Here is a 230,686-nt window from a genome sequence, read left to right as displayed (position 1 = left end):
AACTCAAAGCCATGGAGATGTGCGTAGTGCACTTAACGCGCTTGAACTAGCAGTATTAAGTGCACAAGATGTTGATAATACGAGACATGTAACTTTAGAAGATGCTAAAGATTGTTTGCAAAAAGGAGCTTTTGTAAGTGATAAGGATGGAGATATGCATTATGATGTTATGAGTGCATTTCAAAAATCAATAAGAGGTAGTGATGTAAATGCCGCGCTACACTATTTGGCAAGATTAATAGAAGCTGGTGATTTACCCACTATCGTAAGACGCCTCTTAGTTATCAGTTATGAGGATGTAGGATTAGCTTCACCTAGTGCTGGTCAACGAACATTAGCAGCAATTCAATCAGCAGAGCGTTTAGGATTTCCAGAGGCACGTATTCCACTTAGTCAGGCAGTGATAGAATTGTCTCTATCACCTAAATCAAACTCAGCTATAACTGCGATAGATAGTGCACTTAGTGATATTAGGCATGGCAAAGTTGGACAAATACCTGATCATTTGAGAGACGGCCATTATGCAGGCGCTAAAGAATTAGGACGTTCAATAGGATATAAATACCCTCACAATTATGATAATGGTTATGTAGTTCAGCAATATTTACCTGATAAATTAAAAAATAAAATCTATTATGAACCGAAAACAACGTCTAAAAGCGAACAACAGTTTAAAACAATATATGAAAATTTAAGAAACCAAAAATAATAAAAGACTATGAATCGCTCAAAGCCAATACTTTAATGGCATTTTGTTTGATTCATAGTCTTTCTATTTAAAAATTCCCTTTATCTTTAATTCGACGTACTGGAATATTTTTTAAAATATCATTTACAACATAACTTGCACAAATTAAACCTACAGTACTAGGCACAAATGCATTTGATGAAGGGGGCATTTGCCCTTTACGGTTAATAGCATTGGCATCTCCAACTGTTGCTTTAACATCTTCACGTATTACAATTGGACTTTCATCCGAAAAGACAACAGGAATACCTTTTTTTATACCTTGACGTTTTAATTTATTACGTATAATTTTAGCCATCGGATCCATGTATGTTTTAGAAATATCAGCAATCTTAAAACGCGTTGGATCAGTTTTATTAGCTGCTCCCATACTTGAAATTACTTTAATACCGCGTTCTAAGCATTCTTTCATTAAGTGCACTTTATATATGATTGTATCACTCGCATCAATAAAATAATCAATTTCATAATTATTAAATAAGTCTTCGTAAGTTTCTTCAGTATAGAACATATGGAGAGAGGTAACTTTACATTCAGGGTTAATTAACTTAATTCGTTCTTCCATTAAAGTTACTTTACTTTGACCAATAGTCGTAGTTAAAGCATGAATTTGACGGTTCACATTTGTGATATCTACGTCATCTTTATCAATTAATATAATGTGTCCAATATTAGTTCTAGCTAGAGCTTCAGCCGCGAAAGAACCTACTCCGCCAATACCTAATACAGCAACCGTTTTATTCTTCAACAAATCTAATCCTTCTTGACCATATGCTAATTCATTTCTTGAAAATTGATGTTTCATTATAAGCTCCTTTATTCATTACAATACGATAAGTCCATATTAACATAAAAAAGACAAATAAAAATACGCAAGACTTAAAGCCTTGCGTACCGATAGAGTCCGTAATTGCCGTAGTTATAAAAAGCTTGATCATTCGGCCTGCTATATACAGGTGGGTGTCCTGTTTCTTGTTTTGCAAGTCCTCCAATTGAGGCGTGTGCGCTGCAAGAAAACCTATTGGACTCCCAGATCAAAAAGTGTTAGGCCCAAATAAAAAGCAAACATACGAACAATACAGATGACTATCTTATATCAATATAATAGCATAACCTTCAATATAAAGAAATCTTAATGACTTTGAATGAGGTACTTTTTAATTTAGAAAATTAATTTTAAATATTAAAGTTTACATAATATAATTATAGTTATACTTAGTGTAATTTACCTATGTCCCTTAAAAACTTAAAAAAATCACCAAAGCCTTTTTACAAACTTTAGTGATTTTTACAAACCATATTATATTATTAGAAGTTCACGCTTTAGATTAACGGCGAATGCGTAATGATAATTCTTCTAATTGTTTGTCAGACACTTCGCCTGGTGCATCCGTTAACAAGCATGTTGCTGAAGCCGTTTTAGGGAATGCAATTGTATCTCTAAGGTTCGTACGATTTGTTAATAACATGACTAAACGGTCTAAACCTAATGCAATACCACCATGTGGCGGTGCACCATATTTAAATGCATCTAATAAGAAACCAAATTGTTCTCTAGCTTGTTCTTTAGTAAATCCTAATACTTCGAACATTTTTTCTTGTAATTCACCATCAGCAATTCTGATTGAACCGCCGCCTAATTCATAACCATTTAAAACAATATCATATGCATTGGCTTGTGCATTTTCAGGTTCTGAGTCAAGTTTAGCAATATCCTCTTGTTTAGGAGATGTAAATGGATGATGTGCTGCAACATAACGTTTAGCATCTTCATCATATTCTAGTAACGGCCAATCAGTTACCCATAAGAAATTAAGTTTACTTTCGTCAATTAAATCTAGTTCTTTAGCTATTTTAATACGTAAAGCACCTAAACTTTGAGCAACTACGCTCGGTTTGTCAGCAACGAACATTACTAAGTCTCCTGCTTTAGCACCAGTTAATTCTTTTAAAGATTCAACGTTTTGGTCTTCGAAGAATCGAGCAATTGGACCACTTAAACCATCCTCTACAACTTTAACCCATGCTAAACCTTTAGCACCATAAATATTTACAAATTCAGTTAAAGCATCCATATCTTTACGAGTATAATTATCTGCTGCACCTTCTGCGACAATCGCTTTAACTTGACCGTTATTTTCAACTGTATCTTTAAAAACTTTAAAGTCCATTTCTTTACCTAATTGTGAAACATCAATTAATTCCATACCAAAGCGAGTATCTGGTTTATCAGATCCATAACGTCTCATTGCTTCTTCATAAGTCATGCGTGGGAAGTTGCTTTCGATGTCAATTCCTTTAACATCTTTAACAACTTTTTGTAGCATTTCTTCACCCATTTGAATGATATCTTCTTGATCAACAAAGCTCATTTCAATATCGACTTGAGTGAATTCAGGTTGACGATCTGCACGTAAATCTTCATCACGGAAACATTTAACAATTTGATAATATTTATCGAAACCACTAATCATTAGTAATTGTTTAAATAGCTGTGGTGATTGAGGTAAAGCGTAAAATTCACCTTCATGTACTCGAGAAGGAACTAAATAGTCACGTGCACCTTCAGGAGTTGATTTAGTAAGTACAGGTGTTTCAATATCGAAAAATCCATTATTATCTAAATATTCTCGAATAGAGCGTGTCGTTTGATGTCTCATTTTAAAAGTTTGAGCTAATTCGGGACGTCTAAGATCAATGTAGCGATATTTTAATCTAATGTTTTCATCTACATTTTGATTTTCTTCATTAATTGCAAACGGAGGTGTTTCTGATTTATTGATTATATTTATATTAGAAACTTGTACTTCAACTTGTCCAGTTTTAATTTTAGGGTTAACTGTTTCTGGATCACGTTTAGTGACAGTTCCTTCAACCTCTACCACATATTCTGAACGTACAGTTTCAGCAATACTCAATGCTTCCGCAGAGAAATCTGGGTTAAATACGATTTGTACAATACCTTCTCTATCACGTAAGTCTACAAAGATAAGGCCACCTAAGTCACGACGATTATGAACCCATCCCTTTAATGTAACCTTTTGATCTAATAGCGCTTCAGTTACTAAACCACAATACGTTGTTCGCTTACTCATTTTAATTCTCCTTTTTATTACTTTTTATAATTTTCTTTTGAAATAGTTAACAAGTTCATCTAACTTAACAGTTTCAGATTCACCCGTTTCCATATTTTTTACATCAATTTCATTATTTTCAAGCTCTTGATCGCCAATGACTATCGTGTATTTAGCATTTAAACGATCCGCTTGTTTCATTTGACCTTTGATTTTACGTTTTAAATAATCTTTATCAGCTTTAACACCATTTTTTCTTAAATTATTTAAAAGTTTTACACTATAACGCTCTGCTTCATCGCCCATAGTGACAATAAACAAGTCAAAATCTTCTTCTACATCTAATTCAATACCTTCTTCTTCAAGTGCTAACAATAAGCGTTCAATACTTAATGCGAAACCAATACCTGTTTGGTTAGGCCCATCTAATAATTCAAGTAAACCATTGTATCGGCCACCACCGCATAGTGTAGTGATTGCACCATCATAATTTGGATTGTCCATCATTAATTCGAAAGCAGTGTGCGTATAATAGTCAAGTCCACGAACTAAGTTTGGATCTTCTTCATAGCGAATTCCTAAATCATCTAAATGTGTTTTAACTTCATTATAATAAGCTTTAGACTCGTCATTTAAGTAATCTGTGATTCTAGGTGCAGTTTTTACTGCCTCTTTGTCTCTATCAATTTTACAATCTAATATACGCATTGGATTTGTGTGTAATCTTGATTTACAATCATCGCAAAACGAATCAATGACTGGCTCAAAGTGTTTTACTAAAGCATCATTGTATTCTTTTCGTGAATCAGCATCACCAATACTATTAATAACTAATTTCAAATGTTTTAATCCAAATGATTCATAAATATGCATTACCATAGCTAAAACTTCTGCATCAATACTTGGATTTTCAGCTCCAATAGCTTCAACTCCAAATTGATTAAATTGGCGATAACGACCTTTTTGTTTACGTTCGTATCTAAACATAGGACCATTGTAATAAAGCTTAATAGGCTGATTAGGATAACCTTGCATTTTATTCTCAATGTATGAACGTACTACTGCTGCAGTACCTTCAGGTCTTAAAGTGATACTTCTATCACCTTTATCTTTAAATGTGTACATTTCTTTTTGAACGACGTCAGTAGAATCCCCAACACCACGAGCAAATAAATCAGTACTTTCAAAGATAGGCGTACGAATCTCTTTATAATTATATACTTCCATTAATTCATCTAATTTATTTTCAATGTATCGCCATTTACTTGAATCTTCAGGTAAGATATCTTGCGTACCTCTTGGTATTCTAATCACGCAATCACTCCTTTTAAATTTACTTACTTTCTTTAAAACTTTCTTTAATAAAAAAGCCCCTTATATAGCACTAAACTATATAAGGGACGATAAGCCGTGTTGCCACCCTAATTGAGACTAAATTATTAAATAAATTCAGTCCCCACTCAAACGTGTAACGTACGTAAACCGGCTTTTATTAAAGCACCTTTTCTTGTGTTAAAAACATAAATTACTCAGTATAACCTTACAGCCATGGATTATATCTCTTCGCAACAATTAAATGTTACTACCTCTTTCATTTACACTTTCAAGAATATTAACGGTATTATTTATAAAGTTCACTATTTATGATAACGACTTTATGTCTTCTTTGCAAGACTTAAGAAGCAAAATATTGTTTTAAACCATCGACCACAGCTTCTTCTACAACTTGTCTATGTAACTGATCTCTAATCATAACCTCATCTGTAGGGTTACTTATATATCCTAATTCTAACAATACTGCTGGTTTATTTGTTTGTCTTAGCACTTGAAAGTTTTCTTGTCGTGTTCCTCTATTACTAAGCAAAGCTTTTTTCTGAATATTAGTATTAAGTGTTTCTGCTAATGTTTCTTGATTGTCATGATACCAATAAACTGTTGCACCATTAGCATATGGGCTATTTAATGAATCGTTATGTATACTTATAAAAACGTCACCATTTTGTTTTCTATCGTCTAAACTGACATATGTATCATCAGAACGCGTTAATTTAACTGTAGCACCTGCCTTTTCAAGCGCTCTTCGTAACTCCTTTGCCGTTTTTAACGTATAGTTCTTTTCTAAGCTTTTTTTAGAAGTATTACTAGATGCACCTTGGTCATTGCCTCCATGTCCAGGGTCTAAGACAATGACCTTATTCTTCAAAGGGTTTTCTTTTTTACTCGCATCCGCTTCGATATTTAAACTGGTATGCCACCCTGCAATCCAACCCTTTTCAGTGCCATCTCTAGTTTCAACTTCAATCCACTTACCTGATTTGCCTACTCTGGTAAATGTTTCACCTTTATCAACTTGATAAATAACAGGATATGTAGCATTAGGTCCGGTACGTAATTCTGCATTTTCAGATGCAGTTATTCTATTACTTCCTTGATCACTATGATTCATTAACATAAAGAGTAAAATTAAAAATAAAATAAATGCAATTACAACGATTAAAGTAGTTATATTTTTCAGATCATGTTTAGTTAACCATGCATCTATATTTTTCATATTACTTTGCCATCCTGACTTTCATAAATAATTGTTACAGGACCATCATTTATAATCTCAACTTCCATATCTGTGCCAAATTGCCCGGTTTTAACTTCAATATTATACTCTCTTAATTTCTCATTAAATTTATCATATAATTTTTCAGCTTCTTCAGGATTTTTAGAATTAGTAAATCCTGGGCGATTACCTTTTTTTACATCCGCATATAAAGTAAATTGAGAAATTGATAATATTTTACCCTCAACTTGTTGGATATTTAAGTTAAGTTTGCCCGCTTCATCTTCGAATAAACGCGCATTAACAATTTTTTTAGCTACTGCTTCAACATCAACTTCCGTTGAGTCTTGACCAACACCCACTAATAAACAATACCCCTTATCAATTTCATTATGAATACTGCTATTAGTAACAGAAGCTCTTTTTACTCTTTGTACAACTATCTTCATTTCTATAGCACCTCAATTAATTCCATACTCTTGAAACTGTATAGACATCACTTAATTGTTTTAGTTTATCTACAACACGAAATACATCATTGACGTTTTTTACCATCACACTTAGAGTAATGATAGCATTCTTATCTGTATCAGAACGTCCATTAATCTTAATGATACTTCCTACAGTTGAATTAACAGCTTGAATAACTTCGTTTAAGAGACCATTACGATCATATGCGCTTACTTCTAAATCAACTTGGTAACGTTGTGTTGAATCTTTGGATTTCACCCATTCAACAGCTATTAAACGGTCTACTTCATTTTTAATATTAGGACAATCCGTTCGATGCACCTTAATACCATGTCCTTTAGTGATATAACCTACAATATCATCTCCAGGTATAGGATTACAACATTTTGAAAGTTTGATTAAGACATTTTCAATACCTTCTACATAAACCCCACTATCTGTAATGATATCTTCTTTTATTGGTAACGATTTCGATATTTCTTGTGCCTCATTTAAAGATTTTTGTTTATCAAGAATACGTTGTCGCTCAGTTAGCTTATTAACTACTTGTAATGCTGTTACGCCACCAAAGCCAACAGCAGCATATAAGTCATCTTCATTAGCAAAGTTATATTTATCATTAACAACTTCAATGTTTTTTTCTGTTAATATATCATCCACTCTGAAGCCTTGTTCTTTAATTTCCGCTTCAACCATAAATTTACCTTTTTCTATGTTTGAAGATCGGTCTTGCTTTTTGAAAAAGCTTTTAATCTTACTTTTGGCACTTGATGACTTAACAATTTTCAACCAATCTCTACTTGGCCCATAAGAATGTTTGCTAGTTCTTATTTCAATAATATCTCCAGTTTGTAATACATAATCTATTGGTACAATCTTTCCATTGACTTTAGCACCAATCATTTTATTACCTACTTCACTATGTATTGCATATGCAAAGTCAATAGGTACTGCACCATATGGTAATTCTATTACATCACTCGCTGGTGTAAAAGCATAAACCTTATCACTCTGTAAGTCATACTTTAATGATTCCATAAATTCTTGTGCATCTGAAGATGTATGATCAGTTTCAGCTAATTCTTTTAACCAGTTAAGCTTATTTTGAAAATCCTGAGTTTTTTCGTTTACAGTCTTTCCTTCTTTATATGCCCAGTGTGCTGCAACACCATGTTCAGCTATTTCATGCATTTCAAAAGTTCTAATTTGAATTTCTAAAGGATCTCCATTTGGACCTACTACAGTTGTATGTAATGATTGATACATATTTTGTTTTGGCATAGCAATGTAATCTTTAAAGCGTCCAGGCATTGGTTTCCATAACGTATGTACCAAACCTAAAATAGCGTAACAATCATTAATTGAATTAACGATTACACGAATCGCTAATAAGTCGAATATTTGATCAAACTGCTTTTTTTGTTTCATCATTTTGCGATAAATACTATAAATATGTTTAGGACGACCACTAATTTCACCTTGAATATTCATATTTATCATTTCAGTTTGAATTTTATCTATTGCATTTGCAATATAGGCTTCTCGCTCACTACGTTTCTTCTTCATAAGATTAACAATACGGAAATATTGAACGTTATCAATATAACGCAAGGCAGTGTCTTCTAATTCCCATTTAATTGTATTAATACCTAATCTGTGCGCAAGTGGTGCATAGATTTCTAATGTTTCTTTTGAAATACGTACTTGCTTTTCACGTGCCATTGCTTTTAGTGTTCTCATATTATGCAATCTATCAGCTAATTTTACTAAGATGACGCGTACATCTTTAGCAATTGCTATAAATAGTTTTCTATGATTTTCAGCTTGTTGTTCTTCTTTTGAACGATACTTAACCTTTTTAAGTTTCGTAACACCATCTACAATACGTGCGATTTCTTCATTAAACATTTCTTGAACATCGTCAAAAGTATATGGTGTATCTTCTATAACATCATGCAAGAATCCAGCCACAATCGTTGGACCATCTAAACGCATTTCAGTTAAGATACCAGCGACTTGAATTGGATGCATAATATATGGTAAACCATTTTTACGAAATTGGCCTTGATGTGCCTCATAAGCAATATGATAACTTTTTAATACATATTGATAATCATCAGCAGATAAATATGATTTTGCTTTATGTAGCACCTCATCAGCGCTATATGGATACTCGTTATTCAATATATGACACCCCAACTCATTTATATTCCAAATACTCCGCCCAACATTCGAATTTTTAAAAATTAAGAAAACATACATTGCCGATTCATTAATCCGAGTATAACCTTTATATTATTTAGAAACGCGAGTATTACATTAATTTTATCAAAAGTTAAAAGAACTATGAAAGATTTAACATTTTTATAAATAATAGTTTTATGATACTACAAGTTTCTAAATAAATAAATGGTATAAGGGTTATAGTGATAACAGTTTAGTCGATTAAAAATAAAAGTTGAGTCATTGTATTAGACCCAACTTCTTAAAAAATTTGCTATTTTAATCATCGTAAGATATTAAACTCATTACGTCGTAATCTTTAATTTTTTCAATACCATTTAAATATTTCAATTCAATAATAAATGCAATACCTACGACAATACCACCAAGTTTTTCAACTAATTTAATAGCTGCCTCAATCGTACCACCTGTTGCAAGCAAGTCATCAGTAATAAGTACGCGTTGACCTGGTTTAATGGCATCATTATGCATAGTAAGAACATTTGTTCCGTACTCTAAGTCATACTCATAGCGGATTACTTCACGGGGTAATTTTCCTTCTTTTCTAACAGGAGCAAAGCCAATTCCCATTGAATATGCCACAGGACATCCAATAATAAATCCTCTTGCCTCTGGGCCTACGACAACATCAACATCTCTTTCTTTAGCATATTTTACAATTTGATCGGTTGCATAGCCATATGCTTCTCCGTTATCCATAATAGTAGTTATATCTTTAAAACTAACACCAGGTTTTGGCCAATCTTGAACTTCTGATACATACTGCTTTAAATCCATTTAAAATTTTCCTCCTATTAATTAACCCTTTTGATCTTTTATCCAACGCTTTAGATGTGAAAAATCATCATAAAGCAATAGCTTTTCAACTTCTATTCTTGATTGTCTTAATTGATATATCCGACTTGATTCAATACTTTGCTTATCGGGATTATCATTTATTTTAATTATACCATTATCTTCAATTACGAAGCCTAAATCAATAAACACTTTTAACATAAATTTTAAAATTTTAGGCTTTATATTTAAATATTGGCATAATAACATTCCTTCTTGTTCTAAATTCATTGCCTTTTTATTCAATAATGCTTTATAACAATTTTTGAAATTAACTGCTGTAGGCATACCATCAAAGTATATGGATTGTTGATGTTGCAACACAAGATATAATTGTGAATAATTTAGTCCACGAAGACTTTGGCTTAGACTATCGATGTCTACCGGCAAATCTCTAAGTACAACAATATCATGTTTATCACTAATGGATTCGCCATAGTAATAATAATTTTCATTTATTTTTTCTTTTTTAGGATGTATGATAAATGCGATTTGAGAATTTGAAGGGTCAACATCTAATTGTTTTCGTTTACTTCGATAGTCCAATATTTCTTCACTGTGAGTTGCTAAATCTTGAATTATAAATTGTGGTGATTGATTACCATTCCACTCATTGACTTGTAGATGACCTAATAAGTTTATGGGCTGTCCGATTTCAATTTGCGAAGCAAGTTGGCCATTTTGCCAAAATAAACTTTGCAAATGTTGTTCACCGGATGTAAGTTTTAAATGATTTTTATCTTTACCAATTGCTTTAACATCAATTACTTCATTATCATCAATTTCAAAAAGAGGTTTTTCAAAATCAGTACCAAATGGACTTAGCCTTTGAAAATCTCTTATATTATTCACAGAAATATCTGCTTCATCTAATTTAACAGTGACGTGTTTATTTGGATCTAATGAAGTATGTTCGGCCAACTGTGTCATCCAATCATTTAATCCTCGCTCTAAGTCATGGATATTGTCAATGTCCATAGTCATCCCTGCAGCCATATGATGTCCACCAAATTTAGTAATTAAATCCTGATGAGCACTTAAAATTTCAAACATTGAAACTTGTTCAATACTTCTTGCTGAACCTTTTGCGTGATTTTGTTCTAAATCAATATTTAATATTAAAGTTGGCAAACCATATGTTTCAACTATCTTTGAAGCCACGATACCTAATACGCCTTCATGCCAATCTTCTTTTGCTAATAGTAAAAAACGTTGTCCCGCTTTAACTTTCTCGTCAGCCATAACTAAAGCCTCTTCAGTAATTTGCGCAACTATATCTTTACGTTCAACATTAAAATGTTCAACTTGCTCAGCTAGGAATTCCGCTTCTTCAGCATTCTCAGACATTAACAATTCAGCGGCAAGTGAAGCATCTTCTAAACGTCCAACAGCATTAAGTCTAGGGCCAATAATAAAACCAATCGTTTCCTCATTGATGGTATCATTAAATCCAGCTTGATTCAGAATGGCCTTAATTTGGAATGGACAATGTTCATTTAAATACGAGAGTCCCTTTTTTACGATTGTTCTATTTTCATCTGTTAATGATACTAAATCAGCAATTGTCCCTATTGCTGCTAGACTTAAAAAATAATTTGGTGGATTATCTAATAAGACTTGAGCTAATTTATACGCTACTCCAGCACCACATAAATAATGAAATGGATAATCGAACGCTGGATGCATTGGATGAACAATTGCATATGCATCTGGAAGTGTACGACCAATTTCATGGTGATCGGTTACAATTACATCAACACCTAATTCTTGCGCCATTTTAATTTCATTGTGACCCTGAATTCCGTTATCTACAGTAATAATTAATGAAATACCCTCATCATATGCATTTTGGAATGCAAGTTCATTAGGTCCATATCCTTCAGTAAATCGGTTTGGAATATACCAGCCTACTTCAGCCCCTAGAGTTCTAAGCGTAGTCACTAAAATTGTTGTAGAAGTTACACCATCAGCGTCATAATCCCCATAGACTAATATTCTCTCGTTTTTATCAATAGCCTCGTTAATACGAGTTACTGCTTTATCCATATCGCTTAAAAGTAATGGATCATGATCAATCGTACTATCACTAAGCACTTCATTGATATCTTTTTCATTAATAAGATGTTTACTCTCAAGCACTTTTTTTATAATTGGAGAAAGCTTAAAAGATTTTACTAAATCATCATGTATGTATTCTGTTGGAGCATCATATAACCAGTTAAATTTTGATTTAATCATACACATTTCCTTCCTTTTTCCAAAAGCCATTATACCTAAAAAATGATGAAATAAAAAGTAATCACTTTTATGATAATGCACAAAAAAAGACGAGAGCGGAACAAAATTCATTGTTCTACTCTCGCTATGATATCTATACCTTAAAAATGATTAGTAACGTCATTATACTAATATTTTTTCATCATTAGATTTTTTCTCTTTATAAACGACAAGTTTTCCATCATCTGATTTTTTTAATTGTCGTTTTTTCATGATGCCCCATAATGGAACAGCGATGAAGATAGAAGAGAATACACCTGAAACTAATCCAATTAATAGTGCTAATGAGAAATTGAATAAGCTTGATGCACCAAAGATTAAAATCGCTACAACTACAACGATGACAGTTAAAACAGTGTTAACAGAACGTGTCATTGTTTGACGAATTGATCTATTAACGATGTCATCAATTTGTTCAGGGCTAGTAATTACCTTGATTTTATGCAAGTTTTCCCTTACACGGTCAAATGTAACAATCGTATCATTGATTGAGTAACCTACAATCGTTAATACTGCGGCAATAAATGTAATATCCACTTCTAAACGGAACAAGCTGAATAACGCTACTATCATAAATACGTCATGTAAAAGTGCTAATACTGATGAAAGACCCATACGCCACTCGAATCTTAATGATACATAAATGATAATACCTATAGCTGCATAGATTAGAGCTTTCATAGCATTTTTAGCTAATTCTTGTCCAATCATAGGTGATACTGTATTTACTGTTGGCTTATGTCCATATTGATCATTAACTTTTTGATTAAGTTTTACAACTTCATCTTTAGATAAGTCTTTTTTAAATTGAACAGTAGCCTGCTTACTATCTTTACCATTTATTTGTATTTGATCAGGCGTAAGACCCATATCTTTCATTGTTCGTTCCACTTTGGCTTGTGTTAATTTAGTATCAGAATTTAGATCTGCTCTTGTACCTGCAGAAAAATCAATGCCTAGATTCAATTTAAAGATACTTAAAATCACTATACCTACAACTAAAATTAAAATACTTGCGCCGATTAATGGTTTTGCTAATTTAACGAAATTCCATTTCTCAAATGATGTTTTTAAGTCATGAACATCGACACCCTCGTTTATATCATGACGTTCTTTCTTGCTAACACCAAATAACCAGTATTTTTTCTTAAAGTAGTTAGATGATACCAATAATGATAATAATCCTCTAGATAAGAATACGGCTGTTACAAAGATCATTAATATACCAAGTAACAACATAGTTGCGAAACCTTTTACTGAACTTTCACCGAAGAAGAACAGTACACCAGCAGCAATGACTGTTGTTAAGTTAGAGTCAAAAATAGTAAGGAATGAACTTTTATTTGCTTTTGAATAAGCTTGTTTAAGCGTTCGTCCTATCCTTAATTCATCCTTTATCCGTTCGTACATAATGATATTGGCATCGACTGCCATACCTACACCCAGTACTAATGCTGCTAAACCAGGTAATGTAAGCACACCAGAGATGAAATTGAATGCAACTAATGTTAAATAAATATAAACAGTTAAAGCGATTATAGCTACCAAACCAGGTAATCTATAAAAACCAACCATGAACAAGTAAATAATCGCTACACCAATTACAGATGCGAAAATTGTTTTATCTAAAGCATCTTGTCCAAATTGCGCACCTACTGAATTTGAATAAACTTCTTTTAAGTCTACCGGTAAAGAACCAGCATTCAATAATTCTGAAATTTGTTTTGCTCTTTCCACACCTTTTTGACCTTGGAAACCACCAGAAATCTCAACACTATCTGAATTTATAGGTTGATCTACTGAGGCAGCAGAAACATATTTACGTTTATTTTCAGGTTTTTTCAGTTCTTTATGATAGCTGTCACCTTTTTTATAGTCTAACCATACTACCATCATATTCTCTTGTTTTTTAGATATTTCAGTTGTTACTTTTTTAAATTTAGCACGGTCTTTTAATTTAAAAGTAACTGCAGGTTCATTCGTACCTTGTTTGAACTCTTGTTTAGCAGAACCTTGTTGAATATCTTTACCAGTTAACTTAACTTTATCATCCGCATCACGAATGGTTAAATTAGCTTGGGATGATAATATTTTACGTGCTTCATCAGGATCTTTGACACCAGCTAGTTGAACCCTAATACGATCTGGGTCTTCAACTTGGATGTGCGGTTCAGAAACACCTAAAACGTTAACACGATTTTCTAAAGTTTGTGCTGTTGATTGCAGTGCTTTGTCATCTATTTTTTTATCATCGCCGAGAGGCTTAACTTGATAAAGCACTTCGAAACCACCTTGTAAATCAAGACCAAGATTTACATTTTTAACTACATTCTTATATGTAAGACCCATACCAACAAATAGTACAGCCACAATTAGGATGAATGCAATTATCCTACTTAATTTCTTCACATGAACACCTCATTATTTACTTATGTACTAAGGATAATCTTTTACTAAAACACGTGCAAGTTAATAAAAGATTACAAAGATATAAATCGACTTATCTATATTAACATACCATATCATTTAGTGAAATTAAGACCTTTCAATGTTTTTTTTACAAAATTAAAACGGGAATGAAACAGAATTCAATTTGAATTCATTGTTTCATCCCCGCATGGGATGACTAGGACTGAGAAAAGATTGATTTAAAGACCTTCTCAGTTCAGTCAGCTACTACGAATTTACTAAGTAGCTTTATATTATTATTTTTATCTTATAACCTTAAGTGATTATAGTTTTATTAAGATGGATCTACTTGTTTAATTGCTGGTTTTTCGAAAGTCATTTCTGTACCATGACCGTTAACAGTAATAACAACTGTAGTTTCATCTACAGCTTTAACTGTTCCTTTGATGCCACCAATCGTAGTAATTCTTTGTCCTGATTCAATTCGACTAATCATTTCACGATGCTCTTTTGCACGCTTTTGTTGAGGTCGAATCAAGAAGAAATAAAACACTATTATTAAAATAATAGGTAAAATAAGTGCTGAAACGTTCATTCTGTAATCTCCTTATTAAAAATTTTTAGGGTTATCTACATTAAGTCCATATTGTTCAAAGAACTCCTCTTTGAAGTCCAATAAACGGTCTTCACGAATGGCCTGTCTAATATCTTCCATTAATTTTAGCAGAAAATGTAAATTATTAATAGTAGTAAGACGGATACCAAATGTTTCTTCAGCTTTAATTAAATGTCTAATGTAAGCACGTGAATAATTCTTACATGTGTAACAATCACAATTTTCATCTAGTGGTCTAAAATCATTAGCGTATTTAGCATTTTTAATAACTAATCTTCCATTAGAAGTCATACATGTGCCATTTCTTGCAATACGCGTTGGTAATACGCAATCAAACATATCCATTCCTCTAATGCTACATTCAATAAGTGCATCAGGTGAACCAACGCCCATAAGGTACCTTGGTTTATTTTCTGGCATATATTGTACAGTATGCTCAACCATTTCATACATTACTGGCTTCGGTTCACCAACAGATAAACCGCCAATAGCATACCCAGGAAAATCTAATTCAACCAATTCTTTGGCACTTTGCTCTCTAAGGTCTTTATATTCTCCACCTTGAATAATACCAAATAATGCTTGGTCTTCAGGTCTTTTATGCGCTTTTAAGCAACGTTCAGCCCATCTTGTTGTACGTTCTATAGAATCTTTTACATATTTATATTCAGATGGCATGGGTGGACATTCATCAAATGCCATCATAATATCTGAACCTAAATCATTTTGGATTTCCATAGACTTCTCTGGGCTTAGAAATAGTTTAGATCCATTAGTATGATGTCTAAATTCTACACCTTCCTCAGAAATTTTTCTAAGATTACTTAAACTAAATACTTGGAAACCACCAGAATCTGTAAGAATAGGGCCATCCCAATTCATAAACTTATGTAGACCCCCAGCCTGTTTGATAATATCATTTCCAGGTTGTAACCACAAATGATACGTGTTTCCGAGTATTATTTTCGCTTCAATTTGTCTTAACTCTTCTGGACTCATTGTTTTAACGGTTGCTTTTGTTCCAACTGGCATAAACATCGGTGTTTCAAAAGATCCATGTGGCGTATGAACGATACCTAAACGTGCACCCGATTGTTTACAAGTTTTTATATGTTCATATGTAACTGCTGGCATATTCTATACCTCTCATTTCTTAAATAATTAACATCGCATCGCCAAAACTGAAGAATCTATACTTAAGTTCAACAGCTTTATTATATGCGTTCAATATGTTTTCTCTACTACTAAAAGCTGAAACAAGCATAACTAGTGTAGATTTCGGTAAATGGAAATTAGTAATCAAACCATCAATAGCTTTATATTCAAAACCAGGATAAATAAAAATATCTGTCCAACCACTAACTGCTTTGAATTCATCGTAGTCACGACGAATCGTTTCCAAAGTTCGAGTAGAAGTCGTACCTACTGAAATGATTCTTCCCCCATTATTTTTAGTTTGATTTAGCAAATCAGCCGTTTCTTGAGTCATTTGATAATATTCACTATGCATCTCATGGTCATCTATATTATCAACGCTAACAGGTCTAAATGTGCCTAAGCCAACATGTAACGTAATAAATGCTATGTTTACACCTTTAGCTCTAATTTTTTCCAATAAATCGTCTGTAAAATGTAAACCTGCTGTTGGCGCAGCTGCCGAACCATTCTCTTTCGCATACACCGTTTGATAACGATCTGGATCATCTAAACGTTCTTTAATATATGGTGGAAGCGGCATTTCTCCAAGTTCATCTAAACGCTCTTCCAAGATACCATCATAATGAAGTCGCATAATACGACCACCTTGGTCTAGTTCTTGAATGCATTCAGCTGTGATTTTTCCATCTCCAAAAGTTAGTGTATTCCCTACTTTAATTCTTTTAGCTGGCTTTAATAATACTTCCCAATCATTATCCTCAATTCGAGTAAGCATTAACATTTCTACTTTTGCGCCAGTTTCTTCTTTAAGACCAAATAAACGAGCAGGCATTACACGCGTATCATTAAGAACTAGCGTATCTCCCGCTTCAAAATAATCAATGACGTCAGTGAAGTGTTTATGTTCTATATTTCCTGAGTGTCTTCCCAACACTAACAAACGACTATGATCTCTATCTTTCAAAGGGGTTTGAGCAATTAATGATTCAGGCAAATCATAATCAAATTCCTCAACATTCATTTCAATTCCCTCACTCTTTAATATTTTTTAAAATGCTCATAAGCAAACGCAGTGGCTTTTCTACCTCTTGGTGTGCGCTCGATAAAACCTTTTTGGATTAAGAAAGGTTCATAAACATCTTCAATCGTTATACGTTCTTCGCCTATTGATACAGCGATCGTATCTAAACCTACTGGACCACCATTATACTGATTAATGATACAATTCATCATTTTATGGTCAATGTAATCTAAGCCTTCTTCATCCACTTGAAGTAATTGTAAAGCTTGTTTTGTTGTTTCAATATAGATTTGTTCATCTTCATTAACTTGTTGAAAATCTCTAACACGTTTAAGCAAACGATTGGCAACACGAGGTGTTCCACGTGAACGTTTAGCTAACTCAGTGGCACTTTCATCATCTATATTAGTTCCAAGTACTTCCGCAGTTCGAATAATAATTTCTTTTAAATCAAATTCGTTATAATATTCAAGTCTAAGATGCACACCAAATCGCTAATCGATCTCTTAATGGGCCTGTTAAACTACCAGCTCTAGTAGTAGCCCCAACCAAAGTAAAGGGCGGTAAATCAATACGAATGCTTCGTGCTTCATCACCCTTACCTATTATAATATCAATAAAGAAATCTTCCATAGCAGAGTATAATACTTCCTCAACCGTGCTACTTAATCTGTGAATCTCATCTATAAAAAGAACGTCACCAGGCTGCAATCCAGATAATATTGCAGCTAAATCACCAGGTCTATCTAAAGAAGGACCTGAAACTGTTCGAATATTTACTTCCATTTCATTAGCAATGATATTGGATAAGGTGGTTTTACCTAAGCCAGGAGGTCCAAAAAGAAGCACATGATCAAGTGGTTCTTCTCTTAATTTAGCAGCTTTAATGAATACTTCTAAATTATTTTTGATTGAAGCTTGTCCTATATATTGCTTTAATCTAGTTGGTCTGAGAGAGAGTTCAAAAGACGATTCATCATTATGTAATGATTGGTCAACCATTCTATCATTCATATCTATCCCCCCAGTCTATTGCATTATGCATATTTGCGTTTAATTATGAACAAGTGTGTTAATTATGAAACAAGTGTTAAACCTAATTTCACAGCTTCATCGACCGTTTCAAATGTTGTTTTATTTAGGACTTTTTCAACTTTAGCTAATTCTCTCTTAGAATATCCTAATGCTCAAGTGCTAATAAAGCTTCTTTTGTAAGATGTGAATTATCATTTGATAGTCCATCCATATTCAATAAGGTTTCTGGTGTTTCTTGCGTAATTTGAACCTTTCCTTTTAAATCAAGGACGATTTGGCGAGCCGTTTTTTTACCTATACCTGGGAATTTAGTTAAATAAGCGTCATTTTCATTTTCTATAGCTTGTTTAACTTCATTAGGCGTACTCGTAGCCAAAATTGCCAGGGCAGATTTGGGACCTATGCCAGTAACCTTAATTAAACTTAAAAACATCTCTTTTTCTTCTTCATTTATAAATCCGTATAATAATTGCGCATCTTCTCTAACAATTAGAGATGTATAAATAATGGATTCTTGACCTAAAAATTTTTGAAAACGATATGAATTAGGTGTTTGAATTTCATATCCTACTCCATCCGCTGTTTCAAGTACAACGTGAGTTGGAAACAATTGTTTTAATTGTCCTTTAATATAAGCGTACATATTTAACCTTCCTTACTACATACTCATACTTATTAATTCAACTTTAGATACATGTTCAATGTTTCTCAAGGTAACTATAATTTCATCAATTGAAAGGCTAGTATCTTTTGCACTTAATGACAAAGTGATTGTAGCCTTTTCTTCCATCGGGACACTTTGATGGATTGTTAATACAGATAATTCTAAATTAGAAACAGTATTGAGTACTTGTGCTAAGGTTCCTACAACATCATTAACATATAAAATTAATGTGAATTCTCGATGATCAAGCATCTTTTCATCCACTGGAAAGATGGTTTCTCTATATTTGTAGAATGCACTTCGCGATAGATTGAACATCTTAACTGCTTCATAAATGGACAATTCAGAATTATTTTTTAAGGCATCTTTAATCTTTAAAGTTTTTACAACTGATTCAGGTAAAACATCTTCTCTTATTAAATAGAACTTTTTATAATCTTTATTGTCCACTTATAGCACTCCTATTCTACAAATTCGAATTCTCCACCCAAGATTCTTACAATATCACCATTACTACATCCACGTGCTCTAAGTGCATCGTCGATACCCATTGAACGCATTTGACGAGCAAATCGTCTTACTGCTGGATCACTATTGAAATCAGTCATCTTGAACATTCTTTCAATTGCATTTCCGCTTACTACATAAGCACCGTCATCATCACGAGATATCGTAAATTTATCTTGTGAAGGCGTATGTTTATAAAGTACACGGTTAACACCTGCTTCTTCATCTTCTTCAACACTAAAGTCAATATCTTTAACTTCTTCTAATTTATCAGCAATTTTATATAATAATTGGTCAATATTATCTCTAGTAATTGTTGAAACTGGAACGATAATGACGTTTTCGTCATCAATTTCTTCTTTAAATAATTCTAAGTTATCTTGTGCTTCAGGAATATCCATTTTATTAGCAACAACAATCTGTGGTCTGTCTTCTAAACGTTGTTTATAATTGACTAATTCTTTGTTTATAATTTGATAATCATTGTAAGGATCTCTACCCTCAGAACCACTCATATCTATTAAATGTACAATGACTTTTGTACGTTCTACATGTCTTAAAAATTGATGACCAAGACCTACACCATCAGAGGCACCTTCAATTAAACCAGGTAAATCAGCCATTACAAAACTTCTATTATCTTGTGTCGACACAACACCTAAATTTGGTTTAATCGTTGTGAAGTGATAAGCACCAATTTTAGGCTTTGCTTTTGATACGATTGATAGTAAAGTCGATTTCCCAACGCTAGGAAAACCTACTAACCCTACATCAGCTAATAATTTAAGTTCTAAAGTAACTTCTAATTCTTCTCCTGGTTCACCATTTTCGCTAAAATCAGGAGCTGGATTTCGTGGTGTTGCAAAGCGAGAGTTACCTCTACCACCTCTACCACCGCGAGCTACAACGGCACGTTGTCCGTCCTCTACTAAGTCAGCTAATACTTCTTCCGAATCAACACTTTTAATAATAGTACCAGGCGGTACCTTTAATACTAAATCTTCAGCATTTTTGCCATGCATATTACTACTTTGTCCATTTTCACCCTTTTTGGCTTTAAAATGGCTTTGGTATCTAAAGTCAAGTAACGTTCTTAAACCTTCATCAACCTCAAATATGACAGAAGCACCTTTACCCCCATCGCCTCCAGCAGGGCCACCAAATGGAACATATTTCTCTCTACGATATGCTGTGATACCATTACCTCCATCACCAGCTTTAAGAGATATTTTAACTTGATCGACAAACATGTATCTCACCTCTTTTACGTTTCATTCATTAATGACAATATTATATCATTATATATTAGACTATTAAAAATTTAGCATCTAAGTTTATAAATTTCTATAAACAAAATAAAACACCAGAAGCATTCACTTCTGGTGTTAATTTAGACAAAATTATTCAGCTACTGCATATACAGAAACTTGTTTTTTGTCGCGACCTTTACGTTCGAAACGAACAACGCCATCGATTTTTGCGAATAATGTATCATCGCCACCACGACCTACATTTTCACCAGGATAAATTTTAGTACCACGTTGACGGTATAAAATTGAACCGCCAGAAACGTATTGACCGTCAGCACGTTTAGCACCTAAACGTTTAGATTCAGAGTCACGACCGTTTTTAGTAGAACTTACCCCTTTTTTAGATGAGAAGAATTGTAAGTTTAATTTTAACATCGGGATACACCTCACTTGTAATTTAATCTGATATTTTCATTATACTCATCTTCAATTGTTTGTAAAGAAACTAACATTGCTTGAAGAATCAATTGAGCTTGTTCATTATTTGTGTCTACACTTCTTATATGAAAATGACCACCGTCATCATCGTAATCAATGTCTGGCTTCTCGCTGGTTAAGCCTAAGATAGCATTAACACTACCAAAGAGTACTGCTGAAGCTCCAGCACAAACAATATCGTAACCATATTCGCCATGGTCTGCATGACCATTCATGATAACATCTGTGACTTTTCCACTATCATTAATGGTGATATCAACTGTAATCATAAGAATTAAGCGTTGATTTTATCAATAGTTAATTTAGTATATGGTTGACGATGACCTTTTTTGCGTTTTGAGTCTTTACGACGTCTATAAGTGAATACAGTAATTTTTTTACCGCGTCCTTGTTTTTTAACTGTAGCAGTTACAGTAGCACCTTCAACTGTTGGAGCTCCAACTTTAACTGAATCGCCACCTACAAATAAAACTTTATCAAATGTAAATGAATCTCCTTCATTAACATCTAATTTTTCAACGAAGATTTCTTGACCTTCTTCTACTTTAATTTGTTTACCGCCTGTTTCGATAATAGCAAACATACTTTGCACCTCCTATATTTTAAGTCACGCCATATATAGGTGACATTAATTATGTTCTTAAACCTATATTTGAGCGGTTGTATGTAGCTATAAAACTACTCAACTATTGCATCTTATCATTACTGTATCTTAGTGTCAATCTTGTTTTGTGTTTTTCTAGCAAATTTAATAAAAATTGGGAATAAGATAATTAATAAAATAATATTTAATATCGTAGTTGGAATTAAACGTAACAATATAAAACTTAATAAATCAATATTTGTGAATCCAATGACGGCATAAATAATTGCTATATATATTTCAAATACGATCACTGCACAAATATTAAATAAGAACATCATCGTAAAATCGCGGTAAAATATCTTCAAAAAATTATCAAAGAGAAGAACTAATACAATATAACCAAACATGTATAAACCATAAATACTACCTAAATAAATGTCAGTGACTACGCCAAGTAAGACAGCCAATATTAAACCAACACTAACACCGCGATAAATAGTTAAAAGTAGAATATACATTAGCGTTAAATGTGGGACAAATATGATTTCATACTTAGCTATATTCATAGGAATAACTAATCCAATGATACTATCAATGTAGAACAATACAACACCTATAATTAAATAAGTTAATGCTCTCATTAATTGTCCCCACTTTCATCAGTACCATTTTTTGGATCTTTTTTAGCAACATAAACATGTGATACATCAGATAGATTAGCTTCTGTTTTGACTCTCACTTCTTTAGCTAAACCATATTCATCATTTTCAACCTTAGTTACCTTACCTATGTATAAATCACTTGGTAATTGATCAGCTAACCCACTCGTTACAACTTTATCCCCTTTAGCAATCTTGTCTTTATTATTGATATTGCTAATTATTAATTCTTCATTTTTCTTATCATAATGATCGATAAGACCAAATACGTTTTTAGAATTTTGCTGAATATTGACAGATAATTTACCTGTTCGCGTATTGGTAGATAGTAAATCAACCTGCGCAGAAAATTGATTTACTTTAGTAACTCGACCTATCAATCCTTCTGCAGTCATGACGGCCATATTTCTTTTGACTCCTGCTTTTTCACCCTTGTCAATGATAACTGTATTCATCCATTGGTCTGGATTTCGTGCAATAACCGCACCTGAGATAGGATCATATTTAGAAATATCAGTCATATCCAGTTCTTTTTTTAGGTCTTTATTTTCCGCTTCAAGTTTCTCGTTTTTAGCTTTCAATTTTTCGATCTCTTTGCTGTCTGTTGTTTTATTTGAGCTAAAAAGATGATTTATCGCTCCAGTCACAAAATTAACGGGATAACTTACTACTCTTTGCCCTAAAGAAACTGAATCCCCTACATATTGTTCAGGAGGTGATTGAGTTTGTGAGCGTATAGACAAACCAATCAGTGCAATAAAGACAATAATTGCACAAAAAACAACAATCAATTTGTTATTTTTAAAAAAATTATGCACTCAGAACACCTCTATAAATCTTAATTTAAATCGTCCTTTTCTATTTTATATTACTATATGTTTTAAATAAAGCACTAACTTCAATCAACATGTCGTCAAATATTAAATTATAAAAAAAGATTAGACTTCTAGACTCGTTTATACTGCAAAACGATGGGTCTATCTATCTAATCTCATTCACATTATACTATTTAATTTTAATTACTTTTCATTCTTATTTTCTTTTTTTTCATCTTCGCTATAAAGCGTTTGGTCTTTTCTCCATTTTGCAAATAGATTTTGAGCTTTAGCTTGTTCATTAGCTTGTTTTTCTTTAGATTGTTCAGACATTCATCACACCAACCTTTGAAATATTATCTCTATTAAAACCTTAACGCAAAAAATATTTCATTTCAAATACATTAACTTTTTAAATAAATTTAATAAGACCCTTGCGGTTTTAATTCAATATGTTGTCCGAGTGCGTTTAAATCTTGCTCCATTTCAATTTCAGTTCTATATACTTTAATATGGTCACTGCCAAACTTATATACAATAAATTCATCATCACGTTGTCCAGCGATATATTTATCATTGTATCCCATTCTTCCAATACCTGTCACAGCCATAAATTCATTTTTATCTAGAAATTTAAAAACGTTATAGGTTTGACTAGCTGGTATATTTTGTAAAATATCATTATCTTTTAATACATAATGCTTCCCATTTTTAGGTACTTCTTGTGAATTATTCATTTCAGCTGGTACACCACTAGTTTGAACGTTACTGGGAGAATGATTAATAGGATTCCATTCTTGTTCTCTAAGGAATGGCGCATATTTTAAAGCAAAATATATCACAAATATAATAGCTACTACTGCAAATATATTTTTTATTAAACTAAATATAAAACGCATTAATCACCCTCCAATCTCAATCTAGACAATTATAAATTAGTATCCATAGATGTACATCAGTCGAAAGAACTAGTTAATAAAATACTAAAGTCTGATACCTATTTCTATTAAAATGATTTACAATGATATTATATTAACATTAATGTACGTTACATGAGGAGTGTGACCAATGAGTATTATTAGTATCATTTTAATTGCATTACTCGTGATATTGCTATTTAGAGTCGGTTTTGCAATTTTGAGATTTCTTATTTCTGCTGCTTTAGTACTTTTAGGACTTTATTTAGGTTATCAAGGCATATTATGGATTCTTGAAAATTTCCATTCACTTTCAGCCTTTATTCAATAAAAATAAAAATTGCTAGTATGTATCTTTAATATCATTAAAGAATGGCTAAACTAGCATATTTTTTATTTACGAAATGTAAACGCTAAGTAATTATATATTTTGTAAAATCCCGCTAGCAATAATCCCCATATAAAACCAGTTACAATTGTCGCAATAATTAATGAGACTATATTAACTTTTTGGTGGCTTATCAATACGCCAATTAATGAAAAAATAAGTATGCCACTTATTGATAAACAAATTGTTATTAAAGTTTCCCTAAATTTAATAGCGTGTTGTTTTATATTTAGTCTCAACACATAAATAAATGGAATTAAAACGCCTATTATTAAGAATAATGTCATGGTACACCTCTATTGTTAAATTTAAAGTATATTATACAAGAAATGATAACTACGTACTATAAAGACATTTAATTTTCTTAATCAAAGTAACCTTCTTCAACTAAACTTGTAAATTTTTGATCTCCAATAATGATATGATCTAATACATTTATACCTAATATGTGTCCACATTCTTTTAATCTAATTGTTGTTGCAATATCTTCTTCAGACGGCGTAACATCGCCTGAAGGATGATTATGTACAACTATAATGGCGTTACTAGATGCTCTAATAGCTGCATTGAACACCTCTCTTGGATGTATCACTGAAGAATTTAAAGTTCCTTTATAAATTACCTCTTCTTTCATGACTACATTTTTAGAATTTAGAAATAAAGCTACAAAATGTTCTTGAGTCAAATCTTTCATCTTAGACATCATCATATCTGCAACATCTTCTGGTGATTTTATAACAATTTTCTCTGCAGTGTCTCTCGCATTCATTCTTTCTCCTAATTCAAATGCTGCCTTAAGTGTCACCGCCTTGTAAATTCCAATTCCTTTGATTTTTATTAAATCATCAATTGATAATTGTTTTAATTCTTTTAATCTTGCATATTGATTTATCATATCATTCGCAATATCAATACTTGAATATCCTTGTCTGCCAGTATTTATTAAGATTGCTAATAGTTCACTATTTGATAGACTCTTTTCTCCTTTATGAATTAATCGTTCCCTAGGTAATTCAGTTGAAGCCATATCTTTGATGTTCAAATAATCATCCCTTCTAAAAAAAATTTACTAAGTGATGGTAGCAATAACTAGTGATGATATAACTTGTAAATATAAATGGTATTAGTGGTAAATACGTTTTATTTATGCAAATTTTCGTAATTAAAATATAAATAGTAGCGAGAATGAACGTAATATTGAGGAAAATAAGAAAGAAATAATACGGATAAAACATCGAGAGCATGCTGAAAAGTATGATATCTCCATAACCGATTTGATTTGGAAGCAAGAAGAAGAATAAATGAAGAATCGATGAGAAAATAATTATATTTAAAATATAGGTATTCGCTAGAAATAAATTAATGATAAAAAAAATTATTAAGAGGTTTAAATTTACCGTGTAGGTTTCAATGTCGTAGATAGCCATTGTTAATAAAATTAGATAAGTAGAGATAAATAGAGGGATATAAACGTCACATTGATAAAATATAATAATAGGAATAGCTAGAAATGCTAATATTTCTCCAAAAATATAGTGACGTTTTAACTTCTGTTTACAACAAGAACTTCGCCCTTTTAGTAATATAAAATTTATTATAGGAAGTAAATCTAGCCATTTTAATTTTTGACAACAATAATCGCATTTAGATCTAGATAAGAAATAGTTAAAAGTTGGCTTTTCGACGGAGTTAAACTGGTATAAAAAACTAAATATAATGCTACACAAATAGGATAATAAAATCATATCACACCACCTATAAGTATTATAGCAAATTTAATTCTAAAGTAAATTATATTTATTGACATTTTATTCTTTTATTACCTAAAATGATTTTCTAATCCTTTATTACTATAAAATTTAATTTATTATACTCAAAAGGAAAAACTCTAATTAAACTAAGTGCAATTGCGCTTAATTCAACTAGAGTTTTAAAATTTAGTATTAAAATTCTGTATTCGCTTTTACTTCACTTATGAAATAAAGACTACCTGTTACTAGCAAACCATTACCGTCATAATTATTAATAAAGTTTACATAATCATCTATATAATTTATATTTTCAACGTTTACATTCTCAGACAATTCTTCTTTAGTTAAGGCTTTTGGGAAGTCAAATTCCGTAAAGTAAATTGTATTAGCAATTTCTGATAATTTATTTAACATACCTGCAATAGGTTTTCCTTTAATTGCAGAGAATAATATATCCATTTTAGAATTATCATAATAATTTTTGATTGTATCTATTAAAGCTTCAACACTTTCATTATTATGTGCTCCATCAATAATAATTAGCGGATGCTCCTTTACTTGCTCAATACGCCCAGTCCAAGTAACACTTTCAATAGCATCTATCATTTTATTAAAATCTAATTCAATAATGTTTTCTTCATTGAGTTCAATTAAAGCTGTGATTGCTAATGAGGCATTTTCTTTTTGATGTTCCCCAAGCATATTTAAAATGATTGTTTCAAGTTCATAGTCTTTATATCGATAAGTAAATTCATCATCTTGAGAAACTACAACTATCTCACGATCTAATTCGATTGGTTTTGCATCATTACTTTCTGCAAAATCACGAATATACTTTAATGCTTCTTCATTTTTGACAGCATATATGACTGGGGTATCAGGTTTAATAATGGCACCTTTATCTTTAGCAATATCTAAATATGTATTGCCTAAGATATCAGTGTGATCTAATCCAATACTAGTCAAGATTGAAATAATAGGCTTGAATACATTGGTTGAATCATTTTTGATACCTAACCCCGCCTCAACAACAACGAAATCAACTGGGTGAATTTCTCCAAAGTATACAAACATCATAGTAGTAATAATTTCAAATTCTGTAGCTCCACCAAGTTCGGTTTCTTGTTCTAACGCTTCACTAATTGGTTTTACTTTTTCAACTAATTCCACTATTTCGTCATTTGTAATAGGCTGTCCATTTAAACTAATTCTTTCATTAAAAGTTTCAATAAATGGTGAAGTAAAGGTACCTACTTCGTATCCATTTTCGACTAAAGCGGCTCTTAAATAAGCTACCGTAGAGCCTTTACCATTTGTACCACCAACATGAATGCCTCTAATATTTAATTGAGGATTATTCAAACGATTTAGCATCCATTCCATACGCTTAACGCCAGGCTTGATACCAAATTTAGTTCTTTCATGTATCCAATACAAGCTTTCTAGGTAATTCATCGGTGATTCTCCTATGCTTTTAATTGTTCGATTCTGTTTCTGACACCATCATATTTTTCTTGATAACGTTGTTGCTTTTCTTTTTCTTCATTAATAACTTTTTCTGGTGCCTTATTTACAAAGTTTTCATTAGATAGTTTTTTATCAACACGGTCTAATTCTTTTTGCAATTTCTCTAATTCTTTTTCTAAACGTGCAATTTCTTTGTCCATATCGATTAATCCTTCTAAAGGTAATACAACTTTTCCTGCAACAACTACAGTCGTCATAGCTTTTTCAGGGATCTCGATGTTAGTATTTATTGTCAATTCACTTGGATTACAGAATTTGTGAATATAATCCGCATTTTCATTTAATGTTGCTTTAATATCTTCATCTTTTGCTTGAATAAAGATTGGAATAGCTTTAGATAACGGCGTATTTACTTCAACACGTGATTGTCTTACTGATTTAATAATTTCAACAAGTTGCTGCATTGTTTGTTTACTATCTTCAAAGATAAATTCTTCTTTAACTGTAGGCCATGATGCTCTAACAATTGTTTCTCCTTCATGAGGAAGACTTTGCCAAATTTTTTCTGTTACGAATGGCATAAATGGATGTAGCATACGCATAATTTGATCTAAAGTATAACTTAATACAGAACGTGTAGTTTGTTTTTGAGTTTCATCTTCGCCATTCATTGGTATTTTACTCATTTCAATATACCAATCACAGAATTCATCCCAAATAAAGTTGTACAGTGCACGTCCAACTTCACCAAATTCATATTTTTCACTTAAATTTGTTACAGTTTCAATTGTTTCATTTAATCGTGTCAATATCCATTTATCTGCTAAAGAAAGGTTTCCTGTTAAATCAATATCCTCAAATTTAAAATCTTCACCAATATTCATAAGACTAAAACGAGCACCATTCCATATTTTATTGATGAAATTCCATACAGATTCTACCTTTTCAGTAGAATAACGTAAGTCATGTCCTGGAGAAGAACCTGTAGCTAAGAAGTATCTCAAACTATCCGCACCGTACTCTTCAATTACATCCATAGGGTCTACACCATTGCCCAATGACTTACTCATTTTACGTCCATCTTCTGCTCGCACTAAACCATGTAATAATACATCGTTAAATGGACGTCGATCAGTGAATTCTAACCCTTGGAATATCATTCTAGCAACCCAGAAGAAGATGATATCATAACCAGTAACTAGTGCATTCGTTGGATAATAACGTTTAAAATCTTCTGCTTCTTCATTCGGCCAACCTAATGTTGAGAACGGCCATAACGAACTTGAGAACCAAGTATCCAATACATCTTCATCTTGGTCCCAATTTTCTATATCTTGAGGCGCTTCTTCACCAACATAAATTTCACCCGTTTCTTTGTGATACCACGCTGGAATTTGATGTCCCCACCATAATTGACGCGAAATTGTCCAATCTCTAATTTCTTCCATCCATCTATTAAACGTATTTTCGAAACGAGGTGGATAAAAATCTATACGGTCGTCTGTTTTTTGATTGTCTAAAGCACGTTGCGCTAATGGTTTCATCTTAACAAACCATTGAGTTGATAAATAAGGTTCCACAATTGCACCAGTTCGCTCTGAGTGTCCAACTGAATGCATATGTTCTTCGATTTTTATAACTAAATCTTGCGCTTTTAAGTCTTCAACCAATTGTTTTCGACACTCAAAACGGTCTAAACCAGCATATTTATCTGCTTTATCATTCATTTTTCCATTTTCATCCATCACGATGATATTTTCTAAATCATGTCGTTGACCAATTTCAAAGTCATTTGGATCGTGTGCCGGCGTTACTTTCATTGCCCCACTACCAAATTCAATATCTACATATTCATCCGCTAATATAGGTAACTCACGTCCAATAATTGGCAGGATTACTTTTTTACCAATTACGTCTTTATAACGTTCATCATTAGGGTTTACAACAATAGCTGTATCTCCAAGCATGGTTTCTGGTCTTGTAGTAGCAATTTCAATATACCCTTCACCATCAGCATATGGATATTTAAAATGATAAAAATGACCTTGAACATCCTCATGGATTACTTCTATATCTGATAATGCCGTTCTAGCTTCGGGATCCCAGTTAATAATACGTTCCCCACGATAAATAATCCCTTTATTGTATAAATCGACAAAGACTTTTTTCACAGCTTTACTTAAACCATCATCTAAAGTAAAACGCTCTCTACTATAATCAAGGCCAAGACCTAGTTTAGCCCATTGTTGGCGTATAAATGATGCGTACTCCTCTTTCCATGACCATGCATGTTCTAAGAACTTTTCACGGCCTATATCGTGTCGAGAAATACCTTGTTCTTTTAATTTAGCATCAACCTTTGCTTGAGTAGCAATACCCGCATGGTCCATACCTGGTAAGTATAATGTATCATAACCTTGCATTCGTTTCATACGCGTAATGATGTCTTGCAATGTTGTATCCCATGCATGACCTAAATGTAATTTACCAGTTACATTGGGTGGTGGAATTACAATTGTATACGTTTCTTTTGATTTATCTTCAGTGGGCTTGAAATAGTCATTTTTAACCCATTCTTCATATCTTCCCGCTTCTACTTCACGCGGGTTATATTTAGGCTCCATGTTCATAGATTAAACCTCCTAGTAATTAAAAAAACACCCTTCCTAAAAAATAGGACGGATGTTCCGTGGTACCACCTAAATTCAAGTATATAAAAATATATACTCGCACTTAATTATGATTAACGCTCAAACACGCTTTTATCTACTTAGTTACTGTTCAATAAAAGTTCAAGTGGGCTACCTTCGGAATGAATGTTATACATATTTACACCGACCATATGCTCTCTGTGCTATCATTCAAACTTACTCTTCCCAATAATATATTTCATTACTTAATTATAGTATAATGGAAACCGCTATAAGTCAATCACTTGGAGGTATATTTATGAATGAATGTGCTTTTGGTACTAAAGATCCAATCTATTTAGATTATCACGACAATGTTTGGGGACAACCCATTTATGATAGCAAAGCGCTATTTAAACTTATGGCACTTGAATCTCAACATGCAGGTTTATCATGGTTAACCATTTTGAAAAAGAAATCTTCATACGAAGAAGCATTTTATGATTTCAATCCAGAAAAAATTGTTAAAATGACTGATGAAGATGTTGATTCATTAATGGAATTTCCTAATATTGTTCATAATCGAAAAAAATTAGAAGCCATCGTGTCACAAGCAAAAGGATACTTTGAAATTGAAAAAGATTATGGTAGCTTTAGTACATTTTTATGGTCTTATGTTAATGACCAACCGATAGATATGCATTATAAAAAACCATCAGATAGAATTACGGTTGATGAACGAGCGACTCAGTTATCAAAAGATTTGAAGAAATATGGTTTTAAGTTTTTAGGACCTGTGACTGTATTTTCATTTTTAGAAGCGGCTGGGTTATATGATGCGCATCTAGAAGGTTGTCCTTCCAAACCCCATAAGTAATATTTAAGGACTATTACCTTATAAAAAAGAGATTTGTTAGTAGAATGCTAGTCACTTTGAACTGATTTCTACTTTCAAATCTCTTATTTTTTCATGTTCATTTTCAAGAAAAAACTTACTGTTGGAGCAACAATAAACAATATAAAAAAGATTCTAAATATATGAAAACTTGAAATCATCGCCACATCTGCCCCAGTTGCTATGGCTACTAAAACAATTTGACTCATACCTCCTGGTGCACCACCTAAGAATAATTCGTTTACGGAATTGTTTGTGAATAGATGGACGATGAAGACCATAATGAATGCACCAATAATTAAGAAGACATTTTGATAAATGATAGCTACGGCGATTCGTCCTTTTAAATCACCTAATAAATTAGCAATTTGTAAGCCAATACGTATCATATAAATCACTTGTGCAGAGGCTAATATATAATTATCTAATGTAAATGTTTCTGTTGTAATTAAATTCCATGCCACTAAAACAGCAATAGGTGCTAATAATTGTTTTGTAGGGAAATTAATTTTAGACATTAGTATATAGACGATAGCTATAGCTATCGCTAAAAACAATACCTCTAACAAATCCAATCTCTCAGTTAAAGGTGGCGCTGTACTCGGTGATTGAGTATTACCACTGCCACCACTGAAAAAATATGAAATAACTGGTACTAAAATGACTACAAATATTACTCTAGAAGTTTGTGTTAAACTAACTACTAAAATATTAGCCTTTTTGTTTTCCTCTGCCATAATTAACATCTGGCTCAAGGCACCTGGAATAACACTCAAAATGGCAGTTTCAGTATTAACTCGAGCTATTTTTTTGAAAAAGTATGCAATTAACAATGACAGTATGATGAGTAATACGGTAACTACAACAATTGTTAACCAATCATTTTTGATGTCATTGATAACTTTAGTTGTAAATGTAGAGCCTATTTGTACTCCTAAGAGTATTAAACCTATTTGACTAAACCAAAAGGGCCATCTAACCTCTAATTTAAAAACTTTTATTACTATGATTGCAGCAATAATTGGACCGAACATAAATGGTAGTAGTACATGTGAAAAATATAAAATTAAACTGATAACAATGGCAGTCATTAATAAAATTAAATTATTAATCCATTTATTCTTCATCTACGCCCACTTCTTTCATACAAAATGGAAATGACACAGTAATATTAATTAGTTATAATACGTTCGCTGTCTCACCCGGTAAGCATGACTAAATCAGAAAATTGTTTTAGGTACGTTTTCAAATCAGTCAACTACTTCCTAATGTAAATTAAGGCTGAGACAACTTATATTTGCCCCAGCCATCCTTCATTCTATTTAAATATATTATACAATACGGCTTAAAGCTGTATCAAATGCCTGAATTGTCTTTTCAATATCTTTCTTAGTATGTGCAGTAGATAAGAAAGTCCCTTCAAATTGTGAAGGTGGTAAAAACACACCTTCTTTAGCCATTTCACGATACATATTACTAAACAGTTCTAAATCACTTTTATTTGCTTCTTCAAAATTAGTTACAGGTCCTTTATTTAAGAAGTAACCAATCATTGAACCAGCTCTATTTACTGTAATCGGCACATTATGTTTACCAAATACTTCTTTTAATCCTTCTTCTAATAAATCACCTAGTTCTTGGAAATACTCATATGATTCAGGTGTTAATTGGCTTAAAGTTTCATAGCCACTTGTCATTGCTAATGGATTGCCTGATAACGTACCTGCTTGATAAATATTTCCTACTGGCGCTATTTTGTCCATAATTTCTTTTTTACCACCAAATGCACCAACAGGTAAGCCTCCGCCGATTACTTTTCCTAAACAAGTAATATCAGGCGTTACACCAAAGTATCCTTGGGCACAATTGTAACCAACACGGAAACCTGTCATCACTTCATCGAAAATAAGCAATGCACCGTATTCTGTAGTAATATCACGAAGACCTTGAAGGAAGCCATCTTTAGGAGGTACTACACCCATATTACCGGCCACAGGTTCAACAATTATACCTGCAATATCATCCCCATAATGTTCAAATGCAATTTTAATTGCTTCAAGATCATTATATGGCACCGTAATTGTATTTTTAGCTGTCCCTTCAGGAACTCCAGGAGAATCTGGCAATCCTAGTGTGGCTACACCTGAACCAGCTTTAATTAGTAGCGAATCACTATGACCGTGATAACATCCTTCAAATTTAATGATTTTATTACGTCCTGTATATCCACGAGCCAATCTTAATGCAGCTAACGTAGCTTCAGTACCAGAAGATACCATTCTAACTTTTTCAATAGATGGCACACGTTCAATTACTAATTCAGCAAGTCTATTTTCTTCTAATGTTGAAGCACCAAAACTTGTTCCTTTGTCTACCGCTTCATGTAATTTTTTAATTACTCTCTCATTTTTATGACCTAAAATCAGAGGTCCCCAACTTAATACATAATCGATATATTCATTACCATCGATGTCATAAATTCTTGACCCTTTAGCATGGTCCATAAAAATCGCTGGTGTATCAACTGATTTAAAAGCTCTCACCGGACTGTTAACACCACCAGGCATTAAATCCTCAGCAATTTTCATTGCTTCTTGTGATTTTTCATAACCCATTGTTAAATCCTCCTTGATAATTATTTTATTTATCTAAATAGCGACAAATATCTTTAGCAAAATATGTGATAATCATATCTGCGCCAGCACGTTTCATTGACACCATTTGTTCCATTACAACACGTTCTTCATCAATCCAACCATTTTGAGCAGCTGCTTTTGTCATTGCATATTCACCACTAACATTATAAGCAATAACTGGAATATTAGTATTATTTTTCACATCACGAACAATATCTAAATAACTCAATGCTGGTTTAACTATCATCATGTCCGCACCTTCATTTAAGTCGCTTTCTAATTCACGTAAGGCTTCTAAGCGATTCGCTGGGTCCATTTGATAAGTTTTTCTATCACCAAATGATGGTGCAGAATCGGCAGCATCTCTGAATGGTCCAAAGAAACTTGATGCGTATTTAATGCCATAACTCATTATTGGCACATTATAATACCCTGCTTCATCTAAGCCATGACGTATCTCTGTAACAAACCCATCCATCATGTTACTTGGTGCAATGATATCAGCACCAGCTTCAACTTGAGATACTGCAGTTTTAACTAATAGCGGTAATGATTTATCATTATCCACATCATGGTTATGATCATCAATTACACCACAGTGACCATGGTCTGTATATTCACATAAACAAGTATCAGCAACAATTAATAAATCTTCATGTAGTGATTTAGCTTTACGTGTTGCTTCTTGAACAATACCATTGTGGTCGTATGCTCCTGATCCAACTTCATCCTTTTCATTTGGCACACCAAAGAACATAATAGCTCTAATCCCTAATTGATATGCTTCATTTATTTCATCATCTAATAAATTTAAACTAATTTGATAAACGCCAGGTAATGATTTAATTTCACTTTTTACATTATCTTTTTCAACTACAAATATTGGATAAATTAAATCTTCTTTTCTTACGTGATTTTCTCTTACTAAATTGCGCATTGACGCTGATGAGCGTAATCTTCTGTGTCTATCGAATTCCATTATATATTCCTACTTTCTAATATCTTATTAATTATTGACTCTAAAGTTTGTTTATCAGCAATCTTTGGAATAGCACCATACTGATTGAGAACATTAGCAGTTTGTTGACCGATTGCATAATAATCATCAAATTCTTTAGGTATATCTTCATTAAAATAATAACGTACTGCAGAGGAACTTGAAAACGTAAGTGCATCAACTTTTCCATTTTCAATTAATTTAATCGTTTCTACGATGTTTTTATGGTTAGCAACTGGCTTATATAAATCAATTTTTCTGACATGATTATTCTGAGAAAGTTCATGTTCTAACTTAGGTCTAGCCATAGCACTGCTAGGTATCAAAATTGATTGATTATTTAAATTTAAATTTTCTAAAAGCCCTTCTTGCGAATAATCATCAGGCACAAAATCTACTTTGATGCCTAATTCTTCACATAACTTAGCGGTTTTAATACCAATTGCCGCAATATATTTAATCTTGACTAAAGATAAATAATCATAAAATATACTAACAGCATTTTTTGAAGATAAAATAAGCCAGTCATAGCTATGTTGCAAAATTTGAGTATCAAATTCAAGTGATTGAATACGGATAAATGGTTTATGTACAATCTCCACTAAATCACTTCGTATTTTACTCGTTTGCGTCATAACTACAACTGGTTTCATTTATCATTACACCTCTATAAATTTGGTATTAATGTGGTTGTGATTCATTTAGCTTTCTTATTATTTCATATGCACCTTGCTCTTTTAAAACTTCACTAACTTTATTACCTAATTCAACAGGATCTTTTCCAATTTCAGTATGCTCATATCTTTCTTGTCCATCAGGAGTCATGATTAAACCTGTAAACTCAATCTCTCCTTTATCATTATTTGTAGCATATCCTCCAATTGGCACCTGGCAACTACCATCCATTGCTGCAAGGAAAGTTCGTTCAGCAGTTACACAATCAGCTACTTGTTTATTATGAACTTTCTTTAATAAATCAAGTAGTTCAACGTCATCACTTCGACATTCAATGCCTAGTGCACCTTGACCTATAGCAGGCAATAACACATCTTTATCTAAATAGGTCGTAACAATATCATCAGACCATCCCATGCGTCTTAGTCCAGCAGCTGCTAAAATGATTGCATCATAATCTTCTGTTTCCAATTTATGCAATCTTGTATCAATGTTGCCTCGAATCCATTTAATCTCAAGGTTAGGATATCTAGACAATATTTGAGCACCACGTCTAAGTGAGCTTGTTCCGACAATACTACCATCTGGTAATTCATTTAAAGGTATATGATTCTTAGAAATATATGCATCAAAAGGTACTTCTCTATCTGGAATGCAGCCTAGTGTTAGGCCCTCAGGAATAATACTTGGTACATCCTTTAAAGAATGAATTGCCATGTCTATATCTTTATTAAACAGTTCATGTTGAATTTCTTTAACAAATAATCCCTTGCCACCAACTTTGGACAATTGTTTATCAACTATTCGATCACCTTTAGTTACAATTTCCTTTATTTCTATATCTAAAGTTGGATCGACTTTTTTTAATTTATCGATAAATTGTTGGCTTTGAGTTAAAGCAAGCTTACTTCTTCGTGAGCCTACAACTAATTTACGCATATAAGTTGCCTCCTAATGCCATTTAAAATTAAGTGAAATGCGTTGTAAAAAATAAATTGACCATACATAAGCAAAATAACACAATGTTAAAGTAAATTAAATAAATTGATTTGAACCAATTATTGATACGGCTTAATAAATAAATAGCATAAAATATAGAAATTACCGTAGATAGTATTACTTTAGGATCTGTAAAAATACTACTACCTATAGCATACACACCCCATTGGGCTCCTAATATTACGCTTAAAATTAAGATGATAAAACCGCTTAATGAAGCATAAAAAACAATAGCTTCTAATGATGCTACACTACCAATTCTAAAATACTTTTGGTCAAAATTTTTCTCTCTTAAATTACGGTATTGAATAATATATAATAATGAATTCACAAATGCTAATGCAAATAATGCGTAACTTAACACAGCTAGGCCAATATGCACTAACAGCAATTCATTAATCACTGCCACTCTTTGAATATTTGTAGTATAATGTTCAGGTTGAAATGTATTCATCATAAGTAATATAAAACCAATGACATTTAAAAAGAATACAGAAAAACTCAACATTTTAACTACATTTAAAATCAAGGATATAGATATAATTATCCAAGATAAAAAGAAAAACACGTCAAATAAAGAACTTAGTGGAATTTGATTATGTGAAGTAATATAAACAGACAAAGAGATTGTTTGTAATATCCAAACAATCCCTAGAGTGTAAATTCCTAATTCTCTTATTTTATGACTTTTTCTCACAAAATCAATAAAGTAACAGAGAATACTTATTAAATATATGATTAATATAATTTCATGAAATCTAATAAACAGGGTTTCTTGCATATTATCACCATATTAATATGCTTATTCAAAACTAAAGATATGTCGAATAGATGCTTCTTTCTCTTTTTGAGCTTTACGAACCTTGACGTCTTCGTAAAAATCTTCAGCTTCAATATCAAATATGTTTTGAAATAGCTCTAATTTTTCATTACTTTTCTTGTCATTACTCAATTCTTTAGCCTGTTTAATCGGATCTTTCAACATTTGATTGATAATACTTTTAGTATGTTTAGAGATAACTGTACGTTCTCTATCTGATAGATTTGGAAGTTTTCTATCTATACTTTCCATTGTTTCTGATTGAATTGTCATTGCTTTTTCACGTAAAGCTCTAATAACTGGTACAACACCTAACATATTAACCCATTCATTATGTGCTTGAATTTCATTAGGAATTTGTCCAGCTATTAAGTCTGCAGCCATTTGACGTTCACGTAAATTTGCATCAACTAATCCTTTAAGATCATCAACATCATAACTAAATATATCTTCGCTGATATCACTACCTGGTTCAATGTCTCTAGGAACAGCAATATCAACTAATAACAATGATTTAGTTTTTCTGTGTAAACTGATATTTTCAATCATAGACTTAGTAATTATAAAGTCTGGTGAACTTGTTGAACTAATTACAATATCAGCATTGGCTAATAGAGTTGGTAATGACTCAAGATTATCATAATTCACATTATGTTTAGTAGCTAACTCTTTTGCTTTAATTTTAGTTCTATTAACAACTGTAATATTTGTAATGCCAGTTCCTAATAAATTTAAAAGTGATAATTCACTCATTTCCCCTGCACCAATAATGACAGCTTGTTTACTTTTTAATTTGCCGAATACCTTTTTAGCTAATTCAACGGCAGCATAAGAAACACTGACAGCATTATCTGCTATATCTGTTTCACTATGTGCTTTTTTAGCAAAAGTAATTGCCTGTTTAAATAGATGATTAAAAATCGTTCCAGTTGTATTAGAATCTTGAGCTAAGAAAAACGCATCTCTCATTTGTCCAAGAATCTGAGTTTCACCTAATACAATTGAATCTAATCCAGAAGTGACACGCAATAAATGTTCTATTGCTTCGTCCCCCACTTTAACTTCTGACATTGATTTAATATCATCTACTTCAAATCCAAATGAACGTGCTAAAAATCTTTGAATATAATAACGGCCAGTATGAATTTGATCAACGATGGCATATACTTCAGTACGATTACATGTAGATAATATAACATTCTCTAAAATAGATTTAGTTTCAAATAAATCTTCATGGGCTAATCGCAAGGCATCATCTCTAAAAGCAACTTGCTCTCTTAGTGCTACATCAGCTGTTCGATGATTTATGCTTATAGCAATAAAATGCATTTATAACGCCCTCCATATACTAACAATAACACAAGTATAACACATTGAAATATGAATTTAAGTCGATTGCTCAAATAATTTAGAAAGATTCTAATTTGAAGTCATAATTTTGCCATGAAATAGATTCAAATGACATCATAGTTCATAGTTAGCTGGCATAAATAATAACTATTATAAATAAGCTTCAATTAAATCCCATATCTGTTGTTTTTTAGTGTTTTGAATAGATGAATAACTCACTATTGTATCATCTGGATCTAAATCTAATTTTTCTTTAATATTTTTGATATGTTTTTGTACCTTACCTTTAGGTATTTTATCTTCTTTAGTACAAATCACTAAAGTAGGGATTTCAAAATGTTTTAGATAATCATACATCAATAAATCATCTTCGGTAGGATTGTGTCGTAAATCTACAAGCTGTATTACTAATTTCAAATTCTCACGCTTAGTTAAATATTCTTCAATCATTTTACCAAATTTTTCTCGCTGAGTTTTACTTACTTTTGCATAACCATAACCAGGAACATCAACAAAGATTAACTGGTCATCTATATTGAAGAAATTTAATGTTTGTGTTTTTCCAGGTTGTTGAGATGTACGTGCCATGTTTTTCCTACCAATCATACTATTGATAAATGATGACTTACCTACATTTGAACGTCCACTTAATGCGACTTCAGACAAACCAGTCTCAGGATACTGTGCTTCTTGTACTGCACTAATAATTAAATCGATATTATTAGGATTAACATTCATAATTGATCCTCTTTCTTTCAATTAAATTTAACTGTTTAATTATAATATACTTTTTACTTTTTCTAAAACTGTTTTCATTTTTTAATCTAACTTAAAACAACTTACATAAGTGTGTAAACACCTAAGTTCATCAACCCAACTGTCAAAAATTTTAGAATTTCTATTCGTAATTATTTTTGTTATAGCATCGTCACATCTTGCTCTGCTTGCATATTTTCTATATGTAAGTCTTTGTGCTAGGCCCCGCGCGCACCAATATTCGTCATTATATGTATAAAGATTATAACAGCTCAGTGCACTACCTATGAACAAAATAATAAAAAACATACTAAGATTAGCTGTGAAGAGATTTATGACGATAGATTTCTTCACAGCTATTTTTTATAGTTGTAGAGAGAAGTAGACTGTGCGGGCTCTTGGATTTTAAATCCGTATTATAAACGAGTCAGCTTTACTCTCGCCTTTTGAAATTCGTTTGTAGTATGTTGGGCTCTTGAAGCCGTGTAGAGGAAAGTGAAATGAGAAAGGTTTAAGTAAAGTTTCAGCTTCTCAAAACAATTAAGGAGGAATTATGTGGATTATTTAGGCATTGATATTAGTAAAAGAACGAGCGTCATCGCACATTATTTTGAAGATAAATTCCAAAAGGAATTTACAATTCAGAATAATAAAAATGGTTATAATCAGTTACTTAAATACTTAAAAAACTTAATCAACCTCAACTTATATTTGAATCTACCGGTGTGTATTCAAGAGGTATAGTTCAATTTTGTCAGGTTAACCATGTGAATTATATTGAAATGAACCCATTAGAAGCGAAATTTAAAACAAATTCTCTAAGGTCATGGAAAACGGATCACTCTGATGCTCATAAATTAGCGCACCTAGGACTCACTTTAAAATCCACTAATAGTTTAAATACTAAAGATGAAATTTACTTTGAATTACGTGAACGTACTCGATTTCATCTTGAAATCGAAAAAAATCAAAATCGGTTAAAAATACAGATTATCGAAATACTTCATCAAACTTTTCCAGGTTTAGAAAAATTATTTAAAAGTCGCTATTCAATGATTGCTCTCAATATCGCAAAAATTTATTCACATCCTAGTTTTGTTCAACAACAAGATAAAGATACTTTAATCTCAAATATTTTTAATTCTACAGAGAAAGGGTTATCTACTCGAAAAGCAGGAAACTAAGCTAAAAAATTATTTAAAATAGCACATGAAAGCTATCCAAGTGTTAAAGCTTCTTCCTTTTTAGTGAAAAAAGTTCAATTATTGATTCAACAATTAAAAGATTCTATAGAACAGTTGTTCCAATTAGATAAGGAAATGATTGAACTGGCACAAGAATTGGAATGTTATAAAATTATACAATCTATTCCTGGTATTGGAGAATTAACAGCAGCTATGTTAATCGGAGAATTAGGAGATATTACTCACTTTAAGACAAACAAACAATTAAATGCTTATGTAGGTATTGATATCAAACGATATCAATCCGGTAGCACTCATTATAGAGATACAATTAATAAGCGGGGAAATAAAAAAGCTAGACAATTATTATTTTGGATAGTGATGAATATTATACGGGGCCAGCGTAACTATGATAATCATATCGTCGATTATTACTACAAACTAAGAAAGCAGCCTAATGAGAAATCTCATAAGACTGCCATCATCGCTTGTATAAATCGACTATTAAAAACGATTCATTATCTGATAATGAATCAGAAATTGTACGATTATCAAATGTCCCCACATTAGCCAAACGTACAATCAAATATAGTTTAACACCTTATTCAAAAAATTAAAATTGAACGGTTTAGTTAAGTAATGCTTATTTTATTTTTAAATACTTGACTAATCGTAGGAAAGGGAGTGGGATAGTATTCTTTTTAAATTCGTTGTCCCACTCCCAACTTGCTTTGCTTGTAGAATTTCTTAGTGAAATTCTCTTTGTTGGGGCCCCGCCCGCAAAGATGACTAGAACTGGAAAAAGCTTGATTTAAGCGCCTGTTCAGTTCAGTCAGCTACTGCGAATTTGCAAAATAGCATCATCATATTATTTTTGTCCCAGGCTCTCTACAACTATAAAAAATAGCTATGAAGAAATCTATCGTCATAGATCTCTTCACAGCTAATCTTAGTATGTTTCTACTTTTCTAAGAACTTAATTGTCTAAGACTTATTATTACGCAGATGTTTTACTATCGTTAAGTAAGTTACCCTCTGAATCATATAATTCAGGGTCTACTTCATCATTAATCGTTTCTTCAGTAATAACAACTTTAGAAACATCTTCAGAAGAAGGTACATCATACATAATATCAATTAATGCTTCTTCTATGATTGAGCGAAGTCCACGAGCACCTGTTTTACGCTCGATAGCTTTTTCACTTACTGCAGCTAAAGCTGCTTCTGTAAATTCAAGTTCAACATTGTCTAACTCTAGCATTTTTGTATATTGTTTAACTAATGCATTTTTAGGTTGAGTTAAAATGTTTTTAAGTGCTTCAACATCTAAAGTTTCTAAATTGGCTACGATTGGTACACGACCAATAAATTCAGGAATTAAGCCATATGATTGCAAATCTTCTGGACGAATTTGTTCAAGTAAAGCTTCTTCATCATATTTATCAGCTTCATTACTAGCAAATCCTATAACCTTTTCACCTAAACGACGTTTAATCACTTCATCGATACCATCAAAAGCACCACCTAGAATAAATAGGATATTAGTAGTATCTATTTGAATTAATTCTTGGTTCGGATGTTTACGTCCACCTTGAGGCGGCACACTTGCTGTTGTACCTTCTAATATTTTTAGTAAGGCTTGTTGTACACCTTCACCAGAAACATCACGTGTTATTGAAGTGTTTTCAGATTTTCTAGCAATTTTATCAATTTCATCGACATAAATAATACCTTTTTCGGCTTTATCAATATCAAAGTCTGCAGCTTGTATTAATCTTAGTAAAATATTTTCAACATCATCGCCAACATAACCAGCTTCCGTTAAACTTGTAGCATCTGCAATCGCAAATGGAACATTTAATGTTTTAGCTAATGTTTGCGCTAATAACGTTTTACCACTACCTGTTGGTCCTATTAATGCTATATTACTTTTCTGAAGTTCTACTTCATCTTCATTAGGGCCTAACTGTTGAATACGTTTATAATGATTATAAACTGCAACTGCTAATGATTTTTTTGCTTTTTCTTGGCCAATCACGTACTCATTTAAATGATCCATGATTTCTTTAGGTGTAGGTAAGTCAGTAAATTCTTCAGAAGTAGTTTGTGCTAACTCTTCTTCTACAATTTCTGAACATAATTCAATACACTCATTACATATATATACGCCACTTCCTGCAACCAATTTCTTAACTTGATCTTGATCCTTACCACAGAAAGAACATTTTAAATTTTCTTCATCTTCATTGAATTTAAACATTCATTCACACCTCTATTCTTAAACGACTATACTAGAAAGCATTTTACAATGCAAATTCACGGTTAACAACTAAAATGCTTAAAACATAGAGTAGCAGGCTACATGTGTTGATGTACCTGCTACTTTAAATTTTCATTTTATTAATTTGACCAATTAATTATTTAGCTTCTTTAGTTGATTCAACATATTTAGCATTGTCTCTTAATAAATCAATTACTTTTTGAATACGTACATCATTTTTGATGATGTCAGTATTACCTAAAGTATTTTTAATATCTTCAACAGAAATGTTGAATTGCTTACTCATTTTTTCTAACTCTTTATCAATATCTTCATCTGTAGCTTCGATATTTTCTTTATCAGCGATCGCAGATAAAGTTAAGTTAGTTTTGATTCTTTGCTCAGCGTCATCTTTCATTTGTTCTCTTAATTGAGACTCATCTTGACCTGAGATTTGGAAGTAAGTTTGTAAATCTAAACCTTGTTGTTGAATTCTTTGACCGAATTCTTGAACCATACGATCTAGTTCAGTGTCAATCATAGCTTGAGGAATATCAATTGTTACATTGTCAGTAGCTTTATTGATAGCTTCTTCTTTTTCAACGTTTTCAGCTTCTTCAGCTTTTTGTTCAGATAAACGTTTACGTAAGTTTTCTTTATATTCATCTACTGAGTTAGCATCTGAATCTAATTCATTAGCGATTTCATCGTCTAATTCTGGAACTTCTTTATATTTAATTTCATTAACTTTAGTTTTGAAAGTCGCTTCTTTTCCGGCTAATTCTTCAGCATGGTATTCTTCTGGGAAAGTGACAACTACGTCTTTTTCTTCGCCAGTTTTAACACCAACTAATTGATCTTCAAATCCTGGAATGAATGAACCTGAACCGATTTCTAAATCATATCCATCAGCTTGTCCACCTTCGAATTGTTCACCGTCTACATAGCCATCAAAGTCAATATTTACTGTATCACCGTTTTCAACAGCACCATCTTCTTTAACAACCATGTCAGCTAAGTGACCTAAACTATGATCAATTGCTTCTTGTAAGTCTTCATCAGTTAATTCTGAATCTTGCTTTTCAATTTCAAGACCTTTGTAATCACCCAATTGAACTTCTGGTTCAACTGTTACAGTAGCTTCAAATTCAAAATCTTTACCTTTTTCAATTTGAGTTACATTGATTTCTGGTTGAGCCACTGGATTAATACCAGTCTCATCAATAGCTTCACCATATGCTTCAGGTAAAAGAATATCTACTGCATCTTGATATAATGCTTCAACGCCGAAACGTTGTTCAAAAATTGGACGAGGCACTTTACCTTTACGGAAACCAGGCACGTTAATTTGTTTAACTACTTTTTTAAATGCTTGATCTAATGCTTTGTCTACTTTTTCTGCTGGAACTGTAACTTTTAATAATCCTTCGTTACCTTCCTTTTTTTCCCAAGTTGCTGTCATGTATAAATACCTCCATGATTACATTTTTATTTTTTCAACTTCCCTATTATAGCACACGTCCTATACGGACACAAACAGACTTTTCAAGGGTTTGTAACTCTTAAAATTTACGAACTAATAACCATACTTTACCTAAATTAAATATTAAATTAAACTGATTTGCTCAAATTTGACCATCTAACACATAGATAAAGTCTAATAAATCTTGATTAGCTTCACTATTGTGTATACCAATCATCGATTTAAAATAAACATCATATGCTGAAATCCATTCGTTTTTACTATATAATTCGAAAATTTTGAGAGGATAAAGCAATATCGCATGATTATTCATAACGTGATTGGCTTCATCAGAAATGTGTATCGCACCTTCATCTAATCTTTCTAATACATCTGGTACGACTTGAGTTTTTAAATCTGTATATTCCAACCCTTTTAATTGCATGGGATTAACAGTAATAGTATGGCCATATTTTGTAATCGTAATTGATTGATTGTATTCGGCAAATCTTAAATATTCTAGCATTAAACTTTGTAAATTTTTAGCTTTGGCTTCGTGCACAATCAAAAATGCTATAGTATCTTTAAATTCATAATGACCATTGTCAATTAATTTTAAAATCAATCTAGTTTGTTCATTTAAATTTAGAGTATTAAATTGCGCTAAGGCTTGGCTAGTCATATGTTTATCTTCATTCAACTGAGATTGTGCATATTCTCTAATTGGATATAGTGCCATTCTAGTTTTATGACTTTTAACTTCGTCTATAATTTGATCAACTACCTCGACAGCCTCATAATATTGACCTAATCCGTTTAATGCTTTGATATAATACAACATCAAGTCATCATAATATTGAAGACCTTGTTTAAGTAATATAATTGCTTCTTCTCTTAATTCTAAAAATGATAGTAAATGATATAACATTTCACATTTAATTAAAGAAAGTTTATCATCTAGTTCAAATTGTGATTCATATTCCTCAAACAATTGATATAAAGTGTTGTAATTATTAAGATTCTCGTTTTTTAAAATATCATTATATAATTTTTGCTGAGATTTAGGGAAAGGGATGATATCTGACAAATTTATACCCCCTCTATTTTAAGTCTTTTAAAATCAATGCACTCCACGTTTCAAAACTATCGTAATCATCAATTAATTCTTTTTCAATCCATTGAATTTTTAAAGTATCAGTTTCTCGAACTTCAACATCATTAGAATTTACTTTTATCTTAAATACCACTCCGATATGTACTTCTCCAACTTCATTAGTATCATCATTAATAAAACCGATATACTCCATATTTTGAGAATCAGCTTCTGATAAGCCAACTTCCTCCTCAAGTTCTCTTTGCGCATTCACTCGTAATATTTCATTTATCGAACCAGCTCCAACGACATCGTTCATGTGACCACCAACACCTATAGATGATTGACCATGTAAACGAGATTCTCCTCCACCACTTAAGCGCTTATAAACTAATAATTCATTTTTTTCATTTTCAAGCAAACAATAAGAGATTAATTGTTTATAAGAAGGATCTTCTTCCATGTCACCTCGACGTTTAACTTCGTATTCGGAAAATGTATTAAATATAGATTCACCTTGTGCATCATTTTTTGATAAGAATCCATTAAATGCATTTGATTCATTTTCGAAAAGTATTTTTCTTGGAACTACTATAATTTGTTCATCAAATTTGGACATATTTAACTCCTTATTAAATTTATTCTTATTATGTATTTTATCAAACTATATTATTGAACAACAATCAATCATATATCTAGATTACAAGATTTCGTTTATAATACATTTAAAACAAAAAAAGATGACTATAAATAGCCATCATTTTAAATACAATAAGATGAAAAAATATACTCAATATATCCCATCTTATTATTTATATAATTATTTTAAAGCATCTTTAGCTTTAGATACTAATTCAGCAAATGCTTTATCATCTGAAATAGCTACTTCAGATAACATTTTACGGTTGATATTAATATCAGCTTTTTTCAAACCATTCATTAATCTTGAATAGCTGATATCATGTTTACGAGCTGCCGCATTAATACGTGTAATCCATAATTTACGGAAATCACGTTTACGTTGACGACGGTCGCGGAAAGCGTATTGTCCTGATTTCATTACTTGTTGTTTTGCTACTTTATATAATGTGTGTTTAGCACCGAAGTAACCTTTAGCTAATTTAATCGTTTTTTTACGACGTGCTCTTGTTACTGTTCCACCTTTAACTCGTGGCATATTAAATTCCTCCTTAGAAATAACAATTTATTATCGTTCATTTAATAGTTACAATTATTTTTTATAAGCTAATAATTGTTTTACTCGTTTCATATCGCTCTTAGAAACTAATTGAGCTTTACGTAATTTACGTTTTTGTTTAGTACTTTTATTTGCAAATAAGTGAGATGTGAAAGCTCTTGAACGTTTTAATTGACCTGAACCAGTTCTTTTAACACGTTTAGCTGCTCCACGGTGAGTTTTCATTTTTGGCATGATGCATTTCCTCCTACTAAATATTAATTATTTTTCGTTTACAGGCGCTAATAGAATAAACATTTGACGCCCTTCCATTTTTGGTCTTTGTTCAACAGTGGCAATATCTTTACATTCGTCAGCAAATTTTTCTAAGACACGTTGACCAATTTCTTTATGCGTAATCGCACGACCTCTGAAACGAATAGAAACTTTACATTTGTCGCCTTTATCTAAGAATTTACGACCATTTTTCAACTTAGTTTGGAAATCGTGTTCCTCAATCGTTGGACTTAAGCGAATTTCTTTAACATTGATGACTTTTTGTTTCTTTTTCATTTCTTTTTCTTTTTTCTGTTGTTCAAATTTGTATTTACCATAATCCATAATTCTTGCAACAGGTGGTTTAGCATTTGGTGCTACAACTACTAAATCTAACTCAACACGTTCAGCCATTTCTAATGCTTCACGTTTTGATTTAACACCAATTTGGTCACCATTTTGGCCAATTAAACGTAATTCCTTAGCGCGAATCTTTTCGTTAACTTGCGTTTGATCTTTTGCTATGGTTGACACCTCCCAAAATTTTACGAAATTTTCCCAAGCAAAAAGAGCGAGCATAGAATGCCCGCTCTTTACTCATACACATAGAATGTGTGACATGATTAACCTGCCAACTGCACTTAGCGTCGCTACAGGTGAGAAACGGGTGTTTCTACTTGGTTCGTTTCGTATTCAACGTCATTAATCATATCAACATTTATATATTAAGTCAACTACTAATTTAAAATTAATGATGTTTTATATCATCCATTTTAACATCTTGGCGTAAATCAACTTTATCTAAAGGAATTAATTTAGTTTTATATCTCAATTTATGATAAATAAAGAATGCTAGGAACACTGGAATTCCCATATACGTAATAATAAATCTATTCAAATCAAATTCTCCAGTTTTAATAAAATCAACATCTTGTCCAATGATTACAATCACACATAAGATGCCCGCAAATATAGGCCCGAATGGGAACCATTTCGCCTTATATTTTAATTCTTTCTTTTTATGATGTTGTTTCTCAAATGCTTTTCTAAATCTATAATGACTCACGGCTATACCTACCCATGCAATAAACCCTGTCATTCCGCTTGCTGCAACAATATATTCATATGCATTTCCACTTAACTTTTGAACCAAGAAAATAGTTACAACTAAAATTGCAGTCGCAAATAACGATAAATATGGAACGCCGTATTTATTCGTTTTACCAAATGATGGAAACGCTAATTTATCTTTACTCATAGAATACAACATTCGTGTCGATGCATACATACCTGAGTTACCTGCTGATAATACAGAAGTTAAAATCACCGCATTCATAAATGAGGCTGCAAATGCTAATCCCGCATTTTTAAATACGAGTGTGAATGGTGATGTCGCTATGCTATCATCTCCACCCATCAGTGCATTGCTATCATAAGGAATTAACATACCGATAACGAATATAGCTAAAATGTAGAATAATAATATTCTCCAAAAGACTTGCTTAATTGCTTTAGGTACGGCGCGTTCAGGATTTTCTGATTCTCCCGCGGTAATCCCTATTAATTCAGTTCCTTGGAATGAAAATCCAGCTACAAGGAATACACCTAAGATGGATAATAAACTACCACCTAGATTACCTCCTAAAATTGGTCCATCACCTTTAGTAAATGTTTCAAAACCAACGAATTTTCCACCCATGATACCTAATATAGTCAATAAACCTATAATGATAAAGATGATTACGGTTACGACTTTAATTAAAGCAAACCAATATTCACTTTCACCATAAACTCTGACTGATAGTGAGTTGAGTGCAAAAATAATGACTAAGAATATACAACTCCATACCCATGCAGGTATACCTGCCATTGGTGTCCAATATTGGATAACTTGTGCTGCAATTGTAACATCAGCGGCAACGGTAATTACCCAGTTAAACCAATAGTTCCAACCTAGTGCAAATCCCAATGAAGGATCAACAAAACGTGTTGCATATGTACTAAATGAACCAGAAACAGGTAAATACGTAGCCATTTCACCTAGTGATGTCATAAGGAAGAATACCATAGCACCAATAATTGCATAAGCAATTAACGCACCGAGTGCACCTGCATCATGTATTGCACCACCGGATGTCATAAATAATCCAGTTCCAATACAACCACCCATTGCAATCATAGAAATATGACGATCCTTCAATCCACGTTTAATCCCCTCGTCTTGACTTTCGACTTTACTCATAGAAGCTTCCTTTCCTTCAGTAGAGGCTAACAAATTTTATTTATTTGTTCTGTGTTGATAATTGACTTATCAAATTTATACTTTACAAACTATATAAAACTAAAATCAAAGCATAAAAAATGGTTACATACCTATAAGATATGCAACCATTTGCTTAATCTATATCGGTAGCACATCACAAACTGTGACAGTACAGTTTCTATTCGACAACTGTCCCAACAAATGACAAGTGTGGTTATCATTTGTTTCGGCGTCTTTACCTTTCACTCTTTCAACACATGTTCCACTACAACTTCTGAAGAGTTAATAATTAAAAACGCAACCTCTAACTCATTTTTACTTTTACTAATTAGTAATATACATTAAGCTATTATTTTTATCAAGTTTATCTATGTTTTTTCAAACGAATTTCATCTACTAAATTCCAGATGAACTCATCTTTTTCCATCGTTTTTTGATCTTGCGAACCGTATTGACGTACGTTCACTTCATTGTTTTCTACTTCTTTATCTCCCACAACTAATTGGTATGGAATTTTTTGCATTTGGGCCTCACGAATTTTATAACCCATTTTTTCATTACGATCATCAATTTCTACGCGTATACCTTGAGATTTTAATTCATCCTGTAAATTTTTAGCATAATCATAGTGTAAATCAACGTTTACTGGAATAATTTCAACTTGTTTAGGAGCTAACCATGTTGGGAATGCTCCTTTTGTTTCTTCTGTTAAAAATGCTACAAAGCGTTCCATAGTTGAAACGACACCACGATGAATAACCACTGGACGGTGATTTTCACCATCACTACCAATATAAGTAAGTTCAAAACGTTCAGGTAACAAGAAGTCAATTTGTGCTGTAGATAAAGTTTCCTCTTTACCCATAGCAGTTTTAACTTGAACATCTAATTTAGGACCGTAAAACGCAGCTTCACCAATAGCTTCAACATATGGTAACCCCATTTCATCAACCGCTTCTTTAAGCATTGACTCAGCTTTATTCCACATTTCATCGTCATCCATATATTTCTCTTTATCTTCAGGATCTCTATAACTCAATCTAAATGTATAGTCTTCAAATCCGAAATCATTGTAAACTTCTTGAATCATATTAACTACGCGTTTAAATTCATCTTTAATTTGATCAGGTCTAACAAAAATATGTGAGTCATTTAAAGTCATTCCACGTACACGTTGTAATCCTGATACAGCACCACTTGCTTCATATCTATGCATAGTTCCTAATTCAGCTATACGAATAGGTAATTCACGATAAGAATGCGGACGATTATTGTAAACCATCATGTGATGTGGACAGTTCATTGGTCTTAATACCATTTCTTCTGTTTCATCTAATTTCATTGGTGGGAACATATCATCTCTGTAGTGATCCCAGTGTCCAGACGTTTTATATAACTCAACATTTGCTAATACAGGTGTATAAACATGGTCATATCCCATGCTTACTTCCTTATCAACTATATAACGTTCAATTTCACGACGGATTGTTGCACCATTTGGTAACCATAATGGCAATCCAGCACCTACTAATTGATTATTTGTGAATAATTCTAAATCTTTACCGATTCGACGGTGATCACGTTCACGACGTTCTTCTAGCATTTCTAAATGCGCTTTTAAATCTTTTTTATCGAAAAATGCAGTACCATATATTCTTTGTAACATTTTGTTATCACTATCGCCACGCCAATATGCACCAGCAGTTGACAATAATTTAAATTCTTTAATCTTAGATGTAGAAGGTACATGTACCCCACGGCATAAGTCAGTAAATTCACCTTGTGAATATAGCGTTACACTTTCATCTTCTGGAATTGCATCAATTAATTCTAATTTATAAGGATCATCTTTGAAGAATGCTTTAGCTTCATCTCTTGAAACAACTTTGCGTTCAATTTTATGGTTTTCATCAACGATTTGTTTCATAGTTTTTTCTATTTTTTCAAAATCATCAGATGAAACTTTTTCATCCATATCAAAATCATAATAAAATCCACCATCAATGACTGGACCTACACCAAATTTAACATCACCATATAAACGTTTGAGTGCTTGAGCCATTAAATGTGCAGTAGAATGACGTAAAACTTCTAAAGCTTCATCACTACCGGGTGTTACAATTTCAATTGACCCATCTTCTTCTAAAGGTCGAGTTAAATCCACCATTTGATTATTAAATTTACCAGCCACTGCTTTTTTTCTTAATCCTGGACTAATAGATTGTGCAATATCTTCAGTCGTTGTTCCTTTATCAAATGATTTTGAATTACCATCTGGAAATTGAACATTAATTTGATCCATAATTTAATCCTCCATTTTTACAAATAATCTATTATCGTTGAAATAAAAAACTCGTCCCCTAAAAAGGGACGAGTTTGTCGTGGTACCACCCTAGTTATTTAGCACTAAGCTAAATATCTCTACATAAGATAACGGTCTTGAGCCGGGTATTGATTACCAACACCTAAATTGTGAAGGAGTAATAATTTAATATATTAGCTAAATTCTCATCTAACATTAGCTCGCTGTATAATATGGATTAAACTATCGTATCTTCATTTATTTCAACGATTAATATTTAATTTCATTATACAATAGTTACTTAAAAATTCAATTATTTCGTAAATTTTGTCCATCTAAATAATATGGGTTTGATAAAGTTTTGATTCGTTCAATGATTCTCGCTGCTTTTGTTGCTTCAGCACCTTCACGTGTAATCGCTAGATGATGTTCTAATTCATCAAAATTTAAGTTTGATGAGAAGAATGTAGGCAATTCTTGGACCATTCTATAATGTAATAGAGGTCCAATCACTTCATCTCTTACCCAAGGTGTAACTTCTTCAGCACCAATATCATCAATCATTAATATATTAGCCTCTCTAATACGTTGTAGTTTTGTTTCATAACTGCCATCTCTGAAACCACTTTTAAGTGTACGAATATATTCAGGTAAATAAACAATGGTTGATGCAACACTTTTGGATTTAAGTTGATTAGCAATCGCTCCTAAAATAAAAGATTTCCCTGTTCCAAACGGACCATGAATATATAAACCTTTTACTTTATTGCCATTTACAAGCTGTTTACAAATATCATTGACTGCCATTGCTATATCCAATCTATTGCGATCATTCGTGTAAATGTCCTTCATTTTAGCATTTAGAGTATCTCTTTGCATGTGGTGCGAAGTAATTAATTGTGCATTAAATCGTGCTTCATCATATTTAATCTTACAAGGACATAAATTATACCTTATTTTAATTCTTTGATTATCTATATATAGTTCTGGAACATGACCTTTAACGAAATTTGGGCATTTATCATATTCATGTCCATCATATTCTTTTTGTTGGTCTTTATATTCTTGTAAAACATTTAAATCTCTATCGATGATTTCATTTGTTAATTCGGCTTTATGCTCAGTTAAAAAGGTTTTAACATCAGGATCATTAATCACTTGTTGCTTTATTTTGGCAATTCTTTGTTCCAAATCATCATTGATACGCATAATACTATTAAATGATTTCATCTAATCCTCCTCCCAATCTTGAGCTAATTGAGCACGGAAAGCTTTTCTTTCCTCTTCTAATTTTTCTTCATCTTCATCAGTCATTGATTTTTTAGGAACAGATTGCTCTCTGTTTTTTAACCATTTAGGCGTTTTTTCTCTTGATACTATTTCACGAGACTTTGGATAACGTCTTCCAGATTTACGCTTTTCTTCACTATTATAATCGGTTTTGGGTTCATTAGCTTTTAAGGCGTAATCATAAGCTTCTTTGGCTGTTTTTATTCCTAATTTTTTCCAATTTGATGCAATTTCTAAGATGTATGTTTTGGGTAATTTCATATCGTTTTTTAACATTACAAATTGTAGAAGAATATTTATTACGCCAAAGGATAGTTTTTCTCTTTCAATCAATTCTTCAATCATTTTCTTTTGTTGAAACGTTGGTTCCGATTCAGACCAAGACGCCAACATATCAATAGGACTTGTTTGTTCTAGTAATTCTAACCAGTCTTCTTTGGATGTAGTTTGGTTTGATACTGTCGCTTGACTCTTAGTATTTGCATCACTTTGATCACGTGATTTAGGTACTATTTTAGGCAATTGTTGATTGTGTTCTATTAAATAATATGAACGTGCATGTTTTCGCATTTCTTCATATGATATTCGTTGATCGCTTGTAATTGAATTTAAAATAATTCTCTTCATAGCATCCTCTGTTAAACCATATAAAGTGGCTAGTTGAACAATTAAATTTTTAGTTTCTTTATTAATAATTTCATCACTAATAAAATGTTGACGTAGCATCTCTTTAAGCATATCAAAGTCAAAAGTTTCATTAGATAAGTCTATACCGCTATAACCTACTTCTTTCTTAATTGTTGAAGAATCAATCTCTATATTCTTATGTGGTACTTTAAAAATATCAGTAAATTTTCGTGTTACTTGCGTAAAATCACTTAAGTCTGGTTTCTCTTCTTCAAAATAATTTTTTAAAGCTTTATATCGCTTTTTATCAACCTCATTATAAAGATAAATAGATAACATGGGATCATTAAAAAATTGATACGCAGTTGGCGGCTGAATTAATTCGTAAACAAAAAAAGATTGTTGATTATCGTGTCTAACATAAGTTTTGACTAAGCCAATAGCTTCTAATAAATCCATATAATGTCGATATTCTAATAAATTCAATTTCAACTCATTCATAATCGTATAATGCGTTAAAGTTTCATCACTATTCACAAATTGGTTCATAAAGTGATAAGTACCTATTGCTTGAGCACCGATTAGAGGGACATACAATCTATTAAGTATCTCTAAATGGTTATGAGTTAATTGAAACTGACAGAAAACTTTGAAACCATCGTGAGGAGTCAATCCGTATTCATATGACTGTAAACTCATTTATAAATCACTCCGCTTGTTATCATTCAAGATGCCTTGCATTGAAGCTAACAGTTGATCCACATCTTTAAATTCTTTATATACAGAAGCAAAACGTACATAAGATACTTGATCGACATGCATTAGTAGATTCATAACATACTCACCAATATCTCTTGATGAAATCTCAGTTTGACCACTATCACGCAATTGCCATTCTACTTTATTCGTAATATCCTCTAATTGCTGATAACGAACTGGTCTTTTTTCACATGATCTTACTAAACCATTGAGTATCTTTTCTCTTAAAAATTGTTCACGCGTACCATCTTTTTTAACAACGATAAGTGGACTGACCTCAATATGTTCAAATGTAGTAAAGCGTGTCCCACATTGCTCACATTCACGTCTTCTTCTAATAGCATTTGCTTCATCTGCATGTCTTGAGTCAACAACACGTGAATGCGTAGAATTACATTTTGGGCATTTCATATCTGTCACCCTCTTGAATAGATTATGCTTCATTATACTATAAAAGTAATTTAGACAAAAGAAGTCTAATTTTGACCTCAAATTACAAAATATAAAAAAACATGATCAATAAATCAATTCTATAAACTCGTCAAATTTAGTTATATATAAAACTTTAGTTTTAAAACACAAATAATAAAATAAAAAATAGAGGTGGAAATCATAAAGTTATGATTCCTCAACCTCATCTTGATAAAAATAGTTACACTCAATTTTTAATATATTAATTTGCTGTAGCAGTAGCTTCAGTAGCTATTAAATCACCAATTTGTTCAGCCACTTCAACTACTCTATTAGAATAACCCCATTCATTATCGTACCAAGCTATTACTTTAACTTTATTATCACCCATTACGATTGTGTTTTGAGCGTCAATAATAGCTGAATTAGAATTAGTGTTGAAGTCCATAGAGACAAGTGGTGCATCTTCAACATCTAAAATACCTTCTAAATTTGAATTACGGAATGCTTCGTTAACTTCTTCAGCAGAAACATTTTGTTCTAAGTCTACTACTAAATCTACTAAAGAAACATTCTTAGTTGGTACTCTTAACGCTAAGCCATGCAATTTACCTTCTAATTCTGGAAGTACTTCTTTTAATGCTTTAGCAGCTCCAGTTGAAGTTGGGATGATACTCTCATTGCAAGAACGAGCACGACGTAAATCTTTATGTGGATTATCAATGTTATTTTGATCATTTGTAATAGCGTGAACTGTTGTCATCAATCCATTAACAATACCAAATTTATCATTCAACACTTTTGCAACAGGTCCTATGCAATTTGTAGTACATGATGCATTACTAAAAATGTCATATTTTTCAACATCTAATTGATCATCGTTTACCCCTTTAACGACCATTTGAACGTGACCACCTTTAGATGGACCAGTTAATAATACTTTTTTAGCTCCAGCATTGATATGACCAATTGCTTTATCACCATGATTAAATTTACCTGTAGCTTCAATAACGATATCGATATCTAATTCTTTCCAAGGTAAATTTTCAGGATTACGATCTGAAACAAGTTTGATTTCTTTGCCATCTACACGGATACCATTTTCAATTGGTTCTACTTTTTTGTCATATCTACCGTGAGTTGTATCATAATTAATTAGATGTGCAATTGTTTCTGGTGGATAGCTCGCGTTAATCGCTACAACGTTAAGATTATCATTATGTAAAGCGATTCTTAACACCATTCTTCCAATTCTACCCATTCCATTAATTGCTATGTTAGTTGACATTTAAAGCACCCCTTGATTCTTTGTTTATATGTTATACTTTATAAAAATAGTGTAACATAATAATGAGAATTTGAAAGCGTTTTCTACAAATTTTAAAAATTAATTTTTTATCAATCATAATAAAATTTATCAAATTAAAAAATCCTAACAATAAATAAACAACAATCAGTTATTTTCAATAATTATTGTAAATTCATGTTAGGATTTAATTTAGCCATTAGTTTTATATTTTAAAATTCTTTATCCAAAAAACCTTTTTCAACTAAAAGTTTTTCTAAATTTTGTTTTAATTCTAGTTTGTCTCCGAGATTATCTATTACGTGATCGGCCATTCTACTTTTTTTATCAATTGAAATTTGGCTATACACCCTAGCCTTAGCATCTTCAATTGATAAATCATTTCTTTCCATCAATCTATCAATTTGAATACTTTCTGACGTATAAACTAACCATACTTCATCGACTGTATCCTGTAGATCATTTTCGAAAAGAAGTGGTATATCCATTATGACATTATACCCTTCATTTAAATACATTTGTTTTTCACTTTCCATGATTTCACGCACTATTGGATGCACAATTTCGTTTAATTCAAGTCGCTTTTCAGGGTGATTAAATACAAGTTCCCCCATATATTTGCGATCCATTTCGCCATCCTGAGTAATAGCTTCTTCTCCAAATTGTGCTTTAACCTGTTCTAAACCTTTTGAACCTTTTTCAACAGCTTTTCGTGCTGCAATATCAGCATCAACCACTTTGAAACCAAATGCAGTTAATAACTCTGAAACTGTTGATTTCCCAGTGGCGATTCCACCAGTTAATCCGATTACTTTTGGCATATTTATCACACTCACTTTTAGTTCTGACAGTGTGGGCAGAAATGACTATTTCTCGTTGCAACGACTTTCAGTTCGATTTCATGTCCACAGACTTTACATATTTTTTGTTTATATACATTAAGATGTAATTGCATTTCACCAGTTTTACCATCAGCATGACGATAATCTGAAATGCTTGTTCCGCCGTTATTTATACCCTCTTTCAAGACTTCTTGAACATAATAAAATAACATTTGACGTGTTTGTATTGATACATCTTTAACTTTACGATCAGGTAAAACACCTGCTCTAAATAACGCTTCACATGCATAAATATTTCCACAACCTGCGATAATCTTATGATCTAGTAACATTTGTTTTATAGGTTTATTTTGAATCTTTTTCTGATCCAAGTAATGTGTGAAATGAATGAATGCTTCCTTTTCAAAAGGCTCTGGCGCAATTTCCAAAAAGGCAGGATAATCTTGAAATGAACTTAAATTTCTAATTTCACCAAATCGTCTTATATCTGAATATACAAGTTTTTTCCCATTATCTAAATGAAAAATGACATGCCAATGTTTACGGTAATTTGGTGTACTAATATCAGATAAATTATCAACAATAAAAAAGCCACCCGCCATACCTAAATGACTTAATAAAATACGTTGTCTTTGATGTTTCTCTATAGTAAAAACAATATACTTACTTCTTCTTTCTATACCCTTAAAAGTATAACCTTCACTATTGAGTCTAAAGCCATCTAAATTAATTCCTTTGATGATTGTCTCTTTCCCTTGTTGTTTACCTTCGATAACTTTTTTTGAAAATGTCACGCTATTGATAGCGCTATTTAAAATATATGGTTCAATACCTCTTTTAACATGTTCAACTTCTGGTAATTCTGGCATTTAATCTTCCTCTTTCTATTTCGCATCATACCAAGTAGCGCCATAATTAGAATCTACTTTTAATGGCACATCTAGAGCCAATGCATTTTCCATTATATTTTCAACAAATGCACTAAACGCTTCAACTTCATTTTTAGGAACTTCAAAAATTAATTCATCGTGAACTTGTAATAATAACTTAGCATGGTACGATGTATCACGAACTTTTTTATCAAATTCAACCATAGCTAATTTTATAATATCAGCAGCACTACCTTGAATAGGCGTATTCATCGCTGTTCGTTCAGCAAACCCTCTTAAATTAAAATTCCGGCTATTAATGTCTGGAATATAACGGCGACGATGCAACAATGTTTCAACATATCCATCAGCTTTAGCGTCTTTAACAATATCAGACATATATTGTTTTACACCAGGGAAACTAGCTAAATAGTCATCTATAAAAGCTTTCGCCTTTTTACGTGTTATACCTAAGCTTTGGCTCAAACCATAATCACTAATCCCATAAACAATACCAAAATTAACCGCTTTAGCTTGTCTACGCATTAAATCATTTACTTCATCCGCTTCTACATCAAACACTTTCATAGCAGTAGCAGTATGAATATCACTACCATGATTAAATGCATCTTTCATACTTTCATCTTGAGTGATATGCGCTAACACACGCAGTTCGATTTGCGAATAATCTGCTGAAAGAATCACATTGTCATTTAAAGTAGATTTAAATGCTTTCCTAATTTTTCTTCCCTCTTCTAATCGGATAGGTATATTTTGTAAATTAGGGTCGACTGATGATAATCGGCCAGTTTGGGCTAACGTTTGATTGAAACGTGTATGGATACGTTGATCATCACTAATTACTTTTTGTAAACCTTCAACATAAGTAGATTGTAATTTAGATAGTTGACGATATTCTAAAATATAGTCAATTATTGGATGTTCACCTTGAAGTTGTTCTAATACATCTACTGCTGTTGAATAACCAGTCTTTGTCTTTTTAATAACTGGAAGTTTTAAAGTTTCAAATAAGACAACACCTAATTGCTTAGGAGAGTTAATATTAAATTCTTCACCTGCTGCTTCGTGAATGTTGTTAATTAATAAGTCTAATTTTTCTTGTATTTCTTGTTGCATTTCTTGTAAATCATTAACGTCAGTATAAATACCTATCTCTTCCATTTGGCTTAATATACGGGCCAGTGGCAATTCTAATTCAAGTAATAAGTCAATTTGATTATGTGCTTCTAGCTCTTCTTGCATTATTGGTTGAGCAGCATTTATCGCTTCTGTAATCGATGCAATATGTGCATTTAAAATTTCATCTTCAGGTATATGTCTCTTTTTACCTTTTCCATAAATTGAAATATCATCTTTGACATAATTTTGATTATAATTTGAGACAACTGATTGAACATCATCAATTGTTCTAGAAGGATCTATAATGTAACTTGCAAGCATCGCATCAAACATAATATTTTTTATATCAATCTTTAATCGATGTGCTACAACATAGGTTTTTTTCGCATCATAAACGCTTTTGTGTGTATCATTGTTTTCTAACCATTTAATAAGTTCAGGATATTCAGCAATACTGTCAGCATTTATAACAATATGTTGATTATTAGCATAAAATCCAAATTTCAAAATTTTATCTTTTAAATAATTACTTCCATCTATCTCAAAATGGATAACCGCTTCTTTTAGATTTTCAAAATCAATGTGTTCAAATGTTGATTTAATATCAAATGATTTCTCTGTTTTATTATCTTGTAACTGTGAATTGTCATCTATTTCTGCCAGTAATTGCTTGAATTCTAATTTCTTAAATAGTTCAACTTTATCTTGTTGATCGTCTGAATCAACTCGTTCAGTATCTTTTAATGATACTTCGATAGGACTTTCTCTATTAATAGTAGCCAAATCTTTACTCATAAGTGCATCATCGTGACTATTTTCAAGCTTCTCTTTTAATTTTTTTCCAGATACTTCATCGATATGATTATAGACGCCTTCAACAGTATCAAATTGTTTCAATAATTTAATAGCAGTTTTTTCACCGACTCCAGCTACACCTGGAATATTATCAGAAGTATCACCCATTAAACCTTTCATATCGATGATTTGGTTTGGTGTTAAACCGTCATATTTTTCAGCTATAAATTCTGGAGTATAATAATCGACATCAGTGACACCTTTTTTCGTGTAGTAAATCGTTACACGATCAGAAGCTAATTGCGTTAAATCTCGGTCTCCGGTTACTATAATTGTTTCAAAACCTTTTTTATCTGCCTCAAGACTAAGCGTACCAATAATATCGTCTGCTTCATAATTGTCCAATTCATAATGTTTAATATGATAAGCATCTAATAACTGACGTATATATGGAAATTGCTCACTTAACTCAGGTGGCGTGCTTTGTCGACCGCCTTTATATTCACTATATTTAGAATGTCTAAACGTAGTTTTACCTGCGTCAAATGCTACTAAAAAATGATTGGGTTCTTCCTCTCTCAATATTTTTTCCAATAACATTGCAAAACCATATATCGCATTTGTATGAATTCCTGCTTTGTTTGATAGTAGTGGTAAAGCATAAAATGCTCTAAAACTTAAACTATTACCATCTATTAAGACTAATTTATTCAAAGCGCAAACCTCCAGAGTGAATTTAATTATATTTTAGCACATTCCTTTTTGCTTCACGAATGAATGGATTAAGCCATTTACATCCTAACCAGAAGTCATAAAAAAACGGAAGTAAGACAGAATTCATAATGAATTTTTTGTCTCACCCCCGTAAGGATAATGCGTATTGAAGCACTCAAATAAATCTAACTCACTAAAGTCAGTCAACTAATGTGAATTTACAATATAGCTTTATAATATAACACTTGTTTCAAATCCAATTTAACAATAATTATTGTTCATCCAAAAACGAAACTTTAAATAAAGAACCTTTGCCTAGTTCACTATTAATTGTAATCGTACCATGATGTGCTTCAACGATATGCTTAGTTATTGATAAACCTAATCCAGTACCACCTGAATCACGACTTCTCGCTTTATCCACTCGATAAAACCTTTCAAAAATATGTTGTTGATCATCTGGAGCAATACCAATACCAAAATCCTCTATTTCCAAATTAACGTTAATATTCTCTCTATAGACTCTAACAATAACTTGATTACCTTCTAAAGAATAGTTAATTGCATTTGAGAGTAAATTTGTAATAACTTGAGCAATCTTATTTTCATGAGCTTCAAAGATGACTTCAGGTTCAATTTCCGCTTTTATTTCGATGTTTTTATATCTTGCCTGATTTTGTAAATGATCAATAGTATTACAAGCTAATTCTGAAAGATTCACGTATGATGTTTCCAGTTCAGTTTGTTGTTCAATATGCGATAAATCAAGCAAATCCATAACTAATGACTCTATACGATTAGATTCTTTTAAAATGATATTTAAAAACATTTCAAGTGATTGCTCGTCGTTTTTAGCTCCTTCAATAAGTGTTTCTGCAAAGCCTTTAATTGAAGTGATTGGGGTTTTTAATTCATGTGAAACATTTGCTACAAATTCCCGTCGCAGATTTTCTAATTTTTGAAGATTTGTAATATCATGCATAACTACAACGATGCCTTGTAGTTTCTTTTTAGATTTACTTAAAATTGGAACACAAGAAACATCAAAATATTTTTGATGAACATTGTTTATAAATATTTCTACTTGATTATAGAGTGGTTTTTCAGTTTTAAAACTTTCAAGTATTAACATTTGTATTTGTTTATCTAAATATGACGTGTAATTTTTATTTTCTACTTTATCGCTTGGTCTAAACAATTCATAATATGCATGATTTGCAACTACAATATCACCATGTTTATCTATCATCAAAACTGAACTTGGAATATTCTCTAAAGTTGTTTTTAAGCGATTTGATTGTATTTTTTGTTTATTATTCAGCTTTTGTAGACGTCTGGCTAAATCATTAGTTGTAACAAACAATGCTTTGGTTTCTTTAACATTACTTTCAGGTACACGAACATGATAATACCCATCAGCAATAAGTGACGTGGCATAAGTAACTTCATTAATCGGTCTAATATATGTTCGATTAATACTACGCACCGCTAGATAAACTGCCAATAACACGATAATTCCTATCAAAGCTAAGTACTTCCACATGCTTTTTTGTAGTTCAAATATTTCAGTATTAATGCCACTTATGTATATCGTCTTTTCATTAAACGTTGTCTTAAATGTAAATCTGAATTGTCCATTTTCTTTCTTGTAAATGATATTAGATGGATTCGCGTCATTATCAATTTTGCTATTAATTTTATTTCGATTACCCGTTTCATAAATAGTATGACCATTTTTAGTGATTTTAACAGTTAAGTTTTGATTATCTGAAATATTTTTTATTTCAGCATTATTTCTTTGATTATTAAATTTTACAAAGTTTTCTGATACATGATTTAATTCAGAAACTTGTGCTGTAGATAATATTTGATATATAGTGTGGTGCAAAATAATCCCTAAACCAATAAAACTGATTATGGTAATTGTACTTAATAATAAAAGTAATCTGTGATGAAATTTCAACATTAAGCTTTAGGTCTTTCTAACTTATAACCTAATCCACGTACAGTTTTAATTAATTTAGGTTGCTTAGGATTCTCTTCTAATTTATCTCTTAAATGACTTATATGCACATCAACAATTCGTGAGTCACCTGCAAATTCATAATTCCAAACTGAATTAAGCATATGTTCTCTAGTGATAACACGACCTTGTCTTTCAATAAGATATAATAATAATTCAAATTCTTTAGGTGTAAGTTCTAAAAGTTCATCATCTTTATAAACTTCAAAAAATTCAGGTCTAATGCGTATATTTTCAATTAATATATCTTCCTCGTCTACATCATCTTTTTCAATTTCGCTTACAAATTTGGCTCTTCTTAATATTGCTTTAACTCTAGCTACTACTTCACGTGGTGAAAAAGGTTTGGTCATGTAGTCATCAGCACCTAATTCTAAACCTAAAACACGATCAAATTCATCATCTTTAGCTGTTAGCATTAAAATGGGTACTAAATTTTTATCGGATCGAATTGTTTTACACACTTCAATACCGTCTTTTTTTGGTAACATTACATCTAAAACGATAAGTTCCGGTTGAACTTCGTTTACTTTTTCTAAAGCTTCCTCTCCATCATAGGCTACCTCAACGATGTAACCTGCTGTTTCAAGATTATATTTTAGTAAAGTTACAATTGATTGCTCATCGTCAACCACTAATACTTTTTGTGACATAATGTGCCTCCCTGACTTAGATATAACAATTTCATTTTTATTATAACGGAAGTTCAAACAAAAATAACATACAACATATTAAATTTACATAAACTTAACAATCATTATTATATTTTGGGATTGTTGAGAAAATATTTAGGTGTTCTTAAATATATATTAACAAATATTTAATAAACATTATATAATTTTAAAAATAAAAAAACTCTTACATAGACGTAACATCTTTGTAAGAGTTTTAGAATTAATATGATTTATATTATTTTAAGTTTTTAATTAATTCATCAGCAAATTCTGAAGTAGATACTTCAGTAGCACCATCCATTAAACGAGCAAAATCGTAAGTTACAACTTTAGATGCGATCGTAGCTTCTATTGCATCGGTAATCTTATCAGCAGCTTCTTGCCAGCCCAAATGTTCTAACATTAACACTGAACTTAATAATTCAGATGAAGGGTTAACTTTATTTAATCCTGCGTATTTAGGAGCAGTACCATGAGTTGCTTCAAAGATGGCATGGCCAGATTCATAGTTAATGTTAGCACCTGGTGCGATACCAATACCACCAACTTGAGCGGCTAATGCATCTGAAATATAGTCACCATTTAAATTCATAGTTGCAACTACATCATGTTCAGCAGGACGAGTTAGGATTTGTTGTAAGAAAATGTCAGCGATAGAATCTTTAATAATAATTTTTCCATCTTGTTCAGCTTTTTCTTGAGCTTTATTAGCTGCGTCTTTGCCGTCTTTTTCAACGATTTCATCATATTGTTGCCAAGTGAATACTTTATCAGCGAATTCATTATGAGCTACATCGTAACCCCACTGTTTGAATGCACCTTCTGTAAATTTCATAATATTACCTTTATGAACTAATGTTACAGTTTTACGATTATTATCGATAGCATATTGAATAGCAGCTCTAACTAAACGTTCAGTTCCTTCTTTAGAAACTGGTTTTACACCGATACCTGAAGTCTCTGGGAAACGGATATTAGTCGCACCCATTTCATTTTGTAAGAAATCAATGATTTTTTTAACTTCGTCAGTTCCTTCTTTAAACTCGATACCAGCATAGATATCTTCAGTGTTTTCACGGAAAATAACCATATCTACATCTTGTGGACGTTTAACAGGTGAAGGTACACCTTTAAACCAACGAACTGGACGTAAACATGTAAATAAATCTAATTCTTGTCTTAAAGCAACGTTTAAAGAACGGATACCTCCACCAATAGGCGTAGTTAATGGACCTTTAATCGCAATTAAATAGTCTTTAATCGTATCTAATGTTTCTTTTGGCAACCATTCTCCAGTTTCATCATACGCTTTTTGACCAGCTAATACTTCTTTCCATTCAATACGTTTTTCACCATTGTATGCTTTTTCAACAGCTGCATCAATAACACGACTTGCTGCATTCCAGATATCAGGTCCGATACCATCACCAATAATAAATGGGATAATTGGTTCGTTTGGTACATTTAAACCATCATTTGCTCTAGTAATTTTTTTTGCTGACATATTATAAACCTCCAAATTTAAGTTGCTAATTATAATTTTATATTATCTTTCTTCAATTGGTAAATATTTGCGATTTGTTTCACCAACGTAGTTAGCACGTGGACGCATAATTCTATTATCACGATATTGTTCTAAAATATGCGCTGTCCAACCTGATGTACGACTTACAGCAAAGATAGGTGTAAATAAATCATGAGGAATATCCATGCTATGATATACAGTCGCACTAAAGAAATCTACGTTTGGAATTAACCCTTTTTCATCTTTCATGCGTTTTTCAATTGCAATAGAAATGTCATACAGTTCACTTCTACCAGTTTCTTCAGTAATTTTGCGACTCATTTCGCGTAAATATTTCGCTCTTGGGTCTCCGTTTTTATATACTCTGTGACCAAAGCCCATAATTTTTTCTTTATTTTTAAATTTTTCATCTAAATAAGCATCTACTTCATCAACTGATTTAACATCAGCTAACATGTTCATTACTTGCTCATTTGCGCCACCATGTAAAGGTCCTTTTAATGAACCTACAGCAGCAACAATACCAGAATACATATCAGATAAAGATGATACTGCACAACGAGCAGTAAATGCTGAAGCATTAAGTTCGTGGTCAGCATGCAATACTAAAGCTTTATTGAAAGCTTCCACTTCTGTATCTGTAGGTAACTCTCCTCTTAACATGTATAAGAAGTTAGCTGCATAGCTTAACTCTGGATTTGGTTTTACTGGTTCTTTGCCTTCACGAACTCGTGCAAATGCAGTAACAAGTGATGCAATTTTAGCTTGAATTCGAATAGCTCTTTCTTTTCTATTTTCTTCTGTTTCATTTTCAGCATCTGGATCAAAATGTGCAATATATGATACTGATGTACGTAAAGCCGTCATAGGATGTACATTATCTGTTGCATACTCTTCAAAATGCTTGTAAACTCTTGGATTTAGAGTCATGTAATGATTTAGTTTTTCTTTTAATGCATCTAATTCGTCTTGAGTTGGTAATCTATAATTCCATAAAAGGAATACAACTTCTTCAAATAATGCATTTTCAGCTAAATCGTCAATGTCATAGCCCGCATATGTTAATTGACTATCGATAATTGAGCTAATTTTAGTTTCAGCTGCGATTACCCCTTCTAAACCTTTTTTTAATTCTGCCATAAGTAATTCCCCTTTTCTTATACATAATGTAATGGCTTTCAAATAATATTATAGCCAATTTACTAAGTTTTGTGAACGATTATATATTCTAGACTACGTGTAAACTAGCTATATTATTTAGTTCTTATAACTATAGATATACCCTATAAATAGCATTAATAAAGCATTTATTAGGTTGTTAACCATGTAATTAGTAAGAAAATATTGAAAATTTTAATTTTTTTATTAAGCTTGATTACATTTTATTAACCAAATATTAAAGGAATTTTTAGAAAATATTAGAAAAATAATTGTCGAATTCAATTTATAAGTGCATAATTAATATTAATTAAATGTAAGGGAGTTGTCTTATGGCTGAAGAAAAATTACAAAGAGGGTTAAGTAATCGTCATGTGCAATTAATTGCTATTGGCGGCGCTATTGGTACTGGGTTATTCTTGGGAGCAGGTCAAACAATAGCAATGACCGGTCCATCTATTCTGTTGACCTATATAATAATAGGTTTCATGTTGTTTATGTTTATGAGAGGTCTAGGTGAGATTATGATTCAAAATACTCGCTTTAAATCTTTCGCAGACGTGACAAATGAATACATAGGACCTTTTGCTGGATTTGTAACTGGTTGGACATATTGGCTATGTTGGATTATTACTGGTATGGCTGAAGTAACTGCTGTTGCTAAATATGTTAGTTTCTGGTTCCCTGCCGTTCCAAACTGGATTTCTGCTCTATTTTGTGTATTAATCTTAATGTTATTTAACTTACTAAGTGCAAAATTATTTGGTGAATTAGAATTCTGGTTTGCCATTATCAAAATTGTAACGATTATAGCACTTATTGTAGTAGGTTTAGTAATGATATTATTCGCTTTTAAAACACAATTTGGACATGCAAGCTTTACTAATTTGTATAAACATGGCATCTTTGCTGATGGTGCTTCAGGGTTCTTTATGTCATTCCAAATGGCATTATTCTCATTCGTTGGTATTGAAATGATTGGTGTAACTGCTGGTGAAGCAAAAGATCCTGAAAAAACGATTCCAAAAGCAATTAATGCAGTACCATTAAGAATTTTAGTATTCTATGTTGGTGCATTAGCCGTTATTATGTCTATAATTCCTTGGGATAAAGTAGATCCAAGCGAAAGTCCATTTGTTAGATTATTCTCATTAATTGGTATCCCTTTTGCTGCTGGTCTAATTAACTTTGTAGTATTAACTGCTGCTGCATCATCTTGTAATAGTGGTATTTTCTCAAATAGCCGTATGTTGTTTGGTTTATCAAACCAAGAACAAGCACCACCCATCTTTAGAAAAACAAATAAGAATGGCGTGCCTCATATAGCTATAATTGTATCATCTGCATTATTACTTGTTACAGCGTTATTAAACTACATTTTCCCAGATGCAACATTAGTATTTACATATGTAACTACGATTTCAACTGTACTATTCGTGATTGTGTGGGCTTTAATCGTTATTGCTTACATTAATTATCACAGAAAAAATCCTGAATTACATAAACAGGTAGCCTATAAATTACCTGGTGGTAAATTTATGGCTTATGCAATATTAGTCTTCTTTGTTCTCGTATTTGGTTTATTATTTGTAAATGAAACTACTAGAAATGCAATTTTCTTAACACCTATTTGGTTCATTCTTTTAGGTTTGATGTATTTAAGATATAGACAAGTTGCTAAGAAAACTAAATAATAATTTAATGACGGTTATTAAAGCATTCGCTTTAGTAACTGTCTTATTTTTTGCGATCAAAATAAAAGAGCTATTAGGGATAAACTGTCTTATATCCCTAATAGCTCTTCTTAAATATATTATTTATCAATTCAATTATAGTACGTTAGCATATCCTTCAAAGATTTTTCCTTGAGCTGCATCCACAGTTACTAAGATACCATCTTTAAATTCGTTAGTAGCATTTTCAACACCGATAATTGTAGGAATACCTTTTTCTAGACCAACAATTGCACTAGGTGATGTAATTCCATTTTCTTCTGTAATTAAACCTACTGCATTTTCAAGGTATGGAACCATACTTTCATCAACTGAGTTAGTTACAATTACAGATTCACTTAAATCTTTGCCTTCTAAATCACTTGAATTATTCGCAACTACCGTTTTACCTACAACAGATCCACGACCTACGCCTTGTCCTTTAGCGATTTCATCACCAACTAAGTGTAATTTCATCATATTAGTTGTACCTTTTTCACCAGTAGGCACACCTGCTGTAATAATAATTAAATCACCATTACTTACTCTTCCAGTTTCTACAGCTGTTGCAACTGCATTATTTAAAAGGTCATCAGTTGTTTTACGACCTTTTTTAATTACTGGATAAGCACCCCATACTAATGCTAATTGACGCGCTGTATGTTCGCTAGGTGTCACTGCAATAATATCAGAATGAGGACGATATTTAGAAATTGTTACAGCAGTAGAACCACTTTCTGTAGCAGCTACAATTGCTTTAACATTTAAGTTTAATGCAGTATGTGCAACTGATACACCAATTGCATTAACTAATGAAGTTTCTACTAATTTAGTACGGTCAGATAATAATTTTTTATAATCTTGTGCAGCTTCAGCTGAAACAGCAATATTTCTCATTGTTTTTACAGCTTCTTCTGGATATAGACCGGCAGCTGTTTCACCAGATAACATGACTGCATCTGTGCCATCGTAAATTGCGTTTGCAACGTCACTTGCTTCGGCTCTTGTAGCACGAGGATTACGTTGCATTGAATCTAACATTTGTGTAGCAGTGATAACTGGTTTACCTAATTTATTACATTTTCTGATTAAATCTTTTTGCACAATTGGTACAGATTCAGGTGGAATTTCAACACCCATGTCACCACGAGCAACCATTAATCCATCAGATACTTCTAATATTTCTTCGATATTGTCGATACCTTCTTGGTTTTCAATTTTAGGGAAAATAGTAATGTTATGATTATTTTCTCTTTCTAAAATTTCACGAATATCTAAAACATCACTTGGACGACGTACAAAACTTGCTGCGATATAATCAACATCTTCTTTAATACCAAATAAGATATCATCAGCATCTTTATCAGTAATACCAGGTAAATTAACTTTTACGCCAGGTAAGTTAACACCTTTTTTATTTTTTAATTCACCAGTGTTTAAGATATCACATTTAACTTCGCCTTTAGTTTTATCGATGTCTTTAACTTGTAATTCAACTAAACCATCATCAAGTAAAATGTATGATCCTACTTGCACATCATTAATTAAGTCTTCATATGTTACTGAGAATTTTTCAGGTGTACCTTCAACTTGTGACATACTTACGATCACTTCTTTGCCTTTTTCAAGCATAATTAAGCCATCTTTCATGTCATGCGTACGGATTTCAGGTCCTTTTGTATCTAATAAGATACCGATTGTTTTACCTAATCTATCAGCTACTTTACGAATCGTATCAATACGTGCTTTATGTTCTTCATGACTACCATGAGAGAAGTTCAAACGCGCTACGTTCATACCAGCTTTCATTAATTTTTCTAACATTTCTTCAGACTCTGATGCAGGTCCAATTGTACATACAATTTTAGTCTTTCTCATTTTAAAAAGCCTCCTAAATTAAATAGATAACTCTTTCGCTAATTCATAAATGTCTGTATTAAACTTATGACTACTATTATTAAATATTTCATCAAAAGGTGTTGCTGTTAATTCATTATTTTTAATACCAACACCTAGTCCAGATTTACCTTGCATTAATAATTCAACTGCATGACCACCTAATCGTGATGCGAGTACACGGTCAGCTCCTGACGGACTACCTCCACGTTGAATGTGACCAAGTACAGATACGCGTGCATCTACATTAATATATTTCATTAATTGATCTGCACATTCTTGACCACTCATGCAACCTTCTGCAACCATAACGATTGAGTGTTTTTTTCCACGTTTGATACCTTTTTCTATTTTTTCAGCGACATCTTTAATATCAGTGTGTGCTTCAGGTACAAGAATTGTTTCAGCACCGACAGATAAGCCTGCCCACAATGCTAGGTCACCACAATCACGCCCCATAACTTCTACGATAAATGTTCTAGCGTGACTTGAGGCTGTATCACGTATTTTATCAACACTTTCAATAATGGTATTCAAAGCCGTGTCAAAACCGATTGTAAAATCTGTACCATTTATATCGTTATCAATTGTCCCCGGGATACCAACTGTGTGTATATCTGTAGTTTCTTCACTAATGCGTTGGGCACCACGATAGCTACCATCTCCTCCAACAACTACTAGACCCTCAATCCCACGCTTATGCAAATTTTCTATTCCTTTTTGTCTAACACTTGCCTCTTTGAATTGAGGACATCTAGCTGAATAAAGGAAAGTACCTCCACGTTGTATAGTGTCTCCTACTGATCCCAATTCAAGCTTATGAATATTATCATCTAATAGACCTTGATAACCTTGATAAATACCATAAACTTCAATATCGTTATAAATCGCCTTACGAACAACTGCTCTCACAGCAGCATTCATGCCTGGTGAATCTCCACCACTTGTTAATACCGCAATTTTTTTCATGACGACATACCCTTTCCTAACTAGATTTCTCTTTAATATTAAATTACCACAAATTATTTTACTGTTCCATCAATATAGATGGATTATCTATATGTAAACGTTTTAAACTCATTTTCCACTTTTTTTCAAAGAAAAAAGAGGCTAAAACAATTTAAAATTGCTTTAACCTCAATCTTTGTTTAAGGATTAATCACACTGCTAATATCTTATATTGATTTATCTAATTAAAGTTAGTCTTCAATATATGAACCGATATTTCTAAATTTATTAAAACGATTTTCAACTAATTGATCAGCACTAAGTGTTTTTAATTCATTTAAATGATTTACGAATGCTTTTTTAATTTCTATTGCTTGAAATTCAACATCATTATGTGCGCCACCAAGTGGTTCATTAATTACCTCATCAATTACATTCAAGCCATATAAGTCTTTAGCAGTAATTTTCATTGTTTCTGCAGCCATTTTAGCAAGTGTACTATCTTTCCATAATAATGCTGCAGCACCCTCAGGTGAAATAACGGAATATGTACTATTCTCAAGCATCATTATTTTATTAGATATACCAATTCCAAGTGCACCACCACTACCACCTTCACCAATGACAATTGCAATAACTGGTACTTTTAATGAAGCCATCTCAACTAAATTTCTTGCAATTGATTCACTTTGTCCGCGTTCTTCAGCAGCTTTACCTGGGTACGCACCTTTTGTGTCTATAAAAGTGAAAATAGGACGATTAAATTTTTCGGCTTGTTTCATCAATCTTAATGCTTTACGATACCCTTCAGGATGAGCCATTCCAAAGTTACGATAAATATTATCTTTAGTATCTTTACCCCTTTGTTGACCAATAATTGTTACAGGCGTACCTTCTAAATAACCTATTCCACCAATCATAGCAGGGTCATCTCTGAAATTTCGATCACCATGGAATTCAATAAATGAATCAAAGATATATGGTATATAGTCAAGCGTTGTTGGTCTTTCTTGAAGACGTGCAATTTGAACTCTATCCCAAGGTTTTAAATTCGTATATATCTTCTTAGTTTCTCTTTCTAAAGATGCTTCTAATAAATCTATTTCATCTTGAAGGTCAACATCATTTTTTTCTTGAGATTCTTTAAGTGATTCTATTTTATTTTTTATTTCAAATAATGGTTTTTCAAAATCAAGCATCAGTTTTCACCTCTTGGTGCATTTTTAATATTTGAGCAAGCGTATTTTTCATTTCTTTTCGATGTACAACTTGGTCTAATTGTCCATGCTCAAGTAAAAATTCTGCAGTTTGAAAATCATCTGGCAATTTTTCGTTTATTGTTTGTTCGATGACTCGACGACCTGCAAAACCTATTAAAGCTTTAGGCTCACTTAAATTAATATCACCTACAGAAGCAAAACTAGCAGATACGCCTCCAGTAGTAGGATGTGTTAAATATGAAACATATAAAAGTCCTGCATCTGAATGACGTTTTAATGAAACACTCGTTTTACCCATTTGCATTAATGATATAATACCTTCTTGCATTCTGGCTCCACCACTAGCTGAGAAAAGAATGAACGGTAAGCGATGCTCTGTACAATAATCAATGATACGACATATTTTTTCGCCAACTACTGACCCCATGCTTCCCATTCTAAAGCGTGCATCCATAACTGCAACACCAAATTTAATACCTTCTAACTCAGCTGTCCCAGTGACAACTGCTTCCATTAGATCTGTTTTATTTTGGTCTTTTTCAATTTTTTCTTGATAACCAGGAAAGTCTAATGGATTATCTGAAGTCATACCTTTATCAAATTCAATGAACGTTTTTTCATCACTGATAGCTTCAATCCTTTTATATGCTGGTAAAGAGATATGATGATCGCAATTAAAGCATACATTTAGATTTTCATTTAATTCTTTCGTGTACATTATTTTTTTACATTTAGGACACTTAGTCATAATACCCGCAGGCACTTCATTTTGTTTAGAATCTTGTACAGTTAAATATTTCTTTTTTTTACTACTTCTGTTAAAAAAGTCCTTAAACATTCGTAAACCTCCATATAACCTCTCAACATTTCTTCTATATATGATTTATATCCATGTTCATTTTTTACAATGTAGTTCAAAATATTAGAGAGAAATTATGATATTGTCATAATTTCTCTAATTATTTAATGAACATTTCCATCTATTGTAATTGTTGAAAGTGATTGATTATTTCAAATCAGTTAATTTCATTGTGTTATCATAAACTTTTTGAGGATCAACTTCAGTTCTCGCTACGCCAGATTCCATAGCTGCTCTTGCAACTTCACGGGCAACTGAAGGTGCTACTCTTTTGTCGAAAGGTCCAGGAATACAATAATCCGGATTTAATTCATCTTTTTTAATTAAATCTGCTATAGCTTCCACTGCGGCTTTTTTCATATCTTCGTTAATATGTGTTGATTCTGTATCTAATGCGCCTCTAAATATTCCAGGGAATGCAAGTACATTATTAATTTGGTTAGGGAAATCTGAACGACCTGTACCTACTACTTTTGCTCCTGCATCTTTAGCATCATCAGGTTTAATTTCTGGATCAGGATTAGCCATCGCGAAGATTATAGCATCATCAGCCATTGATTTAACCATATCTTTAGACAATAAATCAGCTACTGATACACCAATAAATACATCGGCATCTTTAATAACATCTTTTAAAGAACCTTCAATTTTATCTTTGTTCGTAAATTTAGCAACATAGTCTTTGGTATCATTCATACCATAAGAACGTCCTTCGAAGATAGCCCCTCGAGAGTCACACATAATCATATTTCTTACACCATAAGAATCTAATAATTTTACAATAGCGATACCAGCTGCTCCAGCTCCGTTTAACACGACTTTAATATCAGACAAATCTTTATTTACGATTCTTAAAGCATTAATCAAACCAGCCATAGTTACAATAGCAGTACCATGTTGATCATCGTGAAATACTGGGATATTTGTTTCTTTCTTTAATCTATCTTCTATCTCAAAGCATCGAGGTGCTGAAATATCCTCTAAATTAATACCACCATAATTAGGAGAAATTAATTTCACCGTGCGAATAATTTCTTCAGTATCTTTAGTGTCTAGTGCGATAGGCACACCGTTTATACCTGCAAAACTTTTAAAGAGAACTGCTTTTCCTTCCATTACTGGAATACTAGCTGCAGCACCAATATTACCTAATCCTAACACAGCAGTACCATCAGTTACTACTGCAACTGTATTTCTTTTAATTGTATAGTCATAAACTGTACGAGGATCTTCATAAATTTCTTTACATGGTTCTGCAACACCTGGAGAATAAGCAAGGCTCAACTCCTCTTTATTAGTCACTTTTACATTAGGTGTAATTTCTAATTTACCTTGATTTTCTTTATGCATTTGTAATGCATCATCTCTTAAAGACATCAAATCAACCCCTGATTATTTACTAGTATATTGCTTCAATAATGACAAAATAATTAGTTTGTTTTATAAATTAAATTTTTTCTAAATAAAATAAACTGTTGACATTGTTCTATTAATCATCAGTTAACTATATCATAATTTTTTTATACATAAAAGTTATAAAATTCTTATATCATTAGGATGGAAGCGTTCAATCATGCGTGTTAACGCTTCTTGATTTTTAGAAATACATCCTAAATATTGAGTGCTTTGAGTTTGTTCATTATACACCTGAACTTCTAACATGGTTGAATCATTTTGTGACGTCAAGTATTGTTTTACTTCTTCCAATTCAACTATATTCCTCAATACAATCTGTTTCGCACTATTAATTTTATTCGTTTCAAATGTTTGTAATGTTTCAACAGTATTCACTATAAGTTGTAATTGTTGATTACGCTTTTCAAGTTTACCTTGAATGATGTACATTCCACCTTCTTCTAAAAGCGTTTCATAGCGTTTAAATTTATCTGGAAAAATAACGCCATCCATTAAACGTCTACCATCATTTAACAATAGAAAAGCCATATTTTGACCTGTTTTAGTTCTAATTTGCTTAATTTGATCAACTTGAACAAGAATTGGTTTTGAATTAAGCATATTACTAAGTGTAAAGATTCCAAGATATTGCTTTTTATAAAACAGTTTTTCTACAGGATGATTAGAAATATAAAATCCTAAATATTCTTTTTCATATTTACTAAGCATCTGATCATTAAATTCTTCTTTATCTTCATAAAATTGTTTTGGTGTTAACATATTAAATAAAAAGTCATCTTGTTCAACATTAGATACTTGGTCTAGTACTTGATCTAACGTACTTAATAATGTTGCTCTGTTTTTCCCAAAAGAGTCGAAGGCCCCTACTAATATTAATGCTTCAAGCAATTTACGTGTTTTAATACGTTTAGGTATACGTCTTGCAAAATCAAAGAAATCCTTGTAATTTCCATTCTGATATCTTTCATCAACAATGGATTTTACACTTTGATAACCTACACCTTTAACAGCACCGAGAGAAAGATAGATATCAGATTCGGTAGCTTTATAGAACCAGTGACTTTCATTGATGTTTGGCGGTAATATACTTAATTGTTGGTTTTTTGCTTCATCAATGATGATTGCAGTTTTAACCTCATTACCTACTACATTACTCAAAATATTGGCATAAAAATAGTTTGGATAATGGACTTTTAAGTAAGCCATAATGTAGGCAATTTTAGAGTAACTAACTGCATGCGCTCTTGGAAAACCATAATCCGCAAATTTGAGAATCAAATCAAATATTTGTTTACTAATTGTTTCATCATAACCGTTGTTAGTGGCACCTTCAATAAAATGTTGACGCTCACTTTCTAAAACAGTACGACTTTTTTTACTCATTGCTCGACGTAAAATATCTGATTGACCATAACTAAAACTAGCGAACTTACTAGCAATTTGCATAATCTGTTCTTGATAGATAATTACGCCATAGGTATTTTTTAAGATCGGTTCTAAATCAGGATGTAAATAATTAATTTCACTTTTTTTATGTCTCCGTGAGATATATGTTGGAATTTCTTCCATCGGACCAGGTCTATATAGTGAAGTTACAGCAACTATATCTTCAAAGTGGTCTGGTTGTAGTCTTTTTAAAACTTTACGCACACCATCAGATTCTAACTGAAAGATTCCTGTGGTATCCCCTCTTGAAAGCAATTCAAACACCGCTTCGTTGTCAAAAGGAATTTCCTCAATATTAATCTTTATATGTAAATCTTTATTTACTTGATTCACAATTTGATGAATGATTGATAAATTACGTAGCCCTAGAAAATCTATTTTAAGTAATCCTAAACGCTCCGCTTCAGTCATTGTCCATTGCGTTAATAAACCTGTATCTCCCAATGTAAGCGGCGCATAATTATACAGTGGTTGATCATTTATAATAACACCAGCAGCATGCGTTGATGTATGTCTTGGTAGTCCTTCCAATTTTTTACAGATTTCAAACCATTTCTCATGTCGATGATTACGATGTACAAATTGTTTGAATTTTTCATCTTGATAGGCTTGTTCAAGTGTTATACCTAATTGATGTGGTATTAATTTTGATATTTCATTCAAAGTTATATCATCAAAACCAATTATTCTACCGACATCCCTAGCTACAGCTCGAGCTAATAAATGTCCAAAAGTTACTATACCTGAAACATGGTGTTCACCATATTTTTCTTGAACATAACGAATCACACGTTCACGACGTGTATCTTCAAAATCTATATCTATATCCGGCATAGTCACACGTTCCGGATTTAAAAAACGTTCAAATAAAAGATTAAACTTAATTGGATCAATAGTGGTAATACCTAAAAGATAACTAACGAGTGACCCTGCAGAGGAACCACGTCCTGGCCCCACCATTACATCATGCGTTTTAGCATAATGAATTAAATCACTTACTATTAAAAAGTAGTCTTCAAAGCCCATTTCGGTGATGATTTGAAATTCATGATTTAGTCGTTGCACATAACGATTATCGTTATTTAAATTTTGTTCAGTAAGTCGATTGGTTAAAACGGTCCATAAATAATCTTTAGACGTTTGGCCAGATGGCGCATCAAACTTAGGTAATAAGTTTTGATGATATTCAATTTCTGCTGAACATATGTCAGCTAATTCAAGCGTATGATTCCAAATCTCTTTTGATATTTCTAAATCCTGCAATTCGTCTTTTGAGAAAAAATGTTCACCTAAGTCTTGGCTGTTATGAACTAAATCTAATTTAGTATTGTTTTTAATTGCCTCTAACGCAGGTATAGTTTCGACATCTTCTTTATCTAAATATCGAGCATTTTGAAGCCAAACAACTTTTAAATTAAAGTACTCTAATTCACTTGTATGGTTGATATATATATACTCATGGTCATTAAAACTATCTACAATAATTGCTTGGCGACTCGTAACATTTTTAAAAATGATAGCAAAATTATCACAATATTTATGTAACCATTCAAGTGGGGTAACTTCACGTTCTTTCATTTTAATGGCTGAAGATAATTGATACAGTGATTTTAGCCCTTCATTATTACGAGCAAGTACTACAGTTTCAACTGTTTCTAACCCATCTGTTAAATGAATGGTCATTCCAAATATAGGTTTAATCTTGGCTTGCACACAAGCATCATAAAATTGAGGAAGTCCATATAATACATTCATATCTGTGATTGCTAATGCATCATAATTATTTTGCTTAGCCTTTTTAATAACTTCATTTATTTTCAAACTTGAATTCAACAAATCATAAGCAGTATGAATATTTAAATGTGCAACCATATGTGACTTCCTTTCCTATTTTATAGTTTTTGACGTAAAGCTTGTGCTAAAGTTTCAAACTCTTCCCAACTATATACTGAGACACCAGAGGCATTTGGATGGCCACCTCCACCAAATTGATTCGCTACGTCATTAATTGTAATGCCTTTAGATCTTACTCGACATCTAATTTGGTCTCCTTCATCTACACCAAACATCCATATTTTCAATCCGTTTATATCAGCCACAGTATTGACAAATTGTGATGCTTCATTTGGAAGTATTTGATATTTTTTTAATATGTCTTTTGTAATTCTAACCTGACAATACTCATGATTATCACTGAGTTCAAAATTCTGAAGAATATAACCTTGAAAAGGCATTAATTTCGGATCTTTTTCAGACATTTTATTTAATTCTTCGTTATGATTAAATGGGAATGTTAATAATTGACTTGCCACTTCCATAGTATGAGGCGTTGTGTTACTAAATAAGAATCTGCCAGTATCTCCGACTATACCTAAATATAGAACACGAGCAACTTGCTCATCAATTATGCTAAAATCATTAAAATGTGTGATGAAATCAAATATAATTTCACTAGTAGAAGATGCATCAGTATTTACATAATTAATTTCACCGTATTGATCAGTAGCAGGATGATGATCAATTTTAATTAAACCCTTTCCATTAGCAAATCTTTGATCATCAATTCTTGGTGCATTGGCAGTATCACAAACTATAACTAAAGCATTTTCATAGATGCTAGCTTCAACTTGGTCCAATGCTCCTATAAATTCTAATGATACCTCAGGTTCACCAACAGCATAAATCTTTTTATTAGGAAATTTACGCTCTAAATATAATTTTAACCCTAATTGTGAACCATAAGCATCTGGATCTGGACGTACGTGTCTATGAATAATTATCGTATCGTTTTCTTCTATTTTTTGCATTATTTCGTTAAATATTTCCACCATAATATAAACTCCTAATTTTAATTTTTAATTTGATAAATTTGCTAAATGTCTTCAAACATTTGACATATGATCATAGCATTGGCAACTCTCTCATTACCACTCATCATAGTTACTTCTAATTTTGCAAAATTCCTTCCTACATCAAGCATGTCATACTCTACTTCTATGGACGTTTCAATAGGCACGGTTTTTATGTAAATGATATTTAAACTTTCTATCATTACATCTACTTTTTTATATTTTCTTAGTTCGTGCTTGATAGTTTCCTCAATAATTGCTACAAATACTGCTTTACTCAAAGTTCCGTATTGGTTAGTTAAAAGTGGTGAAACTTCAACTGTAATTCCATTTTGTGAAATTGCGATATGTTTTGCAACTTGGTCATTAATCGTTTCACCTATTTGAGGTTGTCTCCCTATTAGTTGCATCGCCTTCAATACATCATCACGTGTTATCACACCAATTGCCTTTTTATTTTTAGTAACAGGTAAAATTTCTATACCTTCCCATATCATAATATGCGCACAGCTTGCTACAGTAGTTGTCATTTCAACGTTGATTGGACGTTTAGTCATTACTTTACTAATTTGATCGTCTTCTTGCATTTGAATGACTTCTTTACTAGTAACTATACCTACCAATTTCCAATCTTTATCAACAACTGGAAACCGTGAATGCCCAGTAACTTTAGCACGTGATTTATAATCTTCTATCCCCATTTCATCAAATACTACTGTCACATCATTTATAGGTTTAACGATATCTTCAACAATCAATATTTCTTTTCTAATCATTTGATTATACATTGCTCTATTAATAATATTAGCGACTAGAAAAGTATCATAATTTGATGATAATAAAGGTAAGTCATGAGTATCCGCATAGTCAATAATTTTCTTGGACGTTTTAAATCCTCCAGTAATTAGTACGCCGCTTCCCCTTTTTAAAGCTTCTAACTGTACATCTGGCCTATTGCCTACTATCAATAAAGTGTGATGGCTCAAATACCTTACAACATCTTTAAGTTCCATTGCACCTATTGCAAATTTTGATACACTCTTAATTAATCCCTCTTTACCACCAATAACGTCGCCATCTATTATTTTTAAAATTTCATTAAAAGTAAGGTTTTCAATTTCTCCTCGACTTTTTTTATCGATTCTTACGGTTCCGACTCTATCAATAGTCGTAACTAATCCCAATTGACCTGCATCTTTAATTGCTCTATAAGCCGTTCCCTCTGAAACATTCATTACTTTAGCTATTTTTCGAACAGAAATTTTCTGGCCAACAGACAATGATTCTATATGTGCTATTATTTGTTCATGTTTAGTCATTCATAATACCTCTTCATAATGGACAATGTCTTTTATATTATAACTTCTTAATCTAAAAAAATCGATTTAGAAAATCATTGTAGCTCAAGTTTATATGATTATTTGATTGCAAATTAAGTTTAAACTTTATTTAATAATTTAAAATATATTCATTGGAAAAATTAAATTACATTATATATAATTAAAGATGAGGAGGGATTACCTATGTATAAAAATATTTTATTAGGCGTAGATACTCAATTAAAAAATGAAAAAGCACTAAAAGAAGTTTCAAAGTTAGCTGGACCTGACACAGTTGTTACTATATTGAATGCTATTGGCGAGCAAGATGCACAAGCATCAATTAAAGCAGGTACACATATCAATGAATTGACGGAAGAACGTAGTCACAAACTTGAAAAGACACGTACTATTTTAGAAGACTACGGCATTGATTATGATCAAATTATTGTGCGTGGTAATCCTAAAGACGAATTAGTTAAACATGCTAATAGTGGTAAATATGAAATTGTTGTCTTAAGTAACCGTAAGGCTGAAACACAAAAGAAATTTGTATTAGGTAGCGTAAGTCATAAAGTGGCGAAACGTGCTACTATTCCAGTTTTAATCGTAAAATAAATTTAATTAACTTAATTATGAAAATACTCCTATTATGTGCTGAATAACCCTAACTCATTTAGCAACAATAATAGGAGTTTTCTATTTTTACAATGTTAGATTTTAATTAAAATGATACAGACTCACCAGGTTCAAGAATTTGTACTTCACCTTCAGTTACAGCATCTTTAAATTCTTGAGGATTTTGTTCGATAAGTGGGAATGTATTGTAATGAACTGGTACAGAAATTTTAGGCTTAACAAATTCATTAATAGCATAACTTGCGTCATCAATACCCATTGTAAAGTTATCGCCAATAGGTACAAAGCAAACATCAACTGGATGTCTTTCAGCTATCAATTTCATATCATTAAATAATCCGGTATCACCCATATGATAGATTGTTTTGCCTTCCGCTTCTATTATTAGTCCCATAGGCATACCTAAATAAACTGGTATTCCATCTTCATGCGTGAAACTAGAACTATGAAATGCTTGTACATATTTTACAGTACCAAAGTCAAATTTCGCCTTACCACCAATATTCATACCATGAACATTTTCAATACCATGATAAGTTGTTAGATAGCCTTGTAGTTCTGCTGAACCAATTACTGTTGCATGATTACGATTTGCTAATTCAACTACATCTCCAAAATGATCTGCATGTCCATGAGTTAGAATAATATAATCTACATCTAAAGTTTGTTCATCTAAATCACATTTATCATTTCCTGAAATAAATGGGTCTACAATTACTTTTTTTCCGTTACCTTCAAAATAAATCGTTGATTGTCCATGAAAAGATAATTTCATAATTACAGCCTCCTAAAAGCTTGATTACTTTTAATATACCCTAGCCTAAGTGCGATATAACAAACAAAACTAAATTTCTACTTATTTTATACAATAGCTTTGAAAATATATAATATTAGACGTAAAATTGAATTATTCTTATATTTGGAGGATAAATAATTATGACTAAAATTACAGAAATTGTAAATGCATTACAAAATGAAAAAGCAGATGCTGCATGGATTACTACTCCTCTTAACGTCTTTTATTTAACAGGTTATAGAAGTGAACCTCATGAAAGATTATTTGCAGTTTTAATTACAGCTAGCGGAGAAACAACACTATACTGTCCTAAAATGGAAGTTGAGGAAGTTAAAGCTTCTCCATTTGATGGTAAAATTATTGGTTACTTAGATACTGAAAATCCTTTTGAAATAGAACCACGTACATTCAACAAACTATTAATCGAAAGTGAACATTTAACAGTCAAACGTCAACGTGAACTAACTCAAAATTTTAAAGTTCAGTCCTATGAAGATATCGATCAAACCATTAAAGATTTAAGAAATATTAAAAGTGAAGAAGAAATAATTAATATTAGAAAAGCTGCTGAACTTGCTGATAAATGTATTGAAATTGGTGTGGAATATCTTAAAGAAGGCGTAACTGAAAGAGAAGTTGTTAATCATATTGAAAATGAAATCAAAAAATATGGTGTAAGTGAAATGAGTTTTGACACAATGGTCTTATTTGGTGACCACGCTGCTTCACCTCATGGTACGCCTGGTGATAGACAATTAGCGAATGATGAATATGTCCTATTTGATTTAGGGGTTATTTATAATCATTATTGCAGTGATATGACACGCACAGTTAAATTTGGCGAGCCTTCTAAAAAAGCTCAAGACATATATAATATTGTTTTAGAGGCAGAAACAAATGCTATAGAAGCTATTAAAGCTGGCGTACAATTACAGGAAATAGATAAAATCGCTAGAGATATTATATCAAATGCAGGTTATGGCGATTACTTCCCTCATCGACTTGGACATGGTCTTGGACTTCAAGAACATGAATATCAAGATGTTTCAAGTACCAATACGAACCAATTGGAAGCGGGAATGGTTATTACAATTGAACCAGGCATCTATGTTCCAAACGTAGCTGGTGTACGTATTGAAGATGATATTTTAGTTACTGAAAGTGGTTATGAGATTTTAACTCATTATGAAAAATAATTGTATAATAAAGTGGTAACGGATATAAAACTTATCCGTTACCACTTTTTGAATTTATATGAATTAACCTTCTTTTAACGCATCTTCAACAGAAGTATATTCTAAACCAAACGCCTCAGCTACACCTTTATGTGTAACATGACCTTTGAATGTATTTAAACCTAATGATAAAGCATGGTTAGCTTTAAATGCTTCACGATAACCTTTGCTAGCTAATAATTGTGCATAAGGAAGTGTAGCATTATTTAATGCAATTGTAGATGTACGTGGTACTGCACCAGGCATATTTGCTACTGCATAATGAACGACACCGTGTTTAATATATGTTGGGTCATCATGTGTAGTAATTTTATCTGTAGTTTCAAAAATACCACCTTGGTCAATCGCAATATCTACTATAACTGAACCATCTTTCATTTGTTTAATCATGTCTTCAGTAACTAAACTTGGCGCTTTTGCACCAGGAATTAATACTGCACCGATAACTAAATCACTTTCTTTAACTGCATTTTCAATATTTAATGGGTTAGACATGATTGTATTCACACGACCATCAAATAAATCATCTAATTCAGCTAAACGTTTAGGATTAACGTCTAAAATAGTTACGTCTGCACCTAAACCTAGTGCGATTTTAGCTGCATTGGTACCAGCTTGACCACCACCGATGATTGATACTTTACCTTTTGGTACTCCAGGTACGCCGCCAAGTAAAATACCCATTCCACCGTTAAATTTTTGTAAGAATTGTGAGCCTACTTGTGCAGACATACGTCCTGCTACTTCACTCATTGGTGTTAATAATGGTAATGAACGGTCAGGTAATTGAACCGTTTCGTAAGCAATACTTACTACTTTATTGTCAACCAATGCTTGAGTTAATTTTTCTTCATTAGCAAGATGTAAGTATGTGAATAAAATTAATCCCTCTTTGAAGAATTTATATTCTTCTTCTAAAGGTTCTTTAACTTTGATTACCATATCAACATCCCAGACTGCTGATTGTTCTGATACAATTTCAGCACCTGCATTTTTGTAATCAACATCTTCAAAAAATGAACCTAAACCTGCATCTTTTTCAACAAGTAATGTATGACCTTGTTCTACTAATGCATGCACACCACTTGGTGATAAACCAACTCTATTTTCGTTATTTTTTATCTCTTTTGGAATACCAATTTTCATTCCATCCACCTCCACAACCATCGTAACGCTAAACTAATGAAAGCGCAATCAGAAAAAGTACACATTATTGTAAAAATATAAAAAATAAATATTCTGACATTTGTGGTATTATATAAGTAAGAAAAGCTAAGGGGGTTATTAGAATGTTAACTTATAAAAACATTTTAATCGCAGTTGATGGTTCACACGAAGCAGAATGGGCTTTCAACAAAGCAGTAGACGTAAAATTGACTATTGTCAACATCATTGATTCAAGAACGTATTCTTCATATGAAGTGTATGATGCACAATTTACTGAGAAATCTAAAAGTTTCTCTGAAGAACTTTTAAAAGGTTATCAAGAAGTTGCTACACGTGCAGGCGTAACAAATGTTGAAACACGTTTAGAATTTGGTTCTCCGAAAGCAATTATCCCTAAAAAATTAGCAAGTGATTTAGGTGTAGATTTAATCATGTGTGGTACTTCAGGCTTGAATGCTGTTGAAAGATTTATTGTTGGTTCTGTATCAGAGGCAATCGTTCGTCACGCACCTTGTGATGTTTTAGTGGTTCGTACAGAAGAAATTCCTGAAGATTTCCAACCAGAAGTTGCTACTCCAGAATTTCGTCAACAATATTCATAATTTTAAATAATATTTAATTAAGTTAATTTACACTAGTTAAATGTAATATTGAAGGTAAAGTCCCCTGACTTTACCTTCTTTTTGTATCATACTATGAAATTGACTTTATTCATTCAAGTGCTGTCATTAAGTAATTTTTCTATCTTACGTCCTGAAAACACAGATTGTGTGTAGACATATAGAATTACTTTTAACATCATTTTTGGATTGTATGATGTTGTACCACGACGATGTCTGAATTCATCGAATTCAGTCTTAGGGATTTTTTTTATAATATCATTAGTGGGTATAAGAACTGAAGTTTCCATTGGTAGAGTATGTTGCGTCATGTTATAGTCTTTATAAATATGGCACCTCGTTAATTAAGTTTAGTGAAGTTTATTAAATTATACGAAAGTGCTTATTTTTTAAATTATTTTAATATAAAATTACATATAAATACAAAGTGTTTTGGCGAGACTCTTGAGGGAACAGGACAAGCTGAAGACTACAGGCTGAAGCTGTCCCCTAAGAAAGCGAGCCAACAATACGAAGTATTGTAAATAAAAAAGCCAGTAAATGAATTTATAATAAACTCATTTACTGGCTATTTTGCTAGGAATTATGTCCCAGACTTTTAAATTTTTGTAATTAAATATTATAATTCACCGAATTTAACGATGTCTCTTGCAATCATTACTTCTTCATTAGTAGGTATAACAAGGACTTTTACTGGTGAGTGAGGATAGTTAATGAATCCTTCTTCGCCATGAATTGCTTCGTTCTTTTTAGGATCCCAATAGATTCCCATGAATTCTAATCCTTCTAATACTTTTGCACGTACTGTTGAAGAGTTTTCACCTACACCTGCAGTGAATACAATAACGTCTACGCCATGCATTCTAGTTGCATATGAGCCGATGTATTTATGAATTCTTGATGCAAATACATCTAATGCTAGTTGAGCACGTTCTTTACCTGCTTCAGCATCACTTTCAAGGTCACGTAAGTCACTTGAAGTACCAGAAATACCTAGTAATCCTGATTCTTTATTTAATACATTAAGTACTTCTTCAGCGTTTTGGCCAGTCTTTTGCATAATGAATGGGATCAATGCAGGGTCAATATTACCTGAACGTGTACCCATCGTTACACCTGCTAAAGGAGTGAAGCCCATTGAAGTATCAATTGATTCTCCACCATCAATTGCTGCGATTGACGCACCATTACCAATATGACAAGAAATAATACGTAATTCTTCAATTGGTTTATCTAAGATTTCTGCAGCACGTTGTGAAACATATTTGTGACTTGTACCGTGGAAACCGTATTTACGGATGCCATAGTCTTTGTAATATTGGTATGGCAAGCTATATAAATATGATTGTTCAGGCATAGATTGATGGAATGAAGTATCAAATACTGCCACATGAGGAATGTTTGGTAATAATTTTCTGAATGCACGAATACCCATTAAGTTAGCAGGGTTGTGTAAAGGTGCTAATTCACTTAATTCTTCAATTTGTTCTTCAACTTTATCAGTAACTAAAGCTGATGTTGGGAATAATTCACCACCATGTACTACACGGTGTCCTGTTCCAACAATATCGTTAATATTATCGATAATACCATGTTTTTTGAAGCTATCTAACATAATATTAATTGCTTCTTCATGATCTTTTATATCTCTAACATCTTTAATTTTTTCGCCGTTCACTTCAATAGTGAAAATTGAATCTTTAATACCGATACGTTCGATTAATCCTTTAGTAACTAGTGTTTCTTCAGGCATTCTAATAAGTTGAAATTTTAAAGAAGAACTACCAGCATTAATCGCTAAAACTAAACTAGACATATATATTGTCCTCCAATTTATTAATTAAATATCCATATTAATTTAACCATTAATACAGTTATAATTCAAGAATATCACAGTTTATTTTTTAGGATGATTTTCTGACATCCAATTATTTAACTCTGTAATGAAACCTTGGAATTGATTTAGATTTTTAAAGTCAGGGATATTTGCAAGAAATACTTCAACCGGCTTAGTTTTATTTGCTTCTTTCTTTTGTAAAATCAATATAGATTTGCGTGCTTTTTCATTTTTAAATAGTGTTTTAGGTAAATTTAAAAAAGCTTGCATTTCTGTTTCTGTAGCAATGAAATTTTCTAACTGTTTTACCTCATCACCTTCAAACAAATTACTAGGTACAACTAAAAATGCAAATCCAGATTGTTTCAATGCAGTTATGGCTTGTTCAATTAATAGATGATGAGAATAACTATGTCCTTCATCAAATCCTAATTTCATTTCTTTACTTCGTTCATCCACTGGGTAATAACCTATTGGTAGATCGCCAATTACGATATCTGCTTCTTCAAGTGGTAAAGGCATGATTGCATCTTGGGGATATACATCAAACGGAATCTCTAAGAAATTCGCTAAGTGAACACTTACTCTTGATAACACTGGGTCTACTTCAATTAAATGATGCATCACAGTAGTATCTTTCAATACTTCATTAACGGATGCACTCAAATGCCCCGCACCACTCGCAATATCAACCACATGTAATTCATCATTTTGTTCAGTAAACTTCTGAACTAAGAATCCTAATATCAATCCAATAGAGTCCGGAGTAATTTGATGATTGGCTTGTATATTTTCTTCTTGCAATAAACTTAAATATGCAAATTGGAAGGCTTTTCTTCTATCTTGTAAGGTTGCTTGTTCTAATAAGTCTCTTTGATTTTGATATACATATTCCATAGCAAGTCCTAAATTTTCAATAAAACTTTGCCCATTTTCATCATTTAAAGCTTTAGCCTTTTCATCTAAAGTTCTAAATAGTTTCTCCATAATTGTTTGTTCTTCAGTCATAATTGATTCCTTTCCAATAAAAAAGTGCCCATTGTCTTTATTTCTTTAAAATGAACAACTAATCACTAATTTTCACATCTTTGAAATAAGTATGGACACTTTCACACTATGTCTTATTTTATTAAAATCATAATATTAAATGTTACGATAAGCTTCTAATGCTGCTTCGAAATTAGGAAAATCAGTTCCCTCGCTAACTAATTCTTTATAAACAATTTTATCATTTTCGTCTAATACGAATACTGAACGTGCTAGCAATCTTAATTCTTCCATGATAACACCATAATTTTCTCCAAATGATAAGTCTTTATGGTCACTTAAAGTAATTACATTATCTAAACCATTAGAAGCACACCATCTTTTTTGTGCAAATGGTAAGTCAGCTGAAATGGTTAATACAACACCATCTTCTTGAGCAGCTTCTTCGTTAAATTTGCGTGTTTGTTGATCACACACACCAGTATCAATAGAAGGTACTACGCTGATAAGTTTCTTTTGACCTTTATAATTGTCTAAGCTTACTTCATTTAAATCATTATCAAGCACTTTAAAATTAGGCGCTTGTGCTCCCTCAGATACTTCCGAACCAGCTAAATGAATTGGGCTATTTTTAAAAGTAATTTGTGTCATGTTGAAATGACCTCCTATATAAATTATTTATCATACTTTTATAATACGATACCCTTAAAAGTGAAATCAATTATTTGATATTACTCACCAAATCCAACACCTTAATGATTTAAAAGCTGCATTATGTAGTCATAAGTATTTTTCAAAATAAGCAATGCTGTAATTATAATAAATAGTATTTTTACATAGCCTACGCCCTTTTTGATAGCAAATTGAGCACCAATATATGAGCCTATTATCATACTAATTGCCATAATAAAGCCATAAATAAAGTCAACTTGACCTAGTATTATAAATAGAACCAACGCCCCCAAATTTGAAGCAAAATTAAGTACTTTAGCATTTCCAGCTGCACTTAAGAAATCAAATCCAAACATGAGTAGTACAAATAACATGAAAGACCCTGTGCCTCCGCCTAAGAATCCATCATAGAAACCAATGATTAATAGTAAAGTTACAAAAACAATAGCTTTACCTATAGTCAATTTTGAAAAAGTACGAACATTACCCCATTCTTTTTTAAAAATTGTATAAATTAATACTAAGGTTAAAATAATGATTACGAGTGGTTTTAGTACTTGAGCTGGTAGAAATGTTGCTAGACTTGCACCACCTGCAGCAAAAAGAAATACAAATGGGAATAGTTTTAATACGATAGGTAAATCCACTTTTTTTGATCGAATAAATTTTATCGCACTAGTTAAAGAACCAAATGAGCTGGCCAGTTTATTAGTACCAAGTGCTAAAGATGGCGGCATTCCGACTGCTAGTAGAGCTGGTATTGAAATGAGCCCACCCCCACCAACAACCGCATCAATAAACGCAGCTAGAAATCCAAACGCAATTATAATTAAAATCACATTTAATGTTATCTCCATGATGCATTCCCCCTTTATTTATAGATGAATTTCTTTAATTTTAAAATAATTCATCGATTAATGCATCAGTGTCTTTGTCTTTTTCTGTTTTATAATCTTTATTGATAATCAACGTTTCAACGTTATTAGCAGCACTTTGAACCATCTCATCAAAATTAAACACACTTTCATATTTTATGACTTTATCAAAATTTGGTTCTGTAACCGGATTCTTAGGCGTGAAAATAGTACAACAATCTTCATAAGGTTGAATAGATATGTCAAACGTCCCTATCTCACGTGCTTTTTTAATAATATCTTCTTTATCTAGCGATACAAGTGGTCTGAGTATTGGTGTAGAAGTCACGTCGTTAATTGCATACATACTTTTAAGTGTTTGACTCGCGACTTGTCCTAAATTTTCTCCATTTACAATGGCATTGGCACCAATTCGATCTAATACGATATCTGCTACTCGAAGCATCATTCGACGTGTTGATGTCATTGTGTATCTTGGATGTACAACCTTATTGATTTGTTTTTGTAGCTCTGTAAATGGGACAATGTGTAATTTGATTGGCCCAACACGTTCAGATAAGATACGTGTCAATTCAATCACTTTATCTTTGGCTTTTTCACTCGTAAAAGGTGGACTGTGGAAGTGAATTGCTTCTATTGTAACGCCACGTTTCATTATTTCCATACCTGCTACTGGAGAATCGATACCACCAGATAACATTAATAATGTTTTACCTCCAGAACCAACTGGCAATCCTCCAGCACCTTTAATCACTTCAGTGAATATATATACGCCATCCATTCGTACTTCTACTCTTACATTATGATTAGGGTTTTTCACATCAACTGTAATACCTTCTGTTGCTTGCAAAATGGTACCACCCAATTCTCTTTGTAATGCATAGGTATCTAATGGATAAGATTTATCTACACGTTTTACATCAATTTTAAATGTTTCACCTGTTTTGAAATCTTGAGCAAGTTCAACACATAATTTTTTTATATCTTCTATATCTTGTGTAGTTTTATGAACAGGACTAATAGATTTTATCCCGAATATTTTAGATAAACGACTTATTACTTCTTGGGAATCCGCTTCTTCAGTGAGAGAAACATACATTCTATCTCTCTTTCCTTGAACATGTGTACCTTCTAGAGATTTTAATGATGAAATCACATTGTCTTTTAATGCATTAACAAACTTTTTACGATTACTTCCTTTTAATGTTAGTTCTCCATACCTAACTAATAAATGATCAAATTTCATTTATTTTAACAACTCCTTAATTTCGGAATAAATATTTTCAAATTTCTCTTTGAATTCATTAATTTCGTCTTGGGTAGTAGTTTCTCCAAATGACAATCTAATACTGCCTTCAATCCGCTTATCTGATATGTCCATTGCAAGTAACACTTCGTTAAGTTTTCCTCTTTTAGAGGAACAAGCACTTGTAGTAGAGACCATAATATCAAATTTTGAAAAAGCATTTACTAAAACTTCTCCTTTTACACCAGGAAAAGCGATGTTTAAAATTTGAGGAGCTCCATCTATAGGCGAATTAATATATACACCCTTATAATTATCTAGAAACGTTCGCAATTCTTTATTAAAAGATGTAAGACGTTGAATGCGTGAATCTAATAGATTGGGATTTATAGCTAAATCTATTGCTTTTACTAATGCAACGTCTATTGGTAAATTAACCGTTCCACTTCGGATACCATACTCTTGTCCGCCTCCATGAACAATTGGCTCAAGTTTTTCCTTATTATCAATTAATAACAACCCTTGCCCTTTTAACCCATTAAATTTGTGACCACTAAAACTTAAACTATTCACGCCTTCAAATTTCATAGGTATTTTGCCTAAAGCTTGAACTGCATCAACATGTAAATGTGCTTTAGGATAATTTTTTAATAATTCCACAATCTTATCCACAGGTTGAATTTGACCCATGATGTTATTGACATACATACAAGTTACTAGACCAACTCTATCATTCATAAGTGTAGCAAGATGATTCATATCTATGCATCCATCACTTGTTACATTTACATATTTTAATTTAAAACCTTCTTCTTCTAAATGACGCATAACTTCTAAAACAGATGGATGTTCAAGTACAGAAGTTATAATTTCATTAGCAAATTGTTTTTTACGATATGCTACACCTTTCAATGCAATGTTATTTGATTCAGTAGCCCCGCTTGTAAAAATAACATCATATTTATGATTTAACGACATTATATTATTAATACGTTCTTTCGCTTGCAGTAATACTTTTTCACCTTGAATTCCCATTTTGTGTGGGCTATTAGGATTAAAATAAACTGATTCATTAACCTTCAAGAATGAATCCAATACTTCTTTATGAGATTTAGTAGTGGCTGCATTATCGAAATATATCACTTACAACACTCACTTTCAGTTTCCAATTAAATTTGTGATTATTAGAACATGTTTATTGTTTTACTATGTCCTCTATTAAATATAAAAATCGATACTCAAGCATTATACTATTTTTCATTAAAAATAAAAGACGAGAATAGGACAGAAATTGAAAATAATTTCTTTACCCTATTCTCGTAAAAATGACTGAAACCGAAAAGATTAGATTCAAACCCTCTCAGATTCATCTGAATCTATAAATTTATCATTCTGTTTTTAATTGATTACTTTGTTAGAGAATAAATAATTTAACTTTACCTATTCTTTCGTAATTTCATCTTCTATATACTTCGTAATGCCAGGTTCTACACTTTCAAGTGCTTGTTCTGAAATTTCAATTGAACGTTTATATCTATTGTTTTTAAATAAACGTTCTGCTTCATTTAAACTTTTATCAACATTATTATGATCTTTGCGATATCTGTTACCATATTGAATTAATCTTTCTGCATAAACCGCATTTACTAATACATCATTTGCTTCATCTTCAAATGTATTCATTTGAATAACAATTTTGGCAACTTTATCTTTTAATTGTTTAACATGAATTGGTCGTTCACTAAATTGTTCATTCGTTTCACGAACTTCATGGTCAATTTCATTTTTCATGATCACAAAGCGTTCTGGCACACTTGTTAAATTTGAAGCTAAAAGACGACGATAAACCTCTTCTTTTTTAGATTGAATTCTTAAAAGATTGTCTTCTGCTTCTGCTTCGTCTTCTCGCAACTGGATAAGATGATTTTGTAATTTTTCTTGTTTATCATTGATGACTTTTACATGATCATCGAGATATTCTATGTTATCTTTAACTTCACTATATCTAACTGCAGATTTAGACATTTCTTTTAGAATCTCATCATATACAACCACTAAATTTTGAATTTCATTTTCATGTTGTCTAATACTATGAACATCACTTTCATTAATAAAGTAGTTTTCTCGAATATAATCAATTTCAGTTCTCAATGTATAATTCATTTCTCGTGCTTTAAATAATTCATCAGTGATTTGCTCTTTCGTTTCTTCAACTTCATTTTTAGCTTTAACTTCATGCTCAATTAAATCATACATTTCATCAAGTTTATCGTTGATTTGTTCTAATTTATCGTTTGCTTCATTTAACTCTAAACGACTAATCATAGGTTCAACGAAACTTAATTCTGTTTTTAAGCTTTGTAACGTGCCATCAATTTTCACATGATCTAAATCATAGCCATTAACTTTTAAATCTCGACAACCATATTTTAAATCTTGAAATTGTCCAGGCAATTCTTTTTGAGCTTCTCGAATTAAATCAGGTATTTCATCCATATATTCTTTAATTTCATCAATAGATTCACTTAGGCCCATAATATGATTATGTGCTTGAACATAATTCCCTTCATTTTTAAGCACTTCATATTGTTCTAATTCGGGTTCAAATGATTCAATTCGCTTCTCTAATGGCGCAGCAGCTTCACCAAATTGATGTCTATTGGCTAAAACATCTCGTTTCATCTCACGATAATCAGTTTTACATTTTTCGAACACTTGTTCATTCTCTTTATGTAAACCAATAATTTCACTAACTTCATCCACTTGTGCTTGATATCCAGCTTCATATCTATCCATTAATTCATGTGCATCATCAATTTCAGATTGTGCACCTGAAAATTTGAACTTATCAAGTTGAATCTCAGCGTCATGGATTTTTTCTTCGACCGGTGCTAAATAATTGTTTGTATGATCTAGGGTGTCTTGTTTTAAAGCATCATATTTTGTTTTAGTTTCACCTTTTAAATTTAATTTAGAAAGTTTAGCTAAATTTTCCTCGAAAGGTAATTTTTGAATTTTTAATTTACGTTCTTCCGCGTCTTCAACAATTTTTCGTTTATTTGAACGCAAGTAAAACATGATACCAACAATTATCAGTATGATGACTATTATTGCTAATATAGTGTATAAAACCATCTCATTCTCCTCCTATGTTATCATCATTATAACGTAATTTATACTTTCAATAAAATAGTAAATGAATGAATTGATAGAATTATTTTTTCCATTTATACTTTTAATCAAAATAACAAAATGAGGTATCCATATGCCAGCTATAAAAGATACAAATTACGACTTATTAACTAAACAACTCTCAAGCTTAATTGAAGATGAAACTAATTTAATTGCTATACTTAGTAATACTTCAGCTTTATTAAATGACAACTTAGATCAGGTGAACTGGGTAGGCTTTTATTTAATAGAAAATAATGAACTTATTCTAGGTCCTTTCCAAGGTCACCCAGCATGTGTACATATTGAAATTGGTAAAGGGGTTTGTGGTACAGCAGTTTCTACCGATACAACTCAGCTTGTAGAGGATGTACATGCCTTTCCGGGACATATAGCTTGTGATGCCAATAGTAAATCAGAAATCGTTGTCCCTATTCATGTTAATGGAACAATTATTGGCGTACTAGATATTGATGCTCCTATTGAGGCACGTTTTTCTAAAAAAGATAAACACGGTTTAGAAACGATTGTGTCTATTATTGAAAAACAATTATCTATATAAAGAAAATGTATTGACACTTTACAAAATACTGTTACAATTGATTTTGTGTGAATTAACGAAAATAGCAGTTGTATATCGTTAAGCTCTATGTTGTTCCCAATGTGGACGTGTCGTGTAACTGACGCTATAAGGTGAGGACACATAAAACAACATATCCTAATGAGCATACAACACTCTTTTTTGTTTCTTCATATCAACAAAAAAGAAAAAGGAGGAGTCTTATTATGGCTCGATTCAGAGGTTCAAACTGGAAAAAATCTCGTCGTTTAGGTATCTCTTTAAGTGGTACTGGTAAAGAATTAGAAAAACGTCCTTACGCACCAGGACAACATGGTCCAAACCAACGTAAAAAATTATCAGAATATGGTTTACAATTACGTGAAAAACAAAAATTACGTTACTTATATGGAATTACTGAAAGACAATTCCGTAACACATTTGACATCGCTGCTAAACAACACGGTGTACATGGTGAAAACTTCATGATTTTATTAGCTAGTCGTTTAGACGCAGTTGTTTATTCATTAGGTTTAGCACGTACTCGTCGTCAAGCACGTCAATTAGTTGGTCACGGTCACGTTGAAGTAGATGGTCGTCGCGTAGACATCCCTTCTTACTCATTAAAACCTGGTCAAGTTATCACTGTACGTGAAAAATCACAAAACTTAGACATCATCAAAGAATCTGTTGAAATTAATAATTTCGTACCAGAATACTTAGATTTTGATGCTGACAGCTTAAAAGGTACATTCGTACGCTTCCCTGAACGTAGTGAATTACCAGCTGAAATCAATGAACAATTAATCGTTGAGTACTACTCAAGATAATATCTTGATAGCAAGAAACCATCCACTCTTTTTGAATGGATGGTTTTTTTATTTTTAACTTTAAAACAATTGATTGAGTTATAATTTGAATAACTCATCAGGTATATCTGAAATAATACCGTCTACCCCCACTTTAATTAAATGACGAACACTTTTAGCTTTATTAACTGTATAAGGTATAACTCTCAAATTGTGTTCATGTGCTTTTTTAATAAACTTAGCGTTCACTAATTTATAATTAGGGTTCACATAATTTGCATAAGCTGAAATGTCTTTAAAATTAGGTAGTTTATACCAATATTTCTTTTTACTTACAAGTAAACCTAATTCATATTCACTTTGCAATTCCGCTAATCTTTGAACACTGTCTGCATCAAAAGACTGTATGATGGCTTTATGTGCGGGCACATTATATTCTCTCAATTTATCTAATACTGCTTGCTCTATTCCAGGATATTGTTTAGGTACCTTAATTTCAATTAATAACTTTTTAGAATAATTATTAAATAAAGCTAATACTTCTTCAAATGTGGAAATTCTAGTATTTGAGAATTTCTCACTGTGTTTAATACCAAAATCAAACTCCATTAATTCTTTCAATGTATAATCTATTACTTTGCCTTTTCCATTTGAAGTGCGATCAATTGTATCATCATGTATCACAACAAGGTAATTATCTTTAGTAAAATGTACATCGATTTCTAACATATCAATGTGTTTCATTAAAGCTGCTTTGAAACCTTTAGCTGTATTCTCAGGAAATTGATGAGATAAGCCACGATGGGCTACAACTTGAAATGCACGATTTGGTTTATTGATTTTCATAAAAGACACCTTTCTTTAATTATGAGCCACTTTAAACTACACTTAAGTTACCATACTATTCGCGGAGGTTAAACAATAATGGTTAAACACGATTTCAAAGTACAAACTCAATGGCAAGGTGGGCGTGAAGAAGTAGGCACTGTTAGTGGAGATGTAATTTCAGAGCAAATTTCCATTCCAAGCCAACTTGGCGGTAACGGAACAGGAACAAATCCAGATGAAATGTTAGTGTCTGCAGCATCTTCGTGCTACATCATTTCCTTAGCAGCCACATTAGAGAGAGCTAAATTTACAAATATCCAATTGACTATTGATTCGGTTGGAACTGCTATATTTGAAAACGGAAAATTTAAAATGCAAAAAATCACACATTACCCGAAAATTGATGTTAACAATGATGAAAAAGAAAGTCTAAGTAAGCGACTTCCTAAATTATTAAGTATTGCTGATAAAAATTGTATGATTTCAAATTCTATTAGAAATAATGTAGATATAGACATTCAATCATCAATTATATAAATGTGTTTGATAAATTCAATATCATTGATAAATGAATTTTTAAAAAGTGGATAGAAATCTTTTTAAATTGCAGTAGGTTTCTATCTCCTCAAATGATTATGTAGTTTAATAAATTATCTTTTTACCGTTTTAATAATACGCTTTATAATTATCAGAATATTTGGTAAAATGGATAAATCTTACACTGTGGGAGGAAGTTTTATTATGAAATATTATGAACCACTATTATTAACTCCGGGACCAACCCCTGTTCCTGATGAAATCAATCATGTTATGACCTTACCAATGGTCGGACACCGTTCTCCAGATTTTGAAGCTATCGCAAAAGAAGCATTTAATAATTTAAAGCCCATCTTTGGTACTGACAATGAAGTTATGATACTAACTTCTAGTGGTACTAGTGTGTTAGAAGCTAGTATGTTAAATATTGTGAATCCTAATGACCATTTTGTAGTAATTGTATCTGGTGCTTTTGGTAATCGTTTTAAACAAATCGCTGAAACTTACTATAAAAATGTTCATATTTATGATGTTGAATGGGGAAAACCAGTAGATGTTGAAGCATTTATATCATTTTTAAAACATCTTGAACATAACGTTACTGCTGTATTTTCTCAATATTGCGAAACATCTACAGCTGTACTACATCCTGTAGCTGAATTAGGCCATGCTCTTAAATCATATGATGAAAATATTTATTTCGTTGTAGATGGTGTTAGTTGTATCGGAGCAGTAGATGTTAATTTAAATCGTGATGAAATTGATGTCTTAGTTTCTGGTAGTCAAAAAGCACTTATGCTACCTCCAGGCCTAGCCTTCGTTGCATATAATCAACGCGCGTTACTGCGATTTAAAGAAGTTACGACACCACGATTTTATTTAAATTTGAATAAATACTTTGATTCATTGCAACAAGATTCAACACCATTTACCCCTAACGTTGGTTTGTTTAGAGCTGTCAACGCTTATGCGGAATTAATAAAAGATGAAGGCTTTAATAATACTATTGCTCGACACTATACTATTAGAGATGGTTTAAGAAATGCTTTAAAAGCACTAAATCTTGAATTATTGGTTGACGATGCATATGCTTCCCCTACAGTGACGTCATTTATCCCTAAAAATAAGGATGAACTTAACCACATCAAATCTACTTTAAAATCAAGATTTAACATTACAATTGCAGGCGGACAAGGAAAGCTCAAAGGCACGATTTTACGAATAGGACATATGGGTAAAGTTTCACCATATGATATGTTATCTGTGATTTCTGCACTAGAAATGATTCTTACAGAATATCGTCAAATTAATTATATCGGTCAAGGTATTACTAAATTTACTGAGGTGATTCATAATGAAGCATAATATTTTGGTTGCTGATCCAATTTCAGAAGAAGGTTTAGAAAGTTTAATTTCTCACCCTCAATTTAATGTTGATATAAAAACTGGACTAAGTGAACAAGAAATCATAGAAATTATTTCTGAATATGAGGGTCTTATTGTTCGCAGTCAAACTCAAGTCTCTTCAGAAATTAGCCAACACGCTTCTCAATTAAAAGTGATTGCTCGTGCAGGTGTTGGCGTAGATAACATTGATATTGACGCAGCAACATTACAAGGTGTATTAGTAATTAATGCACCAGATGGTAATACAATATCTGCAACTGAACATTCTGTTGCCATGATTTTAGCTATGGCTCGTAACATTCCACAAGCACATGCCTCATTGAAAAATAAGGAATGGAATCGTAAAGCTTTTAAAGGTGTAGAATTATATCAAAAGACATTAGGTGTCATTGGTGCTGGTAGAATTGGACTTGGCGTAGCTCAACGTCTTCAAAGTTTTGGCATGAACGTTTTAGCTTTTGATCCTTATCTTACACAAGAAAAGGCGCAACAACTTGATATTCAGTTAGCAAGTATAGATGAAATTGCTGAAAAAGCTGATTTTGTAACTGTTCATACACCATTAACACCTAAGACACGTGGTATTATTAATGCTGATTTCTTTTCAAAAGCAAAACCATCGCTACAAATCATAAATGTTGCTAGAGGCGGTATTATAAATGAACAAGATTTAGTTGATGCTTTAAATAACAACCTAATTTCAAGAGCCGCTATAGATGTCTTTGAACATGAACCACCTACTGATTCACCTCTGTTAGACAATGATAAGATAATTGTCACACCTCATCTAGGCGCTTCAACTATAGAAGCTCAAGAAAAAGTTGCTATCTCAGTAGCTAAAGAGATGATAGATATTTTAGAAAATGGTAATGTGACAAATGCTGTTAATGCACCAAAACTAAACTTAAACGACGTTGATGAATCAACACAAGATTGGATTCATATTGGCGAATTAACTGGAGAATTAGCAATACAATTATTAGACGGTGCACCTAGGGAAATTAAAATTATATTTAATGGTGAAGAGGCTAAAAAAGAGAATGATTTAATTACACGTTCAATAGTGACACGTATTTTACAACAAGATTTGGGAGAACGAGTTAATTTAATTAATGCTTTGGCTTTACTTAATCAACAAGGTGTCACTCATAATATTGAGCAACGTGCTCCGCAAGGTGCTTTTAATAATTATATTCAAGTTGAACTAACAAGTGACAATGAAGTAATCAAAATTGGTGCAACTGTCATTTCAGGTTTCGGCGCACGTATCGTCCGTATTAATGATTATTCTGTTGACTTCAAACCTAATAAATATCAATTAGTTTCTTATCATGGAGACAAACCTGGTATGGTCGGTCTAACAGGTCAACTTTTAGGTAAGCATCACATTAATATTGCCTCAATGTCTTTAGGTAGAAGTACTGAAGGCGGTCAAGCGATGATGGTATTATCAGTGGACCAACCTATTACTTCAGATATTATTGAAGATTTATACAAACATGGCGGTTACGATAAAATATACGGCACAACATTATCAGTTTAATTTTGTTGAACTCGTTTATCATTCTAAAAACCATCTGAAACGTAAATTGTCTCAGATGGTTTTCTTAATATTATAAAACTCTCTTGAAGTCTATTTATAATAAAATATCTCTTATTTGACTAACGTTATCGACTATATAATCTGCATCATATTGTTGTAATTCTTCACGTGCATCTTTTTCTTTTAATCCAGTGAGCGTCCCAATAAAAGTAGCTCCGATAATCTTAGCACAAAGTAAATCAGCAAGTGAGTCACCAACGATATACACGTCTTCTTTTTGAACTATATTGTATTGCTCAGTAATATACTGTTCATAATCCTCTACTTCATTCCCTCTTAATGTGGCAATATAACAAAATGGATTAGGTTTCCCTAAAGGTACATATTCAGGAAAGGCACTTTCAGCGTTAAGTACATCACTAGCTGTTACGATATGATTATTTTCAAAGAATTTCTTAATACCTAAGGCTTTAAAAGGTACGAGCGTTTCAGTTTCAGGCCGGCCAGTGGCAATCGCTAAGTGATATCCTGCATTTTGTAAATCATCCAATAACGTTTTAATTTCCTCAATTGGTCTAAGAATTTTCTCATCATAAATGAAACCACTTTTTTTAGATGAAATAGGCGTTTTATCTTCAGTTTGTTCAAATAGTTGACTACCTAAATACCATTCTTGATAAACATTTCTTGCAAACTGCCATAATGGACCTTTAAGTTTAAAAAGATTAACATTGTTCGATTTAAGTTCAGACATTGCATACTTCTCTAAATCAGCATAAATATTCTCTTTACCACTTTGACAATTGCTTATAAAGACTAGCGGTAAATCATACTCTATCGTAGTATTTCCATCTAAATTTGTTTGGATTTCTTGTAATACATTTTCTGAAAAGTGGTCATCTTCAAGTATTTTATGTACAACTTGTTGATCAAATGTTTTTAAAATATCTATAAAATGAATACTTAGAACAATAAATAGCATATCCCAATTTGAATTTAACCCTAATGATTTTAATTGCTTTAAAATGCGATCATGCTGAAACACTTTTTGTCTGATGCAAACAATTTCATCATCACTTAAATGATTAAAATTTATAGAATTATCTATATTTAAAAATTGTTTACCTCTTAAAATTTCTTCAACAGTAAGTGCAGAAACATCAAAACAACGCTCTTCACTTAAAAACACACCGTCCACATCAAATAATATCGATTTCATTTGCTTTCTCTCCATTATTTTTGAATATTCTGTTATATATAGTCTAAACAATCACAATTCAAAGTCAATATGAATACGAAAGAAAAACTGGTAAATTCATAGATTGAACTAAGAATTTACCAGTTAATATCTGAACAAAACATATTCATCAATATGTTTATATCTTATCAAACTGATAGGACATATTATGTCTGTTTACAAACTTTTTAAGATTATTTCATTTGCTTTTCAATTTCATCAGCAACTTGTTGAACATGTGTACCTATAATAACTTGCGTTGAATGTTTACCATTTGTTGTAACACCGATTGCGCCAGCATTTCTAATTCTCTGTTCATCGATAATTGAATTATCTTTTAACTCCATACGTAATCTTGTAGCACAATTAGTTAGTGTATCAATATTATCACTGCCACCTAAACCTTCCAGGATTTGATTTGCAGTACGATAGTATTTACCTTTTCCAGTATCAACAGATGATTCCTCAGAATGATCTTCAGTATTTTCGGTAGGATCAACTAACAGATTAGTGCCACGACCGATGGTATTTAAGTTAAATACTTGTATAACTACTCGGAATATCACGTAGTAAAGAACAAAAAATACAATGCCTTGAACTAAAATCATTAACGGATGATTTGCCACTGGATTGATAAGTGACAAGCAGTAATCAATCAAACCTGCACTAAACGAAAATCCAGCTGTCCAATGGAATAATGCAGCTATAAATAAAGATAAACCTGTTAATAATGCATGAACTAAAAACAATACCGGAGCAAAGAACATAAACGCAAATTCAATAGGTTCAGTCACTCCCACTACAAAAGCAGAAATCGAACTGGCTAATAACCAAGCATAAACTTGTTTCTTTTGACTTGATTCCGCGGTATGATACATCGCTAATGCAGCAGCCGGCATACCAAACATCATGATTGGGAAGAAACCAGCTTGGTAACGACCAGTAATCCCTTTTACTGCGCCTTCTCCTGTTTGGAATTTACCTATATCATTAATTCCTGCTGTATCAAACCAGAAAACGGCATTTAAAGCATGGTGCAATCCTGTTGGAATTAACAGTCGGTTAAAGAAGCCATATAAGAACGCGCCGAATGGTCCAAAACCAATTAGCCATTTACCAAATGCTACAATTGCTGAATAAATAAACGGCCAAGCAAATAATAAAATTGCAATTAAAAAAGTACAGAAAAATACAGTCATTATAGGAACTAATCGTTTACCACTAAAGAATGATAATGCTGTTGGTAATTCGACATCACTAAATTTGTTATAGCAATAAGCTGCAATTAATCCAATCACTATCCCTATAAACACATTCGAATTATCCATCTTCTCAAATCCTTGATTTACAGAACTAGACTTAATATTGAATAAAACTGCAACTGCAGTAGGTGATAAAACTTTTACAACTAATGCATATCCTAATGCACCTGCTAGTGCGACTGCCCCATCGTTTTTCTTGGCCATACCTATCGCTACACCAATTGCGAAGATAAGACCAAGTTGGCCTAGTATAGCTGTACCTACGGTTGTAAAGAACAATGCTACTGTTGGTAATAAGTGTAACGCTTTAAGCAAATTACCAATACCTACGATTATTGCACCAGCAGGTAAAACGGCTACAGGTAGCATTAAAGATCTACCTAAATTTTGAAAAAACTTAAACATCTATCTTCCTCCCAAAACCTATATTATTTAAATTATTAATATATAACGCATTTATGTATATAGTTCCTTTATTAATTTACCACATATGTAAGCGTTTTGTTGTGTCATTTTTTAATCAATTTATGGAAATTTGTTATTATTAAATAATCAAAAATATTACTCTTTAGATTTTAATTTGGTTTCATCATAAAGAAAAACTCTCAAATCTATATTAGATTCAAGAGTCTTTTTTAAATCAAAATTATACACAAAGATTTATATTGTTTGAGATGCATCCGCATGCCAAAATAGAAAAACACTCACCACTTATTTATGTAAGTCGTATGCAGGTATAAATTCCCACATCAGATTAACTTTTAATGTGTATATTTAATTTTATTAAAATTAAGTTGCACAATTTGTTATATTAAAGTACTAAAAAAGCACTATGACTAAATAATTAATCAAAGTGCTCTTATTTATTGTTTCAAAAATCAATATGACTTTAACTGTACTAAACCCAAGAAAAGTTATTCTATAAATCTATTTTAAAACCATTAATCATTTAAACTGTCTTGAATTAGATGTAACTCTTTTTGTAATTGTGCTGTACGTCGCTCAATTTCTTTAGTTAAATAATCAATTTTTTCATTACGTTTTAAATCAGCTGGAATATCTGATGGATATATCGGTTTCCCAAATTTTATTAATGCTTGACCTGTAATCAAACCATGTATCTTTTTAGGGCCTACGTATGCTGCTGGTAAAATAGGTGCTTTGCCTAACATTGCAATCGTAGAAGCGCCTCGTTTTAAAGGTGCACCTTCAACTGATGTACGATGTCCAGTTGGAAAGATACCGACAGTTTTATTTTCTTTTAATAGATTAACTGGTCTTTTTAAAGTACTTGGACCTGGATTTTCACGATCAACAGGAAAAGCATTTAATGAAGTTAAAAATTTACCGCCCCATTTATTGCTAAACAATTCTTTTTTTGCCATATAATGGATTTCATTAGGTAATATAGCCATTCCAAGCATAATAACCTCATTATAACTTTCATGTGTACATGTTACGACATACTTACTATCTTTAGGAATATTTTCTTTACCTAAAACATATAATGATTTAGCCAACTTCACTAAAATAATATTTAAAAGTCTACTTACAAATTTATACATTTCATCACCTATTTCTTGAATTATACACTCTATTGATTTTATCATTATCCATAAATTTGAACAACAATTCACAAAGATACATCTAAAGTCTTATAGTACTTTACTAGCAAATTTCCAGAAAAAATCTCATAATTAATATAGTGCTTAATTATATAATGGAGGTTAAAAATGTCAGAATTTAATCAAGATAATCAATCGAACAAAGTTCATTACCAAACATATCAACCTAGAAAACCTAAGTTCCCTTGGTTTAAAACAATCTTGGTTGCGTTAATTGCAGGCATCATTGGCGCGTTATTAGTTTTAGGTGCCAGTAAAATGATGGGTTTATTCGGTATGAATGAGAATGGTGCACAAGTACAAGAAGCAACTAATAGTAAAGGTGGAAACGTCTTAGATGGAAAGAGCGAAAAATATAAATCCGTCAATGCAATGATTAAAGATGTCTCACCTTCTATTGTCGGTGTCATTAATATGCAAAAGGCAAATAGTTTAAATGATTTTTTACAAGGTAAATCATCATCTAAGGCCGAAGAAGCTGGTATTGGTTCAGGTGTAATCTACCAAATTAGTAATAACTCAGCTTATATTGTGACAAATAATCATGTTATTAGTGGTGCATCAGAAATAAAAGTACAGTTACATAGTGGTAAGCAAGTTAAAGCTAAATTAATTGGAAAAGATGCAGTATCAGACATTGCAGTATTAAAAATTGATAATACTAAAGGTATTAAATCCATCAAATTTGCGAACTCTTCAAAGGTACAAACAGGTGATAGTGTGTTTGCTATGGGTAACCCATTAGGATTAGAATTTGCTAATTCTGTAACTTCTGGAATTATTTCAGCCAATGAACGCACAATTGAATCTAATACGACTTCAGGGGGTACTAAAGTAAATGTGTTACAAACTGATGCAGCAATTAACCCTGGTAATTCAGGTGGTGCATTAGTCGATATTAATGGTAATTTAGTCGGTATTAACTCTATGAAGATTGCAGCAGATCAAGTAGAAGGTATTGGTTTTGCTATTCCAAGTAACGAAGTGAAAGTAACTATAGAGCAATTAGTAAAAAATGGCAAAATCGAACGTCCTTCAATAGGTATCGGATTATTAAATTTAAGCGATATACCTGATTCTTATAAAAAAGAATTAAATACTGACAAAGATGAAGGCGTGTATGTTGCCAAAGTTAGTGGTTCTAGTGAAGTGAAAGTGGGAGACATTATTACCAAAATTGATAATAAAGAAGTAAAAGAAGACACAGACTTAAGAACTTATTTATATCAAAATAAAAAACCTGGTGAAACTGCTAATTTAACTGTGTTACGTGATGGAAAAACAAAAGAAATTACAGTAAAATTAAAAAATCAAAAAACTACAACGGATTCTCAATCTTCAACTGACTCGGAATCTGATAGTAATGGAAGTAGCCAATTCATTCAGTAAAATGAATAAATTACTGTTCTTATCAACACTAAGCTTTCATTAGATAACGAAAATGAGCCTGAGACATAAATAACAAAATAATGTTATTTTGCAAATTCGCAGTAGCTGACTGAACTGAGAAGGCGCTTAAATCAAGCTTTTCTCAGTTCTAGTCATCCTTGCGGGGGTGGGACGACGAATTTAAAAAGAATTCTGTCCCACTCCCATTTTTAATTTATGAGTGTAAATTATTCTTATGAGTTAAGAATAAAGCAGGAATAATGATGACCAGTAGTGTAATCACCGATACTAAGAAACCAGCATGATAAGCTACTATATTACCAGTAACAGAACTACCTAAACGATTGATGACCATTGCAAGTACTGTAGCAATAAATGCCGTACCAAAACTTGCACCTACATTTTCAATCATATTAATACCTACTCCCGCTTCAGCAATCTCATCTTCATTAATACCCATGTACGCATCAGTAGTTAATCCTAAATTAATACCACCAACGCTACAACCTCTTATGAATAAGATAATAGCTAACCAAAACATACTCGTTTGATCATCAACAAATAAGAGCGGTATTGAACCAAACATGGCAATGATAACACTGATAATGACTACCCATTTAGCACCATATCTATCAATCGCTTTACCGATATAAGGTCGTGTTATAAGCATTCCTATACCTTGTGGAATGAGTGCTAAAGCTGATTCGATAGCAGTATAGTGTTTAAGTGTTTGGAAATATAACGGAATGATAACCATTGGACCCATAATACCTATATTAGATAAAAATAGTCCGATAAATGATGCACTATAATTTCTTTTTTTGAAAATAGATAAAGGTAAAATCGTATCATTCTTTCTCATACGATTATAAAAATAATAGATTATCATTAAAGCAAATCCAATGAACACATAGATTATTGTAATCTTATTTAAAAATGTATGATAATCTGCTGCTTTAGTTAACCCATAAATAAAGAATAAACTGATTAAAGCTAATAAACCAATACCAATAAAATCAACTTTTTTAGATTTATTAAATGGTTTAAAGTCTGGCAAATATTTCATTTGCAACATGACTGCAACGATAACAACGAGGACATTAATAAAGAACATCCATCTCCATGTAGCAAAATGAACAATGAAACCTCCAATGACTGGTCCGAGTATAGGTCCAAATATCATTGGTGTACTCACTACAGCCATAACTTTACCGATATGTTCCTGTCCAGTCGTCTTTATGAGTAATGTAAACATTAACGTTGTTACAATACCTGCACTAAGACCTTGAATAATTCTAAATAATATAAAGCTCTCAACATTCCAACTTATACCAGCTAATACTGACGTAAGTCCGAACAATATAGATGCACCAATAAAAATGCGTTTACCGTTAAACTGATTGATTAGCCAGCCAGCTACCGGAATTATAAGTGCTAAGGCAAGAATATAACCAGTTATCCCCCATTGCACTGTATCTAAAGTTGTATTAAATGTATCGTTTAATTGCTTAATAGCAATATTTATCATGGTTGAGTCTAGCATCGGCGCTATTGCACCTAATGCAATTGCCCATGCCGCAGTCATTATTTCTTTCGAAACTTGCGAGTTATCTTGAGTAGACATATGACATCTCCTTTAAATTGTTTCTACGTCAACAAAATATACGCTCTTTTTGTTTCCTTGTCAACAAAATAAATAAAAATAAAAATTCCTTACTTTAATAGCAAGGAATAAATAATATTACTAAGGCGTACGTAGTTCTTTTGTAATTTGTTGATCTAAATGTTTATTATATCTATTAATGAACGCCATCATGTTATCAAACTCTTCTTCTGTCATACTATCAAAGACAATTTGATCTCTTTTTTGGAACTCCATGTGCAAGTCTGAATGAATTTGATATACGTTTTCACCTTCATCGGTTAGCTTAAAGTAAATTTCCTTTTTATTGTCTTTACTTCGAAAGCTTTCAATCAATCCTTTTTGCTGCATTCTTTTAGTCAGTTTGCTAATAGCCCCTCTAGTCATATAGAGCGTATCAGCTAAATAACGCACATTAGGTTGATGATATTCCTTTATCGCTTCAATACAATGTACTTCTGATGACTTATAACCTTGAAGTGCTTGTTCCATTTTATCTTTATTCAACCATCCAATTTTATTAAATAAATCTCTAAAGCTACTCATCAATACTTCTTCTTTATTTTTAATCATATAATCACTCTTTTTGAAAATTAATAACAAGTTAATTATAACTTATCTCTTCTATTAATTTCATCTAAACACAAACTAAGATAAACTCACAAACTAAAACCCGCAAATGTTCTCTTTGAAACAATTACGGGTCTAATTATATTTATCTTATGAAGTGTAAAGTTTATTGAATATTATTTATTTAAAATTAACCATGAAGTATTTTTTCTTACCACGTCGAATAATAGTGAACTCATTTTCAATTTTATCCGTATCATCTAATTGATATTCTACAGATTGTTGTCTTTCACCATTAATATAAATAGCACCATTATTTACGTCTTCACGCGCTTGTCGTTTAGATGAAGCAATGCCTGTTTCAATTAAAACATCAATAATATTTGTTGTACCTTGAGAAAGTTCAACTTGAGGTACATCTTTAAATCCTTCTTTTAGTTCTTTGGCAGACAATGATTTTAAATCTCCACTAAATAACGCTTGAGATATTCTAATAGCGTCATTAAGTGCTTCTTTACCATGGATAAACTCAGTTACATTTTCAGCTAGTGCTTTTTGTGCCTCCCTTAAATGAGGTTGCTCATTTTTAGATTGTTCTAGACGACTAATTTCTTCTTTATCTAAAAATGTGAAGTATTTTAAGAATTTGATAACGTCATCATCTGATTGATTAATCCAGAATTGATAGAATTCATAAGGACTAGTTTTATCTGCATCTAACCAAACAGCACCAGATTCTGATTTACCAAATTTTTTACCATCTGATTTAGTTACTAATGGAATAGTTAAACCATAAGCTTCAGTTTGTCCATACATACGACGCATTAACTCAATACCACTTGTTATATTACCCCATTGATCTGAACCACCAACTTGTAATTTACAATTTAATTCACGATTTAAATGTCCGAAATCAATAGCTTGTAGGATGGTATAAGTAAATTCAGTATAAGAAATTCCATTTTCTAATCGAGATTGAATGGAATCTTTTCCTAACATGTAGTTTACACCAACGTGTTTACCATAATCTCTTAAAAAACTAATGAGTGAAATTTGACTCAACCAATCTTTATTATTAACCAATACTGCACCTTTATCAGTACCGAATTCAAATAATTTATGCATTTGAGCACTAATACCTTTAACATTTACTTCTACTTGTTCCTCAGTTTGTAATACACGTTCTTCCGATTTACCAGATGGATCGCCAATCATTCCTGTTCCTCCACCAATTAATACAATTGGACGATGACCATGGTCTTGGAAACGACGTAAAGTCATAAATGGTAACAAATGACCGATATGAAGACTATCAGCTGTAGGATCCGCACCACAATATAATGAAATTTGTTCTTTATTTAAAAGTTCTTCAATCGCGTTTTCATCAGTTTGTTGATAAATTAAACCTCTCCATTGTAATTCTTCAATTAATGCATTTGACATATTCTATTCCTCCTATTATGTATCCTATTTATAGCATATCAATACTTAATTTGATGATAATCATTTTTGAAAAAAATAAAAAACGCCCTACATTTTTAAATGTAAGGGCGCTTGTGCACGTTACCACCATACTTAAACAACCTAATGTTGTTCACTCTACTAATGATACGTTCATTAACTAAACGTAGGATAGTTTACGTTGAGGTGTATTCATATATAAGCGATTGTTAGTTCACAGCTACCACTAACTCTCTGAATATCGACAGATACACTACTTCTCCTCTTATCCTAAATATATAGAATTGGTTATAATTATAAGTAACAAGCTATTAAAAGTCAACTTACTGAATATGTTATACTAGATTTAAATTTTAGGAGGATTGAAATGAAAGCGATATTTGCCAAATCAGATAGATATGCGAATTTAAACAAGTTTGAAAAAGTTTATAAAAATATTAAATATATTTTCGTAAGCTTATTTTGTTTTGTATTAGTAGTATCTATCGTTGCTTTCATAGGAACAATAATTTATTTTCATCATTTAACTCACGAATCCTCAAAAATAAGCAATCAGGAACTAAAACAAAGGGTTTTACATTTTGCTGGTGATGATTTACTCGACCATAATAGCAAACATATTTTACAAGAATATAACCAATCTGAAAATTCTTTAATTGTTGGACCTAAACATGTTAGTCCAAACGTTATTAAAGCTTTAACATCTTCTGAAGATACTCTATTTTATAAACATAATGGTATACTTCCTAAAGCATTAGTTCGTGCCATGGTCCAAGATGTATTTAAATTAAATCATAGTACAGGTGGTAGCACCATTACGCAACAATTGATCAAAAACCAAGTACTATCTAACAAGAAAACCTATAGTAGAAAAGCAAACGAACTTATATTATCTATGCGTTTGGAAAAAATTCTTACTAAAAATGAAATTATTTATACATATTTAAATATTGTTCCATTTGGACGAGATTATGAAGGTAATAATATTACTGGAATTGCTTCAGCCTCTTATAGTTTATTTGGTGTACCACCCAGTAATTTAAATATAGCGCAATCAGCATATTTAATCGGCTTACTGCAAAGTCCATATATGTATACCCCTTATAATAATAATGGAAGCTTGAAATCTAAAACGGAGATTCAATTAAGTGTTCAACGTCAACATTATGTTCTTAAAAGAATGCTTGTTGAAGGCGTAATTAACAAAAAAGAATATCGACAAGCGAAAAAATACAATATATATAATCACTTATTAACGAATCCTGATTTACATGGCGATTCACAAACTGTATCATAATTTAAATCTTTTCAAAATCAATCAATTTTTTAATAAAGCAATCAAACCACTAATCTTAGATGAACGATTTTTTTGTCTCACACATTTCACTAATCCCCTATAAAATTGTTTTTGAACCATACGCATAAACGTATGGTTTTCTTTATACAAAAAAGGACTGGGATAGAATTCATCTGAATTCGTAGTCCCAGCCCCGCAAGGATGAATGAACTGAGAAAAGCTTGATATAAAGCACTTTCTCAGCTCAGTTAGCTACTGCTAAATTGCAATTTAGCCTTATAATATAAATATCTAATTCTATCTAATATTAATAATTGTTATTAGAATAAGCCTACAGCATGACCATCATCAGTAACGTCCATATTTAACGCTGCTGGTTTTTTAGGTAAGCCTGGCATAGTCATAATTGCACCTGTTAATGCAACGATGAATCCAGCACCTGTTTTAGCTTCTAATTCTCTAATTGTAATATCAAAGTCAGTTGGTGCACCTAATGCTGTAGCGTCATCACTAAATGAATATTGTGTTTTAGCCATACAGATTGGATATTTGCCCCAACCATTATCAGTGAATTCTTTTAATTGTTTTTTAGCTTTTTTACTAAATGTAACTGATGAACCACCATAGATATCTTTAACGATTGTTTCAATTTTTTCTTCTAATGATTGATCTAAATCATATAAGAATTTGAAGTCATTTGGTTGTTCGATAACTTCAAGTACTTGGTTAGCAAGGTCTACGCCACCTTTACCACCTTTTTCCCAAACTTCAGTTAAAGCGATACGTACGTTGTTTTCTTTAGCCCAAGCTTTAACTGCTTCAGTTTCAGCTTCAGTATCGTGAATGAATGCGTTTAATGCGATAACTGGTTCAACACCAAATTTGCGGATGTTGTTAACGTGACGTTCTAGGTTAACCATACCAGCTTTAAGTGCTTCAACGTTTTCTTCTTTCAAGTCATCTTTAGCTACGCCACCATGCATTTTAAGCGCACGAACTGTCGCAACTAATACCACTGCTGATGGTTCGAATCCTGCTTCACGCGCTTTAATGTCGATGAATTTTTCAGCACCTAAGTCAGAACCGAAACCAGCTTCTGTAACTACGATATCGGCTAGGTCACGTGCAGTTTCTGTAGCTAAAATTGAGTTACAACCATGAGCGATATTAGCGAATGGTCCGCCATGAACTAAAGCAGGAGTACCTTCAATAGTTTGTACTAAGTTTGGTTTAATCGCATCTTTTAAAATCATTGCTAACGCGCCTTCAACTTTAAGATCAGCTACTGTAACTGGCTTACGATCACGTGTATAACCAATTGTAATACGACTAATTTTGTCTTTTAAGTCTTTAATATTACGTGCTAAACATAAAATAGCCATAATTTCAGAAGCTACAGTAATATTAAATCCATCTTCACGAGGTACACCATTTGTAGGTCCACCTAAACCAACATTAACATGACGTAATGCACGGTCATTCATATCTAATACACGTTTCCATTCAATACGACGTACATCAATTCCTAAATCATTACCTTGATGAATATGATTATCAATGAATGCTGATAATGCGTTGTTGGCAGTTGTAATAGCATGGAAGTCCCCGTTAAAGTGTAAGTTAATATCTTCCATAGGTAATACTTGAGCGTAACCACCGCCTGTAGCACCACCTTTAATACCAAAAGTTGGTCCTAATGCTGGTTCACGTAAAGCAACCATTACATTTTTATTTAATTCATGAAATGCATCTGATAAACCTACTGTAACTGTTGATTTACCTTCCCCTGCTGGAGTTGGACTCATTGCAGTTACTAAAACTACTTTCCCTTTGTTTTCTTTAGGTTTAATTTGATTAATATCAATCTTCGCTTTATAGTGACCATATTGTTCTAATGCATCTGCTGGGATTCCAGCTTTTTCAGCGATTTCTCCAATAGGTTTTAGTTCTGATTGATTAGCAATATCTAAATCTGATAAATGTGCCAACTTATTTCAACCCCTTATTAATAATTAGTTTTGATTTTATATGTAAGAAGACCTTTTCTAAGAGATATAAGGTTTCTTAAAAATCTTACATATTAATAATAACTAACAATGTAAGCGATGTCGAATTTTTGATAGCGTTTCCAATGTTTTGTGTAAAATTTAACTATTTATTATGATAATATTAGTTTTCATCCTACTTTATAAATAAATTTATAAAATATAACAAACTATTTTTCTTGTAAGTAAATAATAAAAACAAAATAGCAGTTTACCTCCTAACTATTAAAGAAGCAAACTGCCATATTAAAAACTTACATAATGTATTTATTAAGTTAAAATCAATGATTTAAATTATATCCACTTATATAAAAGGATTCTTTAAATATATTATTTTTTAACTTTAATCTTCCATAGTACTTAAATCGCCAGCATCTAAATTTAATTCCCAAGCTTTAAGTACACGTCTCATGATTTTACCTGAACGCGTTTTAGGAAGTTTATCCTTAAACTCTATTTCACGAGGTGCTGCATGACCTGATAATCCTTCTTTAACAAATTTTCTAATCTCTTCTTTCAGTTCGTCTGAAGGCTCGTAGCCTTGTCGTAATGAAATAAATGCTTTAATAATTTCTCCACGTACAGGATCAGGTTTACCAATAACCCCTGCTTCTGCAACTGCTTCATGTTCAACTAATTTAGACTCAACTTCAAATGGACCTACACGCTCACCAGCTGTCATGATGACATCATCAACTCTACCTTGGAACCAGAAATAACCATCCTCATCTTGATATGCTGAGTCGCCTGATACATACCAATCACCAATGAAGTAAGAATCATATTTTTCTGGATTCTTCCAGATCGCATACATCATTGAAGGCCATCCTTTTTTAATCGCTAAGTTACCCATTCGATTTGGCGGTAGCACTTTACCTGAATCATCAATTATAGCCGCTTCAATACCAGGGAGTGGTTTACCCATTGAACCTAATTTAATGTCCATAGCTGGGTAGTTAACAATCATATGTCCACCTGTTTCTGTCATCCACCATGTATCAAGTACACGTTTATCATAAACTTCTTTTGCCCATTTAATAACTTCAGGGTTTAGGGGTTCACCCACAGATAAAATTGAACGTAATGATGATAAATCATATTTTTCAACAATATCGTCACCTGCACTCATTAACATTCTCAATGCTGTCGGTGCAGTGTACCATACTGTCACTTTAAAATGCTCTATCATGCCGTACCATTGCTCTGGAGAAAATCTACCGCCGGCAATACAATTCGTTACACCATTTAACCAAGGTGCAAATACACCATATGATGTTCCAGTTACCCAACCTGGGTCAGCTGTACACCAATAAATGTCATCTTCTTGTAAGTCTAGTACATATTTACCTGATATATAATGAAGTAACATTGCTTTTTGTACATGTAGTACACCTTTTGGTTGTCCAGTTGAACCTGATGTATAGTGTAAGATTAAACCATCGTCTTCTTTTAACCACTCAATTTCAAATTCTTCACTTGCGTGTTCTAATTCAGTGTTAAAATCGACATAACCATCTTCAACTTCATCATCTACTACTACAATTGTTTCTAAATGAGGCAACTTATCTTTAGGAATTCTACCTAGCAAACTTTTCGTTGTAACAATAACTTTTGCTTCACTATTTTCTAATCTATCTGTTACAGCTTTTTCCATGAAAGCTTCAAATAAAGGACCTACAATTGCACCAATTTTTAAGATTCCAAGAAATGCGAAGTATAGTTCTGGTGTGCGTGGCATAAAGATAAATACGCGATCACCTTTTTGAACATGTGCTTTATCAACTAAAACATTTGCTGCTTTATTAGACAACGCTTTTAATTGATTAAACGTATATTGCTCTTCTCGTCGTTCATCTTTATAATTAAGAGCAATTTTATCCCCTTTTCCATTATCTACATGGCGATCAATGCACTCATAAGCCATATTGATTTTATCAGTCTCATTCCATGAGAAAGCCTTTTTAACTTCGTCCCATTTAAAGTTTTCATACGTTTGTTCATAGTCTTTTAAATTATAGTTTCCGTTTTGGCTTTCATATACTTCTACTTTCATTTTTAACTCCCCCTTGTTAAATGAAATCGCTTTCTTTAAAAAGTATTATACATCAATTTTTGTGTTATTCAAAATTTTTAGATAATTATTACATTTAAATTTGTTTATTTTCCTAAATAAATATAAAATAACTATAATGATTGGGCAAAATGGGAGTGAGATGAATGAAACATATCAAAACATATGTAAATAAACATATATCTGTGGATAATAATACGTTTACTATTGAGGGCCCTGTATCATACACAAATTTGAAAACGCTTACTTTTGATGATGACTTAAATGCATTTCGACCGGCATCCGATCAATTCGAAGCGCTTCTTGAAATAAGTCAATTAACAGAAGGACGCATTTATATTGTTAGACAAAATCAACATATCATAGGTTATGTTACCTATCATTATCCAGATGATTTTGAACGATGGTCGGAAGGTAACTTAGATTACCTTATCGAACTAGGCGCTATTGAAATACATCATGCATATCGTCAATATCATTTGGGTGGTGAACTTATTTCATTAAGTCTTTCTCAGGACGAATTTGAAAATTACATTGTTCTAACTACGGAATATTACTGGCATTGGGATTTGAAAACTGCAAAATTAGATGTTTATGAATATAAGAAAATGATGCAAAAATTGATGTCTAAAGGTGGTTTAGAAGTATTTGCCACGGATGATCCTGAAATTACAAGTCACCCTGCTAATTGTTTAATGGCTAGAATTGGTAAACGTATTACTTTAGACCAGCAACAAGCTTTTGATGACTTACGTTATAAAAATAGATTTTTCTTTTAAAGACTGCTCGGTATATTTTAAGGGGTATGATAATTATGCAAAATAAATTTAAAACAGGTTATGTATATTCAGATGAATTATTAAAATATCGTTTTAATGATAATCATCCTTTTAATCAAATGAGATTAAAATTAACTACAGAATTACTTCAAGCAATGGGGATTTTAACAAAAGCGCATATGATTCAACCGAGAATAGCGACTGATGATGAGTTAGCTCTAGTTCACCAATATGACTATATTCAAGCAATTAAACATGCGTCACATGGTATTTTAAGCACTTCAGAAGCACAAAAATATGGTCTAAATACTGATGACACCTATCAGTTCCGACATATGCATAAGCATAGTGCACGTATTGTCGGAGGTGCATTAAACTTAGCAGATGCAATCATGGATGGCAGATATCAAAACGGTTGCCATTTGGGTGGTGGCTTACATCACGCACTCCCTGGTCGTGCAAATGGATTTTGTATTTATAACGATGTCGCAATTACTGCAAAATATCTAGCTACAAAATTTAATCAACGCGTTATGATTATTGATACAGATGCACATCATGGTGATGGAACACAATGGAGTTTTTATACAGACAATTCAATCATGTGTTATTCGATTCATGAAACCGGCAAGTTTTTATTTCCTGGATCCGGACATTATACTGAACGCGGTGAAGATTTAGGCTATGGTTATACTGTGAATCTGCCATTAGAGCCATTTACAGAACACGATAATTTTTTAAAAGTGTTTGAAGAATCAGTAACAAGTGTTATTAAAGCTTATAAGCCGGATATTATTTTAAGTGTGCACGGCGTAGATATTCACTACTTAGACCCACTAACGCACTTAAGTTGTTCATTAGAAACTTTGTATGAAATACCTTTTATAATACAGAAATTAGCAAATCAATTTACTGATGGGAAAGTAATGATGTTTGGTGGCGGTGGTTATAATATTTGGCAAGTTGTTCCACGTGCATGGAGTCATATATTTTTAGCATTAATAAATGAAGCACTACCTAATGGTGCCCTTCCTGAAAAGTGGCTACATAAGTGGTCTACCTATTCACCAGTCAAATTACCTAAGCATTGGACGGAAGATTATCGTGATTATGAAACGATTCCCCGAACTAAAGAAATATCTGATAAAAATAATGAACGTGCACAGCTGATCGTTAGTTGGTATACAAAGTAATAAATATAAAAAGAGATTGAAACATAGCATTGTATGATTTCAATCTCTTCTTTTATTCTCTTATTTTGATTATTTAGTAGTTCCACGATATTCAATTCTATGTGGCAAAATAACGTTTGGTTCTTCAATTTCTTCGTCATTCATATATTTAGTTAGCAAACGCATTCCTACTGCACCTATATCATAAAGTGGTTGAATAACACTAGATAATTTAGGTCTTACCATTTCAACAAGTCGCGTATTATTAAAACTTACAATTTGTAATTCTTCAGGTACTTTGATACCGGCATCTAGTGCACTGTGCATAATGCCAATTGCTTGTTCATCACTTACTGATAAGATAGCATCTGGTAAATTATGTTTTAATTCTTCAAATACTCTTATACCATCTTTATAACTTTCAGAACCTGATAGTGGAACCGTTTCATTAAGTTTAAGTTGATGTTTATCTAGCACTTCTTTTAATCCGCTTAATACATCATCTTGAGCTTTTTTAGAATAATCCCCACTTACTAGTGCAAATTCTTTAGCCCCATTATCAATTAATTGTTCAGTAATTTCTTTAGCTGCTTCTTTGAAATCAATATTAACTGAAGCGATATTATCATCTTTACCATTTGTGCCAGAAACCACAACAGGAACGGAAGATTGATTGATTAAGTCTTTTATTTCGTCTGAAATCGTACCACCTAAAAAGATAATGCCATCCACTTGTTTACTTAAAAGATTATTGAAAATTTCTTTTTCCTTTTCAGAATCATTATCTGAATTAGAAATTATTGAATGATATTTATACATTGTTGCTATATCTTCAATACCTCGTGCTAATTGTGAATAGTAAATATTTGATATATCTGGAATAATAACGCCTACTGTTGTTGTTTTTTTACTAGCAAGCCCTCTCGCAACAGCGTTTGGTCTATAATTCAATTTTTTTATTACTTCATTAACTTTTTTACGTGTTTCTGGTTTTACATTTTGATTACCATTAACCACTCTCGATACTGTTGCCATTGATACGCGAGCTTCTCTAGCAACATCATAAATTGTTACAGTCATAATTTCCTCCTTGTAAGCGTTTTATTTGTTATTATAACGTGCTTTCATCATATTTTCAAAGTTTATCATAAAATTGATATGTGTCAATTTAGTTAGTAATTTATTCACATTTATGTCAAATTTTTATGCTAAATGATTTATATTATTGACATATTACATCTCAAACATTTTATTTTTATTGATATTATAATATTATTTTTATATTAATTTGTTACAAACATAAACTAAGCCATTCATCTTTACTGAAAGTCATATTATAAAATAGTATGACTATCTAGTAAAATGAATAGCTTAAATTGGCTCTATTAGAAAGCGCTATTAAACATGTTTACTTTAATTTTTTTGAATTGTATAGATCTGAAAGTGGTTTTAACTCATTATAGAATTTATTAAATTCATCTAAATCCATTTGTTGACCGCTATCACTTAAGGCAATTGATGGATCAGGGTGTACTTCTGCCATTACTCCATCAGCTCCAACAGCTAAAGCTGCTTTTGCCGTTGGTAGCATAATATCTTTTCTGCCTGTACTATGTGTAACATCAACCATTACAGGCAAATGTGTGCCTTGTTTCAATATTGGTACGGCTGAAATATCTAATGTATTACGCGTTGCTTTCTCATAAGTACGAATACCACGTTCACATAATATAATGTTTTTATTGCCTTGAGATGCAATATATTCAGCAGCGAATGTAAACTCTTCAATAGTTGCTGATAATCCACGTTTTAACAAAATTGGTTTATTAGTACGCCCAGCTTCTTTTAATAGTTCAAAGTTTTGCATATTACGTGCACCAATTTGGAAAACATCCAAATATTCATCCGCTACTTCAAAATCAGCAGGATTTACAATTTCACTGACTACATTTAAGCCAAATTTGTCTTTTACATTTTTTAAGATTTTCAATCCTTCTATACCAAGTCCTTGGAAATCATATGGTGAAGTTCTCGGTTTAAAAGCACCGCCACGAATAAATTTTTCACCTTTAGCTTTTAAGTCTTTAGCAACGATATCTACTTGTTCTTGAGATTCAACAGAGCATGGTCCAAATACGAATGATTTGTTACCATCACCAATGATGCCGCCGTTATCAAATTTGACAATTGTGTCTTCTGGTTTGAGTTTTCTAGAAACATACAAATGTTTTTCATTTTCTGATTTTTGTAAATCTGTAGATGCCTTAAATATTTCTTTAAATAATTGTTTTATTACATTATCATTAAAAGGTCCTTGATTACGATCCATTAAATCATTAATCATTTCTTTTTCGCGTTGAGGATCATAAACTTTTGTCCCCTGTTTAATTTTTTCTTCGCCAATTTTTTGAGCTAATTCGCCTCTTTTAGATAGTAAATCTAAAATATCATTATTAATCGAAACGATCTCTTCTCTGTATTGTTCTAATTTAGTTGACATTACTACTCACCTCAATAATTTACTTTACTTAATTATATTACTTTAAAGCGGTAAAATAATTGTATTTAAAAATATTCTAACAATTACAGACTAATAGTTCAACCTTTGTAATCGATTAATTTTCTAAAGGTTTTGAATAATCTAACTATTGATTACTTTTTTAGTATTTACACAAAAAAACTGAGACAAGTCTTACTGTCTCAGTTCTTTAAAACAAAGGTGTAATTTTAATCATTAAAAGTGCGTTTATCTATTTTACTTTTAGCTTTTTCAGTTCTTTGTTGTTGTTTTGGTGTTTTATTTTTGCCATTTTGTTGGTTATTTTTAGCTTTATTTGCTTTATTTTGAGTTGATTTTGAATCATGCGTGATAACTCCTGATTCAAATTTAGCAGTTGCATGATTTTGCTCATTTTTACTTTGTTTTTCATCTTTATTAAATTCCTTAGTTGATTTAGTAATTAAACTAGGAACTTTTTTATTAGATGATTTTGCTATTGCTGGTTCAGCTAAAAGTGCTTTTGTTTTATTCGCAACTTTAACGTCATTTGCTAACTTATCTTGTTTTGCTTTAGAAGCAGAAGCTAATCTATGTGCAAATGAAGATGCTTGTTTGTTTGAAGTATCATTCACTTGACTTGAATCAGATAGATTATTTTTTGATGACTCTACTTTAATTGCGTTTTGTTGAGCAACTAATTCTGAAGTACTTACTTCTTTTGCTTCAGTAGATTTTTTATCTTTTGTTGTTTCTGCTTTGGCTTCTTGTATTTCTTGCGCTTGTGGTGATTGATCTGCTAAGTCATTTGATGTTTCTGCTTTGATTGCATTTTGTTGAGCTGCTAATTCAGTAGCACTAGCTTTTTTTGATTCATTGTCTTTTAGTGTTTCTGCTTTAGCTTCTTGTATTTCTTGTGCCTGTGGTGATTGGTCTGCTAAGTCACTTGATGTTTCTGCTTTGATTGCATTTTGTTGGGCTGCTAATTCAGTAGCACTAGCTTTTTCTGTTTCAGTAGATTTTTCATCTTTAGCAAGCGCTTCTACTTTTGCTTCTTGTATTTCTTGCGCTTGCGGAGACTTATCTGCTAAATTATTTGTTGTTTCTGCTTTAATTGCATTTTGCTGTGCCACAATTTCTTCTGCACTATTTTCTGCATTAGTTCTATGAGCTGATTCAGTTGATGTTGCTTCTGCTTTCGCCTCTTGAATTTCTTGTGCTTGTGGTGATTGATCTGCTAAGTCGCTTGATGTTTCTGCTTTAATCGCATTTTGTTGGGCTTTAAGCTCATTACTCGTTACTTCAGTATTATTTTTATTTCTAAAATCTTCAATTCGTTGCTTCCCCCCCCCCCCCCCCCCCCCCCCCCCCCCCCCCCCCCCCCCCCCCCCCCCCCCCCCCCCCCCCCCCCCCCCCCCCCCCCCCCCCCTTTTTTTTTTTTTTTTTTTTTTTTTTTTTTTTTTTTTTTTTTTTTTTTTTTTTTTTTTTTTTTTTTTTTTTTTTTTTTTTTTTTTTTTTTTTTTTTTTTTTTTTTTTTTTTTTTTTTTTTTTTTTTTTTTTTTTTTTTTTTTTTTTTTTTTTTTTTTTTTTTTTTTTTTTTTTTTTTTTTTTTTTTTTTTTTTTTTTTTTTTTGTTTGGCGCCTTGGCCTCTTAAATCATTTCCTGTGTTATTTGTTTCGAATGAATCACGGTCATAATGTTTTGTTGCATTTGATTGTGATGAATTATCTTGTTGATTAGCACCTTGGCCTCTTAAATCATTTCCTGAGTTATTTGTTTCAAATGAATCACGATTATATTTCTTACTCATATTAATTCCTCCTATAAGAAATGCACTTAAATAAGTTAAGACCTCATTTAAGTGCATTTGATTGAATCATATTAAAAGTTTTTCTCAACGTTTGTAGTATAATTTTGATTTGCATGATTTGCATCATTAGCTACAGAACCATTTCTGTAGTTTGCACTTCCTCTACGGTAGTGTCTATTTTGCCATTTGTCAGCAATTTCCATTGCAACATTTGACCATTGAACTACTTGAGAAATTTTATCTTCATTTTGAGAAATATTATGTGTAATTGAATTAGTTACACGATCAACTGATCCGTTTAAGTTTTGAACTGAGTCGCCAATGCCTTTAACACCGTCAACTACAGAATTTAAACGTTCAACTTTGTCTTGAATGTCTTCAGTTAAGCGATTTGCTTTGTGAAGTAAATCAGTTGTTTCACGAGTAATACCTTGAACCTGACCTTCAACACCATCAAGTGTTTTAGCCACGTGATCTAAATTCTTTTTAACTGAAATTAAAACGACAACGATTCCAATACATAATACTAAGAATGCAATCGCGGCGATAATTCCAGCAATTGGTAAAATCCAATCCATTAAAAACGCCTCCTAATTACCATTTACTTTTAAATAAAAGTCATTAATTATAAATACCCAACCTGATTTTATATAAACATATTAAAATTCATTTGTCATGCCAACTTTTTCTTCATAGGCACGTTGTAACTTTTGAATGTCTCCTGCGCCCATAAATAAAATGACAGCATTTTCAAATTTTTCTAATACATCAATATTATTTTCATCGATTAATGCAGATCCGTCAATACGATTTATTAAATCTTGTATAGTTAAATCTCCAGTATTTTCACGAATTGAACCGAAAATTTCACATAAAAAGACGTGGTCTGCTTTACTTAAAGATGTTGCAAATTCATCTAGAAAGGCTTGTGTTCTAGAAAATGTATGTGGTTGGAACACTGCTACTATCTCTTTATTAGGGTATTTTTTACGTGCTGTTTCAATTGTAGCACTAATTTCTCTTGGATGGTGAGCATAATCGTCTACTAATACTTGTTTTGCGATAATAGTTTCATTAAAGCGACGTTTTACACCGCCAAATGTTTCTAACGCTTCTTTAATGTTATTTACGTCCATTTTCTCTAAGTAGCTAATAGTAATAACTGCTAGAGCATTTTGAATATTATGGTCTCCATATTGAGGTGTTAAAAATTGATCATAATATTCCCCATTAATGTATACGTCAAATTCAGTACCTTTTTCAGTAATTTGAATATTGTCGGCATAAACGTCATCATTTTTACTTAAACCGTAGTAATAAATTGGGACATCAGCTTTAAGTTCTCTTAAATGTTGATCATCACCCCAAGCGATAATTGCTTTTTTAACATTATGTGCCATACTTTGGAAAGCACTAGCAACGTCATCGATATCTTTAAAGTAATCAGGATGGTCGAAATCTATATTTGTCATAATGGCATAATCTGGATGATAACTTAAGAAGTGACGACGATACTCACACGCTTCAAATGCAAAATAATCACTTGCAGGTAATCCCATACCAGTGCCATCTCCAATTAAGAATGATGTTTTTTTATCACCATTCATTACATGAGATAACAAACCAGTAGTTGACGTTTTACCATGTGCACCAGTAACAGCTACTGATGTATATTGATCGATAACGTGACCCAAGAAATCATGGTAACGAATTACATCTAATTTTAAATCATGTGCTTTAACAATTTCTTCATGTGTGTCTGGGAACGCATTACCTTGAATGACTACCATGCCTTCTTTAATATTATCAGCACTAAATGGTAGAATTTTTATTCCTTTATTTTTTAATGCAACTTCTGTAAATACGTATTTCTCTATATCTGAGCCTTGCACTTCATGGCCTAAATCATGCATGATTTGTGCTAATGAACTCATACCTGCGCCTTTAATACCAACAAAATGATAATGCGTCATATCCATAAAACTCCTTTAAATTAATCTTTCTTTAAATCTGATTCAGTAATAAATACATCTCTTGGTTTAGAACCATTTGCACCAGAAATGTAATTTAATTGTTCTAATTGATCTACAATACGTGCAGCACGATTATATCCTATTTGAAAATGTCTTTGAATTAAAGAAGTTGAAATGTGGCCCTCTCTGACCATGAATTCACATACATCATCAAACAACTCATCTTGAGCTTGAGTTTGATTCTTTTTCAATAATTCCTTTTCTTCAAAAAGATAATCAGGTTCTCTTTGTTCTTTAATGAAATCAACGACATCATCGATTTCTTCATCCGAAACAAATGTACCTTGTACACGTATAGGTTTATTCATTCCACTACCTAAATATAACATGTCTCCATAACCTAATAGTCGTTCTGCGCCTCCACTATCTAAAATAGTTCTAGAATCAACGCTTGAAGACACCATAAAGGCAATTCTAGTAGGAATATTAGCTTTGATTAAACCAGTAATAACGTTAACAGAAGGTCGTTGCGTTGCTACTAGCATATGAATACCACATGCACGTGCTTTTTGAGCAATTCTAGCAATTGATTGTTCAACTTCCTGTGGTGCCATCATCATTAAATCTGCTAATTCATCAATAACAATAACAATTTTTGGCATTCTTTGCTCGTATGGTGCTTTTTTATTAAATGCGGTTATGTTTCTTACATGGAACTTCGCAAATAGTTTATAGCGACGCTCCATTTCTTCAACCGCCCATTTTAAGCTTTGTGTAGCCGCTTTAACATCTGTAATAACTGGTGATACTAGATGTGGTAAATCATTGTATGGTGCCAGTTCAACCATCTTAGGGTCGATTAATAATAATCTTAATTCCTCAGGATGATTTTTATATAATAATGACATTAAAATACTATTGATACAAACTGATTTACCAGAGCCAGTCGCACCAGCAATCAATGCATGGGGCGTTTTAGCAATATCCATTAATAACGGTTCATTATTAATGCGGTTACCCATTGCTACAGTTAATTTCGATTCAGTATTCTTGAATTTTTGACTATCTATAATCGATTTCAAATTAACTTTTGTAGGATTTAAATTAGGTACTTCAATACCTACAAGACTTGTTCCTGGAATAGGTGCTTCAATTCTTATGTCCTTAGCGGCTAATGCCATTTTAATGTCATCTTGTAAAGCAGTGATTCTCGAAACTTTGACACCTTTCTCGACAGCTAATTCAAAACGAGTCACACTTGGACCTTTAGTGACCTTTTGAACTTCAGCGGGAACATTGAAATAATAAAATGCATCATTTAACTCTTGCTTTTTCTCTTCTATCCACGATTCATCAATTTCTTGTTCCTCAGGGTCTTCTAATAAATCTATACTTGGAAGCTTAATATTAGGCCCTTTTCTAATTGCTGGTTTTTGAATGTTTGACTGATTATCTGGGTGTCTTTGATTATCTTGTTGTAAATGCTCATGAGTTTCATGCTGGTTTGTTGGTTCTAATTCATGTTGATCTAATCCCTCTTTGGAAGAACTACTTGTATTAAGATTAGAAATATCATTAGCATCTAAATTATCTGAATTCGCTTTGTCTTCAGTTTTAAAATTTTCATTATTCAATGAAATATTATCATCAACAATGAAATCACTTTGACTTGATTGATCATCTTTCATTTGTTTATTAACATTTGTATTTTGATCTTCATTATTATTTATTGAAGTTTGTACATTTTTAGTTTCTGGTTTTAATTCAGGCACATTGACTTTGCTACGTACTTGATTATTCTTTTTAGCATCCATCATACGTTTTTTATCAGATGGTGTCATAACAACATTAAAAGGCTTGCTACCTGGCTTAATCGAGCGTTGTTGTACTTTTGCTGTTGTGTCTTTTTGTAGAGATTCAGAATGATCAACGTGTTTTTCTTTTTCATTTATATCTATATGTGCATCATTTTCAGTGGAACTATGTTTATCATCATTATTATCTTCGTTTGAAAGTTCGCGATTATCTACATCAAGTTTAGGTTCATTACTTAGATTATCATTGTTTGGTGTATTTGAATCATTATCAACCGAATGCTTAGGCGCATATTCTACATCTGATTCAACAGCGTTACCAAGATAGTCAATATGCTGATTATTAGAATTTGACGAATGCTCTTGTTCTATATCATTGTTACTTGTATTTGCATGTACATCAGATGTTGAATCGCTATCAATTTCACGATAATAAGCCTCGTCAATATCATTATCGGAAGCTTCATGTGAATTATTATCAAAAGTAATATCATTTGACACTTTTGAATTTACTGAAGTTACTTCATTAATGTCTTCAAAATTAGCGTCAGTTTCTGTATTGTTCATATCATTATGTGTTGAATCATTTTGATGTCCAATATTGTGATGGTCATTTAAGTTTTCACTTGAGTTAGTTGTAGATTCATTACCAACATCTATATCATTATCTAGACTTTCTTGATAAGCGTCTTCTTGTGAAATATCTTTAACTTGTACATCATCTTGATCAACTTGTTGTACTTTTGAGACTTGGTTTAAATCAATTTCTTCATAATTGTATGAATCACTGGAATTTTCTTGAATCGATTCATTTTGAATATGAGCATCTTCATCATTAGAACCATTAGTTTGAATGTTTTCATCAATAACATTAGACTCATTTTTGGGTTCAAATGTATTATCGACGCCGTAACGATTCGCATCATTACTATGATTTTGTACTTCATTATTAAATAAAACTTCGTCTTCATTTAATGAACTTTCACCAATATATTGTTCCGCTTGTTTAGCATACATTTCATCTATAGCTTTTTGTATACCGTCTTGATCTTCATCAGCTTGTTGACGTTTATTTTGTAATGCTTTTTTAAATTTACGTTTTTGTTGGGCTTTACGTTCACGCTCACGTCTAATTTCTTCGACGATTTGTGAAGCATAAATATTCTCAATATTTACTGTATTATCACGTTGTGAATAGTTAGGAATACGTTCTTCTTTTTCTTTGTCACCATTACTACTCTGATTTAAGCTTTCACTATCTTCTGAAACATAACTTGATTTACCATGGTTAAGCTCGGTATCATTATTTTTCTCAGCTGATTGAACGTTCGCAGAATTACTGTATGTTGATTGTTCAGCAGTTTTGTCAGATGATTTAGACAGAATATCAGAACTTTCATCAATCGAATCATCAGCAGGTGGTATGACACCATTTTTAATAGGTCTACGCTTTTTGGTGCCAAAAATTGCTGACGGAACTTCCGATGTTTTAAAACTTGGACGATGATATGTAGAATCAGAACTCAATTTATAACTCGATTTAAACCGTTCAGATTGTAATTTATAACGTGACTGATGATTATCAGGATTATAATTAGTATCAGCGTTCATTTTATAACTATTGCCATTTGTTCTTTTAGATACATTATTACGGGATGTCGATGTTTGAGGTTGTGAAGATCTACTTTTTATAGAAGGTATCCCTGTATCGTCTATATTGGTATGATGTCTTCTACGTCGTTTACGCGTATCTTGAGCACTATCATAAATAAATTGATTGTCTTCAAAGTGATTTACATTTTGGTCGTTATCATTATTATAATTAGATGAATGCAAATATTCATCGTCTTCATGATAAATAGCCTCTTCGTAGTCTTCATTATCCCGTCCAACCTCTATTGGAAATCGAAATTTTCCTTTTGGTCGATCATAAATATCGTTATTTTCAGGAAGTAATGTATCATCGTTATTCATTTGTGTTTTAGAGTCATGACGACGTTTGCTTTTACGTCTTAACAATTCATCATCTGAATTATCATTGTTGCTAAATAAATCATCAAACCAACTCATACACTCACACCCTTCCTCTTTTATTCAAAAAACGCTTTACCTACTTCGTAATCATCTGAAAGAACCATAATTCCTTTTTCTTGAGGTGCATTTGGTAAGTTCAATTCTTTCATAGAACAAACCATGCCACTTGAAGCTACACCACGCAACTCGGCATCTTTTATTACCATACCGCTTGGCATCACTGCACCAACCTTAGCTACAACAACTTTTTGTCCCGCTTCAACATTAGGCGCACCACATACAATTTGTAACTTTTCTGAACCAACATCAACTTTTAGAATACTAAGTTTATCAGCATCTGGATGTTTTTCTTTTGTTTCAACATATCCAACTACAAATTTAGGTGATAAATCTGCATCTAATTTGTAATTAATGCCTTCTTTATCTATTAATTGTTGAATAGCATCTATGTGCTCACTAGTAAGTTTAATATGTCCATTGCCTTCAATTTTAAAATAATTAGAGAAATTAAAAAGGTTAAACCCTACTATGTTATTATCTTGTGAGATAGTTACAACATCACCATGTGTATGATAGTCGAAATGACCTTCAGTAGGTTCAATTTGTAAAAATGCAACATCCCCTACGCCTTCTTTATTATAAAATAAATTCATTTAAATGCTCCTTTATTACTTTATTTCTTTTTATTAAACTTTTTTCGATTAGCTTCCAAACGTTGAATAACATTTGGATCGCGCTTCTGCTTATTATTCTTTCCTAAAATAAAGATTGGTTCAAAATGACCTTTTTCATAACCAAAGGAAAGTGATGTGATAGGTACTAAACCTTTTGTGAAAAATTCCATAGTTAGATGTGCCATTACGTCATAACCAGTTTTATTGCGAATATCCGCAATAACTAAAACATCTTGATGTGGCACAGCAACCAACATTTCACCTTCACATTGTTGATAGATATCATCTAAAAATTTCGTATTTAAGATACGACTGGCATCGTAACCATCGTTAGAATTAACAAAGTAAAAGATATTCCCTTTTACTTCATCAGTTTTATATTTATTTTCAAGTTTACGAATATTGAATAAAGACATTTCTTTAACTTGTTGTTCAGTTAAGCCAAGAGATTCAAGCATACTTTCATCAATCAATCGGTATGATTTGCCTAAATCAAGTGCATAGTAAATATTTGTTTCTGCAGTATGTTTTTCTATAATAAATTGATGGCCTTCTTTTGTTTTTTTATCGAAACTTGTCGCACGAATGACAGGCATTATTTGGATATCTTTCATTTTATCTATGCTATTATCAGCCATTTGTGCGATGGCTTCCTCAACATAATAAACAATTTCATCGACGATTTTTTCTTTTTGAACTTCATATTTGGCAACAATTGCATTTATTTTTATTGTTACGCCTTTGTGATTGTCTTGTCTATATATTCGTAACGTTTCCTCTTCACGGTCGAATTTAAAGTCGACATCTAAATGATTTAAACGTTGCTTTATTTTATCTCTCATTTGAAAGACATTCATCATTAACACTCCTATATTCGCACCTTTTTTTATTTTACAATAAATAAGTGTTCAGATACAGAAAAATTCAGTCTTTACCTGAATTCAAATTTATATTTAAACGATTAATTTTTCATAAAAAACAAAATTTAAACGTATTGGTTTAAAAATGCGTCAATTTGTTCAATAGATTTACGTTCTTTACCAATATAACTGCCTACAAGTTCACCTTGTTTATATACTAAAAAGCTAGGGATTCCCATAATATCATTTTCAATAGCTAAATCGATAAATTCATCTCTATCAACAGAAACAAAATTAAAGTCAGTATACTTTTTTTCTAATTTTGGTAATTCGGGTTCAATAACACGACAATCTGGACACCATCCAGCTGTAAATTCAAATACCGTATTTTTTTGTTGTAACGATTTAAATTGTTCTTCAGATTCTAATTTAATCATTTTGTTTCTCCTAATCTTGAAATTGTAATAATTTTATTTGTGTATCAGTTAAATTGGTGATAGCTTTTTCTAATAATGAACGTGCTGAAAAGTAATCTCTAATATCAAAGACGGCATTCGTACTGTGAATGTATCTCGCACAGACACCAATGACTGCAGTTGGAATGCCTTGATTTGCTTTATGTATTTCACCACCATCTGTACCACCAGGTGAAATATAATATTGATGATTAATATTATTATCATTTGCTAATTGTAATAGATAATCTCTAAATGAAGGTTGAAGAATCATCGTTCCATCTTTAATACGAATTAATGTACCTCCACCTAGCTCTCCTGATAATTGTTGTTTTCCTTTAATATCATTTGCAGGTGAACAATCAACAATGAATGCGACGTCAGGTTGAATCATTTCTGCTGAAGCTTTAGCACCTCTTAATCCTACTTCTTCTTGCACATTTGCCCCCACATATAAATCAATATCTAGTTCGACATCTTTTAATAATTCTAATATTTCAATTGCTATCACACAACCATATCGATTATCCCATGCTTTAGCACTAAAACGATGTTCACTTAATTGAGTCAATTGTGTATAAGGAACAATTGTGTCGCCGATTTCAACACCTCTATTTCGGACTTCATTGTCACTTTCAGCACCTATATCTAACATTAAGTCTTTAATTTCTGGTGCTGCTTCATTACCAGTTCTAAAATGTTTAGGAATATTAGAAACAACGCCTACCACTCTCTCATTGTTTCTATTTTTCACTTCTAAACGTTGTCCTTGCCAGATATCGTTAGCCACTCCACCTAAGTTGGTGAATTTCAACATACCGTTTGGCGTAATGTCGGTAATCATAAATCCAATTTCATCCATGTGCGCGGCAATCATGACACGCTTTGCATTACTTTTTTTTGATTTTTTCACGCCAAAGAAACCGCCCATATGATTAGTAACAAATTCATCCACATAGGGAGACATTTCTTTTTTCATATATGCACGCACATCTTCTTCAAACCCCGGTGCGCCATGCAGTTCTGTTAATATTTTAATTCTTTCTAAAGTTTTGTCGTTTTGCATCTTATTTACACGCTCCTTAGATGTATTATATCATTTTGAATATGGTACACTAATGATATGAACTTTTTATAGAGGAGTAAAGATTATGATACGCTCACTTTTTAAATATAGCTTAATCCCTTTAGCGTTTGTATTTGGAATTACTACGACAATAGTGATTTATTTTATTTTTGAAAATAACAAAGTTAAACACCCTAACAAGGTTTTAGAGGATGCAAAATCTTATTTCATGAACATTAGAGGTTCGTATATTCTTCATGAGCCATACCTTGATAATGACCTTTACCCAGATAAACTCATTTATCAAGGTGGTATCACTCAAAGCAAGAATAATAAAATAATCGAATATATCTTCTATGCAGATGCTAAAACTGGAGAAGTTTTAAACATAGTAGAATTGTAAAATAACATTTTAAGGTAACATGCAATTATAATAAGTAAACATAAAGTGCTTACTTATTATAATTGCATGTTACCCTTTTTATTATCTCTTAACTTCTTTTTTTATGGTTTTACCATCTCGTTCAAACTTTAATGCAAAATACTTGTCATCATGATAATACAGGAACCAATAATCATTATTTATGAAATATGGGATAAGACGTTCTTTTTCACGTATAGATTGCATTGGATAATCATCATATGCCATTACCCATAAAGGATTCATGTGTGCTCTTGTCGGTAGAATATCTGACATATGCACCGCTTTCTCTCCATCGCTTTCAATTAAAATGATTGACTGACCAAAACTATGTCCTCCAGTGTGTATCATTTTAATACCAGGATAAATCTCAATTTCTTTATCAAATAATAACATGTTAGTTTCATAGGTTCCTCTGTTTTTAGACCAGTATGTAGATTTACTACGTATATTAGGGCTAATAAATTCATGCCATTCATCTTGTTGAACATAATGTAAAGCATTTTTAAATATAGCGTTGCCATCGTTATCTGTTAATCCTGACGCGTGGTCAAAATGCATATGAGACATTAATACCATATCAATATCGTCAACTTTTAAATTAAATCTTTCTAAATCTCCCACAATGTTACTTTCATATTCAACGCCATAATTCTTCAGTTGTTTTTCAGATAATTTATGATTTCCAATACCTGCATCTATAATAATGTTTTTGTCTTCAGTTTGTATTAATATTAGATATGTTAGGTTAGGAACTTGGTTGTTACTATTCACATCGTACTTTCTTGTCCATAGTGGTTTAGGAACTACCCCAAATATAGCACCACCATCCATTTGCACTTTACCGCCATTCAGATAATTGACTTCAAAATTACCTAATCTCATAAATCCCATCCCTCTTTATAAAGACTAATTGCATTATGATAAAACTTATACTTTGACTTGTTTAAACCTTTATCCTAATTGCCAAAAAATAAACGGAGCTAGAACAAAATTCTTTTCGAATTCGTCGCCCTAGCTCCGTAAACATAAATAGAACTGAGAAGAGTTTGGTTATTGTAACTTCTCATCTCAGTTCAGTCGACTACTGCAAATTTGTAATGTGTTTTTTAATTTGATTTTATCTCAGATTCGTTTATTAATAATTAATGATTTAAATGATCATGAAATTTAGCTTCCATACGATAAATACGTGAACCTTTATCAGAGAATTTTTTCTCATACTCAGTTAATATATTATCCTCATCATCTTCATCATGAAGATTCAAATTTAATTTAGTAAAGTACATTCCAAACTGTGACATACTTTCTAAACTAAACGCAAATAATCCTCTATTATCAGTTTTAAAATGTATCTCTCCATCTTTTTTCAAGATTTGTTGATATAAAGCTAAAAAAGTGTGATATGTTAAACGACGTTTTGCATGACGGTTTTTAGGCCACGGATCAGAGAAGTTTAAATAAATTCTTGATACTTCATCATCTTTAAAATACTCGTTTAATTCAATTGCATCGTTACATATCATTTTCAAATTTGAAATATCATGTTCGATTACTTTTTCTAACACTTTGCACATAACGCTCTTTTCGCGTTCCATGGACACAAAGTTAACTTCAGGATGTCGTTTAGCTAAAGTAGTGATAAACTGGCCCATACCTGAACCAATCTCAATATAAATGGGTTGTTCGTTGTCGAACCATTCTGTCATTTTACTAGCATGTGTACCATCCATATCAACTAAATCTGGATGTTCTTTTAAATAATCTTCCGCCCATGGTTTATAGCGCACTCTCATATTTGAAATCTCCTTAAATAAATAAGTTGCTATTCATCACTTCATTTAAAAATTTTAGCCAAGTGTTCATATCTTTAAATCTTTTTTGTTCTTCATACCATTGAACCATACCGATGGATTGGATTACCGTATACCATTTCATACGTTTATTTAAATCGATATTTTCTTCAACACCATAAGTTTTAAACCACTTAGACCATTTTTGTTCGGGAACGTAGTTGTAGAGCAACATACCAATATCTATAGCTGGGTCAGCAATCATAGCACCTTCCCAATCTACTAAGTATAATTCATCCCTATCAGACAATAACCAATTATTATGATTAACATCTCCATGTACAACGGTGAAAAAGCGTGAATCCAAATTTGGAATATGTTCTTCCAAATAAGTTAATGCTTTACGTACAACATGGTGTGTTAATACTTCCCTTGATAAAGAGGCATTAATTTTTTTCAACATTATTGTTGGGGTAATAGGTTCCATTTCCATACGTTTCAACATATTAAGTAATGGTTTAGAACCATGTATTTTTTTAAGTAATTCTGCCACTCTAGTTTGATACATTTCAGATGGTTCTAGCTCTCTACCATTCTTCCAATGTTGAGCTGTAACTACTTCACCAGTTTCAATTCTTTTTGTCCACACTAACTTAGGTACGATGCCTTCCGCTGACAAGGCAGCAATAAATGGATTAGAATTACGCTTTAAAAATAATTTTTGACCATCTTGTTCAGCCATATATGCTTCACCAGAAGCTCCGCCTGCTGAATCAAGTGTCCACCCTAACTGATAGAACTGCTCCAACTCGTTCACCTCACTTTCAATTAGAAAATGGCTCGAGAAATATAGTTTTCAAGAGCCATATATTCTAATTTATTACAAATCGTCGTTGGAAAATACGATCTTATATTTTAAAAATTATTTAAATTTTGATTAATAGGCTAAAAATAAATTTATTAAAATGTTTGTCCCTTTACATTAAAAATTTAATCCCGTTTCTTTTATCACTCAATGATGATTTTATAATTTTTAGCCTTCTTTTTCAACTGAAAATGAGAAACAAAAAGATACATTTTACTAGTTGAAAATAATCGGAAATTCCTTAAATCTTTATGTATCATTATAACACATTATTCTCTTAAAAGTTGTTGAATTTTTAATTAAAGTCTAATAATTATTAATCGATGAAAATAATAAAAAAATAGAGTGTCGTCTCCCATTTAAGGACTCACGACACCCTATTTTAATCAATATCCAATAATGACTTAACTACTTCTTGTTTCAATATATTTATTAAATCCTTCTTGAAGTTGACGTGTAATTGGTCCCACTTTTCCGTCACCAACTACTTCACCATCAATTTTAACGACTGGAGTCACTTCAGCAGATGTACTAGATACAATGACTTCATCTGCATTTTTCAAGAAATCTACAGTAAATGTCTCTTCTTTAAATGGGATATCTTCATCTTCTGAAATCCATTTGATTACTTTACGAGTAATTCCATTTAGAATGTAATTATTAACGGGATGTGTATAGATTGCACCATCTTTAATCGCATACACATTACTTGAAGCACCTTCAGTAACAGTATCACCTCTATGTTGAATAGCTTCACCTGCATTGTATTTAACCGCATATTCTTTGGCAAGTACATTACCTAAAAGATTTAAACTTTTAATGTCACAACGTAACCATCTAATATCTTCAACGGTTGCAGCGTTTATGCCATTTTCTAAATCATCAAAAGGACGATCATAACTTTTAGCAAATGCCATAACAACTGGTTTTACTTCAGGTGTAGGGAAAGAATGATTTCTCGGTGCTACACCACGTGTTGCCTGAATATAGATTCCACCATTTTGGATATTATTCACCTTTAATAATTCACGTACTACGTCAATTAAATCCTCAACCGTATAACCTAAATCAAGTTGAATTTCACCCGCGCTACGAATGAATCTTTCAAAATGCTCCGTAACCGTAAACAGTTTTCCATCATATGCTCTGATATATTCATAAATACCATCGCCAAATACATATCCACGATCTTCAAATGATACTTTAGCGTCTTGTTGATCAACAAATTCTCCGTTAATAAATACTTTAGTCATAGTTTATCCCTCCACACATAGTGAATAAATTGCTTCTAAATAGATGCTTGTTGCGTTGAATAATTGTTTTTTAGTGATATATTCATTCTTTTGATGCATTAAATCCTCTGAATCTTCAAACATGGCACCAAATGCTACACCTTTATCAAGGTTTCTTGCATAAGTACCACCACCAATTGTATAAGGTTCTGACATGTCACCTGTCTGATTTCTGTATGCTTTAACTAGCTTTTGTACAAATGGATCATTTTTATCTACATAATGTGGCTTTTGAATTTTGCCAATTTCAATTGCGAAGCCAAATGATTTAATTTCATTAGTAAATCGTTTAATCGCTTCTTCAAATTCAAATCCTTGTGGGTATCGTAAATTAACACCGAAGCGACCGCCATTTTTATTATCATATTTAATTACACCAACGTTAGTTGTTACATCTCCCATAATTTCAGTGTGGAATTTCATGCCCATTTTTTCACCAAAATGAGATTCATGTAAATAACGATTACTGAAATCTACGAACTCTCTTGCTGTTTGATTTAAATTTAATGTAGCTAAAAAGTCAAGTAAATATAAACCAGCATTAATGCCTAATGAAGGATCCATACCATGAACTGCTTTACCTTCAACAGTTAAGACTAATTCGCCACTATCAACAACACTTTCGCCTTGTAATTTATGTTGATCTAAATATGCTTCAAAATGTTGAACCACATCAGTCATATTTTCTTTAACAAATACACGTGCTTCAACGTGGTCAGGAACCATGTTATAGCGTTGCCCAGATTCAAATGATAATAATTCATAATCAGGTTCATCTGAATCCTCTGATGTTGCATGCTGTACTAAATCGAACGTTGTGATACCTTTTTCACCATGAATTGCTGGAAATTCAGCATCAGGTGCAAATCCTAAAGTAGGCATTTCCTCAGTTTTGAAGTATCTTTCAGTACATTTCCAATCAGATTCTTCATCTGTACCAATAATGACATGAATGCGCTTTTTCCAATCAACTTTCATATCATTTAAAATCTTAATTGCATAGTACGCAGCAATTGTAGGACCTTTATCATCTAATGTACCTCTTGCAATAATGGCGTCATCAGTCACTACCGGCGTAAATGGATCTGAATCCCAACCATCACCAGCTGGCACAACATCAACGTGACATAGCACGCCTAAAACTTCATCACCTTTACCCGCTTCAATTCGTCCTGCTATATGATCTACATCATGTGTAGAAAAACCATCTCTCTGTGCGATTTCATACATATAATCAAGTGCTTTACGTGGCCCTGGTCCAACTGGAGCATCGTCAGAAGCTTGTGAATCATCTCTGACACTCTCAATTGAAAGCAGACCTTTTAAGTCATCGATTATCTGACTTTCATATTCTTGAACTTTTTCTTTCCACATTCGAGATCAACTTCCTTTTCGATAGATATATCTATTATTTTACATAAATATGTCTATAAATTACAGTAAGATGTCAGAATATTTATAGATTTTATAAAAAAAGAGTGAGAAAAATGATTTCTCACTCAAAAACATCTTAGATATTATGAAATTTAGTCTTTATCTTCTAATGCATTATTATTATTTTTTAAATCTTCTTCAGTCACAACTCTTAAGTTATTATTAACAGTTGCGCCACCCTCATCATCGAATTTACCTTCCTGAAGAGAATCTTCTTTATTAGAATCTAAATTTGTAAATTTAGTTTTTTCTTCTTCTAAAAATGATTTAGGATCATTTTTTAAGCGATTAGCATAATCTTGAGGGTTATTTCTAACTTCTTGGAAAGTCTCACTTGCTTTATTACCAAGTTGACTAGCTAAGCCTCTTGCATTTTCTTTATAACCTTCTGGATCTTCTTTGTATTTGTTGTATTGCTCTTTTAATTTATCTCTGCTTTCTTTACGAGATAATACTACTGCTGCCGCTGCAGCGCCAACTCCAGCAACAATTCTTAATAGACCTGTACTTTTAGCCATAGTTAACACCTTCTCCTTTGTTAATGCTGTATATGTTTCAACTCTTCATCTGAGAGCAATCTATACTCACCAGGTTGAAGATTTTCATCTAACGCTAAATTAGCGATTTTAAGACGTTTTAATTCTAATACCTCATTTTCAATAGCATGAAACATTCTTTTTACTTGGTGATATTTTCCTTCGTAAATTGTAACATGTGAAATATTATCTTCTATTTTAACTAATTCTGCTGATTTTACAGGACCGTCTGATAATTCAATTCCCTTTTCAAAAGCAATAACATCATTATCAGTAATCTCATATTTAGAAGTAACCTCATATGTCTTTGAAACATGTTTTTTTGGATTCATTAATTCATGATTAAATTGGCCATCATTAGTAATTAATAATAATCCTTCTGTATCTTTATCTAATCTGCCTACTGGAAAGATATCTAAATATTGATATTCAGTAATTAAATCAATTACCGTTTGATTTAAATCATCATGTGTTGCTGAAATAACACCTTTAGGCTTATTCAACATAATATAAATATGTTTAGTATATTGAACCATTTTCCCATCAACGCTTATAGTGTCTATTTCAGGATTAATTTGTTGTTTAGGTGATTTTTCTATGTGGTCATTAACTGTGACTTTTCCTTTTTTTAAAAGTAGTTTAACTTCGTTACGTGTGCCTAAACCCATATTAGCTAAAAATTTATCTAATCTCATCTAAGGAACCATATTTTATTACGAATTTTGCCTGGTAATTCACCTAAGAATTCATCTGCCAAGCGGTTTTTAATTGTGATAATACCATAAACTAAACCACCAACAATGACACCGATAATTAAGATAATTAAAGCAGCAAATTTACGATCCACTGGTATAAATAAACTTAAAATAAAGTATACAACCTCAACACTTATCATCATTATTAAGCTATATATAAAGATTTTGGCCACTTGAACAAACGTGTCTGTAAATTGATATTTAGCATAGACCTTAAGAATCATTAAATTTGCTACATTTGCTACTGTAAGTGCAATTGCTGTACTTAAGACAGCACCAGCTGTATGGAACAACATAATTAATGGAATATTTAAAATGAGTTTTACTACTACTGATCCGATAATTACAAATACTGTTAATTTTTGTTTATTGATACCTTGTAACATTGATGCCGTTACACTTAATAATGAAATTAAAATTGCAACAGGTGCATAGTAAAATAAAATTTTATTCCCATCTGGATTATATTGATAGAACACTGTATATAATGGTGAAGCTAAAGCCATAATTCCAAGACTCGCTGGAACTGTTATGTACATAAGGACACCAATTGAAGTTTGTATTTGACGATGCATTTCAGTTAATCGACCTTCAGCAAATGTCTTGGTAATGAAAGGTATTAAACTTACAGCAAATCCTGCTGCTAAAGAAGTTGGTATCATTACTATTTTATTTGTTGTAAAGTTTAAAATAGTAAAGAAATAGTCTTTATTACCTAGAAATCCTGCTGCATCAAGTGCATTATTGTGCGTAAATTGATCTACTAGATTAAATAATGGGAAATTTAAACTTACAATAACAAAAGGAATACTATAAGAAATGATTTCTTTATACATTTTAGTATAAGACACTTCTAAACCAGTGTTATCTGATTGAACCATTCTTTCAATATGTGGCTTACGTTTTCTCCAGTAATACCAAAGCGTTAATAATCCACCAATCGCACCTATAGCAGCTGCAAAAGTTGCCACCCCATTGGCTTGTAAATATGAGCCATGAAATACGTTAAGTACTAAATAGCTACCGATCAATATAAATACTATTCTCGCGAGTTGTTCTGTTACTTCAGAAACAGCTGTTGGTCCCATTGATTCATATCCTTGGAACACACCTCTCCAAGTTGCTAGTAAAGGAATAAATACGACTACCATACTGATGATTCTAATAATCCAAGTGATATCATCGATGGTCCATCCACCCTTACCTTCTTTTCGACCTAGAGTAAGTGCAGCTATATCCGGTGCCAAGAAGAATAATATTAAGAAACCAATTATTCCAGATATCGACATTACTATAAAACTAGACTTATAAAGCTTTTGTCCAACTCTATATGCTCCTAAAGCATTATATTTAGCAACAAATTTAGAGGCTGCTAATGGAACTCCAGCAGTAGCAACTGCAATTGCTATATTGTAAGGAACATATGCGTAGTTAAATGGCGCTAGTTTTTCCTCCGCATCGGCACCCATTATTGCGTAAAAAGGAATTACAAAAAGCACTCCTAAAATTTTGGTAATAAGTATACTTAAAGTAATTAGAAAGGTACCTCTTACCATTTCCTTATTTTCACTCATATTTAATCTTCCTGCCTTTTTAATAATCAAATTATTTAGTTTAAATTCTGCTTTTTCTAAGGGCTTGCATTACTATAAAATATATCACAAAATACTTGTTGTTTCCCATTACTTTAATAGTTTTAATAAAATAAATTTTACAATTTACTGAATGAACTAATAATCTATATAGTAATGAACTAAACTTAAATTATAACTAAGTTTGTGTAGAATTCAAATCTGTTTTCAACTATAGTAATATCATTAATAAGTATATGTGGAGGTCAACTAATGTATCAAACCATAATTATAGGCGGCGGCCCTAGTGGACTTATGGCTGCTGTAGCAGCGAGTGAACAAAGTGATAATGTATTATTAATTGAAAAGAAAAAAGGATTAGGTCGTAAGCTTAAAATTTCAGGTGGTGGTAGATGTAATGTAACTAATCGACTACCATATGCTGAAATTATAAAAAATATACCTGGAAACGGTAAATTTTTATATAGTCCTTTTTCAATATTTGATAATGAATCTATCATTGATTTTTTTGAATCAAGAGGTGTTAAACTTAAAGAAGAGGACCACGGAAGAATGTTTCCAGTTTCAAATAAATCACAAGATGTTGTAGATACCCTAGTTAATACCATAAAAGAAAATAATGTAAAAATTAAGGAAGAAACAATAGTAAATGAAATAGTTGTAGACGATGAAGGATTATTTAAAGTAGTTACTCAAAGTGAAGCGTTTTTAAGTAAAACAGTTGTCATAGCAACTGGAGGTACTAGTGTTCCACAAACCGGATCAACTGGTGATGGCTATAAATTTGCTGAGCGTTTAGGTCATACCATTACTGAATTGTTTCCAACTGAAGTTCCTATTACTTCGGCAGAACCTTTTATTAAATCTAAAGTTCTCAAGGGTCTTAGTCTTAAAGATGTTGAATTATCCGTACTTAAGAAAAATGGTAAAAAAAGAGTAAGTCATCAAATGGATATGATATTTACACACTTTGGTGTAAGTGGCCCTGCTGCTTTGCGTTGTAGTCAATTTGTTTATAAAGAGCAAAAAAATCAAAAAAAACAGGAAGTTCAAATGCAGTTGGATGTATTTCCAGAAATTAAGCATCATGAACTAGAAGAAAAAATTAAAAATATATTGAGTAAAGATGCCGATAAATACATTAAAAATAGTTTGAAAGGCTTAATAGAAGAACGTTACTTACTATTTATACTAGAACAAGCAAAAATAGATGGAAATACTACTTATCATCATCTATCAAATCAACAACTTAAACAATTAGTAGATTGTTTTAAAGGTTTTACTTTTTCAGTAAATGGAACGTTACCTATAGATAAAGCCTTTGTAACAGGTGGTGGCGTTAGCTTAAAAGAAATATGGCCTAAGACAATGATGTCTAAAATTAAACCTGGATTATTTTTATGTGGTGAAGTCTTAGATATTCACGGTTATACAGGTGGCTATAATATTACTAGTGCCTTGGTAACTGGCCATGTTGCTGGATACGAAGCAGGCATATTCAAATAAAAAATAAACTTCCTTCAAACATATTTAAACTTTTAATGTTTGTAGGAAGTTTTATTCATTTATAAATAAAATTGTTTTGATCTAATGTTACGTTACTTAGCATCCTTTCTTCGTTTTGATAATAGTAGTAAAATCAATCCACTAATCAAAGTTATTTGAGCAAAATTAAATGAGTCATTTGCCTCTATTTTACCTGTATTAGGTAGTTGCGTTCTTTCATTAAATTCTATTACTTTAAATTTAGAATTTAATAATTTTTTATGATTTCTAAAGTCTTCTTTCACATATTTTTTGACTTGTTTATTATTTGCTTTTTCACTCAAACGGACATTGCTAAGTTTTAGTTTTGTCTCTTCAACAATTTGATTTAAATGAGACTCCTTGCTAACTTTATCAATTTGTAAAAATGAATTTTTAACTATTTCATCTATAAGCGATTTAATTTTATGCTTTTCTTCATTAGAAAAACTCTGTGAATTCTCTATTCTTTCTTTTATTTCTGTAGCCTTGTCTAAAATTAATTTTTTAGCATTTTGTTTAGCTTTGGTAATAGCATTGATTTGTGTAATTAATTTAGTATATTTAGCATCAATTGCTGTTACTTTACTATTACTATTTGCTTTACTAATTTCTGATATAGCATGATTAATTAGTTCATCAATTTTAAGTTTTGCACGCATTTTTTCTTCATCCGTAGCAAATTTATTTAAATCTATAACAGCTTTTTGATTTTCTGCAATATCTTTAAGATGTTTAAGAGCTTTATTTTTTACAATTTCTTCAGTTTGAATATTATTTATATCTAATTTACCTTTATTTAAAGATGCATCAACTTCAGAGTTAGTTAAAGATTTTTCTATAATTTCTTTTGCAATTTTAACAACTTGATCCACTTTAATCTTCGCTGCTATTTTCTCTTCGTCTGTCGCGTTTGGTGTTTGATCTATCTCTGCTTTCTTAGCACGAGCTGCTTCATCTATTGCGTTCTTTGCCTCGTCTTTCTTAACAACCGTTGGTTGGACGTGGTTGATTGCATCTACACCATTTGTTTTCGCTATATCTACACCAGCGTTATTTGTTGCTTGATCTATAGCAGTTTTCGCGCTATTTACTGCTTCATCAACTTTTGCTTTTGCCATTGCTTTTTCTTCATCTGTGGCATTTGGTGTTTGATCAATTTTATCTTTTTTAGCTTGTGCTACTTCGTCAATCGTTTGTTTCGCTAAGTTTTTTTTAATAACTTTTACTTCCACATCATTTATTTTATTAACAGCATAATCTTTAGCAGTCGTAACATCATTGTTATGAACACCACGTTCTATATATATTCTTGCTTGATTTAAAATTTCGCCAATCTTTTCTTTTGCTTCATTTTTTTCTTCTGTAGTTGCATTATGATTATTTTCAATTTCTAACTTTTTAGAAGCAATAGCCATATCTAATTCATGTCTCATATTATCTCTAACAATCGCATTAGATGTAAATTGACTGATATGATTACTATTTGAAATTTGTGCTGTTTCAACTAACTGGTTAGTTGTAGCATTTCTCACTTCATTTGTCGCATTAATGAGGGCTTCATTGACACTTGTTTTAGCTGTTTCTCTTTCTTCAAATGTTGCATTTGTATCATTCTCAATTTCAACTAGTTTTTCATTGGCTTTTTCTTGCAACGCTTGTATCGCTTGTTGCTTGATAGCTGGAATAACATCTATAGGATTAATATCAACAACCGCTTGATTTTTTCTTTCTGAAATTTCATTAGTATTTGATGCGCTTTCTATTTCTCTAATTTTCTCATCCAAAGTTGCTCTTACAAGTGTTAAAGCAGTATCTTTTTCTTCTCTAGTCGCATCATTGTTATTATTAATTGCCGCTTTACGTGTCTCTGCAACTTGATCTACGTCTAATTTTGCTCTCTCTTTATCTAATTTTAAAGTTAAATCATTAATAGTAGCTTGATTTTTTCTTTCACTTACGGGCGTATCATCATTTTCATTTAAAATTTGACGTGATGCATTTAAAACATTTTGCATAGCTGACCAAGCTTCTTTTGAATAATCGTTTTGGTTTAAATGCTCTATTTGCGCAGATATTTCATTGAATTTTTCTTGTAAAGCCGTTTTATACATTTCGACAGTAACAGATTGTGTTGCGACAATAACATTACCTTTTCTTTGATCAGATTCAGTTTTAATAAATTCATTATTACCACCATATCTGAAATAGTTATCGTCTGCATTTAAACCAAAATCACGACTGCCATTTCTTCTATTCATATTTATACCATCGGTAGCATAAACTAATGTTGCATCAAAATCTTTTTTAATAGGTTCTGAAGTTGGTAAAGAAACAGTATAAGCAATGTCTTTAATAGTTCCTGGCTCAATTCTGTCTACACTTAATGTTAATAATCTATTGGAAGGATTATAATTTGCACTAGCATTTTTAGCAGAAATAAACTGTACTCCCTCTGGAATAGTTACTTTATATTGCGTTTTATTAGAACGAGAATGTCCTTTGTTCTCAAGTGCTACATTTAGTGTAGCATTTACAATTGATACACTATCTGAAAGGGATGAAACTTTATACTGTGTCTGTGTAGTAGTTGCTTTTAAATATGCACCACTATTAACTTTCACATCGGCTAATCCACTTCCACCAAAATTATTTGTTCCTTTTAAAATTCTACTGCTATTAGCACTTTCATAACTTACTTTTTCAAATGTTTCAAACATAAATCTCAATTTTGATATATTATTAGGAACATTAAATACACCAGTAAAAACACCAAAAGATTTGTTTGCTGTGTTCGGTCTACCTGCATAAAGTAAATCAGTTGGATTATTCCCATTATAAATCGAAACTTTGACACCGTTGATACCGTGTGTGTTACCCATTGAAGTTCCTATAAAATATAACTGAATTTCTGATCCTGGCGTAACATCAATATCTTGATATATTGGCCCAACAGTTTTATCTGCTGCAACTCCGTTAACATTACTTGGATATTTTGATAACACTGCAGCAATTTTATTGTTTGTTTTGTCAAAAACATATGGGTTATAAGGTGGCAATGCTTTTGGTCCCCACATAAGTGGAATTTCAATTTGATCATTATCTTTTACATGCCATCCTGTTATCTTGCTTGCTTGATTCATTTCAGACACAGTTTGATTAGTAGGAATAACTGCTCCATTAGACGTATCCGTAAAAGCACCGTTAACAATTTGACCAGAATTTGTTTCATTTAAACTCATCTGATCTTGATTATTATTTGGAACATTTGTGTCAGTAGAACGTTTAGTTCTTTTATGTACTGATTGATTTTCATTTGGATTAATATGGTTACCTTCATTTGTTGAAAGATTTTTAGTAGCTGGATTTGCTTCATTAGAAACCTTACTTTGATAATTATCAATAGATAATTTATTTGTTTCTTGGTTATCATCTATATTTATAGGTTCATTTATATTTTCTACTTTAGATTTAATTTCACTGTTATCCTTTTGAGTAGTTACTAAATTGTTAACAGATACATTACTATTATTTTCATAATCTATGTATTTATCATTATTGTTTATAGTTTTATCAATGTTTTGAGAATTAACATTTTGCGAGGTAGTTTGCGAAGAATTACTTTCTTCCTCTTGAGTTGCTGCATGACCCGGGTGTGATAAGAAAGTCAGTGTAGCTATGACAGTGGAAAATATTCCTACACTAAATTTACGAATACTAAATTTCTGTTTTTTAAAAAGATTCATTATTGTCCTCCTTGATGTTCTTGTCTTGTTGTAATAGTAATAATGAATAGTAATGAGTGTTGCTATTAAATTGTTTTATATGATTTTATGCAATTGTTATCATACTTTTTTATAATATCATCAATTATCTAAAATAACCACAATAATTTTTTATTTGAATAAGATTTTTATGGAGTGTAAAGCTTTTTAAAATTATATATTAAATCATTACATGTTATTTACAATTACCCATTTCAAAAAAACAGACCCCATAAATATATGAGGTCTGCTTACACTTGATATTTAGTGTTTATTTATTATCTTCATTTCTCTTACGATTTTTAAAGAATAAGAATAATCCACTAATTAGTGCTATACCAGCTAACGGTGATTGATGTTGACTATCTATACCAGTATTTGGTAATGTCTTAGTCTTTTTGTTAGTGCTAGATTGAGTATCAGTTTGCTCTCCAGAATTTTTAGTAAAGCTTCTTACCTTACCACTATCATTACGACTTAATAGGTCATTTTTAACTTTTGAAACTTCTGGGTTAACCTTCTCTATATCTTCAATTGCTTTATTTGTAATTGAATCAACATCGTTGTTATTAATATCTTTATTCAATTTTACTAAAGCATTTTTAACAATTTCATCAATCATATTTTTCGCTTTATTTCTTTGTTCGTCTGTCAAGCCATTTAAATTATCAATTTTATTTTTTTGTTTTCTCGCTTCTTCTAAAATATTCTTTTTAGCCTGAAGCTTTTTAACAATTTTAATTTTAACTTCATTTATTTTAGATGCGAAATTAACTTGAACTTTATCAACATCATCGTTAGTGTTTACTTGATCTATCACTTGATTTGCCTTATCGATTATTTTATCAACTTCTGATTTTGCTGCGTCTTTTTCTTCTTTAGTTGCATTGTTATTTTTATCGATTTCTGCTTTCTTAGTTTTTGCTTGATTTAAAAGCGCTTGTTTCGCAACAGTTTTCTTAGTAGTATCTGGTTGGATTTTTTTAATAATATCACTACTATTATTTGTAGCTTGATCTACTTCGTTATTAGTAATTCCTTGATCTATATTATCTTTAGCTTTTTTAGCTTCTTCATCCACCTTAGCTTTTGCTGCGTCTTTTTCTTCTTTAGTCGCATTTGTGTTATTATCAATCGCTGATTTTTTAGCTTTCGCTAACTCGTCAATTGCTTTTTTAGCTGTGTCTTTTTTCACTACTTCAACTACAACACTATTAATACTATTTGTTCCTTTATCTTTGACATGATCAACATCACTATTTGTAGATGCTTGTTCTATTGTTTTCTTAGCTTTAGTGACTTCTTCATCCACCTTAGCTTTTGCTGCATCTTTCTCTTCTTTTGTTGCATTTGGTGTTTGATCAATTAAGTCTTTTTTAGCTTTTGCTACTTCATCAATAGCATTTTTAGCTTCTGGTTTTTTAATTGTTTCTGGTTGAATAGGAGCAATAGCTGTATGACCAATATTATTACCTTGGTCAACTTGGTCATTAGTAGTTGCTTGATCAATAGCACTTTGAGCTTTAGTAACTTCTTCATCTACTTTTGATTTTGCTACATCTTTTTCTTCTTTAGTTGCATTTGTGTTATTATCAATTTCTTGTTTCTTAGCTTTAGCGGCTTCGTCAATTGCGCGTTTTGCTTCTGCCTTCTTAATTGTTTCAGGTTGAATATTTGTAATAGTAGTAACGCCTTGAGTTTTAGCTTGATCCACAGTTTCATTCGTCGTCGCATTGTCGATAGATTGTTTTGCTTTTGTTGCTTCTTCATCGACTTTTGCTTTTGCCGCATCTTTCTCTTCTTGTGTAGCTTCACTATTATTATCAATTTCTTGTTTTTTGTTTGTTACTTCATCATCAATTGCACGTTTTGCTTCTGCTTTTTTTACAGCTTCTGGAAGAATTTTTGCAATAGCTGAAGCGCCATCTGTTTTAGCTTGATCTACATCATTATTTGTTAATGCTTGGTCGATGCTATTTTTTGCTTTTGTTGCTTCTTCATCGACTTTTGCTTTCGCTGCGTCTTTCTCTTCTTTAGTAGCTTCTTGATTTTGATCAATTTCGGCTTTTTTAGCAGTCACTGCATCATCGATTGCTTTTTTTGCTTCTGCTTTTTTAACAACTTCTGGTTGGATAGATGAAATTGATGTTTCACCTGATGTTTTAGCTACATCTACATCATTATTAGTAGAAGATTGATCTATCACTGTTTTTGCTTTAGCTGCTTCTTCATCTACTTTGGCTTTTGCAGCATCTTTTTCTTCTTGTGTAGCATTTTCAATATTATCAATTTCTTGTTTCTTAGCTGACGCAACTTCATCGATTGCCTGTTTGCCTGCTGCTTTTTTAAAAGTCTCTGGCTCTATTGGTGAAATGATTGTAGATCCATTCGTTTTTGCTTGGTCAACATCATTATTTGTAACGGCTGTATCTATAGCTGATTTAGCTTTTGATACTTCTTCGTCAACTTTTGCTTTTGCTGCGTCTTTTTCTTCTTGTGTAGCATTAGAAACTTGGTCAATTTTAGCTTTTTTAGCTGTAGCAGCGTCATCTATTGCTTGTTTCGCGTCAGCTTTTTTAATTGCTTCAGGTTGTATTTTGTTAATAGCAGTTATTTCATTATCTCTAGTTTCATGTACAACATCATTAGTGCTTGCTTGATCAATTTGTTGTTTTGCTTTAGTTGCCTCTTCATCTACTTTTGCTTTTGCTGCGTCTCTTTCTTCTTGTGTAGTAGTGCTATCTTGATCAATTGCATTCTTTTTAGCTGTTACAGTTTCATCTATTACTTGTTTTGCTTTTATTTTTTCAATTGACTCTGGTTGAATATTATGAATCGTGTTAACACCTGAATCTTTCGCTTGATCCACACCATCATTAGTTGTTGCTTGATCAATCGCTGCTTTTGCTTTAGTGACTTCTTCATCCACTTTTGCTTTTGCTGCATCTTTTTCTTCTCGTGTAGCAGTTGGATGTTGATCAATTTCATTTTTCTTAGCTGTTGCAGCATCATCGATTGCTTGTTTTGCTGTAGATTTTTTAACTGCATCTACTTGAATACCAGCAATTGTAGTAGTTTTAGAATTCTGAACTTGATCTACATCATTATTTGTATTTGCTTGAGTAATTGCATCTTTAGCTTTTTGAACTTCAGCATCTACTTTGGCTTTTGCTGCATCTTTTTCTTCTTGTGTAGCTGTAGGATGTTGATCAATTTCATTTTTCTTAGCTATCGCTGCATCATCGATTGCTTTTCTAGCGGCAGCTTTTTTAACAATATCAGGTTGAATAATTGAAATTGAATTATTGCCTGAGTCTTTCGCTTGATCTACACCATCATTAGTTGTTGCTTGATCAATTGCTGCTTTTGCTTTTGTTACTTCGGCATCTACTTTGGCTTTTGCTGCATCTTTCTCTTCTTGTGTTGCATCACTATTATTATCAATTGCTGCTTTCTTAGCAGTTGCACTATCATCGATTGCTTGTTTTGCTGATGATTTTTTAATTGTATCTGGTTGTATACCTTCAATAGTTGTTACTCCAGATGATTTAGCCTGTTCTACTTCATTATTTGTATTAGCTTGATCAATCGCTGCTTTTGCTTTTGCCGCTTCAGCATCAATCTTATCTTTTGCAGCTTGTTTTTCTTCTACTGTGGCTTCGTTATTTGTATCAATTGCTGCTTTCCTAGCTACAACTTCATCGTCGATTGCTTTTCTTGCAGCAGCTTTATAAGTAACTTCTGGTTGGATACTAGCAATAGTTGAACTACCATTATTTTGTGCTTGATCCACACTATCATTTGTAGTTGCTTGTGCTATTGCTTGTTTTGCTGCTGAAACTGCTGCATCGACTTTAGCAATTGCTGCGTCTTTTTCTTCTTGTGTTGCATCAGGTGTATTATTAATAGCTTCTTTTTTAGCAGTTGCAGCATCGTCAATCGCTTTTCTGGCTCTTGCTTTCTTCACTGTATCAGGAACAATTCCAGAAATAATAGTAGTATTGCTGTTTGTTGCTTCATCTACCGCACTATTCGTAGTTGCAGCATCAATTGCTGCTTTTGCTTGTTTTGCTGCTTCATCGATTTTAGCTAAAGCGACATCTTTCTCTTCTTGAGTGGCCTCATTGTTTTGATTAACTAATGTTTTTTGATTTAAAACTGCTAAATCAATTGATTGTTTAGCATTTGGTTTTTTTACAATTTCAGGTTGAATTGTATTTATTACACTTGTACTCTGACTTTGAATTTCGTCAACACCATCATTGTTCGTAGCTTGATCTATTAATCTATCGGCTTTTCTAACTTCATCCTCAACTCTCTCTATTGCCTTATCTTTTTCTTCTTGAGTAGCTTCACTGATTTGATTTATGTAAGTCTTCCTAGCCTCAGCTACTTGAGCTATTGCTTTTTTAGCATTTGCTTTTTTAACTACTTCAGCCTCAATAGAATTAATCGTATTAGTCCCATTCGTTTGAGCTTGATCCACATCATCATTAGATAAAGCTTGATGAATCAATGCTTTTGCTCTATTTGCTTCTTCTGTTGCTCTTGCCATGGCTACTTCTTTTTCTTCGTGGGTAGCATCATAATGGCTATCAAAGTAAACTTTGCGGTCAGTCAATGCTGCATCAATTGCGAGCTTAGCAGCAGCTTTTTTTGTAGCTTTTACATTAAAATTATTGATTTGAACTATACTACTTTGTTCGACTGATGCTATATCGCTCTTGTTAGTTAATCGATCAATTTCACCATTTTTCTCGGTAGCTTTTGAATGTAACTTTCTTAATGCTACTTGCTTTTCTTCAGTAGTAGCTTCTGAGTTGCTATTAATTACGTTTTCTCTAGCTTTAACAAATTTGTCGATGTCAAATTTTGCTTTAGATTTTTCTAACGAAAGCAATAGATTATTGATTTCTGCTTGACTTTTTCGATCAACTAATGGTGTTGACTCCGTCTCATTTTTAACAACTTTAGCATTTGATAATGCTGTTTGTAAATTGTTCCATGCTTCTGAAGAGTAGTCATTTTGATTAACTTGAGCAAGTTCTGTTTCAATTTCACTTATTCTATTATTAATTGCATCTTTGTACATATATACAGTTACTGACTGAACTGGCGCCGTTGCACTACCTCTTTTTTGATCACTCTCATTTAATACAAATTCATTTAGGCCACCATATTTTAAGTAGTTTGTATCTCCCGGTACTTGAGTGGCAAGGTCTCTTGAACCATTTTTACGATTCATATTAATTCCTTCAGTTTGATAGATTAAAGTTGCATTGAAATCTTTTTTAATTGGTACTGAAGTTGGTAATGATAAAGTATAAGAAAAATCTCTTGTAGTGCCCGCATCTATTGGATCAATATCAAGGGTTAACTCTCTAGAGTCTTCATCGAACGTTCCAGTCGCATTTGTAGCAGTAACAAAAGTTACTCCTTCAGGTAATACAACTTTATATTGTGTCTTATTCGATTTCGAATGTCCCTTGTTCTCAACTGAAACATTTAATTCAGCGGTTACATTAGATGCATTTTCCGATGTAGAAAATGCTTGATATTCTGTTTGATTTGCTCTTACTTTTAAGTACGCTCCAGTATTAACAGAAACATCAGCAACTACCCCTCCACCATAGTTGTTACTGCCTTTAAGCATTCTGTGTCCATTAAACGTATCATGACTCTTTGTATCTGAAGCTTCGAATTTGATTCTTAACTTTGTAATGTCATTTGGAACATTAAATACTCCAATAAATACACCAAATGGTTGACTACTTGTTTTAGGCGTTCCTTTATATAACAAAGTTGAAGGATTGTGAGCATCATAAACATACATACGAGCACTATTAAATCCCGCATTATTTCCAATTGAAGAACCTATAAAATGAAATTGTATTTCTGAACCAGGCGTTACATCTATATCTTGGTATATCGGTCCCACTGTAGGATCCGGTCTTCCGTAATCTAATATTTCATCATATTTCGATAATACAGCACCGATTTTATTGTTAGTTTTATCAAATGTAAGATATGAATATGATGGTAAAACTTTAGGTCCCCAAACCAATGGAATTTGATTTTGTTGACTGTTTTCTACTTTCCATCCTGGTATGGTACTTGCAGCATCCATGGCAGATTCTGAAGTTGCAGTTGGAATTTCTGCTCCGCTTGATGTATCAGCAAAATTACCGTTAACGATTTGTCCAGAATTTGTTTCATTTATAGCCATAGGATCTGGTTGTGTTTGAACATTTGATGACGCATCATTGACATCACGCTTCACTCGTTTATGATTAGATGCATTATTCTTTTCACTTGATGTCGCTTTTTCTTTTACTTTTAGTTGATGTGCTTCTACATTATCATCCTCAGATTTTAAAACATCTGATTTTTTATTTGATGGGTTAGCGATACTAGACGATGTTATTTTGTTAGTTGTACTACTTGCTTCATTATCTGATATTTGTTTTGTTGCAGAATTATTATCTGCTTTCGCCCCAACTTTAGAAGATGGGTTGCTTGTGTCGCCTTTAGATTCTACTTGTGAAGATTCATTATCAAGAGCAGTTGATTTTTGATTAGTATCATCTGTACCATTTGTTTCAGTAACCTTTTGTTGAGCAGATTGACTTTGCTCATCCAATTCAGCTGCATGCCCTGTATGTGTGATAAATGCTAATGTAGCAATCACCGTTGAGAACGTACCAACTGTAAATTTACGTATACTGAATTTTTGTTTTTTAAATAGATTCATTAAATTTCCTCCTTGTAGTCTGATCTTGATGTCTTTGATTTAATGAATTAGTCAAAAATTAGTCTAAATCCTAATTGACCATTTACTAAATCATTCTATCACCATTAATTATTGTGCACTAGTGTATATTTAATTATTTTTTTAAAATTATTATAAAATATAATGGTAAAAAAAGAGACTGACATATTAGTCAGCCTCTTAATGTTAGTTAAATACTATCTATAACAGTACCTTCAGTACCCCATTCATTCATACCACCTTCAACATTAATAGCATGAATACCTTGATCTTCTAAATATTTCACTACTTTTGCACTACGCATTCCTGCAGCACAAATAATATAATACGTTTCATTTTTATTAAATTGATTTAAATTATCAGGAATTTGATCCATAGGAATTGTTTTAGCTCCAGGAATAATCCCCATTGCAGTTTCTTCATCTGTACGAACATCTACAATATTCACTGGATTAGACTCTAATACTTTTTCTTTTAATTGATCTACTGTAATAGATTCCATTTATAAAACTCCTTCTATTATTATTTCGCAACGATGTTAACAAGTTTTTGAGGGACTGCGATTACTTTTTTGATGTCTTTACCCTCAATTGATAGTTTAACATTTTCATCTTGCAACGCTAATGCTTCCATTTCATCTTTAGAAGTATCTTTAGGTATATTTAATTTCGCTCTAACTTTACCATTTACTTGTACTACAATTTCAACTTCCGAATCAACAAGCAATGATTCATCATAAGTTGGCCATGGTTGATAAGTAATTGTGTCTTCGTTACCTAGGCGGCTCCATAATTCTTCACCAATATGAGGCGCAATTGGTGCTAACATTTTTACAAAACCTTCAGCATATGGTTTATAAATTTTATCTGCTTTATAACAATCATTGATAAATACCATCAATTGACTTATAGCTGTATTAAAGTTTAATGTATTAAAGTCCTCAGTAACTTTTTTAGCCGTTTGGTTATATACTTTATCTAAACCGTTATCATTATTTTCAACAATTTTATCTGATAAAGTACCATCTTCATTAATGAAAAGTCTCCAAACACGGTCTAAGAAACGTCTAGAACCATCAAGTCCATTTTCACTCCATGCAATCGCAGCATCTAATGGTCCCATAAACATTTCATATAAACGTAATGTATCAGCACCGTGAGAATCAACGATATCATCAGGGTTAACTACATTACCTTTAGACTTACTCATTTTTTCATTACCTTCACCAAGTATCATACCTTGGTTAAATAATTTTTGGAAAGGTTCCTTAGTAGGCACTACACCTAAATCATAAAGCACTTTATGCCAGAATCTTGCATATAGTAAGTGAAGTACGGCATGCTCTACTCCACCAATGTATAAATCTACTGGAAGCCAATGTTTTAATTTTTCTGGATCAGCTAACATTTTATCATTATGAGGATCAATATATCTTAAATAATACCAACAACTACCTGCCCATTGAGGCATTGTATTTGTTTCACGACGACCTTTCATACCAGTTTTTTCATCTACTACATTAACAAATTCATCAATGTTTGCTAATGGAGATTCACCAGTACCGGATGGCTTGATTTCATTAGTTTCTGGAAGTAATAATGGTAGCTCTTCTTCTGGAACAGTTGTCATTGTACCATCTTCCCAATGTATAACTGGAATTGGTTCTCCCCAATATCGTTGTCTACTAAACAACCAATCTCTTAATTTGTAATTAACTTTTTTCTCTCCAGCACCTTTTGCTTCAAGTAATTCAATTGCTTTAGCAATAGCCGCTTCATTATCCAAACCATTTAATTCGCCTGAATTAACATGTTCGCCTGCGCCAGTATAGGCCTCTTTTTGAACATCGCCACCTTCAATGACTTCTATAATAGGTAAATCAAATTTAGTTGCAAATTCGTGATCTCGTTCATCATGCGCTGGTACTGCCATAACTGCACCTGTGCCATAACTAGATAGTACATAGTCTGCAATCCAAATTGGTAATTTTTCACCAGATAATGGGTTAATAGCATAAGCACCAGTGAACACACCTGATTTATCTTTAGCTAAATCTGTACGCTCAAGGTCAGATTTTTTTGATGCGTCTTCTTGATATTTATTAACTTCTTCTATTTTATCTTCCGAAGTAATATCATTAACTAATGAATGTTCTGGACTTAATACTAAGAAAGTTGTGCCGTAAATTGTATCTGGTCTTGTTGTAAACACATCGATACGATCATCTTTATTTTCAACTTCAAATGAAACACGCGCGCCTTCAGAGCGTCCAATCCAATTACGCTGCATATCTTTAATTGATTCAGGCCAATCAAGTTCATCTAAATCTTCTAATAAACGATCAGCATATTCAGTTATTTTTAATACCCATTGTTTCATTGGGCGACGATATACAGGATGTCCCCCACGTTCAGAAACACCATCAACGACTTCTTCGTTTGATAATACTGTTCCTAATGCTGGACACCAGTTTACAGCAACTTCATCTACATATGCTAACCCTTTGTTATAAAGTTGAATAAAAATCCACTGTGTCCATTTATAATATTCTGGATCAGTTGTATTAACTTCTCTATCCCAATCGTAACTGAATCCTAATTCTTGAATTTGTCGTTTAAATGTTTGTACATTTTGTTTAGTAAATTCTCTAGGATCATTACCAGTATCTAATGCATATTGTTCGGCAGGTAATCCAAAAGCATCCCATCCCATTGGATGAAGAACATTATAACCTTGCATACGTTTATATCTAGACACTATATCAGTGGCTGTATAGCCTTCTGGATGTCCTACATGTAAACCTGCACCAGATGGATATGGGAACATGTCTAATGCGTAAAATTTCTTTTGACCTAAATTATCGCTTGTTTTAAATGTTTTGTTATCAGCCCAATAATTTTGCCATTTTTTCTCAATTTCCTTGTGATTGTAACCCAAAGCATTTTCCTCCTAAAACAAAAAACATCTCAAACTATTATTTAATAGGGACGACAATCGCCGCGGTACCACCCTAATTCACATTAATCATGTGCACTTTATAATAATAGTAAGAGATGTCTTGAATTTAATTATTTAACGGTAAGTTCACTTAATTCTTAACACTAGTTCACACCACCACTAGCTCTCTGATGAAAAGTATTTAAGTTACTACTCCAATACATTTTAATATTATGAAATTCACGCTTTAATTGCAAGTGGTTGAGCAAATTTTATTAAATGAACTTAATTTATATATCATTATCTAGAATTTCTTGGTTGCTTACCTTTAGGTAAACCTCTATCAAAAATTGATAAGAATACGATACCTACAATTAATAGAAGCATAATCCCTATAAACATTGCACTCATATTAAAAGTATCAACTAAAACACCGCCGATAAGTGGGCCAAAGGCTTTACCAACAGTAGATGCAGAGTTAACTACACCTTGATATTGACCTTGTTTCCCTTCAGGGGCTAAATAATTTGCGATTGTTGGTACTGCAGGCCATACAAACATTTCTCCAAACGTTAATATAATCATACCAATAAGGAAGACGGTAAATTGATTGGCGAAACTTGTTATAAAGAATGAGAGCATAAAAATTAAAATACCAACTAGCATTTGATATTTTAAGTTACCTTTTAATAATGTAATAACTGGTCTAATTAATGGTTGTGCTACTAAAATCATAATTCCATTAACTGTCCATAACACACTATATTGAGACATTGAGATATTAAGCTCTTGCGTGAATGAAGCTATTGTTGTTTCCCACTGTATATATGCTATCCAACAAATACTGAACATTGCGCATAATAATAGTAGTGCAATAAATCTCTTTTTATTTTCTTTACTATGAATATCAATACTATCAGGTGCTTTCATCTTAGCATGATATTCAAGATTAAATTGCGTAAATGCAACAATTCCAAATAATACGTACATGATAAGATTTGCTAAGAATATATAATTGAAGTTTAATTCTGCAACGAAGCCCCCTAGAGCTGCACCAGTTGCAACGCCAATGTTCTGTGCTAAATAAATGGCATTAAACGTAGTTCTACCACCATTTGGCCACACAGCACCAGCCATTGCATAAATTGCGGGAACTATCATTCCGCCACCAAATCCTAATAATACTAACCAAACAGCATACCATGGCCAACCGTGGAAGAAGTTTAGTAAAGTTGTACTAATTAAGCATGTAACGGTACCTATCATTATTGTCCGATAACCACCTAATTTATCGAACAATGTTCCACCTAGTAAGTTACCAACTACCATTCCGAATGAATTAACCATAAGAACAATAGCAGCAACAGTCAGACTCTTACCAAGCTCTTCTTTCATATAAATTGTGTTTAAAGGCCATAAAAAGCTAGAGCCAGTTATGTTTAATGCCATACCAATAACTAGCCACCATACTGATCTAGGTATATTCATATTTTAAGTCCCCTCTTTATATTTTTGTCGAGTCACAATAAACACTATAACATTAAAATATGTTAAAATCTTTATTTAGAACTAAGATAATTAGAAAGGAAAATGTGTTATGGGTAACTATTTCCCGTATGCCTTTGAAAATAAACGATACCATACATGGAATTACCATTTAAAAAATAGATTTGGTCAAAAAATTTTTAAAGTTGCTTTAGATGGAGGTTTTGACTGCCCTAATCGTGACGGTACTGTTGCTCACGGTGGTTGTACATTCTGTTCAGCTGCAGGCAGTGGTGATTTCGCAGGAAACAGAGCTGATCCAATAGAAGTACAATTTCAACAAATAAAAAATAGAATGCATGAAAAATGGAGCGAAGGCAAATATATCGCTTATTTTCAAGCTTTTACCAACACTCACGCTCCAGTTGAAGTACTAAAAGAAAAGTACGAACCTGTATTAAAAGAAGAAGGCGTTGTTGGTTTATCAATAGCTACGCGTCCAGATTGTTTACCGGATGATGTTGTAGACTATTTAGCCGAATTAAATGAACGGACATATCTATGGGTTGAACTGGGCTTACAAACTGTACATCAAGAAACCTCGGATTTAATCAATCGTGCACATGATATGCAAACATATTATGAAGGTGTTGCTAAATTAAGAAAGCATAATATTAATGTATGTACACATATTATTAATGGTTTGCCTGGTGAAGACTACAATATGATGATGGAAACAGCAAGAGAAGTTTCACAAATGGAAGTTCAAGGTATTAAGATTCATCTACTTCATTTATTAAAAGGAACACCTATGGTTAAACAATATGAAAAAGGTATGCTCGAATTCATGTCTCAAGAAGATTATACCAATTTAGTCTGTGATCAATTAGAAATTTTGCCACCAGAAATGATTATTCATCGAATTACGGGCGATGGTCCTATCGATTTAATGGTAGGTCCAATGTGGAGTGTTAACAAATGGGAAGTTTTAAATGAAATTGATAATGAATTAGCACGTCGTGAATCATACCAAGGTAAACACTATACTACTGAATCTAAGGTTAAGTCATGAAATTAGAACGTATTCTCCCCTTTTCAAAAACATTAATTACGAGTCATATTAATTCAGAAAGTAATGTTATAGATGCTACTTGTGGTAATGGTAATGATACGTTATTCTTAGCTCAAAATGTGCCAAATGGTCACGTTTATGGATTCGATATTCAAAAAACTGCAATTGAAAACACGACTCAAAAAGTGAAAGATTATCAAAATGTAACACTTATTCATGATGGTCATGAAACTATTGCGAATCATTTAAAATTATTGGGTGTGAAAAATGTTGATGCAGCAATATTTAATCTAGGTTATCTTCCAAAAGGCGATAAAAGTATTGTTACAAAACCCAAAACTACAATTAAAGCGATTGAAAACATCTTTGATTATCTCAACGTTGAAGGTATCATAGTCTTAGTGATATATCATGGTCATACAGCAGGACAAATTGAGCGTGATGTAATCTTAGATTATTTAGAACAATTTGATCAAAGTAAAGCACATATTCTGAAATATGAATTTATTAATCAAATTAATCATGCACCCTTTATATGTGCGATAGAAAAACGTTAACTTCTTTATCTATAAGAAAACCACTCAATGTATAGTTAATCATTGAGTGGTTTTTAATAATCTTTTGTCTGAAATATTTAAACGCGCATTAACGAATTTAAACTATTTTCAAGAATTTGATATCTTTTTTTAATGGTATTAGTAATAAAGTCTAATAATTCATTTTTAAGTTCCGTTTTCTCTTCATTAAAATGGATAATTACTGTGCGTTCATCATCTAATGGTCTTTCTTTATATATCCATTCAGATTGAACTAATTTATTATATGTACGAGTACGTTTATAAGACTTGATATAGACGTAACTATCCATTTCTTTTAAAGTCATAGAACCTTTGTCCCATAGAGTTAAAAGAATTAAAACTTCCTCTTTCGTCAAATCATAGGTTTCATAAATGACTTTAAAAACGGAATTAATCTCCTTACATACTTCCTCTAATAGCAAAATCATTTCGACATTCTCACTAGCTTGATTACTCATGTTGTGCCTCCTCCATGATATATTCCCTTAATATATAAATTTAAATCATCATTAATATATATTTACCCAATTGCATTGAAAGTAATTAAATTATTTATAATATCTTGGCACCATTAACCTATCACCCAAAATTTAATAAGTTAATTTAATAATTTAATTCAATCTCCTCTCAGTATAACAATTTTTAATTTTATTAATATACAATTACAATTTAATTTTATATGTTTATCCCATTAAAATATACCAATTTAAAATTGGTTAATCAACTTAAATTCGAAATAATTAATAATTAAAACTTTTAAAAAATAAAAAAAGATAATCCACATACAATTAATGTGCTGCTTTAAATACACTACTCAAATAAGCGAATAGATGCGCACATTTATGTGGATTATCTAAAATAATTTTATTTTATATATCTTCAATTTCCTCTTCTTTAACGATAAAGCCCATTGTATTCACACTATTATTTAAAAATGTTAATACATATCGCATAACTTGATCTCGTTCAGGCTCATTTTGAATTTCATGATAAAGCCCTTGCCATGCTTTGAAATAAAATTCAGTCGTGGGAAGTTGCGTTTTTAATTCTGAAAATGATTGTATATCTAATAAGCGATCTTCTGTTCCATACATAAGTAATGTAGGTATCGGATGAATATCTTTTATGTGATCTAAAGTTTCTTTCATCGTTTCTAACACAATGTTATACCATTTGTAAGTTACTTTTTTTAACATTAACCCATCATTATTTGTTTCTTCAATAACCTCATCATTGCGAGTCAAATCACTATATTCTACACCAAGTTTAAATCGTGTTTCTTTAGAACTTTTGCCAATATTAGAGATAAACATATTTTTACGAGTTTTATTATTTCTTTTCAATTCAAGCATTGGTGAGAGTAATAACATACCTTCGATAGGTAGCTCATTTTTTTCAAGCACATTTAATAATATTAAACCGCCTAGACCTACCCCCATAACAAAAGTCGGTAATTTATACTCATTCGCTAGCCTTACCCATTCGATTAACGTCTCATGATATACTTCGAAATTCTCAAGTTGACCTTTATTCGCACGAGATGTTTGACCTTGTCCAGGTAAATCTCCCATTATGACATGATAGCCGTTGCGTCTGAGCATTGTTATCACATACGCATATCGTCCCGTATGTTCTAAGATATTGTGCGCAATAACTACGACACCTTTAGCATCCTGTTCCGTTTCCCACTTCCACATATGTATTAATCCCTTCTTACTTATATTTCATCACAAGTATTATATCAGATAATAAGCTTATGTTGGTGTTAATGTGCTACGTTCTTTTTACTGATTTTTTTGAAAATTTAGTACCATAAAGTACCTAATATTGTAATTATACTTTAGAAATCATCGTAATGAATATGAAAGCGCTTTCTACGAATAATTATTCATGCTAAAATACTAATAAATACTTAGTTTTATGTAATATGGAGGAATCGTATATGTCACTTTTCAAAAATTTTTTTATAGCATTATCTAATAGCTCATATTTAAATGAAACTGCTAAAAAAGTTGGGCCAAAACTAGGTGCAAATAAAGTTGTTGCAGGAAATACGATTGAGCAATTAGTAGATACAATAGAACGTCTAAACGATTATAATATTGCTGTTACAGTAGATAATTTAGGTGAATTTGTAGGTACTGAAGCGGAAGCAACTCAAGCTAAGAATGAAATCTTAGAGGTTATGCAAGCGATAAAAGATTATAATGTAGATGCTCACATGTCAGTAAAATTAAGTTCTTTAGGTGGCGTGTTCGATACTGAGTTAGCTTATGAAAATTTAAGAGAAATATTATTAAAAGCAAATGAATTTAATAATATGCATATTAATATAGATACTGAAAAATATGACAGTTTACAACAAATCAGAGAAGTGCTGGGTCGATTAAAAGGTGAATTTAGAAATGTAGGTACAGTTATCCAAGCTTATCTTTATGATGCCGTAGATTTAATTGAAGAATACCCTAATTTGAGATTACGTCTAGTTAAAGGTGCTTATAAAGAAGATGAAACGATTGCCTATCAAACAAAAGAAGAAATCGATGCAAATTACATAAAAATTATTGAAAAACGTTTGTTAAACGCCAAAAATTTCACATCAATTGCAACACATGATGATAAAATTATAAATCACGTTAAACAGTTTGTTAAAGATAATAATATAAGTAAAGACGACTTCGAGTTTCAAATGCTATATGGTTTCCGAAGTGATTTAGCAGTCGATATCGCACGTCAAGGTTATCATTTCACTATATACGTACCATATGGTAACGATTGGTTTGGTTACTTTATGCGTAGATTAGCTGAACGTCCTCAAAACTTAGCGCTTGCGTATCAAGAATTTGTTTCAACTGAAACACTTAAAAAAGTAGGTATCTTTAGTGCACTTGGTATTGGTGCCATTAGCTTCATTTCTGGAATTAGAAAATTAAAAAATAGATAATAAATCTACCGATCCATCATTTTACCAAATGATTGCCGAATCAAATTGAATGATTGCTATAAATTTTAATTAAACATAAGAAGCCATGGACACGTTAGTAAATAAATGTCCAAGGCTTAATCATATATTTTAAAATTGATTTAGTAAATTGGCCATTTCAATTGCACTAACAGCTGCATCGGCACCTTTATTTCCTGCTTTTGTACCTGCTCTTTCAACTGCTTGCTCGATACTTTCTGTAGTTACTACACCAAAAATAACAGGTGTGTCTGTCGCATCGTTAGCTTTAGATACCCCTTTTGCAACCTCGTTACATACATAATCATAATGCGTAGTTGCACCTCTAATAACACAGCCTAATGTGATAACAGCATCATAATCATCTTTTTGAGCTAATTTTTTAGCAACGAGTGGAATTTCAAATGCACCTGGTACATAGGCAACATCTATATTATTTTCGTCAACACCATGTCTAATTAATGTATCTTTAGCACCATCTAATAATCTGTTCGTAATAAAATCATTAAATCTACTAACTACAACTGCTATTTTTAAATCCGTACCTACTAATTTACCTTCAAAATTCATAATGAAAACCTCCTATATTAAATGTCCCATTTTTTCTTTTTTCGTTGTCATATAATCATGATTATGTGGCGTTTCCGGTACAATAATTTCTGTACGGTCTGCCACTTTGATACCATACTCTGATAATCCTTCAAATTTCTTCGGATTGTTACTTAATAAGTTAACTTGTTGTACGTTAAAATATTTTAAAATTTGAGCTGCAATATGATAATCTCTTAAATCTTCATCAAAACCTAATGCTAAATTAGCAGTGACAGTATCATGACCTTGTTCTATTAATTCATAAGCTCTTAATTTATTAATTAAACCAATACCTCTTCCTTCTTGTGGAAGATATATAATTAAGCCACCCCGATTATTAATGTACTGCATAGCTGCTTCGAGTTGAGCGCCACAATCACATCGTTGACTATGAAAAATATCACCTGTTAAACATGCTGAATGTATTCTTACGTTTTCAGTTGCACGAGGTTTACCTTTAGCAAGAACAACAATCTCTTCATCCGTATACTCTGATTCAAATCCATACATTTCAAATGCACCATAATCAGTAGGCATTTTAACATGAGCTTTTAATTCAACTTCTGAAATATTACGCTTACGATAATTAACTAAACTTTCAATTGTAATCATCTTCAAACCATGTTTATCTTTAAATTGTTGTAATGCGTCACCTTTCGCCATAGTGCCATCATCATTCATAATTTCACATATAACACCTGCTGGTTCTGCACCAGTTAGTCTTGCCAAATCTACGGCTGCTTCAGTATGACCTTTACGTTCAAGTACACCTTTATCTTTAGCAATTAACGGAAACATGTGACCTGGTCTATGAAAGCTATCATGCGTTGATTGAGAATTGATCAGTGCTCGTGCAGTAGCCATACGGTCAAAGGCACTAATTCCTGTTGTTGTCGTTACGTGATCGATACTTACAGTAAAATTTGTTCCATAACCATCTGTATTATGGTCTACCATAGGCATTAAATCTAATCGTTTCGCAATTTTACTACTAATTGGTGAACAAATAAGTCCTCTGCCCTCTTGAGCCATAAAGTTTATCGTATTATCATTCATCCATTGAGTGATGGCAACTAAATCACCCTCATTTTCACGATTTTCATCATCTACAACTATAATGCTACTACCACTTTTTAATGCTTCTATTGCATCTTCAATTGCGTCAAATTTCATTTAAATACGCCTCCTAGAAACCAAATGCTTTTAGTTTATCCATGGTTAACTCTGAATTATTTCTACCTACAATATTTTCTACATATTTGAACAATACGTCTGTTTCTAAATGAACATTATCGCCAATTTTTTTAGAGGAAAGTATAGTTGAACGTCTCGTCTCGGGAATTAAATGAATATCAAAACTGTCATTGCGTAAATCAAATACGGTTAAGCTCACACCATCAACAGTAATTGAACCTTGTTTCACCATCTGCTTAAGAATATTTTGCGATGCTTTTATGGTTATAATCCTTGAGTTAGCTGTTTCATTTACTTGTGTGATAACTCCTTTATCATCAACATGTCCTAATACGAAATGTCCGCCAAATCGCCCTTTCCCTAGCATTGCTCGCTCTAAGTTCACTTCATCATTTTGTTTAATATGAGATAGATAGGTCTTATCTTCAGTACCTTTAATTACTTGTACTGTAAAGTAACTACTTTGAAAATCGATGACCGTTAAACACGCACCGTTCACACTGATAGAATCACCGATATGTATATCTTCTAAAATGTTATGACAAGCAATATCTAATGTTCTAACAGATTGTTGAGTGCGAATATTTTTTACAGTACCTATTTCTTCGACGATACCTGTAAACATGTGTATTCACTTCTTTCGCAAAGTCATTTTTAAATTTTGATTAATTAACTCGGTAGAAATAATTTCAAATTGCGTAGTGTCATTCAAGTCTATAACATCATTCGTTTGATAGAATTGATTTTTACCTGAACCACCTATTAATTTCGGGGCGTAATAAATAATAAGATGGGTTACATAATTAGATTGGAGAAATTCTGATGTAATTTGAGGGCCCGCTTCAATTAATAGTTTGCCGAAGCCTCTCTTATATATATCATTTAATATATTGTCTAGTGAACAATGTTCAAAAAATACAATTTTAACGTTGTCGTGTGGACTTTTAAGAGTAGCATCTTGTGTGTAAATGATAATTTCACTTAAATTATCTTGAAACAGTTGTTTAGTAAAATCAATATGACCACTTTTGGATAAAATAATGCGTGCCGGATTTTTACCATCAATCATACGTGTCGTATATTGTGGGTTATCCGCATCTAAAGTACCTCTACCCGTCAATACAGCATCATGCGTATGTCTAAGATGATATACATCCTGTTTAACTTCTTTATTCGTTATCCACTGACTTTGGCCATAGTCTGTGGCTTGCTTACCATCAAGTGATACAGATACCTTCATCGTAATTTCAGGTATATGTTGATTTTTTGCTCTGAAAAAGTCTTTATATAATTGGTATGCTTCATCAGAGTGTTGATACTCAACATCGATTCCTGCTTTTTGTAAAATCGCGTCACCTTCTGACGGTAACGTGGAATCTTTCACAGCATAGATTACTTTACTAAGTCCACATTCGATAATTTTATTAACGCATGGTGGTGTTGACCCATAATGCGTGCATGGTTCGAGCGAAATATAAATTGTACCGCCTTGTGCTAAATCTTTAGCCATATCTAATGCTTGAACCTCAGCATGCTTGTCACCTTGTCTTAAGTGAGCACCAAGTCCAACTATCCGACCATTTTTAACTACAACTGCACCAACTGGTGGGTTAATTCCTGTTTGGCCTTCTACCATTTGTGCAAGTTGTATGGCATATTTCATAAAATAACTCAATTCATCACCTCATTATATAAAAAATCCCTACACCTTAGTTATTGTAACTAGGGCATAGGGAGATTACATATATTCAAATAAGCATATCTATTTCACTAAATGCATATGCTTAATAAACGCCGATTTAAAAATAAGACGTCTTCATTCTTTCTCCCATCCAGACTTTAACTGTCGGCTCTAGAATCTAACTAGATCAGCCACCAAAGATTTAAAATAATCTTTGGCAGGTCGCAGGCTTAATATACTGCCGGTTGGGAATTTCACCCTGCCCCGAAAGAATTATTATGAAATTGTGAATACTACTGAGTTAATGTAGTTTAGCTACTACAAGAATTATCATACGCTTAATTTTTGAAAATTACAATCAAGTAAAACACAGATAAATAAACTAAGACACTAAATGTGCATTTTATTAAAATATGGGTAAAAACATCTATTCATCGCCATCGATGTGATCGAATTGGCTTTGTACTTCATACATATATTCAACTGCATTGACTGCTTGATCAACTATCATTTTAACGCCATTCCGAAGCTTATTAACCCCATTTGTAACCTGACCTATAGCAATCATGTTATTTAATGTTCCATATCGTGGGCTAATAACTTGGTTAGTTTCGGGAATAATTTGAATCCCTCCCATTGGATGAGATTGGACGATTTGTCGGTTTTCTAAGTTAAGAATAAGTTGATCATCTTCATCTAAATCTGATAAATGCGTTTTAGAGCCTGTTGAATTAATAATGACATGGTGCGGATAAATTGTACTATCATCTTTAAATTTTAAATTGAAACAATTATCTTTATATTTAATATCTTCTAATCCCGCTTTAACGATTAAAGATTTATTTTTAATAAGCTCAATGACAAGTTTAGCCGTACGTGGTGGCATTGGATTAGAGTTCAGTTGAATGATTTTTGTGAAACGTCTATCAAATTCTTTTTGATCTTCACGACTTAAACTATTCCATATCCAATTTAAGTTCTCTTTAACATTTTCAATAAGACTTTGAAATACACCTAACTCATCTGGATGCTCTAAATCATATTGTAAGTCACGAATTGTATCACCTGTACGTCGATAAACCATCTTTTCAAGATCAATTTGATAATCCTTACATTCAGCTTTAAACAAATCAAAAGCAACTTGTAAAGGCATATTGCCATAATGTTGTGTCTTTACTTCATTAAATTTTGATTTTGTTAAATGTTTAAAGTTTGTCGCTTTCATATTCCCTCTAACACTAGGTAAATTTGCTGAGCGACTCGTCATTGTAATTGGTAATTTAGGATGATGAGTAGCCACATAGCGCACAACATCCAAGCTAGCTAACCCTGTTCCTATAATAGCAATATCATCATCTTGAGACACGTCATCTAGCGTATTATATGTAGGATAAGGATTTTGTATGTATCCTTTCTTACCTTTTAAATGATATGGATCATGGTATGCAAAGGTGCCAACAGTAAGAAAAATATAATCATATGCCTTCCATTCTTTCATATCTTCTGATGTACACACAAAGTATTTGATAGTTGTTTCATCTATTTCTGAATTTGTAAAAATTTCATGTACTGGCTTATTTATCACGGATAAATTATCGTACTTCATTTCATACGTTGATAAATAGGACTTCATGTAGTGACCGAAAACAAATCGAGGTAAATAAGTTGGGTTTTCAAATTTAAATGTAGCTTGTGCCTGGTACCATTTCCAAAATTCTTCATCATCATCTAAATTCAAACTCATATTTTTAGTAGGTAAATTAATTAATAACTGACTACTATCATTTTGAAAAGGTACACCTTGCCCCATATTCTTTTCATTATCATAAACATCAACTTTTAAGTTTTTAAAATTATCATGTTTTACTAGTTGTCTTAAAACACTTACACCAGCCGTCCCCATTCCAATTATTGCAACTCGCATGTTTAACATCATCCTTCAAATCTTCTCAAATTTTTATAGATTATTATAGTATTATATCAATAAGTTCATATCGTTAAAATGATTTATACTCATTGACACTATTGCCACCCCTTATTACTTTTAACCATGAAATTATATGTTAAAATCTTTGTATTGAGGTGAAGTCAATGAAATTTTTACTGAAAGTCGCTCTCGTTTTTGTTATAGCTTTTACTTGGTTAAGCAGAAAAAATAAAGCGGAATAATAGTATAAGACACAGAAAACCCAATCTCCACTCATATTTATGGAGATTGGGTTTTTTTAATTATTTCTGATGTTTATTATCGTCCTTGTAAACATAAAGTTTAAAGTATTTACCTTCTGTTTTCATTTCTTTATAGAAATCTGAAATAATTTCAGCATTACTTTCTGCCCACTTAATGTCTGTAGCGTATTGATGTTCACCAGGATTTTTAGGATTCCATCTCATGCTATATAATGTGTTTTGATCATTATGTGATAGGAAATGACGATGGATAAAGTCAGCCCCACCTTTAATAGCTTTATCAGGCGTATCCCATCCATGTTTTTTAGCATATTCAGCACCCGTTTTAATTGGGTCGCTATCTAGTGCACCTACACCATAGAAGTTATAATATTTTTTTCCATCTATTTCAACACCATTAGCTAAATCACTTTTTACTGAACCAGTTTCTAATAATGCATGTGAAATTAAGTATACTTCGTTTACATGTTTTTCTTTAGCTGCACTGATAAATGCGTCGGTATGCTTTAATAGTGTAGGTCTATCAAACAACATACGTTTAATACGATTTTCATCAATACCTTGATATTTAGATAAATCTAAGAATTGATATTTTTGCTTGTCATTATCGATAAATTTGCTACTATCCATTGCAGCTTTAATTTCGCTCGATGAAGCATCTCGCCAAGCTGTATTATTTTTATTTGAAACTTGTTGACTTGTGTAGTTATCAATTTGTTTTTCTGCAGCCTTATCAAGTGTGACATTTAAATGTTCTACACTTTCTTCTTCATTGACTTTCTTAAAAAATATTTGGTCAGAAATCATTGAAAAGAAGACAAAACCCGCTGCTACTAAAACAATCAGTAGCCCCACTAGGCCTATTATTGAGCCTTTTTTGTGCTTCGTCATATTCACACCTCTTAGGTCATTGTTGTAATCTTATTAAAAGTCTTTCATGATAATAAAGTTTAACATTATTAATACCGTTAAACAATTTTATAATTGCAATGTTACATATTCATAAAATAAAAGTAATCAAAATGAAACTTTGCAAAATAAAAAGTAATGAAATAAATAGAATTTCATTACTTAAATAGTCATTTGTTAGTGAACGTTTTACTTATTTGCATTACGATAGTCCATCATAATGAAACTCGCTGCCTGTGATCTATTCTTATAGTAATATTGATTTAAATCAATTGTGCCTTCAATTTCACCATCACGATACATCATTTCATTAGTGAAATTATTAATCATTACAAATTCTGAGCGATCTCTAATAATATCTAAATCATCGTTTCTCGCAAAAAAATGCTCAAGATTTAAATGTGCATAGTCCAAATTTATACCTCCCATGTATTGGATTGGCTATAAGCCTTATTTATTTTCGAATGTTAGGTATCATCTTATATAAATGTCATATTCTTTACTTTGACAAGAATTTAGACATGTTTTAGCTAGTTTAGTCATTCTATGTTTACTATTTAACACCTATTTATGAAATTACGCAAATGATAATTCATCTTTTTAAGATTATATTTTAATTATCCGGAAATTCATTTATGCGCATAAACAAGGAGCGTCAATGATTTATATTGAATTTTGATGAAATATATATCAAACACCATAGAATTATTCATTATCTATTAAAACAATATCACATAACGTATAATTATGATGAATTTTATCAATTATTGTTAATAAAATTCTGGGAATTATCTCAATGTTATGATTGTACATCAAACATTTGCCTATCTTCTTTTCTTTATACACGTTTAAAATTTTATCTTATAGATATTTTTAGAAAAGAAAGCCTGAGCCCAGAAACGACAAGTACTGATGAAGTTCAAATTTCCCCATATGATTGCTTTACTTTCGAAAACTTAATCCATTACCGCAAAGATATCTCTCAACTACTCAATCATAATGAATTAACGTGGTTCCATTATTTTATGCAAGGTTATAAACAATATGAAATTGCAAAATTAATGAACATGTCTATTTCAACTATTAAAAAGTATAAATCCTCTACTATTAAAAAGTTCCACGCTTATGTTCACGAAGGTGTTTAAATTGTTACCACATAATACGTACCAATTATTATATATTCAAACATTGACTGGTAGTTCGCTCAAAACAAAGTGTCGTTTTAAGTCGTATGAAATGGTTCTGCCTTTTCCAATAAAAAAGGTACTAACTTATTATCTTGAGCAACATAACAAATCATATTCACAACAGTTAAAAGTTGGCAAGCGTTTGTTGGCTATTAATAAATTAGTACCTATATATATTTCTAATAATGTTATTTTATTTCCTATCAAGCAACAACGGGCACCACTTCAACTTTATATAAATGCTGTTGCTATCATTGGTTTATGTTCTGACCTTGAAGGAACTATCGTTACGTTTGAAAATAATGTACAACTTAAAGTCGATGAATCTTATACTTTACTTTATAAAAAATGGCAAGAAAGTACATTATTGTTACATTTAATGCATAAATCGACATATATTTCTTAGAAAAATATACATCCGAAGTTACTTGTTAAACTTATATTCTAATAATTTCTTAGTAAAATAAGCTGTGACAGATTTTATTAAGTAAAGACTCACTAATGCTAGTAATATAGCCCCAATTAATATCAAGATAACATTGATGACTGGCATTGAAACTTGAGGATTGATAAAGAAGTTTACCGCAGTAAGACTAGTAATAAAGCCTGCTAAGAATAGCCCCAATAATAACGCATATAGTAACACCATACCAATTAACAGAAGAAGCAAAGTTAAACTAGATACTTCTTTTTCTTTGTATATATGTTGTTTCAAAAAATGATTGGCAAATTTAACCGGTTTATTATATTTCTTTGCTTCATTTTCTCCAGATTGAATTTGACTATATTCTTTTAACTTTTCTTCTAATAAATTCTTTTCTTTTTTATTTAAAAACCACAACTGTTTTTTTACTTTTTGTTCGAAGACTACTTGTTTCATTTCTAGTTGTCGCGCTCCTTTTTTTCAAATTCTCATAAAGCTTAGCGAAATTTAAGATTAGAAACAAGTTAATTATTATAAAAATGTATAAAAATCGCCCTGCACAAATCAGATTTATGATAATGATTGTTATCTAATTATCTTATAATTAGACAATTTAGTTAGCATAACCTTGATTGTACAGAGCTTGATACCTCAATTTAAATTAAATTTTATAAAATTGATAAACCTGAACTTTTTATATCTTTCGCAAAACCTTGAACAGTATCTATTGATAATTCATTAATATCTCTACCTAGATTTGTATTAACTTTCTTAACGACATCAGCTGGACATGTAATAATATCCACACCAAGTTGATCAGCTTGAATAACATTAAATGTTTCACGACAGCTTGCCCATAATAATTTAACACCATCTTTGCTATGCGCAACTTCAACTGATTCTTTTACTAATGGAAGTGGATCGACACCTGTATCAGCAATTCGTCCAGCGAATACTGAAATGTAAGTTGGTACGCCTGCTGTTACTGCTTCAGTAATTTCTTTGACTTGTTCAATAGTATAAACTGCAGTTACATTTAGTCTTACATTATCAGCAGATAATTTTTTAATAAGTGAAATTGTAGATTCACCTTTTGAGTTAACAACTGGAATTTTTACGAATACATTATCACCATATTGTTTAAGAATTTCAGCTTCTTTCTCCATTGTTTCTAAATCATCAGAAAAGACCTCAAATGAAATAGAAGCATCTGGGATTTCGCGTACTGCTTCCTCTGCAAAAGCTTTATAGTCTGTTACACCAGCTTTTGCCATTAAACTAGGATTAGTTGTAAATCCATCAACCTCTTTATTTTTATATGCTGCTTTCATTTGTTCAATATCCGCACCATCTGCAAATACTTCTACATTAAGTTTAGTCATAATTAATTTCCTCCTGATAAAAATATTACGAATATAGTAAAGTTCCATCACTATGGAATCTTAGCATTTTATGTATCTGTTATTGCCTAATATGATGTATGAACTACTTCGCTATATTAAATAATTATAAATTATTTATATCATTCTTATTCAACCTTAGCTAATGTTTTGCTTTTATTAGAAAAATAAATATAACTTCAACACGGCACTGTTACAACAGTGTTGAAATATGGTAATATGATTAGATGATATTATGCAGGAGGAACATTATGTCAAAATCAAAAAAATACTTCTATATTTCAATAATATTACTAATTATAAGTTTATATTTTAATACATTTAATCCATTACTTAGTCAACAAATAACTTCCGTTAAATACCTACTTATTGCTTGTAGTATTGTAAATGTTATTATTCTAATTGCTTCAATTATCTTTTCAGACAAATCGATTAAACACTTAGGGGATCGTCGAGGTTGGATCAGAGTTGCTAGCAAATTATTGCCAATAATTATTTTAATCGTTATTTTATTCCATATATATGCTTCAGTAAAAACATTTGGCATTTTATCTCAATATTTAGGTTAATTTACTAATAGTTTTTAAAAATAGCAAACTTAATACTTATTAAAAATGTATTTTATAAAGAATAGGTGAAAGTAATGCAATATATATTTGTTTTAATTGGTGGTATGGTTGGAGCATTATTAAGATATTCACTCACATTTATTAATAACGGTTCCGCTTTACCTATCGGAACACTGATTGCAAATTTAATTGGTGCATTTTTTATGGGATTACTATCGACGATTACTATTAAATTGTTTAAAGATAACCCAATGATAAAAAAAGGATTAACTACTGGCTTACTTGGTGCTTTAACTACTTTTTCAACTTTCCAACTTGAACTTGTAAAAATGGTTCACCATCACATGCTTGGTTTAGTTTTTATGTATGGCTTATTAAGTTATATAGGTGGCATATTGCTATGCTGGTTAGGCGTTAAGGTAGGAGGTCAGTCATCATGATTAACGTTTTATTAGTCATGTTTGGTGGCGGATTAGGTGCAGTAGTAAGAGCTTGGTTAACGGATTACGCTAAAGAACGATGGACAACTACGCTACCCATAGCAACTTTAGTTGTTAATATCATTGGTAGTTTTCTTATAGGATTAGTTTTAGGTCTCTCCTTACATTTGCAATGGTTTAGTTTGTTTTTTGTAACTGGTTTTCTTGGAGGATTAACTACGTTTTCAACTATGTCCTATGAGTTGGTAAATTTCTTATCTCCCAATTTTAAACCTGTTCAATTTATAGCATATTCATGTTTACAATTTATAATAGGTTTTCTAGCGTGTTACTTAGGTTTTATTATTTAATTGATTAAAAAACTACACTTCATCGGTTACCATACATTGTAACCGATGAAGTGTAGTTTTATTTTTCTTTCATTAATGACCTTCAAATGTATTTGGATCAGGACCGATTCTTTTGTCTTTATTTAAGTTATCAATTCGTTGCATTTGTTCATTTGAAAGCTCGAAATCAAATACATTAATATTTTCTTCAATTCGACTTGATGTTACCGATTTAGGAATAACAATGACACCATGTTGAATATTCCAACGAATAATGACTTGTGCAGCAGATTTGTTTACTTCTTTTCCTATCGCATTGAGCGTCTCATCGTCTAAAATTTGAGCATTCATAAAGGGTGACCAAGATTCCATATAAATGTTTTGTGCCTCTAAATATTTACGTAATTTACTTTGCGTAAAGTACGGATGAAATTCGACTTGATTTATTACTGGTTTAATCGATACTTGAGCTAATAAAGCTTCTAAATGCTCTGGCTCGAAATTACTTACACCAATATTTTTCACTTTATTATCTCTGTATAGATCTTCCATACCTTTCCACGTATCAATCATCACAGCCTCATTAACCCCAGGCCAATGTACTAAGTATAAATCCAAATAGTCTAATCCTAATTTTTTTATACTCATATGATATGCTTGAGCAACATTTGCACGTCCAAAATCTTCAAAATATAATTTTGAGGTAACGAATATATCTTTACGTTGTAACCCAGTTGCTTCTAAACCTTCTTTAATACCTTGTCCAACTTGTTCTTCGTTACCATATACTTTAGCCGTATCTATGCTACGATAACCAGATACGATAGCATGTTTAACTGCTTCTTTACATTCTTCATTATTCTCAACTTTAAAGGTTCCAAGTCCTACCTTTGGCATTGTGTGACCGTTGTAAAATTCAATTGTTTCCATACAAGGTACCTCATTTCTTATAAATTAATATTTATTTCTCTATTCCCAAATATAGTCCTCTTAAAAACGTTAATTCAATTTTAATGTGATTTTTTCATGAAAATAAATTTATACTAAAAATCCGAGACATGATGATGTCCCGGATTAAATATTAATTAAATGATTCAATTTTATTCATTACTTCTTGTAATTCATCAACGTTATATTGAATACGTCCATGGAATACAAATTTGTTAAAGAATTCGTCCAATTGTTCAGGTCCTACTAATACCTTTACACTTGAACTTTGAGCATAATTTGAAATAGTAACGTCGCCCTCATGTTTAGGGTTGAAGTATAATATTGCTGTTGGTGTGTATTTAGCACCTAACTCAGTTTGTAAATCTGATGCTAATTTTTCAATTGCAGCAAGCTGATTTGAATAATTAACAAATGATAATGATGTTTTATCCTCATTCTGATCAAGTACAAGCGTTTGAGGTGATTTCTCATCTAAGTCTAATGTATTAAAAACTTGTTCCATCATTGGTAATTCTTGGAATTGATTACCACTAATACCATTATATACATGGCCTTTTAGTAATTGAGAATCGATGATGTATAGTCCTGTTCTTGTTAAAACAAGATGGCTTATACGTTGTATATCATTGAATTCATTACTTGGGAGGAAGATATTAGCCATGATATGCATATCTTCTGGTCTAATACGTTTTTCATTAACTAAACGATTACGTATACCAATTAAGCGCATATCTGTAACATATTCACTTTTATTTTTAGAGAAAAGCTTTAAGGCATCGATTTCACGATCTTTACCACTTACAGTTGCCTCGTATGTTTCTTTTTGCTTTGTAACTTGCTTTTTATTTTCAATACGCTCTTTTTCAAGTGCTTCTTCATGAGAGGTTCTCATTTCTTTTTCTTTAAGCTCGTATTCTTCTTTAGTTTTCTGTTTAATATTATTTTTACTTTTTAATGCTAATAAAAATAATGCTAAGCAGATAATAGCAATAACAATTGCTACTACTAAACCTATTTCGGTTGGTCCAAATGAATCCATTAAATCAACGCTCCTTTTATACTTTCAATAACTCTAATTATAATAAAAATTGATGATTATTTCGACATAAATTACATCAAATTATTTTAAGCGTTTATTAAGCTTGGACAGCATCTTTTAACACATTTACTTTATCTAATTTTTCCCAAGGTAATAATACATCTGTTCTACCAAAATGACCATAAGCAGCTGTTTGTTTATAGATTGGGTGTTTTAAATCTAACATCTTAATGATACCGGCTGGACGTAAGTCGAAGTGCGCTCTTACTGCTTCAACTAATTGTGCTTCTGATACTTTACCAGTATTAAATGTATCAATAGAAATAGAAACTGGTTCAGCGACACCAATTGCATATGCTAATTGTACTTCACATTGATCAGCTAATCCTGCAGCTACGATATTTTTAGCTACGTAACGTGCTGCATATGCTGCTGAACGGTCAACTTTAGTTGGATCTTTACCGCTGAAACATCCACCTCCATGACGTGCATAACCACCATAAGTATCGACAATAATTTTACGTCCTGTTAATCCAGCATCGCCTTGAGGTCCACCAATTACAAAACGCCCTGTTGGGTTAATAAAGAATTTAGTATCATCATCAATTAATCCTTGAGGGACAGTTGGGTAAATAACATGTTCTTTAATATCACTTTGAATTTGCTCTAATTCAACATCATCAGCATGTTGAGAAGATACGACGATTGTATCAATACGCTTTGGTTTATCGTCTTCATCGTATTCAACTGTAACTTGTACCTTTCCATCTGGACGTAAATAATCTAAAATGCCATCTTTTCGAACATCAGATAAACGTTTGGCAAGTTGGTGTGATAAGAAGATTGGTAATGGCATAAATGTTTCTGTTTCATTTGTAGCATAACCAAACATTAATCCTTGATCTCCAGCACCAGTAGCTTCAATCTCTTCTTCCGAAATATCATTTCTATATTCAAGTGCTTTATCTACGCCTTGTGCAATATCAGGTGACTGTTCGTCAATAGCAGTTAAAACAGCCATCGTTTGGTAATCATAGCCGAATTTAGCACGAGTATAACCAATACCTTTGATTGTTTCTCTCACAACCTTAGGGATATCTACATATGTAGATGTTGAAATTTCACCAGAAATTAAAGCCATACCAGTAGTTACAGTAGTTTCACATGCGACACGTGCATTTGGATCATCTTTTAATATTTCATCCAAAATGGCATCTGATACTTGGTCAGCGATTTTGTCAGGATGCCCTTCTGTCACTGATTCTGAAGTAAATAAACGTTTATTATAAGTCATGTTTTGCTCCTTTTTATACCTATATTTACGAAAATTCTCTTTAAAATTGTGAGCTCAAAAATAAAAGAGCCTTCACACTATACATGATTGAGTGAAGGCTCTTAAACGTCCATTCGCTCTTATCGTTCAGACCATATTTGTCTGCAAACGGTTTGGCACCTTTCTTTATTAAAAAAGAGGTTGCTGGGTTTCATTGGGTCCATGTCCCTCCACCACTCAGGATAAGAGAATCCGTTAAGAACTATACTACCTAATTCACTTATCAATGTCAATTTTGTTTTCAAATGTTTTTTTGTCTTTTCCAGGTGGATTAATTAACCCAGTATGTTATACTATTTCAATGTAAAGGCTTACAATTAAATAATTATATATTATACGCTGGAGGGATTGGGTATGTCAGTAGATACATACAGCGAAACACCAAAACTTAAACACTTATTAGAAAAAGAGAGCTCATTATTTCAACTTTCAACAACACAACTTTACTACAAGATAATGGCTAACAACGAAGGTGAATTAACTGAACTAGGTGCTATTAATGCAAGTACAGGTAAATATACTGGTCGTTCACCTAAAGATAAATTCATCGTCACTGAACCTTCTTACAAAGATAATATTCATTGGGGTGAGATCAACCAACCAATCGATGAAGAAACTTTCTTAAATCTTTACACTAAAGTTTTAGATTACCTCGATAAAAAAGATGAATTGTACGTATTTAATGGCTATGCGGGAAGTGATAAAGACTCACAATTAAAACTAACTGTTATTAATGAGCTAGCTTGGCATAACCTTTTTGCACAAAATATGTTTATTCGTCCTGGTTCAAAAGAAGAAGCTGCTAAAATTAAAGCAAACTTTACTATTGTATCAGCGCCTCATTTTAAAGCTAATCCAGAAGTCGATGGCACTAAATCTGAAACATTTGTCATTATTTCATTTAAACATAAAACCATCTTAATTGGCGGTACTGAATATGCCGGTGAAATGAAAAAAGGTATCTTCTCAGTAATGAACTACTTATTACCTATGCAAGATATTATGAGCATGCACTGCTCAGCAAACGTTGGTGACAAAGGCGATGTTGCCTTATTCTTCGGTTTATCTGGTACTGGTAAAACAACTTTATCTGCATCACCTGATCGTAAATTAATTGGTGATGATGAACATGGCTGGAATAAAAATGGTATTTTCAATATTGAAGGTGGTTGTTATGCAAAAGCGATTAACTTATCTAAAGAGAAAGAACCACAAATTTACAATGCGATTCAATATGGTACTATTTTAGAAAATACTGTAGTAGATGAACGTGGCGAAGTTGACTTTGATGATAATACACATACTGAAAATACGCGTGCGGCATATCCAATTCATCATATCGATAATATTGTACTACCATCTAAAGCTGCACATCCAAATACTATTATTTTCTTAACAGCTGATGCATTTGGTGTACTGCCACCAATTTCAAAATTATCTAAAGCGCAAGCGATGTATCACTTCTTAAGTGGTTTTACTTCTAAATTGGCTGGTACAGAACGTGGTGTAACTGAACCAGAACCATCATTTTCAACATGCTTTGGCGCACCATTCCTACCACTTAATCCAATTAAATATGCAGATTTATTAGGAGAACTTATCGATAAACATGACGTTGATGTATATTTAGTTAACACTGGATGGACTGGCGGTAAATACGGTGTAGGTAGACGTATTAGCTTACACTATACTCGATATATGGTAGACCAGGCTATTAACGGTAAATTGAAAAATGCTGAATTTACTAAAGATGAAAAATTTGGCTTGAGTATTCCGGTAGAAATGGAAGACGTACCTAAAACAATCCTAAACCCTATTAACGCTTGGAGCGATCAAGATAAATATCGTGCTCAAGCAGATGATTTAATCCAACGTTTTGAAGAAAACTTCAAAAAATTTGGTTCAGAAGTTGAAGAAATTGCCAATACAGGCGGATTCAACAAATAATATTAATTAATAATATAGAAAGCACTCACTCGACGTATATAGCTCATCACTAGTGAGTGCTTTTATGATGTTTTTTATTTTAATCATTTATTAAGCCTAATATTTTTATATAATAAGTTTGCAATTATTGAGTTAATTAAGAAATCTCTTACCCCTACTCGGTATCTTTTATCGACTATTATGCACTGGGTACTAACCACGAATGCTCAAACAATTTTTAGCAACACATCTATTTAGAGTGTGCAAATGAATTTGAAGTTTTTTCTATTTCATTTGCTTCAATTTTATTCATCCAATCCATTACATAATTTAATGCTTTTGTCATAGCCTTTGGTCTAGGTACATGTCCTTCATCAAGTTGATAAAATGTATCATAGACCACACCTTTTTCTCTTAAATGTTCTTCTAAAAAGTATGCTTGATGAATACCTACTTGTTGATCTTTGCCACCGTGTACAATTAAAATTGGTGGACTGTTCTCATTAATTTTTTTAATAGCATCGCGTTGTTGATAGGCATTTTTATCTTTTTTGGGATGGCCAATCATACGTCGAAGCATCCCTCTTAAATCTACTCGTTCTTCATACATTAAATGAATATCAGACACACCACCCCAAATGATATAACTATCAACAGGATAATCTTGGAAAGATAACAGGCCTTGGATTCCTCCTCTTGAGAATCCAATCATATGTACATATGCATTAGGATACTGCAATTTTAATAGCTTAATAAGGTAGGTTACATCTTTTAAATCAGAATTAGCAAATTCATCTCGACCTTCACTACCATTGCTTCCTCTATAATAAGGACCAACCACTAAAGTTTGATCATCAGCAAACTGCATTAACCTTGCTGCACGGACACGACCGACTTGACCCTTACCGCCTCGCAAATATACAACTATTCTATGAACATGGCGATGTATTGGGCGCATTTGCAAGCCTTTAACTTTTAATCCATCAACTGTGTATGTAATTTCTTCAAACTGATGTGTATAGGATTCGATTGGCATTTTTTTAGTTGTGATAGAATCCAAGTTCAACCACCCTCTCTAAACATTTTAGAATAGCGTCATCTTGAATTAAATAGCTTTGTTGTTCTAAAGGAATATCCATAATTTCATTAAACAACAATGGCCCTCTCGTTTCTAAATAATCATTTTTCGTTTCTAGTGATTTTACTTTAATTACATATACGTCTTTTTTGAAAATAGAGGCATCATTCGTATGTACTTGATATTGTGCTATATAATGCACATGCGCAGCTATAACACCAGTTTCTTCATATAATTCTCTTTCAATTGCATCTTTACTTAATTCTCCGTGTTCAACCTTACCGCCTGGAAACTCAATACCTCGAATTTTATGTTGTGTAAATAATAATTGATTCTGAAAAATTGGAATAGCTAAAACATGGTTGCCATTTGGATAATCCTTATCCGTTTTATAATGCATTGTTACACGTCTATTATCTTTATCTATAAACTCCATGTTCCTCACTACCCCTTTCTTTGTGTTAAACTATTTAATAATTAAACTTCTTGTTGGAGGATTAAAATGTTTAAAAAATTATTTCTCGGCATTATACACATTTATCAGCGTTATATTTCACCAATGACCCCACCTACATGCCGTTTTTATCCTACGTGTTCAGAATATACAAGAGAAGCTATAGAAGTGTACGGCCCTTTTAAAGGCGGATATATGGGCTTCCGACGTATCTTAAAATGCCATCCACTTCATAAAGGTGGCTTTGATCCTGTACCTTTAAAAGAAGACAAGGATAAACATCATCATCACTAGTCGAAATCAAATAATTTAGATTTATCAATTTTAGGAGGGCTGAATGAAATCATGCCCTCTTTTAATTGTCCTATACCTTGCGTAAAATCTTCTTCAAAATAGTAGCCCTCAGGCGTTATATCTCCTGGATAATCCCCTAATTTTGCTAATAAGGCAGTGAAATAACGACTTAATCCATATTCATACATGCCACCAATAACGATTTTAATATTTTGAGCCTTTAACTTTTTAATAAGCGAACGTGCATTATCAATGCCACCAATTCTAAAAGGCTTTATAACCACCACTTTAATTGGAAATCGTTCAATAATAGATAATATTGACGCTTCATCAGTTGCCTTTTCATCAATTGCAATTGCTGGATAAGTATGAATCTCAAGTTTATCTATGTTTGCTAATTCTTTAAACGGTTCCTCTATATAAAGTATCGCTTGCTTGTCTATCTCTTTTATGTTTTCAAAATCAATCATATCCAAGGATTCATTCGCGTCTAATGCTAATTTATAATCATGTTTTAGTTGCCTATTCAGAAGCGAAATATCATTAATAAGATGATCCGACCATTTTAGTTTAATACGTTGCGGCTTTGTATTTTTTAAATTATCAAGTTGCTGTGAAGTTAATCCACTAATCGTCGCACCGTAATTAACTTCAAAACTAGGTAAATCATGATACATTTGATAAACGGCCATAACAACTGTTGATCTCGCTGAAGGTTGTTTATTAAGTAAATCTAAATATGGTTGCCACTCTTCAAACGTATTAAATCTCTTATTTAAGATTTGCTTTGCCCATTTCTCTAGCGTGGCCTTAACCGAAGAAATGGTTTCTTTATCATACCAATTGGTATCAAAAGCATTGCATTCCCCATAAAAAGATTGGTTATCGTCAGTTACAAACGCTACAATAAGGACTTTTCTATGAGTCATATTAGTTTTAGGCGTTAAGATGGGTGACTTAAATTTACCATTGTACTTGTAAAAATTGACTGCTTTTATCAACATACTATTATCCTCTATCAATCATTTTATTACGTTGTAATTTACCGGTAGATGTATATGGTAAATGCCCAACGCTATACAAAGCTTTTGGTACTTTATATTTGGCTAAGTGCATTTGTAAAAAGCTTGTTAAATCTTTTTCAGATATTTCATTTTCAGAAACGTAATAAAGAACCGGAACTTGTCCCCATGTTTCATCTTCTTGAGCTACACAAACTGCATCATCGATACCTTGATATTTTTTGGCGATAGTCTCTATCTCATAAGGATAAATATTTTCTCCACCACTAATGATCAAATCTTTGCGACGATCATAGACCATTACAAATCCTTCCTCATCAATTTCTGCTATATCACCCGTTTTAAAGTAACCATCCTCAAATGTATTTTTTAAGCCTTTGGGATAAAGATAACCATTCATCACGTTGTCCCCCTTGATAAGGAGTTCTCCATGACCATCGCTATTAGGATTTTTAATACGAACATGTACATTATCGCTAGGTTTACCCACTGTATCATAGCGTTGTGCTAACATATCAGGGCTAGCAGTTAAGAACTGTGAACATGTTTCAGTCATACCAAATGAATTATATATTGGTAAGCTATATTGCAATGCCTCATCGATTAAAGTAGATGATAGTTTTGCACCACCTAGCAATATTTTTTCTATTGAAAATGGTCTGTTCAATCCAGCATCCATAAGCCATTTAAGCGTTTGTGGTACTAAAGATACGTGTGTAGGTACTTCTTCTTTAATAATCGTTAACATCGCTTGTGTATTATATTTTTCGAGTATACGTACCGTAAAGCCCTCGATTATAGAACGTAATAAAACACTCAGTCCTGAAATATGATAAATCGGTAAAACAGCCAACCATTTCGTCTGTTGATCATACCCGAGACTTTCTTTACACCCCATAGCACTTGCATAATGATTTTTAAACGTTTGTGGAACTGCTTTTTGAGGACCTGTCGTACCAGATGTAAACATAATTGATGCAATACGATTAATATCAAATGTTTTGTCATTGGTACATTTAGGACATTGTTCTAATTCAGATATATGTATCACATTGAAATGTGATAAATGAAATGTTTGTGTTGTTAATATTGTATTTATATTAATAGAATTCATTTGATTTATCATTTCAGTTTCTGTTAAACGCGTGTTTAGCATTGCTATTTCAACATTAGCTAACCAACAAGCGTTAATAAGAACGATAGACTCCATATCATTCTTAATATATAAACCTACTCTATTCAGATTCAAAGAAAGCAGATGTTCTGATATTGAAAATGCTTTATCATATAATTCTTTAAACGTAATTGAATGATTTCCATCTGTAACTGCTACCTTATCTTTATTTTTAATACTTTGTTCTTTTAACCAAAAATCCACTGTTCATTCCTCCATTTAGACACATTATAATTATAACGATAATTTAGTTCGTTAGCATTGGTTGTGTTTAAGAAGCAGGATATCTAAATAACATCAACGTATAACTATAGAAATTTTAAGAAGCATTTCAACTATTAAATAATAAAAAAAGAGTTTAAAGTGATGATTACCACTTCAAACTCTAATTAGCTATGATATTCAATTATTGCCTAGCCTCATAGCGGGCTGGCCACTGTGTTCAATGTATTTAGTTTTATAAGTTCCACGCATTGTCGTCGACCTAAATATATTATAATATTTTTATATAATTAAATCAATGTTAATTTTAAAATAAATATCATCCTCTTATCTCCTTACTTAAATTCTAATTGATTTAAGTCTATACATTACCACTTACAAATAATAAAAAAAGCAAGGTCAACGTGTCAGAGAATTATTTTCTTGACACATTTTTGACACTTGCTAGCTTGAAAGCCTAATACAATAGGCTTATCGTATGGAGAGCAAGGGATTCGAACCCTTGAAACGCTTATGGCGCTTACACACTTTCCAGGCGTGCTCCTTCGGCCAGACTCGGACAGCTCTCCTCAATATTAGTTATATAATACATAAAAAAACAGAAGCGATATTTCACTTCTGTTTGTATGACTCCTACGGGACTCGAACCCGTGTTACCGCCGTGAAAGGGCGGTGTCTTAACCGCTTGACCAAGGAGCCATGGCTCCGCAGGTAGGATTCGAACCTACGACCGATCGGTTAACAGCCGATAGCTCTACCACTGAGCTACTGCGGAATAATATGATGGAGCGGGTGATGGGAATCGAACCCACAACATCAGCTTGGAAGGCTGAGGTTTTGCCATTAAACTACACCCGCGTAGTAAACGATTATGGGGCGGTTGAAGGGAATCGAACCCTCGAATGTCGGAACCACAATCCGATGCGTTAACCACTTCGCCACAACCGCCAAAATGATTGAATGGTTCAGGACAGAGTCGAACTGCCGACACATGGAGCTTCAATCCATTGCTCTACCAACTGAGCTACTGAACCTTAATAAGTAATGGCGGTCTCGACGGGAATCGAACCCGCGATCTCCTGCGTGACAGGCAGGCGTGTTAACCGCTACACTACGAGACCTATTAAAAACTATGTATTGCGGGAGGCGGATTTGAACCACCGACCTTCGGGTTATGAGCCCGACGAGCTACCGAACTGCTCCATCCCGCGCTAATATTATTTTACGTCTCAAAAATCAGTACTTGATAAGTATATCACTTTGCAATAAGTGATGTCAACACTTTTTTAAAATAAGTTTTACATTAGATTCATTAAAACTTTATATTTGAATGCGATAATGAATAAATAACTGTCGCCTTTCGAATACTTTATTAGTATATATAGTAACCCTTATATAGTCAATAACCATTCTAAAGTAATTTGTGTAAAAAAACGCTACATTTAAAAAATTCTAATTAAAGATACGAATTGGGTATAACTTTAATTTTAAAAAAGCTTCTAAACAATTACTTTAGCAATAACACTCTCTCCTCATTGTATACTAAAATTCTAGTTCCTAAATCCTTTTATTGCTTTTGCAATATAAAAATATAAAAGTAGATAAACTACATAGTCATATACTTTTGCATTTTATCTTGTAACTCTGAAAATGAAACAAAGCCTTCTTCTTCCAAAAAGTGTCCACCCTCTTCTACTATCTTAGTTTTACCATTTAATTCATCCATTAATTTAAGTGTTTCTTTATATGACACGTATGAATCATCTTTAGACGCTAATCCATAAAAGTGCTTCACCTTACTTTTAATATCACTATAATCGATTTGTATATGTTCTACTTTAATCGATTGATCGATGTCTACTGCATCTTCTTTAAAACCAGCAATACTAAAGAAACCAGCAATTGGCTGAATTACATTTAACCCCTCAATATATTTTAAAGTAGCTATTGAACCATATCCGTGAGTTATGAAATAGGTATCTGAAGATATGATATTGATTTGATGATTTAATTCTGCAACCCATGTATCAATCGATTTATTCTTGCGTTCATCTAAGTGAAATAATTGCACATCATAACCTTCTAATTCTAGGTTATGTTGTAACCACTTATACCAATGATTATGTGAATCCCCCCCTTTGGCAAGGGGGTTTTAATAATATTGCAAGCGGGAAAGGGACAAACCCCCCCCCGGGGGGAAAAACCCAATTTTTTCCCCCCCCCCCGGGGCCAAAAGGGTTAAAATTAATCTGTTTGTCAAAATCCCCAAACCCCGGCAAAGGGCCTTGGGGGCCCCCAGGGAAAATTAAACCCAAAAAAACCCTTTTAAAGTCATTTCTCCCAAATGACTGGCCCCAAAAATTTTAAAGGGGTTAAAAAACGGGTTCGAACCCCGGCCCCTTTGCTTGAAAGGGGTTTTAAGTGAGTTTTCCCCCCAATTTTTTTTGGAAAGTCCACCTGGGAAGTTTCCAATTTTTAAGGGGTAATTTTTTTTTTTTCCCGGGGGGGGAAAAGGGGGGGCCCTCCCATGTCCCCAAAAAAAGGTGTTTTTTAAAAAAGAAATTGTTTTTCGCAAAATTTTAAAAAAATTGTTTAATTTATGATTTTGCCCCCAAAAAGTTCCCCTCGAATATTAACCCCCCCTTTGGGGGTCAAAACCAATTTAAACCTGGAGGGGGGTTTTTTGGATTTTACCTTTGTTTTTCATAGCCCCAGGCCTTCCGCAACTGAAACCATTATGCCTCCCGGGCCTTTTTTAAAGGAATTCCTTTTCTTTTTAGCCCGGGGAAAACCCGCCCAGATTTTTCCCCCGCGCTACGTTTGGGGGCAAACCCCGGGGGACCAACCCCCCGGACGATACCGCCCCTCGGGGGGGGGCCCAAAACCCCCCCGGGGGGAAACTCTTGGGGAGATAAGCCTGTTATCCCCGGGGTAGCTTTTATCCGTTGAGCGATGGCCCTTCCATGCGGAACCACCGGATCACTAAGTCCGTCTTTCGACCCTGCTCGACTTGTAGGTCTCGCAGTCAAGCTCCCTTATGCCTTTACACTCTATGAATGATTTCCAACCATTCTGAGGGAACCTTTGAGCGCCTCCGTTACCTTTTAGGAGGCGACCGCCCCAGTCAAACTGCCCGCCTGACACTGTCTCCCACCACGATAAGTGGTGCGGGTTAGAAAGCCAACACAGCTAGGGTAGTATCCCACCAGCGCCTCCACGTAAGCTAGCGCTCACGTTTCAAAGGCTCCTACCTATCCTGTACAAGCTGTGCCGAATTTCAATATCAGGCTACAGTAAAGCTCCACGGGGTCTTTCCGTCCTGTCGCGGGTAACCTGCATCTTCACAGGTACTATGATTTCACCGAGTCTCTCGTTGAGACAGTGCCCAAATCGTTACGCCTTTCGTGCGGGTCGGAACTTACCCGACAAGGAATTTCGCTACCTTAGGACCGTTATAGTTACGGCCGCCGTTTACTGGGGCTTCGATTCGTAGCTTCGCAGAAGCTAACCACTCCTCTTAACCTTCCAGCACCGGGCAGGCGTCAGCCCCTATACATCACCTTACGGTTTAGCAGAGACCTGTGTTTTTGATAAACAGTCGCTTGGGCCTATTCACTGCGGCTCTTCTGGGCTTGCACCCTAAAGAGCACCCCTTCTCCCGAAGTTACGGGGTCATTTTGCCGAGTTCCTTAACGAGAGTTCGCTCGCTCACCTTAGAATTCTCATCTTGACTACCTGTGTCGGTTTGCGGTACGGGCACCTATTATCTATCTAGAGGCTTTTCTTGGCAGTGTGAAATCAACGACTCGAGGAAACAATTTCCTCTCCCTATCACAGCTCAATCTTAAGAGTGCCGGATTTGCCTAACACTCAATCTCACTGCTTAGACGTGCACTCCAACAGCACGCTTTGCCTATCCTACTGCGTCCCCCCATCGATTAAAACGATGCTAGGTGGTACAGGAATATCAACCTGTTATCCATCGCCTACGCCTGTCGGCCTCAGCTTAGGACCCGACTAACCCAGAGCGGACGAGCCTTCCTCTGGAAACCTTAGTCAATCGGTGGACGGGATTCTCACCCGTCTTTCGCTACTCACACCGGCATTCTCACTTCTAAGCGCTCCACATGTCCTTGCGATCATGCTTCAACGCCCTTAGAACGCTCTCCTACCATTGTCCTACGGACAATCCACAGCTTCGGTAATATGTTTAGCCCCGGTACATTTTCGGCGCAGTGTCACTCGACTAGTGAGCTATTACGCACTCTTTAAATGATGGCTGCTTCTAAGCCAACATCCTAGTTGTCTGGGCAACGCCACATCCTTTTCCACTTAACATATATTTTGGGACCTTAGCTGGTGGTCTGGGCTGTTTCCCTTTCGAACACGGACCTTATCACCCATGTTCTGACTCCCAAGTTAAATTAATTGGCATTCGGAGTTTGTCTGAATTCGGTAACCCGAGAAGGGCCCCTCGTCCAAACAGTGCTCTACCTCCAATAATCATCACTTGAGGCTAGCCCTAAAGCTATTTCGGAGAGAACCAGCTATCTCCAGGTTCGATTGGAATTTCTCCGCTACCCACAGTTCATCCGCTCACTTTTCAACGTAAGTCGGTTCGGTCCTCCATTCAGTGTTACCTGAACTTCAACCTGACCATGGGTAGATCACCTGGTTTCGGGTCTACGACCAAATACTCAACGCCCTATTCAGACTCGCTTTCGCTACGGCTCCACATTTACTGCTTAACCTTGCATCAGATCGTAACTCGCCGGTTCATTCTACAAAAGGCACGCCATCACCCATTAACGGGCTCTGACTACTTGTAAGCACACGGTTTCAAGTTCTCTTTCACTCCCCTTCCGGGGTACTTTTCACCTTTCCCTCACGGTACTGGTTCACTATCGGTCACTAGAGAGTATTTAGCCTTAGGAGATGGTCCTCCCAGATTCCGACGGAATTTCACGTGCTCCGTCGTACTCAGGATCCACTCAAGAGAGAATATATTTTCAACTACAGGATTATTACCTTCTTTGATTCAACTTTCCAGATGATTCGTCTAATATATTCTTTTGTAACTCCGTATAGAGTGTCCTACAACCCCAATAAGCAAGCTTATTGGTTTGGGCTCTTCCCGTTTCGCTCGCCGCTACTCAGGGAATCGATTTTTCTTTCTCTTCCTCCGGGTACTAAGATGTTTCAGTTCTCCGGGTCTGCCTTCTGACAAGCTATGAATTCACTTGTCGATAACACGACATAACTCGTGCTGGGTTCCCCCATTCGGAAATCTCTGGATCAACGCTTACTTACAGCTACCCAAAGCATATCGTCGTTAGTAACGTCCTTCGTCGGCTTCTAGTGCCAAGGCATCCACCGTGCGCCCTTAATAACTTAATCTATGTTTCCACCATATTAGAACGTAGTTCTAATGTTAAGAAACCTGTTATTAATCTTGTGAGTGTTCTTTCGAACACTAGCGATTATATTTTATGAATTCAAGCTTTTTTAAAACTCTAATTCACTCGGTTTTGCTTGGTAAAATCTAATTTACTTACTTATCTAGTTTTCAATGTACAAAATGATATGGTGGAGACTAGCGGGATCGAACCGCTGACCTCCTGCGTGCAAAGCAGGCGCTCTCCCAGCTGAGCTAAGCCCCCATATTTATTTAAAAGTGTTTAATGGTGGGCCTGAGTGGACTCGAACCACCGACCTCACGCTTATCAGGCGTGCGCTCTAACCAGCTGAGCTACAGGCCCATTAAATCACAAAATGTTTAAAATAAACATTCAAAACTGAATACAATATGTCACGTTATTCCTCATCTCTACGAGATGTTCCGAATATATCCTTAGAAAGGAGGTGATCCAGCCGCACCTTCCGATACGGCTACCTTGTTACGACTTCACCCCAATCATTTGTCCCACCTTCGACGGCTAGCTCCAAATGGTTACTCCACCGGCTTCGGGTGTTACAAACTCTCGTGGTGTGACGGGCGGTGTGTACAAGACCCGGGAACGTATTCACCGTAGCATGCTGATCTACGATTACTAGCGATTCCAGCTTCATGTAGTCGAGTTGCAGACTACAATCCGAACTGAGAACAACTTTATGGGATTTGCTTGACCTCGCGGTTTCGCTGCCCTTTGTATTGTCCATTGTAGCACGTGTGTAGCCCAAATCATAAGGGGCATGATGATTTGACGTCATCCCCACCTTCCTCCGGTTTGTCACCGGCAGTCAACTTAGAGTGCCCAACTTAATGATGGCAACTAAGCTTAAGGGTTGCGCTCGTTGCGGGACTTAACCCAACATCTCACGACACGAGCTGACGACAACCATGCACCACCTGTCACTTTGTCCCCCGAAGGGGAAAGCTCTATCTCTAGAGTTGTCAAAGGATGTCAAGATTTGGTAAGGTTCTTCGCGTTGCTTCGAATTAAACCACATGCTCCACCGCTTGTGCGGGTCCCCGTCAATTCCTTTGAGTTTCAACCTTGCGGTCGTACTCCCCAGGCGGAGTGCTTAATGCGTTAGCTGCAGCACTAAGGGGCGGAAACCCCCTAACACTTAGCACTCATCGTTTACGGCGTGGACTACCAGGGTATCTAATCCTGTTTGATCCCCACGCTTTCGCACATCAGCGTCAGTTACAGACCAGAAAGTCGCCTTCGCCACTGGTGTTCCTCCATATCTCTGCGCATTTCACCGCTACACATGGAATTCCACTTTCCTCTTCTGCACTCAAGTTTTCCAGTTTCCAATGACCCTCCACGGTTGAGCCGTGGGCTTTCACATCAGACTTAAAAAACCGCCTACGCGCGCTTTACGCCCAATAATTCCGGATAACGCTTGCCACCTACGTATTACCGCGGCTGCTGGCACGTAGTTAGCCGTGGCTTTCTGATTAGGTACCGTCAAGACGTGCATAGTTACTTACACGTATGTTCTTCCCTAATAACAGAGTTTTACGATCCGAAGACCTTCATCACTCACGCGGCGTTGCTCCGTCAGGCTTTCGCCCATTGCGGAAGATTCCCTACTGCTGCCTCCCGTAGGAGTCTGGACCGTGTCTCAGTTCCAGTGTGGCCGATCACCCTCTCAGGTCGGCTACGTATCGTCGCCTTGGTAAGCCGTTACCTTACCAACTAGCTAATACGGCGCGGGTCCATCTATAAGTGATAGCAAAACCATCTTTCACTATCGAACCATGCGGTTCGAAATATTATCCGGTATTAGCTCCGGTTTCCCGAAGTTATCCCAGTCTTATAGGTAGGTTACCCACGTGTTACTCACCCGTCCGCCGCTAACGTCAAAGGAGCAAGCTCCTTATCTGTTCGCTCGACTTGCATGTATTAGGCACGCCGCCAGCGTTCATCCTGAGCCAGGATCAAACTCTCCATAAAAATTTATGATGTTTGATTAGCTCATAATACTAAATAATGTTTGTAACATTTAAGTTACTGTTTGGAATTAACGTTGACATATTGTCATTCAGTTTTCAATGTTCATTTTTAAGCAATTACATTTATTTATTATATCAATAATCAATATCTTGTGTCAATAACTTTTTAAATTTTTATTGTTTGTAAATTTATAAGTTAAAACCTTAATTGATTATTTCAACAAATAATATCTTATAATGTTTTACTTTTAATTTCAATAGTCAAAATTACACTTTCTTAACATTAAGTTAATGTTTTTTACTTCTTTGAAAAGAAAATGTTATTCGTTTTTGACGACTTTTATATAATAGCAAGATTGTATTTCCACGTCAACGAATTATAAAAATAAATAAGTTTAATTTTTCACATCAATTGTACTTATTGGATTTTAGGAGTGTTTTTTATATATTATTTCTTCTTTTAACACTTTAAAACTAATTAAATACATGTAAATTGCTCATTATTGTAAACTTAATCAATCAATTTCACCTTAAAGATAACTTTATGCAAACCTTGCTATAATTTATTTTAGCAAACGTTACACCATTAAAATAAGTCAGTAGATCTTTGGAAAATAATCTACTGACTTATCGATTAGTATTTAATTATTTTAGCTGGATAAAATCTTATTGTTCTTTATCTTTACATTCTTTGCAAATACCATATATTTCCATACGGTGATGTGTTACATCGAACTCTGTTATATGTTGAGCAAGCTGTTCAACTTCATCTAATTGTGGATAATGAAAATCAACAATCTTACCACACTTTTCACATATGACGTGGTAATGATTATGTGTATTAAAGTCAAATCGACTTGAAGCATCTCCATATGTTAGTTCTTTAACGATTCCTATGTTTTTAAAAACTCTTAAATTATTGTAAATGGTTGCAACACTTATATTTGGAAAATCAGGTGAAAGTGCTTGATAAATTTCATCCGCTGTTGGATGTGAATGAGATGTGATTAGAAAACGAATAATTGCTTGTCTTTGTGGCGTAATACGTACACCAGCTTTTCTTAATGCAATTATTGATTCTTCAAGTTCGTGTTCTATTGATTCTAATTCCGCACTCATTGTGTTCACCATCTTTCTAGTTAATAATTATTATTACTTTATATTAATATAACTGTTTCGAAAGTTGAATGTCAATAAGTACGCTATTATTCCTTTAATATCCCTTGTCTAAATCAACTAGATTCTCATTTACACTGTTCTTATTGAGAAAATTATCTAAATTTCTTGTAAAGATTTTAGTGGCATCTTTTTTGATATGATTATCGTTCCCAGTGATATGTGCTGTAATCGTTATATTCGAAAGGTTATATAGTGGATTATCAGCTTGTAATGGTTCATTTTCAAACACGTCTAAATATGCATGGCGTATTATTTTATTTTTCAGTACTTTTAAAATAATTTCTTCTTTAACAATCGTGCCTCTTCCTACATTAATAAATAGGCTATCATCTTTCATCACTCTGAAATGTTCTTCTGTTAGCAAATGAAAGGTCTCTTCTGTTTCAGGTAACGTATTAATAACTATATCTGCTTCATTTAAAACTTTTTCAAGTTCATCAATCTTATAAATTTGATGAAATCCTTCTTTTTGCGTTCCAGATTTACTAATTCCGATAATTTCTGTGTCAAATGGCTGTAATAGTTTAACAGTATGTTGTGCTAGTGCACCTGTACCTAAGAATAGAACCTTTTCATTATTCAAACGCTTGCCAGTTAATCTAGAATCATATTTATGATTATATTGATTTAGGTATGATATTCTCATTTTTTTATAATCATCTAAGATAAATGCAAGAATGAATTCAGATAATTGTTTCGCTTGGACGCCTCTACTATTAGTCAAGATAATATTTCTCTCTTTTATATAATCTAATGGTAGACTATTTACACCTGTTGCATACCATGCAATCCATTTTAAATTCGGGCAAGCTTCAATAAATGTTTGGTTTAATTCACCATCATATCCTATTAGTACATCTATTTCTTTTTTGACTTCTTCAGGTATGTCACTTGCTCTTTTGAAAAAAGAAAAATCTACCTCTGGAAATTTCTCAACCATTTCGCGTTCCATATCACCTAATCTTTTTAAGCTAGCAACTTTCATCATGATTCACCCCAAAATTTGTTTTAGTTTCTCTATTTGAGTTTTAACTTTTACTTTTTCAATAACATCAATAATATATCCTTCTTCATCAATTACAAACGTAGTACGTACAATTCCCATACTTTCTTTGCCAAACGATTTTTTTAATTGATAAGCACCTACTCTATCAGAAAGCATAAATTCATCATCTACTAATAAATCGAAGTTAAGTGCATGTTTTGATATAAAATTTTGATGCTTTTTCTTAGAGTCACCGCTTATTCCATAAATCGTTACATTCAAATCATTAAATAACTCTATATTATCCCTAAAATCACAAGCTTCTGTTGTACATGTTGGCGTATTATCACGTGGGTAAAAATAAAGTATCGCTTTATTTCCTTTTATTGTTTCATTGGTAACCATTTCACCGTTTTGATTTTCTAAATTAAATTCTGGAAACTTATCGCCTTTACTTAACATAATCTCACCTATTTCTTAATATTGTTAGTTATATGATACGATAGTGATGAACATTATTAAAATAAGAGAGGTTGATACTTAATGAAATTCACAGAAAGTGAACGTCTCCAAGAATTATCGAATGAATATATATTAGGTGGAGTTAACTCTCCTTCTCGTTCATACAAAGCAGTTGGTGGTGGTGCGCCAGTAGTTATGCGTGAAGGTCACGGTGCTTATCTATATGATGTAGACGGTAATAAATTTATTGATTATTTACAAGCTTATGGTCCAATTATTACAGGACATGCTCATCCACATATTACTGAAGCTATACAAGATCAGGCAGCTAAAGGGGTATTATATGGTACTCCTACTGAATTAGAAATCGAATTTAGTAAGAAATTGCGTGAAGCTATCCCTTCACTTGAAAAGATTAGATTTGTAAACTCAGGTACTGAAGCTGTAATGACTACAATTCGAGTTGCACGTGCTTATACAAAGCGCAATAAAATCATTAAGTTTGCTGGATCATACCATGGTCACTATGACCTAGTATTAGTTGCTGCAGGTAGTGGTCCTTCACAACTTGGTTCTCCAGATTCAGCAGGCGTCCCTGAAAGTGTTGCAAAAGAAGTAATTACCGTGCCATTTAATGATATTGATTCATATAAAGAAGCTATGGAACATTGGGGCGATGAAGTAGCCGCAGTATTAGTAGAACCAATTGTCGGCAACTTTGGGATGGTAGAACCTCAACCCGGGTTTTTAGAAGAAGTAAATAAAATCACACATGATTATGGTGCATTAGTGATTTATGACGAAGTTATCACTGCATTCCGCTTCCATTATGGTGCTGCTCAAGATTTATTAAATGTATATCCAGACTTAACGGCATTCGGAAAAATAATTGGCGGTGGTCTTCCAATCGGTGGTTACGGTGGCCGTCAAGATATCATGGAGCACGTTGCCCCATTAGGACCTGCATATCAAGCTGGTACGATGGCAGGTAATCCTCTTTCAATGAGAGCGGGTATCGCACTTTTAGAAGTTCTAGAACAAGAAGGCGTCTATGATAAATTAGATAAACTTGGAAAAAGATTAGAAGATGGCTTACTTAAACTTATTGAAAAACATGATATCACTGCAACTATTAACCGCGTGTATGGTTCACTTACCCTTTATTTTACAAATGAAAAAATTACGCATTACGAACAAGTTGAAAATTCTGATGGAGAAGCATTTGCTAAATTCTTCAAATTAATGTTACATCAAGGAATTAACTTAGCCCCATCAAAATTTGAGGCATGGTTCTTAACTACTGAACACACAGAAGAAGATATTGATCAAACACTTGAAGCTGCTGATTATGCTTTTAGTCAAATGAAATAATATTAAATAATTAGATCCTACTAAATTGTTATTCAATATGACTGAGTAACAATTTAGTAGGTTTTTTCTTTCTTCATCGTAAAAACTTGTATAGATTACGTCTTCAAGTGTATACTGAATTAAAATATTATTTCTTAAAAATATACTTTAAAGGAGCGTTATCGTTGAGGCTGGGAGCTCGTATACTTAAAACTGGTATTGCTATTATCCTTGCTTTGTTCATAGCTTCTTTCTTACCTGATAATGTCGGTTTAAAATCAGTTGCAGGTATTAGTGCCATTGTTGCTATGCAACCTAATATTTACCGTTCTATTAAAACAATTTCTGAACAAGCGTCTGGTAACGTCATTGGTGCTATTCTTGCTGTAATTATGGTTACTATATTTGGTAAAAACATAGTAATAATGGGTGTAACTGTCATTTTATTAATCGCTATTTTATACAAGTTAAATTTAGCTCATGTTGCTACTTTAGCTGGAGTTACTGCACTTATAATCATGGGACAACACACTGGTTCATTTTATGTCGCAGCTGCTTTCAGATTTATATTAGTCATGATAGGAGTTGTAAGTGCTTCAGTGGTAAATTTAATATTCTTACCTCCCAAATTTGAAACAAAAATATATTATAATTCAGTTAATATCACTTCTGATATATTTATATGGTTCAAACTTGTATTAAATGACGCTTCTGACTATCATCAGATTAAAGAAGATGGTGAACAGATTGAATCACGTATTTCAAAACTGGAACAAATATTTAATTATTATCATGAAGAAAAAGCACTAACACGCAAAGCTGCTTTTCAACAAAATAGAAAGAAAATATTGTTTAAAGAAGTTGTAGGTACAACTAGACAGGCATATGAGGTACTAAATCGTATGGCAAGATATCAAAATGATTTGCATAACTTGAATCATAATTTAATTTTCCAGATTAAATTGGAATTAGACTCATTAATTGCTTATCATGAACAAATTCTTAAAAGCTTATCTAAAAAAGCACGTTATAATGTTGAACATTTTGATAATCAAATTAAAAATCCACAAAAAAAGGATCTCATGGATGCTTTTCAACAACAATTAATTCAAAATCCATACCAAGTTGAATATTCATACGCTAATATTATGCAAATCATTGCGGCCATAGAAGAATATCGTTATTTCTTGGAACATCTTGATCGTCTAAGATTAAGTTTCTTCACATATCATCGTAATGATACAGATATTGATATCGCAGATGAAGATTTTGACCTATAAAAACAAGAGTCTGGGACATAATTCCTAGAGAAATAGCCAGTAAATGAGTTTTAACAAATTCATTTACTGGCTTCTTTATTTACAATACTCCGTATTGTTGGCTCGCTTTCTTAGGGGACAGCTTCAGCCTGTAGTCTTCAGCTTGTCCTGTTCCCTCAAGAGTCTCGCCAAAATACTTTGTATTTATATGTAATTTTACATTGTAATACTTTAAAAAAATAAAGCACTTTCGTATAATTTAATAAACATCACTAAACTAAATTAACGAGGTGCCTTATGTATAAAAATTATAACATGACTCAACTTACTCTACCAATGGAAACTTCAGTTCTTATCCCCACAAATGATATTTCACGACATGTAAATGATATTGTTGAAACAATTCCTGACAATGAATTCGACGAATTCAGACATCACCGTGGTGCAACTTCGTACCATCCTAAAATGATGTTAAAAGTGATTCTATATGCCTACACACAATCTGTATTCTCAGGTCGTAAAATAGAAAAAATGCTTAATGATAGCATCCGAATGATGTGGCTATCACAAAATCAAAAACCTTCTTATAAAACAATTAATCGATTTAGAGTAAATCCAAAAGTAGATGCTTTATTAGAATCTTTATTTATTCAATTTTACAGTCAGTGTATAAAACAAAATCTTATAGATGATAAAGCTATTTTTATTGATGGTACAAAAATTGAAGCAAATTCCAATCGATATACATTTGTATGGAAAAAGAGTATTCAAAACCATGAATCAAAGATGAATGAGGATTCTAAAGCCCTCTACCATGAATTGGTAACCAATAAAATCATACCGGAAATCAAAGAAGATCATGATAATGAATTAACAAAAGAAGAAATAGATTTGATTGGTAGTCATTTAGATAAAGAAATCGAAGATTTAAACCAACATATCAACAATGAAAAATGTACTAAAACAAGAAAACAAATACGTCTCAAAAGAACTAAAATCAAAAAATACAAAAAGCAAATCAATGATTATTCTGAGCGAAAGTATCGATACGAATTTCAAAAATCTATTTTAAAGGATAGAAATAGTTATTCTAAGACAGATCATGATGCGACATTTATGAGAATGAAAGAAGATCACATGAAAAATGGACAACTTAAGCCAGGGTATAATTTACAAATAGCGACAAATTCCCAATTTGTTTTATCTTATAATGTGTATCAAAATCCAACGGATACTAGAACGATGATTCCATTTTTAAATTCAATTCAAGAGACCTACGGTCATTTACCTGAATATATTGTAGCTGATGCAGGTTATGGTAGTGAATCAAATTATATGGCAATTATAGATGACTTTAATCGAACGCCACTCATAACATATGGAATGTTTATAAAAGATAAAACTAAAAAATATAAAAGTGACATCTTTAATACTCAAAATTGGGACTATGACGAAATTAATGACGAATTCATTTGTCCGAATAATAAACGGCTAGGTTTTAAAAGATATGCCTATCGTCATGATAAGTATGGTTACAAGCGAGACTTCAAATTATATGAATGTGACGATTGTTCAGAATGTCCTCTGAAAAATCAATGTATGAACTTCAATTCAAAAACAAACAAAAAAATAATGAAGAATTATAACTGGGAATATTTTAAATCCCAAATTAACAAAAAGCTTTCAGAACCAAAAACAAAAAATATCTACAGTCAAAGAAAAATTGATGTGGAACCTGTTTTTGGATTTATGAAGGCTATTTTGGGTTTCACTCGGATGTCTGTCCGAGGACTCAATAAAGTCAAAAGAGAACTTGGTTTTGTATTAATGGCACTTAATATAAGAAAAGTAGTAGCTCAACGAGCTGAAAATAATCAAAAAATTTATAAAAAAGACAATTTCTATATTATTTCAATAGAAATTGTCTTTTATTCACTTATCCAAGAACTTTATGTCCCGGACTCTTATTTAAATTGTTATTGTTATTAAAGGTTTTGAATACTGTAAAGGTGTTCATAAGCACCTTTTTTAGCGATAAGCTCTTGATGGGTACCTGATTCAACAATTTCACCATTTTGCATCACAATAATTTTATCTGCATGTGTAATTGTTGAAAGTCTATGTGCAACTATAAGCGTTGTTCTATCTTTACTTAAAACATCTAACGCATCTTGAATAATAGCTTCACTTTCTAAATCAAGTGCAGATGTTGCTTCATCTAGGATTAATATAGGTGGATTATTTAAGAAAATACGTGCTATTGATAGTCGTTGTTTTTGACCACCCGATAATTTAACACCACGTTCCCCAACTTCTGTATCATAACCATCTTTTAAATTCATTATGAAGTCATGCGCGTTGGCCATTTTAGCCGCTTCAATTATTTCTTCTTCACTTGCATCTGGACGTCCTAGTAAAATATTTTCTCGAACCGTATCAGAAAATAAGATATTGTCTTGTTGTACTAAACCAATTTGATTTCTTAAACTACCAGTCAAGAAGTCTTTAATGTTATGGCCATCGATTAAGATTTCCCCTTCTGTAACATCATAAAAACGAGGAATTAAATTAATTAATGTTGATTTTCCGCCACCACTCATTCCTACAAAAGCTACTGTATCACCTTTATTGATATTCAAATTAATATTTTTAAGAATGGTGTTTTCATTTGAATTATATTTAAAACTGACATCTTTCAATTCAATATGCCCTTGTTTAATTTCAATTGGTTGTGCGCCAACGCCATTTTTAATGTCATAGTCTTCATCTATTAATTGGAATACCCTATCCATAGAGGCAAAACTTTGAGTTAACGTTGTAAATGAAGCTACTAATCTTCTTAATGGACCAAATAATTGTTCTAAATATCCAACAAATGCTGCTAGTGTCCCAACAGTAATAGACCCATTAATTGATAGGTATGCACCAACACCAATTACAATGATTGGACCCAAGTCAGTAACAGTATTAATTGCTGCAAATGAATACGCGTTCCATGATGTATGTTGAAATGCTCTTTTTAAGAAATGCTTATTCTTATGATCAAAATTTTTAGCTTCATTATCTTCAATCGCAAAACTTTTAATAACTGACATTCCTTGAACACGTTCGTGTAAAAATCCTTGTACTTCAGCCAAAGCTTGTGAACGTGTACGGGTTAATTGTCTTAAACGACCAAAGAAGAAATAAACAGTTAATATATAAAATGGAAAGATAAATATAGCTGCAAGTGTTAATTTAACATCTAAGAAGAACATAATACTTAGTGCAATAACTATTGTAATACAGTCTAACCATATATTCATCAATCCTGTTAGTATAAAATCTTTTGTTTGTTCAACATCGTTTATCACTCTTGAAATAACCTGTCCAACTTGGTTATTTGCATAGAATCTAGCACTTAACGCCTGCAAATGATTATATAACTGTTTACGAATATCATATAATATTTTATTACTTGTCCATTGTGCTAAATATTGGCGTAAATACTCAATTGGCGGTCTAACTATTACAAAGATAAATAAAGCAATACCTATAGCAACAGTAAGATGTTGGAATTTCTCATTAGTGTTTAAAACACCATTATTAATGACACCATCTATTGCATACTTAATTAATAAAGGAATTAACATGGGTATGCCGAATTTTATTATCCCGATGATAATTGTTGCAATAATACGATATTTGTATGGTTTAACGAATTCTAAATATCGCCGTATCATTTACTTCCCCCCTATGCGCTTTTCTTTTTCTGAAAATTAATAGAGGTTGAATACTTATTCTACAAAATGACTTATTTGTAAAAAAGTAATTTCAACCTCTGTTTATTATCACTCAAGTACTATAAAACAAATATGTAGCAATTACATCTTTTATGCTTAGTAATTACGAATCTTTTTATATCTTTCTTTCCAAACTTTAATAAAATCAGGCGCAAATGGACCTTTCTTTTGCTCAATCCATTGTTGTAAAATATCAACATTACGACGTAAAATAACATCTATATCATGTGGATAATTCATTTGATTCATATGTTGCTCATACTCATCCTCATCTAATAAATGATATTTACCATTAGGATAAACTTTAATATCTAAATCATAATCAATGTACTTAAGGGCTTCTTCATCACAAACAAATGGAGATGATAAATTACAATAATAATAAATTCCATCTTCTCTAAACATACAGATGACATTGAACCAATATTCTGAATGGAAATAAACAATTGCAGGCTCTCTTGTAATCCAAGTACGTCCATCACTCTCAGTAACTAACGTATGATCATTGCCACCAATAATAACGTGATCCGTACCTTTTAATATAGTGGTTTCCGACCATACTCTATGAATGTTACCATCATGTTTGTAACTTTGAATTTTTATATTTTCGCCTTCTTTAGGTATGGATTCTTTAACCATACTCCACACCACCTTTTAATATTTTCACATCATAAATTATAGCATAATTTTTACTAAGTCTTTAAAGATGAATGGTTTTCTATTCAAATAAATTATACCCACTTTATTTCAATATCATTCAAGTTTAACCATTTATAAATCTATAAATCTTATCCATTGAAACAGGCATTGTGTAGTCATCTCGATGGTTTAAGTCTAACCATGCCAAACTATTTTCCTTTAGTTCGTTCTCTTCTAAATCAATTTCATCAATTATACTATATACTTGTATATCCCATGTCATGTGCGTGAATTGATGTTTTAAATGAAAGACACTTTCCTCAACACAGTTTAATGTCTTATCTAATTTATTTTGCAATTGTTTAAAGGCATTTGGTTCTTCAAACATAGGAAATTGCCACATACCATTTAAGAGTCTTTCTTGTCTTTTTTCAATTAAATAATGACCCGCTTTATTTCTAATTAGAAAGACATTTTGTTTAATTGTTTTTTTCTTAGTCGTTTTTGTTTTTACAGGCAGGTCTAATACTGTTCCTTCTTTAAAAGCTTCACAATTCTCCTGAACTGGGCAAAATAGACATAGTGGGTTTTTAGGTGTGCAAATCAATGCACCAAGTTCCATCATTGACTGGTTAAATGTACCAGCATTTTCTTGAACATATGGAAGTAATTCTTGTTCATAAGCTTTTCGAGTAGATTGCAATTTTATATCTCTATCATCATTATTAATCCTACTCCACACTCTAAAGACATTACCATCAACAGTTGCTAAAGGATAATTAAAGGCAATACTCATTACAGCAGCTTGAGTATAGGGGCCTACTCCCTTTAATTTCCCAAATTGCTCTGGAGACGAAGGTACAATACCACCATATTGTGTATCTACCTCTTTAATCGCAGTATGGAAATTTCGTGCACGACTATAATATCCTAATCCTTCCCAATATTTGAGAACTTCATCTTCATCTGCACTACTTAAGTCTTCAATTGAAGGGAAACGATTGATAAATCTATGATAATAATCTATTACGGTTTTAACTTGTGTTTGTTGCAACATGACTTCACTAAGCCATATATAATAAGGATTGCTAGTTTCACGCCAAGGCATTTCTCTTTGATTTTTTTCAAACCAAGTAACTAAATTTTCTTTAAAAGAATGAACTGTTAACATTGTAATTCCCTTTCTAAAATTAAAAACTAAAATAATTTACAAGCGTATACTAAATTATTTTATCATTTAACAAGTGTCTTAATTTTGTTAATCCAATTTTTAGATTATAATATATATTAAATAAATATGAAAAGAGTGAACTTATATGGATACAGCCACACATATTGCTATGGGAGTCGGGCTAACCGCATTAGCTACGCAAGATCCTGTGATGGCTAATACGATGGCAGCCACCGCAACAACATTAATCGCTGGTTCTTTAATCCCAGATGGTGATACTGTTTTAAAATTAAAAAATAACGCAACATATATCTCCCATCATCGTGGTATTACACATTCAATACCTTTTACAGTTTTATGGCCTATTTTGATTTCATTTATTATATATGTCATATTCCCTGGTGTTGATACTACGCATATATGGTTATGGGCTCAACTTGCTGTTTTCTTACATGTATTTGTTGATATATTCAATTCATACGGTACGCAAGCGTTACGTCCAATTACTAATAAATGGATACAATTGAGTGTCATTAATACTTTTGATCCAATTATATTTGGATTACTATGTATTGGTATCGTTATATGGTTATTAGGTGTTCACCCATTCTTAGTATTCTTCCCTATTGTAGGTATACTAATAATTTATTATATTGTTCGTTTTCAAATGCAAGCCATCATTAAAAAGCAAGCACTCAAACAAATCAAAGAACAACACCATCCAGTTAAAGTATTTGTAGCACCAACTATGAAATTTATGGAATGGCGCGTAGCTATTCAAACTGAAGAGCATGATTACGTTGGACGTGCTTACGGCCGTAATGTTGTGTTTAGCGATAAAGTGAAACGTCAGAAGTTTTCGCCTGATACATTACTTTGGCAAATCAAAAGTAATCCAGATATAAGAACATTTTTAAATTTCTCATCAATTTATCGTTGGCAAACACGGAAGCTAGATGACGACACTACGGAAGTACGCCTTGTTGATTTACGCTATTTAAATAAAGGGCATTACACTTTTACCGCCATCGCTCACGTCGATAATGAAAAGCACATCGATTATTCATATATAGGTTGGGTGTTTAGCGAAGAAAAACTACAAAAAAAATTATATTCATAATTATTGAAAATAACTATAGTACGCATAGACAATTTCTGTTGAAAACAAAATAGAAATTGTCTTTTTTTATGAGAGATTTTACCTAGTATATAATTTTAATTAACGTGTATATTAAAAAGTGCATCCTTAAAAGTTAAATGCTGAGTATAACTTTGGGGATGCACTTTTATAACTATTTATTTATGATTTACTTAATTAATGCTTTTCATTACTAGAAATAGATGAATACTTATATTTTGTATGTGCTACATATCTCATAATCATAAAGTTCGTTGTTCCTATAATTACTAAAAATACAATAAAGTAAATATGATAAGTAATGTTATATAAATTTACCATACCATATATAGTAGAACTAGCTGATCCATCAACAATATAATATACTGGGTTGAGCTTCAACAATTGACCTAAAATATTATCTTTTGCTGCTGGAATATAAATAATTGGTAATAGGAAAAAACATATAAAACTAATTATAAAATAAATTTTTGTTACTTTGGAACTTATAATATTCAATAAGCCAACCATGACTGAAATAAATATCATAAATAATATAATCATTAATGTGAAAAATAATGTTGCTAATATAGATGTTTCGAAATTAATAGGTTTAAACAGCGATATAATCATAGTTAAAATAGTAATGATTATACTTCCAATAATCGCATTTGCAATTGTAGTGATGATTGGCGAAGACTGAAACGCTTTAGTTACTAAGTAATCTTGACTATATTCTATATAAGATTTATAAATAGTGGCAATTATCGTAATGAACGTGACCAATGCACTTAACTTATATAACCATCTTGCTTTAACAACATCTTCAATTTCTGAAAATGATACTACCCCTACTGATAGTGCTAATATGATAAGTTGTACTCCAAACAAGATGGCAAACCATTTCCAAGTATCTTTAATCCGTTGTTTAGTATATTTGATAAGTGATGGTAAAAGCTTTACATATAACAATATATTATCAATCATTTTTACACCTACAATTCAATATATATCCATTTACTGTTTTTCATATTTGCAATCAAATAGCCATTTCCCGACTTCACAATCCATAAATCTTGCTTAATATTATATTTATCTTTTAATTCATCTTTATTTACAATTGGGAATACAAATCCTGTTAATTTATTTTGATCATTAAATAACATATCAATAGGTTGTTGTGTAATTGAGACAACATATCTTGAATCATTATCTGGTACAAGACTCTTTTTAACTTGACTATGTTTCTTATGTAATTGGCTATTAAAATAATCTACATAATTACTATAATTTGATTTCATGTACGGTGATAAAGATTTAAATGAATGTGATTCATAAAGTGCTGCAGGATTAAAATATTGTAATTTACTTTTACCGACTTCATACTCTTTATCATCACTAGTTATACGGTACTTTTTAGAATTTTCACCTGTAATTGTTAAAAATGTATATTTCGGCACTTTGATATTAGATGTTCCATTTAGAGTAATTGAGTTATCCATAACGATTCCGTAAGCTAGTTTATTATCAAAAGGGTCTTGATTTTGAACTTTTTTTTGAGCTTCAATCACTGGGACTTCTAGCGAACCTATATTAAAGACTAATAGAGCACCTAATAATATGAGTGCAAAAATGCTTGTAAGCATGATTGTCCAAAATTTAACTACAAAATCAGGTACTTTTGCATGTTTATAACGTTCTACACGTTTAAAGTTATAGCTCATTTCTGGTAAATGACTCCGACTCTCTTTCCAATCTAAGTCAAAACTTTGTTGATTTTCTTTGTCGTCTATACTTAATCTATCATTTTCATGTTCTCTAAAAACAGGCAAAACTTGATTTAAAGACCCTTCCATTCGAAGTTGGCCATGAGATATCCATGCAACATAGTTACTTACTTTTTCAACTTTTGAGATTTCATTATCTATAAATACTAATGATTGATTTTCTTCTACATAATCTTTATAAAGCTGTTTAGCTTTTTCTAAAAATGCGTCATCAAGATGCTCAATTATGTGATTAAGTATAATTATTTCAGCACGACTCACACGTGCAATACTTAATATTAATTGAGCGAACTCAGAATGACTTAATTTATTCACTTTAATTTCTGATTTTTCATCTAAATGAGCGTATTTAATAATTTGTTCTACACTATGAGATGAAGTTTGATATGTAAATAATTCTTGTACTTTTGACACATAATTCTTCACGTCAATATTAATTAAATGCTTATCTTTAATATCTCCATAATATGTCGACGCAGATTTTACTACTTTTCCTCTATCAGGTTTAATATCTCCAGCCATAATTCTTCCAATTAATGTTTTAGAAGAGCCAGGTTCACCAATAATCGCAAGTGCTTCACCTTGATATATATGTAGAGAAATATTGTTTAATTCGATATCTTCAGCAGCATAACCAAATGGTAGATACCACTTACTATTTTTTCTATTTCTATAATATTGAGTAACGTTAAGTAACTTTAAAACTATTGAACTTCCCATTCGTGTGACATCCTTCTAAATTTTTAATAATGCGAGTGGCAAACCTTCTTCAGGTGATGAACTGTTGATTCTATAGCCCCAAGCAAAAACACCTTTCAAGCGTTCAACTTTAAAATATTGGTCGCTACCATCTAATAATTTATACATTTTGCCTAGTTCTACTTTAGTGCGATCAACCATATAACTTTCAGCAACAATAACCTTACTTTGATAAACATCATATTCATTCATAATGCCATTCATTTCAGCTTTACGCATTTTTTCCTTATAAGTTTGAATCTCATGTCTTAGTTCTTGTTCAGACATTTCACTTAATTTTTTATTATTCATCTGAAATACCACTTTCTTCTAATTTAGTTTTAATTTTATCATATTTATACCCTTTTCTCATAAGTGACTCTATCGTTTTCATAACTAATGTTCGACCTTCATATTTTCGTCGATATTTCGTATATAATTTTTCTAAATCTTTTTGTAATAATTGGTCTATTGTTTCATCATCTTGAGAGAAATCGAGAGCATCAAGCGCTTGTTGAGCTACTTCCATTGAATACCCTTTTTGCAACAAACTCTGTAGTACTTTTTGTTTTAGTTTAACTGCAGGACCTTTCTTCGTTTTCAATATTTTATTTGCAACATTAATTACAGCTTCTATTGGTTGTTCATTTTCATATAATTCAACATATTTATTAATAATCTGAGGTTCGATACCAACTTGATACAATTTTTGCTTATAAACCTCTGGCCCTTTATCAGTTGTGTTAATCATTGTATTCTTTAAGCTCTCTGCATAATCTTCATGATTGATGTATTTTTCTTTATAACAATAATCTATAACTTGCTGAATAGCTGTTTCATTTATTTCACTTTTTTCAAGATGCTGTCGCACTTCTTTTTCAGTTCTTTTTTTATATGATAAATATTGAATCGCTATATTAACACCTAATCGATAATGTTCATATTTTTGAATTTGTTCCATTTCAGATACTTCTACAATTCGATCTTTTTTCAAATTAAATTTAACTAATGTATCAACATCTATCCCCATCTCGAATTCACCATCAAGGAATAAATTAAAACGCTCTTTGTTTTTCTTTTGAACCTCAATTTTTGTAATTTTCGGCATTTTTCACCCTCCTTTACGAAAATAAAATAATCACTATAATATGTATTATTTTATATTACTGTCGTACTAAGACAAAATAATTCACACTAAAAAAATCCCTTCAAAGTTGGCATTAAAAAATGTTTACTTTGAAGGAATGACAATATTAATTCTCAAATTATTTATTTTTTTATTTAAGCTTAATAATTATTGAGTTGTGATAACGCTTCTTGATACTGACTACTTGTAATATAATCTTGTTGTTTCATTTTCTCTAAGTTAGTTTTAATTCTATTTTTATAATTATCCGACATATTATTAATATCATATACACTTGGGGCATTCACTTTACTAGCCAGTATTGCACTTTGAAGTACAGTTATTTGAGGCATACTATTGTTATTTTTATTTGTTGTGGTTCCAAAATAATTATTAGCCGCACCTTCAATTGTATATTGATCATTACCATAATAAATATTATTTAAATAAAAACTTAGAATTTGATTTTTACTATATTGCTGTTCAACTTTGTGTGCAACAAATAATTCTTTTAATTTTCGTGTAAATGATCTTTCGTTATCGTAGTAATAATTTTTTACAGTTTGTTGGGTAATTGTGCTACCACCTTGTACATCATGTTCACCTATTGTAGAGAAAAGTGCACGCGTGGTACCTTTGACATCAAATCCATGATGTTTATAGAATCTTTCATCTTCCATAGATATAAATGCCCCTTTAACATAATCAGGCATGTTATCAACAGAAACAAAGCTGCTTTTATTTTCAATAGTCTGTAAATCATCAACATTCGCTCTTGATGATAAAAAATACATTAAGCCAGTAAAAAGTGCAAAAATGATGATTAAAATGATAAATACTCTTAAAAAAATACGTTTGCTTTTTTTCTTTTTAGGTGGTTTACCTACAGGTTGATAATACGTATTATAATGAGGTTCATTACGAAAATTCGAATGTCCCTCAGGCGAGTTGTTCATTCTTTGGCTTCTTTTCATGCGCTAGCTCCTTTACTTAAACTCACTCTATAATTGAGAGTTTAACAGTAGTTTAAATAATTATCTATATTTATCACTAAAAATCAGTCCAGGGGTGTACTACATTTAATACTTGCGATTGATTAATATTTACTCATGGGCATAGTTGATGTGCTGACCCTTAGATAAAAGTACTAGTTAAAAACTTTAGAATATCTTACAACTTTATCTCGATAGCATTTATGACTAGAACAATGATTAATGAAACATACAAAAAAAACGGAGGTAGAACAGAATTCATTTAAATTCATTGTTCCACCCCCGTGCAAGGGTAACTAGAGTTGAGAAGAGCTTAATATAGGCCTCCTTCTCAATTCAGTCAGCTACTGCGAATTTGCAGTGTAGCCTCATCATATTATTTTGTCTTTCACTCATTAGTGGCAATTCCAATAAATTGTCATCTAATATCATTTCTATTGATGTTATTAATCTTGTAGTTGTTTAACAATTTCTCTGTTGAAATCATCTAAATCATCAGGTGTACGGCTAGTTACGATATTTTTATCGACTACTACTGATTCGTCAACTACATTCGCACCTGCATTTGATAAGTCTTTACGTACATTTAATACTGCAGTTAAAGTACGACCATTTAAATCATCTGTATCAATTAAAATTTGTGGTCCATGGCAAATTGCGAATGTTGGTACATCATTTTTAGTGAAATATTTAGCAAATGCACCAAAACGACCTTCTGCATCGCCACGTAAATGGTCAGGAGAAAAGCCACCTGGGATTAATAAACCATCATAATCTTCTGGTTTCGCATCTGCAATACCTACTTCAACTGTAGCTTTTTCGCCATGCTTACCAACTACTTCTGAATTGGCAGTATTACCAATGATTACTGTTTCAAATCCAGCTTCTTCAATAGCTTCTTTAGGACTTGTTAATTCAATATCTTCAAATTCATCTGTTACAATAATTGCTACTTTTTTAGTCATATGTGTATCACCTTTCTACATCGAATTATATTTAGTATATACACGATTTTAAAAGGTATTAAACATATTCGATTAATACGTCTTAGTTTGATACCTGTTTAACTTTTTCTTCCAATTGGTCTAATAAACCAATCCATTCATCAATATCTTCTACACTTACTTCATCAGGATTTACATGATCGATGTCTTCTAAAAACTTTGATAAGCGTGATTTAATTTGATCAATTGTTTGTTGTTCATCCATTTAAAATAATCTCCTTTAATGTTCAAAATTTATTTAACAAAAACGTTAATTTCATCCTAACAGAATTTGACAAAAAGAGATATAATCTTAATAATGTTTAATGTACTTTTTAGCAACGGTTAAAGGAATTTTACAAGTTTAGGAGTAATATATATGTTGATGACAAATCAAAAAATGCCAATCTCCATTTCCAATGACCCTTGGGAATCTTATAATGACATGGAGGAATTTGGCAAATTAACATTAAGTAATATTGAGTTTACAACTACAAATTTATGTAATATGAGATGTAGCCATTGTGCTGTTGGTTACACTCTACAAACTAAAGACCCTGATCCACTTCCAATGGATATTATTTATCGACGATTAGATGAAATTCCTCATTTGCGTACGATGTCTATAACTGGTGGCGAGCCTATGTTCTCAAAAAAATCAATAAAAAATGTTGTGAAGCCACTTTTAAAATATGCTCAAGACCGTGGTATATACGTGCAAATGAACTCTAACTTAACCCTTCCTCAAGATAGATACTTAGATATAGCTGAATATATAGATGTCATGCATATCTCTCATAACTGGGGAACAATTCAAGAATTCACAGATGTTGGTTTCGGAGCAATGAAGAAACAACCACCTTTAAAAGCTAAATTAAAATTATATGAACAAATGTTGGATAATGCGAGCACTTTGTCAGAACAAGGCATGTTCGTATCAGCTGAAACAATGTTAAATCAAAGCACTTTACCCTATCTAGATAAAATACATAATGAAATTGTGAATGATATGAAATGTAGCAGACACGAAGTTCATCCAATGTATCCAGCTGATTTTGCTAGTCAACTAAATGTTCTATCATTGAAAGAAATGAAACAAGCTATCCATCATTTACTCGATATCCGAAATGAAGATGTATGGATGTTATTTGGAACATTACCTATCTATCCATGTATTAATGATGCAGATGATCAAGCACTGTTACAAAGACTTAGAGATGCTAGAAACGTGACAACACGTAATGATCCGGATGGACGTAGTCGTTTAAATGTCAATGTGTTTAGTGGTGACGTCATAGTCACTGACTTCGGAGATGAAAATGGAACGATTTCAAATATTAAACGTGATAAACTCACTGATGTATTTGATAAATGGCTTACTTCAGATTTAGCTAAATCTTTAAATTGTCATTGTGAGGCCTTTCATTGTCTAGGTCCTAATGTATTAGTTAAAAATATGTATTATCCTAATACTGACTTTAAGCAAAAAGAACTCGAAATGCATACAGAAAATATGTTTAATTAAGACTTAGTTTGTAACTAGTATCTAATTTATATGAAAGTATTTCTGGATTATTTAAAAATACTTAAAGCGTCTGAGAATGAGGAACACCCCAAAAGTTAGATTTCAAGTCCAACTTTTGGGGTGCACTCAATTATTGTCTCAGACGCTTTTTATACTTCTTCTATATTTTGAACATTTGATAGAAATTCAATCGTACTTTTACTTTCTTCACGTCTATCTTTTCTACGCTGCACACGTTTAGGTGCACTTTCATAGAACCATTTTTCAACTTTAGATTCTGGATAGACATGTGGTACTTGTACTGGCTTACCATCATCATCTAATGCTACAAATGTTAAAAAACTTAAAGCCGCTAAATGTCTTTCTTTGTTTAAGACATCTTCTATTACAATTTGCACGCATACTTCCATAGAGCTAGTACCTGCATAGCTTACCATTGCCTCATAGGATGTAATATCCCCAGTTTTTATTGGTCTTAGAAAATCAACAGAATCAGTTGAAGCAGTGACTACTTGTGCATTAGCATGTTTCATAGCTGTAATAGCAGCAATCTCATCAATATTGGCCATTAGAGAACCGCCAAACATTGTATGATGGTGGTTTGTATCTTGTGGAAAGACTTGCTTAGCTTTAACACTTTTTGATTCTGACATTGATTTGCTATTTTCTTGAGAATTTGACATTAAATTTTCCCCTTTTATGTTTTATTATCTTTTCAATGAGTTATTGTGCCCAATTCCCATTTTCAAAAACTAATTCTTTACTGCCATCATGATGAATGCCGTAAATCGTTAAATCTGAACTACCTATCATGAAGTCTACGTGTGTGTTTGAATCATTTAATCCGCTGGCAATCTTCTCTTCAGTCGTCATTTCAGTGCCACCTTTAACATTAAATCCATAAGCTGAACCAATAGCTAAGTGACATGACGCATTCTCATCAAATAACGTGTTATAAAAAATTGTATTACGATTAGAGATTGGTGAATCATCAGGTACTAAGGCTACTTCACCTAATCGTTTAGCACCCTCATCTGTATTAATTAAGTCTCTTAACACATCTTCACCTTTATCCGCTTTAAAATCTACAATAACACCGTCTTTAAATGTTAAAGTAAAACCATCGATAATATTGCCATTATAACTTAATGGTAATTTGTTAGTGACATGACCATTTACATTATTGCGGTCTGGTGCAGTGAATACCTCTTCAGTAGGAATGTTCGCGATGAAAGGCTGTTGATCACCATTAACATAGCTTGTAGCATCTTCCCAAATATGCCCCTCTGGTAAACCTACTACTAAATCCGTACCATCAGATAAATAATGCAATGCTTTAAAATTTTTCTCTTGCAACTTATTTGCATGAACGCTTAGATTCTCAACATGTTTTTTCCAATTTCCAACTGGATCATTGCCATCTATTCGTACAATATCAAATACTTCGTCGACAAATTTTTCAAAAGCTTCGTCTTCAGAAAGTTCAGGATATACGCGTTTTGCCCAAGCTTTAGAAGGAAAAGCTGCCACAACCCATGGGAATTTATTTTTTTGGCTTCCTTCCATGTAACCTTTAAATGCTTGCGCATATTTCATTTGTGATGCATTTAATTTTTTTGAATCTATACCATTTAGAAGGTCAGGATCTTCGCTAAGTAAAGCTAAATTAGCAGCGCCTCTATTAGCATAATCCATACGTTCTTCGACATCATATGATTTTACTGGCGCGTTCTCAAACGTTTCTACTGTCTCATATTCAAATTTTAATCGACTTAATTTAGGATCACCATAAACCACTCTGACGTCAGACGCACCAGCTTTATAAGATTCTTCAACAATTAAGCGTGTTAACTCAACTGCATCCACTGATGATCTTATAAATACAGGTTGTTTAGGTTGAACATTCATGCCTACTTTTACTAATAATTCAGCATATTGTTGTAATTTCTCTTCATAACTTAACTGTGTCATTTAATCTTCCTCCTTTAGTCTTGACGTAGATTACCTAACTCATCTGCAATTGCTGTCACTTCACTTGGTGAAAATGAGTCTTTAGACATCACAAAACTATGAATCTCTTCAATATCTTTTTGATTTGAATCTTTAAATTTATCTGGATTAAGTAACCCTTGATTAACAATGTTTAATTTTTTTCTAATATCTGCAATCATTTCTTCATTACTTTGTGCCACACTATCACCTCTTTATTTCAATATTTTATCAAAGTATTGAAATTTAACAAACTTTTAGCGAATTCAGAATTATTATGACTTTCTAAATCTACAAAATAACTATAAAATGGTTTATATATTATAATTTGGAGGAATACAAGATGGTAGATGTAGCTTTTGTTTGTCTTGGAAATATATGTCGCTCTCCTATGGCTGAAGCAATTATGCGTCAACGACTCATTGATCGAAACGTTGAAGGTGTATCTGTACATTCGAGAGGTACTGGACGTTGGAATCTTGGTGAGCCTCCTCATGAAGGTACACAAGATATTCTTAATCGCCATAATATACCTTTTGATGGTATGATAAGTGAGTTGTTTGAGCCTGATGATGATTTTGATTACATTATCGCTATGGATCAAAGTAATGTTGATAATATCAAATCTATCAATCCTAATCTAAAAGGAAAATTGTTCAAACTATTAGATTTTAGTAAAATGGAAGAGAGTGATGTACCAGATCCATACTACACGAATAATTTCGAAGGCGTGTATGAAATGGTACAATCATCTTGTGACAATCTAATTGATTTCATCATAAAAGATGCAAATTTGAAAGAGGGGTAAATAAAATGGAAAACAAATTAATTCCTGGTATTTTAATTGGTGCTATCGTTGGTGGAGCTGCTACATTAGCAGATAAATCTACTCGTAACGCATTAGTACAATCTGTCAAAGATATGAAAGAAGGCAATCGTTCTCGTAAACCTTCTAAAATTAGTTCTATTAAAGACGAAGTATTATATTGGAAAGATACTATCGAAGAAATTCGTCGTAACAATCCAGAATTAGAGCAATCAATTAAAGATGCTAAAGATACTTTCGTTGATCGTAAAAATAATCGTATCGGCAAATAATTGATTTATTAAGAAGCTGAATCGATTACAACTAATCCCAGCTTTATATTTATTTCTAAAGCATGATAGGTTAAACATTTAAATTTGATTCTTAACTATCTATGCATTGCCGGAGCGGGACGACGAAATCTTTATTGAATAGATTTCAGTCCCGCTCTTTTTATTTAAGTTTTAAAGTTCAATAATGTTTTGATTGTACAAAGGAGATTGTTATGTCAAAGAAAAACCAATCAAATTCGAATTATCTTAATTCAGTAAAAGAAAAACAAGAAGAATCACAAGACAAAATCAAGGTTGATCGTACATATGTTGAACCTCAAGAATTTCAATCTAAAGAACCAAAGAAAGATAATCAAGTCTTCTTTGTTTCTCGATTAAATAAACCTGCAAAGTATACAAAGAAATCTAATTTTATTTCTTATCTTATTTATCGTATTGGTAAAGATGATGCATCAGGTTTAGCTGCTCAAATGACTTATCATTTTGTTTTAGCTATGTTCCCAATGCTTATCTTCTTATTAACACTATTACCATTATTTAATTTAGACCAAAGTCAAATTACAGGTCTTTTAAGTAATGCACCAGCTGATACATCAAGCTTAATTAAAGGTGTTATTAACGATGTTACTAAAAATTCAAGTGGTGGCTTACTGTCTATTGGTTTAATTTTGGCCATTTGGTCAGCATCAAATGGTATGACAGCCATTATGAACTCATTTAATGTAGCATATGACGTAGAAGATAACCGTAACGGTATTCTATTAAAACTTTTGAGTGTTATTTTTACTATTGTTTTAGGTGTCGTATTTTTAGTTGCAATGGCATTACCAACAATGGGCTCAGTAATTGCTCACTTCTTATTTGGGCCATTAGGTTTAGATAGTCAAGTGAAATGGATATTTAGTTTAATCAGAGTAGTTTTACCGTTAATCATTATTTTAATTTTATTCACTATACTTTATTCAGTCGCACCAAATGTAAAAACAAAATTAAAATCTGTTTTACCTGGTGCTATTTTCACTGCTGTTATTTGGTTACTTGGCTCATTTGCATTTGGTTTCTATATTTCTAACTTTGGTAATTATTCTAAAACTTATGGTAGTATCGCTGGAATTATTATCTTATTAATTTGGCTTTATTTAACTAGTTTCATCATTATTATTGGTGCTGAAATTAATGCGATTATTCATCAAAGACATGTTATTAAAGGCCAAACACCTGAAGAAGCGGCGTTGGATCATGATGATAATAACCAAAATCATTATAACGAAGATACAACGTATCAATATAAACAAACCGCTCCTGGAAAAGATGAAGATTATAAAGTCGACAAAAATCCAGATGATCGTGAAGATGAACAAGAATCTTTAACAGATAAAATTAAAGATAAATTCTCTAAAAACGAAGAAGATAAGTAAGAAGATTAATAAAATTGAGGCTGAAACACTAGCTATACTATGTGTTTCAGCCTCGTTATTTTATTGAATTAAATTATGTTGGAAAGCATAAATAACTGCTTGCGTTCGATCTTGTACTTCTAGTTTACTTAAGATATTACTTACATGTGTTTTAACTGTTTTGATAGTGATGTGCGATGCACTAGCAATTTCTTGGTTTGAATAACCTTTTGCAATTAATAATAATATTTCCATTTCGCGTTCCGTTAACATTTCATAAAGTTCAGCACGTTTTTTCATTCTGTTTCTCATTTTCACTAATACTTCTGGTTCAAACACAGATTCCCCATGATATGTTTTACGTACCGCTTCAGCAATATCACTCGCACTTGTGGTTTTTAAAATATAACTATCTACACCAGCATCTAAAGCTCTGTAAACTTCTTTATCCTCAATAAAACTTGTTAACATGACAACTTTAATATGTGGCAAGTCCTTCTTAATTTGAGTAGTTGCTTCAACACCATCCATATCATCCATCAATAAATCCATTAAGATTAAATCTGGATGTAACTCGTGTGCTTTTGCAATAGCATCTTTGCCTGACTCCCCTTCTCCAACGATTTCAATATCAGCTTGCGTCGATAAGTAGCTTGAAATCCCAATTCTAACCATTTCATGGTCATCAACGAATAATACTTTAATCGCCATATGAATCATCCTCCTTATTTAATGGTGCTTTAACTTCAATTCTCGTTCCAGAATCTGGTAATGACACAATATGGAATGTTGCTCCAATTTCTAAAGCACGTTCTCTCATATTTTTTAATCCATAACTTTGTTCAACTTTTTCATCAACATTAAAGCCTTTACCGTCATCTTGGATTCTTAATAATAAGTAATCTTGTTGATTAAAAAGCTCGACTGTTACTTTCGTACCATTAGAGTGTCTCAATGTATTAGATATTGCCTCTTGCGTAATTCTAAATAAGTGGTCCTCTATTCCTTTAGGAACTTTAAAATCTTGGATATCATGAATTACTTTCATAGGAACCTTTTTCTGTAAATCGATGACTAAATCTTTAATTCCTTCACCTAATGATTTATCTTTAAGCCCAATAGGTCTTAAATGCAATAATAACGCACGCATTTCTAACTGTGATTCTTGTACCATTTTTTCTAAAACAGGAATTTGCTGATCTAATGGTGCTTCTAATTTAGTTTCTTTTATAGCTGAAAGCATCATACTTGCTGCGAAAAGTTGTTGACTTACTGAATCATGTAATTCTCGTGCAAGACGTTGACGCTCGTCTTCAATAATTTTTTTTACTTTTACATCATTCATATTATAATTTTCATTAGTTAAATTCTGTGTTTTCATTCTTAAACGATGTAATTCTTGATTTAACGGTACCAAAGTTTGATAAATATCAATGGTTTCATTATATAATTCAATATTTTGATCATTAATACCAACCGTTTCACCTTCAATAGCGTGTTCAATTTGAGCTTTTATCCAATGATTTTGTTGGTTAATCTTATAAGCTAATATAGACCCCACAATAATACAAAGTAAGATGATGACTAAATTTAGAAATAAAAAGACGGGTATACCAAAAATTTGTGTATAAAACATCCCTTGAAAATAAATAATATTTACGAAAACTTTATCTATAAATAAGAACGCGGTTAACATGCTATAAACAAGTATTAGCATTGAACCTATTGCTCTTAAATAGTGATTCATCGATAAATCACCTCAACATCTCCTATGAATGTTGAAACATAGATATTCACATTATAATTTTCTTCTTTAGGTTTTTCTTCAACTTGAATGTGATTATTCTCTACTTTATAAGATTGCCCATTTAAATAAGCGTTACCGTAAAATGCAGCCATATGCAAATTAATATTATAATTTAATGGCACAACTAACTGTACTTTACCTAAAATATGTCTTACAACTATAGTATTATTCTCTTTAATATTCGCTGCTTTTGTCATATCAATATGAATATCGCCCACACCATGTTGAATTTGAACATCTTCCCACTTGTAAACATATACAGGCGTACGTTGTTCACCAAGCCATTTTTGCTTAATAAATTGTGGCGAAGTTACTTCATCTTCAGAAGCAACGACTTTTAGCGGTTTAAATTTGAAAATTAAATATCTAATAATAACTAAAACAAGGAAAATAAATAAGATTATAATCGTGTACTTATTAGATAGTAACGTAAATGCAATCAGTAACGCCCCAATCCAGAACGCTAATAGACCCCTTACTTTATGAAAGTAAAGGTATCCAACATAAACTAATATACATCCTAGAAGTAATACAAATAGGTAGCCTATTTTCTCAAAAAAGATATAGTAAAAGTTAGCAATAATCATTAATGCAGTAAAAATTATTAATAATTCTGTAGAAATATACTTCCGTGTCAATATGTCGCCTCCTACCTTTCTTGATTAAGCTACAACACTCATTTGTTCAATAATGTCACATTGTCCTTGTGTTGTGATTCTTTCTTTAGAACAACGATGAATATCAGCTTCAATTTTAGCACAATATGCTTCAAACATATCAATTTGTCTTTTAAGACCTTCGATTTCATAATTATTAATTTCTTGAGCATTTTTAATATTATAAATATTAGCTATATCAATATACTTATTTTCTAATGTAGTAGTTAAACTGTCAATCAACTTATTCATTTGTGTTTTCTTCTCTTTTAAATAAGCAATGTAGTTTTCAATACTTCTCAATTTATTATCTAAACTAACTCGATAATCTTCTATATTTCTTTTGATCACTACTTTTAAAAAGTGTTGTAAGTATAAGTCCATGTAATTCATCGAACCACCTCATCTTTGATTAGTCTTTATTATAAATGATTACATGTGAAGCTTATATAGGCTTAGGAACCATCTTACTCTCATACTTTAGGACTATTCACTTTTAAGCGTAAGTCGCGCGAGAATATTAATTAATAGATTTGAATTAATATGATTAATACAAATAAATTTTAACTTTATATTAATTAGGCTTATAATTATATAGATTTAAATGTGAAAGTAGGTTTTAATAATGTTTCAAAAGTATTCTCAGTTAAGTTGGCTTCCATATATCCTCATCGTCATCCTATTGCACATCGTAGGATTTACTTTTTTATGGGTAGCAGATTCAAACCACATTTTATTTGGTATGGGACTCTTAGCTTATACTTTAGGTTTACGTCACGCATTTGATGCTGATCATATAGCAGCAATTGATAATACGGTACGTAAACTTTTACAACAAAGACGTGACCCCGTCGGTGTTGGTTTTTACTTTTCAATAGGCCATTCAACTGTCGTGTTTTTAATGTCAGTATTTCTAGGAATTTCTGTAAAATGGGCTAAAGATGCGTTACCCCATTTCCAAGATATTGGTGGCATAATTGGTACATTAGTATCAGGTTTCTTTTTAGTTCTTATCGGAATTCTAAATTTGTTTATATTGATATCTCTAATCAAACTATTTTTACAACTTCGATATCAAAACATGCCAGAAGAAAAATTAAATGATTTGCTTGAAGCACGTGGCTTTATATCACGAATGGTAGGTCCTTATTTTAAATTCATTAGTCGAAGTTGGCATGTCTTACCTTTAGGTTTTTTATTTGGCTTAGGTTTTGACACCGCAAGTGAAATATCTCTATTAGCTTTATCATCAGGTGCGTCTCAACAAGCTATTTCATTTTTAGGTATACTATCATTACCTATACTTTTTGCAGCAGGTATGAGTTTATTAGATACCCTTGATGGAATTATAATGAAATCTGCTTATAACTGGGCTTTTTTTAATCCTATTCGCAAAATATACTACAATATTACAATTACAACGATATCGGTAGTAGCAGCTTTAATCATTGGTTGTATTGAACTACTTCAAATAATGGCTGATAAACTTCATTTAAATGGCTCTTTTTGGGCTTTCGTACAAGATATACAATTTGATTATCTAGGCTATGTGCTTGTTGCTTTATTCTTAGTCACATGGTTAATATCAACATTAATTTGGAAAATAGGTAAATTTGAACATCGATGGTCTTAATCATTGATCACCTCAGTATTTAATTTGAGATACTGAGGTGATTTTTAGGTTTAAATAACTTTAATTGACTTTTACATTTAATTGTTAAATACTTATGAAACATTTAAATAAGGGAGTTTATGAGATGAATAAAAAATTGCATTAATTACAGGAGCCTCTTCTGGCTTAGGATTTGAAACTGCTTTATTATTAGCAGAAAAAGGTTATAAAGTATACGCTACTATGCGTAATTTAGATAAACAGAATAAACTTCAAGAAGAAGCTAGAAAAAAAGAATTAGATATCGTTATTAAACAGTTAGATGTTACAGATGTTGAAAGTATACAAACAGCAGTTAATGCGATAGTTTCAATTGAAAACAAAATAGACGTATTAGTAAATAATGCTGGTGCTGGATTTACAAAATCTACAGAACAAGCAACTGATGAAGAAATAATGTGGCAAATTAATTTAAATTTAATGGGCGTTATTCGTACAACAAAAGCAGTTTTACCTTATATGAGAAAGCAACGTGAAGGTCGTGTAATTAATATTTCTTCAGTAGGTGGATTAGTCGGTCAACCATTTAATGAAATTTATTGTGCAGCAAAATTTGGTGTTGAGGGTTATACAGAATCATTAGCTAGTTATATTGAACCAGAATTTAACATCAAATTTACCGTAATTGAACCTGGTGGTATTCAATCAGAATTTATGGCAAATGTGATGAATCAAATTGAAACCTCAGGTGGCATTAAAGAGGATGAGTATACGCCTCTATTTAATTCATTTATGAGTGGTATTAAAGAGAATTATGGTCTTGGTGCATCCCAAACTTCTTCAGAAGTAGCTCAAGTCATTGTTGACACCATTGAAATGGAAGAACCTCCTGTTAGAACACGCACGTCACCTTGGTCAGAAGCATTTACTAAAATCAAGACTGAAACTGATCCTGATGGTAAAAAATTACAAATGCAAGTTCAAAAATTATTAGGTAAATAATTATTTAAACAGTATTATTAAAAGCCCTCAATGGAGATTTTATTCTCCCTTAAGGGCTTTTGCAGTTTAAATCCTAATATATACTACTGTGAAATTAGTCTATTTTAGTAGTTAATACTGGGCCATCTTTAGTTACGATAACTGTGTGTTCGATTTGGGCTACGAAACTTTTATCTTTCGTTTCAAATGCCCATTCATTTTTACCTTCTGTCACAAATGTCGCTTTAGAAGATATAAATGGTTCTACTGCGATAACTACGCCTTCTTTTAAAAGTGTCTTATCCTTAGGGTCATAATAATTCATTACATGATTAGGTGCTTCATGTAAAGATTGACCAACACCATGTCCAGTCAAATTCTTAATAACTGTTAAATCATTTTGACGAGCAGTCGCATGTACGGCTTTACCAATATTGCTTAATTTCGTACCTGGTTTAACTTTACTCATCGCATTTTCAAATGCCATTAAAGCTACATCGCACACTTTTTGCTTAAGTGGATTATCCGCTTCACCAACAACGAAAGAAATCCCTGTATCTGCATAATAGCCATTTTTTAAAGCTGATACATCGATGTTGACTAAATCCCCTTCACGAATGATACGTTTTCCAGGGATACCATGTGCTACTTCTTCATTAACACTAATACAAGTTTGACCTGGAAAGTTCTCATCGTGAATTGGTGCTGATATGGCACCATGCTCTTCAAATAAGTCTTTCGCGATGTTATCTAACTCTTTAGTAGTCACACCTGGCTTAGTAGCTTCTTGCATTGTGTCACGTACCTTAGCACAAATATAACCTATTTCTTTTAAGGCTTGTAATTCTTCATCTGTTTTTACAATCATATTATCCCGTTCCTTTTTAATGTGATTACATCTTATTATACCAAAAATTTTTTGATATACTAAACAAGACTAATAATGAAGCGTAAATAATTTTCTTTTCAAGTTTAAGTGTTATAAAAGATTATTTTCGTCCAACGAGAGGATTTATGACATGAATAAATGGTATAAACATATTATTGGTGCAAGAACAATTAAAACAGGTGTAGCAACTTTTTTAACATCGTTATTTTGTTTATTATTAAATTTAACACCTATTTTCGCAATTCTTACTGCAATCGTTACAATCGAACCTACCGCTAAAGCTTCTTTAAAAAAAGGATATCGCAGACTTCCTGCTACTGTTATAGGTGCATTATTTGCAGTTATTTTTACATTCATTTTTGGCGATCAATCGCCACTATCATATACGTTTAGTGCCCTATTTACAATTTTAGTATGTACTAAACTCAATCTACAAGTAGGTACGACCGTTGCTGTTTTAACTTCTGTTGCAATGATTCCAGGTATACACGATGCCTATTATTTTAATTTCTTTTCAAGATTACTAACGGCTTTAATTGGATTAATTACAGCTGGATTAGTAAATTTCGTCGTGCTTCCTCCGAAGTATTATCAACAAATCGAGGATAATGTTAAACATTCTGAATATAAAATGTATCAATTGTTTGCTATAAGATGTAATGAATTGTTATTAGGTAAATTTGATTCAGATAAAAGTAATGAGTCATTAAATAATTTGATGAATTTTATTGATAAAACCGAAACACTAACAGGTTATCAACGTGATGAACTACGCTACCATAAAAATAAAGAGGATGAGTGGAAACGACTTAAGAATATTTCTAGTCGTTCTTATGTTGATCGTTTGTTAGCAACACATCTATCAAATATTATATATTTGCCTAAGAATGTACATCTTATTTTTACACCTGAAGAGAAGATGGCAATCATTAAAATAAGTAATAGTGTTAATGCCATCTCACGTCATAATCATTTTGAACCTCAAAAGTCATCCGCTTCTACTTTGAAATCATCGGTCAAATTATTAGAGGAATTTGATCAAAATCAAATTAAAAGTCATATTATTTATGAGATTCTTTTAATATATAAATTGCTAGATAATCGTTATAACGATAAATAAAAACGTGACACTTGATGTTGATTAAGTCATACTCAAGTGCCACGTCTTTTTATAATGTTTTATTTATTTTTAGCTGATCGATTAATAATAACTTGTTTAGCAGCTTCTTCTTCAGTGTTGTCCAATTGTTTCGGTTCAAAAGGAATACCTTTACGTTCACAGGCTTTTTCTAATAAATAATCTGTGAGCTCATGGTTTTTAGGTAAAATTGGACCATGTAAATAAGTACCTAATAAGTTTTTATAATGGATACCTTCTTGTTTATCGTCATCATTATTACCATAACCAACGGTAACATGTCCTAGTGTACCAAAGTTATGATGTGTACGGCCGCCATGATTTTCAAAACCGACTATAGTACCAAATGTATCACTTTCGATAACAATATCTCCTGTTAATCTATCAGTACGTGATTCTGTATAAAAATCTAATATACCTAATCCTTCAAGTTCTGTGCCATCTGGTGTAATATATTTAGTTCCTAGGAATTGGTAACCACCACAAATGGTTAGGCCTGGCATACCATCTTCAATTGCATCTTTTAGTACTGATTTAATCTTGCTTAATTCTTTAGTAGCAATACTTTGTTCTCTATCGCTACCCCCGCCAATAAAGAAGATATCACATTGTTCTAATGTTACACCTTCAGTTTCATTGACTTCGACAACATTCAACATAATATTACGCTTCTTCGCTCTTTGTTTAAGGGCGATAATATTACCGATGTCACTATATAAATTCAATTTATCTGACATAAAATGATAAACCGTTAATTCATTCATATTTATTGACCCCCTGCAAATGAGCGATTAAGTTGCTCTAGCATTGGTGATAATGACGTGTAGTTTGGAATTGCAACTGTAAACCCATCATAATTCATCGTTAATGCCGTTGCTTTATAAATATCCTTTTCAAGCACTACTGGCACATTCACTTCAGCCAATTTCAAACGTAACTGCAATTCTTCTGCACGTGTACCCGTTACAATAATTGCTTCAATATCTTGCTCACTCAATTTCTCAAAATCAGCGTCATAAATCCATGATGTATCTCTACCATCCGCAGCATTATCATTTAAACTAATAACATAAACTTTTTGACCTTCTAATTGTTCACCTACAGATAAACTCGCATTCATGCCTGCTGGATTTTTAGCTAAGTTAATCATCGCTTCTTTATTATGCAATTTAAAATACTGCATACGACCGTTATCAGACGTATACGATTCAAATCCTTTGCGAATAGAATCATCATTTAGACCTAATTCTTTTAAAACTGTATAGGCTGCTAAAGCATTATAAGCGTTAAAATCCCCTGCAATTTTCATATTAAATACTGCATTGTCGAAATTTAATGTTAAAAATGGAGATACTGTAAATGATGACACTTCATATTTAGGAGTTTCTCGTTTAAATCCACATGTACAATGATAGTGACCAATTTGATTATAGTGTATGTAATCATATTCCAATAATTTGCCACAGTTTGGGCAGTACTTACTTTCGTTCATCGTACTTTGCTCAAACTCATGCGCGTGTGCTTTCATACCATAATATACGATGGTATCACTGGCAATTTTAAGTCGACTAACGAAAGGATCATCTGTATTAAGTAATAATTTAATACCTTTGTTACTTATTGATTGTGCGATATTATTAACCATAATATCAATTTCACCGAAACGATCCATTTGATCTCGGAAAAAGTTTGTAAATACCATCATCGTAGGTGTTACTTCTTTAAGAACGCGTGGTATTGAACCTTCATCTATCTCAATTACAGCTACTTTAATTTGCTTCGTGCTTTGCATTATAAAAGCTGAAGTAATACCAGCAGCCATATTAGCACCTTCGTTGTTATGGATAATATCAATATGGTTTGCTTTTAACGTATGTCCAATTAAATTAGATGTTGTTGTTTTACCATTCGTTCCGCTTATAAAAACAATATCATCGACTTGTGTCGCTAATTTACGTAATATATTTTGATCCACTCTACGTGCAATTTGGCCAGGTAAGTCAGTCCCTTTCTTACCAGCAGCAATACTTGCCTTACGTGCCAACTTAGCTAAGTGGATTGCAGTCCATTGTCTCATGTGCTTCCTCCTCGCTTTATTCACTTGCATAATTATAACACGTAACGGGTATAACAAAAAATATTCTCAATTAAATATTACAACTTACATTCTAGATTATAATAATTATTATTTACTAATGAGAATAGATTTGTTATACTCTAAAAGAACATTATAAAAAAAGAAAATAATATTATATAGAGGTGACCTTTAAATGTTAAGTAAAGACTTATTAGAAGCATTAAATGATCAAATGAACCACGAATATTTTGCAGCTCACGCATATATGGCTATGGCAGCATATTGTGATGACACTTCATATGAAGGATTTGCAAATTTTTATATTCAACAAGCTAAAGAAGAACGTTATCACGGTAAAAAAATATACGATTATATTAATGACCGTGGTGAACGTGCTGAATTCAAAGCAATTCCTGCACCTAAAACAGATTTCAATTCAATCTTAGAAACATTCAAAGATGGTTTAGCTCAAGAACAAGATGTGACACGTCGTTTCTATAATTTATCTGAAATTGCGCAAAAAGATAAAGACTATGCGACAACTTCATTCTTAAATTGGTTCTTAGACGAACAAGTTGAAGAAGAATCAACTTTCGAAACACATATCGATTACTTAACGCGTATCGGTGATGATTGCAATACTTTATATCTATATGAAAAAGAATTAGCTTCTCGTTCATTTGATGAAGAATAATTCATTTTAGTTCATATGTAATAATTACCCCGACTTCTGTGCTTATCTACAGAAGCCGGGGTTTCTTTTTAGTTAAAGCAAGTTACTATCAAAACTAAAATGATTTAGCTAAAATAATAAAATCAAGTCTTTTATAGAAAGGAATTTACTATGACACGTAACGCTTTTGTAGCACTTGATTTTGAAACTGCTAATGGTAAACGTACAAGTATTTGTTCGGTCGGCATGGTTAAAGTTATTAACAATGAGATTGTTGAATCATTTTATACTTTAGTCAATCCGTTTGATTACTTTTCAAGAGGTAATATTGAAGTTCATGGTATCACCCCTGATGATGTTAAAGACGCACCAGCATTTGATTATGTCTATCCATATATGATGCAATTTATTGATCAATTACCTGTTGTTGCACATAATGCTGCATTTGACATGAATGTTTTACATCAAAGTTTAAAAAATTTAAATATTGAAACACCCTCAATGACTTATTTCTGTTCTTATCAACTCGCTAAACGAACAATTAGTGCTTATCGATACGGACTCAAACACTTAATGAATCATTATCATTTAGACTTTCATGGTCATCATGATGCTCTAAATGATGCTAAAGCTTGTGCTATGATAACGTTTAGACTTTTAAAACATTACGATAACTTAGAAAACATGTTGCAAATTTATGGTAAAAATTTAAAAGATAAAGGTTAACATTCACAAAATAGTTTCTTGCTTTACCTTTATCTTTTAAATAAAATCGTATATTGTCATATTTTTATACGTAGATTGTTCCAAATTTCCTACAGTGACCCCTATTAATCTAATTGGTATATCAGGATCTTTTAATTCATTATATAAGTCATATGCCACATTATAGATATCTGTTGCATCACTTACTGCTTCTCTTAAACTTCGTTGTTTTGAGAATGTTTCATATTGATACGTTTTTATTTTTACAGTAACGGTACTACCAGATTTTTGAATTTTAGATAATCTTTCAGCCGTCTTTGAAGACAATTCCCATACTTTTTGTAATATTTCATCATCGTCATTTACATCGGTCGAGAATGTACGTTCTGTGCCGACAGATTTACGAATTCTTGTTGATTTTACTTCACTGTGATCAATACCTCTTGCTTTATTATAAAGACCTCTGCCTCTTTTTCCGAACCATCGTATTAATTCGAATTCAGTCTTATTATATAAGTCTTTCCCAGTATATATCATGTTCATGCATAATCTTCTTCGATGCTTTACCAACACCAGGAAACTCGCCTATTTCTAAATTCATTAAAATATCATGTACATTGTTATAATCGATAACCATCATGCCATTAGGTTTATTCATTCCACTTGCTAATTTGGCAAGATATTTATTATAAGAAACACCTGCCGACGAAGTTAATCCGGTCTTTTCGAAGATATCTCGTCGAATATATGACGCAATTTTAGATGCAGGCATATCTGGTCTTACTAAATGTGTTATATCTAAATACGCTTCATCAAGTGATAATGGCTCTACTATGTCCGTATAGCTTTTAAAAATAGTCATAATTATAGAAGATGCTTCTCTATATGCTTCAAATCTCGCTCTTACATAATAACCATCTGGACATAGTTTATGAGCTTGAGACATTGGCATAGCTGAATGAACACCATATTTTCTCGCTTCATAAGAAGCTGTCGAAACCACGCCTCTTGTGCTCGCTTTGCCCCCTACGATTACAGGTTTACCTTTTAATTTCGGATTATCTCTCATTTCAACTTGCGCGAAAAAGTAATCCATATCAATATGAACAATTCTTCTCTCTGCCATAGTCTCACCTCTTTTCTTAAAAATAAAAAAGCCTCACCTTAATTATACTGTGACTCTCCTTAAAACTCATGAGATGTGCACAGTATAATTACACTGAGACTTAGTCGTTATGATTCATAATCATTATTCATATGTAATGGTTTATGATGATACATGATTAAACCTTCATCAGTTGGATGTACATAATTAAATTTATTAATTAAAGTGATACCAACTAAGTATAAATCTATCAAGCAATAACCTAGATGGATACTTAATAGAAATATGATGGATGAATAAGAATAATAGCTAAATACCGTCATCAAAGCAATTGTGATGATCATCATTGGAGCTAACATTATTGCACAGAATTGCCATTTATTATAATATTTTTTTGAAATATGGACTAATAAAAAGCCCTTCTTATATTTAAAACGAGGTTGCTCTCCTTTAGAAAATATAAAAAATGTAATTCGATGAATGAATTCATGTAATCCTAATATTACAATAAAACCTAACCCGCCATATAAAATATTAGCAATAAATGTTTGTTCATGTACTTGTGTAAAAGTAAATGCCCATTTATAAGTAAATAGTATAACAAATAATATAATAACTATTTGAGTGGCTAAAAATTTAGGTAAATTTATTCTATTATGAGTTAAATCAATCTTGTGCACATTAATGACCTCCAATCACGCTTAAATCAACCATAGTATACATGGTCAATTTAAAGAAAAAAAGCTTTTTTCAGGAAATTAAATGCACTGTAATCATTTTTTAATAAAAGTTGTTATTTATTAAAAAATTGTTTAAAACATTTCAATGTTAATGATAATCAAAACATATTAACACTTTGTAGAAAATAGGAAATTGAAAATATGTTTCGCATTTTATCATTCTAATAATTATTCTTTACGCTCAAATAAAGCCACTGTTTCTATATGTGTTGTTTGAGGAAACATATCAACTGGTGTAATTTCTTTTAATTCATAATGCGATGACAATAGTTGCGCATCTCTTTGTTGTGTAGCTGGATTACATGAAATGTAAACAATGCGTTTAGGTGATAGCTTCAGTAATGTTTGTAAAAACGTCTCATCACACCCTTTACGTGGTGGATCGACCATTACGACATCAGGCTTAATTCCTTGTTGTTTCCATTCTATTATGACTTCCTCAGCCTTACCACATACAAAAGTAGTATTTTTAAATCCGTTTAAGGTCGCATTTTGTTGTGCATCTTTTATTGCTGATGGAACAACTTCCACACCATAAACGTGTTTCGCTATTGGTGCCATGTATAAGCCAATAGTACCTATACCACAATACGTATCTAATACAGTCTCTTCTCCATCTAATTGGGCATAGTCAATGGCTTTTTGATATAATTTTTCCGTCTGACTGGAGTTAATTTGATAGAAAGATTGATCACTAATTTTAAAAGTAATCTCGCTAAGTTGGTCGACAATTTTATCTTTACCATATAGAGTGACAGATTGTTGCCCCATGATAACATTTGAATGACTATTGTTAATATTTTGTTTAATGCTAGTAATGTTTGGAAAAGCCTGTGTTAATTTTTCAACTAACTGATTAGCATGCTTCAATTTAGACCCATTCGTTACAAAAATGACCATTAATTCATTAGTATGGTGACCAGTACGAATGACTAAATGCCTCATAGTCCCTTTTTTATTTTTTTCATTATAAGCACTAATATTTAATTCAGAGAGCCACTGTTTCACCTTATTCATAATATCTTGATGTTGACTATCTTGAATAAGGCAACTGTCCATATCGATAATGTCATGACTTCTTTGTCTGTAATATCCCATGATGATATCGTGTTTTTGATTTTCACCAATCGGTAATTGTGATTTATTTCGATAGTACCATGGATTCGTCATACCAATCGTATCGTTAATTATCGTATTATTAAATTGTGCTTTTCTATGAAATAAATTGACAACTTGTTCTTTTTTCATTGCTAATTGGGCTTCATATGTCATATGTTGCAACTGGCAGCCACCACATTTCCAATAATACTTGCAAGGGGGCGCTACTCGTTGAGTACTCGTTTTTTTTACTTTAAGCAATTTTCCAATGGCAAAATTTTTCTTAACTTTTATAATTTTAAATTCTATTTCCTCGTCTATTAATGCATTAGGTATAAATATAGGGTATCTATCTAACTTAACTACACCATGCCCTTCATGAGTTAAATCAACGACGTTCCCTTGTATGACATCATTCTTATTAATTACTTCCACCTTTTCACCCCACATGAAAAAGAGGTTTGAGTAGCTTAACATAGGCTTATCACTCTTATCCTATAGCATCAAACTGTGTCTCAACCTCTTCATCTGTTTTAAAAATTTATTCCTTAATTTTATTATTTTTTATAATTTCTTCATTTGTTGGTTTTTCTTCAACAATACCATCTTCTACTTGTTGGTCTTCAGTAAGTTCTTCATTATAAATATCATTTGGTGTGCAAACTTCAATATGTCGTTTTAGATTTAAGAAGTTAGCAGGTAATTTACCACCATACTCGCCATCTACATTTAATTGCATCTCAGTAAATGACGAAATATTAATAGATTTTGCTTTTTCATAAATCACTTTTGGATGCTTAATATGCTCACCACGAGACGCAAGTGTCATGATATGCCCTAATTCCGCTAGATTAGCTTTTTCTACAATAATTAAAGTGAAATGACCATCATCAAGTTTAGCATCTGGCACTAATTTCTCAAACCCCGCCATGGAATTAGTAAGTCCTAGTAAAAATAATAACGCTTCTCCCTGGAAAACATTATTGTCATACTCAATGCGGATATCTACCGCTTTCATTTGGGGTAACATTTCAAATCCCTTTATATAGTATGCGAAAGGTCCAACGATTGATTTGAGACGGCTAGGAGTCTCATATGAAACTTGTGTCAACTGGCCACCAGCAGCTAGATTGATAAAATAACGATTATTCATCTTACCAATATCAACTTTCGTTGTATGGTCATCGATAATAACGTCCACAGCTCCCATAATATCACTTGGAAGATGTAGTGCACGTCCGAAATCGTTGACAGTCCCCATAGGTATAATGCCTAACTTAGGTCGATTGGGTTGTTCAGCAATACCATTAACAACTTCATTTAGCGTGCCGTCTCCACCAGCTGCGATTAAAATATCATAATTTTGTTTTAGTGCACGTTCAGCTTCAAGCGTAGCATCGCCTTCTCGTTCAGTAGCATAAGCGCTTGTTTCATAACCGGCGCGTTCCAATTTGATTAACACATCTGGTAAAGTTCGCTTGAATAATTCCTTTCCAGAAGTCGGATTATAGATGATTCTAGCACGTTTTCTCATAAATTATCCCTCAACTTTTTATACATATACTTATATTAAATGATTTATGAGTGAGTTGGAAGTATTTCAACCAATTATATTAATTTTACTTTTAAAAATTTGTGTATTGTCTACAAATCTTTCTCAAAACGTCGTTGTTATCAATCTGAACTTACATTCAATAATTCAGTTAAAAATGACAAAAAGCTGGATCATTAGCATGTCCAGCCTTAATTATAGTTATTTATCTTTTGTCTAATTCTTGTTTCAATATTTGATTTACTTTTTGAGGATTAGCTTGACCTTTAGATGCTTTCATTATTTGTCCAACTAAGAAGCCCATCGCTTTTCCTTTACCATTTTTGTAGTCTTCAACTGATTGAGGATTATTATCTAATGCTTCAGTAACAAATTGAGTTAATGTTGCTTCATCTGAAATTTGAACTAAACCTTTATCTTCCATAATTTGTTTAGCGTCGCCACCATTTTCAGCTAGCTCAGGGAAGACTTTTTTAGCAATCTTACTACTCATCGTACCGTCTTCAATCAGTTTAATCATACCTGCAAGATTTTCTGGTGTTAATTTCGTATCTTCTAAATCGATTTGATTTTTATTCAGATACTCATTTACGCCACCCATTAACCAGTTTGAAGTTAATTTAACGTCTGCACCTTGTTCAATTGCGCCTTCGAAGAAATCTGACATCTCTTTAGTAAGTGTTAAAACGTGTGCATCATACTCAGGTAAACCTAATTCATTAACGTATTTCGCTTTACGTTCATCAGGTAGTTCTGGAATAGTTTGACGAACGCGTTCTTTCCATTCGTCATCAACATATAAAGGAACAATATCCGGTTCTGGGAAGTAACGATAATCATCAGAGCCTTCTTTTACACGCATAAGAATTGTTTTACCTGTTGATTCGTCGAAACGACGTGTTTCTTGTCCAATCGTTCCACCATTTAATAATTCTTCTTCTTGACGTTTTTCTTCATATTCTAAACCTTTTCTAACATAGTTAAATGAGTTAAGGTTTTTTAATTCTGTTTTTGTACCAAATTCATCTTGGCCGTATGGACGTAATGAGATATTGGCATCACAACGAAGTGATCCTTCTTCCATTTTACAGTCAGATACGCCAGTATATTGAATGATTGAACGTAATTTTTCTAAATATGCATATGCTTCTTTTGGTGAACGAATATCCGGTTCAGATACAATCTCAATTAAAGGTGTACCTTGTCTGTTTAAATCAACTAATGAATAGCCGTCTTTATGTGTTGATTTACCAGCATCTTCTTCCATGTGGAGACGGGTAATACCAATACGTTTAGTTTCTCCGTCAACTTCTATATCGATATAACCATTTTCTCCAATTGGTTGGTCAAATTGTGAAATTTGATATGCTTTAGGATTATCTGGATAAAAATAGTTTTTACGGTCAAATTTAGAATTAGTAGCAATTTCCATATTAAGTGCCATTGATGCACGCATTGCCCAATCTACAGCACGTCTATTAACAACCGGTAAAACACCAGGATATGCTAAATCAATCACATTGGTATTTGAGTTTGGTTCAGCTCCAAAATGTACTGGTGATGGAGAGAACATTTTTGAGTCTGTTTTTAACTCAACATGAACTTCAAGTCCGATAACTGTTTCAAAATGCATTATTTCCACTCCTTATAAATTTTCATATACGTCATGTAAGTTGAATTGTGTTTCATATTGGTATGCAACACGATATAACGTTTTTTCATCAAAAGGTTTACCGATAAATTGTAAGCCAATTGGTCTTCCATTTGATTGTCCACAAGGAACAGAAATACCTGGTAGACCTGCTAAGTTTACAGGTGTAGTCAATAAGTCATTTGCATACATAGTCAATGGATCATCAATTTCTTCACCGATATTGAAAGCAGTAGTTGGTGCTGTAGGTCCTACTACAACATCATAATTTTCAAATACTTTGTCGAAATCATTTTTAATTAATGTTCTAACTTTTTGTGATTTTTTATAGTATGCATCATAATAACCAGAACTTAAAGCAAACGTTCCTAAGAAAATACGACGTTTAACTTCATCTCCAAATCCTTCTGATCTTGACATTTTATATAATTCTTCTAATGATTGCGCTTCTTTAGAGTGGTAACCATAGCGAATACCATCAAAACGAGCCAAGTTCGCTGATGCTTCAGAAGATGCAATAACATAGTATGAAGGAATGCCATATTTTGTATTAGGTAATGATACCTCTTCAACTTCAGCACCAAGTGTTTTAAGCGTTTCTACAGCATTTTTAACTGCATTTTTAACATCTTCACTTACACCTTCACCTAAATACTCTTTTGGTAGTGCAACTTTAAGACCTTTAATATCTTTACCAATTTCAGAAGTGAAATCGATGTCGTCGACTGGTGCACTTGTAGAATCATGTTCATCTACACCAGAAATTGCTTCTAAAACTAATGCATTATCTTTAACATTACGTGTGATTGGTCCAATTTGGTCTAAAGATGATGCAAATGCTACTAAACCGAAACGAGAGACACGTCCATACGTTGGTTTCATGCCCACTACACCACAATAAGCTGTTGGTTGTCTAATAGAACCACCAGTATCAGAACCTAAACTGAAAGGTACTAATCCAGCTGCAACTGCGGCTGCTGAACCACCTGATGAACCACCTGGTACTGCTGTATGGTCAAATGGGTTAACTGTTTTTTTGAAGTATGATGTTTCAGTAGAACCACCCATTGCGAATTCATCCATGTTTAATTTACCAATTAAAATAGCATTTTCATTATGCAATTTATTCATTACAGTTGAGTCATAAATTGGCACAAAACCTTCTAACATTTTACTAGCACAAGTAGTTTCGACATCTTTAGTAATAATGTTATCTTTTATTCCCATTGGAATACCAAATAATTTTCCATCCATTTGGCCTTTCGCTTGCAGGTCATCTAATTCTTCAGCTTTTTTTAATGCATTTTCTTTATCTAAAGCTAAGAATGATTTTACTGTTGGATCAGTTTCTTCTATAGCATCATAAATATCTTTTACGACTTCAGAAGGCTTAATCTCATTGTTTTTAATCATTTCTGATAATTTTTCCACAGATTCATAGCGAATACTCATCTTAAGCGTCCTCCTCATTCATGATAGCTGGTACTTTAAATTGACCACTTTCTGTTTCTTTAGCATTTTTTAATGCAAGTTCTTGAGGAATGCCCTCGATTGCTTTGTCTTCACGTAAAACGTTTTGTAAATCTAATACATGATAAGTAGGTTCTACACCATCCGTATCAGCTGTATCATTTTGTTTAGCAAAATCTAAAATACTTTCAAGCGTATTAGCCATTTCTTCTGTTTCTTCTTCAGAAATTTGAAGTCTTGCTAAATGTGCTATATGTTCAACTTCTTCCAGTGTAACTTTAGTCATTAATTTAAAAGCCTCCTTATTACTCATTCATCATAAAATTGTATCAAATTTTCAACTAAAAATCTAAATATTTATTGAGACAAGCATTATCATTTAAGTAATGTAAAGTTTTGATTGGCATTTTAGATAACAACTTCCTAAAATATTTATGTAACTAAATTATTAAAATCGAACATTATCATAGTGAAAATGATGGTATTTTAAAAATAATTATATATTTATGTATTTAATATATTGTTTTATAAATTTTTACGCCACTATTTGTAAACGCTTACTAACATGATATTAAAGCATTTAATTAAAAAATTATAAAAATTTCACTTTTCTAAATGATTCATTACATTGTATAATATTACATGTAACTAAATTATTTTTGAAATATACTTGCATCTAGTTCTTACATAATTGATATATTTTATGAAATTGCGTTTTATAATAGCTTATTATCTAAGGGGGGATTGTTTTTATGTTTATTTTGGGAGCAAGTTTACCTAGCCAAGTAAATACAAATTGGCAAACATACATAATGATTGCGATTTATTTCATTATATTACTTATTATTGGTTACTATGGTTATAAACAAGCTACAGGAAACTTAAGTGAGTATATGTTAGGTGGGAGAAGTATCGGTCCTTATATCACAGCTTTATCAGCTGGTGCATCAGATATGAGTGGATGGATGATTATGGGACTTCCTGGATCAGTTTATAGCACGGGTTTATCTGCGATTTGGATCACTATAGGTTTAACACTTGGCGCGTATGTTAACTATCTTGTTGTAGCTCCAAGATTAAGAGTCTACACAGAAGTAGCTGGTGATGCAATTACTTTACCTGACTTCTTTAAAAATAGGCTTAATGATAAAGAAAATATTATTAAAATTATATCTGGATTAATTATTGTTGTTTTCTTTACATTATATACACATTCTGGATTTGTTTCAGGTGGTAAGTTATTTGAAAGTGCTTTTGGTCTCAATTATCATTTTGGCCTTATTTTAGTCGCAGTTATCGTGATTGCATATACATTTTTCGGTGGGTATTTAGCAGTATCTATAACAGATTTCTTTCAAGGTGTCATAATGTTAATCGCAATGGTCATGGTGCCTATCGTTGCAATGATGCAACTAAATGGCTGGGACACGTTTTCTCGAGTTGCTGAAATGAAACCAACCAATATGGATTTATTCCGGGGTACAACTTTTCTAGGAATAATTTCATTGTTTGCATGGGGATTAGGATATTTCGGGCAGCCACATATTATCGTCAGATTCATGTCTATAAAATCTCACAAATTATTACCTAAAGCACGTCGTTTAGGTATCAGTTGGATGACTGTAGGCTTGTTAGGGGCAGTTGGTGTAGGTTTAACTGGTATAGCCTTTATTCCTGATAATCATATAAAAATGAACGATCCTGAAACACTCTTTATCATCATGAGTCAAATACTCTTCCATCCTTTAGTCGGTGGTTTCTTATTAGCCGCAATTCTTGCTGCGATTATGAGTACTATTTCATCACAATTGTTAGTAACATCTAGTTCACTAACGGAAGATTTCTATAAATTATTCCGAGGTGAAGAACGTGCCAAAACACATCAGAAAGAATTTGTATTAGTAGGTCGTCTTTCAGTTTTAGTTGTTGCAATCGTAGCTATAGCTATCGCTTGGTCGCCTAATGATACTATTTTAAACTTAGTTGGTAATGCTTGGGCAGGTTTCGGTGCTTCATTCAGTCCATTAGTACTCTTCTCATTATATTGGAAGAAACTTACACGTGCAGGTGCTATTAGTGGTATGATTTCAGGTGCTTTAGTAGTCATTATCTGGATTGCTTGGATTAAGCCTTTAGCAAGTGTAAATGAAATTTTTGGAATGTATGAAATCATTCCTGGTTTCTTAGTGAGCGTAATCGTTACCTACGTTGTGAGTTTATTAACCCAACAACCTGGAGATTTTGTTGATAAAGATATCGAAAAAGTTAAAGCGATTGTTCGAGAAAAATAAAAACTAATTACTGTAAAATTAAAACACGGATACTCCGATTTTTAGGAATATCCGTGTTTTTATCAATTATTATAGATGTGAACTTGAGGTTTTTTATCGTCTTTGGTTTTGCTTATAAGTGCACGTGAATTATTTCCATCTTTAATACGTATTTCATAACTATCTATGTTATTAAAGTATTTCTCAGCTTGTTCAGTTACGTATTGCGTAATTCCAATGGTTTCCGCTTGGCCATAATAATCTATTGGTAAATCAATCGTTAATTGCGTAGGCTTTTTATTTTCAAACTTAACTTTACCCACAGCTTGCGTAAAGTTAGTAAAATATGATTGTAAATTGTCATTAAACTGCTTAAAGTTATTATTTAAACTTTCATTGTATTTCTTAGTAGTTGATGATGGTAATAGTGCAGATACTTCATCTATGTTATTCCACTTATTAATTTTAGTTTGATCATCATCTACAGTGGTATTTGCAATAAAATTACCTGGTGTAATAGAATCTTGATCTGATTGTTTATAAATCGCAAATTGAATAGGAATATCTTTTAAATCATCATTTGCTCGTAATCTTGATAAGATTTCAGATGCCATAGCCTTACCTTGTTTTTCAATTTCTTTATCATCAAGATTTTTACTATACGTATCGCCGTCTTTTTCTTTTTGATAATAGTAAACACTATTCATTGCAAGACCTATTGTCATTCCTTTGATATTAGAACCTTTATTATCACTATTATCATAGAAATCTTGTTCTAAAATATTTGATAAGTATGCAGGTGATTGATTTGCTATTTTTTCTGGATCAGTTACACCATTATGAGAAGGATTTAAACCTAAATTTTCACTTGCCTTTTTAGATTCTTTTTCTTTTTCACTCATTTTATCAAGTTCTTCT

General features: G+C 32.3%; 193 protein-coding genes, 10 tRNA genes, 1 rRNA gene, 1 other RNA gene, 6 pseudogenes, 2 riboswitches and 5 other annotated features (2 of these 218 cut by a window edge). Of the genes and pseudogenes, 44 read left to right on the top strand and 167 right to left on the bottom strand.

All coding sequences use genetic code 11. The annotated features are described in order from the left end of the window. Window positions 1-709: the 3' portion of a replication-associated recombination protein A gene (locus HYI43_05990; protein ID UDI78109.1), read on the top strand. It extends 560 nt beyond the left edge of the window; the window shows 709 of its 1,269 coding nt (coding positions 561-1,269); its start codon lies off the left edge, out of view; the stop codon is at window positions 707-709. Window positions 710-776: 67 nt separating this feature from the next. Here HYI43_05990 and HYI43_05985 read toward each other — a convergent pair whose 3' ends face one another. The 23 genes and pseudogenes from HYI43_05985 to HYI43_05875 form a co-directional block, all read right to left on the bottom strand. Continuing rightward, window positions 777-1,553: a tRNA threonylcarbamoyladenosine dehydratase gene (locus tag HYI43_05985; protein UDI78108.1), complete on the bottom strand. Its 777-nt coding sequence runs from the start codon at window positions 1,551-1,553 to the stop codon at window positions 777-779. Window positions 1,554-1,645: 92 nt separating this feature from the next. Continuing rightward, a non-coding RNA gene (gene ssrS, locus HYI43_05980) (6S RNA) lies at window positions 1,646-1,836 on the bottom strand. 240 nt (window positions 1,837-2,076) lie between these two features. Further along, complete coding sequence (gene aspS, locus HYI43_05975) at window positions 2,077-3,843, bottom strand: aspartate--tRNA ligase (protein ID UDI78107.1); 1,767 nt, start codon at window positions 3,841-3,843, stop codon at window positions 2,077-2,079. 24 nt (window positions 3,844-3,867) lie between these two features. Further along, window positions 3,868-5,136: a histidine--tRNA ligase gene (locus tag HYI43_05970; GenBank protein UDI78106.1), complete on the bottom strand. Its 1,269-nt coding sequence runs from the start codon at window positions 5,134-5,136 to the stop codon at window positions 3,868-3,870. A 361-nt stretch (window positions 5,137-5,497) separates the two neighbouring features. Beyond that, on the bottom strand, window positions 5,498-6,373 hold the full coding sequence (locus HYI43_05965; GenBank protein UDI78105.1) for an N-acetylmuramoyl-L-alanine amidase: 876 nt from the start codon (window positions 6,371-6,373) through the stop codon (window positions 5,498-5,500). After that, window positions 6,370-6,822, bottom strand: coding sequence for a D-tyrosyl-tRNA(Tyr) deacylase (locus HYI43_05960; GenBank protein ID UDI78104.1), 453 nt, complete (start codon window positions 6,820-6,822; stop codon window positions 6,370-6,372). Before HYI43_05960 ends, HYI43_05965 begins: the two co-directional genes overlap by 4 nt. A 16-nt stretch (window positions 6,823-6,838) precedes the next feature. After that, entirely contained in the window at window positions 6,839-9,028 is a 2,190-nt protein-coding gene (locus HYI43_05955; GenBank protein UDI78103.1) for a bifunctional (p)ppGpp synthetase/guanosine-3',5'-bis(diphosphate) 3'-pyrophosphohydrolase, read from the bottom strand. 318 nt (window positions 9,029-9,346) lie between these two features. Continuing rightward, the gene (locus HYI43_05950) at window positions 9,347-9,865 is read right to left on the bottom strand and encodes an adenine phosphoribosyltransferase (GenBank protein UDI78102.1); all 519 of its coding nucleotides are present in this window, start codon (window positions 9,863-9,865) and stop codon (window positions 9,347-9,349) included. 21 nt (window positions 9,866-9,886) lie between these two features. Beyond that, entirely contained in the window at window positions 9,887-12,160 is a 2,274-nt protein-coding gene (recJ, locus tag HYI43_05945) for a single-stranded-DNA-specific exonuclease RecJ (protein ID UDI78101.1), read from the bottom strand. A gap of 162 nt (window positions 12,161-12,322) precedes the next feature. Then, window positions 12,323-14,608, bottom strand: a complete 2,286-nt coding sequence (secDF, locus tag HYI43_05940; GenBank protein ID UDI78100.1) for a protein translocase subunit SecDF — start codon at window positions 14,606-14,608, stop codon at window positions 12,323-12,325. Between the two features lie 334 nt (window positions 14,609-14,942). After that, window positions 14,943-15,203, bottom strand: a complete 261-nt coding sequence (gene yajC, locus HYI43_05935; protein UDI78099.1) for a preprotein translocase subunit YajC — start codon at window positions 15,201-15,203, stop codon at window positions 14,943-14,945. Window positions 15,204-15,218: 15 nt separating this feature from the next. Then, window positions 15,219-16,358 carry a tRNA guanosine(34) transglycosylase Tgt gene (gene tgt, locus HYI43_05930; protein ID UDI78098.1) on the bottom strand — a complete coding sequence of 380 codons (1,140 nt, stop codon included), beginning with the start codon at window positions 16,356-16,358 and terminating at the stop codon, window positions 15,219-15,221. 19 nt (window positions 16,359-16,377) lie between these two features. Continuing rightward, window positions 16,378-17,403 carry a tRNA preQ1(34) S-adenosylmethionine ribosyltransferase-isomerase QueA gene (gene queA / locus HYI43_05925; GenBank protein UDI78097.1) on the bottom strand — a complete coding sequence of 342 codons (1,026 nt, stop codon included), beginning with the start codon at window positions 17,401-17,403 and terminating at the stop codon, window positions 16,378-16,380. A gap of 17 nt (window positions 17,404-17,420) precedes the next feature. Continuing rightward, window positions 17,421-18,417, bottom strand: a pseudogene (gene ruvB / locus HYI43_05920) (Holliday junction branch migration DNA helicase RuvB). Between the two features lie 62 nt (window positions 18,418-18,479). Further along, window positions 18,480-19,081: pseudogene (ruvA, locus tag HYI43_05915) on the bottom strand (Holliday junction branch migration protein RuvA). A 15-nt stretch (window positions 19,082-19,096) separates the two neighbouring features. Further along, window positions 19,097-19,552, bottom strand: coding sequence for an ACT domain-containing protein (locus tag HYI43_05910; GenBank protein ID UDI78096.1), 456 nt, complete (start codon window positions 19,550-19,552; stop codon window positions 19,097-19,099). 11 nt (window positions 19,553-19,563) lie between these two features. Next, a complete protein-coding gene (gene obgE, locus HYI43_05905; protein UDI78095.1) occupies window positions 19,564-20,859 on the bottom strand; it encodes a GTPase ObgE in 1,296 nt (431 codons plus the stop codon). 150 nt (window positions 20,860-21,009) lie between these two features. Next, window positions 21,010-21,294 (bottom strand): 50S ribosomal protein L27, encoded by a 285-nt coding sequence (rpmA, locus tag HYI43_05900; GenBank protein ID UDI78094.1) that lies wholly within the window; start codon window positions 21,292-21,294, stop codon window positions 21,010-21,012. An 11-nt stretch (window positions 21,295-21,305) separates the two neighbouring features. Next, window positions 21,306-21,626: a ribosomal-processing cysteine protease Prp gene (locus tag HYI43_05895; GenBank protein ID UDI78093.1), complete on the bottom strand. Its 321-nt coding sequence runs from the start codon at window positions 21,624-21,626 to the stop codon at window positions 21,306-21,308. Window positions 21,627-21,631: 5 nt separating this feature from the next. Beyond that, a complete protein-coding gene (gene rplU, locus HYI43_05890) occupies window positions 21,632-21,940 on the bottom strand; it encodes a 50S ribosomal protein L21 (protein UDI78092.1) in 309 nt (102 codons plus the stop codon). 12 nt (window positions 21,941-21,952) lie between these two features. Beyond that, window positions 21,953-22,029, bottom strand: a sequence feature (ribosomal protein L21 leader region). Window positions 22,030-22,059: 30 nt separating this feature from the next. After that, window positions 22,060-22,584, bottom strand: coding sequence for a rod shape-determining protein MreD (mreD, locus tag HYI43_05885; protein UDI78091.1), 525 nt, complete (start codon window positions 22,582-22,584; stop codon window positions 22,060-22,062). Next, the gene (gene mreC / locus HYI43_05880) at window positions 22,584-23,420 is read right to left on the bottom strand and encodes a rod shape-determining protein MreC (protein ID UDI78090.1); all 837 of its coding nucleotides are present in this window, start codon (window positions 23,418-23,420) and stop codon (window positions 22,584-22,586) included. The genes mreD and mreC overlap by 1 nt, the downstream gene beginning before the upstream one ends. Before the next feature lie 419 nt (window positions 23,421-23,839). Beyond that, entirely contained in the window at window positions 23,840-24,316 is a 477-nt protein-coding gene (locus HYI43_05875) for a DUF4930 family protein (GenBank protein ID UDI78089.1), read from the bottom strand. A gap of 169 nt (window positions 24,317-24,485) precedes the next feature. Between HYI43_05875 and HYI43_05870 the strand changes: the two genes are divergently transcribed. Beyond that, window positions 24,486-24,665 carry a hypothetical protein gene (locus HYI43_05870; GenBank protein ID UDI78088.1) on the top strand — a complete coding sequence of 60 codons (180 nt, stop codon included), beginning with the start codon at window positions 24,486-24,488 and terminating at the stop codon, window positions 24,663-24,665. Between the two features lie 421 nt (window positions 24,666-25,086). Here the strand turns inward: HYI43_05870 and radC are convergent, their stop codons facing one another. From radC to HYI43_05850, 4 genes are all read right to left on the bottom strand, one after another. Continuing rightward, the gene (radC, locus tag HYI43_05865; protein UDI78087.1) at window positions 25,087-25,764 is read right to left on the bottom strand and encodes a DNA repair protein RadC; all 678 of its coding nucleotides are present in this window, start codon (window positions 25,762-25,764) and stop codon (window positions 25,087-25,089) included. Between the two features lie 13 nt (window positions 25,765-25,777). Continuing rightward, window positions 25,778-26,467 (bottom strand): prepilin peptidase, encoded by a 690-nt coding sequence (locus HYI43_05860; GenBank protein ID UDI78086.1) that lies wholly within the window; start codon window positions 26,465-26,467, stop codon window positions 25,778-25,780. 198 nt (window positions 26,468-26,665) lie between these two features. Beyond that, on the bottom strand, window positions 26,666-27,928 hold the full coding sequence (locus tag HYI43_05855) for a bifunctional folylpolyglutamate synthase/dihydrofolate synthase (GenBank protein ID UDI78085.1): 1,263 nt from the start codon (window positions 27,926-27,928) through the stop codon (window positions 26,666-26,668). An 11-nt stretch (window positions 27,929-27,939) separates the two neighbouring features. Next, the gene (locus tag HYI43_05850; GenBank protein ID UDI78084.1) at window positions 27,940-30,570 is read right to left on the bottom strand and encodes a valine--tRNA ligase; all 2,631 of its coding nucleotides are present in this window, start codon (window positions 30,568-30,570) and stop codon (window positions 27,940-27,942) included. Between the two features lie 41 nt (window positions 30,571-30,611). Next, window positions 30,612-30,833: a binding site (T-box leader), on the bottom strand. Between the two features lie 56 nt (window positions 30,834-30,889). Between HYI43_05850 and HYI43_05845 the strand changes: the two genes are divergently transcribed. Then, window positions 30,890-31,447 (top strand): DNA-3-methyladenine glycosylase I, encoded by a 558-nt coding sequence (locus HYI43_05845; GenBank protein ID UDI78083.1) that lies wholly within the window; start codon window positions 30,890-30,892, stop codon window positions 31,445-31,447. A gap of 83 nt (window positions 31,448-31,530) precedes the next feature. Here the strand turns inward: HYI43_05845 and HYI43_05840 are convergent, their stop codons facing one another. The 8 genes from HYI43_05840 to HYI43_05805 form a co-directional block, all read right to left on the bottom strand. Then, window positions 31,531-32,592, bottom strand: a complete 1,062-nt coding sequence (locus HYI43_05840; GenBank protein UDI78082.1) for an AbrB family transcriptional regulator — start codon at window positions 32,590-32,592, stop codon at window positions 31,531-31,533. A gap of 204 nt (window positions 32,593-32,796) precedes the next feature. Beyond that, window positions 32,797-34,080: a glutamate-1-semialdehyde 2,1-aminomutase gene (gene hemL, locus HYI43_05835; GenBank protein ID UDI78081.1), complete on the bottom strand. Its 1,284-nt coding sequence runs from the start codon at window positions 34,078-34,080 to the stop codon at window positions 32,797-32,799. A gap of 25 nt (window positions 34,081-34,105) precedes the next feature. Then, window positions 34,106-35,080 (bottom strand): porphobilinogen synthase, encoded by a 975-nt coding sequence (hemB, locus tag HYI43_05830; protein ID UDI78080.1) that lies wholly within the window; start codon window positions 35,078-35,080, stop codon window positions 34,106-34,108. Continuing rightward, window positions 35,080-35,751 (bottom strand): uroporphyrinogen-III synthase, encoded by a 672-nt coding sequence (locus HYI43_05825; protein UDI78079.1) that lies wholly within the window; start codon window positions 35,749-35,751, stop codon window positions 35,080-35,082. The genes hemB and HYI43_05825 overlap by 1 nt, the downstream gene beginning before the upstream one ends. A gap of 28 nt (window positions 35,752-35,779) precedes the next feature. Further along, the gene (gene hemC / locus HYI43_05820; GenBank protein ID UDI78078.1) at window positions 35,780-36,712 is read right to left on the bottom strand and encodes a hydroxymethylbilane synthase; all 933 of its coding nucleotides are present in this window, start codon (window positions 36,710-36,712) and stop codon (window positions 35,780-35,782) included. 28 nt (window positions 36,713-36,740) lie between these two features. After that, on the bottom strand, window positions 36,741-37,553 hold the full coding sequence (gene ccsA / locus HYI43_05815; protein UDI78077.1) for a cytochrome c biogenesis protein CcsA: 813 nt from the start codon (window positions 37,551-37,553) through the stop codon (window positions 36,741-36,743). Between the two features lie 21 nt (window positions 37,554-37,574). Further along, entirely contained in the window at window positions 37,575-38,921 is a 1,347-nt protein-coding gene (locus tag HYI43_05810; protein ID UDI78076.1) for a glutamyl-tRNA reductase, read from the bottom strand. A gap of 171 nt (window positions 38,922-39,092) precedes the next feature. Further along, window positions 39,093-39,680, bottom strand: a complete 588-nt coding sequence (locus tag HYI43_05805) for a YihA family ribosome biogenesis GTP-binding protein (protein UDI78075.1) — start codon at window positions 39,678-39,680, stop codon at window positions 39,093-39,095. Window positions 39,681-40,253: 573 nt separating this feature from the next. Between HYI43_05805 and HYI43_05800 the strand changes: the two genes are divergently transcribed. Together HYI43_05800 and HYI43_05795 are read left to right on the top strand one after the other, a co-directional pair. Beyond that, entirely contained in the window at window positions 40,254-40,442 is a 189-nt protein-coding gene (locus tag HYI43_05800) for a hypothetical protein (GenBank protein UDI78074.1), read from the top strand. After that, window positions 40,376-41,452, top strand: a pseudogene (locus HYI43_05795) (IS110 family transposase). The gene HYI43_05800 and the pseudogene HYI43_05795 overlap by 67 nt, the downstream one beginning before the upstream one ends. A gap of 427 nt (window positions 41,453-41,879) precedes the next feature. On the opposite strand, the gene clpX reads toward HYI43_05795, so the two are convergent. The 20 genes from clpX to HYI43_05695 form a co-directional block, all read right to left on the bottom strand. Then, window positions 41,880-43,142 (bottom strand): ATP-dependent Clp protease ATP-binding subunit ClpX, encoded by a 1,263-nt coding sequence (gene clpX, locus HYI43_05790; protein UDI78073.1) that lies wholly within the window; start codon window positions 43,140-43,142, stop codon window positions 41,880-41,882. A gap of 157 nt (window positions 43,143-43,299) precedes the next feature. Beyond that, on the bottom strand, window positions 43,300-44,604 hold the full coding sequence (locus HYI43_05785) for a trigger factor (GenBank protein UDI78072.1): 1,305 nt from the start codon (window positions 44,602-44,604) through the stop codon (window positions 43,300-43,302). A 163-nt stretch (window positions 44,605-44,767) separates the two neighbouring features. Next, window positions 44,768-45,691, bottom strand: coding sequence for a hypothetical protein (locus HYI43_05780; GenBank protein ID UDI78071.1), 924 nt, complete (start codon window positions 45,689-45,691; stop codon window positions 44,768-44,770). Window positions 45,692-45,704: 13 nt separating this feature from the next. Beyond that, window positions 45,705-46,316, bottom strand: coding sequence for an NUDIX domain-containing protein (locus tag HYI43_05775; protein ID UDI78070.1), 612 nt, complete (start codon window positions 46,314-46,316; stop codon window positions 45,705-45,707). Window positions 46,317-46,517: 201 nt separating this feature from the next. Next, window positions 46,518-46,874, bottom strand: coding sequence for a 50S ribosomal protein L20 (gene rplT, locus HYI43_05770; GenBank protein UDI78069.1), 357 nt, complete (start codon window positions 46,872-46,874; stop codon window positions 46,518-46,520). Window positions 46,875-46,928: 54 nt separating this feature from the next. Beyond that, on the bottom strand, window positions 46,929-47,129 hold the full coding sequence (rpmI, locus tag HYI43_05765; GenBank protein ID UDI78068.1) for a 50S ribosomal protein L35: 201 nt from the start codon (window positions 47,127-47,129) through the stop codon (window positions 46,929-46,931). A gap of 27 nt (window positions 47,130-47,156) precedes the next feature. Beyond that, window positions 47,157-47,684 carry a translation initiation factor IF-3 gene (infC, locus tag HYI43_05760; GenBank protein UDI78067.1) on the bottom strand — a complete coding sequence of 176 codons (528 nt, stop codon included), beginning with the start codon at window positions 47,682-47,684 and terminating at the stop codon, window positions 47,157-47,159. Window positions 47,685-47,707: 23 nt separating this feature from the next. Beyond that, window positions 47,708-47,835 (bottom strand) — a sequence feature (ribosomal protein L20 leader region). A 63-nt stretch (window positions 47,836-47,898) separates the two neighbouring features. Next, window positions 47,899-49,392 carry an amino acid permease gene (locus HYI43_05755; protein UDI78066.1) on the bottom strand — a complete coding sequence of 498 codons (1,494 nt, stop codon included), beginning with the start codon at window positions 49,390-49,392 and terminating at the stop codon, window positions 47,899-47,901. Between the two features lie 385 nt (window positions 49,393-49,777). Beyond that, on the bottom strand, window positions 49,778-51,715 hold the full coding sequence (thrS, locus tag HYI43_05750) for a threonine--tRNA ligase (protein UDI78065.1): 1,938 nt from the start codon (window positions 51,713-51,715) through the stop codon (window positions 49,778-49,780). 309 nt (window positions 51,716-52,024) lie between these two features. Beyond that, window positions 52,025-52,945, bottom strand: a complete 921-nt coding sequence (gene dnaI / locus HYI43_05745) for a primosomal protein DnaI (GenBank protein UDI78064.1) — start codon at window positions 52,943-52,945, stop codon at window positions 52,025-52,027. Next, window positions 52,946-54,331 carry a DnaD domain protein gene (locus tag HYI43_05740; GenBank protein UDI78063.1) on the bottom strand — a complete coding sequence of 462 codons (1,386 nt, stop codon included), beginning with the start codon at window positions 54,329-54,331 and terminating at the stop codon, window positions 52,946-52,948. Beyond that, window positions 54,332-54,802, bottom strand: coding sequence for a transcriptional repressor NrdR (nrdR, locus tag HYI43_05735; protein UDI78062.1), 471 nt, complete (start codon window positions 54,800-54,802; stop codon window positions 54,332-54,334). It lies immediately after the preceding gene. Window positions 54,803-55,064: 262 nt separating this feature from the next. Beyond that, window positions 55,065-56,090, bottom strand: coding sequence for a type I glyceraldehyde-3-phosphate dehydrogenase (gene gap, locus HYI43_05730; protein ID UDI78061.1), 1,026 nt, complete (start codon window positions 56,088-56,090; stop codon window positions 55,065-55,067). Between the two features lie 230 nt (window positions 56,091-56,320). Next, window positions 56,321-56,929 carry a dephospho-CoA kinase gene (locus HYI43_05725; GenBank protein UDI78060.1) on the bottom strand — a complete coding sequence of 203 codons (609 nt, stop codon included), beginning with the start codon at window positions 56,927-56,929 and terminating at the stop codon, window positions 56,321-56,323. Window positions 56,930-56,946: 17 nt separating this feature from the next. Then, complete coding sequence (mutM, locus tag HYI43_05720) at window positions 56,947-57,819, bottom strand: bifunctional DNA-formamidopyrimidine glycosylase/DNA-(apurinic or apyrimidinic site) lyase (protein ID UDI78059.1); 873 nt, start codon at window positions 57,817-57,819, stop codon at window positions 56,947-56,949. A 15-nt stretch (window positions 57,820-57,834) separates the two neighbouring features. Then, on the bottom strand, window positions 57,835-60,468 hold the full coding sequence (gene polA / locus HYI43_05715) for a DNA polymerase I (GenBank protein UDI78058.1): 2,634 nt from the start codon (window positions 60,466-60,468) through the stop codon (window positions 57,835-57,837). Between the two features lie 271 nt (window positions 60,469-60,739). Further along, the gene (locus HYI43_05710) at window positions 60,740-62,434 is read right to left on the bottom strand and encodes a PAS domain-containing protein (protein UDI78057.1); all 1,695 of its coding nucleotides are present in this window, start codon (window positions 62,432-62,434) and stop codon (window positions 60,740-60,742) included. Next, window positions 62,434-63,144, bottom strand: coding sequence for a response regulator transcription factor (locus HYI43_05705; protein UDI78056.1), 711 nt, complete (start codon window positions 63,142-63,144; stop codon window positions 62,434-62,436). The genes HYI43_05710 and HYI43_05705 overlap by 1 nt, the downstream gene beginning before the upstream one ends. Before the next feature lie 256 nt (window positions 63,145-63,400). Next, window positions 63,401-64,669: an NADP-dependent isocitrate dehydrogenase gene (icd, locus tag HYI43_05700; GenBank protein ID UDI78055.1), complete on the bottom strand. Its 1,269-nt coding sequence runs from the start codon at window positions 64,667-64,669 to the stop codon at window positions 63,401-63,403. A 42-nt stretch (window positions 64,670-64,711) separates the two neighbouring features. Beyond that, window positions 64,712-65,830 (bottom strand): citrate synthase, encoded by a 1,119-nt coding sequence (locus HYI43_05695; protein ID UDI78054.1) that lies wholly within the window; start codon window positions 65,828-65,830, stop codon window positions 64,712-64,714. Window positions 65,831-66,180: 350 nt separating this feature from the next. Between HYI43_05695 and HYI43_05690 the strand changes: the two genes are divergently transcribed. Then, on the top strand, window positions 66,181-67,542 hold the full coding sequence (locus tag HYI43_05690) for an amino acid permease (protein UDI78053.1): 1,362 nt from the start codon (window positions 66,181-66,183) through the stop codon (window positions 67,540-67,542). A 135-nt stretch (window positions 67,543-67,677) separates the two neighbouring features. Here the strand turns inward: HYI43_05690 and pyk are convergent, their stop codons facing one another. From pyk to HYI43_05650, 8 genes are all read right to left on the bottom strand, one after another. After that, on the bottom strand, window positions 67,678-69,438 hold the full coding sequence (gene pyk / locus HYI43_05685) for a pyruvate kinase (GenBank protein ID UDI78052.1): 1,761 nt from the start codon (window positions 69,436-69,438) through the stop codon (window positions 67,678-67,680). 18 nt (window positions 69,439-69,456) lie between these two features. Continuing rightward, a complete protein-coding gene (gene pfkA / locus HYI43_05680) occupies window positions 69,457-70,425 on the bottom strand; it encodes a 6-phosphofructokinase (GenBank protein UDI78051.1) in 969 nt (322 codons plus the stop codon). A gap of 230 nt (window positions 70,426-70,655) precedes the next feature. After that, a complete protein-coding gene (locus HYI43_05675) occupies window positions 70,656-71,603 on the bottom strand; it encodes an acetyl-CoA carboxylase carboxyltransferase subunit alpha (GenBank protein UDI78050.1) in 948 nt (315 codons plus the stop codon). Beyond that, window positions 71,596-72,462 (bottom strand): acetyl-CoA carboxylase carboxyltransferase subunit beta, encoded by an 867-nt coding sequence (locus tag HYI43_05670; protein UDI78049.1) that lies wholly within the window; start codon window positions 72,460-72,462, stop codon window positions 71,596-71,598. The genes HYI43_05675 and HYI43_05670 overlap by 8 nt, the downstream gene beginning before the upstream one ends. Window positions 72,463-72,630: 168 nt before the next feature. Further along, a complete protein-coding gene (locus HYI43_05665) occupies window positions 72,631-73,860 on the bottom strand; it encodes an NAD-dependent malic enzyme (GenBank protein ID UDI78048.1) in 1,230 nt (409 codons plus the stop codon). A 156-nt stretch (window positions 73,861-74,016) separates the two neighbouring features. Further along, window positions 74,017-77,217: a DNA polymerase III subunit alpha gene (locus HYI43_05660; GenBank protein UDI78047.1), complete on the bottom strand. Its 3,201-nt coding sequence runs from the start codon at window positions 77,215-77,217 to the stop codon at window positions 74,017-74,019. 20 nt (window positions 77,218-77,237) lie between these two features. Further along, entirely contained in the window at window positions 77,238-78,176 is a 939-nt protein-coding gene (locus HYI43_05655) for a bifunctional oligoribonuclease/PAP phosphatase NrnA (GenBank protein UDI78046.1), read from the bottom strand. Window positions 78,177-78,217: 41 nt separating this feature from the next. Continuing rightward, window positions 78,218-79,513, bottom strand: a complete 1,296-nt coding sequence (locus HYI43_05650) for a CBS domain-containing protein (GenBank protein UDI78045.1) — start codon at window positions 79,511-79,513, stop codon at window positions 78,218-78,220. A gap of 204 nt (window positions 79,514-79,717) precedes the next feature. Here HYI43_05650 and HYI43_05645 point away from each other — a divergent pair, with 204 nt between their 5' ends. Further along, window positions 79,718-80,131 (top strand): universal stress protein, encoded by a 414-nt coding sequence (locus HYI43_05645; GenBank protein ID UDI78044.1) that lies wholly within the window; start codon window positions 79,718-79,720, stop codon window positions 80,129-80,131. Window positions 80,132-80,237: 106 nt separating this feature from the next. Here HYI43_05645 and HYI43_05640 read toward each other — a convergent pair whose 3' ends face one another. Continuing rightward, window positions 80,238-80,927, bottom strand: a complete 690-nt coding sequence (locus HYI43_05640) for a metal-dependent hydrolase (GenBank protein UDI78043.1) — start codon at window positions 80,925-80,927, stop codon at window positions 80,238-80,240. A 161-nt stretch (window positions 80,928-81,088) separates the two neighbouring features. On the opposite strand from HYI43_05640, the gene HYI43_05635 reads away from it, so the two are divergent. Further along, window positions 81,089-82,144 (top strand): aminopeptidase P family protein, encoded by a 1,056-nt coding sequence (locus HYI43_05635; GenBank protein UDI78042.1) that lies wholly within the window; start codon window positions 81,089-81,091, stop codon window positions 82,142-82,144. Window positions 82,145-82,207: 63 nt separating this feature from the next. On the opposite strand, the gene ald is transcribed toward HYI43_05635, so the two are convergent. Beyond that, window positions 82,208-83,329, bottom strand: coding sequence for an alanine dehydrogenase (gene ald / locus HYI43_05630; GenBank protein ID UDI78041.1), 1,122 nt, complete (start codon window positions 83,327-83,329; stop codon window positions 82,208-82,210). Window positions 83,330-83,472: 143 nt separating this feature from the next. On the opposite strand from ald, the gene HYI43_05625 reads away from it, so the two are divergent. Further along, window positions 83,473-83,952 (top strand): universal stress protein, encoded by a 480-nt coding sequence (locus HYI43_05625; GenBank protein UDI78040.1) that lies wholly within the window; start codon window positions 83,473-83,475, stop codon window positions 83,950-83,952. A 119-nt stretch (window positions 83,953-84,071) separates the two neighbouring features. Here HYI43_05625 and HYI43_05620 read toward each other — a convergent pair. The 8 genes and pseudogenes from HYI43_05620 to ezrA all read right to left on the bottom strand — a co-directional run bounded on the left by HYI43_05620 (window position 84,072) and on the right by ezrA (window position 92,722). Then, window positions 84,072-84,299, bottom strand: a pseudogene (locus HYI43_05620) (transposase). A 290-nt stretch (window positions 84,300-84,589) separates the two neighbouring features. After that, window positions 84,590-85,786: an acetate kinase gene (locus tag HYI43_05615; GenBank protein UDI78039.1), complete on the bottom strand. Its 1,197-nt coding sequence runs from the start codon at window positions 85,784-85,786 to the stop codon at window positions 84,590-84,592. 81 nt (window positions 85,787-85,867) lie between these two features. Beyond that, entirely contained in the window at window positions 85,868-86,815 is a 948-nt protein-coding gene (locus tag HYI43_05610) for a class I SAM-dependent methyltransferase (protein ID UDI78038.1), read from the bottom strand. A 135-nt stretch (window positions 86,816-86,950) separates the two neighbouring features. Then, window positions 86,951-87,445, bottom strand: a complete 495-nt coding sequence (gene tpx / locus HYI43_05605; protein ID UDI78037.1) for a thiol peroxidase — start codon at window positions 87,443-87,445, stop codon at window positions 86,951-86,953. Between the two features lie 101 nt (window positions 87,446-87,546). After that, window positions 87,547-88,323 (bottom strand): TSUP family transporter, encoded by a 777-nt coding sequence (locus tag HYI43_05600; protein ID UDI78036.1) that lies wholly within the window; start codon window positions 88,321-88,323, stop codon window positions 87,547-87,549. 40 nt (window positions 88,324-88,363) lie between these two features. Further along, the gene (thiI, locus tag HYI43_05595) at window positions 88,364-89,587 is read right to left on the bottom strand and encodes a tRNA 4-thiouridine(8) synthase ThiI (GenBank protein ID UDI78035.1); all 1,224 of its coding nucleotides are present in this window, start codon (window positions 89,585-89,587) and stop codon (window positions 88,364-88,366) included. Then, window positions 89,588-90,730 carry a cysteine desulfurase gene (locus HYI43_05590; GenBank protein UDI78034.1) on the bottom strand — a complete coding sequence of 381 codons (1,143 nt, stop codon included), beginning with the start codon at window positions 90,728-90,730 and terminating at the stop codon, window positions 89,588-89,590. A gap of 297 nt (window positions 90,731-91,027) precedes the next feature. Further along, window positions 91,028-92,722, bottom strand: coding sequence for a septation ring formation regulator EzrA (gene ezrA, locus HYI43_05585; GenBank protein UDI78033.1), 1,695 nt, complete (start codon window positions 92,720-92,722; stop codon window positions 91,028-91,030). A gap of 130 nt (window positions 92,723-92,852) precedes the next feature. Here ezrA and HYI43_05580 point away from each other — a divergent pair, with 130 nt between their 5' ends. Both HYI43_05580 and rpsD read left to right on the top strand, forming a co-directional pair. Then, window positions 92,853-93,320 carry a GAF domain-containing protein gene (locus tag HYI43_05580; GenBank protein UDI78032.1) on the top strand — a complete coding sequence of 156 codons (468 nt, stop codon included), beginning with the start codon at window positions 92,853-92,855 and terminating at the stop codon, window positions 93,318-93,320. A gap of 224 nt (window positions 93,321-93,544) precedes the next feature. Further along, complete coding sequence (gene rpsD / locus HYI43_05575; GenBank protein UDI78031.1) at window positions 93,545-94,147, top strand: 30S ribosomal protein S4; 603 nt, start codon at window positions 93,545-93,547, stop codon at window positions 94,145-94,147. Between the two features lie 78 nt (window positions 94,148-94,225). Here rpsD and HYI43_05570 read toward each other — a convergent pair whose 3' ends face one another. Next, complete coding sequence (locus HYI43_05570; protein ID UDI78030.1) at window positions 94,226-94,972, bottom strand: glycerophosphodiester phosphodiesterase; 747 nt, start codon at window positions 94,970-94,972, stop codon at window positions 94,226-94,228. 78 nt (window positions 94,973-95,050) lie between these two features. Here HYI43_05570 and HYI43_05565 point away from each other — a divergent pair, with 78 nt between their 5' ends. The 3 genes from HYI43_05565 to HYI43_05555 all read left to right on the top strand — a co-directional run bounded on the left by HYI43_05565 (window position 95,051) and on the right by HYI43_05555 (window position 98,441). After that, complete coding sequence (locus HYI43_05565) at window positions 95,051-95,491, top strand: OsmC family protein (protein ID UDI78029.1); 441 nt, start codon at window positions 95,051-95,053, stop codon at window positions 95,489-95,491. A gap of 204 nt (window positions 95,492-95,695) precedes the next feature. Continuing rightward, window positions 95,696-96,856, top strand: coding sequence for an alanine--glyoxylate aminotransferase family protein (locus HYI43_05560; protein ID UDI78028.1), 1,161 nt, complete (start codon window positions 95,696-95,698; stop codon window positions 96,854-96,856). Beyond that, entirely contained in the window at window positions 96,846-98,441 is a 1,596-nt protein-coding gene (locus tag HYI43_05555) for a phosphoglycerate dehydrogenase (protein UDI78027.1), read from the top strand. Before HYI43_05560 ends, HYI43_05555 begins: the two co-directional genes overlap by 11 nt. A 94-nt stretch (window positions 98,442-98,535) precedes the next feature. Here HYI43_05555 and HYI43_05550 read toward each other — a convergent pair whose 3' ends face one another. The 3 genes from HYI43_05550 to HYI43_05540 all read right to left on the bottom strand — a co-directional run bounded on the left by HYI43_05550 (window position 98,536) and on the right by HYI43_05540 (window position 102,505). Beyond that, window positions 98,536-99,660, bottom strand: a complete 1,125-nt coding sequence (locus HYI43_05550; protein UDI78026.1) for an HAD family hydrolase — start codon at window positions 99,658-99,660, stop codon at window positions 98,536-98,538. 212 nt (window positions 99,661-99,872) lie between these two features. Beyond that, a complete protein-coding gene (locus HYI43_05545) occupies window positions 99,873-101,345 on the bottom strand; it encodes a PTS transporter subunit EIIBC (protein ID UDI78025.1) in 1,473 nt (490 codons plus the stop codon). Window positions 101,346-101,881: 536 nt separating this feature from the next. Beyond that, entirely contained in the window at window positions 101,882-102,505 is a 624-nt protein-coding gene (locus HYI43_05540) for a 1-acyl-sn-glycerol-3-phosphate acyltransferase (GenBank protein ID UDI79274.1), read from the bottom strand. 168 nt (window positions 102,506-102,673) lie between these two features. On the opposite strand from HYI43_05540, the gene HYI43_05535 reads away from it, so the two are divergent. Then, window positions 102,674-103,954: a trypsin-like peptidase domain-containing protein gene (locus tag HYI43_05535; GenBank protein ID UDI78024.1), complete on the top strand. Its 1,281-nt coding sequence runs from the start codon at window positions 102,674-102,676 to the stop codon at window positions 103,952-103,954. A gap of 214 nt (window positions 103,955-104,168) precedes the next feature. Here the strand turns inward: HYI43_05535 and HYI43_05530 are convergent, their stop codons facing one another. The 3 genes from HYI43_05530 to HYI43_05520 all read right to left on the bottom strand — a co-directional run bounded on the left by HYI43_05530 (window position 104,169) and on the right by HYI43_05520 (window position 107,609). Continuing rightward, entirely contained in the window at window positions 104,169-105,578 is a 1,410-nt protein-coding gene (locus HYI43_05530) for a multidrug efflux MFS transporter (protein ID UDI78023.1), read from the bottom strand. A gap of 120 nt (window positions 105,579-105,698) precedes the next feature. Further along, window positions 105,699-106,169, bottom strand: coding sequence for a MarR family transcriptional regulator (locus HYI43_05525; protein UDI78022.1), 471 nt, complete (start codon window positions 106,167-106,169; stop codon window positions 105,699-105,701). A 177-nt stretch (window positions 106,170-106,346) separates the two neighbouring features. Next, window positions 106,347-107,609, bottom strand: a complete 1,263-nt coding sequence (locus tag HYI43_05520) for a tyrosine--tRNA ligase (GenBank protein UDI78021.1) — start codon at window positions 107,607-107,609, stop codon at window positions 106,347-106,349. 385 nt (window positions 107,610-107,994) lie between these two features. On the opposite strand from HYI43_05520, the gene HYI43_05515 reads away from it, so the two are divergent. Beyond that, window positions 107,995-108,924 carry a penicillin-binding protein gene (locus HYI43_05515; protein UDI78020.1) on the top strand — a complete coding sequence of 310 codons (930 nt, stop codon included), beginning with the start codon at window positions 107,995-107,997 and terminating at the stop codon, window positions 108,922-108,924. 320 nt (window positions 108,925-109,244) lie between these two features. Here the strand turns inward: HYI43_05515 and HYI43_05510 are convergent, their stop codons facing one another. Together HYI43_05510 and acsA are read right to left on the bottom strand one after the other, a co-directional pair. Further along, a complete protein-coding gene (locus tag HYI43_05510) occupies window positions 109,245-110,912 on the bottom strand; it encodes a formate--tetrahydrofolate ligase (protein ID UDI78019.1) in 1,668 nt (555 codons plus the stop codon). A gap of 400 nt (window positions 110,913-111,312) precedes the next feature. Further along, window positions 111,313-113,022, bottom strand: coding sequence for an acetate--CoA ligase (acsA, locus tag HYI43_05505; protein UDI78018.1), 1,710 nt, complete (start codon window positions 113,020-113,022; stop codon window positions 111,313-111,315). 164 nt (window positions 113,023-113,186) lie between these two features. Here acsA and HYI43_05500 point away from each other — a divergent pair, with 164 nt between their 5' ends. Together HYI43_05500 and HYI43_05495 are read left to right on the top strand one after the other, a co-directional pair. Beyond that, window positions 113,187-113,819 (top strand): N-acetyltransferase, encoded by a 633-nt coding sequence (locus HYI43_05500; GenBank protein UDI78017.1) that lies wholly within the window; start codon window positions 113,187-113,189, stop codon window positions 113,817-113,819. 35 nt (window positions 113,820-113,854) lie between these two features. Continuing rightward, window positions 113,855-115,012 carry an acetoin utilization protein AcuC gene (locus HYI43_05495; GenBank protein ID UDI78016.1) on the top strand — a complete coding sequence of 386 codons (1,158 nt, stop codon included), beginning with the start codon at window positions 113,855-113,857 and terminating at the stop codon, window positions 115,010-115,012. Window positions 115,013-115,081: 69 nt separating this feature from the next. Here HYI43_05495 and ccpA read toward each other — a convergent pair whose 3' ends face one another. The 11 genes from ccpA to HYI43_05440 all read right to left on the bottom strand — a co-directional run bounded on the left by ccpA (window position 115,082) and on the right by HYI43_05440 (window position 128,174). Beyond that, window positions 115,082-116,071, bottom strand: a complete 990-nt coding sequence (gene ccpA / locus HYI43_05490) for a catabolite control protein A (GenBank protein ID UDI78015.1) — start codon at window positions 116,069-116,071, stop codon at window positions 115,082-115,084. 328 nt (window positions 116,072-116,399) lie between these two features. Beyond that, window positions 116,400-117,491: a bifunctional 3-deoxy-7-phosphoheptulonate synthase/chorismate mutase gene (locus HYI43_05485; protein ID UDI78014.1), complete on the bottom strand. Its 1,092-nt coding sequence runs from the start codon at window positions 117,489-117,491 to the stop codon at window positions 116,400-116,402. A gap of 227 nt (window positions 117,492-117,718) precedes the next feature. Beyond that, a complete protein-coding gene (locus HYI43_05480) occupies window positions 117,719-118,621 on the bottom strand; it encodes a Maebl (protein UDI78013.1) in 903 nt (300 codons plus the stop codon). A 164-nt stretch (window positions 118,622-118,785) separates the two neighbouring features. Continuing rightward, window positions 118,786-119,298, bottom strand: a complete 513-nt coding sequence (locus HYI43_05475; protein UDI78012.1) for a hypothetical protein — start codon at window positions 119,296-119,298, stop codon at window positions 118,786-118,788. A 71-nt stretch (window positions 119,299-119,369) separates the two neighbouring features. Then, complete coding sequence (locus HYI43_05470) at window positions 119,370-119,876, bottom strand: DUF948 domain-containing protein (protein ID UDI78011.1); 507 nt, start codon at window positions 119,874-119,876, stop codon at window positions 119,370-119,372. 81 nt (window positions 119,877-119,957) lie between these two features. Next, window positions 119,958-121,271 carry a UDP-N-acetylmuramate--L-alanine ligase gene (locus HYI43_05465; GenBank protein ID UDI78010.1) on the bottom strand — a complete coding sequence of 438 codons (1,314 nt, stop codon included), beginning with the start codon at window positions 121,269-121,271 and terminating at the stop codon, window positions 119,958-119,960. Window positions 121,272-121,291: 20 nt separating this feature from the next. Next, entirely contained in the window at window positions 121,292-125,155 is a 3,864-nt protein-coding gene (locus HYI43_05460) for a DNA translocase FtsK (protein ID UDI78009.1), read from the bottom strand. A gap of 20 nt (window positions 125,156-125,175) precedes the next feature. Then, window positions 125,176-125,772, bottom strand: coding sequence for a DUF4479 domain-containing protein (locus HYI43_05455; protein ID UDI78008.1), 597 nt, complete (start codon window positions 125,770-125,772; stop codon window positions 125,176-125,178). A 20-nt stretch (window positions 125,773-125,792) separates the two neighbouring features. After that, window positions 125,793-126,650: a DUF1444 domain-containing protein gene (locus HYI43_05450; GenBank protein ID UDI78007.1), complete on the bottom strand. Its 858-nt coding sequence runs from the start codon at window positions 126,648-126,650 to the stop codon at window positions 125,793-125,795. A gap of 128 nt (window positions 126,651-126,778) precedes the next feature. Next, entirely contained in the window at window positions 126,779-127,090 is a 312-nt protein-coding gene (locus HYI43_05445; GenBank protein UDI78006.1) for a thioredoxin family protein, read from the bottom strand. Between the two features lie 10 nt (window positions 127,091-127,100). Beyond that, complete coding sequence (locus tag HYI43_05440; GenBank protein ID UDI78005.1) at window positions 127,101-128,174, bottom strand: M42 family metallopeptidase; 1,074 nt, start codon at window positions 128,172-128,174, stop codon at window positions 127,101-127,103. An 85-nt stretch (window positions 128,175-128,259) separates the two neighbouring features. On the opposite strand from HYI43_05440, the gene HYI43_05435 reads away from it, so the two are divergent. Beyond that, window positions 128,260-128,577: a PepSY domain-containing protein gene (locus HYI43_05435; protein UDI78004.1), complete on the top strand. Its 318-nt coding sequence runs from the start codon at window positions 128,260-128,262 to the stop codon at window positions 128,575-128,577. 81 nt (window positions 128,578-128,658) lie between these two features. Here the strand turns inward: HYI43_05435 and HYI43_05430 are convergent, their stop codons facing one another. From HYI43_05430 to HYI43_05395, 8 genes are all read right to left on the bottom strand, one after another. Continuing rightward, entirely contained in the window at window positions 128,659-129,480 is an 822-nt protein-coding gene (locus tag HYI43_05430; GenBank protein ID UDI78003.1) for an MBL fold metallo-hydrolase, read from the bottom strand. Between the two features lie 260 nt (window positions 129,481-129,740). Then, on the bottom strand, window positions 129,741-130,391 hold the full coding sequence (trmB, locus tag HYI43_05425) for a tRNA (guanosine(46)-N7)-methyltransferase TrmB (protein UDI78002.1): 651 nt from the start codon (window positions 130,389-130,391) through the stop codon (window positions 129,741-129,743). Window positions 130,392-130,404: 13 nt separating this feature from the next. Next, complete coding sequence (locus HYI43_05420) at window positions 130,405-131,196, bottom strand: phosphotransferase family protein (protein UDI78001.1); 792 nt, start codon at window positions 131,194-131,196, stop codon at window positions 130,405-130,407. A gap of 461 nt (window positions 131,197-131,657) precedes the next feature. After that, window positions 131,658-132,506, bottom strand: coding sequence for a D-amino-acid transaminase (gene dat / locus HYI43_05415; protein ID UDI78000.1), 849 nt, complete (start codon window positions 132,504-132,506; stop codon window positions 131,658-131,660). Window positions 132,507-132,509: 3 nt separating this feature from the next. Beyond that, entirely contained in the window at window positions 132,510-133,919 is a 1,410-nt protein-coding gene (gene pepV / locus HYI43_05410) for a dipeptidase PepV (protein ID UDI77999.1), read from the bottom strand. A 152-nt stretch (window positions 133,920-134,071) separates the two neighbouring features. Then, window positions 134,072-134,497 (bottom strand): YtxH domain-containing protein, encoded by a 426-nt coding sequence (locus HYI43_05405; GenBank protein UDI77998.1) that lies wholly within the window; start codon window positions 134,495-134,497, stop codon window positions 134,072-134,074. Window positions 134,498-134,517: 20 nt separating this feature from the next. Beyond that, window positions 134,518-135,210 carry an rRNA pseudouridine synthase gene (locus tag HYI43_05400; protein ID UDI77997.1) on the bottom strand — a complete coding sequence of 231 codons (693 nt, stop codon included), beginning with the start codon at window positions 135,208-135,210 and terminating at the stop codon, window positions 134,518-134,520. Then, window positions 135,207-136,844 carry a polysaccharide biosynthesis protein gene (locus tag HYI43_05395; GenBank protein ID UDI77996.1) on the bottom strand — a complete coding sequence of 546 codons (1,638 nt, stop codon included), beginning with the start codon at window positions 136,842-136,844 and terminating at the stop codon, window positions 135,207-135,209. The genes HYI43_05400 and HYI43_05395 overlap by 4 nt, the downstream gene beginning before the upstream one ends. Window positions 136,845-137,114: 270 nt before the next feature. Between HYI43_05395 and HYI43_05390 the strand changes: the two genes are divergently transcribed. Next, window positions 137,115-138,368 carry an NAD(P)/FAD-dependent oxidoreductase gene (locus HYI43_05390; GenBank protein UDI77995.1) on the top strand — a complete coding sequence of 418 codons (1,254 nt, stop codon included), beginning with the start codon at window positions 137,115-137,117 and terminating at the stop codon, window positions 138,366-138,368. 92 nt (window positions 138,369-138,460) lie between these two features. Here HYI43_05390 and HYI43_05385 read toward each other — a convergent pair whose 3' ends face one another. The 5 genes from HYI43_05385 to HYI43_05365 all read right to left on the bottom strand — a co-directional run bounded on the left by HYI43_05385 (window position 138,461) and on the right by HYI43_05365 (window position 153,344). Beyond that, a complete protein-coding gene (locus tag HYI43_05385; protein ID UDI77994.1) occupies window positions 138,461-142,132 on the bottom strand; it encodes a DUF1542 domain-containing protein in 3,672 nt (1,223 codons plus the stop codon). A gap of 289 nt (window positions 142,133-142,421) precedes the next feature. Then, the gene (locus HYI43_05380) at window positions 142,422-148,901 is read right to left on the bottom strand and encodes a DUF1542 domain-containing protein (protein ID UDI77993.1); all 6,480 of its coding nucleotides are present in this window, start codon (window positions 148,899-148,901) and stop codon (window positions 142,422-142,424) included. Between the two features lie 208 nt (window positions 148,902-149,109). After that, window positions 149,110-149,421 carry a rhodanese-like domain-containing protein gene (locus tag HYI43_05375; protein UDI77992.1) on the bottom strand — a complete coding sequence of 104 codons (312 nt, stop codon included), beginning with the start codon at window positions 149,419-149,421 and terminating at the stop codon, window positions 149,110-149,112. A 20-nt stretch (window positions 149,422-149,441) separates the two neighbouring features. After that, window positions 149,442-151,856, bottom strand: a complete 2,415-nt coding sequence (locus HYI43_05370) for a leucine--tRNA ligase (protein ID UDI77991.1) — start codon at window positions 151,854-151,856, stop codon at window positions 149,442-149,444. Between the two features lie 43 nt (window positions 151,857-151,899). Continuing rightward, window positions 151,900-152,086, bottom strand: a binding site (T-box leader). Between the two features lie 70 nt (window positions 152,087-152,156). Further along, the gene (locus HYI43_05365) at window positions 152,157-153,344 is read right to left on the bottom strand and encodes an MFS transporter (protein UDI77990.1); all 1,188 of its coding nucleotides are present in this window, start codon (window positions 153,342-153,344) and stop codon (window positions 152,157-152,159) included. Between the two features lie 109 nt (window positions 153,345-153,453). Here HYI43_05365 and HYI43_05360 point away from each other — a divergent pair, with 109 nt between their 5' ends. Continuing rightward, entirely contained in the window at window positions 153,454-154,413 is a 960-nt protein-coding gene (locus tag HYI43_05360) for a TIGR01212 family radical SAM protein (protein UDI77989.1), read from the top strand. Next, the gene (locus HYI43_05355) at window positions 154,410-154,970 is read left to right on the top strand and encodes a class I SAM-dependent methyltransferase (GenBank protein ID UDI77988.1); all 561 of its coding nucleotides are present in this window, start codon (window positions 154,410-154,412) and stop codon (window positions 154,968-154,970) included. Before HYI43_05360 ends, HYI43_05355 begins: the two co-directional genes overlap by 4 nt. Before the next feature lie 77 nt (window positions 154,971-155,047). Here the strand turns inward: HYI43_05355 and HYI43_05350 are convergent, their stop codons facing one another. Beyond that, complete coding sequence (locus tag HYI43_05350; protein ID UDI77987.1) at window positions 155,048-155,449, bottom strand: MarR family transcriptional regulator; 402 nt, start codon at window positions 155,447-155,449, stop codon at window positions 155,048-155,050. Between the two features lie 411 nt (window positions 155,450-155,860). Beyond that, on the bottom strand, window positions 155,861-156,688 hold the full coding sequence (locus HYI43_05345; protein UDI77986.1) for an alpha/beta hydrolase: 828 nt from the start codon (window positions 156,686-156,688) through the stop codon (window positions 155,861-155,863). 245 nt (window positions 156,689-156,933) lie between these two features. Here HYI43_05345 and HYI43_05340 point away from each other — a divergent pair, with 245 nt between their 5' ends. Then, window positions 156,934-157,935: a proline dehydrogenase gene (locus HYI43_05340; protein ID UDI77985.1), complete on the top strand. Its 1,002-nt coding sequence runs from the start codon at window positions 156,934-156,936 to the stop codon at window positions 157,933-157,935. A 129-nt stretch (window positions 157,936-158,064) separates the two neighbouring features. Here the strand turns inward: HYI43_05340 and HYI43_05335 are convergent, their stop codons facing one another. The 7 genes from HYI43_05335 to HYI43_05305 all read right to left on the bottom strand — a co-directional run bounded on the left by HYI43_05335 (window position 158,065) and on the right by HYI43_05305 (window position 164,932). Beyond that, entirely contained in the window at window positions 158,065-158,523 is a 459-nt protein-coding gene (locus tag HYI43_05335; GenBank protein ID UDI77984.1) for a 6,7-dimethyl-8-ribityllumazine synthase, read from the bottom strand. A gap of 12 nt (window positions 158,524-158,535) precedes the next feature. Beyond that, window positions 158,536-159,717, bottom strand: coding sequence for a 3,4-dihydroxy-2-butanone-4-phosphate synthase (gene ribB, locus HYI43_05330; protein UDI77983.1), 1,182 nt, complete (start codon window positions 159,715-159,717; stop codon window positions 158,536-158,538). 13 nt (window positions 159,718-159,730) lie between these two features. Beyond that, on the bottom strand, window positions 159,731-160,363 hold the full coding sequence (locus tag HYI43_05325; GenBank protein UDI77982.1) for a riboflavin synthase: 633 nt from the start codon (window positions 160,361-160,363) through the stop codon (window positions 159,731-159,733). 6 nt (window positions 160,364-160,369) lie between these two features. Further along, complete coding sequence (gene ribD, locus HYI43_05320; protein UDI77981.1) at window positions 160,370-161,413, bottom strand: bifunctional diaminohydroxyphosphoribosylaminopyrimidine deaminase/5-amino-6-(5-phosphoribosylamino)uracil reductase RibD; 1,044 nt, start codon at window positions 161,411-161,413, stop codon at window positions 160,370-160,372. Window positions 161,414-161,554: 141 nt separating this feature from the next. Next, window positions 161,555-161,695, bottom strand: a riboswitch (FMN riboswitch). 151 nt (window positions 161,696-161,846) lie between these two features. Then, entirely contained in the window at window positions 161,847-163,343 is a 1,497-nt protein-coding gene (locus HYI43_05315; GenBank protein ID UDI77980.1) for an FAD/NAD(P)-binding protein, read from the bottom strand. A gap of 305 nt (window positions 163,344-163,648) precedes the next feature. Then, window positions 163,649-164,500: an N-acetylglucosaminidase gene (locus HYI43_05310; protein ID UDI77979.1), complete on the bottom strand. Its 852-nt coding sequence runs from the start codon at window positions 164,498-164,500 to the stop codon at window positions 163,649-163,651. A 207-nt stretch (window positions 164,501-164,707) separates the two neighbouring features. Continuing rightward, on the bottom strand, window positions 164,708-164,932 hold the full coding sequence (locus HYI43_05305; GenBank protein ID UDI77978.1) for a hypothetical protein: 225 nt from the start codon (window positions 164,930-164,932) through the stop codon (window positions 164,708-164,710). A 254-nt stretch (window positions 164,933-165,186) separates the two neighbouring features. Here HYI43_05305 and HYI43_05300 point away from each other — a divergent pair, with 254 nt between their 5' ends. Together HYI43_05300 and HYI43_05295 are read left to right on the top strand one after the other, a co-directional pair. Further along, window positions 165,187-165,663 (top strand): sigma-70 family RNA polymerase sigma factor, encoded by a 477-nt coding sequence (locus HYI43_05300; protein ID UDI77977.1) that lies wholly within the window; start codon window positions 165,187-165,189, stop codon window positions 165,661-165,663. 1 nt (window position 165,664) lies between these two features. Further along, on the top strand, window positions 165,665-166,111 hold the full coding sequence (locus HYI43_05295; GenBank protein UDI77976.1) for a competence protein ComK: 447 nt from the start codon (window positions 165,665-165,667) through the stop codon (window positions 166,109-166,111). A gap of 18 nt (window positions 166,112-166,129) precedes the next feature. On the opposite strand, the gene HYI43_05290 is transcribed toward HYI43_05295, so the two are convergent. Together HYI43_05290 and HYI43_05285 are read right to left on the bottom strand one after the other, a co-directional pair. Beyond that, window positions 166,130-166,585 (bottom strand): hypothetical protein, encoded by a 456-nt coding sequence (locus HYI43_05290; GenBank protein UDI77975.1) that lies wholly within the window; start codon window positions 166,583-166,585, stop codon window positions 166,130-166,132. A 212-nt stretch (window positions 166,586-166,797) separates the two neighbouring features. Further along, window positions 166,798-167,511: a transaldolase gene (locus HYI43_05285; GenBank protein UDI77974.1), complete on the bottom strand. Its 714-nt coding sequence runs from the start codon at window positions 167,509-167,511 to the stop codon at window positions 166,798-166,800. Window positions 167,512-167,780: 269 nt separating this feature from the next. On the opposite strand from HYI43_05285, the gene HYI43_05280 reads away from it, so the two are divergent. The 3 genes from HYI43_05280 to HYI43_05270 all read left to right on the top strand — a co-directional run bounded on the left by HYI43_05280 (window position 167,781) and on the right by HYI43_05270 (window position 168,888). Then, entirely contained in the window at window positions 167,781-168,098 is a 318-nt protein-coding gene (locus tag HYI43_05280) for a hypothetical protein (GenBank protein ID UDI77973.1), read from the top strand. A gap of 74 nt (window positions 168,099-168,172) precedes the next feature. Beyond that, a complete protein-coding gene (gene crcB / locus HYI43_05275; protein UDI77972.1) occupies window positions 168,173-168,538 on the top strand; it encodes a fluoride efflux transporter CrcB in 366 nt (121 codons plus the stop codon). Next, entirely contained in the window at window positions 168,535-168,888 is a 354-nt protein-coding gene (locus tag HYI43_05270; GenBank protein UDI77971.1) for a CrcB family protein, read from the top strand. Before crcB ends, HYI43_05270 begins: the two co-directional genes overlap by 4 nt. Window positions 168,889-168,960: 72 nt before the next feature. Here HYI43_05270 and HYI43_05265 read toward each other — a convergent pair whose 3' ends face one another. From HYI43_05265 to HYI43_05255, 3 genes are all read right to left on the bottom strand, one after another. After that, on the bottom strand, window positions 168,961-169,797 hold the full coding sequence (locus HYI43_05265) for an aldo/keto reductase (protein ID UDI77970.1): 837 nt from the start codon (window positions 169,795-169,797) through the stop codon (window positions 168,961-168,963). 151 nt (window positions 169,798-169,948) lie between these two features. Next, the gene (locus HYI43_05260) at window positions 169,949-170,857 is read right to left on the bottom strand and encodes an NERD domain-containing protein (GenBank protein ID UDI77969.1); all 909 of its coding nucleotides are present in this window, start codon (window positions 170,855-170,857) and stop codon (window positions 169,949-169,951) included. 97 nt (window positions 170,858-170,954) lie between these two features. Beyond that, window positions 170,955-172,151: a methionine adenosyltransferase gene (locus tag HYI43_05255; GenBank protein ID UDI77968.1), complete on the bottom strand. Its 1,197-nt coding sequence runs from the start codon at window positions 172,149-172,151 to the stop codon at window positions 170,955-170,957. 116 nt (window positions 172,152-172,267) lie between these two features. After that, window positions 172,268-172,379, bottom strand: a riboswitch (SAM riboswitch). A gap of 165 nt (window positions 172,380-172,544) precedes the next feature. Between HYI43_05255 and pckA the strand changes: the two genes are divergently transcribed. Continuing rightward, a complete protein-coding gene (gene pckA / locus HYI43_05250; protein UDI77967.1) occupies window positions 172,545-174,137 on the top strand; it encodes a phosphoenolpyruvate carboxykinase (ATP) in 1,593 nt (530 codons plus the stop codon). A 229-nt stretch (window positions 174,138-174,366) separates the two neighbouring features. Here pckA and HYI43_05245 read toward each other — a convergent pair whose 3' ends face one another. Both HYI43_05245 and ytkD read right to left on the bottom strand, forming a co-directional pair. Then, window positions 174,367-175,176, bottom strand: coding sequence for a S9 family peptidase (locus HYI43_05245; protein UDI77966.1), 810 nt, complete (start codon window positions 175,174-175,176; stop codon window positions 174,367-174,369). Further along, window positions 175,157-175,630: a nucleoside triphosphatase YtkD gene (ytkD, locus tag HYI43_05240; GenBank protein UDI77965.1), complete on the bottom strand. Its 474-nt coding sequence runs from the start codon at window positions 175,628-175,630 to the stop codon at window positions 175,157-175,159. Before ytkD ends, HYI43_05245 begins: the two co-directional genes overlap by 20 nt. A gap of 66 nt (window positions 175,631-175,696) precedes the next feature. Here ytkD and yidD point away from each other — a divergent pair, with 66 nt between their 5' ends. Continuing rightward, the gene (gene yidD, locus HYI43_05235; protein UDI77964.1) at window positions 175,697-175,942 is read left to right on the top strand and encodes a membrane protein insertion efficiency factor YidD; all 246 of its coding nucleotides are present in this window, start codon (window positions 175,697-175,699) and stop codon (window positions 175,940-175,942) included. Here yidD and menC read toward each other — a convergent pair. From menC to HYI43_05150, 17 genes and pseudogenes are all read right to left on the bottom strand, one after another. Then, complete coding sequence (gene menC / locus HYI43_05230) at window positions 175,939-176,946, bottom strand: o-succinylbenzoate synthase (protein ID UDI77963.1); 1,008 nt, start codon at window positions 176,944-176,946, stop codon at window positions 175,939-175,941. The genes yidD and menC overlap by 4 nt on opposite strands. Before the next feature lie 4 nt (window positions 176,947-176,950). Beyond that, window positions 176,951-178,342: an o-succinylbenzoate--CoA ligase gene (gene menE / locus HYI43_05225; GenBank protein ID UDI77962.1), complete on the bottom strand. Its 1,392-nt coding sequence runs from the start codon at window positions 178,340-178,342 to the stop codon at window positions 176,951-176,953. Between the two features lie 497 nt (window positions 178,343-178,839). Then, a tRNA-Ser gene (locus tag HYI43_05220) sits at window positions 178,840-178,929 on the bottom strand. Between the two features lie 58 nt (window positions 178,930-178,987). Next, window positions 178,988-179,059, bottom strand: a tRNA-Glu gene (locus HYI43_05215). 1 nt (window position 179,060) lies between these two features. Continuing rightward, window positions 179,061-179,135: transfer RNA gene (locus HYI43_05210), tRNA-Asn, on the bottom strand. Between the two features lie 9 nt (window positions 179,136-179,144). Continuing rightward, window positions 179,145-179,218, bottom strand: a tRNA-Gly gene (locus HYI43_05205). Between the two features lie 14 nt (window positions 179,219-179,232). Continuing rightward, window positions 179,233-179,308 (bottom strand) — tRNA-His (locus HYI43_05200). 13 nt (window positions 179,309-179,321) lie between these two features. Continuing rightward, window positions 179,322-179,394: transfer RNA gene (locus tag HYI43_05195), tRNA-Phe, on the bottom strand. A gap of 11 nt (window positions 179,395-179,405) precedes the next feature. Beyond that, window positions 179,406-179,481, bottom strand: a tRNA-Asp gene (locus HYI43_05190). 16 nt (window positions 179,482-179,497) lie between these two features. After that, a tRNA-Met gene (locus tag HYI43_05185) sits at window positions 179,498-179,571 on the bottom strand. A gap of 395 nt (window positions 179,572-179,966) precedes the next feature. After that, window positions 179,967-180,503 (bottom strand): annotated as a pseudogene (locus HYI43_05180) (serine hydrolase family protein). Between the two features lie 755 nt (window positions 180,504-181,258). After that, window positions 181,259-183,758: a sequence feature (possible 23S ribosomal RNA but does not have good blast hits on one or both of the ends), on the bottom strand. Between the two features lie 186 nt (window positions 183,759-183,944). Next, window positions 183,945-184,020: transfer RNA gene (locus HYI43_05175), tRNA-Ala, on the bottom strand. Between the two features lie 22 nt (window positions 184,021-184,042). Continuing rightward, a tRNA-Ile gene (locus HYI43_05170) sits at window positions 184,043-184,119 on the bottom strand. Between the two features lie 94 nt (window positions 184,120-184,213). Next, window positions 184,214-185,766, bottom strand: a 16S ribosomal RNA gene (locus tag HYI43_05165). Between the two features lie 665 nt (window positions 185,767-186,431). Beyond that, window positions 186,432-186,884: a peroxide-responsive transcriptional repressor PerR gene (perR, locus tag HYI43_05160; protein ID UDI77961.1), complete on the bottom strand. Its 453-nt coding sequence runs from the start codon at window positions 186,882-186,884 to the stop codon at window positions 186,432-186,434. Window positions 186,885-186,978: 94 nt separating this feature from the next. After that, complete coding sequence (locus tag HYI43_05155) at window positions 186,979-187,929, bottom strand: hydroxyacid dehydrogenase (GenBank protein UDI79273.1); 951 nt, start codon at window positions 187,927-187,929, stop codon at window positions 186,979-186,981. Between the two features lie 6 nt (window positions 187,930-187,935). Then, window positions 187,936-188,391 (bottom strand): peroxiredoxin, encoded by a 456-nt coding sequence (locus HYI43_05150; GenBank protein UDI77960.1) that lies wholly within the window; start codon window positions 188,389-188,391, stop codon window positions 187,936-187,938. A gap of 81 nt (window positions 188,392-188,472) precedes the next feature. On the opposite strand from HYI43_05150, the gene HYI43_05145 reads away from it, so the two are divergent. The 3 genes from HYI43_05145 (at window position 188,473) to HYI43_05135 (ending at window position 192,989) form a co-directional block, all read left to right on the top strand. Continuing rightward, window positions 188,473-189,762 (top strand): glutamate-1-semialdehyde 2,1-aminomutase, encoded by a 1,290-nt coding sequence (locus HYI43_05145; GenBank protein ID UDI77959.1) that lies wholly within the window; start codon window positions 188,473-188,475, stop codon window positions 189,760-189,762. A 164-nt stretch (window positions 189,763-189,926) separates the two neighbouring features. Then, window positions 189,927-191,021, top strand: a complete 1,095-nt coding sequence (locus HYI43_05140) for an aromatic acid exporter family protein (GenBank protein ID UDI77958.1) — start codon at window positions 189,927-189,929, stop codon at window positions 191,019-191,021. Between the two features lie 276 nt (window positions 191,022-191,297). Beyond that, window positions 191,298-192,989, top strand: a complete 1,692-nt coding sequence (locus tag HYI43_05135) for an IS1182 family transposase (GenBank protein ID UDI77957.1) — start codon at window positions 191,298-191,300, stop codon at window positions 192,987-192,989. Here the strand turns inward: HYI43_05135 and HYI43_05130 are convergent. The 3 genes from HYI43_05130 to mutY all read right to left on the bottom strand — a co-directional run bounded on the left by HYI43_05130 (window position 192,986) and on the right by mutY (window position 196,592). Beyond that, the gene (locus HYI43_05130; GenBank protein ID UDI77956.1) at window positions 192,986-194,722 is read right to left on the bottom strand and encodes an ABC transporter ATP-binding protein; all 1,737 of its coding nucleotides are present in this window, start codon (window positions 194,720-194,722) and stop codon (window positions 192,986-192,988) included. The two genes, HYI43_05135 and HYI43_05130, sit on opposite strands and share 4 nt — an antisense overlap. A gap of 156 nt (window positions 194,723-194,878) precedes the next feature. Continuing rightward, window positions 194,879-195,421, bottom strand: coding sequence for a DUF402 domain-containing protein (locus HYI43_05125; protein ID UDI77955.1), 543 nt, complete (start codon window positions 195,419-195,421; stop codon window positions 194,879-194,881). 124 nt (window positions 195,422-195,545) lie between these two features. Beyond that, a complete protein-coding gene (gene mutY, locus HYI43_05120; protein UDI77954.1) occupies window positions 195,546-196,592 on the bottom strand; it encodes an A/G-specific adenine glycosylase in 1,047 nt (348 codons plus the stop codon). Window positions 196,593-196,737: 145 nt separating this feature from the next. On the opposite strand from mutY, the gene HYI43_05115 reads away from it, so the two are divergent. Continuing rightward, window positions 196,738-197,712 (top strand): metal-dependent hydrolase, encoded by a 975-nt coding sequence (locus HYI43_05115; GenBank protein ID UDI77953.1) that lies wholly within the window; start codon window positions 196,738-196,740, stop codon window positions 197,710-197,712. 195 nt (window positions 197,713-197,907) lie between these two features. Here HYI43_05115 and HYI43_05110 read toward each other — a convergent pair whose 3' ends face one another. The 7 genes from HYI43_05110 to HYI43_05080 all read right to left on the bottom strand — a co-directional run bounded on the left by HYI43_05110 (window position 197,908) and on the right by HYI43_05080 (window position 203,561). Beyond that, a complete protein-coding gene (locus HYI43_05110) occupies window positions 197,908-198,696 on the bottom strand; it encodes a teichoic acid transporter (GenBank protein UDI77952.1) in 789 nt (262 codons plus the stop codon). 8 nt (window positions 198,697-198,704) lie between these two features. Beyond that, window positions 198,705-200,216, bottom strand: a complete 1,512-nt coding sequence (locus HYI43_05105) for an ABC transporter ATP-binding protein (protein ID UDI77951.1) — start codon at window positions 200,214-200,216, stop codon at window positions 198,705-198,707. Between the two features lie 15 nt (window positions 200,217-200,231). Beyond that, window positions 200,232-200,546 (bottom strand): YfhH family protein, encoded by a 315-nt coding sequence (locus HYI43_05100; GenBank protein ID UDI77950.1) that lies wholly within the window; start codon window positions 200,544-200,546, stop codon window positions 200,232-200,234. Further along, entirely contained in the window at window positions 200,539-201,342 is an 804-nt protein-coding gene (gene recX / locus HYI43_05095) for a recombination regulator RecX (GenBank protein ID UDI77949.1), read from the bottom strand. The genes HYI43_05100 and recX overlap by 8 nt, the downstream gene beginning before the upstream one ends. Before the next feature lie 179 nt (window positions 201,343-201,521). After that, entirely contained in the window at window positions 201,522-202,334 is an 813-nt protein-coding gene (gene sgtB, locus HYI43_05090; GenBank protein ID UDI77948.1) for a monofunctional peptidoglycan glycosyltransferase SgtB, read from the bottom strand. Between the two features lie 464 nt (window positions 202,335-202,798). Further along, complete coding sequence (locus HYI43_05085; GenBank protein ID UDI77947.1) at window positions 202,799-203,317, bottom strand: type 1 glutamine amidotransferase; 519 nt, start codon at window positions 203,315-203,317, stop codon at window positions 202,799-202,801. A gap of 82 nt (window positions 203,318-203,399) precedes the next feature. Next, window positions 203,400-203,561, bottom strand: coding sequence for a hypothetical protein (locus HYI43_05080; protein ID UDI77946.1), 162 nt, complete (start codon window positions 203,559-203,561; stop codon window positions 203,400-203,402). Window positions 203,562-203,714: 153 nt separating this feature from the next. Here HYI43_05080 and yfkAB point away from each other — a divergent pair, with 153 nt between their 5' ends. Then, a complete protein-coding gene (gene yfkAB / locus HYI43_05075; protein UDI77945.1) occupies window positions 203,715-204,860 on the top strand; it encodes a radical SAM/CxCxxxxC motif protein YfkAB in 1,146 nt (381 codons plus the stop codon). Window positions 204,861-205,009: 149 nt separating this feature from the next. Here the strand turns inward: yfkAB and HYI43_05070 are convergent, their stop codons facing one another. From HYI43_05070 to HYI43_05060, 3 genes are read right to left on the bottom strand one after another with little or no spacing between them, the layout of a single operon-like run. Then, window positions 205,010-205,543: an acyl-CoA thioesterase gene (locus HYI43_05070; GenBank protein ID UDI77944.1), complete on the bottom strand. Its 534-nt coding sequence runs from the start codon at window positions 205,541-205,543 to the stop codon at window positions 205,010-205,012. Between the two features lie 40 nt (window positions 205,544-205,583). Beyond that, on the bottom strand, window positions 205,584-206,831 hold the full coding sequence (locus HYI43_05065; GenBank protein UDI77943.1) for an aminopeptidase: 1,248 nt from the start codon (window positions 206,829-206,831) through the stop codon (window positions 205,584-205,586). Between the two features lie 14 nt (window positions 206,832-206,845). Beyond that, window positions 206,846-207,052, bottom strand: a complete 207-nt coding sequence (locus tag HYI43_05060; GenBank protein ID UDI77942.1) for a DUF1128 domain-containing protein — start codon at window positions 207,050-207,052, stop codon at window positions 206,846-206,848. A 140-nt stretch (window positions 207,053-207,192) separates the two neighbouring features. Here HYI43_05060 and HYI43_05055 point away from each other — a divergent pair, with 140 nt between their 5' ends. From HYI43_05055 to HYI43_05045, 3 genes are all read left to right on the top strand, one after another. After that, complete coding sequence (locus tag HYI43_05055) at window positions 207,193-207,657, top strand: low molecular weight phosphotyrosine protein phosphatase (GenBank protein UDI77941.1); 465 nt, start codon at window positions 207,193-207,195, stop codon at window positions 207,655-207,657. 5 nt (window positions 207,658-207,662) lie between these two features. Then, complete coding sequence (locus HYI43_05050) at window positions 207,663-207,947, top strand: YtxH domain-containing protein (protein ID UDI77940.1); 285 nt, start codon at window positions 207,663-207,665, stop codon at window positions 207,945-207,947. A gap of 212 nt (window positions 207,948-208,159) precedes the next feature. Next, on the top strand, window positions 208,160-209,365 hold the full coding sequence (locus HYI43_05045; protein ID UDI77939.1) for a YihY/virulence factor BrkB family protein: 1,206 nt from the start codon (window positions 208,160-208,162) through the stop codon (window positions 209,363-209,365). 60 nt (window positions 209,366-209,425) lie between these two features. On the opposite strand, the gene vraR is transcribed toward HYI43_05045, so the two are convergent. The 4 genes from vraR to HYI43_05025 are packed head-to-tail and all read right to left on the bottom strand — an operon-like array spanning window position 209,426 to window position 212,200. Then, window positions 209,426-210,055, bottom strand: a complete 630-nt coding sequence (gene vraR / locus HYI43_05040) for a two-component system response regulator VraR (GenBank protein ID UDI77938.1) — start codon at window positions 210,053-210,055, stop codon at window positions 209,426-209,428. Next, complete coding sequence (locus HYI43_05035; GenBank protein UDI77937.1) at window positions 210,045-211,091, bottom strand: sensor histidine kinase; 1,047 nt, start codon at window positions 211,089-211,091, stop codon at window positions 210,045-210,047. Before HYI43_05035 ends, vraR begins: the two co-directional genes overlap by 11 nt. Beyond that, the gene (locus HYI43_05030; GenBank protein UDI77936.1) at window positions 211,088-211,789 is read right to left on the bottom strand and encodes a cell wall-active antibiotics response protein; all 702 of its coding nucleotides are present in this window, start codon (window positions 211,787-211,789) and stop codon (window positions 211,088-211,090) included. The genes HYI43_05035 and HYI43_05030 overlap by 4 nt, the downstream gene beginning before the upstream one ends. 24 nt (window positions 211,790-211,813) lie before the next feature. Beyond that, entirely contained in the window at window positions 211,814-212,200 is a 387-nt protein-coding gene (locus HYI43_05025; protein UDI77935.1) for a hypothetical protein, read from the bottom strand. Between the two features lie 232 nt (window positions 212,201-212,432). Between HYI43_05025 and HYI43_05020 the strand changes: the two genes are divergently transcribed. Further along, on the top strand, window positions 212,433-213,440 hold the full coding sequence (locus HYI43_05020) for a HoxN/HupN/NixA family nickel/cobalt transporter (protein ID UDI77934.1): 1,008 nt from the start codon (window positions 212,433-212,435) through the stop codon (window positions 213,438-213,440). Between the two features lie 135 nt (window positions 213,441-213,575). Then, window positions 213,576-214,421 carry an SDR family oxidoreductase gene (locus tag HYI43_05015; protein UDI79272.1) on the top strand — a complete coding sequence of 282 codons (846 nt, stop codon included), beginning with the start codon at window positions 213,576-213,578 and terminating at the stop codon, window positions 214,419-214,421. A 94-nt stretch (window positions 214,422-214,515) separates the two neighbouring features. On the opposite strand, the gene map is transcribed toward HYI43_05015, so the two are convergent. Next, window positions 214,516-215,268 (bottom strand): type I methionyl aminopeptidase, encoded by a 753-nt coding sequence (gene map, locus HYI43_05010; protein ID UDI77933.1) that lies wholly within the window; start codon window positions 215,266-215,268, stop codon window positions 214,516-214,518. 151 nt (window positions 215,269-215,419) lie between these two features. Here map and HYI43_05005 point away from each other — a divergent pair, with 151 nt between their 5' ends. Further along, window positions 215,420-216,409 carry an aromatic acid exporter family protein gene (locus HYI43_05005; protein UDI77932.1) on the top strand — a complete coding sequence of 330 codons (990 nt, stop codon included), beginning with the start codon at window positions 215,420-215,422 and terminating at the stop codon, window positions 216,407-216,409. Window positions 216,410-216,468: 59 nt separating this feature from the next. On the opposite strand, the gene HYI43_05000 is transcribed toward HYI43_05005, so the two are convergent. After that, window positions 216,469-217,191, bottom strand: a complete 723-nt coding sequence (locus HYI43_05000) for a type 1 glutamine amidotransferase (GenBank protein UDI77931.1) — start codon at window positions 217,189-217,191, stop codon at window positions 216,469-216,471. Window positions 217,192-217,193: 2 nt separating this feature from the next. Then, entirely contained in the window at window positions 217,194-218,504 is a 1,311-nt protein-coding gene (locus HYI43_04995) for a Mur ligase family protein (protein ID UDI77930.1), read from the bottom strand. A gap of 193 nt (window positions 218,505-218,697) precedes the next feature. On the opposite strand from HYI43_04995, the gene ftnA reads away from it, so the two are divergent. Both ftnA and HYI43_04985 read left to right on the top strand, forming a co-directional pair. Then, window positions 218,698-219,198, top strand: a complete 501-nt coding sequence (gene ftnA, locus HYI43_04990; GenBank protein UDI77929.1) for an H-type ferritin FtnA — start codon at window positions 218,698-218,700, stop codon at window positions 219,196-219,198. 150 nt (window positions 219,199-219,348) lie between these two features. Then, window positions 219,349-219,903: a 3'-5' exonuclease gene (locus HYI43_04985; protein UDI77928.1), complete on the top strand. Its 555-nt coding sequence runs from the start codon at window positions 219,349-219,351 to the stop codon at window positions 219,901-219,903. 36 nt (window positions 219,904-219,939) lie between these two features. Here the strand turns inward: HYI43_04985 and dinB are convergent. From dinB to gatC, 7 genes and pseudogenes are all read right to left on the bottom strand, one after another. Continuing rightward, a pseudogene (gene dinB, locus HYI43_04980) lies at window positions 219,940-221,008 on the bottom strand (DNA polymerase IV). A gap of 107 nt (window positions 221,009-221,115) precedes the next feature. Beyond that, complete coding sequence (locus HYI43_04975; protein ID UDI77927.1) at window positions 221,116-221,667, bottom strand: DUF3267 domain-containing protein; 552 nt, start codon at window positions 221,665-221,667, stop codon at window positions 221,116-221,118. A gap of 228 nt (window positions 221,668-221,895) precedes the next feature. Next, window positions 221,896-223,260 (bottom strand): 23S rRNA (uracil(1939)-C(5))-methyltransferase RlmD, encoded by a 1,365-nt coding sequence (gene rlmD, locus HYI43_04970; protein UDI77926.1) that lies wholly within the window; start codon window positions 223,258-223,260, stop codon window positions 221,896-221,898. 106 nt (window positions 223,261-223,366) lie between these two features. After that, entirely contained in the window at window positions 223,367-224,359 is a 993-nt protein-coding gene (locus tag HYI43_04965; protein UDI77925.1) for a diacylglycerol kinase, read from the bottom strand. A 223-nt stretch (window positions 224,360-224,582) separates the two neighbouring features. Beyond that, window positions 224,583-226,010: an Asp-tRNA(Asn)/Glu-tRNA(Gln) amidotransferase subunit GatB gene (gene gatB, locus HYI43_04960; GenBank protein UDI77924.1), complete on the bottom strand. Its 1,428-nt coding sequence runs from the start codon at window positions 226,008-226,010 to the stop codon at window positions 224,583-224,585. Window positions 226,011-226,022: 12 nt separating this feature from the next. Continuing rightward, on the bottom strand, window positions 226,023-227,480 hold the full coding sequence (gene gatA, locus HYI43_04955) for an Asp-tRNA(Asn)/Glu-tRNA(Gln) amidotransferase subunit GatA (GenBank protein ID UDI77923.1): 1,458 nt from the start codon (window positions 227,478-227,480) through the stop codon (window positions 226,023-226,025). 1 nt (window position 227,481) lies between these two features. Then, entirely contained in the window at window positions 227,482-227,784 is a 303-nt protein-coding gene (gene gatC, locus HYI43_04950) for an Asp-tRNA(Asn)/Glu-tRNA(Gln) amidotransferase subunit GatC (protein UDI77922.1), read from the bottom strand. Window positions 227,785-228,250: 466 nt separating this feature from the next. On the opposite strand from gatC, the gene putP reads away from it, so the two are divergent. Continuing rightward, window positions 228,251-229,789, top strand: coding sequence for a sodium/proline symporter PutP (gene putP, locus HYI43_04945; GenBank protein ID UDI77921.1), 1,539 nt, complete (start codon window positions 228,251-228,253; stop codon window positions 229,787-229,789). Window positions 229,790-229,851: 62 nt separating this feature from the next. Here putP and HYI43_04940 read toward each other — a convergent pair whose 3' ends face one another. Further along, window positions 229,852-230,686 carry the 3' portion of a CamS family sex pheromone protein gene (locus HYI43_04940; protein ID UDI77920.1) on the bottom strand. 371 nt of this gene lie beyond the right edge of the window, so the window shows 835 of its 1,206 coding nt (coding positions 372-1,206); its start codon lies off the right edge, out of view; the stop codon is at window positions 229,852-229,854.

Origin of the sequence: Staphylococcus taiwanensis (assembly GCA_020544305.1) — a bacterium.
In the GTDB taxonomy this organism is placed as follows: Bacteria; Bacillota; Bacilli; order Staphylococcales; family Staphylococcaceae; genus Staphylococcus; species Staphylococcus taiwanensis.
The sequence above is the reverse complement of the archived record's forward strand: the minus strand, read 5'-3'. Positions and strand labels throughout refer to the sequence as shown.

Excerpts from the sequence above, each read along its gene's own strand:
- HYI43_05775 (UDI78070.1), bottom strand. The coding sequence starts at position 46,316 with ATGTCCAAATTTGATGAACAAATTATAGTAGTTCCAAGAAAAATACTT.
- HYI43_05255 (UDI77968.1), bottom strand. The coding sequence starts at position 172,151 with ATGACTTATAATAAACGTTTATTTACTTCAGAATCAGTGACAGAAGGG.
- HYI43_05875 (UDI78089.1), bottom strand. The coding sequence starts at position 24,316 with ATGCGTTTTATATTTAGTTTAATAAAAAATATATTTGCAGTAGTAGCT.
- HYI43_05635 (UDI78042.1), top strand. The coding sequence starts at position 81,089 with ATGACTAAAATTACAGAAATTGTAAATGCATTACAAAATGAAAAAGCA.
- HYI43_05115 (UDI77953.1), top strand. The coding sequence starts at position 196,738 with ATGGATACAGCCACACATATTGCTATGGGAGTCGGGCTAACCGCATTA.
- thiI (UDI78035.1), bottom strand. The coding sequence starts at position 89,587 with ATGAAATTTGATCATTTATTAGTTAGGTATGGAGAACTAACATTAAAA.
- HYI43_05380 (UDI77993.1), bottom strand. The coding sequence starts at position 148,901 with ATGAATCTATTTAAAAAACAAAAATTCAGTATACGTAAATTTACAGTT.
- HYI43_05540 (UDI79274.1), bottom strand. The coding sequence starts at position 102,505 with ATGTATAAATTTGTAAGTAGACTTTTAAATATTATTTTAGTGAAGTTG.
- HYI43_05050 (UDI77940.1), top strand. The coding sequence starts at position 207,663 with ATGGAAAACAAATTAATTCCTGGTATTTTAATTGGTGCTATCGTTGGT.
- yidD (UDI77964.1), top strand. The coding sequence starts at position 175,697 with ATGTTTAAAAAATTATTTCTCGGCATTATACACATTTATCAGCGTTAT.
- HYI43_04985 (UDI77928.1), top strand. The coding sequence starts at position 219,349 with ATGACACGTAACGCTTTTGTAGCACTTGATTTTGAAACTGCTAATGGT.
- HYI43_05675 (UDI78050.1), bottom strand. The coding sequence starts at position 71,603 with ATGCTTGATTTTGAAAAACCATTATTTGAAATAAAAAATAAAATAGAA.
- pyk (UDI78052.1), bottom strand. The coding sequence starts at position 69,438 with ATGAGAAAGACTAAAATTGTATGTACAATTGGACCTGCATCAGAGTCT.
- HYI43_05610 (UDI78038.1), bottom strand. The coding sequence starts at position 86,815 with ATGACTGAAGAACAAACAATTATGGAGAAACTATTTAGAACTTTAGAT.
- HYI43_05810 (UDI78076.1), bottom strand. The coding sequence starts at position 38,921 with ATGCATTTTATTGCTATAAGCATAAATCATCGAACAGCTGATGTAGCA.
- HYI43_05525 (UDI78022.1), bottom strand. The coding sequence starts at position 106,169 with ATGATTAAAAATAAAGAAGAAGTATTGATGAGTAGCTTTAGAGATTTA.
- HYI43_05870 (UDI78088.1), top strand. The coding sequence starts at position 24,486 with ATGAGTATTATTAGTATCATTTTAATTGCATTACTCGTGATATTGCTA.
- HYI43_05475 (UDI78012.1), bottom strand. The coding sequence starts at position 119,298 with ATGAGTAAGAAATATAATCGTGATTCATTTGAAACAAATAACTCAGGA.
- HYI43_05315 (UDI77980.1), bottom strand. The coding sequence starts at position 163,343 with ATGCGAGTTGCAATAATTGGAATGGGGACGGCTGGTGTAAGTGTTTTA.
- HYI43_05580 (UDI78032.1), top strand. The coding sequence starts at position 92,853 with ATGCCAGCTATAAAAGATACAAATTACGACTTATTAACTAAACAACTC.
- HYI43_05665 (UDI78048.1), bottom strand. The coding sequence starts at position 73,860 with ATGTCTTTAAGAGATGATGCATTACAAATGCATAAAGAAAATCAAGGT.
- HYI43_05840 (UDI78082.1), bottom strand. The coding sequence starts at position 32,592 with ATGAAGAATAAATGGATTAATAATTTAATTTTATTAATGACTGCCATT.
- recJ (UDI78101.1), bottom strand. The coding sequence starts at position 12,160 with ATGATTAAATCAAAATTTAACTGGTTATATGATGCTCCAACAGAATAC.
- rpsD (UDI78031.1), top strand. The coding sequence starts at position 93,545 with ATGGCTCGATTCAGAGGTTCAAACTGGAAAAAATCTCGTCGTTTAGGT.
- HYI43_05055 (UDI77941.1), top strand. The coding sequence starts at position 207,193 with ATGGTAGATGTAGCTTTTGTTTGTCTTGGAAATATATGTCGCTCTCCT.
- hemC (UDI78078.1), bottom strand. The coding sequence starts at position 36,712 with ATGCGTAAATTAGTTGTAGGCTCACGAAGAAGTAAGCTTGCTTTAACT.
- HYI43_05340 (UDI77985.1), top strand. The coding sequence starts at position 156,934 with ATGTCACTTTTCAAAAATTTTTTTATAGCATTATCTAATAGCTCATAT.
- rpmI (UDI78068.1), bottom strand. The coding sequence starts at position 47,129 with ATGCCAAAAATGAAAACTCACCGTGGAGCAGCTAAACGTGTTAAAAGA.
- HYI43_05960 (UDI78104.1), bottom strand. The coding sequence starts at position 6,822 with ATGAAGATAGTTGTACAAAGAGTAAAAAGAGCTTCTGTTACTAATAGC.
- HYI43_05070 (UDI77944.1), bottom strand. The coding sequence starts at position 205,543 with ATGTCAAATTCTCAAGAAAATAGCAAATCAATGTCAGAATCAAAAAGT.
- HYI43_05545 (UDI78025.1), bottom strand. The coding sequence starts at position 101,345 with ATGTTTAAGTTTTTTCAAAATTTAGGTAGATCTTTAATGCTACCTGTA.
- sgtB (UDI77948.1), bottom strand. The coding sequence starts at position 202,334 with ATGAAAAGAAGCCAAAGAATGAACAACTCGCCTGAGGGACATTCGAAT.
- HYI43_05535 (UDI78024.1), top strand. The coding sequence starts at position 102,674 with ATGTCAGAATTTAATCAAGATAATCAATCGAACAAAGTTCATTACCAA.
- HYI43_05650 (UDI78045.1), bottom strand. The coding sequence starts at position 79,513 with ATGACTAAACATGAACAAATAATAGCACATATAGAATCATTGTCTGTT.
- HYI43_05080 (UDI77946.1), bottom strand. The coding sequence starts at position 203,561 with ATGGATGAACAACAAACAATTGATCAAATTAAATCACGCTTATCAAAG.
- yfkAB (UDI77945.1), top strand. The coding sequence starts at position 203,715 with ATGTTGATGACAAATCAAAAAATGCCAATCTCCATTTCCAATGACCCT.
- HYI43_05895 (UDI78093.1), bottom strand. The coding sequence starts at position 21,626 with ATGATTACAGTTGATATCACCATTAATGATAGTGGAAAAGTCACAGAT.
- HYI43_05285 (UDI77974.1), bottom strand. The coding sequence starts at position 167,511 with ATGACTAAACTTAATGTAGAAGTATTTGCAGATGGTGCGGATATTGAA.
- HYI43_05860 (UDI78086.1), bottom strand. The coding sequence starts at position 26,467 with ATGATTTTATTATCCTATTTGTGTAGCATTATATTTAGTTTTTTATAC.
- HYI43_05805 (UDI78075.1), bottom strand. The coding sequence starts at position 39,680 with ATGAATGTTAATCCTAATAATATCGATTTAATTATTAGTGCAGTACAA.
- HYI43_05440 (UDI78005.1), bottom strand. The coding sequence starts at position 128,174 with ATGCAAAACGACAAAACTTTAGAAAGAATTAAAATATTAACAGAACTG.
- HYI43_05485 (UDI78014.1), bottom strand. The coding sequence starts at position 117,491 with ATGTCAACTAAATTAGAACAATACAGAGAAGAGATCGTTTCGATTAAT.
- HYI43_05365 (UDI77990.1), bottom strand. The coding sequence starts at position 153,344 with ATGAATATACCTAGATCAGTATGGTGGCTAGTTATTGGTATGGCATTA.
- HYI43_05350 (UDI77987.1), bottom strand. The coding sequence starts at position 155,449 with ATGAGTAATCAAGCTAGTGAGAATGTCGAAATGATTTTGCTATTAGAG.
- pckA (UDI77967.1), top strand. The coding sequence starts at position 172,545 with ATGTCAGTAGATACATACAGCGAAACACCAAAACTTAAACACTTATTA.
- gap (UDI78061.1), bottom strand. The coding sequence starts at position 56,090 with ATGTCAACTAACATAGCAATTAATGGAATGGGTAGAATTGGAAGAATG.
- ccsA (UDI78077.1), bottom strand. The coding sequence starts at position 37,553 with ATGCAAGAAACCCTGTTTATTAGATTTCATGAAATTATATTAATCATA.
- HYI43_05150 (UDI77960.1), bottom strand. The coding sequence starts at position 188,391 with ATGTTAAGTAAAGGCGATAAGTTTCCAGAATTTAATTTAGAAAATCAA.
- HYI43_05035 (UDI77937.1), bottom strand. The coding sequence starts at position 211,091 with ATGAATCACTATTTAAGAGCAATAGGTTCAATGCTAATACTTGTTTAT.
- HYI43_05360 (UDI77989.1), top strand. The coding sequence starts at position 153,454 with ATGGGTAACTATTTCCCGTATGCCTTTGAAAATAAACGATACCATACA.
- HYI43_05565 (UDI78029.1), top strand. The coding sequence starts at position 95,051 with ATGGTTAAACACGATTTCAAAGTACAAACTCAATGGCAAGGTGGGCGT.
- HYI43_05660 (UDI78047.1), bottom strand. The coding sequence starts at position 77,217 with ATGGTTGCACATTTAAATATTCATACTGCTTATGATTTGTTGAATTCA.
- HYI43_05495 (UDI78016.1), top strand. The coding sequence starts at position 113,855 with ATGCAAAATAAATTTAAAACAGGTTATGTATATTCAGATGAATTATTA.
- acsA (UDI78018.1), bottom strand. The coding sequence starts at position 113,022 with ATGAAAGTAGAAGTATATGAAAGCCAAAACGGAAACTATAATTTAAAA.
- HYI43_05045 (UDI77939.1), top strand. The coding sequence starts at position 208,160 with ATGTCAAAGAAAAACCAATCAAATTCGAATTATCTTAATTCAGTAAAA.
- HYI43_05740 (UDI78063.1), bottom strand. The coding sequence starts at position 54,331 with ATGAGTTTACAGTCATATGAATACGGATTGACTCCTCACGATGGTTTC.
- tgt (UDI78098.1), bottom strand. The coding sequence starts at position 16,358 with ATGCCAGCAGTTACATATGAACATATAAAAACTTGTAAACAATCGGGT.
- dnaI (UDI78064.1), bottom strand. The coding sequence starts at position 52,945 with ATGAAATCATTTAATAGTATTATGCGTATCAATGATGATTTGGAACAA.
- HYI43_05855 (UDI78085.1), bottom strand. The coding sequence starts at position 27,928 with ATGAATTACCTAGAAAGCTTGTATTGGATACATGAAAGAACTAAATTT.
- gatC (UDI77922.1), bottom strand. The coding sequence starts at position 227,784 with ATGACTAAAGTTACACTGGAAGAAGTTGAACATATAGCACATTTAGCA.
- HYI43_05640 (UDI78043.1), bottom strand. The coding sequence starts at position 80,927 with ATGAAATTATCTTTTCATGGACAATCAACGATTTATTTTGAAGGTAAC.
- HYI43_05385 (UDI77994.1), bottom strand. The coding sequence starts at position 142,132 with ATGAATCTTTTTAAAAAACAGAAATTTAGTATTCGTAAATTTAGTGTA.
- HYI43_05390 (UDI77995.1), top strand. The coding sequence starts at position 137,115 with ATGTATCAAACCATAATTATAGGCGGCGGCCCTAGTGGACTTATGGCT.
- HYI43_05100 (UDI77950.1), bottom strand. The coding sequence starts at position 200,546 with ATGAATAATAAAAAATTAAGTGAAATGTCTGAACAAGAACTAAGACAT.
- HYI43_05450 (UDI78007.1), bottom strand. The coding sequence starts at position 126,650 with ATGAATGTCTTTCAAATGAGAGATAAAATAAAGCAACGTTTAAATCAT.
- HYI43_05570 (UDI78030.1), bottom strand. The coding sequence starts at position 94,972 with ATGAAAATCAATAAACCAAATCGTGCATTTCAAGTTGTAGCCCATCGT.
- HYI43_05155 (UDI79273.1), bottom strand. The coding sequence starts at position 187,929 with ATGAAAGTTGCTAGCTTAAAAAGATTAGGTGATATGGAACGCGAAATG.
- hemL (UDI78081.1), bottom strand. The coding sequence starts at position 34,080 with ATGGGTTATGAAAAATCACAAGAAGCAATGAAAATTGCTGAGGATTTA.
- ald (UDI78041.1), bottom strand. The coding sequence starts at position 83,329 with ATGAAAATTGGTATTCCAAAAGAGATAAAAAATAACGAAAATAGAGTT.
- HYI43_05375 (UDI77992.1), bottom strand. The coding sequence starts at position 149,421 with ATGGAATCTATTACAGTAGATCAATTAAAAGAAAAAGTATTAGAGTCT.
- HYI43_05725 (UDI78060.1), bottom strand. The coding sequence starts at position 56,929 with ATGCCAAAAGTAATCGGATTAACTGGTGGAATCGCCACTGGGAAATCA.
- rplU (UDI78092.1), bottom strand. The coding sequence starts at position 21,940 with ATGTTTGCTATTATCGAAACAGGCGGTAAACAAATTAAAGTAGAAGAA.
- yajC (UDI78099.1), bottom strand. The coding sequence starts at position 15,203 with ATGAACGTTTCAGCACTTATTTTACCTATTATTTTAATAATAGTGTTT.
- HYI43_05695 (UDI78054.1), bottom strand. The coding sequence starts at position 65,830 with ATGGCAGAATTAAAAAAAGGTTTAGAAGGGGTAATCGCAGCTGAAACT.
- clpX (UDI78073.1), bottom strand. The coding sequence starts at position 43,142 with ATGTTTAAATTCAATGAAGATGAAGAAAATTTAAAATGTTCTTTCTGT.
- HYI43_05845 (UDI78083.1), top strand. The coding sequence starts at position 30,890 with ATGAATGAATGTGCTTTTGGTACTAAAGATCCAATCTATTTAGATTAT.
- HYI43_05615 (UDI78039.1), bottom strand. The coding sequence starts at position 85,786 with ATGTCTAGTTTAGTTTTAGCGATTAATGCTGGTAGTTCTTCTTTAAAA.
- HYI43_05020 (UDI77934.1), top strand. The coding sequence starts at position 212,433 with ATGTTTCAAAAGTATTCTCAGTTAAGTTGGCTTCCATATATCCTCATC.
- HYI43_05290 (UDI77975.1), bottom strand. The coding sequence starts at position 166,585 with ATGAAACAAGTAGTCTTCGAACAAAAAGTAAAAAAACAGTTGTGGTTT.
- map (UDI77933.1), bottom strand. The coding sequence starts at position 215,268 with ATGATTGTAAAAACAGATGAAGAATTACAAGCCTTAAAAGAAATAGGT.
- HYI43_05950 (UDI78102.1), bottom strand. The coding sequence starts at position 9,865 with ATGGATTTAAAGCAGTATGTATCAGAAGTTCAAGATTGGCCAAAACCT.
- HYI43_05465 (UDI78010.1), bottom strand. The coding sequence starts at position 121,271 with ATGACGCATTATCATTTTGTTGGTATTAAAGGCGCAGGTATGAGTTCA.
- HYI43_05710 (UDI78057.1), bottom strand. The coding sequence starts at position 62,434 with ATGTTGAAATTTCATCACAGATTACTTTTATTATTAAGTACAATTACC.
- tpx (UDI78037.1), bottom strand. The coding sequence starts at position 87,445 with ATGACACAAATTACTTTTAAAAATAGCCCAATTCATTTAGCTGGTTCG.
- HYI43_05135 (UDI77957.1), top strand. The coding sequence starts at position 191,298 with ATGTATAAAAATTATAACATGACTCAACTTACTCTACCAATGGAAACT.
- thrS (UDI78065.1), bottom strand. The coding sequence starts at position 51,715 with ATGGATCAAATTAATGTTCAATTTCCAGATGGTAATTCAAAATCATTT.
- icd (UDI78055.1), bottom strand. The coding sequence starts at position 64,669 with ATGTCAGCAAAAAAAATTACTAGAGCAAATGATGGTTTAAATGTACCA.
- HYI43_05335 (UDI77984.1), bottom strand. The coding sequence starts at position 158,523 with ATGAATTTTGAAGGTAAATTAGTAGGTACGGATTTAAAAATAGCAGTT.
- HYI43_05430 (UDI78003.1), bottom strand. The coding sequence starts at position 129,480 with ATGAGATTAGGTAATTTTGAAGTCAATTATCTGAATGGCGGTAAAGTG.
- HYI43_05705 (UDI78056.1), bottom strand. The coding sequence starts at position 63,144 with ATGTCACAAAAAGTATTAGTGGTTGACGATGAGCAATCAATTGTAACT.
- HYI43_05265 (UDI77970.1), bottom strand. The coding sequence starts at position 169,797 with ATGGAAACAATTGAATTTTACAACGGTCACACAATGCCAAAGGTAGGA.
- HYI43_05455 (UDI78008.1), bottom strand. The coding sequence starts at position 125,772 with ATGAATTTATTTTATAATAAAGAAGGCGTAGGGGATGTTGCATTTTTA.
- HYI43_05530 (UDI78023.1), bottom strand. The coding sequence starts at position 105,578 with ATGTCTACTCAAGATAACTCGCAAGTTTCGAAAGAAATAATGACTGCG.
- HYI43_05130 (UDI77956.1), bottom strand. The coding sequence starts at position 194,722 with ATGATACGGCGATATTTAGAATTCGTTAAACCATACAAATATCGTATT.
- gatB (UDI77924.1), bottom strand. The coding sequence starts at position 226,010 with ATGCATTTTGAAACAGTTATCGGACTTGAAGTTCATGTTGAGTTAAAA.
- HYI43_05515 (UDI78020.1), top strand. The coding sequence starts at position 107,995 with ATGAAAGCGATATTTGCCAAATCAGATAGATATGCGAATTTAAACAAG.
- mutY (UDI77954.1), bottom strand. The coding sequence starts at position 196,592 with ATGTTAACAGTTCATTCTTTTAAAGAAAATTTAGTTACTTGGTTTGAA.
- HYI43_05755 (UDI78066.1), bottom strand. The coding sequence starts at position 49,392 with ATGAGTAAAGTCGAAAGTCAAGACGAGGGGATTAAACGTGGATTGAAG.
- HYI43_05625 (UDI78040.1), top strand. The coding sequence starts at position 83,473 with ATGTTAACTTATAAAAACATTTTAATCGCAGTTGATGGTTCACACGAA.
- crcB (UDI77972.1), top strand. The coding sequence starts at position 168,173 with ATGCAATATATATTTGTTTTAATTGGTGGTATGGTTGGAGCATTATTA.
- HYI43_05145 (UDI77959.1), top strand. The coding sequence starts at position 188,473 with ATGAAATTCACAGAAAGTGAACGTCTCCAAGAATTATCGAATGAATAT.
- HYI43_05985 (UDI78108.1), bottom strand. The coding sequence starts at position 1,553 with ATGAAACATCAATTTTCAAGAAATGAATTAGCATATGGTCAAGAAGGA.
- queA (UDI78097.1), bottom strand. The coding sequence starts at position 17,403 with ATGAATGTTGAGGAATTTGATTATGATTTGCCTGAATCATTAATTGCT.
- HYI43_05965 (UDI78105.1), bottom strand. The coding sequence starts at position 6,373 with ATGAAAAATATAGATGCATGGTTAACTAAACATGATCTGAAAAATATA.
- rplT (UDI78069.1), bottom strand. The coding sequence starts at position 46,874 with ATGCCACGAGTTAAAGGTGGAACAGTAACAAGAGCACGTCGTAAAAAA.
- vraR (UDI77938.1), bottom strand. The coding sequence starts at position 210,055 with ATGGCGATTAAAGTATTATTCGTTGATGACCATGAAATGGTTAGAATT.
- pepV (UDI77999.1), bottom strand. The coding sequence starts at position 133,919 with ATGTGGAAAGAAAAAGTTCAAGAATATGAAAGTCAGATAATCGATGAC.
- HYI43_05600 (UDI78036.1), bottom strand. The coding sequence starts at position 88,323 with ATGGAGATAACATTAAATGTGATTTTAATTATAATTGCGTTTGGATTT.
- dat (UDI78000.1), bottom strand. The coding sequence starts at position 132,506 with ATGACTAAAGTATTTATTAACGGAGAATTTGTTGATCAACAAGACGCT.
- HYI43_05310 (UDI77979.1), bottom strand. The coding sequence starts at position 164,500 with ATGACGAAGCACAAAAAAGGCTCAATAATAGGCCTAGTGGGGCTACTG.
- gatA (UDI77923.1), bottom strand. The coding sequence starts at position 227,480 with ATGAGTATTCGCTATGAATCTGTGGAAAAATTATCAGAAATGATTAAA.
- nrdR (UDI78062.1), bottom strand. The coding sequence starts at position 54,802 with ATGAAATGCCCAAAATGTAATTCTACGCATTCACGTGTTGTTGACTCA.
- HYI43_05655 (UDI78046.1), bottom strand. The coding sequence starts at position 78,176 with ATGGTGGAAATATTTAACGAAATAATGCAAAAAATAGAAGAAAACGAT.
- HYI43_05005 (UDI77932.1), top strand. The coding sequence starts at position 215,420 with ATGAATAAATGGTATAAACATATTATTGGTGCAAGAACAATTAAAACA.
- HYI43_05460 (UDI78009.1), bottom strand. The coding sequence starts at position 125,155 with ATGAGTTGGTTTGATGATTTATTTAGCAACAATGATAATTCAGATGAT.
- HYI43_05270 (UDI77971.1), top strand. The coding sequence starts at position 168,535 with ATGATTAACGTTTTATTAGTCATGTTTGGTGGCGGATTAGGTGCAGTA.
- mutM (UDI78059.1), bottom strand. The coding sequence starts at position 57,819 with ATGCCAGAATTACCAGAAGTTGAACATGTTAAAAGAGGTATTGAACCA.
- HYI43_05355 (UDI77988.1), top strand. The coding sequence starts at position 154,410 with ATGAAATTAGAACGTATTCTCCCCTTTTCAAAAACATTAATTACGAGT.
- menC (UDI77963.1), bottom strand. The coding sequence starts at position 176,946 with ATGTTGATAAAAGCAGTCAATTTTTACAAGTACAATGGTAAATTTAAG.
- HYI43_05435 (UDI78004.1), top strand. The coding sequence starts at position 128,260 with ATGATACGCTCACTTTTTAAATATAGCTTAATCCCTTTAGCGTTTGTA.
- HYI43_05260 (UDI77969.1), bottom strand. The coding sequence starts at position 170,857 with ATGGATTCATTTGGACCAACCGAAATAGGTTTAGTAGTAGCAATTGTT.
- hemB (UDI78080.1), bottom strand. The coding sequence starts at position 35,080 with ATGGAATTCGATAGACACAGAAGATTACGCTCATCAGCGTCAATGCGC.
- HYI43_05085 (UDI77947.1), bottom strand. The coding sequence starts at position 203,317 with ATGACTAAAAAAGTAGCAATTATTGTAACAGATGAATTTGAAGATATT.
- HYI43_05785 (UDI78072.1), bottom strand. The coding sequence starts at position 44,604 with ATGACAGCAACTTGGGAAAAAAAGGAAGGTAACGAAGGATTATTAAAA.
- ribB (UDI77983.1), bottom strand. The coding sequence starts at position 159,717 with ATGAAATTTGACGCAATTGAAGATGCAATAGAAGCATTAAAAAGTGGT.
- ccpA (UDI78015.1), bottom strand. The coding sequence starts at position 116,071 with ATGACTGTAACAATTTATGATGTTGCTAGAGAAGCTCGCGTATCAATG.
- HYI43_05345 (UDI77986.1), bottom strand. The coding sequence starts at position 156,688 with ATGTGGAAGTGGGAAACGGAACAGGATGCTAAAGGTGTCGTAGTTATT.
- HYI43_05690 (UDI78053.1), top strand. The coding sequence starts at position 66,181 with ATGGCTGAAGAAAAATTACAAAGAGGGTTAAGTAATCGTCATGTGCAA.
- HYI43_05125 (UDI77955.1), bottom strand. The coding sequence starts at position 195,421 with ATGGTTAAAGAATCCATACCTAAAGAAGGCGAAAATATAAAAATTCAA.
- aspS (UDI78107.1), bottom strand. The coding sequence starts at position 3,843 with ATGAGTAAGCGAACAACGTATTGTGGTTTAGTAACTGAAGCGCTATTA.
- HYI43_05825 (UDI78079.1), bottom strand. The coding sequence starts at position 35,751 with ATGAAACCAGTTGTAGTTATGACGCAAACGAGTAAAATACGAAGTGAT.
- mreD (UDI78091.1), bottom strand. The coding sequence starts at position 22,584 with ATGAGAGCATTAACTTATTTAATTATAGGTGTTGTATTGTTCTACATT.
- trmB (UDI78002.1), bottom strand. The coding sequence starts at position 130,391 with ATGAGAGTGCGCTATAAACCATGGGCGGAAGATTATTTAAAAGAACAT.
- HYI43_04995 (UDI77930.1), bottom strand. The coding sequence starts at position 218,504 with ATGAGACAATGGACTGCAATCCACTTAGCTAAGTTGGCACGTAAGGCA.
- HYI43_05645 (UDI78044.1), top strand. The coding sequence starts at position 79,718 with ATGTATAAAAATATTTTATTAGGCGTAGATACTCAATTAAAAAATGAA.
- HYI43_05500 (UDI78017.1), top strand. The coding sequence starts at position 113,187 with ATGAAACATATCAAAACATATGTAAATAAACATATATCTGTGGATAAT.
- HYI43_05670 (UDI78049.1), bottom strand. The coding sequence starts at position 72,462 with ATGTTTAAGGACTTTTTTAACAGAAGTAGTAAAAAAAAGAAATATTTA.
- HYI43_05445 (UDI78006.1), bottom strand. The coding sequence starts at position 127,090 with ATGATTAAATTAGAATCTGAAGAACAATTTAAATCGTTACAACAAAAA.
- perR (UDI77961.1), bottom strand. The coding sequence starts at position 186,884 with ATGAGTGCGGAATTAGAATCAATAGAACACGAACTTGAAGAATCAATA.
- HYI43_05025 (UDI77935.1), bottom strand. The coding sequence starts at position 212,200 with ATGAATTACATGGACTTATACTTACAACACTTTTTAAAAGTAGTGATC.
- HYI43_05405 (UDI77998.1), bottom strand. The coding sequence starts at position 134,497 with ATGGCTAAAAGTACAGGTCTATTAAGAATTGTTGCTGGAGTTGGCGCT.
- obgE (UDI78095.1), bottom strand. The coding sequence starts at position 20,859 with ATGTTTGTCGATCAAGTTAAAATATCTCTTAAAGCTGGTGATGGAGGT.
- HYI43_05555 (UDI78027.1), top strand. The coding sequence starts at position 96,846 with ATGAAGCATAATATTTTGGTTGCTGATCCAATTTCAGAAGAAGGTTTA.
- putP (UDI77921.1), top strand. The coding sequence starts at position 228,251 with ATGTTTATTTTGGGAGCAAGTTTACCTAGCCAAGTAAATACAAATTGG.
- HYI43_05280 (UDI77973.1), top strand. The coding sequence starts at position 167,781 with ATGTCAAAATCAAAAAAATACTTCTATATTTCAATAATATTACTAATT.
- ytkD (UDI77965.1), bottom strand. The coding sequence starts at position 175,630 with ATGGAGTTTATAGATAAAGATAATAGACGTGTAACAATGCATTATAAA.
- HYI43_04965 (UDI77925.1), bottom strand. The coding sequence starts at position 224,359 with ATGAGAAAACGTGCTAGAATCATCTATAATCCGACTTCTGGAAAGGAA.
- HYI43_05550 (UDI78026.1), bottom strand. The coding sequence starts at position 99,660 with ATGAAATCGATATTATTTGATGTGGACGGTGTGTTTTTAAGTGAAGAG.
- HYI43_05325 (UDI77982.1), bottom strand. The coding sequence starts at position 160,363 with ATGTTTACAGGTATCGTCGAAGAAATAGGTACTGTAAAAAATATTCGC.
- HYI43_05470 (UDI78011.1), bottom strand. The coding sequence starts at position 119,876 with ATGGATTGGATTTTACCAATTGCTGGAATTATCGCCGCGATTGCATTC.
- HYI43_05395 (UDI77996.1), bottom strand. The coding sequence starts at position 136,844 with ATGAGTGAAAATAAGGAAATGGTAAGAGGTACCTTTCTAATTACTTTA.
- recX (UDI77949.1), bottom strand. The coding sequence starts at position 201,342 with ATGCCGAAAATTACAAAAATTGAGGTTCAAAAGAAAAACAAAGAGCGT.
- HYI43_05400 (UDI77997.1), bottom strand. The coding sequence starts at position 135,210 with ATGAGATTAGATAAATTTTTAGCTAATATGGGTTTAGGCACACGTAAC.
- ezrA (UDI78033.1), bottom strand. The coding sequence starts at position 92,722 with ATGGTTTTATACACTATATTAGCAATAATAGTCATCATACTGATAATT.
- HYI43_05560 (UDI78028.1), top strand. The coding sequence starts at position 95,696 with ATGAAATATTATGAACCACTATTATTAACTCCGGGACCAACCCCTGTT.
- HYI43_05105 (UDI77951.1), bottom strand. The coding sequence starts at position 200,216 with ATGGGAAGTTCAATAGTTTTAAAGTTACTTAACGTTACTCAATATTAT.
- HYI43_05065 (UDI77943.1), bottom strand. The coding sequence starts at position 206,831 with ATGACACAGTTAAGTTATGAAGAGAAATTACAACAATATGCTGAATTA.
- HYI43_05850 (UDI78084.1), bottom strand. The coding sequence starts at position 30,570 with ATGAACATGGAGCCTAAATATAACCCGCGTGAAGTAGAAGCGGGAAGA.
- HYI43_05000 (UDI77931.1), bottom strand. The coding sequence starts at position 217,191 with ATGAATGAATTAACGGTTTATCATTTTATGTCAGATAAATTGAATTTA.
- pfkA (UDI78051.1), bottom strand. The coding sequence starts at position 70,425 with ATGAAAAAAATTGCGGTATTAACAAGTGGTGGAGATTCACCAGGCATG.
- ftnA (UDI77929.1), top strand. The coding sequence starts at position 218,698 with ATGTTAAGTAAAGACTTATTAGAAGCATTAAATGATCAAATGAACCAC.
- rpmA (UDI78094.1), bottom strand. The coding sequence starts at position 21,294 with ATGTTAAAATTAAACTTACAATTCTTCTCATCTAAAAAAGGGGTAAGT.
- HYI43_05520 (UDI78021.1), bottom strand. The coding sequence starts at position 107,609 with ATGTCAAATGCATTAATTGAAGAATTACAATGGAGAGGTTTAATTTAT.
- HYI43_05110 (UDI77952.1), bottom strand. The coding sequence starts at position 198,696 with ATGATTGATAATATATTGTTATATGTAAAGCTTTTACCATCACTTATC.